Origin of the sequence: Lentzea sp. NPDC102401 (genome assembly GCF_044765805.1) — a bacterium.
In the GTDB taxonomy this organism is placed as follows: Bacteria; Actinomycetota; Actinomycetes; order Mycobacteriales; family Pseudonocardiaceae; genus Lentzea; species Lentzea sokolovensis.
This window is the reverse complement of record NZ_JBIWKS010000003.1, coordinates 1-224,057: the sequence shown is the minus strand read 5'-3', so window position 1 is coordinate 224,057 and position 224,057 is coordinate 1. Positions and strand designations below refer to the sequence as shown.

221 protein-coding genes, 7 tRNA genes, 1 other RNA gene and 2 pseudogenes (1 of these 231 running past the window's edge) are annotated in these 224,057 nt (G+C 68.3%); 126 read left to right on the top strand and 105 right to left on the bottom strand.

What is annotated here, in order from left to right:
- The 3 genes in view from ACIRG5_RS11650 to ACIRG5_RS11640 are tightly spaced (each overlapping or abutting the next) and all read left to right on the top strand, a layout consistent with a single transcriptional unit that may run on beyond the window.
- Positions 1–809 carry the 3' portion of an AMP-binding protein gene (locus tag ACIRG5_RS11650; RefSeq protein WP_402903672.1) on the top strand. The gene continues 565 nt to the left of window position 1, outside the view, so 809 of the gene's 1,374 nt are visible here — the last part of the coding sequence; its start codon lies beyond the left edge, outside the window; its stop codon occupies positions 807–809.
- Positions 806–1,861, top strand: a complete 1,056-nt coding sequence (locus ACIRG5_RS11645) for an acyl-protein synthetase (protein ID WP_402903669.1) — start codon at positions 806–808, stop codon at positions 1,859–1,861. Before ACIRG5_RS11650 ends, ACIRG5_RS11645 begins: the two co-directional genes overlap by 4 nt.
- A complete protein-coding gene (locus ACIRG5_RS11640; RefSeq protein ID WP_402903666.1) occupies positions 1,858–3,084 on the top strand; it encodes an acyl-CoA reductase in 1,227 nt (408 codons plus the stop codon). Before ACIRG5_RS11645 ends, ACIRG5_RS11640 begins: the two co-directional genes overlap by 4 nt.
- 56 nt (positions 3,085–3,140) lie before the next feature.
- Here the strand turns inward: ACIRG5_RS11640 and ACIRG5_RS11635 are convergent, their stop codons facing one another.
- The 3 genes from ACIRG5_RS11635 to ACIRG5_RS11625 form a co-directional block, all read right to left on the bottom strand.
- Complete coding sequence (locus ACIRG5_RS11635) at positions 3,141–4,688, bottom strand: hypothetical protein (protein ID WP_402903663.1); 1,548 nt, start codon at positions 4,686–4,688, stop codon at positions 3,141–3,143.
- 129 nt (positions 4,689–4,817) lie between these two features.
- The gene (gene lhgO, locus ACIRG5_RS11630) at positions 4,818–5,990 is read right to left on the bottom strand and encodes an L-2-hydroxyglutarate oxidase (protein WP_402903660.1); all 1,173 of its coding nucleotides are present in this window, start codon (positions 5,988–5,990) and stop codon (positions 4,818–4,820) included.
- Positions 5,991–6,095: 105 nt separating this feature from the next.
- A complete protein-coding gene (locus ACIRG5_RS11625) occupies positions 6,096–6,842 on the bottom strand; it encodes a glycosyltransferase (RefSeq protein WP_402903657.1) in 747 nt (248 codons plus the stop codon).
- A 254-nt stretch (positions 6,843–7,096) separates the two neighbouring features.
- Between ACIRG5_RS11625 and ACIRG5_RS11620 the strand changes: the two genes are divergently transcribed.
- Complete coding sequence (locus ACIRG5_RS11620; RefSeq protein WP_402903655.1) at positions 7,097–9,223, top strand: hypothetical protein; 2,127 nt, start codon at positions 7,097–7,099, stop codon at positions 9,221–9,223.
- Between the two features lie 57 nt (positions 9,224–9,280).
- On the opposite strand, the gene ACIRG5_RS11615 is transcribed toward ACIRG5_RS11620, so the two are convergent.
- Entirely contained in the window at positions 9,281–10,885 is a 1,605-nt protein-coding gene (locus tag ACIRG5_RS11615; RefSeq protein WP_402903652.1) for a hypothetical protein, read from the bottom strand.
- Positions 10,886–11,106: 221 nt separating this feature from the next.
- Between ACIRG5_RS11615 and ACIRG5_RS11610 the strand changes: the two genes are divergently transcribed.
- The gene (locus tag ACIRG5_RS11610; RefSeq protein WP_402903649.1) at positions 11,107–13,311 is read left to right on the top strand and encodes an alpha-N-acetylglucosaminidase; all 2,205 of its coding nucleotides are present in this window, start codon (positions 11,107–11,109) and stop codon (positions 13,309–13,311) included.
- A 143-nt stretch (positions 13,312–13,454) separates the two neighbouring features.
- Here the strand turns inward: ACIRG5_RS11610 and ACIRG5_RS11605 are convergent, their stop codons facing one another.
- Together ACIRG5_RS11605 and ACIRG5_RS11600 are read right to left on the bottom strand one after the other, a co-directional pair.
- Positions 13,455–14,426 carry a Gfo/Idh/MocA family protein gene (locus ACIRG5_RS11605; protein WP_402903646.1) on the bottom strand — a complete coding sequence of 324 codons (972 nt, stop codon included), beginning with the start codon at positions 14,424–14,426 and terminating at the stop codon, positions 13,455–13,457.
- Positions 14,423–15,520 carry a DegT/DnrJ/EryC1/StrS family aminotransferase gene (locus ACIRG5_RS11600; protein WP_402903643.1) on the bottom strand — a complete coding sequence of 366 codons (1,098 nt, stop codon included), beginning with the start codon at positions 15,518–15,520 and terminating at the stop codon, positions 14,423–14,425. Before ACIRG5_RS11600 ends, ACIRG5_RS11605 begins: the two co-directional genes overlap by 4 nt.
- Before the next feature lie 227 nt (positions 15,521–15,747).
- Here ACIRG5_RS11600 and ACIRG5_RS11595 point away from each other — a divergent pair, with 227 nt between their 5' ends.
- Positions 15,748–16,761, top strand: coding sequence for a lysylphosphatidylglycerol synthase domain-containing protein (locus ACIRG5_RS11595; RefSeq protein WP_402903640.1), 1,014 nt, complete (start codon positions 15,748–15,750; stop codon positions 16,759–16,761).
- Positions 16,762–16,831: 70 nt separating this feature from the next.
- Here the strand turns inward: ACIRG5_RS11595 and ACIRG5_RS11590 are convergent, their stop codons facing one another.
- Positions 16,832–17,635 (bottom strand): HAD family hydrolase, encoded by an 804-nt coding sequence (locus tag ACIRG5_RS11590; RefSeq protein ID WP_402903637.1) that lies wholly within the window; start codon positions 17,633–17,635, stop codon positions 16,832–16,834.
- A 67-nt stretch (positions 17,636–17,702) separates the two neighbouring features.
- Here ACIRG5_RS11590 and ACIRG5_RS11585 point away from each other — a divergent pair, with 67 nt between their 5' ends.
- The 4 genes from ACIRG5_RS11585 to ACIRG5_RS11570 all read left to right on the top strand — a co-directional run bounded on the left by ACIRG5_RS11585 (position 17,703) and on the right by ACIRG5_RS11570 (position 22,841).
- Positions 17,703–18,608: an LLM class flavin-dependent oxidoreductase gene (locus tag ACIRG5_RS11585; RefSeq protein WP_402903634.1), complete on the top strand. Its 906-nt coding sequence runs from the start codon at positions 17,703–17,705 to the stop codon at positions 18,606–18,608.
- Positions 18,609–18,755: 147 nt separating this feature from the next.
- On the top strand, positions 18,756–19,940 hold the full coding sequence (glf, locus tag ACIRG5_RS11580; protein ID WP_402903631.1) for a UDP-galactopyranose mutase: 1,185 nt from the start codon (positions 18,756–18,758) through the stop codon (positions 19,938–19,940).
- Positions 19,941–20,109: 169 nt separating this feature from the next.
- Positions 20,110–22,014 carry a glycosyltransferase gene (locus ACIRG5_RS11575; RefSeq protein ID WP_402903628.1) on the top strand — a complete coding sequence of 635 codons (1,905 nt, stop codon included), beginning with the start codon at positions 20,110–20,112 and terminating at the stop codon, positions 22,012–22,014.
- Between the two features lie 83 nt (positions 22,015–22,097).
- The gene (locus ACIRG5_RS11570) at positions 22,098–22,841 is read left to right on the top strand and encodes a class I SAM-dependent methyltransferase (RefSeq protein WP_402903625.1); all 744 of its coding nucleotides are present in this window, start codon (positions 22,098–22,100) and stop codon (positions 22,839–22,841) included.
- On the opposite strand, the gene ACIRG5_RS11565 is transcribed toward ACIRG5_RS11570, so the two are convergent.
- The 9 genes from ACIRG5_RS11565 to ACIRG5_RS11525 form a co-directional block, all read right to left on the bottom strand.
- Positions 22,842–23,654, bottom strand: coding sequence for a carbohydrate ABC transporter permease (locus tag ACIRG5_RS11565; RefSeq protein ID WP_402903622.1), 813 nt, complete (start codon positions 23,652–23,654; stop codon positions 22,842–22,844).
- Positions 23,651–24,529: a carbohydrate ABC transporter permease gene (locus ACIRG5_RS11560; protein ID WP_402903619.1), complete on the bottom strand. Its 879-nt coding sequence runs from the start codon at positions 24,527–24,529 to the stop codon at positions 23,651–23,653. Before ACIRG5_RS11560 ends, ACIRG5_RS11565 begins: the two co-directional genes overlap by 4 nt.
- Positions 24,526–25,755: an ABC transporter substrate-binding protein gene (locus ACIRG5_RS11555; RefSeq protein WP_402903616.1), complete on the bottom strand. Its 1,230-nt coding sequence runs from the start codon at positions 25,753–25,755 to the stop codon at positions 24,526–24,528. The genes ACIRG5_RS11560 and ACIRG5_RS11555 overlap by 4 nt, the downstream gene beginning before the upstream one ends.
- 40 nt (positions 25,756–25,795) lie before the next feature.
- Positions 25,796–25,990, bottom strand: a complete 195-nt coding sequence (locus tag ACIRG5_RS11550; RefSeq protein ID WP_319976203.1) for a hypothetical protein — start codon at positions 25,988–25,990, stop codon at positions 25,796–25,798.
- 76 nt (positions 25,991–26,066) lie between these two features.
- Positions 26,067–26,969 (bottom strand): glycosyltransferase family 2 protein, encoded by a 903-nt coding sequence (locus ACIRG5_RS11545; protein WP_319976202.1) that lies wholly within the window; start codon positions 26,967–26,969, stop codon positions 26,067–26,069.
- 3 nt (positions 26,970–26,972) lie between these two features.
- Positions 26,973–27,791 (bottom strand): ABC transporter ATP-binding protein, encoded by an 819-nt coding sequence (locus tag ACIRG5_RS11540; RefSeq protein ID WP_093594700.1) that lies wholly within the window; start codon positions 27,789–27,791, stop codon positions 26,973–26,975.
- A gap of 17 nt (positions 27,792–27,808) precedes the next feature.
- Positions 27,809–28,723: an ABC transporter permease gene (locus ACIRG5_RS11535; RefSeq protein WP_402903611.1), complete on the bottom strand. Its 915-nt coding sequence runs from the start codon at positions 28,721–28,723 to the stop codon at positions 27,809–27,811.
- Positions 28,724–28,782: 59 nt separating this feature from the next.
- Entirely contained in the window at positions 28,783–29,634 is an 852-nt protein-coding gene (locus ACIRG5_RS11530) for a class I SAM-dependent methyltransferase (RefSeq protein ID WP_402903609.1), read from the bottom strand.
- 56 nt (positions 29,635–29,690) lie between these two features.
- Positions 29,691–30,176 carry a bacterial proteasome activator family protein gene (locus ACIRG5_RS11525; RefSeq protein ID WP_402903606.1) on the bottom strand — a complete coding sequence of 162 codons (486 nt, stop codon included), beginning with the start codon at positions 30,174–30,176 and terminating at the stop codon, positions 29,691–29,693.
- 81 nt (positions 30,177–30,257) lie between these two features.
- Between ACIRG5_RS11525 and ACIRG5_RS11520 the strand changes: the two genes are divergently transcribed.
- Both ACIRG5_RS11520 and ACIRG5_RS11515 read left to right on the top strand, forming a co-directional pair.
- Positions 30,258–31,457 (top strand): cysteine desulfurase-like protein, encoded by a 1,200-nt coding sequence (locus ACIRG5_RS11520; protein WP_319976199.1) that lies wholly within the window; start codon positions 30,258–30,260, stop codon positions 31,455–31,457.
- A gap of 17 nt (positions 31,458–31,474) precedes the next feature.
- Positions 31,475–32,119 carry a class I SAM-dependent methyltransferase gene (locus tag ACIRG5_RS11515; protein WP_402903603.1) on the top strand — a complete coding sequence of 215 codons (645 nt, stop codon included), beginning with the start codon at positions 31,475–31,477 and terminating at the stop codon, positions 32,117–32,119.
- On the opposite strand, the gene ACIRG5_RS11510 is transcribed toward ACIRG5_RS11515, so the two are convergent.
- A complete protein-coding gene (locus ACIRG5_RS11510) occupies positions 32,103–33,068 on the bottom strand; it encodes an NAD(P)H-quinone oxidoreductase (protein WP_402903600.1) in 966 nt (321 codons plus the stop codon). The genes ACIRG5_RS11515 and ACIRG5_RS11510 overlap by 17 nt on opposite strands.
- Positions 33,069–33,113: 45 nt before the next feature.
- Here ACIRG5_RS11510 and ACIRG5_RS11505 point away from each other — a divergent pair, with 45 nt between their 5' ends.
- Both ACIRG5_RS11505 and ACIRG5_RS11500 read left to right on the top strand, forming a co-directional pair.
- Entirely contained in the window at positions 33,114–33,746 is a 633-nt protein-coding gene (locus ACIRG5_RS11505) for a GNAT family N-acetyltransferase (RefSeq protein WP_402903598.1), read from the top strand.
- Positions 33,747–33,824: 78 nt separating this feature from the next.
- Positions 33,825–35,336: a M28 family metallopeptidase gene (locus tag ACIRG5_RS11500; protein ID WP_402903595.1), complete on the top strand. Its 1,512-nt coding sequence runs from the start codon at positions 33,825–33,827 to the stop codon at positions 35,334–35,336.
- Positions 35,337–35,391: 55 nt separating this feature from the next.
- Here ACIRG5_RS11500 and ACIRG5_RS11495 read toward each other — a convergent pair whose 3' ends face one another.
- The 3 genes from ACIRG5_RS11495 to ACIRG5_RS11485 all read right to left on the bottom strand — a co-directional run bounded on the left by ACIRG5_RS11495 (position 35,392) and on the right by ACIRG5_RS11485 (position 36,420).
- Positions 35,392–35,847, bottom strand: coding sequence for a hypothetical protein (locus ACIRG5_RS11495; protein ID WP_402903592.1), 456 nt, complete (start codon positions 35,845–35,847; stop codon positions 35,392–35,394).
- A gap of 28 nt (positions 35,848–35,875) precedes the next feature.
- Positions 35,876–35,960 (bottom strand) — tRNA-Ser (locus tag ACIRG5_RS11490).
- Between the two features lie 28 nt (positions 35,961–35,988).
- A complete protein-coding gene (locus tag ACIRG5_RS11485; protein ID WP_402904892.1) occupies positions 35,989–36,420 on the bottom strand; it encodes a MarR family winged helix-turn-helix transcriptional regulator in 432 nt (143 codons plus the stop codon).
- A gap of 164 nt (positions 36,421–36,584) precedes the next feature.
- Here ACIRG5_RS11485 and ACIRG5_RS11480 point away from each other — a divergent pair, with 164 nt between their 5' ends.
- From ACIRG5_RS11480 to ACIRG5_RS11465, 4 genes are all read left to right on the top strand, one after another.
- On the top strand, positions 36,585–38,300 hold the full coding sequence (locus ACIRG5_RS11480) for a bifunctional metallophosphatase/5'-nucleotidase (RefSeq protein ID WP_402903589.1): 1,716 nt from the start codon (positions 36,585–36,587) through the stop codon (positions 38,298–38,300).
- 97 nt (positions 38,301–38,397) lie between these two features.
- Positions 38,398–38,964: a hypothetical protein gene (locus ACIRG5_RS11475; protein ID WP_402903586.1), complete on the top strand. Its 567-nt coding sequence runs from the start codon at positions 38,398–38,400 to the stop codon at positions 38,962–38,964.
- Between the two features lie 55 nt (positions 38,965–39,019).
- Positions 39,020–39,799: a hypothetical protein gene (locus ACIRG5_RS11470; RefSeq protein ID WP_402903583.1), complete on the top strand. Its 780-nt coding sequence runs from the start codon at positions 39,020–39,022 to the stop codon at positions 39,797–39,799.
- 576 nt (positions 39,800–40,375) lie between these two features.
- Positions 40,376–41,272 (top strand): neutral zinc metallopeptidase, encoded by an 897-nt coding sequence (locus ACIRG5_RS11465; RefSeq protein WP_402903580.1) that lies wholly within the window; start codon positions 40,376–40,378, stop codon positions 41,270–41,272.
- Here ACIRG5_RS11465 and ACIRG5_RS11460 read toward each other — a convergent pair.
- Genes ACIRG5_RS11460 through ACIRG5_RS11450 form a run of 3 tightly spaced genes read right to left on the bottom strand, consistent with a single transcriptional unit; the run spans position 41,269 to position 42,472 of the window.
- The gene (locus ACIRG5_RS11460) at positions 41,269–41,583 is read right to left on the bottom strand and encodes a hypothetical protein (protein ID WP_402903578.1); all 315 of its coding nucleotides are present in this window, start codon (positions 41,581–41,583) and stop codon (positions 41,269–41,271) included. The two genes, ACIRG5_RS11465 and ACIRG5_RS11460, sit on opposite strands and share 4 nt — an antisense overlap.
- 36 nt (positions 41,584–41,619) lie before the next feature.
- On the bottom strand, positions 41,620–42,030 hold the full coding sequence (locus tag ACIRG5_RS11455) for a VOC family protein (protein WP_402903575.1): 411 nt from the start codon (positions 42,028–42,030) through the stop codon (positions 41,620–41,622).
- A gap of 10 nt (positions 42,031–42,040) precedes the next feature.
- Positions 42,041–42,472, bottom strand: coding sequence for a helix-turn-helix transcriptional regulator (locus ACIRG5_RS11450; RefSeq protein ID WP_402903572.1), 432 nt, complete (start codon positions 42,470–42,472; stop codon positions 42,041–42,043).
- A gap of 214 nt (positions 42,473–42,686) precedes the next feature.
- Between ACIRG5_RS11450 and ACIRG5_RS11445 the strand changes: the two genes are divergently transcribed.
- The 3 genes from ACIRG5_RS11445 to ACIRG5_RS11435 all read left to right on the top strand — a co-directional run bounded on the left by ACIRG5_RS11445 (position 42,687) and on the right by ACIRG5_RS11435 (position 48,591).
- On the top strand, positions 42,687–45,215 hold the full coding sequence (locus tag ACIRG5_RS11445) for an SdrD B-like domain-containing protein (RefSeq protein WP_402903569.1): 2,529 nt from the start codon (positions 42,687–42,689) through the stop codon (positions 45,213–45,215).
- A gap of 477 nt (positions 45,216–45,692) precedes the next feature.
- Positions 45,693–47,720, top strand: a complete 2,028-nt coding sequence (locus ACIRG5_RS11440; RefSeq protein ID WP_402903566.1) for an SdrD B-like domain-containing protein — start codon at positions 45,693–45,695, stop codon at positions 47,718–47,720.
- Between the two features lie 121 nt (positions 47,721–47,841).
- Positions 47,842–48,591: a sulfite exporter TauE/SafE family protein gene (locus ACIRG5_RS11435; RefSeq protein WP_402903563.1), complete on the top strand. Its 750-nt coding sequence runs from the start codon at positions 47,842–47,844 to the stop codon at positions 48,589–48,591.
- Here the strand turns inward: ACIRG5_RS11435 and hisC are convergent.
- Complete coding sequence (hisC, locus tag ACIRG5_RS11430; protein WP_402903560.1) at positions 48,581–49,648, bottom strand: histidinol-phosphate transaminase; 1,068 nt, start codon at positions 49,646–49,648, stop codon at positions 48,581–48,583. The two genes, ACIRG5_RS11435 and hisC, sit on opposite strands and share 11 nt — an antisense overlap.
- A 75-nt stretch (positions 49,649–49,723) precedes the next feature.
- On the opposite strand from hisC, the gene ACIRG5_RS11425 reads away from it, so the two are divergent.
- The 10 genes from ACIRG5_RS11425 (at position 49,724) to ACIRG5_RS11380 (ending at position 57,819) form a co-directional block, all read left to right on the top strand.
- Entirely contained in the window at positions 49,724–50,365 is a 642-nt protein-coding gene (locus ACIRG5_RS11425) for a dienelactone hydrolase family protein (RefSeq protein ID WP_319976169.1), read from the top strand.
- A 138-nt stretch (positions 50,366–50,503) separates the two neighbouring features.
- Positions 50,504–51,034 carry a hypothetical protein gene (locus ACIRG5_RS11420; RefSeq protein ID WP_402903557.1) on the top strand — a complete coding sequence of 177 codons (531 nt, stop codon included), beginning with the start codon at positions 50,504–50,506 and terminating at the stop codon, positions 51,032–51,034.
- Positions 51,031–52,320 (top strand): PPE domain-containing protein, encoded by a 1,290-nt coding sequence (locus ACIRG5_RS11415; protein ID WP_402903554.1) that lies wholly within the window; start codon positions 51,031–51,033, stop codon positions 52,318–52,320. Before ACIRG5_RS11420 ends, ACIRG5_RS11415 begins: the two co-directional genes overlap by 4 nt.
- A complete protein-coding gene (locus ACIRG5_RS11410; protein ID WP_402903551.1) occupies positions 52,317–53,072 on the top strand; it encodes an ESX secretion-associated protein EspG in 756 nt (251 codons plus the stop codon). Before ACIRG5_RS11415 ends, ACIRG5_RS11410 begins: the two co-directional genes overlap by 4 nt.
- Positions 53,073–53,147: 75 nt before the next feature.
- Positions 53,148–55,091 (top strand): acetoacetate--CoA ligase, encoded by a 1,944-nt coding sequence (locus ACIRG5_RS11405; protein WP_402903548.1) that lies wholly within the window; start codon positions 53,148–53,150, stop codon positions 55,089–55,091.
- A 155-nt stretch (positions 55,092–55,246) separates the two neighbouring features.
- Positions 55,247–55,336, top strand: a tRNA-Ser gene (locus tag ACIRG5_RS11400).
- Between the two features lie 41 nt (positions 55,337–55,377).
- A tRNA-Arg gene (locus tag ACIRG5_RS11395) sits at positions 55,378–55,450 on the top strand.
- A gap of 203 nt (positions 55,451–55,653) precedes the next feature.
- Complete coding sequence (locus ACIRG5_RS11390; protein WP_402903546.1) at positions 55,654–56,499, top strand: SAM-dependent methyltransferase; 846 nt, start codon at positions 55,654–55,656, stop codon at positions 56,497–56,499.
- Positions 56,500–56,633: 134 nt separating this feature from the next.
- On the top strand, positions 56,634–57,461 hold the full coding sequence (locus tag ACIRG5_RS11385) for an SDR family NAD(P)-dependent oxidoreductase (RefSeq protein ID WP_402903543.1): 828 nt from the start codon (positions 56,634–56,636) through the stop codon (positions 57,459–57,461).
- Entirely contained in the window at positions 57,448–57,819 is a 372-nt protein-coding gene (locus ACIRG5_RS11380) for a hypothetical protein (RefSeq protein ID WP_402903540.1), read from the top strand. Before ACIRG5_RS11385 ends, ACIRG5_RS11380 begins: the two co-directional genes overlap by 14 nt.
- Here ACIRG5_RS11380 and ACIRG5_RS11375 read toward each other — a convergent pair.
- On the bottom strand, positions 57,803–58,624 hold the full coding sequence (locus ACIRG5_RS11375) for a serine hydrolase domain-containing protein (protein WP_402903538.1): 822 nt from the start codon (positions 58,622–58,624) through the stop codon (positions 57,803–57,805). The genes ACIRG5_RS11380 and ACIRG5_RS11375 overlap by 17 nt on opposite strands.
- Positions 58,625–58,647: 23 nt before the next feature.
- Here ACIRG5_RS11375 and ACIRG5_RS11370 point away from each other — a divergent pair, with 23 nt between their 5' ends.
- Positions 58,648–59,559, top strand: a complete 912-nt coding sequence (locus ACIRG5_RS11370) for a ribonuclease Z (protein ID WP_402903536.1) — start codon at positions 58,648–58,650, stop codon at positions 59,557–59,559.
- On the opposite strand, the gene ACIRG5_RS11365 is transcribed toward ACIRG5_RS11370, so the two are convergent.
- A complete protein-coding gene (locus ACIRG5_RS11365) occupies positions 59,504–60,361 on the bottom strand; it encodes an NAD-dependent epimerase/dehydratase family protein (RefSeq protein WP_402903533.1) in 858 nt (285 codons plus the stop codon). The genes ACIRG5_RS11370 and ACIRG5_RS11365 overlap by 56 nt on opposite strands.
- A 66-nt stretch (positions 60,362–60,427) precedes the next feature.
- On the opposite strand from ACIRG5_RS11365, the gene ACIRG5_RS11360 reads away from it, so the two are divergent.
- Positions 60,428–60,637 (top strand): hypothetical protein, encoded by a 210-nt coding sequence (locus tag ACIRG5_RS11360; RefSeq protein WP_319976158.1) that lies wholly within the window; start codon positions 60,428–60,430, stop codon positions 60,635–60,637.
- A gap of 192 nt (positions 60,638–60,829) precedes the next feature.
- Here the strand turns inward: ACIRG5_RS11360 and ACIRG5_RS11355 are convergent, their stop codons facing one another.
- On the bottom strand, positions 60,830–60,970 hold the full coding sequence (locus ACIRG5_RS11355; RefSeq protein WP_319976157.1) for a hypothetical protein: 141 nt from the start codon (positions 60,968–60,970) through the stop codon (positions 60,830–60,832).
- A gap of 18 nt (positions 60,971–60,988) precedes the next feature.
- Here ACIRG5_RS11355 and ACIRG5_RS11350 point away from each other — a divergent pair, with 18 nt between their 5' ends.
- Positions 60,989–62,242, top strand: a complete 1,254-nt coding sequence (locus ACIRG5_RS11350; RefSeq protein ID WP_402903528.1) for a hypothetical protein — start codon at positions 60,989–60,991, stop codon at positions 62,240–62,242.
- 1 nt (position 62,243) lies between these two features.
- On the opposite strand, the gene ACIRG5_RS11345 is transcribed toward ACIRG5_RS11350, so the two are convergent.
- The gene (locus tag ACIRG5_RS11345; protein WP_330271605.1) at positions 62,244–63,002 is read right to left on the bottom strand and encodes a hypothetical protein; all 759 of its coding nucleotides are present in this window, start codon (positions 63,000–63,002) and stop codon (positions 62,244–62,246) included.
- A gap of 62 nt (positions 63,003–63,064) precedes the next feature.
- Here ACIRG5_RS11345 and ACIRG5_RS11340 point away from each other — a divergent pair, with 62 nt between their 5' ends.
- Both ACIRG5_RS11340 and ACIRG5_RS11335 read left to right on the top strand, forming a co-directional pair.
- Positions 63,065–64,270 carry a DNA cytosine methyltransferase gene (locus tag ACIRG5_RS11340; RefSeq protein WP_402903525.1) on the top strand — a complete coding sequence of 402 codons (1,206 nt, stop codon included), beginning with the start codon at positions 63,065–63,067 and terminating at the stop codon, positions 64,268–64,270.
- 311 nt (positions 64,271–64,581) lie between these two features.
- Positions 64,582–65,799, top strand: a complete 1,218-nt coding sequence (locus ACIRG5_RS11335; protein WP_402903522.1) for a thioester domain-containing protein — start codon at positions 64,582–64,584, stop codon at positions 65,797–65,799.
- 81 nt (positions 65,800–65,880) lie between these two features.
- On the opposite strand, the gene ACIRG5_RS11330 is transcribed toward ACIRG5_RS11335, so the two are convergent.
- Positions 65,881–67,194 carry a BNR-4 repeat-containing protein gene (locus ACIRG5_RS11330; RefSeq protein WP_402903520.1) on the bottom strand — a complete coding sequence of 438 codons (1,314 nt, stop codon included), beginning with the start codon at positions 67,192–67,194 and terminating at the stop codon, positions 65,881–65,883.
- Between the two features lie 188 nt (positions 67,195–67,382).
- On the opposite strand from ACIRG5_RS11330, the gene ACIRG5_RS11325 reads away from it, so the two are divergent.
- From ACIRG5_RS11325 to ACIRG5_RS11310, 4 genes are all read left to right on the top strand, one after another.
- Positions 67,383–67,553, top strand: coding sequence for an antitoxin (locus ACIRG5_RS11325; protein WP_402903518.1), 171 nt, complete (start codon positions 67,383–67,385; stop codon positions 67,551–67,553).
- Complete coding sequence (locus ACIRG5_RS11320) at positions 67,554–68,195, top strand: putative glycolipid-binding domain-containing protein (protein WP_402903515.1); 642 nt, start codon at positions 67,554–67,556, stop codon at positions 68,193–68,195. It begins immediately after the preceding gene.
- Positions 68,196–68,277: 82 nt separating this feature from the next.
- Positions 68,278–69,108: a Scr1 family TA system antitoxin-like transcriptional regulator gene (locus tag ACIRG5_RS11315; RefSeq protein WP_402903513.1), complete on the top strand. Its 831-nt coding sequence runs from the start codon at positions 68,278–68,280 to the stop codon at positions 69,106–69,108.
- A 13-nt stretch (positions 69,109–69,121) separates the two neighbouring features.
- The gene (locus tag ACIRG5_RS11310) at positions 69,122–69,280 is read left to right on the top strand and encodes a DUF397 domain-containing protein (protein WP_402903510.1); all 159 of its coding nucleotides are present in this window, start codon (positions 69,122–69,124) and stop codon (positions 69,278–69,280) included.
- On the opposite strand, the gene ACIRG5_RS11305 is transcribed toward ACIRG5_RS11310, so the two are convergent.
- Together ACIRG5_RS11305 and ACIRG5_RS11300 are read right to left on the bottom strand one after the other, a co-directional pair.
- Complete coding sequence (locus ACIRG5_RS11305; protein WP_402903508.1) at positions 69,277–71,385, bottom strand: prolyl oligopeptidase family serine peptidase; 2,109 nt, start codon at positions 71,383–71,385, stop codon at positions 69,277–69,279. The genes ACIRG5_RS11310 and ACIRG5_RS11305 overlap by 4 nt on opposite strands.
- A 25-nt stretch (positions 71,386–71,410) precedes the next feature.
- Entirely contained in the window at positions 71,411–72,016 is a 606-nt protein-coding gene (locus tag ACIRG5_RS11300) for a DUF4097 family beta strand repeat-containing protein (protein WP_402903505.1), read from the bottom strand.
- 187 nt (positions 72,017–72,203) lie between these two features.
- Between ACIRG5_RS11300 and ACIRG5_RS11295 the strand changes: the two genes are divergently transcribed.
- Complete coding sequence (locus ACIRG5_RS11295; RefSeq protein ID WP_402903502.1) at positions 72,204–72,914, top strand: helix-turn-helix domain-containing protein; 711 nt, start codon at positions 72,204–72,206, stop codon at positions 72,912–72,914.
- On the opposite strand, the gene ACIRG5_RS11290 is transcribed toward ACIRG5_RS11295, so the two are convergent.
- From ACIRG5_RS11290 to ACIRG5_RS11270, 5 genes are read right to left on the bottom strand one after another with little or no spacing between them, the layout of a single operon-like run.
- On the bottom strand, positions 72,911–74,095 hold the full coding sequence (locus ACIRG5_RS11290) for a thiolase family protein (RefSeq protein ID WP_402903499.1): 1,185 nt from the start codon (positions 74,093–74,095) through the stop codon (positions 72,911–72,913). The genes ACIRG5_RS11295 and ACIRG5_RS11290 overlap by 4 nt on opposite strands.
- 18 nt (positions 74,096–74,113) lie before the next feature.
- Positions 74,114–75,838: a hypothetical protein gene (locus ACIRG5_RS11285; protein ID WP_402903496.1), complete on the bottom strand. Its 1,725-nt coding sequence runs from the start codon at positions 75,836–75,838 to the stop codon at positions 74,114–74,116.
- Between the two features lie 18 nt (positions 75,839–75,856).
- The gene (locus ACIRG5_RS11280; protein ID WP_402903493.1) at positions 75,857–77,401 is read right to left on the bottom strand and encodes a hypothetical protein; all 1,545 of its coding nucleotides are present in this window, start codon (positions 77,399–77,401) and stop codon (positions 75,857–75,859) included.
- A 9-nt stretch (positions 77,402–77,410) separates the two neighbouring features.
- Positions 77,411–78,358, bottom strand: a complete 948-nt coding sequence (locus ACIRG5_RS11275) for a prephenate dehydrogenase (protein WP_402903491.1) — start codon at positions 78,356–78,358, stop codon at positions 77,411–77,413.
- Between the two features lie 25 nt (positions 78,359–78,383).
- A complete protein-coding gene (locus ACIRG5_RS11270; protein WP_402903488.1) occupies positions 78,384–79,589 on the bottom strand; it encodes a M20 family metallopeptidase in 1,206 nt (401 codons plus the stop codon).
- 60 nt (positions 79,590–79,649) lie between these two features.
- On the opposite strand from ACIRG5_RS11270, the gene ACIRG5_RS11265 reads away from it, so the two are divergent.
- The 3 genes from ACIRG5_RS11265 to ACIRG5_RS11255 all read left to right on the top strand — a co-directional run bounded on the left by ACIRG5_RS11265 (position 79,650) and on the right by ACIRG5_RS11255 (position 80,701).
- Complete coding sequence (locus ACIRG5_RS11265) at positions 79,650–80,138, top strand: tRNA adenosine deaminase-associated protein (protein ID WP_319976138.1); 489 nt, start codon at positions 79,650–79,652, stop codon at positions 80,136–80,138.
- A gap of 14 nt (positions 80,139–80,152) precedes the next feature.
- A complete protein-coding gene (locus tag ACIRG5_RS11260) occupies positions 80,153–80,584 on the top strand; it encodes a nucleoside deaminase (protein ID WP_330278270.1) in 432 nt (143 codons plus the stop codon).
- Positions 80,585–80,616: 32 nt separating this feature from the next.
- Positions 80,617–80,701: transfer RNA gene (locus tag ACIRG5_RS11255), tRNA-Ser, on the top strand.
- Between the two features lie 78 nt (positions 80,702–80,779).
- Here the strand turns inward: ACIRG5_RS11255 and ACIRG5_RS11250 are convergent.
- The 11 genes from ACIRG5_RS11250 to ACIRG5_RS11200 form a co-directional block, all read right to left on the bottom strand.
- Entirely contained in the window at positions 80,780–82,045 is a 1,266-nt protein-coding gene (locus ACIRG5_RS11250) for a tyrosine-type recombinase/integrase (RefSeq protein WP_402903485.1), read from the bottom strand.
- A gap of 8 nt (positions 82,046–82,053) precedes the next feature.
- Positions 82,054–82,260: an excisionase family DNA-binding protein gene (locus ACIRG5_RS11245; RefSeq protein WP_402903482.1), complete on the bottom strand. Its 207-nt coding sequence runs from the start codon at positions 82,258–82,260 to the stop codon at positions 82,054–82,056.
- Positions 82,260–83,381: a DUF3631 domain-containing protein gene (locus ACIRG5_RS11240; protein WP_402903480.1), complete on the bottom strand. Its 1,122-nt coding sequence runs from the start codon at positions 83,379–83,381 to the stop codon at positions 82,260–82,262. The genes ACIRG5_RS11245 and ACIRG5_RS11240 overlap by 1 nt, the downstream gene beginning before the upstream one ends.
- Positions 83,378–84,127 carry a DNA cytosine methyltransferase gene (locus ACIRG5_RS11235; protein WP_402903477.1) on the bottom strand — a complete coding sequence of 250 codons (750 nt, stop codon included), beginning with the start codon at positions 84,125–84,127 and terminating at the stop codon, positions 83,378–83,380. The genes ACIRG5_RS11240 and ACIRG5_RS11235 overlap by 4 nt, the downstream gene beginning before the upstream one ends.
- Entirely contained in the window at positions 84,124–85,128 is a 1,005-nt protein-coding gene (locus ACIRG5_RS11230; RefSeq protein ID WP_402903474.1) for a bifunctional DNA primase/polymerase, read from the bottom strand. Before ACIRG5_RS11230 ends, ACIRG5_RS11235 begins: the two co-directional genes overlap by 4 nt.
- 265 nt (positions 85,129–85,393) lie before the next feature.
- Positions 85,394–87,610, bottom strand: a complete 2,217-nt coding sequence (locus ACIRG5_RS11225) for an FtsK/SpoIIIE domain-containing protein (RefSeq protein WP_402903471.1) — start codon at positions 87,608–87,610, stop codon at positions 85,394–85,396.
- Positions 87,607–88,440, bottom strand: a complete 834-nt coding sequence (locus tag ACIRG5_RS11220; RefSeq protein WP_402903469.1) for an ABC transporter permease — start codon at positions 88,438–88,440, stop codon at positions 87,607–87,609. Before ACIRG5_RS11220 ends, ACIRG5_RS11225 begins: the two co-directional genes overlap by 4 nt.
- Positions 88,437–88,757: a hypothetical protein gene (locus ACIRG5_RS11215; RefSeq protein WP_402903466.1), complete on the bottom strand. Its 321-nt coding sequence runs from the start codon at positions 88,755–88,757 to the stop codon at positions 88,437–88,439. The genes ACIRG5_RS11220 and ACIRG5_RS11215 overlap by 4 nt, the downstream gene beginning before the upstream one ends.
- Positions 88,754–89,206, bottom strand: coding sequence for a hypothetical protein (locus ACIRG5_RS11210; protein WP_402903463.1), 453 nt, complete (start codon positions 89,204–89,206; stop codon positions 88,754–88,756). The genes ACIRG5_RS11215 and ACIRG5_RS11210 overlap by 4 nt, the downstream gene beginning before the upstream one ends.
- Before the next feature lie 89 nt (positions 89,207–89,295).
- Entirely contained in the window at positions 89,296–89,748 is a 453-nt protein-coding gene (locus ACIRG5_RS11205) for a DUF3307 domain-containing protein (RefSeq protein WP_402903461.1), read from the bottom strand.
- Complete coding sequence (locus ACIRG5_RS11200) at positions 89,748–90,017, bottom strand: hypothetical protein (RefSeq protein WP_402903458.1); 270 nt, start codon at positions 90,015–90,017, stop codon at positions 89,748–89,750. Before ACIRG5_RS11200 ends, ACIRG5_RS11205 begins: the two co-directional genes overlap by 1 nt.
- Before the next feature lie 138 nt (positions 90,018–90,155).
- Here ACIRG5_RS11200 and ACIRG5_RS11195 point away from each other — a divergent pair, with 138 nt between their 5' ends.
- On the top strand, positions 90,156–90,992 hold the full coding sequence (locus ACIRG5_RS11195) for a GntR family transcriptional regulator (RefSeq protein ID WP_402903455.1): 837 nt from the start codon (positions 90,156–90,158) through the stop codon (positions 90,990–90,992).
- Entirely contained in the window at positions 90,938–91,807 is an 870-nt protein-coding gene (locus tag ACIRG5_RS11190; protein WP_402903452.1) for a glycosyltransferase family 2 protein, read from the top strand. The genes ACIRG5_RS11195 and ACIRG5_RS11190 overlap by 55 nt, the downstream gene beginning before the upstream one ends.
- 921 nt (positions 91,808–92,728) lie before the next feature.
- On the opposite strand, the gene ACIRG5_RS11185 is transcribed toward ACIRG5_RS11190, so the two are convergent.
- A complete protein-coding gene (locus ACIRG5_RS11185) occupies positions 92,729–92,932 on the bottom strand; it encodes a hypothetical protein (RefSeq protein ID WP_402903449.1) in 204 nt (67 codons plus the stop codon).
- Between the two features lie 10 nt (positions 92,933–92,942).
- Positions 92,943–93,713, bottom strand: coding sequence for a maleylpyruvate isomerase family mycothiol-dependent enzyme (locus ACIRG5_RS11180; protein ID WP_402903447.1), 771 nt, complete (start codon positions 93,711–93,713; stop codon positions 92,943–92,945).
- Between the two features lie 199 nt (positions 93,714–93,912).
- Here ACIRG5_RS11180 and ACIRG5_RS11175 point away from each other — a divergent pair, with 199 nt between their 5' ends.
- On the top strand, positions 93,913–96,348 hold the full coding sequence (locus tag ACIRG5_RS11175) for an endonuclease/exonuclease/phosphatase family protein (protein WP_402903445.1): 2,436 nt from the start codon (positions 93,913–93,915) through the stop codon (positions 96,346–96,348).
- Positions 96,349–96,374: 26 nt separating this feature from the next.
- Here the strand turns inward: ACIRG5_RS11175 and ACIRG5_RS11170 are convergent, their stop codons facing one another.
- The 3 genes from ACIRG5_RS11170 to ACIRG5_RS11160 form a co-directional block, all read right to left on the bottom strand.
- Positions 96,375–97,016 carry a GPP34 family phosphoprotein gene (locus ACIRG5_RS11170; RefSeq protein WP_402903442.1) on the bottom strand — a complete coding sequence of 214 codons (642 nt, stop codon included), beginning with the start codon at positions 97,014–97,016 and terminating at the stop codon, positions 96,375–96,377.
- On the bottom strand, positions 97,016–97,306 hold the full coding sequence (locus ACIRG5_RS11165) for a hypothetical protein (protein WP_402903439.1): 291 nt from the start codon (positions 97,304–97,306) through the stop codon (positions 97,016–97,018). The genes ACIRG5_RS11170 and ACIRG5_RS11165 overlap by 1 nt, the downstream gene beginning before the upstream one ends.
- Positions 97,307–97,365: 59 nt before the next feature.
- Positions 97,366–97,450, bottom strand: a tRNA-Ser gene (locus ACIRG5_RS11160).
- A 130-nt stretch (positions 97,451–97,580) separates the two neighbouring features.
- On the opposite strand from ACIRG5_RS11160, the gene ACIRG5_RS11155 reads away from it, so the two are divergent.
- The 8 genes from ACIRG5_RS11155 (at position 97,581) to ACIRG5_RS11120 (ending at position 103,783) form a co-directional block, all read left to right on the top strand.
- Entirely contained in the window at positions 97,581–97,919 is a 339-nt protein-coding gene (locus ACIRG5_RS11155; RefSeq protein WP_319976132.1) for a YciI family protein, read from the top strand.
- 5 nt (positions 97,920–97,924) lie between these two features.
- Complete coding sequence (locus tag ACIRG5_RS11150) at positions 97,925–99,103, top strand: RNA polymerase sigma factor (RefSeq protein ID WP_402903436.1); 1,179 nt, start codon at positions 97,925–97,927, stop codon at positions 99,101–99,103.
- Entirely contained in the window at positions 99,100–99,672 is a 573-nt protein-coding gene (locus ACIRG5_RS11145) for a maleylpyruvate isomerase family mycothiol-dependent enzyme (protein ID WP_402903433.1), read from the top strand. The genes ACIRG5_RS11150 and ACIRG5_RS11145 overlap by 4 nt, the downstream gene beginning before the upstream one ends.
- A gap of 205 nt (positions 99,673–99,877) precedes the next feature.
- An RNA gene (ffs, locus tag ACIRG5_RS11140) (signal recognition particle sRNA small type) lies at positions 99,878–99,974 on the top strand.
- A 30-nt stretch (positions 99,975–100,004) separates the two neighbouring features.
- Positions 100,005–102,047, top strand: a complete 2,043-nt coding sequence (locus tag ACIRG5_RS11135) for a DNA polymerase III subunit gamma and tau (RefSeq protein ID WP_402903431.1) — start codon at positions 100,005–100,007, stop codon at positions 102,045–102,047.
- 303 nt (positions 102,048–102,350) lie between these two features.
- Positions 102,351–102,653 carry a YbaB/EbfC family nucleoid-associated protein gene (locus ACIRG5_RS11130; protein WP_319976127.1) on the top strand — a complete coding sequence of 101 codons (303 nt, stop codon included), beginning with the start codon at positions 102,351–102,353 and terminating at the stop codon, positions 102,651–102,653.
- 3 nt (positions 102,654–102,656) lie between these two features.
- Positions 102,657–103,265, top strand: coding sequence for a recombination mediator RecR (recR, locus tag ACIRG5_RS11125; protein ID WP_330271580.1), 609 nt, complete (start codon positions 102,657–102,659; stop codon positions 103,263–103,265).
- A 41-nt stretch (positions 103,266–103,306) separates the two neighbouring features.
- A complete protein-coding gene (locus ACIRG5_RS11120) occupies positions 103,307–103,783 on the top strand; it encodes a uridine kinase (RefSeq protein WP_402903428.1) in 477 nt (158 codons plus the stop codon).
- On the opposite strand, the gene ACIRG5_RS11115 is transcribed toward ACIRG5_RS11120, so the two are convergent.
- A complete protein-coding gene (locus tag ACIRG5_RS11115; RefSeq protein WP_402903425.1) occupies positions 103,759–107,040 on the bottom strand; it encodes an AfsR/SARP family transcriptional regulator in 3,282 nt (1,093 codons plus the stop codon). The genes ACIRG5_RS11120 and ACIRG5_RS11115 overlap by 25 nt on opposite strands.
- A gap of 216 nt (positions 107,041–107,256) precedes the next feature.
- On the opposite strand from ACIRG5_RS11115, the gene ACIRG5_RS11110 reads away from it, so the two are divergent.
- From ACIRG5_RS11110 to ACIRG5_RS11085, 6 genes are all read left to right on the top strand, one after another.
- Complete coding sequence (locus ACIRG5_RS11110) at positions 107,257–108,936, top strand: ABC transporter substrate-binding protein (RefSeq protein WP_402903423.1); 1,680 nt, start codon at positions 107,257–107,259, stop codon at positions 108,934–108,936.
- Between the two features lie 42 nt (positions 108,937–108,978).
- Complete coding sequence (locus tag ACIRG5_RS11105) at positions 108,979–109,983, top strand: ABC transporter permease (protein ID WP_402903420.1); 1,005 nt, start codon at positions 108,979–108,981, stop codon at positions 109,981–109,983.
- Between the two features lie 5 nt (positions 109,984–109,988).
- Positions 109,989–110,912, top strand: coding sequence for an ABC transporter permease (locus tag ACIRG5_RS11100; protein WP_402904889.1), 924 nt, complete (start codon positions 109,989–109,991; stop codon positions 110,910–110,912).
- A gap of 6 nt (positions 110,913–110,918) precedes the next feature.
- Entirely contained in the window at positions 110,919–111,917 is a 999-nt protein-coding gene (locus ACIRG5_RS11095; RefSeq protein ID WP_402903418.1) for an ABC transporter ATP-binding protein, read from the top strand.
- The gene (locus tag ACIRG5_RS11090; RefSeq protein ID WP_402903415.1) at positions 111,914–113,020 is read left to right on the top strand and encodes an ABC transporter ATP-binding protein; all 1,107 of its coding nucleotides are present in this window, start codon (positions 111,914–111,916) and stop codon (positions 113,018–113,020) included. Before ACIRG5_RS11095 ends, ACIRG5_RS11090 begins: the two co-directional genes overlap by 4 nt.
- 107 nt (positions 113,021–113,127) lie before the next feature.
- A complete protein-coding gene (locus tag ACIRG5_RS11085) occupies positions 113,128–113,709 on the top strand; it encodes a TetR/AcrR family transcriptional regulator (RefSeq protein ID WP_402903412.1) in 582 nt (193 codons plus the stop codon).
- Positions 113,710–113,729: 20 nt separating this feature from the next.
- Here the strand turns inward: ACIRG5_RS11085 and ACIRG5_RS11080 are convergent.
- A pseudogene (locus ACIRG5_RS11080) lies at positions 113,730–114,149 on the bottom strand (DedA family protein); the annotation flags it as partial.
- Positions 114,150–114,581: 432 nt separating this feature from the next.
- Between ACIRG5_RS11080 and ACIRG5_RS11075 the strand changes: the two are divergent.
- From ACIRG5_RS11075 to ACIRG5_RS11065, 3 genes and pseudogenes are all read left to right on the top strand, one after another.
- Positions 114,582–116,150, top strand: coding sequence for a discoidin domain-containing protein (locus ACIRG5_RS11075; RefSeq protein ID WP_402903409.1), 1,569 nt, complete (start codon positions 114,582–114,584; stop codon positions 116,148–116,150).
- Positions 116,151–116,179: 29 nt separating this feature from the next.
- Positions 116,180–117,384: pseudogene (locus ACIRG5_RS11070) on the top strand (MFS transporter); the annotation flags it as partial.
- A gap of 6 nt (positions 117,385–117,390) precedes the next feature.
- Complete coding sequence (locus ACIRG5_RS11065) at positions 117,391–118,257, top strand: hypothetical protein (RefSeq protein WP_402904887.1); 867 nt, start codon at positions 117,391–117,393, stop codon at positions 118,255–118,257.
- Here ACIRG5_RS11065 and leuA read toward each other — a convergent pair.
- Positions 118,247–120,070, bottom strand: a complete 1,824-nt coding sequence (leuA, locus tag ACIRG5_RS11060; protein WP_402903406.1) for a 2-isopropylmalate synthase — start codon at positions 120,068–120,070, stop codon at positions 118,247–118,249. The genes ACIRG5_RS11065 and leuA overlap by 11 nt on opposite strands.
- 290 nt (positions 120,071–120,360) lie before the next feature.
- Here leuA and ACIRG5_RS11055 point away from each other — a divergent pair, with 290 nt between their 5' ends.
- Genes ACIRG5_RS11055 through ACIRG5_RS11045 form a run of 3 tightly spaced genes read left to right on the top strand, consistent with a single transcriptional unit; the run spans position 120,361 to position 121,473 of the window.
- On the top strand, positions 120,361–120,657 hold the full coding sequence (locus tag ACIRG5_RS11055; protein ID WP_319976094.1) for a hypothetical protein: 297 nt from the start codon (positions 120,361–120,363) through the stop codon (positions 120,655–120,657).
- Positions 120,658–120,675: 18 nt separating this feature from the next.
- Entirely contained in the window at positions 120,676–120,963 is a 288-nt protein-coding gene (locus tag ACIRG5_RS11050; RefSeq protein WP_319976093.1) for a hypothetical protein, read from the top strand.
- A gap of 9 nt (positions 120,964–120,972) precedes the next feature.
- On the top strand, positions 120,973–121,473 hold the full coding sequence (locus ACIRG5_RS11045; protein ID WP_402903401.1) for an NUDIX domain-containing protein: 501 nt from the start codon (positions 120,973–120,975) through the stop codon (positions 121,471–121,473).
- On the opposite strand, the gene ACIRG5_RS11040 is transcribed toward ACIRG5_RS11045, so the two are convergent.
- Positions 121,459–122,019 carry a nitroreductase family protein gene (locus ACIRG5_RS11040; protein WP_402903398.1) on the bottom strand — a complete coding sequence of 187 codons (561 nt, stop codon included), beginning with the start codon at positions 122,017–122,019 and terminating at the stop codon, positions 121,459–121,461. The genes ACIRG5_RS11045 and ACIRG5_RS11040 overlap by 15 nt on opposite strands.
- Entirely contained in the window at positions 122,019–123,242 is a 1,224-nt protein-coding gene (locus ACIRG5_RS11035) for a hypothetical protein (RefSeq protein WP_402903395.1), read from the bottom strand. Before ACIRG5_RS11035 ends, ACIRG5_RS11040 begins: the two co-directional genes overlap by 1 nt.
- Positions 123,243–123,346: 104 nt before the next feature.
- On the opposite strand from ACIRG5_RS11035, the gene ACIRG5_RS11030 reads away from it, so the two are divergent.
- From ACIRG5_RS11030 to ACIRG5_RS11000, 7 genes are read left to right on the top strand one after another with little or no spacing between them, the layout of a single operon-like run.
- Positions 123,347–124,612: an aspartate kinase gene (locus tag ACIRG5_RS11030; RefSeq protein ID WP_191302409.1), complete on the top strand. Its 1,266-nt coding sequence runs from the start codon at positions 123,347–123,349 to the stop codon at positions 124,610–124,612.
- The gene (locus tag ACIRG5_RS11025) at positions 124,609–125,673 is read left to right on the top strand and encodes an aspartate-semialdehyde dehydrogenase (protein ID WP_402903392.1); all 1,065 of its coding nucleotides are present in this window, start codon (positions 124,609–124,611) and stop codon (positions 125,671–125,673) included. Before ACIRG5_RS11030 ends, ACIRG5_RS11025 begins: the two co-directional genes overlap by 4 nt.
- Positions 125,674–125,716: 43 nt before the next feature.
- Positions 125,717–126,280, top strand: a complete 564-nt coding sequence (locus ACIRG5_RS11020) for a hypothetical protein (protein WP_402903389.1) — start codon at positions 125,717–125,719, stop codon at positions 126,278–126,280.
- Positions 126,281–126,294: 14 nt separating this feature from the next.
- On the top strand, positions 126,295–127,749 hold the full coding sequence (locus tag ACIRG5_RS11015) for an ADP-ribosylglycohydrolase family protein (RefSeq protein WP_402904885.1): 1,455 nt from the start codon (positions 126,295–126,297) through the stop codon (positions 127,747–127,749).
- 8 nt (positions 127,750–127,757) lie between these two features.
- Complete coding sequence (locus ACIRG5_RS11010) at positions 127,758–129,164, top strand: gluconokinase (protein ID WP_402903386.1); 1,407 nt, start codon at positions 127,758–127,760, stop codon at positions 129,162–129,164.
- Positions 129,165–129,202: 38 nt separating this feature from the next.
- Positions 129,203–130,393, top strand: a complete 1,191-nt coding sequence (locus ACIRG5_RS11005; protein ID WP_402903383.1) for an MFS transporter — start codon at positions 129,203–129,205, stop codon at positions 130,391–130,393.
- Complete coding sequence (locus tag ACIRG5_RS11000; RefSeq protein ID WP_402903380.1) at positions 130,390–131,565, top strand: MFS transporter; 1,176 nt, start codon at positions 130,390–130,392, stop codon at positions 131,563–131,565. Before ACIRG5_RS11005 ends, ACIRG5_RS11000 begins: the two co-directional genes overlap by 4 nt.
- Here the strand turns inward: ACIRG5_RS11000 and ACIRG5_RS10995 are convergent.
- Positions 131,541–132,593, bottom strand: a complete 1,053-nt coding sequence (locus ACIRG5_RS10995) for an alpha/beta hydrolase (RefSeq protein ID WP_402903377.1) — start codon at positions 132,591–132,593, stop codon at positions 131,541–131,543. The two genes, ACIRG5_RS11000 and ACIRG5_RS10995, sit on opposite strands and share 25 nt — an antisense overlap.
- 65 nt (positions 132,594–132,658) lie before the next feature.
- Here ACIRG5_RS10995 and ACIRG5_RS10990 point away from each other — a divergent pair, with 65 nt between their 5' ends.
- From ACIRG5_RS10990 to ACIRG5_RS10980, 3 genes are all read left to right on the top strand, one after another.
- On the top strand, positions 132,659–133,234 hold the full coding sequence (locus ACIRG5_RS10990; RefSeq protein ID WP_402903374.1) for an NADPH-dependent FMN reductase: 576 nt from the start codon (positions 132,659–132,661) through the stop codon (positions 133,232–133,234).
- Between the two features lie 81 nt (positions 133,235–133,315).
- Positions 133,316–133,738, top strand: a complete 423-nt coding sequence (locus ACIRG5_RS10985; protein ID WP_065915251.1) for an organic hydroperoxide resistance protein — start codon at positions 133,316–133,318, stop codon at positions 133,736–133,738.
- Positions 133,739–133,753: 15 nt separating this feature from the next.
- Positions 133,754–134,230 (top strand): Dps family protein, encoded by a 477-nt coding sequence (locus ACIRG5_RS10980; protein WP_402903370.1) that lies wholly within the window; start codon positions 133,754–133,756, stop codon positions 134,228–134,230.
- Between the two features lie 4 nt (positions 134,231–134,234).
- Here the strand turns inward: ACIRG5_RS10980 and ACIRG5_RS10975 are convergent, their stop codons facing one another.
- Positions 134,235–135,185, bottom strand: coding sequence for a DUF4872 domain-containing protein (locus tag ACIRG5_RS10975; RefSeq protein ID WP_402903368.1), 951 nt, complete (start codon positions 135,183–135,185; stop codon positions 134,235–134,237).
- Between the two features lie 188 nt (positions 135,186–135,373).
- Positions 135,374–137,185: a prolyl oligopeptidase family serine peptidase gene (locus ACIRG5_RS10970; RefSeq protein WP_402903365.1), complete on the bottom strand. Its 1,812-nt coding sequence runs from the start codon at positions 137,183–137,185 to the stop codon at positions 135,374–135,376.
- A 281-nt stretch (positions 137,186–137,466) separates the two neighbouring features.
- Here ACIRG5_RS10970 and ACIRG5_RS10965 point away from each other — a divergent pair, with 281 nt between their 5' ends.
- Positions 137,467–137,946: a GAF domain-containing protein gene (locus tag ACIRG5_RS10965; protein ID WP_402903362.1), complete on the top strand. Its 480-nt coding sequence runs from the start codon at positions 137,467–137,469 to the stop codon at positions 137,944–137,946.
- On the opposite strand, the gene ACIRG5_RS10960 is transcribed toward ACIRG5_RS10965, so the two are convergent.
- The 5 genes from ACIRG5_RS10960 to ACIRG5_RS10940 form a co-directional block, all read right to left on the bottom strand.
- The gene (locus ACIRG5_RS10960; RefSeq protein WP_402903360.1) at positions 137,936–138,235 is read right to left on the bottom strand and encodes an antibiotic biosynthesis monooxygenase family protein; all 300 of its coding nucleotides are present in this window, start codon (positions 138,233–138,235) and stop codon (positions 137,936–137,938) included. The two genes, ACIRG5_RS10965 and ACIRG5_RS10960, sit on opposite strands and share 11 nt — an antisense overlap.
- Before the next feature lie 10 nt (positions 138,236–138,245).
- Entirely contained in the window at positions 138,246–138,473 is a 228-nt protein-coding gene (locus ACIRG5_RS10955; protein ID WP_402903357.1) for a hypothetical protein, read from the bottom strand.
- Between the two features lie 416 nt (positions 138,474–138,889).
- Positions 138,890–139,504: a hypothetical protein gene (locus ACIRG5_RS10950; protein ID WP_402903355.1), complete on the bottom strand. Its 615-nt coding sequence runs from the start codon at positions 139,502–139,504 to the stop codon at positions 138,890–138,892.
- A 201-nt stretch (positions 139,505–139,705) separates the two neighbouring features.
- Positions 139,706–139,779: transfer RNA gene (locus ACIRG5_RS10945), tRNA-Pro, on the bottom strand.
- Positions 139,780–139,798: 19 nt separating this feature from the next.
- On the bottom strand, positions 139,799–140,752 hold the full coding sequence (locus ACIRG5_RS10940; protein ID WP_319976075.1) for a metallophosphoesterase: 954 nt from the start codon (positions 140,750–140,752) through the stop codon (positions 139,799–139,801).
- 68 nt (positions 140,753–140,820) lie between these two features.
- On the opposite strand from ACIRG5_RS10940, the gene ACIRG5_RS10935 reads away from it, so the two are divergent.
- Positions 140,821–141,291 (top strand): GatB/YqeY domain-containing protein, encoded by a 471-nt coding sequence (locus tag ACIRG5_RS10935; protein ID WP_402903352.1) that lies wholly within the window; start codon positions 140,821–140,823, stop codon positions 141,289–141,291.
- Positions 141,292–141,334: 43 nt separating this feature from the next.
- On the opposite strand, the gene ACIRG5_RS10930 is transcribed toward ACIRG5_RS10935, so the two are convergent.
- A complete protein-coding gene (locus ACIRG5_RS10930; protein ID WP_402903350.1) occupies positions 141,335–142,051 on the bottom strand; it encodes a haloacid dehalogenase type II in 717 nt (238 codons plus the stop codon).
- Between the two features lie 52 nt (positions 142,052–142,103).
- On the opposite strand from ACIRG5_RS10930, the gene ACIRG5_RS10925 reads away from it, so the two are divergent.
- Entirely contained in the window at positions 142,104–142,748 is a 645-nt protein-coding gene (locus tag ACIRG5_RS10925) for a GntR family transcriptional regulator (RefSeq protein WP_402903347.1), read from the top strand.
- A gap of 3 nt (positions 142,749–142,751) precedes the next feature.
- On the opposite strand, the gene ACIRG5_RS10920 is transcribed toward ACIRG5_RS10925, so the two are convergent.
- Positions 142,752–145,187: a transglycosylase domain-containing protein gene (locus ACIRG5_RS10920; RefSeq protein WP_402903344.1), complete on the bottom strand. Its 2,436-nt coding sequence runs from the start codon at positions 145,185–145,187 to the stop codon at positions 142,752–142,754.
- A gap of 237 nt (positions 145,188–145,424) precedes the next feature.
- Here ACIRG5_RS10920 and ACIRG5_RS10915 point away from each other — a divergent pair, with 237 nt between their 5' ends.
- The gene (locus ACIRG5_RS10915) at positions 145,425–145,715 is read left to right on the top strand and encodes a WhiB family transcriptional regulator (RefSeq protein WP_319976070.1); all 291 of its coding nucleotides are present in this window, start codon (positions 145,425–145,427) and stop codon (positions 145,713–145,715) included.
- Positions 145,716–145,726: 11 nt separating this feature from the next.
- On the opposite strand, the gene ACIRG5_RS10910 is transcribed toward ACIRG5_RS10915, so the two are convergent.
- From ACIRG5_RS10910 to ACIRG5_RS10900, 3 genes are read right to left on the bottom strand one after another with little or no spacing between them, the layout of a single operon-like run.
- The gene (locus ACIRG5_RS10910) at positions 145,727–146,854 is read right to left on the bottom strand and encodes an ArsA-related P-loop ATPase (protein WP_319976069.1); all 1,128 of its coding nucleotides are present in this window, start codon (positions 146,852–146,854) and stop codon (positions 145,727–145,729) included.
- Positions 146,851–147,843 carry an ArsA-related P-loop ATPase gene (locus ACIRG5_RS10905; protein WP_402903340.1) on the bottom strand — a complete coding sequence of 331 codons (993 nt, stop codon included), beginning with the start codon at positions 147,841–147,843 and terminating at the stop codon, positions 146,851–146,853. Before ACIRG5_RS10905 ends, ACIRG5_RS10910 begins: the two co-directional genes overlap by 4 nt.
- A 44-nt stretch (positions 147,844–147,887) precedes the next feature.
- Positions 147,888–148,139 carry a hypothetical protein gene (locus tag ACIRG5_RS10900; RefSeq protein ID WP_402903337.1) on the bottom strand — a complete coding sequence of 84 codons (252 nt, stop codon included), beginning with the start codon at positions 148,137–148,139 and terminating at the stop codon, positions 147,888–147,890.
- A gap of 68 nt (positions 148,140–148,207) precedes the next feature.
- Between ACIRG5_RS10900 and ACIRG5_RS10895 the strand changes: the two genes are divergently transcribed.
- From ACIRG5_RS10895 to ACIRG5_RS10880, 4 genes are read left to right on the top strand one after another with little or no spacing between them, the layout of a single operon-like run.
- Entirely contained in the window at positions 148,208–148,363 is a 156-nt protein-coding gene (locus tag ACIRG5_RS10895; RefSeq protein WP_089950120.1) for a DUF4177 domain-containing protein, read from the top strand.
- Positions 148,360–148,815 (top strand): RidA family protein, encoded by a 456-nt coding sequence (locus ACIRG5_RS10890; RefSeq protein WP_402903334.1) that lies wholly within the window; start codon positions 148,360–148,362, stop codon positions 148,813–148,815. Before ACIRG5_RS10895 ends, ACIRG5_RS10890 begins: the two co-directional genes overlap by 4 nt.
- A 1-nt stretch (position 148,816) precedes the next feature.
- Positions 148,817–149,419 (top strand): hypothetical protein, encoded by a 603-nt coding sequence (locus tag ACIRG5_RS10885; RefSeq protein ID WP_402903331.1) that lies wholly within the window; start codon positions 148,817–148,819, stop codon positions 149,417–149,419.
- Positions 149,420–149,430: 11 nt separating this feature from the next.
- On the top strand, positions 149,431–150,561 hold the full coding sequence (locus ACIRG5_RS10880; protein ID WP_402903329.1) for a hypothetical protein: 1,131 nt from the start codon (positions 149,431–149,433) through the stop codon (positions 150,559–150,561).
- On the opposite strand, the gene ACIRG5_RS10875 is transcribed toward ACIRG5_RS10880, so the two are convergent.
- Together ACIRG5_RS10875 and ACIRG5_RS10870 are read right to left on the bottom strand one after the other, a co-directional pair.
- Positions 150,555–151,364, bottom strand: coding sequence for an MBL fold metallo-hydrolase (locus tag ACIRG5_RS10875; RefSeq protein ID WP_402903326.1), 810 nt, complete (start codon positions 151,362–151,364; stop codon positions 150,555–150,557). The two genes, ACIRG5_RS10880 and ACIRG5_RS10875, sit on opposite strands and share 7 nt — an antisense overlap.
- The gene (locus ACIRG5_RS10870) at positions 151,361–152,152 is read right to left on the bottom strand and encodes an NUDIX hydrolase (protein WP_402904883.1); all 792 of its coding nucleotides are present in this window, start codon (positions 152,150–152,152) and stop codon (positions 151,361–151,363) included. The genes ACIRG5_RS10875 and ACIRG5_RS10870 overlap by 4 nt, the downstream gene beginning before the upstream one ends.
- Before the next feature lie 51 nt (positions 152,153–152,203).
- Here ACIRG5_RS10870 and ACIRG5_RS10865 point away from each other — a divergent pair, with 51 nt between their 5' ends.
- Positions 152,204–152,560, top strand: coding sequence for a hypothetical protein (locus ACIRG5_RS10865; RefSeq protein ID WP_402903323.1), 357 nt, complete (start codon positions 152,204–152,206; stop codon positions 152,558–152,560).
- Between the two features lie 14 nt (positions 152,561–152,574).
- Positions 152,575–153,465 (top strand): Gfo/Idh/MocA family protein, encoded by an 891-nt coding sequence (locus tag ACIRG5_RS10860; protein ID WP_402903320.1) that lies wholly within the window; start codon positions 152,575–152,577, stop codon positions 153,463–153,465.
- Between the two features lie 6 nt (positions 153,466–153,471).
- Here the strand turns inward: ACIRG5_RS10860 and ACIRG5_RS10855 are convergent, their stop codons facing one another.
- Complete coding sequence (locus ACIRG5_RS10855; RefSeq protein WP_402903317.1) at positions 153,472–153,885, bottom strand: HIT domain-containing protein; 414 nt, start codon at positions 153,883–153,885, stop codon at positions 153,472–153,474.
- A 68-nt stretch (positions 153,886–153,953) separates the two neighbouring features.
- On the opposite strand from ACIRG5_RS10855, the gene dnaN reads away from it, so the two are divergent.
- Complete coding sequence (dnaN, locus tag ACIRG5_RS10850) at positions 153,954–155,045, top strand: DNA polymerase III subunit beta (protein ID WP_402903315.1); 1,092 nt, start codon at positions 153,954–153,956, stop codon at positions 155,043–155,045.
- A 54-nt stretch (positions 155,046–155,099) separates the two neighbouring features.
- Here dnaN and ACIRG5_RS10845 read toward each other — a convergent pair whose 3' ends face one another.
- The 3 genes from ACIRG5_RS10845 to ACIRG5_RS10835 form a co-directional block, all read right to left on the bottom strand.
- Positions 155,100–156,347, bottom strand: coding sequence for an MFS transporter (locus ACIRG5_RS10845; RefSeq protein WP_319976057.1), 1,248 nt, complete (start codon positions 156,345–156,347; stop codon positions 155,100–155,102).
- 627 nt (positions 156,348–156,974) lie between these two features.
- Positions 156,975–157,649: a Crp/Fnr family transcriptional regulator gene (locus ACIRG5_RS10840; RefSeq protein WP_030477589.1), complete on the bottom strand. Its 675-nt coding sequence runs from the start codon at positions 157,647–157,649 to the stop codon at positions 156,975–156,977.
- 182 nt (positions 157,650–157,831) lie between these two features.
- Entirely contained in the window at positions 157,832–158,071 is a 240-nt protein-coding gene (locus ACIRG5_RS10835) for a hypothetical protein (protein ID WP_093594399.1), read from the bottom strand.
- Between the two features lie 136 nt (positions 158,072–158,207).
- Here ACIRG5_RS10835 and nth point away from each other — a divergent pair, with 136 nt between their 5' ends.
- From nth to ACIRG5_RS10815, 4 genes are read left to right on the top strand one after another with little or no spacing between them, the layout of a single operon-like run.
- Positions 158,208–158,915: an endonuclease III gene (gene nth / locus ACIRG5_RS10830; protein ID WP_402904881.1), complete on the top strand. Its 708-nt coding sequence runs from the start codon at positions 158,208–158,210 to the stop codon at positions 158,913–158,915.
- Positions 158,912–159,478, top strand: coding sequence for a TlpA family protein disulfide reductase (locus tag ACIRG5_RS10825; protein ID WP_402903311.1), 567 nt, complete (start codon positions 158,912–158,914; stop codon positions 159,476–159,478). The genes nth and ACIRG5_RS10825 overlap by 4 nt, the downstream gene beginning before the upstream one ends.
- A complete protein-coding gene (locus ACIRG5_RS10820; protein ID WP_402903308.1) occupies positions 159,475–160,134 on the top strand; it encodes an NUDIX hydrolase in 660 nt (219 codons plus the stop codon). The genes ACIRG5_RS10825 and ACIRG5_RS10820 overlap by 4 nt, the downstream gene beginning before the upstream one ends.
- A 15-nt stretch (positions 160,135–160,149) precedes the next feature.
- Positions 160,150–161,337, top strand: coding sequence for a MarP family serine protease (locus tag ACIRG5_RS10815; RefSeq protein WP_402903305.1), 1,188 nt, complete (start codon positions 160,150–160,152; stop codon positions 161,335–161,337).
- On the opposite strand, the gene ACIRG5_RS10810 is transcribed toward ACIRG5_RS10815, so the two are convergent.
- Positions 161,255–162,025 (bottom strand): TetR/AcrR family transcriptional regulator, encoded by a 771-nt coding sequence (locus ACIRG5_RS10810; protein WP_402903302.1) that lies wholly within the window; start codon positions 162,023–162,025, stop codon positions 161,255–161,257. The two genes, ACIRG5_RS10815 and ACIRG5_RS10810, sit on opposite strands and share 83 nt — an antisense overlap.
- A 69-nt stretch (positions 162,026–162,094) precedes the next feature.
- Between ACIRG5_RS10810 and ACIRG5_RS10805 the strand changes: the two genes are divergently transcribed.
- Positions 162,095–163,579, top strand: a complete 1,485-nt coding sequence (locus tag ACIRG5_RS10805) for an FAD-dependent oxidoreductase (protein ID WP_402903300.1) — start codon at positions 162,095–162,097, stop codon at positions 163,577–163,579.
- On the opposite strand, the gene ACIRG5_RS10800 is transcribed toward ACIRG5_RS10805, so the two are convergent.
- The 4 genes from ACIRG5_RS10800 to acs all read right to left on the bottom strand — a co-directional run bounded on the left by ACIRG5_RS10800 (position 163,551) and on the right by acs (position 168,179).
- Positions 163,551–164,468, bottom strand: coding sequence for an alpha/beta fold hydrolase (locus ACIRG5_RS10800; protein ID WP_402904879.1), 918 nt, complete (start codon positions 164,466–164,468; stop codon positions 163,551–163,553). The genes ACIRG5_RS10805 and ACIRG5_RS10800 overlap by 29 nt on opposite strands.
- Positions 164,465–164,905 (bottom strand): phage holin family protein, encoded by a 441-nt coding sequence (locus tag ACIRG5_RS10795; RefSeq protein WP_402903297.1) that lies wholly within the window; start codon positions 164,903–164,905, stop codon positions 164,465–164,467. Before ACIRG5_RS10795 ends, ACIRG5_RS10800 begins: the two co-directional genes overlap by 4 nt.
- Positions 164,902–166,068 (bottom strand): Na+/H+ antiporter NhaA, encoded by a 1,167-nt coding sequence (gene nhaA / locus ACIRG5_RS10790; RefSeq protein ID WP_402903295.1) that lies wholly within the window; start codon positions 166,066–166,068, stop codon positions 164,902–164,904. The genes ACIRG5_RS10795 and nhaA overlap by 4 nt, the downstream gene beginning before the upstream one ends.
- Positions 166,069–166,196: 128 nt before the next feature.
- The gene (acs, locus tag ACIRG5_RS10785; protein WP_402903292.1) at positions 166,197–168,179 is read right to left on the bottom strand and encodes an acetate--CoA ligase; all 1,983 of its coding nucleotides are present in this window, start codon (positions 168,177–168,179) and stop codon (positions 166,197–166,199) included.
- A 259-nt stretch (positions 168,180–168,438) separates the two neighbouring features.
- Between acs and ACIRG5_RS10780 the strand changes: the two genes are divergently transcribed.
- The gene (locus ACIRG5_RS10780) at positions 168,439–169,167 is read left to right on the top strand and encodes an oxidoreductase (protein ID WP_319976049.1); all 729 of its coding nucleotides are present in this window, start codon (positions 168,439–168,441) and stop codon (positions 169,165–169,167) included.
- Here the strand turns inward: ACIRG5_RS10780 and kynU are convergent.
- Both kynU and ACIRG5_RS10770 read right to left on the bottom strand, forming a co-directional pair.
- Positions 169,157–170,257: a kynureninase gene (gene kynU, locus ACIRG5_RS10775; RefSeq protein WP_402903288.1), complete on the bottom strand. Its 1,101-nt coding sequence runs from the start codon at positions 170,255–170,257 to the stop codon at positions 169,157–169,159. The two genes, ACIRG5_RS10780 and kynU, sit on opposite strands and share 11 nt — an antisense overlap.
- Complete coding sequence (locus ACIRG5_RS10770) at positions 170,254–171,069, bottom strand: tryptophan 2,3-dioxygenase (protein WP_093594369.1); 816 nt, start codon at positions 171,067–171,069, stop codon at positions 170,254–170,256. The genes kynU and ACIRG5_RS10770 overlap by 4 nt, the downstream gene beginning before the upstream one ends.
- 105 nt (positions 171,070–171,174) lie before the next feature.
- Between ACIRG5_RS10770 and ACIRG5_RS10765 the strand changes: the two genes are divergently transcribed.
- Both ACIRG5_RS10765 and ACIRG5_RS10760 read left to right on the top strand, forming a co-directional pair.
- Positions 171,175–171,615: an Lrp/AsnC family transcriptional regulator gene (locus tag ACIRG5_RS10765; RefSeq protein WP_218164492.1), complete on the top strand. Its 441-nt coding sequence runs from the start codon at positions 171,175–171,177 to the stop codon at positions 171,613–171,615.
- 227 nt (positions 171,616–171,842) lie between these two features.
- Positions 171,843–172,967: a globin domain-containing protein gene (locus ACIRG5_RS10760; protein WP_402903285.1), complete on the top strand. Its 1,125-nt coding sequence runs from the start codon at positions 171,843–171,845 to the stop codon at positions 172,965–172,967.
- Here the strand turns inward: ACIRG5_RS10760 and ACIRG5_RS10755 are convergent.
- The 3 genes from ACIRG5_RS10755 to ACIRG5_RS10745 form a co-directional block, all read right to left on the bottom strand.
- The gene (locus ACIRG5_RS10755) at positions 172,956–173,867 is read right to left on the bottom strand and encodes an N-acetylmuramic acid 6-phosphate etherase (protein WP_402903282.1); all 912 of its coding nucleotides are present in this window, start codon (positions 173,865–173,867) and stop codon (positions 172,956–172,958) included. The two genes, ACIRG5_RS10760 and ACIRG5_RS10755, sit on opposite strands and share 12 nt — an antisense overlap.
- Positions 173,864–174,748: a MurR/RpiR family transcriptional regulator gene (locus ACIRG5_RS10750; protein ID WP_402904877.1), complete on the bottom strand. Its 885-nt coding sequence runs from the start codon at positions 174,746–174,748 to the stop codon at positions 173,864–173,866. The genes ACIRG5_RS10755 and ACIRG5_RS10750 overlap by 4 nt, the downstream gene beginning before the upstream one ends.
- Before the next feature lie 106 nt (positions 174,749–174,854).
- Entirely contained in the window at positions 174,855–175,301 is a 447-nt protein-coding gene (locus ACIRG5_RS10745; protein ID WP_402903279.1) for a carboxymuconolactone decarboxylase family protein, read from the bottom strand.
- Between the two features lie 49 nt (positions 175,302–175,350).
- Between ACIRG5_RS10745 and ACIRG5_RS10740 the strand changes: the two genes are divergently transcribed.
- The gene (locus ACIRG5_RS10740) at positions 175,351–176,688 is read left to right on the top strand and encodes a PLP-dependent aminotransferase family protein (protein ID WP_402903276.1); all 1,338 of its coding nucleotides are present in this window, start codon (positions 175,351–175,353) and stop codon (positions 176,686–176,688) included.
- On the opposite strand, the gene ACIRG5_RS10735 is transcribed toward ACIRG5_RS10740, so the two are convergent.
- From ACIRG5_RS10735 to ACIRG5_RS10720, 4 genes are all read right to left on the bottom strand, one after another.
- A complete protein-coding gene (locus ACIRG5_RS10735; RefSeq protein ID WP_402903273.1) occupies positions 176,671–178,194 on the bottom strand; it encodes a serine hydrolase domain-containing protein in 1,524 nt (507 codons plus the stop codon). The genes ACIRG5_RS10740 and ACIRG5_RS10735 overlap by 18 nt on opposite strands.
- A 7-nt stretch (positions 178,195–178,201) precedes the next feature.
- On the bottom strand, positions 178,202–179,407 hold the full coding sequence (locus ACIRG5_RS10730) for an exo-beta-N-acetylmuramidase NamZ domain-containing protein (RefSeq protein ID WP_402903271.1): 1,206 nt from the start codon (positions 179,405–179,407) through the stop codon (positions 178,202–178,204).
- Positions 179,404–181,059, bottom strand: coding sequence for a glycoside hydrolase family 3 N-terminal domain-containing protein (locus tag ACIRG5_RS10725; RefSeq protein WP_402904875.1), 1,656 nt, complete (start codon positions 181,057–181,059; stop codon positions 179,404–179,406). The genes ACIRG5_RS10730 and ACIRG5_RS10725 overlap by 4 nt, the downstream gene beginning before the upstream one ends.
- A gap of 630 nt (positions 181,060–181,689) precedes the next feature.
- Positions 181,690–182,484, bottom strand: a complete 795-nt coding sequence (locus tag ACIRG5_RS10720; RefSeq protein ID WP_402903268.1) for an HAD-IB family hydrolase — start codon at positions 182,482–182,484, stop codon at positions 181,690–181,692.
- 447 nt (positions 182,485–182,931) lie between these two features.
- Between ACIRG5_RS10720 and ssd the strand changes: the two genes are divergently transcribed.
- From ssd to ACIRG5_RS10675, 9 genes are all read left to right on the top strand, one after another.
- Positions 182,932–183,966, top strand: coding sequence for a septum site-determining protein Ssd (ssd, locus tag ACIRG5_RS10715; RefSeq protein WP_402903266.1), 1,035 nt, complete (start codon positions 182,932–182,934; stop codon positions 183,964–183,966).
- Complete coding sequence (locus ACIRG5_RS10710; protein ID WP_402903263.1) at positions 183,963–184,190, top strand: hypothetical protein; 228 nt, start codon at positions 183,963–183,965, stop codon at positions 184,188–184,190. Before ssd ends, ACIRG5_RS10710 begins: the two co-directional genes overlap by 4 nt.
- 383 nt (positions 184,191–184,573) lie before the next feature.
- Entirely contained in the window at positions 184,574–185,683 is a 1,110-nt protein-coding gene (locus tag ACIRG5_RS10705) for a TadA family conjugal transfer-associated ATPase (RefSeq protein WP_402903260.1), read from the top strand.
- Positions 185,677–186,447: a type II secretion system F family protein gene (locus tag ACIRG5_RS10700; RefSeq protein ID WP_402903257.1), complete on the top strand. Its 771-nt coding sequence runs from the start codon at positions 185,677–185,679 to the stop codon at positions 186,445–186,447. The genes ACIRG5_RS10705 and ACIRG5_RS10700 overlap by 7 nt, the downstream gene beginning before the upstream one ends.
- Positions 186,444–186,971 carry a type II secretion system F family protein gene (locus tag ACIRG5_RS10695; protein ID WP_402903254.1) on the top strand — a complete coding sequence of 176 codons (528 nt, stop codon included), beginning with the start codon at positions 186,444–186,446 and terminating at the stop codon, positions 186,969–186,971. Before ACIRG5_RS10700 ends, ACIRG5_RS10695 begins: the two co-directional genes overlap by 4 nt.
- Positions 186,972–186,980: 9 nt before the next feature.
- Complete coding sequence (locus ACIRG5_RS10690; protein ID WP_319976031.1) at positions 186,981–187,142, top strand: DUF4244 domain-containing protein; 162 nt, start codon at positions 186,981–186,983, stop codon at positions 187,140–187,142.
- Positions 187,143–187,152: 10 nt separating this feature from the next.
- Entirely contained in the window at positions 187,153–187,452 is a 300-nt protein-coding gene (locus ACIRG5_RS10685) for a TadE family type IV pilus minor pilin (RefSeq protein WP_402903251.1), read from the top strand.
- Positions 187,449–187,874, top strand: a complete 426-nt coding sequence (locus ACIRG5_RS10680; RefSeq protein WP_402903248.1) for an Rv3654c family TadE-like protein — start codon at positions 187,449–187,451, stop codon at positions 187,872–187,874. Before ACIRG5_RS10685 ends, ACIRG5_RS10680 begins: the two co-directional genes overlap by 4 nt.
- 196 nt (positions 187,875–188,070) lie before the next feature.
- The gene (locus ACIRG5_RS10675; RefSeq protein WP_402903245.1) at positions 188,071–188,691 is read left to right on the top strand and encodes a bifunctional DNA primase/polymerase; all 621 of its coding nucleotides are present in this window, start codon (positions 188,071–188,073) and stop codon (positions 188,689–188,691) included.
- Between the two features lie 457 nt (positions 188,692–189,148).
- On the opposite strand, the gene ACIRG5_RS10670 is transcribed toward ACIRG5_RS10675, so the two are convergent.
- Complete coding sequence (locus tag ACIRG5_RS10670) at positions 189,149–189,922, bottom strand: aminoglycoside adenylyltransferase domain-containing protein (RefSeq protein ID WP_402903242.1); 774 nt, start codon at positions 189,920–189,922, stop codon at positions 189,149–189,151.
- Between the two features lie 231 nt (positions 189,923–190,153).
- Positions 190,154–192,475 carry a DEAD/DEAH box helicase gene (locus ACIRG5_RS10665; RefSeq protein ID WP_402903239.1) on the bottom strand — a complete coding sequence of 774 codons (2,322 nt, stop codon included), beginning with the start codon at positions 192,473–192,475 and terminating at the stop codon, positions 190,154–190,156.
- Between the two features lie 192 nt (positions 192,476–192,667).
- Between ACIRG5_RS10665 and ACIRG5_RS10660 the strand changes: the two genes are divergently transcribed.
- The 12 genes from ACIRG5_RS10660 (at position 192,668) to ACIRG5_RS10605 (ending at position 205,747) form a co-directional block, all read left to right on the top strand.
- On the top strand, positions 192,668–194,977 hold the full coding sequence (locus ACIRG5_RS10660; protein ID WP_402903236.1) for a sodium-translocating pyrophosphatase: 2,310 nt from the start codon (positions 192,668–192,670) through the stop codon (positions 194,975–194,977).
- A 64-nt stretch (positions 194,978–195,041) separates the two neighbouring features.
- The gene (locus ACIRG5_RS10655) at positions 195,042–195,614 is read left to right on the top strand and encodes a hypothetical protein (RefSeq protein ID WP_402903233.1); all 573 of its coding nucleotides are present in this window, start codon (positions 195,042–195,044) and stop codon (positions 195,612–195,614) included.
- Between the two features lie 29 nt (positions 195,615–195,643).
- Positions 195,644–196,204, top strand: coding sequence for a hypothetical protein (locus ACIRG5_RS10650; protein WP_402903230.1), 561 nt, complete (start codon positions 195,644–195,646; stop codon positions 196,202–196,204).
- Positions 196,205–196,286: 82 nt separating this feature from the next.
- Entirely contained in the window at positions 196,287–196,892 is a 606-nt protein-coding gene (locus ACIRG5_RS10645; RefSeq protein ID WP_402903227.1) for a hypothetical protein, read from the top strand.
- Positions 196,889–197,479, top strand: coding sequence for a hypothetical protein (locus tag ACIRG5_RS10640; protein WP_402903224.1), 591 nt, complete (start codon positions 196,889–196,891; stop codon positions 197,477–197,479). Before ACIRG5_RS10645 ends, ACIRG5_RS10640 begins: the two co-directional genes overlap by 4 nt.
- A gap of 5 nt (positions 197,480–197,484) precedes the next feature.
- Positions 197,485–198,039, top strand: coding sequence for a hypothetical protein (locus ACIRG5_RS10635; RefSeq protein ID WP_402903221.1), 555 nt, complete (start codon positions 197,485–197,487; stop codon positions 198,037–198,039).
- Positions 198,040–198,087: 48 nt separating this feature from the next.
- Positions 198,088–198,660: a hypothetical protein gene (locus tag ACIRG5_RS10630; protein WP_402903219.1), complete on the top strand. Its 573-nt coding sequence runs from the start codon at positions 198,088–198,090 to the stop codon at positions 198,658–198,660.
- A gap of 141 nt (positions 198,661–198,801) precedes the next feature.
- Positions 198,802–201,564, top strand: coding sequence for a type I DNA topoisomerase (topA, locus tag ACIRG5_RS10625; protein ID WP_402903217.1), 2,763 nt, complete (start codon positions 198,802–198,804; stop codon positions 201,562–201,564).
- 13 nt (positions 201,565–201,577) lie between these two features.
- Positions 201,578–202,021: a hypothetical protein gene (locus ACIRG5_RS10620; RefSeq protein WP_402903215.1), complete on the top strand. Its 444-nt coding sequence runs from the start codon at positions 201,578–201,580 to the stop codon at positions 202,019–202,021.
- 72 nt (positions 202,022–202,093) lie between these two features.
- Positions 202,094–204,130: a bifunctional MFS transporter/dTMP kinase gene (locus ACIRG5_RS10615; RefSeq protein WP_402903212.1), complete on the top strand. Its 2,037-nt coding sequence runs from the start codon at positions 202,094–202,096 to the stop codon at positions 204,128–204,130.
- Between the two features lie 23 nt (positions 204,131–204,153).
- Positions 204,154–205,350, top strand: a complete 1,197-nt coding sequence (locus ACIRG5_RS10610; protein WP_402903210.1) for a DNA polymerase III subunit delta' — start codon at positions 204,154–204,156, stop codon at positions 205,348–205,350.
- Positions 205,343–205,747 (top strand): hypothetical protein, encoded by a 405-nt coding sequence (locus tag ACIRG5_RS10605; RefSeq protein ID WP_402903207.1) that lies wholly within the window; start codon positions 205,343–205,345, stop codon positions 205,745–205,747. Before ACIRG5_RS10610 ends, ACIRG5_RS10605 begins: the two co-directional genes overlap by 8 nt.
- Here ACIRG5_RS10605 and ACIRG5_RS10600 read toward each other — a convergent pair.
- From ACIRG5_RS10600 to kduI, 3 genes are read right to left on the bottom strand one after another with little or no spacing between them, the layout of a single operon-like run.
- The gene (locus tag ACIRG5_RS10600) at positions 205,724–206,461 is read right to left on the bottom strand and encodes an IclR family transcriptional regulator (RefSeq protein WP_402903205.1); all 738 of its coding nucleotides are present in this window, start codon (positions 206,459–206,461) and stop codon (positions 205,724–205,726) included. The two genes, ACIRG5_RS10605 and ACIRG5_RS10600, sit on opposite strands and share 24 nt — an antisense overlap.
- A complete protein-coding gene (locus ACIRG5_RS10595) occupies positions 206,458–207,183 on the bottom strand; it encodes an SDR family oxidoreductase (protein ID WP_402903202.1) in 726 nt (241 codons plus the stop codon). The genes ACIRG5_RS10600 and ACIRG5_RS10595 overlap by 4 nt, the downstream gene beginning before the upstream one ends.
- On the bottom strand, positions 207,180–208,007 hold the full coding sequence (gene kduI, locus ACIRG5_RS10590) for a 5-dehydro-4-deoxy-D-glucuronate isomerase (RefSeq protein WP_402903199.1): 828 nt from the start codon (positions 208,005–208,007) through the stop codon (positions 207,180–207,182). The genes ACIRG5_RS10595 and kduI overlap by 4 nt, the downstream gene beginning before the upstream one ends.
- 135 nt (positions 208,008–208,142) lie before the next feature.
- Here kduI and ACIRG5_RS10585 point away from each other — a divergent pair, with 135 nt between their 5' ends.
- A complete protein-coding gene (locus ACIRG5_RS10585; RefSeq protein WP_402903196.1) occupies positions 208,143–209,732 on the top strand; it encodes an L-lactate permease in 1,590 nt (529 codons plus the stop codon).
- Here ACIRG5_RS10585 and ACIRG5_RS10580 read toward each other — a convergent pair.
- Entirely contained in the window at positions 209,729–211,075 is a 1,347-nt protein-coding gene (locus tag ACIRG5_RS10580; RefSeq protein WP_402903193.1) for a hypothetical protein, read from the bottom strand. The genes ACIRG5_RS10585 and ACIRG5_RS10580 overlap by 4 nt on opposite strands.
- 108 nt (positions 211,076–211,183) lie before the next feature.
- Between ACIRG5_RS10580 and ACIRG5_RS10575 the strand changes: the two genes are divergently transcribed.
- Positions 211,184–211,257 (top strand) — tRNA-Thr (locus tag ACIRG5_RS10575).
- 234 nt (positions 211,258–211,491) lie between these two features.
- Here the strand turns inward: ACIRG5_RS10575 and ACIRG5_RS10570 are convergent.
- Positions 211,492–212,631 (bottom strand): helix-turn-helix transcriptional regulator, encoded by a 1,140-nt coding sequence (locus tag ACIRG5_RS10570; protein ID WP_402903190.1) that lies wholly within the window; start codon positions 212,629–212,631, stop codon positions 211,492–211,494.
- Between the two features lie 126 nt (positions 212,632–212,757).
- Complete coding sequence (locus ACIRG5_RS10565; RefSeq protein WP_402903187.1) at positions 212,758–213,171, bottom strand: NUDIX domain-containing protein; 414 nt, start codon at positions 213,169–213,171, stop codon at positions 212,758–212,760.
- Between the two features lie 78 nt (positions 213,172–213,249).
- On the opposite strand from ACIRG5_RS10565, the gene ACIRG5_RS10560 reads away from it, so the two are divergent.
- Both ACIRG5_RS10560 and ACIRG5_RS10555 read left to right on the top strand, forming a co-directional pair.
- The gene (locus ACIRG5_RS10560; RefSeq protein WP_402903184.1) at positions 213,250–214,077 is read left to right on the top strand and encodes a TauD/TfdA family dioxygenase; all 828 of its coding nucleotides are present in this window, start codon (positions 213,250–213,252) and stop codon (positions 214,075–214,077) included.
- On the top strand, positions 214,074–214,418 hold the full coding sequence (locus tag ACIRG5_RS10555) for a hypothetical protein (RefSeq protein WP_402903181.1): 345 nt from the start codon (positions 214,074–214,076) through the stop codon (positions 214,416–214,418). Before ACIRG5_RS10560 ends, ACIRG5_RS10555 begins: the two co-directional genes overlap by 4 nt.
- A gap of 396 nt (positions 214,419–214,814) precedes the next feature.
- Here ACIRG5_RS10555 and ACIRG5_RS10550 read toward each other — a convergent pair whose 3' ends face one another.
- On the bottom strand, positions 214,815–215,471 hold the full coding sequence (locus ACIRG5_RS10550) for an HNH endonuclease family protein (protein ID WP_402903178.1): 657 nt from the start codon (positions 215,469–215,471) through the stop codon (positions 214,815–214,817).
- A 39-nt stretch (positions 215,472–215,510) separates the two neighbouring features.
- The gene (gene dctA / locus ACIRG5_RS10545; RefSeq protein ID WP_402903175.1) at positions 215,511–216,800 is read right to left on the bottom strand and encodes a C4-dicarboxylate transporter DctA; all 1,290 of its coding nucleotides are present in this window, start codon (positions 216,798–216,800) and stop codon (positions 215,511–215,513) included.
- Between the two features lie 85 nt (positions 216,801–216,885).
- Here dctA and ACIRG5_RS10540 point away from each other — a divergent pair, with 85 nt between their 5' ends.
- Positions 216,886–217,704 (top strand): endo alpha-1,4 polygalactosaminidase, encoded by an 819-nt coding sequence (locus tag ACIRG5_RS10540; RefSeq protein WP_402903172.1) that lies wholly within the window; start codon positions 216,886–216,888, stop codon positions 217,702–217,704.
- Here the strand turns inward: ACIRG5_RS10540 and ACIRG5_RS10535 are convergent.
- Positions 217,677–218,417 carry an SRPBCC domain-containing protein gene (locus ACIRG5_RS10535; protein ID WP_402903169.1) on the bottom strand — a complete coding sequence of 247 codons (741 nt, stop codon included), beginning with the start codon at positions 218,415–218,417 and terminating at the stop codon, positions 217,677–217,679. The two genes, ACIRG5_RS10540 and ACIRG5_RS10535, sit on opposite strands and share 28 nt — an antisense overlap.
- Positions 218,414–219,019, bottom strand: a complete 606-nt coding sequence (locus tag ACIRG5_RS10530) for an ArsR/SmtB family transcription factor (protein ID WP_402903166.1) — start codon at positions 219,017–219,019, stop codon at positions 218,414–218,416. Before ACIRG5_RS10530 ends, ACIRG5_RS10535 begins: the two co-directional genes overlap by 4 nt.
- Before the next feature lie 144 nt (positions 219,020–219,163).
- Here ACIRG5_RS10530 and ACIRG5_RS10525 point away from each other — a divergent pair, with 144 nt between their 5' ends.
- A complete protein-coding gene (locus ACIRG5_RS10525; protein WP_319976003.1) occupies positions 219,164–219,337 on the top strand; it encodes a hypothetical protein in 174 nt (57 codons plus the stop codon).
- Here ACIRG5_RS10525 and ACIRG5_RS10520 read toward each other — a convergent pair.
- From ACIRG5_RS10520 to ACIRG5_RS10510, 3 genes are all read right to left on the bottom strand, one after another.
- A complete protein-coding gene (locus ACIRG5_RS10520) occupies positions 219,319–220,296 on the bottom strand; it encodes a TIGR03617 family F420-dependent LLM class oxidoreductase (protein ID WP_402903162.1) in 978 nt (325 codons plus the stop codon). The genes ACIRG5_RS10525 and ACIRG5_RS10520 overlap by 19 nt on opposite strands.
- Before the next feature lie 27 nt (positions 220,297–220,323).
- Entirely contained in the window at positions 220,324–221,034 is a 711-nt protein-coding gene (locus ACIRG5_RS10515) for an excalibur calcium-binding domain-containing protein (RefSeq protein ID WP_402903159.1), read from the bottom strand.
- A gap of 100 nt (positions 221,035–221,134) precedes the next feature.
- On the bottom strand, positions 221,135–221,587 hold the full coding sequence (locus ACIRG5_RS10510; RefSeq protein WP_402903156.1) for a DUF4442 domain-containing protein: 453 nt from the start codon (positions 221,585–221,587) through the stop codon (positions 221,135–221,137).
- A 174-nt stretch (positions 221,588–221,761) separates the two neighbouring features.
- Here ACIRG5_RS10510 and ACIRG5_RS10505 point away from each other — a divergent pair, with 174 nt between their 5' ends.
- Positions 221,762–222,283, top strand: coding sequence for a MarR family winged helix-turn-helix transcriptional regulator (locus tag ACIRG5_RS10505; protein ID WP_402903153.1), 522 nt, complete (start codon positions 221,762–221,764; stop codon positions 222,281–222,283).
- A gap of 2 nt (positions 222,284–222,285) precedes the next feature.
- Complete coding sequence (locus ACIRG5_RS10500) at positions 222,286–223,926, top strand: MDR family MFS transporter (RefSeq protein WP_402903150.1); 1,641 nt, start codon at positions 222,286–222,288, stop codon at positions 223,924–223,926.
- Positions 223,927–224,057: the final 131 nt, after the last annotated feature.

Below are 224,057 nucleotides of genomic sequence, written 5' to 3'. Positions count from 1 at the left end.
TGGAGGGTTCCGGCGTCGTGGCACGGCCGTTCTGGGACGCGGTCACGCAGTACGGCGTGACGTCGCTCGCAGGTGTCCCGTACCACTACGAGATGCTGCGCCGGCTGCGGTTCGACCCGGCCAAGTACCCCACGCTGCGCACTCTGACGCAGGCGGGCGGCAAGCTCCGCACCGACCTGGTCACCGAGTTCAACGACAAGATGCGCGCCGCCGGCGGGCAGATGTTCGTGATGTACGGCCAGACCGAGGCCGCGCCCCGGATGGCCACCGTGCCGGCCGACCGGCTCACCGAGAAGCTCGGCTCCGCGGGTCCCGCGCTACCCGGCGGCACGTTCGCGATCCGCGACGAGGCAGGGAACGAAATCACCGAGCCCGGTGTTGCCGGTGAGGTGGTGTACCGCGGGCCGAACGTGATGATGGGCTACGCCGAGTCCGAAGCCGAGCTCGCTCTCGGCGACGAGACCGGCGGCGTGCTCGTCACCGGCGACCTCGGTTACCTCGACGCCGACGGGTACCTCTACATCACCGGCCGGCTCAAGCGAATCGGCAAGGTGTTCGGCAACCGGGTCAACCTGGACGACCTGGAGCAGATCGTGAAGGGCTTCGGCGCAGCCGCCGCCGTGCCCGCGGGCGACAAGGTCGTCGTCTTCCTCGACAGGGCCGAGAAGGACACCTGCAAGCAGGCCGCGAAGTTGCTGTCCGAGACGCTGCACCTGCACGTCACGGGCTTCGACGTGCGTCCGGCCGAGGGTTTCCCGCAACTGCCCAGCGGCAAGATCGACTACCGGTCACTGGAGGCACAGGTATGAGCGTCTTCGGACGCAGTCAGGCCGAGCGCGAGACCGCGCTGCTGGCCGAACTGACCGAGCTGACCGAGCACCACCGCGCGAACTCCGAGCAGTACGACCGAATTCTGTCGTCGCTCGGCATCAAGTCAGGTGAGAAGTTCGGGTCGCTGAACGACCTGCCGTGGCTGCCGGTGCGCATGTTCAAGACGCACGAGCTCAAGTCCATTCCGGACTCCGAGGTCTTCAAGGTGCTCACGTCGTCCGGCACGACCGGCGGTGGCGCGTCCCGGATCTACCTCGACAAGGACGCCGCGGGGGTGCAGACCCGCCAGCTCGGCGCGACGCTGCAGGAAGTCCTCGGCGGCAAGCGGCTGCCGATGCTGATGGTCGACACGATCAGCATCATCAAGAACCGCCGCTCGTTCTCCGCTCGCGGCGCCGGCGTGCTGGGCATGGCGACGTTCGGCCGCAGCCACGTCTACGCGCTGGACGAGAACGACCAGCCGGACGTCGAGGCGGTCAAGGAGTTCCTCGCCAAGCACGGCTCCGAGCCGTTCCTGATCTTCGGCTTCACCTTCATGGTGTGGCAGTACCTCTACGAGGTCGCGCGTGAGCACGAGTTGGACCTGTCGAACGGCATCCTCATCCACTCCGGTGGCTGGAAGAAGCTCATCGACATCGCGGTCGACAACGCGGAGTTCCGCAAGCGCTTCGCCGAGGACACCGGCCTGACCCAGATCTACAACTACTACGGGATGATCGAGCAGATCGGCACGGTCTTCCTGGAGGGTCGCTCCGGGAACTCGTTGTACTGCCCGGACTTCGCGGACGTCATCATCCGCAACCCGGAGACCTGGGAGGAGCAGCCCGTCGGCGTTCCCGGTGTCATCGAGGTCATCTCGACGCTGCCCCGCAGCTACCCGGGCCACGTGCTGCTGACCGAGGACCTCGGTGTGGTGCACGGCATCGACGACGGCGACTGGCCTGGCAAGCGGTTCTCCGTGCTCGGCAGGCTCCCGCGGGCCGAGGCCCGCGGCTGTTCGGACACCTTCTCTGGAGCTGTGGCCTCATGAAGCGCCGTTTCCCGGCAGGATCTGACGTCTCCTCGGTCGACGAGCTCCTCGCGAGCATCTCCGGCGAGCCCACCGACGGCCGGCTGAAGGTCGGCGACGAGCGGATCGTCGACTTCCTGGTGAAGTTCGCGCGCAAGCTGCTCGCCCCGCAGATGGCCCGCCGCTACCCGGAACTCGCGTCGCTCGGCTTCTTCCTGCGCCGCGGCGAGATCAACAAGGTGCTGCGCCAGCTGGAGACTCCGGAAGGCGTGCTGCGTTTCGGCCGCGGCCTCGTCTTCCACATCCCGCCCGCCAACGTCGACACGATCTTCGTGTACTCGTGGGCGCTGTCCGCGCTGGCAGGCAACAGCAACGTCGTGCGCATCTCGCCGCGTTCGGCCGGTGCGGCGGAAGCTGTCGTCGAGGCGCTGAACGACGCGCTGAAGGACGCTCACCCGGCCGTCGCGCAGACCCAGGTCATGGTCACCTACGACCGCGACGACAAGGTGACCGCCGCGCTGTCCGCGGCGTGCGACCTGCGCGTCATCTGGGGCGGCGACCGTGCCGTCAACGAGGTGCGCAAGATGCCGCTCGCGCCGCACGCGCGCGACGTCACGTTCCCCGACCGCGCCTCGTTCGCCCTGATCTCCGTCGACGGCTGGGTTTCCGCCACGCCGGAGAAGAAGCGCGAAGTGGCCGTGGGTTTCTACAACGACTCCTACTGGTTCGACCAGGCCGCCTGCTCGTCGCCGCGCGCCCTGTTCTGGGTCGGTGACGAGGTCGCGGGCCAGCAGGCGCGGACCGAGTTCCGTGCCGAGCTGACCAAGGTGCTCGAAGCCAAGAACCACGTCGTCGAACCGGCGATGGCGGTGCAGAAGCGCGTCTCCGCCTACGGTGTCGCGGCGGACGGCCACGCGAAGTCGATCTCCTTCGACGGCAACGCGGTCGCCACCCTGGAGCTGACGGCGGCGGCGGACGTGCCGCGCGAGTGGCTGGGCGCGGGCACCTTCCCGTTCGCCACGCTGCCGATGCTGTCCGCGCTGGTGCCCATGGTGCAGCGCAAGGACCAGACTCTGTCGGTGTTCGGCTTCTCGCAGGAGGAGCTGGAGGCGCTGGCGCACGAACTGGCCGGGCGCGGCATCGACCGCATCGTGCCGTTCGGCAACGCGCTGACGTTCTCCGACCACTGGGACGGCTTCAACCTGCCCGCGGAGTTCACCCGCCTGGTGACCGTCCAAAGCTGACAGTCCACACACGACAAGCGGCCGGCACCCCCAGCGCCGGCCGCTTGTCGTCGTTCTCACTTGCTGAGATAGGACCAGGTCTTGCGGAACGCGTCAGTGGCGGTGTTCTGCCAGGTGGTCATGATCGAGCCGTCGGTGAAGCGGGCGTAGGCGGCCTTGGTGCCGTTGGCCTGCCTGCTGATGACGGGGTCGGTGCTGAGGTTGCCGCCGATGTCGTCGACGCCGGTGAAGGCGCCGCCCGAGGTGTACTGCCAGGCGGTGATCAGGTGGCCGTCGGCGCGGCGGGCGAACACCTGGATGGCGTCGTTGGAGACCTGGACGGCGGGTGCGCCGAGGACCTGTCCGAAGTCGCCGCGGACCAGGTCGGAGTTGCTGAACGCGCTACCGGGGGTGGTCTGCCACTTGTGCCACAGTTGGCCGTCCGTGCCGCGGATGAACACGACCTGCGTGTTGTCCGACTTGGTGATCACCACAGGGTCACCGGCGAACGCTCCGCCGAGGTCGGCGATGGTGAACCCGCCGCCGGGCTCGGTCTGCCACGCGTTGATCAGGTGGTTGTCGGAGCGGACGGCGAAGACGGTCAGCCTTCCCGCGGCGTCGACCAGGACGGACGGCTTGCCGATGATCGTGCCGAAGTCGTTGCGGACCAGAGCGGAGGCGCTGAACACACCACCCGGGGTGGTCTGCCACTTGTGCCACAGTTGGCCGTCCTTGCCGCGGATGAACACGACCTTCGTGTTGTCCGACTTGGTGATCACGACCGGATCGCCGGAGAAGTCACCGCCGAGGTCGGCACCGCGGTCGATGGCACCGTCCGGGCCGTCCTGCCACAGGTGGATCAGGTGGCCGTCGTCGCGGCGGGTGAAGACGTTCATCTGACCGAGGTGGTCCAGGTGCGCGGACGGCGTGCCGACCGCGTTGGTGGGCAGGTTCGTCCAGCCGCTCCAGTTGGAGCCAGCGGCCGACTGCCACGAGGTGACGAGCTTGCCGGTGTTGGTGTCGCGGGCGAAGGCCTGCACCGCCCCGTTGCCCTCCACCACCACGGACGGGGCCTCGTTCCCCGTCACGACGTCGTCGACGATGTTGTCGTAGCGGATCGGCGTGAAGCGGGCGGCGAACTCGGCCGACCAGACGGTGCGGTGCGCGTAGACCGGATCTCCGCCGTGGTTCAGCATGATCGGCTGCGTCCGCGCCGCGTCCGCCCATCCCGCGAAGATCGCGACGTGCTCGTCGTACTTGTTCAGCGCGTCACCGGGCTTGAGCTCGGAGCGCGGGATGACGTGAGAGACCTGGTCGAGGGTGTAGGTGGTGTGCGAGAAGCTGAGTCCCCACGCCATGGACGTCATCCCCGAGCAGTCCATCCGGTACTCGCCGTGCTGGTTGCCGTAGCAGCCGCCCTGGTTGTAGGTGACCCCCGCGTCGATCCACGACTGGGCTCTGCTGATCACCTCGCTGCGCGTCATCGGTTTGTTCGTCCCGTACGTGCTGCAGGCCAGAAGGATCTGCAGGTCGCTGCTCTGCTCAGCCGCGGTGGCCGGCGCCTGTGCCCCCAGGATCGCCGCGAAGATCGCTGTGGTCGCCACCACGGTGGTTCGGACGTTCATCTCGTAGCCCCCATCGAGTTCGTTCCGCTGGACTCTCCGTCCGGCAGGACAAACGATCCGGGCTAGGACTGCAAGCCATCTGCAAGCCATCTGCAACCCGTCTGGAGGCGACTGCAGAGGCTCCGCACATCACTTCCGGATCAGATCGGCGACGTGTTTCGCGATCTCCAGCGCACCCGTGGCGGCGGGGGACGGCGCGTTCAGGACGTGGATCTGGCGCGGTGCGGACTCGATGAGGAAGTCGTCGACCAGCGAGCCGTCCGGCAACATGGCCTGCGCTCGCACGCCCGCCTCCGCGCGCACCAGGTCGGCCTCACCGACGGCGGGCACGAGCCGGGCGAGGCTGGCTGCGAAACGCTTGCGGGACAACGACCTCAGCACCTCGTCGACACCGGTCCTCGCGAACCGGCGGGCCAGCCTCCAGGTACCGGGGAAGCGGGCGACCTCGGCCACGTCGGCGAGGGAGATGTCACGCCACCGGTAGCCCTCGCGGCGCAACGCCAGTACGGCGTTGGGGCCCGCGTGCACGCTGCCGTCGATCATCCGGGTGAGGTGGACGCCGAGGAACGGCAGCGAGGGGTCGGGGACCGGGTAGATCAGGCCGCGCACCAGGTGCCTGCGTTCGGGGCGCAGCTCGTAGTACTCGCCGCGGAACGGGACGATCGTCGCGGCCGGCCGGAGTCCGGCCAGCCGGGCGACGCGGTCGCTGTGCAGGCCCGCGCAGTTGACCAGGGCGTCGCCGCCGACCACTCCCTGCGGGGTCGCCACCTCGACCCGGCGGCCGCGGGTGCGGATGGCCAGGGCGGGTGAGTGCAGACGCAGGTCGTGGCCGTCGAGGTCGCGGACGAGCGACGCGCAGACCGCGGGGAAGTCGACGATGCCGGTGCTCTCGACGCGCAACGCGGCGACGCAGGAGACCTCGGGCTCGTACTCGCGCGCCTCGGCCGCGGTGATCAGCTTGGCCGGTACTCCGTTCGCCTCCGCGCGCGAGGCGAGAGCGTGCAGGCGGGGGAGCTCCTCGGCGCTGGTGGCCACGACGAGCTTGCCGCAGATGTCGAAGGGGATGCCGTTGTCCTCGGCGTACCGGGCCATGGACGCGTTGCCCGCCACCGACATGCGGGCCTTCAGCGAACCGGGCTTGTAGTACAGACCGGCGTGCAGCACACCGCTGTTGTGGCCGGTCTGGTGCCCGGCCCAGCCGCCCTCCTTCTCGAGGACGGTGACCGCGTCGCCGCGCAGCGTCAGCTCACGGGCGACCGAGAGCCCCACGATCCCGCCCCCGACAACGATCACCTGACGCACTCGGCACGCTCCCTGTTCTCCGGCGGTCGCCTGAGAATAGCCAGGTGAGCACCGCGGACAAGACGATGCGCACGTGCCGGCGAGGCACGCGCGCATCGCGCGGGATCAGCGGCCGTGCGTCTTGCGGTGCAGCTTGCGGATCTTGAACAGGCCGATGCCCATCGAGTAGGCGTCGTGGAACACGCGGATCGTGCTTCCGGCGCCGGTGTGGATGCGGCGCAGCTTCACCGGCACCTCGACGGGGTGGTTGCCCTCGAGTTCGGCCAGGTAGACCAGCTCCGTCGTGAGCAGGAAGCCCGGCGCGGTGAGCTTGCCGACCACACCGCGCGCCCACGTGCCGTCGAGCACGAAGGTGCCCTGCGGGTCGCGGGTCTTCATGCCGAGGATCACCCAGCGCAGGACGAGGAAGCCGTTGCTCAGCACCGCGCGCAGCAGTGTGCGGTCCATGTCCGACTTCGGGTGGGCCTTGGAACCGATGATGACCTTGTGCTTGTTCAGGCCGATCTTCTGCGCCTCGTCGAGGTCGTCGAAACCGAACGGCAGATCGTCCGCGCTCAGCACGACCGACGAGCCGCGCGAGGAGCCGATGCCCTTCTTGAGCGCGTGGCCGAGGCCCTTCTCCGAGTGCAGCACGCGCAGATCGACGCCGTCGAACTGCCAGTCGCGCTCCAGCTTGGCGAGCAGTTCCGGCGAACCGTCGGTCGACCCGTTCTCCACCACGAGGATTTCGGAGTGGGTCCCCTGAAGCCGGTCACCCAGCTCCTTGAGCGTGGCCTCGATCGCGTCCGAGCTGTTGTACGCGGGGATGACATAGCTGAGCTCGAGCCGATCGGTGGGCTCTGGTGTTCCCACGTTTTCTCCCTGGCAGACTGTGTCCGGGCGGTCTTACACGACCGTAACGGCGAGCAACTTTAACGTGACCCCAGAATGCCGATTGGCTCGGGCATGCCCGGAGCGGTGCCGCACCTGAAAGGATCTTGATTGTGACTCTCACGGAACCCAGAGCCGCTGATCATCCCGGGTCTGCCGACCCGGGAGAGGGCGTGCGGCCGGGGACGCGGAGTCGCTGGTCAGGTGTTCTCACCGTCACGGGGATCGTCGCATTCGTGGCGATCGTCGCCCAACTGCCGCTGATCCGCAACCGGATCTTCTACTACTGGGACGACTCGGCCGCCGCGTTCCTCCCGCACTGGTACCGCATCGGTGAGCTGCTGCGCCAGGGCGACTGGCCCACGCTGATGCCCGAGAGCTGGATGGGCGGCAACTACGCCAGCGAGGCCATGCTCGGCCTGTGGAACCCGGTGTCGCTGGGCAACTACGTGATCGTCTCGCTGCTGCCGGACGTCGCCGTGGCCGCGACGTTCGTGAAGACCGAGTTCCTCATCCTGCTCGCCGTCGGCGTGTACCTGCTGGCCAGGGAGTACGGCGCCAACCGCGGTGCCGCCGCCGTCGTCGCGACCGCCCTGCCGTTCTCCGGCTACACGCTCTTCTTCGACGCCTCGGCCTGGGTCGCCGGCCTGATGGCGTTCGCCTGGCTGCCGTGGGTCTGGTGGGCCGCCCGCCGCTTCGCGACCGGCAAGTCGAACCCGATCTGGCTGCTCGTCTTCGGCTACCTCGCGATGACCGTCGGCAACCCCTACGGCGCGCTCGGTGTCGTCTTCATCCTGCTCGGCGTCGCGCTCGAGCTCGCCGTGCGCAAGAACTGGCGCAAGCTCGGCCACCTGGTCGTCACCGGCGGCCTCGTCGGCGCCTCGTCGCTGGTCGTGTTCTTCCCGCTGCTCGGCAGCGCCGCCGTCACCTGGCGCACCGACAACTCGATCCGCAACGACGGCTTCCTGGTGCCGAACCTCGCCGACCTGCTCGGCATGAGCGCCCCCACGTTCCAGGCGCAGTTCAACACCTGGACCGGCAGCTGGATCAGCTTCCCGATCACCTACCTGGCGTGGTTCGTGGTGCCGCTGGTGCCGTGGCTCGCCTGGTCGGTGCTGCGCGACCGCTGGCGCGACTACCTCGGCCTCTACGTGTTCGCGGGCATCTACCTGCTGCTGCTCATCGGCCCGTCGAACCTGTGGCTGTTCCGCTGGCCCGCGCGCCTGCTCGAGTACGTCTACCTGCCGCTGTCGGTGGTCGTCGCGCTGCTGCTGACCAAGGGCTTCCAGACGTCGGCGTGGCGGGTCCGCGCGGTGCTGACCGGCGTCCTCGTCGGTCTCGGCTTCTACCTGTCCGTGGCCTCGACGCCGATGGCGTGGCGCTGGCACGGGCTGGCGGCGGTCGTGGTGCTGGTGCTGCTGGGCGCCGTGCTCTACGCGGCCCGCTCCAGGCCCAGGCTGGTCGCGCTGGTGCTCACCTTCGGCACGGCCGCCACGCTGGGGCTGCAGGTCGCGCACTACCGGGGCAACCTGAACGTCAACCCGTGGAACTTCCCGCACAACGTGGCGGAGATGAAGAAGAACTTCGACGACCGCTACCAGGGCAACACCCTGCTGGTGGCGGACCTCGGGGCGCTCGAGAAGAACGCCGGCGGGGTCTCGCCGGAGACGTCGTGGAAGTACGCGCTGTTCGGCTCCCAGTGGGAGATCGCGGGCGTCGACGCGCTCAACTCCTACACCGGGCTCGGGTACTCCGCGTTCTCCGAGACGTTCTGCATGAACTACTTCGGCGGCACCTGCCCCGCCGCCTACAACGCGCTGTGGAAGAACGCCGGATCGTTCTCCACGCCGCTGGCCGACGCCGTCCGGCTGCAGACCGTCGTGGTCGCGAACGGGTACGTCGAGGAGAACGGGCCTGATCGCGTCCCCGCCGGGTGGTCGGTGCAGGAGCGCAACTCGGTGGTCACGGTGCTGAAGCGCGACGCGCCCTTGCCGTTCGCGGGGTCGCGGTTGTCGTACGCGTCACCGGGCTTGCAGGTGGTCTCCGCGGCCTCCACCGGGCTCGAGGGCGAGCGGGTCACCTACCGCGGGTCCGGCAAGGCGCTGTTCGCCGCGCTCGCGTGGCCGGGGTGGACGGCCACTGTGGACGGCAAGGACGTGAAGGTGGAGCAGGGTCCCGCCGGGTTGATCCAGCTCGACCTCCCCGCCTCGTCGGGTGAGTCCACCGTGGACCTCGCCTTCTCGCCACCGGGGCTCGGATTCGGCTGGAAGTTGCTGGTCGGTGCCCTGGCGCTGGGGTTGCTGCACGCTCTGTACCTGGCCGTCACCAGTCGGCGCAGGTCCCGGGTGTCCACTTCGGACTGATTGCGGGGAAACACCGCGGGCCGGTCACTGACCGGCCCGCGGTGTTTCCCGTTCGGATCAGTTGCTGAGCAGGTAGGACCAGGTGCGGTTGAAGGGATCGCCCGGCTTGGGCTGCCAGGTGGTGATGATCGAGCCGTCGGTGGAGCGTGCGAAGACCGCCTTGGCTCCGCCGGACGTCATGCCGACCGCGGGGTCGCTGGTGAGGTTGCCGCCGATGTCGTCGAAGCCCTGGTAGACGCCGCCGCTGGTGCTGCTCTGCCAGGCGCTGGCGAGGTGTCCGTCGGCGCGGCGTGCGAAGACCTGGACGAAGCCGTCGGGGTTGATCACTGCCGAGGGTGCGCCGGTGATCTGGCCGAAGCCGGGGTTGACGAGTGCGGAGGCCGGGAAGACGCCGCCCTTCTCGTTCTGCCACTTGACCCAGAGCTTGCCGTCGGTGCCGCGGACGAAGACGACGAACTTGCCGTCGGCGGTGCGGACCGCCGCGGGGTCGCCCGTGAAGTCACCGCCGAGGTCCCACTGCACCCAGGCCGCGGTCTTGCTCGGCTGGGCGGCCATGATCAGGTGACCGTCCGCGCGCACCGTGAACACGGTGAACAGGTTGTTCTCGTCGACGAGGACGGACGGCCTGCCGGTGACGACGCCCAGATCGGGGTGTACGAGCGCGGACGGCTGGAACTCGCCGTCCGGGGTGTTCTGCCACTTGTGCCAGAGCTGGCCATCCGTGCCGCGGAGGAACACGACCTTGTTCCCGTTGGGCTGCTTGACCGCGACGGGGTCACCGGCGAAGTCGCCGCCGAGGTCCCACCAGGTCTTGATCTCACCGTCGGGGCCGTCCTGGGCCATCTGGACGAGGTGTCCGTCGCCGCGGCGGGAGAACGTGATCATCTGACCCTGGTGGTCGAGCAACGCCGAGGGGGTGCCGACCATGGGGACGTTCAGCGGGGTGTGCCAGCCGGCCCAGTTCTGGCCGGGTCCCTGCTGCCAGTTCGTGGCGAGCAGACCGGTGTTGCGGTCGCGGTTGAAGACCTGCATCGCACCGTTGGCCTCGACCACCACCGAAGCCGACTCGTTCGTGCGCACCAGCGCCTCGGCGATGATCGCGGCGTCGTTGGCCTGGGGCTGGTAGCGCTCGGGGAACCCGGACCGCTGTACCGCCTGGGCCACGTCGCCGACCGGCCTGGTCTGCCAGTTCGGCACGTTCGTGACCATGTAGTCGAGGAACTTGTTCGTCGCGTACACGGGGTCGAGGCACTGTTCCCTGGTGCCCCAGCCCATGCTGGGGCGCTGCTGGAACAGGCCGATCGAATCCCGGTCACCGCCGTCGAGGTTGGCGTTGCTGGTTTCGACGATCGTGGTGGCGAGCGCGATCGTGGCGGCTCGCAGCGGCAGTCCCCGCGCAATGGTCGCCTGCACGACGGCTCGGGCACATGAGGTGTTGTAGGCCGTCATGCTTCCGCGCATCTTGGCGGTCAGCAGGGCGTTGAGCGCGGTGGCCTGTGCGGCGTCCTCCGCGGTCGGGCCGCCGGCGACGCAGGGCATCGCCGGGAACTCGGCCATGACCTGCTGCGGTGACAGGTCGCTCGGCGCCGCTGATGCCGTTCCCGTACCGACCAGCAGTGCGGCCAGCGCCGCCGTGACGTGCGTGGCGAACTTCTTGCTCATAACCCTTGTCCCCCAAGAATTTTGTGGCTGGAAGAACCAATGGTGCGAAGTGTTGTGTCCGCGCCTCTAGAACCGCTGCAAGAGTGTCTGCAGCGCATTTGCAGGCGAATGCAGCGCAAATGTGAAACCCGGAAATTCGCTGTCCTGCGTAATACGAGACCAGGTGTGTGCGATGGGAGGGTGTGAAGATCGGTCGGGGCGTGCCGCGCAGAACCGTTGTCGTGGCCGTGGTTGTTGCGCTGGTTGCTGCCCTGGTGGTCACGTCGTCGGACAGGGCGGACGACCACCAGCCGACCGACTCGCCGTCCGCGCGCGCCGCGATCACCCGTCTGCTCGGCGGTGACGAACGGCGTGCCGCGCAGTTCGAGCTCCAACGCCTCCCGGCACGACCGGGCCTCGCGGACTCGTTCGGCATCGGCGGTGAGGACGGACGCGTGGTGTTGTCCGGTTCGAGCGACGTCGCACTCGTCTCCGGGTTCGGGTGGTGGCTGAAGTACGTGGCCGGCGGGCACCTGTCGACCAACGGCGACAGGATCGCGTTGCCGGAGACGTTGCCCGCTCCCGAGAAGCCCATCAACAGGCGCACCACTCTCACCGACCGGTACGCCTACAACTTCACGGTTTTCGGCTACACGATGCCGTACTGGACGTGGGCCGAGTGGGAGCGCGAGATCGACTACCTCGCGGCGAGCGGCGTGAACCGCGCACTGGTGCTCGTCGGCCAGGAAGCCGTCTGGTACGACACGTTCCAGTCGTTCGGACTGTCCGAGTCCGAGGTGCGGGCGTGGATCGCGCAGCCATCGCTGCAGCCGTGGCAGTGGTATGGCTCGGTATCCGGCTACGACCCCAACGGCGGTGTGCACGCGGGCCCGGTGAGCCAGGACCTGATCGAACGACGCGCCGCGTTGGGCAGGCGGATCGCGGACCGCATGCGCGACCTCGGCATCTCGCCGGTGTTCCCGGCGTTCTCCGGCCACGTGCCGGACAAGGTGTTCGCCGAGCGCAACCCGGACGCGCACGTGATCCCGCAGGGCGGCTACTCCGGCCATCCCCGGCCGTACTGGCTCGACCCCACCGATGCCCTGTACGGAAAGGTCGCAGCCCGGTTCTACGAGACGCAGAGTGCCCGGTTCGGTGACACCACGCACTACTCGAACGACCTCCTGCACGAGGGTGGCGAGTTGGGCGGCGTCGACCTCGGCGACGCGGGCCGCGCGGTGCAGGACGCCCTGACGGCCGCGCACCGCGACGCCGTCTGGGTGCTTCAGGCGTGGCAGGACAACCCGATGCGTGAGCTGATCGAGGCGATCGACCGCAGACGGGTGCTGGTGCTCGACCTCGACGCCGACGACGGTCCGGGGTGGAAGCGCAAGGACGAGTTCTGGGGCGCGCCGTGGGCATGGGGGACGATCCAGAACTTCGGCGGGAGGCTCGGGACGTTCGGCAACCTGCTCGAACCCGGACGGACGTTGCCGGAGGTCCGCAAGGCGGGTCCCGAGGTGCGCGGAGACCTGGTCGGCACCGCGATGGTCATGGAGGGCACGCACCTGAACCCGGTGGTGCAGGACCTGTTCGGCGAGATGGTGTGGCGCGACGACCCGGTGGACCTGGACTCGTGGATCACCGACTACGCGAAGCGCCGTTACGGTGTCGACGACCCCAACCTGCGCGAGGCGTGGAAGACGTTGCTGAACACCGCGTATTCGTTCCGCGCCACCAACCACGAGAGCGGCGAGGGCCCTCACGAGAGCCCGTTCGTCGCGCTGCCGTCGTTGACCATGACGTCCGCGTCGAACTGGGGTCCCAAGGTGCCCCGCTACCCGGCCGAGAAGTTCGAGCCCGCTCTGCGCCAGCTCCTGCAGGCACCCGCGTCGGTGCGGCAGCTGGAGACCTACAAGTACGACCTGGTCGACGTCGCACGACAGGTGCTCGCCGACCGCGGGCGCGCCAAGCTCGTCGAGATCGCCGAGGCGTACGACGCGAAGGACCTCGCCGTGCTGGACACCACGACCGACGAGTTCCTGGCCTACATGACGCGTACCGACGAACTGCTCGGTACCCAGCGCGACTGGTTGCTCGGCACGTGGCTGAGCTCGGCGCGTGCACAGGGGAGCACCGACGCCGAGAAGGCGGCGCTGGAACGCGACGCGCGCGGCATCATCACCATCTGGTCCGAGCAGGCGTGCGGGGTGCTGCGCGACTACGCCAACCGCGACTGGGAGGGCCTCATGGGCGGCTACTACCAGCCCAGGTGGCAGCGCTACTTCGCCGAGCTCGCCGGCACCGTGGATGCCGGAAAGCCGCCCACCATCGACTGGTGCGCGTACGGGCGGGAGTTCACGGCGCAGACGAACGAGTACACCACCGCACCCCTCGGCTCGACCTACGAGGTGGCGACGCGCATCGCCGAGGAGCTCGGTCTCTAGCGGTACTCCGTCCACCGCGGCGTCACGCGAGGTGTCCGTTGTGGACGGATCGACATGCCTGACGGAGAGCCGGCACCTCGCCGGGAACGCGAAAAGGGGTCACCGACCACAAAGGCCGGTGACCCCTTCCGACTGCGACGGCGTCAGGCCAGAGCCGACTCCGTGGCGTGGTGCACGACCTTGTGCGCCGGGAGGATCGCGTTGCGCTCAGCCGTCACCTCGTCCGAACCGGCTCCCAGCTCGAGCAGGTTCAGGAAGTGGTTCAGCTGCGCGGCCAGCGGCTCGGCGCTCTGCAGGATCGTCGGCAGCTCGATGACGGTCTGCGACTGGTAGCCGACGCCGTCCGCCGCGGGCGAGTCCGCCACGTGCTTGTAGATCGTGATGTCCCGGCGCAGCAGGTCGATCTCGATCAGGCGGTCGAGCTCCAGCACCGAGATCTGCCGCACCTTTCGCTGGCTGATCCGCGACGCCGAGATCGTGGCGAGGGCACCGCTCTCGAACGACATGGTCGCGTCCGCGGAGTCCTCGGAGGCGTTGTCCTGCGACTGCTTGTGGAAGAAGCCGAACGAGCCCTTCACCGCGGCCGGGGCGTTGCCCACGAAGCGGATCGCGAGGTCGACGTCGTGGATGAGCAGGTCGCCCGCGACACCGGTCTTGATCCGCGGCACGAACGGCGAGTGCCGCATCGCGTTGATCTGCACGACCTCGCCCACGAACTGCTTTGCGGTGAGGATCGCCGGGTTGAAGCGCTCGAGGAAGCCGCAGACGAGCGGCAGGCCGCGCTTCTCCGACTCGGCGACGAGCTCTTCGGACTGCGCGTACGTCGCGGCCAGCGGCTTCTCGATGAGCAGCGGCTTGCCGAGCTCCAGTGCCTGCTTGGCGATGGCGTAGTGCGCCTCGGTGGCGGCCGCGATGACGACGGCGTCGACGTCCTTCAGCCCGTCCAGCGAGCTGGTGTGCTCGATGCCGAAGCGGTCGGCGATGGCCTGACCGGTCTGGGCGTTCTGCTCCACGACGAACTTGAAGTCGACGCGGTCGGACTGCGACAGCACGCGGGCGTGCAGCGAGCCCATCGTGCCGGCGCCGACGAGGGCGACCTTGGGACGGGCGGTCACGCGCCGAACACCTCCCGGACGGACGAGACGATGGTCTCGAGCTCTGCGTCGGTCAGCTTCGGGTGCACCGGCAGCGAGAGCGCCTGCTCGGCGACCTTCTGCGCGACCGGCACGTCGGAGGCGATGACCTGAGGGTTGTCCCGGTAGCAGTCGTAGTCGAACACGAGCTTCGGGTAGTAGATGCCGTTGCCGATGCCCTTCTCGGTGAGCTTCGCCGCGAGCTCGTCGCGGGTCACCGGGGCGTCGTCGCCGACCAGGATCGTGTACTGGTGCCACACGTGCTCACGGCCCGGCAGCACGGCGGGGACGGTGAGACCCGTCACGCCGTCGAGGCCCTTGGACAGCGCCTCGGCGTTGCGCCGGCGCGCGTCGGTGAGCTGCTGCAGCTTCTCCAGCTGCGGGATGCCCAGCGCCGCGTGCAGGTCCGTGAGGCGGTAGTTGTGGCCCGCCATCTCGTACTGGTAGCGGGCGCGCATGCCCTGATTGCGCATGACGCGCAGCTTGTCCGCCAGCGCGTCGTCCGACGTCGTGATGACGCCACCCTCGGCGGTGGTGATGTTCTTGGTGGCGTACAGCGAGAAGCAGCCGATGCCGAACGAGCCGGCGGGCTTGCCCTCGAAGGTCGCGCCGACCGCCTGCGCCGAGTCCTCGACGATCGTCAGGCCGTGCTGCTGCGCGAGCGGCACGAGACGGCCCATGTCGGCCATCTGGCCGTACAGGTGGACCGGCATGAGGACCTTGGTGCGGTCGGTGACCGCGCCGCCGACCTTCTCCGGGTCGAGGTTGAAGTCGACCGCGCTGATGTCGGCGAACCGAGCGGTGGCGCCGGCTTCGAGGATCGCGTTCAGCGTGGCCACGAAGGTGAACGGCGTGGTGATGACCTCATCACCGGGCTTCAGGTCGAGCGCCTGGATGGACGCGACCAGCGCGGTCGTGCCGTTGTTCACGGCGACCGCGTGAGGCACACCCGCAACGGAGGCGAAAGCATCCTCGAACCGCTTGACCATCGGTCCCTGTGCGATGACACCGGAGCGGAGCACTTCCAGCACGAGCGGCTCGGCGTCCTGGACGTCGACGACGGTAATCGGAATCATGCAGCAGACTTTCCACTTCCGGAGACGGTTGGATGCGTCCGGTACAGTTACCCCGGTGTTACTGCCAGGTGCAGACCAGGCGCGGACCACAGGCTACCTGCCTGATGGAGTGATCCTTTTCAGGGTCCGTTGTGGATCCGTGTCGTAGGAAGTACGACACCCTCATGGGCGCCCAGCCCGCCGTGCCCGGCCCGTCGCTGGGAAGCGAAGCAGGAAGCGGAGAACCGATGACCGTCGAGCCCGACGTGGCTGACACCGACGCCGCGCAGGTCGCCCCTCAGGCCCCGGCCAAGACGCGCAAGGCGGTCGTCATCGCCTGGGCGAAGCGGGTGCTGATCGTCGCCGTGCTGGCCGCCGCCGTCTACTCGGTCTACTCCCAGTGGGACGAGGTCTACCCGACGCTGGTCGGGCTGCCGTGGCAGTCGCTCGCGCTGTCGCTCGTCGCCGTCTTCGCCGGCATCTTCCTCGGTCCGCTGGTCTGGAAGATCGTGCTGTCCGATCTGGGTGCTCCCGTCCGATTCCTGGATGCGTCGAAGTTCTACCTGGTCGGTCAGCTCGGCAAGTACATCCCCGGCGCGGTCTGGGCCGTCCTGCTCTCCATGGAGCTCGCCCGCGAGGCGGGCGTCAACCGCGCGCGCAGCTTCACCGCCGGCCTGGTCGCGACCGGCATGGGCGTCCTCGCCTCGCTGATCGCGGGCCTCGCCGCGCTGCCCGTCATGCTGTCCGGCCGCCCCGAATCGAACCAGTTGCTGTGGCTGTTCCTCCTGCTGGCGGTCGGGCTGCCGTTCCTGCACCCGCGTCTGCTGACGTGGTCGGTCAACCTCGTGCTGAAGGTGCTGCGCAAGCGGCCGCTCGAGCAGCGCTTCACCGGTTCCAAGATCCTCAAGGCGCTGGGCGCGGCCGTCGCGATCTACCTCTGCTACGGCGTGCACCTGTGGCTGCTGGTCGACTCGCTCGGCTCCCCGCGCCTGGACACGCTCGTCCTGTCCGCCGGCGCCATGGCGCTGTCGATGACCGCTGGTCTGCTGGCCTTCTTCCTGCCGTCCGGCCTCGGCGCCCGCGAGCTGGTCATCACCGCCACGGTCGCGACCGTGCTGCCGGCGGGCCAGGCAATCGCGCTGGCGCTGGTCTCGCGCCTGATGTTCACCATCGCCGACCTGGCCGCGGCCGGTGCGGCGGCGCTCGTCGCGTACGTGCAGAAGCGCCGCGGCGTCCCGGCTCCGATCCCGGCCGAGGACTGAGCACCTGGGCCGATGCCCTGAATCGTGAGTTCGCGGGCGGCGGCTGCCCGCGGACTCACGGCTCAGGACACTAGAACCAGCGCTCGAGGACCTGGGCGACGCCGTCCCGGTCGTTCGATTCGGTGACCTCGTCGGCCACCGCCAGCAGTTCGTGGTGCGCGTTGGCCATGGCGACGCCATGACCGGCCCACCGCAGCAGCGGGATGTCGTTCGGCATGTCTCCGAACGCGATCACGTTCGCGGCGGCCACCCCCAGCCGCTCCGCCACGTCGGCCAGGCCCGTTGCCTTGGTCACGTTCCGTTCGGACACCTCGATCAGCCCGGCGTTGGTCGAGTAGGTGATGGCGAACTCGTCGCCCAGCACCGCCGTCGCGGCGGCCGCCATCTCGGCACTGGTCATGCCCGTGTGCCTGACCAGCAGCTTCACCGCCGTGTGCCCCAGCACCTCCGCCCGCGGAGCCACGTCGTGGCTGTCCGGCCACGCGTGCCGGTACGCCTCCTCCGCGACGAACGTCTCGACGTCGGACGCCCGTGCGCCCACCCGTTCCGCGGCCACCGTGCTGCCTGGAAGTGCCGTGCTCAGGGCCTTGCCCAGGTCGCTCAGCCGGACAGGGCTGATGCCGCGTTGCCAGATCACGCGGTCGGCGCCGACGTCGTAGAGCACCGCGCCGTTCGCGCAGACCGCGTACCCGGTGGCACCGATGGCGTTCGCGATGCGCGGGATCCAGCGCGGTGGACGGCCGCTGACCAGGATGAACGGGGTTCCGCCCGCCAGCACCCTGCCCACGGCCCGTGTCGTGTACTCGCTCACCCGCTCGTTCGTGCCGAGGATCGTGCCGTCCACGTCCGACGCCACCAGTGCTGGTTTCTCCACGAGTCCATCCTCGCTGATGCCCGGCCTGGATTCGTCGAGTTGCGGATCACGTCGCTAGGGTCGGTTCGTGCGAGTAGGCGTGGTGATCCTGCCCGAGTACCGGTGGTGGGTGGCCGAACCCAAGTGGAGAGCTGCCGAGGAGCTCGGCTTCTCCCACGCGTGGACGTACGACCACCTCGGGTGGCGCACGCTCGTCGACGGCCCGTGGTTCTCGGCCGTGCCGACCCTCGCGGCGGCCGCCGCGGTGACCTCCCGGATCCGGCTCGGCACGCTCGTCGCGTCCCCCGTCTTCCGGCATCCGGTGCCGTTCGCCCGCGAGGTCCTCACGCTCGACGACCTGTCCGACGGCCGGCTCAACCTGGGCCTCGGCTCGGGCGGCACCGGCTCGTACGACACGACCGCGATCGGCGGGCAGGAGCTGATGGCCGGGCAGCGCACCCAGCGGTTCGCCGAGTTCGTCGAGCTGCTCGACCTGCTGCTGACCAGAGACAGGACGACCTGGAAGGGCGAGTACTTCACCGCAGAGGAGGCCCGCGGCCATCCCGGCTGCGTGCAGCGGCCGCGGGTGCCGTTCGTCGTCGCCGCGGACGGGCCGAAGGCCATGAACATCGCCGCGCGGTACGGCACCGGCTGGATCACCACCGGCTCGCGGCGGCTCGAGAACCCCGGCTACGAGGACTGGTGGCGCGGGGTCGCGCAGGTGGCCAGGCGGTTCAACGACGAGCTCGTGTCGATCAACCGGGCGAGCGGCACCATCGACCGGTACCTCAACCTCGACTCGGCGCCGGTCTACTCGCTGTCGAGCGTCGAGGCGTTCCAGGACGCGGCTGGTCGGGCCCGTGAGCTCGGATTCACCGACCTGATCGTGCACTGGCCACGCAGCGAGGGCGTCTACTTCGGCCACGAGACCGTGCTTGAGCAGGTGGCTGGGGACGTCCTGCCCGTCCTCGCGGAGTTCGAGGCCCGGGGCTGACTTCCGAGGACTCGGGCCCGCATGACCAGGCATGGCCGTCCTACTCGGCCAGACGGCCTCCCGCATGCGTTTTACCTGATCAAGGCAGTGTGATTCGGGGAGGGGGTGTTGGGACCGCGTCGTGTGGCACCGGTACCCTCCACGTTCGTGAGCTTCGCTGGTTTTGACCTCATCGTCGTCGGTTCCGGTTTCTACGGACTGACCGTTGCCGAGCGCACCGCCTCCCAGCTGAACAAGCGGGTGCTCGTTCTGGAACGTCGTTCCCACATCGGTGGCAACGCGTACTCGGAGGCTGAGCCCGAGACAGGAATCGAGGTGCACCGCTACGGTGCGCACCTCTTCCACACCTCGAACAAGAGGGTCTGGGAGTACTGCAACCAGTTCACCGAGTTCACCGGCTACCAGCACCGCGTCTTCGCGATGCACGACGGCACGGCGTACCAGTTCCCCATGGGCCTCGGGCTGATCACCCAGTTCGTCGGGAAGTACCTGTCCCCGGACGAGGCACGCGCGTGGGTCGCGGAGCAGGCGTCCGAGATCGACAGCAAGGACGCGAAGAACCTCGAGGAGAAGGCGATCTCGCTGGTCGGCCGCCCCCTCTACGAGGCCTTCATCCGCGACTACACCGCGAAGCAGTGGCAGACCGACCCGAAGGAGCTGCCGGCCGCGGTCATCAGCCGCCTCCCGGTCCGCTACAACTTCGACAACCGCTACTTCAACGACACCTACGAGGGCCTGCCGGTCGACGGCTACACCGCGTGGCTCGAGAAGATGGCGGAGCACGAGAACATCGAGGTCCGCCTCGACACGGACTTCTTCGACGTGAAGGACGAGATCCCGGCGGGCACGCCGATCGTCTACACCGGTCCGGTCGACCGCTACTTCGACTACTCCGAGGGCTGGCTCGGCTGGCGCACGCTCGACTTCGAGCAGGAGGTCGTCCAGACGGGCGACTACCAGGGCACGCCGGTCATGAACTACAACGACGCGGACGTCCCCTTCACCCGCATCCACGAGTTCCGCCACTTCCACCCGGAGCGGGACTACCCGAAGGACAAGACGGTCATCGTCCGCGAGTTCTCCCGTGCCGCGGAGAAGGACGACGAGCCGTACTACCCGATCAACACCGCGGAGGACCGCGAGAAGCTCGAGCGGTACCGCGTGCTGGCGAAGAAGGAGGCCGCCGAGAAGAACGTGCTGTTCGGCGGCCGTCTGGGTACGTACAAGTACCTCGACATGCACATGGCGATCGGCGCCGCGCTCAGCGCGTTCGACAACAAGATCGCGCCGCATCTGACCGAGGGCTCCGCCATCAACGGCGATCTCGACTGATGTCGGTTTAGACGCATTTCGCCCGGCCGTACAACCTGTGCGGTCGGGCGTTCGTCTTTGGACAATGAGTACTATGGGCGCTTGACGCGCCGCGCCACGACTCTCTGTGGCGGTAGCCATCCATGAAGCTGACCCGAACCGCCCGAATTCGGTTCGCCGGAGGAAGCACGTGACCGAGCAGGCCAAAGCCGCAAGCATTACCAAGATCGACCCGACCCAGGTCCTGCAGCGGGTGATCATGCCGCGGGACGAGGACCCGCTGGACGTGCGCCCGCTCTACCTCGACGAGCCGGCCAACGTGCACAGCCACGTCTCGGGCCGCCGCGCGGTGACGGTTCCGACCTCGGCCAAGGTGTCGTTCGCTTCGTACTTCAACGCGTTTCCCGCCAGCTACTGGAAGCGCTGGACGGTCGTCAACGACGTCGTGCTGCGCATGCGCGTGCGCGGCGCCGGTCGCATCGACGTCTACCGCTCGAAGGCCAACGGCGACACCATCCACCTCGACGGTCAGGTCATCCGCAGCCCGAAGGCGTGGTTCGACGTCGCGCTGACGGTGTCGCTCAAGCCGTTCGAGGACGGCGGCTGGATCTGGTTCGACGTCTTCACCGACGACACCACGATGGAGATCGACGACGCCGCGTGGACCACCGAGCAGCCGCTGCCGGCGCAGACGGTCGCCATCGGCATGACGACGATGCGCCCGGTCGACGCGGTCATCGCGCTGCGCGCCCTCGGTGAGGACCCGGCCGTCTTCGCGGTGCTGAAGAAGGTCTTCGTCGCCGACCAGGGCGCCGTCAAGGTGCGCGACACCCCCGGCTACGACGAGGCCGTCAAGGCCCTCGGCGACAAGCTGGAGATCATCGAGCAGGACAACCTCGGTGGCTCCGGCGGCTTCACCCGCGGTCTGTACGAGGCGATCGAGCACACCGACGCCGACCAGATCATGCTGATGGACGACGACATCCGCCTGGAGCCGGACGCCGTCCTGCGCTCGAACGCGTTCGCGCGCGCCGCCGCCCAGCCGGTCATCGTCGGTTCGCACATGCTGAACCTCCAGGCCCGCTCCCGCCTGCACAGCATGGGCGAGGTCGTCGACCTGGGCACCTGCTACTGGCGCGCGGCGCCGGGCGCGCTCACCGACCACGACTTCGGCACCGAGTCGCTGCGCGAGACCGAGGAACTGCACGCCCGCATCGACTCCACCTACAACGGCTGGTGGATGTGCCTGTTCCCGCGTGAGGTCGTGCAGCGCACCGGCTACCCGCTGCCGCTGTTCATCAAGTGGGACGACGCGGAGTACTCGCTGCGCGCCCTGGAGCGCGGCTACCCGACGGTCTCGCTGCCCGGCTCGGCCGTGTGGCACATGCCGTGGACGGACAAGAACGACGCCACCGACTGGCAGGCGTACTTCCACACCCGCAACCGGCTCGTCCTCGCCGCGCTGCACAGCCCGTACGACGTGCGGTCCACGCTGCTCAAGCAGGGCCTGAAGCTGTCGCTGCGGCACCTGCTGTCCATGGAGTACTCGACGGTCGCCATCCAGCAGAAGGCGATCGAGGACTTCCTGGCCGGCCCGTCGAAGCTGTTCGACTCGCTGCGCACGGCCCTGCCGGAGATCCGCGAGCTCCGCAAGAACTACTCGGACGCCCAGGTCCTTCCGTCGGCCCGCGAGTTCCCGGCGCCGACGTTCGACATGGTCCGCGCCGAGCAGATGCTGACGCCGCCCACGAACCCGGTCACCATCGCGTCCGAGGCGGCCAAGGCACTCATGCACAACCTGCGTGAGCCCCAGGCCGCCACGACGCAGCGTCCGCAGATCAACGTGCCGGCGTCCAACGCCCGCTGGTTCCTCCTCGGCAACCTGGACAGCGCCACCGTGTCCAACGCCGACGGCAGCGGCGTCGCGTTCCGCAAGCGCGACCCGAAGGAGTTCCGCCAGCTGATGAAGCGCGCGGTCCGCAACTACCGCCGCCTGTCGGCCGAGTGGCCGCGCATGCAGAAGGTGTACCGCGACGCGCTGCCCGAGCTGACCTCGGTCGAGTCGTGGCGCAAGGTGTTCGAGAACAACAGCTGATCACGTCTGTGAAAAAGGCCCCCGAACTTTCGGGGGCCTTTTTTGCTGCGCAACCTCACCTCGTGGTCGGACGTCCGGGATGCATGGGGGATGTCAAGAGAGCAGATTTCTACGACGGACCGGCCCACGACTACCTGGGCTACTGGAAGGGCCGCGAGTACGAGCACGACGCCGAGCGCATCGCGATCGACCGGCTGCTGACCGGCCGGCACTTCGCACGCGCGGTGGACGTGGGCGGGGGCTACGGCCGCATCACCGCGTTGCTGCCGAGGTACGCGGACCACGTGACGCTGGCCGAGCCGAGCAGCCGTCAGCTCGACCTCGCGGCGAGGTTCCTCGGCAAGGGGATCGAGCGGGTGCAGGCGCAGGCCGCGCGGCTGCCGTTCGCGACGGGCTCGATCGACCTGGTGACGATGATCCGGGTCATGCATCACCTACCGGACCCGACCGCGGAACTGGCCGAGATCGCCAGGGTCCTCGCCCCGGAGGGTGTCGCCGTCATCGAGGTCGCCAACCTCGGGCACGCCCGCAACCGCCTGCGCCGGCTCGGCAGGGGAGTTCCCGCCGAGCCCGTGGACATCCGGTCACCGGAGAACCGGCACGACGACGAGATCCCGTTCGTCAACCACAACCTCGACACCGTGATCAGGCAACTCTCCGACACCGGACTGCGGGTCGTGCGTTCGCTCTCGGTGTCGAACCTGCGGTCGGGCGCGTTGAAGAGGGTCGTGCCACACCGCGTGCTGCTCGGCCTGGAGAAGGCGGCCCAGCCCGCGCTGGCCAGGATGAGGTTCGGCCCGAGCATCTTCCTGCTGGTCGCCCACTGATCAGTCCTTGATCCCCGTCTCCGTCACGCCACGCACCAGGAACCGTTGCAACGCGACGAAAACCACCACGAGTGGCGTGATGGAGACGGCGGCCGCCAGGAACAGCTGCGTGACGTCGATCGACTGCGAGGTCAGGAACGTGGACAGCGCCACCTGCACGGTCCACGAGTCCTGGTCCTGCGCGATCACCAACGGCCAGAGGAACTGGTTCCAGCTGGTCACGAACGCGATCACACCGAGCGCCGCGAAGAACCCCTTCGAGTTCGGCACGACGACCCGCCAGTAGGTGCCCCAGTGACCGAGCCCGTCGATCCGCGCGGCCTCTTCGAGCTCGCGAGGGAAGTTCAGGAAGTACTGCCGGAACAGGAACGTGGTGAACCCGCTGAACAACCCAGGGATCACCAGCCCGCGTAGATCGGACACCCAGCCCAGCGTCGAGACGACCACGAACGTCGGCACGAACGTGACCGCGGCCGGGATCATCAGCGTCGCGATCACCAGGTACAGCACGAAGTTCGAGTACCGGTACGGAATCCGCGCGAGGCCGTACCCCGCCAGTCCGCACAGCAACAGCTGCCCTGCCGTCTGCAGCACCGCGACGACCAGCGAGTTGACCATGCTGCGCACCATCGGCACGGCCGGGTTGCCGAACAGCGCGGCGAAGTTCTCCCAGTGGATCTCGCTGGGCCAGAACGTCCACGCCGGCGCGGTGATCTCCTGCTCGGTCGCCAAGCCGTTGCGCAGCACCAGGTAGAACGGGATCAGGAACAGCACCGCCGCCAGCGACAGCGCCAGGTACCGGACGGCCTTCATCGCGTGATCACCCTGCCCTGCAACAACGTCACGCCCGCGATCAACAAGGTGAGGATCACCGCGCCCGCGCTGCCGTGCCCGAAGTCCTGCCCGCCGGACCCGAGCGCCGTGTAGTAGAGGTAGATCAACGGCGGCCGCGCGAACGGCGGGTAGCCGCGGTCGGTGCCCAGCACGTTGTAGAACTCGTCGAACGCCTGGTACGCGGCGATGAGCAGCAACAACAGCACCGCGATCGACGTCGTGCGCAGCTGCGGCAGGGTGATGTACCGCACGGTCTGCCAGCCGCGTGACGCGCCGTCGATCCACGCGGCCTCGTAGAGGTGCTGCGGAATCCGTTGCAGTCCGGCGATGAACAGGATCAGGTAGAACCCGAGCTGCAGCCACAGCCGCAACGTCACGAGCACCAGCCAGTACCAGGGCGGCGACGTCGACACCGTCCACGCGATCGGTTCGGCGCCGAACCACCCCAGCACCGTGTTCGCGAGGCCGAAGCGCACGCCGTTGAAGATCGACAGCTTCCACACCAGCGACGCCACCACGTACGAGCAGGCCGTCGGCAGGAAGAACACCGACCGGAAGAACGCCTTCATGAAGCTGATCTGGTTCACCAGCAACGCCAGCGCCAGCGCGAGCACGAACGTCAGCGGCACGATGAACACCGCGAACACGCTGAACGTGCCGAGGCTCCGCAGGAACGGCTCGTCGGTCAGCATGTCCGCGTAGTTGCGCGGGCCGACGAACGATGTGGGCGTCACCGTGTTGCGGGCGTCGAAGAACGACAGCAGCAGGCTCCACCCGATCGGCACGTAGACGAACACGAGCAGTCCTGCCGCGAACGGTCCGACGAACAACCAGAACGCGCGTCCGTGCCTCATCCGTACAGGCGCTTCAGCTCGTCCCGTGCCTTGTCCGCGGCGGCCTTGAGCTCGGCGTCGGCCGGAGCGCCGTCCCGCACGACCCGCGACACGGCGTCGTTGAACGCGGTCCGCATGACCGAGGTCCAGTCCGGCGGGTTGGACGCCTTCGCGTTGTCCCGCACGAATTTCACCGCGTCAGCCGCCGCACCCGTGGTCAGCTTCGAGGCCTTCTCCGAGATGCTCCTGCGCGGCGGGATGTGGAAGCCGTAGCTGAGGTTGAAGTCCTCCTGGTAGTCGGTCCGCTCGATCCACAGCCACTTCACGAACTCCTTGGCCTCGTCGATCCGCTTCGACCTGGCGTTGATCATCGCGCCGAACGCCCCGACCGGCACGCTGGCCTTGCCCGAAGCGCTCAACTTCGGAAACGGCAGCACGCCGAAGTCGTCGCCCAGCGCCTTCTGGATCGCGGGCACGGTCCACAACCCGGTCCACTGCATGGCGACCAGCCCCTGGGTGAACGCGTCCGGCTCCGCCCAGTCCTTCACCGCGCCGAGCAGCAGGCTGCCGCTGGAGTAGAGCTCGCGGAGCTTGCCGATCGCCTGCGCCGCAACGGGATCGTCGAACCCGACCTGGTGGTCGCGCACGTAGTCCAGCCCGGCCGACCACAGCGCGGGCCCGCCGAGCACGCCGCCACCACCGTCGTTGCCGGCGAAGAGTCCCTTCACCCCGTCCTTCGTGAGGCGCCGGGACGCGTCGATCAGCTCATCCACAGTGGACGGTGGCTGGACCCCGGCCTGCTGCAGGAAGCTCTTGCGGTAGAAGAGCATCTGCATGTCCACGGCCTGCGGAACGCCGTAGAGCTTCCCGTCGACGGTGTGCGTCGCGAGAATCGAGTCGGTGAAGTCGCTCCTGGCGTCGCCGAAGACGTCGTCGAGCGGCACCAGCTGGCCCGCACGGACCGAGCTGATCTGCGGGGTGGACTCGAAGACGTCCGGTCCGCCGTCGGACAGCAGGCTCGTCGCGAGCTTGGAGTCGTAGTCGCCGGGGTTCCACTGCACGTCGACCGGGGTCTTGGTGAACGCCTTGGCGTAGCGCTCCACCGCCTGCTGGACGCCGGGCTCGCCGTACGCGTGGTACCACTGCTTGAGGGCCTGGCCGTTGCCGTCCCTGCCGGTGTTCGAACCGCACGCCGCGAGCAGTGCGCTCGCGCCGGCCAGGGAGAGAAGTCTGCGTCGGGAGATCACTCATCCCGTCTTACTCCGATCACCTCGGGTGCGCGAGCGGTTACTCGAAGTGTGCGACCACGACGTTGGAGAAGTTCACGACGTACTCACGGCCGTCCGGGGCCGGGATCGGCTGCGTGTGGCCGTTTCGGACGATCTGGGTCAGCCGGGGCGCGAGGTCGTCGCGCGTCTCGTCGGTGACCGTGAGGCTGATGGGGTTCGGATTGGCGGCGAGGAACAGCACGAGTCGGCTCATGCGTTCAGCAAACCGCGTTCCGGTGCCGTGCCGAGGGCGGTTCCGCTCGCAGCGATTCCGCCCTCGGCAGATCACGTCACTTGCGGAAGAAGCGCTCCCGCTGACCGAGGCGCACGAGCTTCAGCCACTCGACGAACGCCTTCGGGTCCTTCTTCACCGCGAGGAAGTACAGGCCGAAGCGGAACACCTCGAGCGCGCCCAGCTTGCGCATGCCCGGCTGCGACAGCAGGTACCCGCGGTTGCGGTAGGTGTAGTACCGCTTGATCTGGTTCTCCGGGTCCTGCGCGTGGAACCGGCCACCCAGCATCGGCTTGAACTCGTCCGAGCCGTCGGGGTGCACGTAGGCGACCTTGAGCGAGGTGCCGAACGGCAGCCCGCTGCGCACCAGGCGGCGGTGGACCTCGACCTCGTCGCCGCGGAAGAACAGGCGGTAGTCCGGCACGCCGACGACGTCGAGCGTCGTGGCGCGGAACAGGGCGCCGTTGAACAGCGAGGCGATGCCCGGCAGGAAGTCGGTGCCGAGGTCGGCGGCCGAGCGCTTCCACGTGAGGCCGCGGCGCATCGGGAACGCGAGCTTGTCCGGATTCTCGATGTTCGTGACGACCGGCGAGATCTCGGCGAGGTTGCGGCGCTCGGCCTCTTCGAGCAGGACGGCCAGCACGTTCTCGTCGGCCGGGCGGCCGTCGTCGTCGGCCAGCCACACCCAGTCCGCGCCCAGCGAGAGCGCGTGCAGGATGCCGAGCGCGAAACCGCCCGCGCCACCGAGGTTGCGGTGCGACGCGAGGTACGTAGTGGGCAGCGGGCACTGCTCGACCAGGTCGTTGACCGGCTGGTCAGGGCCGTTGTCGACCACGACGAGGTGGTCGGGGACGCGAGTCTGGGTGGCCAGCGCCTTCAGCGACTCGGCCAGCAGCTCCCTGCGGTGGCGGGTGACCACCACCGCGACGACGGAGCCCTTGGGCAGTGCCTCGAGGTTCACTGTCTATTCGCCGCCGTTTCCGCTGAGGACGGGAGTGGAGTAGCCGAGCCTGGCCAGCTGGTCGGTGCTCATCCGCTCGAACGGGTCGAAGCCCTTGTACTCGGTGAGCACCTCGCGGAGACCGCCGTGCATTTTGACACGGCCCTCGTCCATCCAGATCGCGCTGTCGCAGAAGTCCAGCAGCGTTTCGTCGGAGTGGTTCGCGAACACCAGCAGGCCGGAGCGGGCCACGAGGTCCTTGAGACGGTCGCGGGCCTTCGCCATGAACGCCGCGTCGACCGCGCCGATGCCCTCGTCGAGCAGCAGGATCTCGGGGTCGATCGAGGTGACCACGCCGAGCGCGAGCCGCACGCGCATACCGGTCGAGTAGGTGCGCAGCGGCATCTGCAGGTAGTCACCGAGCTCGGTGAACTCCGAGATGTCGTCGACGCGCTTTTCCATCTGCTTGCGGGTCATGCCGAGGAACAGGCCCCGGATCATGATGTTCTCGTAGCCGGAGATCTCCGGGTCCATGCCGACGCCGAGGTCGAAGACCGGCGCCACCTTGCCGACGATGCGCGACTGGCCGCGCGTCGGCTCGTAGATGCCCGCCAGCAGGCGCAGCAGCGTGGACTTGCCGGCGCCGTTGTGGCCGACCAGGCCGACGCGCGCGCCGTCCTTGAGCGACAACGAGATGTCGTGCAGCGCCTCGATGATCGGGACACGGCCCTCGGAGCCGATCTTGCCGCCGACCTTGCCGAACGCGAGCTTCTTCAGCGACCTCGACTTGGCGTCGAAGATCGGGAAGTCGACCGATGCGTTCCAGACGTCGATGCTGACCATGGTTTAGCCGACCTCCTTTAGACCCAGTAGGAAACGCGGGCGCGGTAGTTGCGCAGGATGACCATCGCGAGCGCCCAGCCGGCCACGGTGAAGCCGCCGACGATCGCCCAGTGGTGCCAGTCGACCGCGTGGCCGAGCAGCGGGGCGCGGACGATCTCGACGAAGTGGTACACGGGGTTGAGCTCGGCGATCAGGATGCGCCAGTCGTTGCTGCCACCGCCGGTGACCTTCTGCAGCACGCCCGCGTCCCAGACGATCGGCGTCATGAAGAAGACCAGGTTGATGAAGCTGGTCACGACCGGCGGGATGTCGCGGAAGCGGGTGCTGATGACGCCGAACGCCAGCGCGACCCACACCGCGTTGAGCGCGAGCAGTGCGAAACCGGGGATCGCGAGCACGATGGTCCAGCTCAGACCCGGATGGACGGGACCGCCGTCGCTGATCGTGTACTGGTGGTTGAGCGAGGTGAAGAAGATCGCCAGCACGACCGCGTAGACGGCGAGGTTGTGCAGCAGGAACAGCACCTGGCGCCACACCATGCGCATCACGTGGACGGTGATCGGCGCGGGGAGGTGCTTGATGAGCCCCTCGTTCGCGATGAACACGTCGGTGCCCTCGGTGATGCAGCCGAGGATGAAGTTCCAGACGATGAAGCCGACCGTGACGTACGGGAGGAACGTCGGAACGTTCGTGTCGAACAGCACGGAGTACAACAAGCCGAGCGCGAGGGCGGTCGTGCCCATCGAGATCGTGATCCACAACGGACCTATGACCGATCGCCGATAGCGCTGCTTGATGTCCTGCCAGCCGAGGTGGCCCCACAGCTCGCGGTGGTCCCATGCCTCACGCACATCGGCGAACGCGCGCTTGAAGCTGCGCGAGGAGACGGCAGGCGGCGCCTCGGGGTGGTCGAGGGTACTGGTGGCTTGCACGAGGACTGAGCGTACCGGCGTCTCAGATCGGACCTGGACGCCGGTACGTCACGGAGTGGTCAACGGGCGGGGATCTTGGTCACCCGCACGGTCACCTGCTCGTTGTCGTAGGTGAACGCTTCGTAGCTGAACTCGATCCCGGTCTGCTCGACGTACTCGGTCCACGCCTTGTGCTCGTGTTCCATCCAGCCCGGGAAGTTGAAGTACTCGTCGAAGTGGACGACGCTGCCCTCGACCAGGCGCGGGCCGACCAGTTCCAGCACGGTCTTCGTGGAGGAGTAGAGGTCGCAGTCCACGTGCAGGAACGTGACGGGACCCTCGTTCTTCTCCAGGAACTCCGGCAGCACCTCGTCGAACCAGCCGACGACGAGCTCCGCGCCCGGCACCTCCGGCAGGCCGTCGACGTTGAACGCGCCGGCGGGGAAGCCGTTGCGCCAGTTCTCCGGCAGGCCCTCGAACGAGTCGAAGCCGAAGACGCCCTCGCCGCCGCGCGCGGTAGCGATGATCTTCAGCGTGGTGCCCTGGTAGACGCCGAACTCCAGCGCGAGCCCGCCCTCCGGGGCAAGCGTCAGCGCGTGCTCCAGCGTCTCGTGCGGGTGGCCGAACTGAGGAGCGTGCGGCATGTTGTCGCGCACGAACCTGGCACTTTGCAGCGCCGCCTCCTGCTCACCCGCGAACACCAGGTCGCGACGCGTGCGGATCTCCAGCTGACGGGCCTGGTCCACGGCCCGGTCGCCCTGGTGCCGGATCTCGTCGCGCACCTGCTTGCCCAGGTCGTCCACCTGACGTTGCAGCTCGTCGACCTGCGCGCGGATGGGGGCCACGGCGTCCGCCACGATCTCGATCGCCTTCACACGCATCTTGTGGCGCAGTTGCTTCGCCGACAGGGCACGGCGCACCTGCTCGAGCACGATGGCTCCTCTCCAGGAAGTTCAGCGCATCGTAGAACCACCCCCAGGTGTCCCGGCTAGAGGTACTGGCCGGTGCCTTTGCCCGTGATGCCACCCTCGGCGCCCTCGCCACCGCTGCCGGCGGGCAGAGCACGGCCGCGCATCTGCTCCAGCTGGGCGCGGGCCGCCATCTGCTGGGCGAACAGCGCCGTCTGGATGCCGTGGAACAGGCCCTCCAGCCAGCCGACGAGCTGAGCCTGCGCGATCCGCAGCTCCGCGTCGGACGGGGTGCCGTCCTCGGTGAACGGCAGCGACAGCCGCTCCAGCTCCTCGCGCAGCTCCGGCGCCAGGCCGTCCTCGAGCTCCTCGATGGACCGCTTGTGGATCTCCTTGAGACGGTTGCGGCTGGCCTCGTCCAGAGGCGCCGCCCGGACCTCCTCCAGCAGCTGCTTGATCATCGTGCCGATCCGCATGACCTTGGCCGGCTGTTCGACGAGGTCGGCGATGTCGCCGTCCTGTCCGCCGACGATTACGACGGGCTGCTCCTGGTTCATGGTCTCCATCCTCGCGTGATTCGCGTTTCGACCCTAAAGCGGGTGGGGCTGGTCGTTGCTGTGTTTGCTCGCATACGTACGGTGTGTGTCATGGCGTTCGACGTCGCACGGGTACGAGGGCTCTTCCCCGCGCTCGGCGACGGCTGGGTCCATCTCGACGCACCGGCCGGCATGCAGGTGCCCGAACAGGTCGCCACCGCCGTCTCCACCGCGCTGCGCGCCCCGGTCTCCGGACCCGGTGGCATCTTCCCGGCCTCCCAGCGGGCCCAGGGCATCGTGGACGCCGCCCGCAGGTCCGTCGCGGACCTCGTCGGGGCCGATCCCGCCGGTGTCGTGCTCGGACCCTCCTCCGCTGTGCTGCTGCAACGTCTCGCCGACGCGATGACCGACGACTGGTTCATGGGCGACGAGGTCCTGGTTTCCCGTTTGGACCACCCGGCGAACATCGCGCCGTGGCTGCGGGCCACCCAGCGCACCGGCAGCGCGGTCAAATGGGCGGAGATCGACATCGAGACCTGCGAGCTGCCGAGCTGGCAGTTCGACGAGCTGGTCACCGACCGCACGAAGCTGATCGCCATCACGGCGGCGTCCGGCGTGGTCGGCACCCGCCCGGACCTCGCCAAGATCTCCGCGGTGGCTCGCGCGCACGGGTCGTTGATGGTGGTCGACGCCTCCGCCGCGGCGCCTTTCGTGCCGTTGGACATCGTTGGCATGGGCGCTGACGTCGTGGCTCTCTCCGCCGGTCAGTGGGGCGGTCCGCCGGTCGGCGCGCTCGTGTTCCGCGACCCGTCGGTGCTGGAACGGCTGCCGTCGGTCTCGGTCGACCCGATGGCGCGTGGCCCGGAACGGCTGGAGCTCGGTCCGCACGCGTACCCGATGCTCGCCGGTCTCGTTGCATCCGTCGAGTACCTCGCGGACCTCGACGACGCGGCGTCCGGCACGCGCCGTGAGCGGTTGCTCACGTCGTTGGGATCGGTGAAGGCCTACCAGGCCGGGCTGCTCGCTAATCTCATCAACGAACTGCGTTCGCTGCGACACGTGATGGTGATCGGCGACGCCATGCGGCGGGTGCCCGCGCTGGCGTTCTCGATCGCCGGGGTCAAGGCGGAGGACGGCGTCGAACACCTCGCTTCGCGGGGCGTCTGCGCGTTCGCCGATCCCGGCCAGTACGGGGTGTTCTCGGTGCTGGGTGTCGGCGAGATCGGCGGCGCCATCCGCATCGGGCTCGCGCACTACACGAACGCCGTCGAGATGGACGACCTGGTGCGGGCGGTGGCCGAACTGGGCTGAGAGCTTGGAGATCATTCTTGGACGACTCGCTCGCCCGCGAGCTCGCTGATCTCTCGGCCCTGCACCGCATCGGTTCGCTGAACACCGAGTACCTGCCGGTCCTGTCCGGCGACCTGCGCCCGGCCGCGCTCGTCGCGGTGATGGACGAGATCGTGCTCGGCGCGCGGACCGTCCTGGTGGAACTGGGCTGCGGCTCTTCTTCGGTCCTGCTGGCGCGTTTGTTGCAGCAGCGCGGTTTCGGGCACCTGTTGTCGATCGAGCACGACGAACGCATGGCTGCTTTCGTCGCCTCGCAACTACGACGTGAAGGCCTGGGCTCGGTCGCCCGCGTCGTGCACGCGCCGTTGTCGCGGCATCCGGCGGCGCTGCCGCGGCACGGCCAGTGGTACGCGCCGCAGCAGGTGCACGACGAAGTGCTCGGGTACGTCGAGCGGTTCGGGCTGGTGGACCTGCTGCTGGTCGACGGGCCGGGGTTCGGTGACTCGCGCTATCCGGCGTTGCCCGTGCTGCGTGCCGTGCTGGCACCAGGGGCGACGGTGCTGGCCGACGACGTCGACCGGCCGGACGAACAGGCGGTGCTGGCGCGGTGGTCCGAGGAGTTCGGGCTGGAGTTCCGCACGGCTCCCCGGACCTCGCTGGCCACGGCTACCGTTCCCGCCTGAGCAGGACCTTCCCGAAGACGTCGCTGGCCTCCAACAGGCGATGCGCCTGCGCGGCGTCCGACATCGGCACCACCTGGCCGACGATCGGCTTGACCGCGCCGCTCTCGATCAACGGCCACAGGTGCTCGCGGACCTGCGCCACGATCGCGCCCTTGCTGTCGACGCTGCGGCCGCGCAACCCGGTCGCCATCACCGACGCCCGTTTCGCGAGCAGCTTGCCGATCGGCAGCTCACCCTTCACGCCGCCCTGCATGCCGATGATCATCAACCGGCCGTCGGGGGCGAGGACGTCGATGTTGCGGGGGAGGTAGGAGGCGCCCATGTTGTCGAGGACGACGTCCGCGCTCTTCACCTCGGCCACGAAGTCCTGGGTCTTGTAGTTGACCGTGATGTCCGCGCCGAGCTCGGCGCACTTCGCGAGTCGCTCGTCGGATCCGGCCGTGACCGCGACGGTCGCGCCGAGCGCCTTGGCGACCTGGATGGCGTGCGTGCCGATGCCACCCGCGCCGCCGTGCACCAGGAACGTCTCGCCGAGCTTCAGCCGGCCGTCCATCACGACGTTCGACCAGACCGTGCACGCGACCTCGGGCAACGCGGCCGCCGTGACGACGTCGACGCCCTTCGGTACGGGCAGCAGCTGGGCCGCGGGCACGACGACCTTCTCCGCGTAGCCACCGCCGGCGAGCAGCGCGCACACCTCGTCACCGACGTTCCAGCCGGTCACGCCCTCGCCGAGCTGGGAGATCGTGCCGGAGCACTCCAGCCCGATGATGTCCGACGCGCCGGGCGGCGGCGGGTACAAACCCTGCCGCTGCAACAGGTCCGCGCGGTTGACCGCGCTCGCGGCGACGTCGATCAGCACCTCGCCCTCGCCCGGCACCGGGTCTACGACCTCGGTCCACTCGAGCACGTCCGGGCCGCCGGGTTCGCGAACAGTGATGGCACGCATGCAACCGACCGTAATACCGTTCGACACGTCCGGCACCATCGGATCATGGACGCCTGGCCGCTACGACATCTGGTCCTCCGCACCCCGCGCCTGGAGCTGCGCCCGGACGACGACTCCGGGCTGTTCGAGCTCATCGACGTGGCACTCGCGGGCGTGCACGACCCGGCCGAGATGCCGTTCTACGTGCCGTGGACCGACACGCTTCCCGAAGACCGCGGGCTCGGCCTGCTCCAGCACTTCTGGGGTCAGCGCGCGAAGTTCGCCGCGAACGACTGGGTGATCAGCTTCATCGTCCGGCACGAGGGCAGGGCGATCGGCGTGCAGGACGTCGGCGCGCGCGACTTCGGCGTGCTGCGCGAGGTGGGCACCGGCTCGTGGCTCGGCAGGGAGTTCCAGGGCAGCGGTTTCGGCACCGAGATGCGGATCGCCGTGCTGCAGTTCGCGTTCGACCACCTGGGCGCGCACATCGCTCGTTCGGCGGCTTGGCAGGGAAACCACGCGTCCAACCGTGTGAGCGCCAAGCTCGGTTACGTGCACGACGGCACGATCGGCGCAGCGCCGCGCGGCGAACGCCTTGAGCACGTGCGATTGCGTCTGGACGAGGCGAACTTCGTGCGACCGGAGTGGAAGGTCACCGTTGATGGACTAGCGGAGTGTGTTCGGCTGATCACCAGCTGAACTCCCGCCGACCGACGGATTGTGTCGTGGGTCTCCCTTTTGTGAGGGTTCAGCCATCTCGAACGAAGGGGAACGTTCATGTCCGGCAGAACCAAGCTGGCGACTGTGCTTGCCATCTCGGCACTAGTCGCAGCCCCTACCGCCACGGCGTCCGCCGCCGCTGACCCGGCAGGCCCCGCACTCGCCAAGAAGCTCGCGAAGAAGGTGACCGTCGAGGGTGTCAACCGGCACCTGATCGCGTTCCAGCGCCTCGCCGACCGCAACGGCGGCAACCGCGCGGCCCTCACCGCGGGCTACGACGCCAGCGTCGACTACGTGGCGGGCAAGCTCCGCGACGAGGGCTTCATCGTCACGACGCCGAACTTCACCTTCGACATCCCGGTGACTGACGCCGAAACCGCCCGCGTGGACGGCGTGAACTACCAGGCGCTGATCCTGACCGCCTCGCCGCAGACCCCGGCCGGCGGCATCACCGGCCCGCTGCGCGTGGTCCCGGAGGACGCCACCCCCGGCTGCGAGGCCAGCGACTTCGCGGGCCAGGACTTCACCGGCTCGGTGGCCCTGATCCGCCGGGGCGCCTGCACGTTCGAGCAGAAGCACCTCAACGCGTTCGCCGCCGGCGCCATCGCCGTCCTGGTGTCGAACAACGTCGCTGGCCCGCTGTCGAACGTGACGCTGACCAACCCCGGCAAGATCCCGACCGCCGGCGTCTCCCAGGCCGACGGCACCACGCTCGCCGGCAAGGCGGGCTCCCAGATCACCGTGGACTTCCGCTTCCACACCGAGAGCCGCACCCAGCGCAACGTCATCGCCGAGACCCGCACCGGCCGCAAGAACAACGTCGTCATGGCCGGCTCGCACCTCGACAGCGTCGAAGTGGGCCCCGGCATCAACGACAACGGCTCCGGCTCCGCGGCACTGCTCGAAACCGCCCTGCAGCTCGGCTCCCGCCCGAAGGTCGACAACGCGATCCGGTTCGCCTGGTGGGGTGCTGAAGAGCGCGGCCTGATCGGCTCCGAGGAATGGGTCCGCCAGCAGACGTTCGAACAGCAGCTCGACATCGCGCTGTACCTGAACTTCGACATGGTCGGCTCCCCGAACGCCGCCTACTTCATCTACGACGGCGACGACTCCGACGCCACGGGCGCGGGCCCCGGCCCGTACGGCTCGGCCCAGATCGAAAAGGCCTTCGCCGACTACTTCACCGCCAAGGGCGTCCCCACCGAAGGCACCGACTTCTCGGGCCGCTCCGACTACGGCGAGTTCATCGCGCAGGGCATCCCGGCGGGTGGTTTGTTCACCGGCGCCGAGGGCGTCAAGACCGCGGCCCAGGCAGCCAAGTGGGGCGGCACGGCAGGCGTCGCCTACGACCCGTGCTACCACTCGAAGTGCGACAACCTCGGCAACATCGACCGAGTCGCCCTCGGCCGCAACGCGGGCGCCATCGCGTTCGTGACCGCGGCCTACGGCGTCTCGACCGAGGACGTCAACGGCGTGCCGCCACGTGCGAAGCGCGCCGAGGCCCGCAAGTCCGCGGCGCTCATGAAGACCGCGTCGCACGACGACCACACGCACCTGGCCGTCTCGTAGTCCGCTGATCGCTCGGTGACGGCGGCGGTGCCTTCGGGCGCCGCCGCCGTCCCGTTCAGCGGCTCAACTCGTCCCGCGCCGCGGCGAGAAACGCGATCTTGGGCCCCTTGAGGTGGTCCCACAGCGAGCCGCTGACGGGTTCCTGCCAGAGAACGTGATCGAGAGCCTTGACGTACGCACGCGCCAACTCGTGCAACGACGAGGCGAACAGCACGTGGATCATCCGCTCGCACACCCAGAGCTCGTCGACGACATCAAGGGCCGCCGTCCTCCAGACAGCCGTGTCGTCCCGATCCTCGGCCGCCCGCTCGGCCTGCTGCCCGGCCCGGATGAACTGCCGTAACAGCTCCAACTGCTCCACCCGCCGCGCATCGGCACGCTCAGCGGCCAGTTTGCTTTGTTCGTTGCGTTCGACGCGACGCTGCACGGTCGTCTGCACCAGAAAGGACAGACCGCCGCCGAACAGCACTCCGACCAGAGAAAGGATCGCGGGCCACACCTGCGTCTGCATGCCGCGACTAATACCAAACGATCACTTGCGGAAGCGGAGGGATTTGAACCCCCGGACGGTTGCCCGTCTCCCGCTTTCAAGGCGGGTGCATTCGGCCGCTCTGCCACGCTTCCCCGACGCCACCGGCGTCAGCGGTAAAGCCTAGCCGTTCGACTCCCGCAGGTGTGTCATGACCCGGTCGAACACCTTGGCCAGCACCTCGCCCTCCTCGGGCGTGATCAGGTCGACGATGTGCTCCCGGACCCCGCTCAGGTGGGTGGGGGCGGCCGCGACCAGCTGCGCCATGCCGGCGGAGGTCAGTTCGGCCAGCACGCCTCGTCCGTCCTCTGTGCACTCGCGGCGGGAGACCAGGCCGGCCTTCTCCATGCGCGCGACCTGGTGGGAGACGCGTGACTTCGAGGAGGCGACGTCTTCGGCGAGCTGCGTCATTCGCATGCGCCGGTTCGGTTGTTCCGACAGTCTGACCAGAATCTCGTAGTCCGCCAGTGACACTCCGTGGGTGTCCTGCAGCTCTCGGTGCAGGCGGTCCATGAGCATGGACGAACCGTTCACGTAGGTGCGCCAGGCGCGCATCTCGCCCTCGTCGAGCCAGTGCGGCTCCTGCTCACTTGGTGTCACGGGAACAAGGTTAGTCCTGAGCATGACGATCCAGTCATTGCTCTGGAAAACGTGGCCTTCGGAAGGCAGACTCCTCCGCCGTACACGCGCGTTAACCACGCCATCGAAAGGCTCCACGCATGAGTTCGTTCAGACGGCTTTCCGTTCTGGCGATCACCGCCGCCGCGGCCACTGTCATCAGCTCCACTGGGCCTGCCCAGGCCGATGCCCAGTCACTGCGCGGTCGGGGCACGGTTGACGTGCGCCTGATCGGCATCAACGACCTGCACGGCAACATCGAGCCGCCCACCGGGTCGTCCGGGCGCGTCATCCTGCCGGACGGCACGACCGTCGACGCCGGTGGCGCCGCCTTCAACGCCACGCACATCAAGAACCTCCAGAAGGAGGTCAAGAACTCCGTCATCGTCGGGCAGGGCGACCTGATCGGCGCGTCGCCGATCGTGTCCGCGCTGTTCCACGACGAGCCGACGATCGAGGTGCTCAACAAGGTCGGCATGGACGCGACCGCGGCGGGCAACCACGAGTTCGACGAGGGCTACAAGGAGCTTCTGCGCATGCAGCGCGGTGGCTGCCACCCCGTGGACGGCTGCCAGTTCAGCGAGAAGTACAAGGGCGCGAACTTCCCGATCCTCGGTGCGAACGTCACGGACGCGAAGCACGGGCTTCCGGCTCTGCCGCCGTTCTGGGTGGAGATCCGCGACGGGATTCCGATCGGCTTCATCGGCATGCCGCTCAAGGACGTGCCGATCCTGGTCGACCCGAACGGCATCAAGGAGCTCAAGTTCGGTGACGAGGTGAAGGCGGCGAACAAGTACGCCAACCTCCTCGACGCGATCGGCATCAAGTCGATCGTGCTGCTCGTGCACCAGGGCGACCAGGTCACCTCGACCGGTGGCGGGCCCAACGCGTGCAACGTGGCCGCGAACAACCCCGGCAGCGTCATCGCCACGCAGGTCAGCCCGAAGATCGACGCGGTCTTCTCCGGCCACAGCCACCAGCACTACAACTGCGTGGTCAAGGACCCGGCCGGCAACCCGCGGCCGTTCATCGAGGGCCTGGCCTTCGGCCGTGAGCTCAGCGTCGTCGACCTCAAGATCGACCGCCGGACGCGCGACGTGGTCCGCGGCGAGACCAAGGCCGACAACAAGATCGTCACCCGCACCGTGACGCCGGACCCGGCTATCCAGTCGATCATCGACCTGGCCAAGACGAAGTCCGCCCCGATTGCGAACCGGCAGGTCGGCACGATCAGCGCCGACATCCTGAAGCTGCAGAACGCCGCCGGTGAGTCGCCGCTCGGCAACCTGATCGCCGACTCGCAGCTGGAGCTCACCAAGAGCAACGGCGCGGTGCTCGCGCTGATGAACCCCGGTGGTGTGCGTTCGGACCTCACGTACGCAAGCTCGCCCGCGGGTGAGGGCAACGGCGTGGTCACCTACGGCGAGACGTTCACCGTCCAGCCGTTCGGCAACATCCTGCAGACGGTCACGCTGACCGGAGCGAACATCCAGACCGTGCTGGAGCAGCAGTTCACCGCGGCCAGGACGTTCGTGCTTCAGCCGTCCGCGGGCCTGAAGTACAGCTGGTCGAAGGAAGCGCCGTTCGGTTCGAAGGTCTCGAACGTCATGCTCAACGGTGTCCCGCTCGACCCGAACGCGAGCTACCGCGTGACGATCAACAGCTTCCTGCAGGGCGGTGGTGACGGCTTCAGCGAGTTCACCAAGGGCACGAACATCACCGGTGGTGGCATCGACCTGGACGCGTTCTCCGCGTACCTCTCGGCGCACCCGAACCAGGCACCTCCCGCGCTCGACCGCATCACGCAGCTGCCGTAACCGCAGAACGCAGCTGAAGGCCATCCCGGCGACGGAAGTCGCCGGGATGGCCTTTTTCGCATGCCTGATTGCTCCATTTGATCTAGGGTGAGGGCCGATGTCGTGGTTGCGTCGGCTCCTGCTGCTCGCCGGTCTGGTGACCGGCGCCTGGCTGCTGGGCACCGCAGGGGAGGCGAACGCCGACGTCCGGGTAGAGATCGACCAGCTCAGGGTCGAGGTGAAACTCCCCGTCGTCGACATCGGTCTCAAGGTCGAGACCAGGCCGCAGCAGCAACCCGAAGCGCCCGTCCCGCCGAAGCCGGACCCGCGCGTCGAGCCTCCGGAACCACCCGCGGCACCGCCGACGCCGGCGCGTCCGGTCGAGGCGCCCGTTCAGGCCGAGGCTCCCCAGCAGCAGCACGCGGCACCACAGCCGACGACGGTGACGACGCGCCCCACGAACCCCGTGCCCGTCCCGCACCAGCCGCAACCGCAGGCCGAGCAGCCGGTGCCCGGCACGCTCCCGCAGAGCGGCGCGGGTTCGGCCACGAGCACCCAGATCCCGGCGGGCACGGTGCCGCACGCGATGCGGCCGCCCACCACCACAGCGTCTCTCGTCAGCACAGAACAGCAGGACGTGCCGCGCACCGTGCGCGCGGAGGAACCGACGTTCTCTCCCGACTGATCCCCCGTGCCGCACCAGCACAGGGATCCGTCACCACATTCCAGGGAGAACAGTCATGCGCAAGAACCTCAACCGCACCATGTCCGCGGCCCTGCTGACCGGCGGCCTGATGGTCGCGTCCGCCGGATGGGCCCAGGCCATCCCCGTGCCGCTCAACATCGACGACGAGGTCCGCGTCGGCAACCTCGTGAGCGTCCCGGTCAAGGTCTGCGGCAACGCGATCAACGTCCTGGGCAACAGCGACGCCACCTGCGAGGAGCAGCCCGCCGCGCGCACCCAGGCCGACAAGGCCCTCGTCTCCGCGCCCGTCACGGTGTGCGGCAACTCGGTCGGCGTCGCCGGCGGTGGCAACGGCAGCTGCGGCGAGACCAAGCCGAAGGAGCCCAACGGCACCGTCGAGGCCCCGGTGACGGTCTGCGGCACCAGCGCGGCGGTGCTCGGCACCGCGAGCGGCGACTGCGGCAAGACCGAGGCCCCCGAGCAGCCGGAGCAGCCCGAACAGCCGGAGCAGCCCGAGCAGCCCGAGCAGCCGGGCGAGAACCCCGAGAACCCTGGCAACGAGAACCCCGGCAACGGCAACCCCGGCGGCGGCAACGACAACGGCGGCAACAACGGCGGCAACGGCGGCGACAACTCCGGCAGCGGCAACACGGGCGACGACTCCGGCGCCGGCACCCCGCAGACCGGTGACAAGGCCTCGCAGCGCGCCTCGGCGCTCATCCCGAACCTGTCGAAGACGGGCGCCGACCCGCTCGAGTTCCTGCTGGTGGGTCTCGGCCTGATGACCGCGGGCGTGATGGCCCGCCGCGGTGCGCGCCGAATCACCAAGGCGTGATCCTGATCAATATCTGATCGTTTTCCCCAATCGCCCGGCGAGAGATTCTCTCGCCGGGCGATTGCTGTCTGCAGTGTCGATCTCCGCAGGTCACCCGTCCGACTTCACCAATTCAGGTTTGGTGTGAGGTGTTGAGAAATGCGGCGATCAAGCGCATAGTCGATAACGAGCTGGCAACCGGCAGGTGAATGAACAAGACCACCCGGAGGCCACGCCCAGAAGGGGTAGGTGGTGCTGTGCAGGTATCTCCTCGCTGTGGCGAAACGCGGTCTGTCGCATCCCCGCGAGCGGACTGGACGTGACCGGTCCGGTCGCGACTGTGTAGCGACGGACACGAGGTTTCGGGTGCCCAGGCGCCATCAGGCGTCGCTCAGTGCACTTCGACGCTGTTGAGCTCGGCTTCGGTGTCGTCTCATGGCGTCACCGGCTGAGCGCCACGCCAACCTTCGTGGGCCGTAGTCGTCACTTCCAAATGGGAAAGCCTTGGTGCGGTGCCCCGACGTCGGGCTCCGCACCAAGGCATGTTTCGTGCTTTATCGTTTGCGGCACCCATGGGGTCCTTGGCAGGAGGATGCGGTGCAGTTCAACGAAGGCGCGGAACTCGACCTCTCGCAGGTGTCGGACCAACGAGGCGTGGGCGGCCGTGTGGCCGGCGTCGGCGGTGGCCTCGGCGTGGTCGGCCTGATCGTCTACTTCCTGATCCAGCAGTTCACCGGCATCCAGCTGCCGGCGGGCGGGCTCGAGGGCATGGGCAACAACACCCAGGTCGAGTCCGGTCAGCTGCTCGAGAAGTGCAAGACCGGCGCTGACGCGAACCGCGACAGCGACTGCCGGGTCGTGGCCACGATCAACTCGATCCAGGGCTTCTGGACCGACCAGTTCGCCCGCTCGGGCAACACCTACGTGGTCACCAAGACCAACTTCTTCCGCAACAGCGTGAACACCCGCTGCGGCAACGCCACCTCCGCGGTCGGCCCGTTCTACTGCCCCGCGGACTCCCAGGTGTACATCGACCTGGACTTCTTCAACGAGCTGCGGACGAAGTTCGGCGCGACCGGCGGCCCGTTCGTCGAGGCCTACGTGCTCGCCCACGAGTACGGCCACCACGTGCAGAACCTGCTCGGCACCTCGGACCGGGTCGGCAGGGAGACCGGTCCCACCTCGGGGTCGGTGCGCCTCGAACTGCAGGCCGACTGCTACGCGGGCGCCTGGGGCAAGGCCGCGACGACGGTGCCGAGCGCCAACGGCCAGCCCCTCATCTCGAACATCACCCAGGAGGACGTGAACGCCGCCCTCGACGCGGCGTCGCGCATCGGTGACGACTTCATCCAGAGCGAACTCGGCGGCGGGCGGGTCGACACGACCAAGTTCAGCCACGGCAGCTCGGCGCAGCGGCAGAAGTGGTTCACGACCGGGCTGCAGACGGGCGACCCCGCCCGCTGCAACACGTTCGACACGAACAACCTGGGCTAGGTGACACAGGTGGCGTACCGGATCGGTGCGCCACCTGTCGTCAGCAGCCGCCCCGATGCCACTTCGTAGTCGTTCACGGCGACGCAGTCCACGCCCCCGAACGACATGCGCACCTCGCCCGGCAGCGAAGGCAGCAACGACTCGGCCGTGCAGCCGTAGTCGATGACGAGAACCGGTGTGGCGGCGGCCAGGTCGGCCAGGAACCGCTGCGAACCGGCGTGCGAGATGGCTTCAGCGGAGATGTCGATGCCGGTGATCGTGTAGCTGAGGTGGGCCAGTTCGATCTTGTCTCTGAGAACACCTGAAGGCACTGCTGAAGCACGTCCGGCGAGAGAACCGGAAGCGCTTTACGGCTGGACGGACCGCGGCGTCGAGAAGCGGATCATGTTGCCGGACGGGTCGCGGAACGCGCAGTCGCGAACGCCGTAGAACTGGTCGACCGGTTCCTGCAGCACCTCGGCGCCGGCCGAGCGCACCTGCTCGAACTTCGCGTCCACGTCGTCGATCTCGAAGATGACGCCGTGCAGCGATCCCTTGGCCAGCAACGCGTGCAGCGCCTCGTAGTCGGTCGGCGGGACCGGCGGCCCGATGTGCGACAGGCCGATCTCGACGTCCGGCTGGCCTGCGGGCCCGACGGTGAGCCAGCGGTAGTCCTCGACGGAGTCGTCGGTGCGCACTTCGAGTCCGACGACGTCGCGGTAGAACTTCAGCGCCGCGTCCTGGTCGTGGACGAAGAGGAACGTGTGCGAGAGCTTCATGGGCGAAACCCTAGGCACGCCGCGAACGCGTCGCTTCTCGAAATCTGCTCGGTCTCGTCAGCCCCATCAAATGACATCCGGGCACCGCGGCCAGCGAATCATGGGCACGTGCCCGGTAGGCCGACGGCGTTTCCCCGACCAGTTCGGTGAACCGCGCGGAGAACGAGCCGAGCGAGGTGCACCCGACCTCGACGCAGACCTCGGTCACCGACAGCGTTCCGAGCCGCAGCAACGCCTTGGCCCGCTCGATCCGCCGCGTCATCAGGTACCCGTACGGCGTCTCGCCGTAGGCCGCGCGGAACTGGCGGGCGAAGTGCGACGGCGACATCAGCGCGGCACGGGCCATCGCGGGCACGTCCAACGGCCGCGCGTACTCGCGGTCCATCAGGTCACGTGCCCGGCGCAGGTGCGCGAGGTCCTCCGGCGTCACGAACGCCAGCATGCCACCGCCGTGAGCGCAGACGAGCCCCCGCGATGCTCACGCTTTCCCAACCTTTCCGGTTGCCCTCATCCGAAAGGAATTTTGAACGCGTTTTCCCACCTCATCGACCCTTTCGGGCGGCGTGAGCCTGCGGTAGTTTCCGCACATCACTGGGGACTCGGGGGGACCGTTGTCCGGAAGATCGATCAGTCGTGCCGTGCTCAGAATCGGCGCGTTGACCACCGTCGCGGTGCTGACGTTCAGCACCGCCGCGTTCGCGCAGGACGAGCCTACGAGCGCACTGCCAACGGCAACAACGCCACCGCCGCCATCCTCGGAAGCGACGCCGCCACCTCCAGTCACAGTGGCGGCGGCCACCGGCAGCATCTCCGGTGTCGTCTACCTGGACAAGAACGGCAACAGGCAGCAGGACGCGGGGGAGGCGGCTGCCGGCACCGCTGTCGTGATCGCCGGCACCGACCACCGCGCGACCGTCGACGGGGAGGGCCGGTTCACCCTTCAGGACCTCCCGCCCGGCGTCTACCGCCCGGACTACCTGCTGGACGACGAGTGGACCGTGCACACCGTCGGGGCGGACGGCGACCCGATCACGGTCGAAGCGGGCAAGACCGCCCAGGTCGTGGCTCGCGGGGAACGGCCGTACAGCGAACAGCTCTCCGCGACCGCGACGCTCGACCGCGACGGCTACCGCCTCCCGGCCACGGCGACGGTCACGCTGACCCTCACCAACAACACGAAGAACAAGATCAGCAACATTCGGGCTCGGTGCGACCACCAGAGCCATCCTTATGCGCTCGGCCGCGGCAAGAACTGGAACGTGCTGACGACCAACGGTGTTTCGCTCGAAGCAGGTGAGCGGCGCACGATCAAGGTCGAGGAGGAGGTCCCGCGGGGTGCCGGCAAGGCGGGCAGAGTCACGCTCGACTGCGTCTTCGGGCCGAACCCCGACTGGAACGGCGGCGCGTGGGCTCGGGCCGTCGCGACGGTCTCCAGCAGCACCAACTTTGCGATGGTGGTCGGCGACGACAAGAACGCGGACGGCCGCGTCGACGGCGAAGAGGCCATCAGCGATGTGACGGTCGCGCTGGTGGACCCGCGAGAGGGCTGGGTTTCCGAGGGCACGAGCGGCGCGGACGGAAGGATCGAGTTCCCCGGCGTCGAACCCGGTGTCTACCGGGCGGTGGTCCTCGGGGGATGGGCACTTCGCGACTCAGGCCAGGAGCGGGTGGAGATCACCGAGCAGGGCGGCTTCGACTACGGGTTCCTGAAGCGCGTGAGTCCTGCGGATGTGCGCGCCTCGGTCAAGCTTGGAAAGCAGCGTTACGAGTCGCACGAGTCGGTCAGCCTGGACCTGACGATCACGAACGTCGGCGGCAACTCCGCCGATCGGGTCGGTGTGCTGCTCCGCGGGTTGGACGTTCCCGAGGACGAGTGGGGCGATCTCGCGCGGTCGAGCCACTCCGTCGTGCGACTCGCACCAGGGGAGTCCCGCACGTTCAGCGTCACGGGCAGGATCAGCGACCTGCAGGACGGCAAGCTGGTGGTCGAGGGTGACGTGTCCTTCCTGGGGCGGCAGGAGACCCATGACAGCGGCTTCCGCGGCGAGGCCGAGGTCGTGGAGACCCGTGGCGAGATCATCGGCGTGGTCTACACCGACAAGAACGGCAACGGGCGGCAGGATCCGGGCGAGGCCGCGCCTGATGTCGTGGTGGAGGCCAACGGCGGTCCGTCGTTCGACTACCTCACGACCACGACGGACGCGAACGGCGCCTTCACCTTCAAGGACGCGCCGTCCGGCGAGTACTGGATCAGCTACACGCTGGCGGACGGGTGGCTCGTGCACGATGAGGCCAACCCGGAGTCGATCTGGGTGGAGCCAGGGGCACCCGCCCGGCTCACCGTGCGCGCGGATCGTCCGTACGACGAGTTGATCAACGCGAAGATGGTGTTCGAGAAGGACACCTACATGGTCGGTGAGATCGCCAAGGTCGTGATCACGCTGAAGAACGTCTCCGATCGCGAGATCAGCGGCGTCCAGGCGAGGTGCAACCCGCTCAGCCATCAAGATCAACTCGGTGGACTCCGCGGGCGCATGCCGGAGGGCTGGGGCGACCTCCGCACGGACGCCAAGGGCGTGACGCTCGTTCCAGGAGAGACGAAGACGATCACCGTTATCGAGCCGGTGCCCGCCTACACGCGTTTCAAGCAGAAGGTGGCCGTGGGCTGCGCTTTCGCGCCGAACGCCAAGTTCAACACCGACGGCGCGTGGTCCCTCGACCTGGCCGACGTTCTCGTCGGGGTGGGTGCGGTGAAGGGCAGGGTCGCGCATGACCGCAACAACAACGGGGTCGTCGACCCTGGCGAGGCTCTCGCAGGCGTCCGGGTTCTGCTGCTCACCGACAGGGAGTACGGCCTGCAGGTCGCCGACACGCTCTCCGACTCCGACGGGACCGTGCGGTTCGACCGCATGCCGACCGGTGAGTTCTGGGCAGGGATCGACGGGCCGTGGAAGTTCGAGGGCGAAACCGGCCACGTGGACGTCAGGCTCGACGAGGTCGTGCAACGCGACTTCTTCGTCGTGCCGGACCCGCACGCCACGCCACCACCCGCCGAGCAGCACTCCGGCGGGAGCAAGGCGCTCGCCAGGACCGGCGCCAGCGTGCTGGGACTCGGCGCGCTCGCCGCGCTCCTGGTGGCGTTCGGCTTCGGCGCTCGTGTCGCAGGCCGCCGCAGGACCTCTTGACACAACAGCAGGCCGGGCGGACAGCAGTCGATCTGCCACCCGCCCTGCCTGAGTTCGTGCACCGTGGGCCAGAGTTCAGCCTGCGGCGGGAAGTGCAGCCACACTCGCTCGTCAGCGTCGCGACGGATCCCGATCTGCTGGTTCGCTTGATGGACAAAGGATTCACCGCGTTCACCGAGCCGTTGGAGCCTGGGGAACCGGCCGATCGCGAGGTTCCAGGAGAGCCTCTGATGGCAGGTTGCACTCCGTGTCACACCGACCGCTCCCGTCCGGGCGCCCGAATGCGCAACGTCACGTCACGAGCGGAATGTTGACGTTGTGAACGTCTTCCTCGATGTGCGGTTCGTCCGGTACCTTGCGCGAGTCTGCTGGACGCGTGCGGGGGCTTGAACGTCCGCAGACCATCATCACTTGGGGTTCTTGGGGGATCCATTGTCTGAAAGATCGGTCAGCCGCGCCCTGCTCAGAGCCGGCGCCTTGGCCACGGCTGTCGTCTTGGCGTTCGGCGGCACGCCCGCCGCGTTCGCGCAGGACGACCCGACGAGTACCTCGCCGGTGCCGACGGAGACGTCCACGCCGACGACGGAGCCCGCTCCGACGTCGAGCGAGTCCGCACCACCCTCCTCCACGCCGACTGGTGAGTCGACTCAGCCGACCGAGTCGACTCAGCCGACGACCGAGACTTCCGTCGCGCCGGTCGAGACGCCCAAGGCCGCCGTCGGCAAGTTCACGGTCAAGTTCATTCACGACAAGGACGGCGACTCCTGGGACGACCCGGGTGAGGAGATCGTCGGTCTCAAGGTCGCCGTGCTGAACCAGGCCACCGGCACCAAGGCCGCCGACTTCGTGAGCGGACCGGACGGCAAGATCGTGTTCACCGGGATTCCGGCCGGGCAGTACTGGGGTGTGTTCGACAACGCCTGGAAGCTGCGGGGTGGCCAGGGCGGCATGCCGGTGCACGTCCCGGAGTCCGACACAGGTGGCGGCGCCATTTACTTCATGGAGCCGGGAACGTCCGCCGCCGACCTGCGCGGCTCGTTGACGTTCGAGAAGTCGAGCTACGAATCGCACGAGACGGTCCGCATGACGGCGACCGTCACCAACATCGGTGGTCAGACCGCCCAGCACGCCAAGCTGATGGGGTCGCTGTTCGCCGTGGAGACCGCTGAAGAGCAGTGGGGCGACTTCGGCTGGCGCGGTGCCGGTGTCGAAATGGCCTCTGGCGAGTCACGCACGTTCCAGGTCTCCGGTCCGATCCGCAACATCATGGACGGCAAGGTGCGGCCGTCGACCACCATCGAGTGGGACGGCCGGCCGAACCCGTGCCAGTGCGGACTCTCGGGCGAAGTCACCGTCGTGCAGACCAAGGGCGAGATCTCGGGACTCGCCTACACCGACAAGAACCGCAACGGACACCAGGACGCGGGCGAGGCCGCCGCGGGCGTCGTGGTCGAGACCAACGGTGGTGCGCCGTACGGCTACTTCAAGACCACCACGGACGCGGACGGTCGTTACGTGTTCAAGGACCTGCCGTCGGGTGACTACTACGTCGGCTACACCTTCGCCGATGGCTGGGTCGTGCACTCGGATGGCACGGACTCGAAGGTCCGCGTGCAGCCGGGCGCACCGGTCCACCTCACGGCTCGCGGTGAGCGTCCCTACCACGAGTCGCTCAGCGCGACGCTGACTCTCGACAAGGACGTGTACCAGGTCGACGAGGATGCCAGGATCACGATCACTCTGACCAACTCGGGTGACCGGGAGATCAGCGGCATCACGGCGGCCTGCAACGGCGTCGGCGACGAGAACCACCTCGGTGGCACCCCCAGCCGTCCCATGCCAGAGGGCTGGGGCGACTTGCGCTACACCTTGGGGGTGGCGGTCGGTCCCGGTGAGACCAAGACGTTCGTCGTGGTCGAGAAGGTGCCGGCTGCGGCGCTCGGCGTCGGCAGCGTCATCGCCTCGTGCTCTTTTGCGCCGAAGGCCGGTTGGAACATGGATGGTGCGAACGCCGGCGACACCGCACGCGTTCCTGGTGGCTTCGGCTCGCTGATCGGCGAGCTCTACCACGACCGCAACGGCAACTTCCGGATCGACGACGGTGAGGCCATCGCCAACACCCGGCTCCTGCTCCGCGATCGCGAGCTGGGCGTGGACGTCGCCGGGACGATCTCGGACGCCACGGGCAACGTGCGCTTCGACAAGGTGCCGGCCGGGGACTTCTGGGCCCATGTCGACGGGCCGTGGAAGTTCGAGGGCGAGTGGAGTGGCCACGTGCAGGTCCGAGCAGGCAGTGAGTCGCGCAGCGGCTTCCCCGTCGTGCCGGACGTGCAGCCGCCTCCCGGTGGTGCCGACGCGACCCCTGTCGCCGGTTCCGTTGGTGGCGGCACAGGGGATGCTCTCGCCAAGACCGGCGCGTCCGTGCTGGGCCTCGGCCTGGTCGGCGCGCTGCTGGTGGCCTTCGGCTTCGGCGCCAGCGTTGTAGGGCGGCGTCGCACGGCGTAACTGAAAGTCCACCAGCAGGCCCGGCACTCACGCTGAGTGCCGGGCCTGCTGTCATAAGCGCCACACTTCGCCGTCCCGAGTGGAGTGTTAGCGTCGCTAACCAGTGGGTACGGGGGTGGACATGACGGTCTGGGAAGCAGTCGCGGTGGTGATCGCGGGTGTGTTCGCAGGCGGCATCAACACCGTCGTCGGCAGCGGCACGCTCGTGACGTTCCCCGTGTTGCTCGCCGTCGGCTATCCGCCCGTGGTCGCGAACGTGTCCAACAGCCTCGGCCTCGTGCCCGGTTCGCTGTCCGGCGCGTGGGGCTACCGCGAGGAGCTCAAGGGGCAGGGGGACCGCGTCAAGCGGTTGCTGCCCGCCTCGATCCTCGGTGGCATCATCGGCGCGATCCTGCTGGTCACGTTGCCCGCCAAGGCGTTCACCGCGATCGTGCCGGTGCTGATCGTGATCGCGCTGGTGCTCGTGGTCATCCAGCCGTGGCTCAACCGCAAGCTCTCGCACCGGCGCAGTGAGAACGACGGTGGCGTGCTGCTGTGGTTCGGCGTCTTCGCCGCGGGCATCTACGGCGGCTACTTCGGTGCCGCGCAGGGCGTGCTGGTCATGGGGATCATGGGCGTGCTCGTCAGCGAGCACCTGCAGCGGATGAACGCGCTGAAGAACGTGCTGACCGCGTTCGTGAACCTCGTCGCGGGCGTCATGTTCATCTTCATCGCCGACGTGGCGTGGCTGGTCGTGCTGCTGCTCGCCGTCGGGTCCGTGGTCGGTGGCCAGATCGGCGCCAAGATCGGCCGCAAACTCCCACCCGCCGTGTTGCGCGGCGTCATCGTGGTGGTGGGAGTCGCGGCGATCGTTCAGCTGCTCATGAAGTGAACGCGCGGGCGGCGGCCAGGAAGGCGTCGTTCTCGTCCGGCTCACCGATCGTCACGCGGGCACCCTCGCCGACGAAGGCGCGCACGACGATCTTGTGCGCCAGGCAGTGCTCGTTGAACGCGGCCGTGCGCTCGCCCAGCGGCAGCCACACGAAGTTCGCCTGGGTCTCCGGCACCTCGAAGCCCATCGCGAGCAGTTCGCCGCGCACGCGACCTCGTTCCGCCACGATCGCGCGGCAGCGGACCATCAGCTCGTCCTCGGCGTCCAGCGAGGCCATCGCGGCCACCTGTGCCAACGCGTTCACGGAGAACGGCACGTAGACCTTGCGCAGCACGTCGGCGACGACTGGCGGCGCGACCGCGTAACCGATCCGCAGGCCCGCGAGGCCGTATGCCTTGGAGAACGTCCGCAGCACCGCGACGTTGTTGTGGCCGGCGGCCCACTGCTGCTTCGCGAGCTCGACACCGTCCGGGACGTGCGCGTCGTCGACGAACTCCTTGTAGGCCTCGTCGAGCACCACGAGCACGTCACGCGGCACCTTCGCGATGAACGCCTCGATCTCCTCGGTGCGCAGCGCGGTGCCCGTCGGGTTGTTCGGGTTGCAGACGAAGACCATCCGCGTGTTCGGCGTGATCGCCGCGAGCATCGCGTCCAGGTCGTGCGTGTGCTCCGAGTTCAACGGCACGCGGATCTGCCGTGCGCCCGCCACGTGCGTGACGATCGGGTAGGCCTCGAAGGACCTCCACGCGAACAGCACCTCGTCGCCGTCGGCGCAGGTGGCCTGGACGAGCTGCTGGCACAGGGTCACCGAGCCGCAGCCGATCGCCAGGTGGTCGGCCGGCACGCCGAGTTTGTCGGCCAGCCGCCCGGTGAGTTCGACGGCGCCCGAGTCGGGGTACCTGTTGATGCTGGCGGCCGCCTCGGAGATCGCTTTGACGACGCTCGGCAGCGGTCCGGCGGACACCTCGTTGCTCGCGAGCTTGATGGCGCCGGGGATGCTCTTGCCGGGCACGTAGGACGGCAGGGACGCCAGGTCAGCGCGGGTTCGCACGGTCATGTCCCCGATCCTCGCATTGCTCCGTCCGATTGGTCACGTTGACTGGAGTTCACCCCGTCGTGGAAGGGTAGGACGATGACGAGTACCCGCATCGAGACGCTTTCCCTCACCGACGGCCGTGAGCTGCGGGTGACGATCGCCGAACCCGACTCCGCCGTGCGGGGCGGCCTCGTGGTGCTGCACGAGGCGCGTGGCATCACCGCGGGCGTGCGCACGCTCGTCAGCAGCCTCGCCGACGAGGGCTGGCTCGCGATCGCGCCGCACCTCTACAACGAGGACCGCGTGCACGGCGACGACATCAAGGACCAGGTCAGCAAGCTCTCCGGCGACCGCCTGCTCGCGGACACCGACGTCGCGTTCGTCTGGCTGGGCCAGCAGGGCGTGAGCGCCGACCAGATGGGTGTGGTCGGGTTCGACATCGGCGGCACCGTCGCCATGGTGGTCGCCGCCAGTCGCACGATCGGCGCCGCGGTCACGGTGCAGGCGCCCGGCATCCTCGAACCGCTCTCCGACGGCCTTCCCGCGCTGGTGGACGTGGCCGGCGACCTCACGTGCCCGTGGCTTGGAATCTTCAGCGACGAGGACTCGGAAGAAGTGAGCAAGCTTCGCGATGCTGTGATCAGCTCCGAAACCGCGTCCGATCTGGTCCGTTTCAACGTTTCCAGTGACGAAGCGTGGGTTCGTGCGTTGAACTGGTTCGACGCACACATGAGGTAAGGGTCTTTACGGCGGATTGGAACCGAACCGTCGTCCGGGTACATCTAAGGAGTGCTTCGGACGGCTGACTGGGTGTAGCAGTGAGTAACGCCCAGTGCTGCGGTGACGAGTTATATGCAGTGCAGGGGGTTATGACGGATGGCTGAAGGCACGGGGACAGGGACCACCGGAACGACTGGCGCGGACACCCCGCCGGTGACACCCGACGTCACGACGTCGGTCACCGCGCCGATCACGGCTGAACAGCTGGCGGCGGCGAAACCTGTTCTCCAGCAGGGTCTGCAGGTGGACAAGGCGGAGGCGAGCAACGCCGCGGCCAAGCTCGACGCGGCGGCGGACAGCGGCAAGCTGACGCTCGACGTCGACGCCGCGGACGCGTTGATCAAAGCCGTCGATGCGGCCCGGGACCAGGTGATGGACCTGTGGAAGCGCGCGACCGATCAGCTCGCCACACCGTTGCAGCTGGGGGAGAACCCAGTCGCGAAGGCGATCAGCGCGCGGTTCTCCGACCTGGCGGTCGGTGAGGACTCGGGCGCCGCGAAGGCGTTGCTGGACCTCTTCAAGGTCCTCGACGACATCAGCAACGCCCTGAGCCGCAACCGCGACACCATCCGCGATGCCGACGAAGAAGCCGAGAAGTCGATGAAGAACGCCGGGGGGTCCTGGTGAGTCACGGATCGCACGACAACAAGGGCAACGGCGACAAGGGCAACAAGTCGTCGAACCACCACGATGACGATGACAAGTACGACCGCAGCGACCTGCACGAGCCGGTCGACTGGATGACGTACACGCACGAGCAGCTCTACAACATGGTGCACACGGGCGTGAACCTCGCCGGTGCGCAGGCCGCCGCCACGAACTGGCAGAAGATCGGCGAGGACATCGCCGGTGTCCGGACGAGCCTGCTCAAGGCCGTCGAGGACTCGTCCGTCGGCTGGGACAGCGAGTCCGCGCGGCTCGCGCGCGACGGCCTGACCGAGGTCACCAACTGGGTCGACGACACCGCGAACTACGCGACGAAGGTGTCGGCCGCGATCACGACCGAGACCAGCAACGTCGAGGCCGCGCGTGCCGCGATGCCGCCGCCTCCCCAGGCGCCCGCGGCACCGGTGCCCGCGGACACGAAGCTGCCCACGCCGATCCTGAGCCCGCGGGACCGCCTCGTGATGGTCGACCAGGTCGACGGTTTCAGTGCGACGAGCCTGCAGAACCCGGCACTGGTCGCCAAGAACCCCAGCGCGTTCGCGGGCTTCGAGACCGTCGGCACCAGCCCTGTCGAGACCCTCGCGGCCAACGACGCCCAGCACCGCCTCGCGGCGGACGTGATGGCGGCGTTCCAGCGCAACTCGGCCGCGGTCGACCAGACCGTGCCCGCGCAGTTCACGCCTCCGGTGAACCCGATCAACCCGACGCCGACCGGCACGGATCTCACCAACCGCTCGCACACGGGGCCGGACGGCACCAATGCCGGTGGCGCCGGTGGTGCTGTCGCGACCGGCACGCAGAACCAGAACCGCGGCACCACGAACGCGTCCTCGCGCGGTGGTGGCGCCGGCGGGTTCGGTGGTGGTGCGGGTCGTGGTGGCGCCGGCGGATTCGGCGGATTCGGTGGCGGCATGGCTCGTCCGTTCGGCTCCAACTCCGGCAACCAGGGCTCCGGTGGCGGTAGCGCTGGTGGCGCGGCCGCGTCCGGTGGTGGCTCGGCCGGCGTGAGCGAGGGCTCGCGCGGCGGTGGCGTCGGTGGTGCGGCGGCTGCCTCGGCGACGCCCGGCAACACGACCAAGGCGTTCCAGAACCCGCTAGCGATGGGTGGCGCGCCGATGGCCGGTGCCCCCGTGGCGGGCGGCGGCCAGAACGACTCGAAGGAACACAAGACGGCGAGCTACCTGGAAGAGGACGACAACGTCTTCGGCCTGGACCGCAAGGCGGCCCCGCCGGTGATCGGTCAGTGAGAGAACGCCAGTTCACGGTGAGCTCGCAGGAGTTCTTCCTGCTCTGGCAAGCCGTGCACGGCGAGGACCGCGTCGTGCCGCTCGGAACGCCCCACTTCGGGGCCACCCGAGCGGCGCGGCAGCGTCTCGTCGAAGAAAGCTCGCAGACGTTGCAGGCTCGGCGGTTGGGGACCGTGCAACGTCCGGATCCCGACCTCCGCGCGTTGGTCAGCGGCCTCGGCGAGTTCGACCGCGCGCTGGAGATCGCGTACTTCAAGGGCACCGAACTGGCACGCGGCATCGCCTGCGCGGGCTGGGGCGGCTCCTTCGCCGCCCGCGTGAACGGCGAGGTGCACCTGTACCCGTTCCACCCGACGTCGCTGGCCTCGGCCACGGTGTCATCGTTGCCAGGCCTCGCGCCGGGCGTGGGGCGCTCCGTGAACGTGCGCTGGGACGACTACGTCCGCGCAGGTCAGGCGGGTGAGCAGGAGGGCAAGGAAGCGTTCCTGGACGTCCTGCGCGGCGTCGGCGTCCGCGAGCCCGAGGCACACAACCTGATGCGCATCGTCACGTCCCGCATCGGCGGCGGCGAACTGGGCCTGACCGCCCGCAACCGCGACGGCGTGCCCCGCCCGACCGGTCGTTCGGTCTCGTGGCTCGACACGCGCGAGGGCCGCTACCTCCTGCGCAGGCAGGACGGCTGGCTGGTGCTGGCTCCCGCCGACGCCTCCCGCCTGACCAGCGCCGTCGACGAACTGATCGCGGCGGGATAGTTCCACACCGGTGGGCTACCGCAAGTCCGCCAATCACACATGGACGTTCGGTTGTGCCTCAGTTAGACATGGGGCATGACCGACACCGACGTCGAACTGCTGTGGCGCCCGGACCCCACAAGGGACAACGGGATGTCCGCTTTCCGGACGTGGCTCTCTGGCCACGGCCATGACCTCCCCGACTACGAGTCGCTGTGGGAGTGGTCAGTCTCAGACCTCGAAGGGTTCTGGGGCGCCATAGCTTCGTACTTCGACGTCCAGTTCCACACGTCGCCTGAACGCGTCCTGGGGTCCACGGAGATGCCTGGCGCCGAGTGGTTCCCCGGCGCGACGCTGAACTACGCCGAGCACGCGCTGCGACGCGGTGCCGACGACGACCTGGCCGTGATCTTCCATCGCGAAGACGGCGTTGCTTCTTCTTTGACGTTCCGGGCGCTTCGTTCCCGCGTGGCCGCTTTCCGGGCCGCACTGGCCTCTCTGGGCGTCTCCGCGGGCGACCGGGTGGTCGCGCTCGTCCCGAACGCCCCCGAAGCCCTCATCGCCTTCCTGGCGGCCGCCTCGCTCGGTGCCACGTGGTCGTCTTGCTCCCCGGACTTCGGCGCCAGGGCCGTCGCCGACCGCTTCACCCAGATCGAGCCCGCGGTGTTCGTCGCGGTCTCCGGCTACGTCTACAACGGACGTTCCTTCGACTGCCGCCCGGTGGTCGAGGAGATCCGCGCGCAACTGCCCGGCCTGCGCGCCACGGTCCTGATCGACTACCTGGACAACGGCGCCTCTCTGCCGGACACGCTGTCGTTCTCCGAGCTGGTGTCCGCGCATGAGGGTGCCGCGCTGGAGTTCACGCCGGTGCCGTTCGACCACCCGCTCTGGGTGCTCTACTCGTCCGGCACCACGGGCCTGCCCAAGGGCATCGTCCAGGGCCACGGCGGCATCGTCCTGGAACACCTCAAGATGCTCGGCCTGCACAGCGACCTCGGCCCCGGCGACCGCTTCTTCTGGTTCACCACCACGGGCTGGATGATGTGGAACTACCTGGTGGGCGCCCTCATGGTCGGCACCACCATCGTCCTGTACGACGGCAGCCCGGCGTTCCCGTCGCTGAACACGTTGTGGCACTTGGCCGAACAACACCGCGTCACCTACTTCGGCACCTCGGCCCCGTACGTCCAGTCGTGCCTGAAGGAAGGCCTCGACCCGTCGTCCCGCTACGACCTGACGGGACTGCGCGTGGTCGGCTCGACCGGCGCACCGCTGACCCCGGAAGGCTTCCGCTGGATCGCCTCCGCCGTGGGCAAGGACGTCCAGATCGCCTCGGTCTCCGGCGGCACCGACGTCTGCACCGCGTTCGTGGCAGCCTCCCCGGACCGCCCGGTCTGGCTCGGCGAACTCTCCTGCCGCTCCCTGGGCGCCGCGGTCCACGCCTACGACGAGGCCGGCAACACCCTGGAAAACGAGGTCGGCGAACTGGTGATCACCAAGCCGATGCCGTCCATGCCGGTCTTCTTCTGGGGCGACGAAGACGGCTCGAAGCTGCGCGACGCGTACTTCGACACATATCCGGGAATCTGGCGCCACGGCGACTGGATCCGCATCACCCCACGAGGCTCGGCGGTGATCTACGGCCGCTCCGACTCCACCCTGAACCGAGGTGGCGTCCGCATGGGCACCTCGGAGTTCTACCGCGTCGTGGAGTCCATCGACGGCATCGTCGACTCCCTGGTCATCGACACCTCGGGCGTCACAGAAGGCGAACTGCTCTGCTTCGTCGTCCTGGACGGCGTCACGCTGGCCGACGTGGAACCGTTGCTACGCCGTGAATTGCGCGCATCCCTCTCACCCCGCCACGTCCCGAACCGGTTCGTCGCCGTGGCCGAGATCCCGAGGACCCTGAACGGCAAGAAGTGCGAGGTCCCGGTCAAGAAGATCCTCGCGGGCATGGACCCGGACCGAGCCGTCAGCCGAGGCGCACTCCGCAATCCCGAGTCCCTCCAACCGTTCCTGGAACTGGCCGCGGAATGATCTAGGTCACTTCGTCCGCGGTGACCAGGCGTTTAACGCCCCTCTCCACCTCTCTGAACGTGCTCTGACCAGCAGGTTCAGGGTTAGGAGGGGGGCGTTTTGCAACTCGGATGACGACCTGTGTAACCTATGTCCCGTGGCCGAGGATGGTCCCGGGAGGCTTCGCCTAGTCTGGTCTATGGCGCCGCACTGCTAATGCGGTTTGGGGTAACCCCCCATCCCGGGTTCAAATCCCGGAGCCTCCGCAAGGCCGAGCCTCTAGGGGATCGGTTATAATTGAATACACGCGCTCGTAGCTCAACGGATAGAGCATCTGACTACGGATCAGAAGGTTGCAGGTTCGAATCCTGCCGAGCGCACTGACTCAGGGCCCTGTGGAAACGTTTCCACAGGGCCCTGACGCATTTCTGGCTGTGGTGCGGCGATCTGGCTTGCTCCGGGCGCCGACCGGGATCGTGGACAACCCGGACGAGCGGACACTAGCGTTGGGATTCGCCGGTGCGGGGCTTCTCGCACCGGCGAATCCATGTCCGGACAGGCTGATCACGAAAGGCCGGGTTTGGTGAACACCACTGTCGAGCAACAGGTCCGCGAGTACTACGACCACGCTGGACCCGCCTACCACGCGCTCATGGGGCAGTTCTGGCACCACGGGGACCTGGAGGCCGAACGGGCCGGTCTGTCGCCCGAGGACGCGGCGAAGGCGTTGGCGCGCAAGCAGATCGATGCCGCGGGTCTGCATCCTGGCGGGACCGGGCTGGACTTCGGCAGCGGTGTCGGGGGGACGGCGGTCTACATGGCGGAGATCTCCGGGGCGAACGTCGTCGGCATCTCCAACAACGAGTGGCTCTCCGCGCGGGCTCGCGAGTACGCGGCCGAGCAGGGGATGAGTGAGCGGGCCGCGTTTCTGACCGTGGGGGACGAGGACTACAAGTCGCTGATCGCGTGGCCGGACGGGTCGCTCGACATGGTCAGCTTCTACGAGTCCGTGTGTCACCTGCCGGACAAGGCCGCCTTCTTCGCCGCGGCGTTCCGCACCCTCAAACCTGGTGCCTGCCTGGTCGGGGTCGACTGGATTCGGCGGCCGTTCGGTGAGTACCGGTCCGAGGAGCAGATCGCGTCGTTCATCGGGCCGGTGCAGGAGGTCATCTCCATTCCCGAGCTCGGCACGCTGGACGAGTACCGCGAGATGATGTCGGCGTCCGGGTTCGTCATCGAGGCCGCCGAGGATCTCTACCCGGACGTCGAGTGCTGGGGCAGCACGCCGCCGGACGACGGGCAGGGCTGGGGCGAGTACACGGCCGGTGAGAACGACTCCGTGATCCACGACGGGAAGCGCGTGCTCGACGCCGCTCGTGCCGCCGGGGTCTTCTCGGTCGCGCGGTGGGTCGCGCGCAAACCTGGCTGACGGCTGACAGGCCCGGCACGCGCAGGCATGCCGGGCCTGAGACCAGCACGACCGGTCGCCGCTCCACGTATGCCGTTCGGCGCGGGCCGCGGCTGTGACGGGCGCGCGGCGGCTCGCGTGGCCACACTCGAAGCATGGCGATTCTGGCGGGCAAGGCCGTGGTCATCACCGGCGCCGGGCAGGGTTTGGGGCGGGCGTTCGCCACCCACGCGGCGGCCGAGGGGGCTGCGGTGGTGATCAACGACGTGAACGAGTCGCTCGCCAAACAGGTCGCCGACCTCATCACGCTCCAGGGCGGCAAGGCCGTCGTCAGCGCCGGCAGCGTCTCGGACCCCGATCAGGCCGAGGCCGTGGTCGACACCTGCACGGCGGCGTTCGGCAGGATCGACGGGCTCGTCAACAACGCCGGCATCCGCTACCAGGCCGAGATCGGCCAGGACGACCCCCTCAGCATGCGCGAGCTCATCGAGATCAACGTGCTCGGCACCCTCTACTGCACCAACGCCGTGGTCAGGAGCATGCGCGGAGGGTCGATCGTCAACCTCGGCTCGGTCGCGATGGCCGGGCAGCCGACGGCCCTCACCTACAGCGCTTCCAAAGGGGCGGTGGCGAGCATCACGGCCGGGGCGGCGGCGGAACTCCACGAGCGCGGCATCAGAGTCAACGCCGTGTGCCCGGTCGCCTGGACGCGCATGGCTGTGGCCGACACCAAGGCCAAGCCCAGCGGGCCGCCGGAGACGATCGCGCCGCTGGTCACGTACCTGCTGAGCGACCGCGCCGCGAAGGTCACCGGGCAGCTCATCCGGTTCGCCAACGGGCAGTTGCACGTCATGGTGCAGACGTCGCCGAAGGAACCCGTCCTCGAAAACGCCGCGTGGGACGTCGACACGATCGCCGAGGCCTTCGAGCAGCGGCTCGAACCCGAGGACCCCGCCTGGGTCCGTTGGGGTGTCGAAAGGTGACGCACGCCTGATCACCAGGCAGAGTGGCGGCGTGGAGCAGCGGGAGATCATGCAGCGGGCGCTCGGCGTCCTGACGCTCACCTACGACGGCGCCGGATCCAACGACTACCTGCGCATGGCGCTCAAGTCGTTGCAGGAAGGTGTGTTCAGCTACGAGGTCAAGGTCGACGGCGAGCTGAACGAGGCCGGCCAGCAGGCCCTCAAGCAGGCCATGGACCAGGTGCTGTCGCAGTTCGGCTGGTTCACCGCGGGTCTGCTCTACGCCTTCCACGGTGTCGCGCAGGCCTACGAGAACGACTACGAGGAAGCCGACGTGCAGGAGGTCCTGCGTCAGCTCGCGATCAGGCTCGCCGACTGACCAGTTCCGCGCGGACGCCGTCGGAGAACGGCGTCCACGCCTCGACCGCCCACGGCCCGAAACGCAGGTCCGTCAACGCGACACAGGCCCCGGAGATCTCCGGGTCGACCCACAGGAACGTGCCGGACTGCCCGAAGTGGCCGAAAGTCCGCGCGGAAAAAGAAGTGCCGGTCCAGTGCGGCGACTTCGAGTCGCGGATTTCGAAGCCGAGGCCCCAGTCGTTCGGCTTCTGCATGCCATAACCGGGCAGCACGCCGTTCAGGCCGGGGAACACGACCGAAGTCGCCTCGGCCACCAACTCGCGGGACACCAACCGCGGCGACAGCAACTCGGCAGCGAACAACGCCAGGTCAGCGGCACAGGACTCCGCCCCGGCTCCCGCAGAACCGACCAAAGCCGAGGAACTCATCCCCAACGGCGCGAAAACAGCCTCGTGCAAATAGGTCGCGAACGGCATCTCGCACGCCGAACCCACAAACGAAGCCAGCACGTCGAACCCGGCGTTCGAGTAGATCCGGCGGGTGCCGGGAGCGGCCTGCACCTCGGCCTTGTCGAACGCATACCCCGCGGTGTGCGAGATCAGATGCCGCACGGTCGACCCCTCAGGACCCGCCGGCTGGTCCCACTCGACCGCGCCCTCCTCGACGGCCACCAGCACGGCGTACGAGGTCAGCAGCTTCGTCACGGACGCGAGCGGGAACACGCGTTGTTGATCGCCCAACGAGCCGACCACGCCTTCAGGGGCCACCACGGCCACCGCCACGTTCTCGACAGGCCACGACGCCGCCACTTCCACGCTCCGCATGGGACAGACGTTAACGTCAGGGTGTGACAGTCCGGGAACTGATCGTCCTGGGAACGGCCAGCCAGGTTCCCACGCGCCAGCGCAACCACAACGGCTATCTGCTCAGGTGGGACGGCGAGGGCTTCCTCTTCGACCCCGGCGACGGCAGCCAACGGCAACTCCTGCGCTCAGGCGCCGCTGCGAGCGACATCACCCGGATCTGCATCACGCACTTCCACGGCGACCACTGCCTGGGCGTTCCCGGCATCGTCCAGAGGCTGTCCCTGGACCGCGTCCCGCACACCGTCCACGCGCACTACCCGCAGTCGGGCGCCCACTTCTTCGAACGCCTCCGCTACGCCAGCGCCTTCTACGACGCCGCGGACATCAAGGAGGTCCCGGTCGTCGACGACGGCGAGATCGCCAACGGGAAGTTCGGCACGCTGGAGGCCTACCGCCTCGACCACGGCATCGACAGCGTCGGCTACCGCCTGATCGAACCGGACGGCCACCGCATGCTCCCCGAGAAGCTCAAGGAGCACGGCATCCAGGGCCCGCAGGTGCGCACCCTCCAAGTTCAGGGCGAGCTCGACGGCATCCGGCTCGAGGACGTCAGCGAACCCCGCAAGGGCCAGAGGTTCGCGTTCGTCATGGACACCAGGCTCTGCGACAACGTGTTCGAGCTCGCCGACAACGCCGACATGCTCGTGATCGAGTCGACCTACCTCGCCCGCGACACCAGGCTCGCCGGCGACCACGGCCACCTCACCGCCCAGCAGGCCGCCCGCGTCGCGCAGGACTGCCGCGTCCGCAAGCTGGTCCTCACGCACTTCTCCCAGCGCTACGACGACCCCGCCGAGTTCCACGCCGAGGCGGCCGCGGAGTTCGACGGCGAGATCGTCATCGCGAAGGACCTGGACCGGGTGCCGGTGCCGAAGCGAGCCACTGGTCCCTGACGATCTCCGCCAACGCCGACGAACGCGGTTCCCAGCCCAACGCACGCAGCCGTGACGAGTCGGCCCGCAGTGATCGGATCTCACCGGCGTTCGCGGGCTTCCAGGTCACGTCCACGGCCCGTCCCGTCACGTCGGCAACGGTGTCCAGCACGTCCCGCACCGAAGCGGCGGTCGCCCCGACGTTGTAGACCGCCGACGTGCCCACGGAACAAGCCTCCAAAGCCACGACGAAGGCAGCAGCGACGTCGCGTACGTGCACGAAGTCGCGCACGGCCCCACCGTCGCCGTAGACGTCCATCCCGGGCACGGTTCCGGCGGCGCACGCGACAGCCCGGGTGATCACCCGACTGGTGTCAGTGTCACCACCTCCAGCGACGTTGAACAAACGGAGAGTGGTCGCCCCGACCTGTCCGGACTGCGCGGCCCACGCCACGAGGTCCTCCGCGGCGGCCTTGGAGGCGGCGTACGGGGAGGACGGTTCCCTGGCCGATTCCTCGGTCAGGACGGCGTCCGAAGGCCGGTACACCGTGCCAGTCGAAGCGAGCAGGAATCGTTGGCCCTTCAGGGCTTTGAGCAGATTCAGCGTCCCGCCCACGTTCGTCTCGTAGTACGGGAGTGGATCAAGAAACGACTCCCGGACGCGAGCGATCGCGGCCAGGTGGATGACAGCGTCCACATCGGCCAACTCGAACGGCTCCGACAGGCGCTGGCGGGACGGAACTGGTTCATGACCATGAACTCGCAGCTCACGCACCACGGCCTTGCCGACGTACCCAGTGGCGCCGGTCACTAGAACTCGCACAAGTTGACCCTAAAGGTCGACGGAGACCGCGCCGATAACACACGAGTGAGTTACCCCCATCGCGCTGTGCACACGAGCATCGCCGGACTTCTGCACGATCACGCCGTGCACGAGTTCAAGCGGCAGGAGTTCCTGCGCAACGTGGCCGAGATCGTGGGAGCCGCACCCGCGCCCGGTCCCGCAGAGCTCACGGCGCCGTTGCCGTCGATCAACCCCAAGCGCAGCTTCCTCGCCCGCGTTGACCAGGTCCTTCGGGACGCGGCACGCTCGCTCTGAGCAGCGAGATCATCAGCTGATCCACACCTTGCCGGGCCCGCGCCGACGGGCCCGTCGCAAGATTCATCCGGCCGTTGCCGGACCGTGCTTCGACACACATACCGGGTGGCTCTACGCTACGCGTCACCCGGCGATCGCCGGTCACGTCCTCCGCTTCTCTTAAGCGAGTTTTCGGCGATGAATCATGTCCTCTCAGCGCTCAACGAGCGCCTCGGCAGGTTGTTCGGTGACCGGCTGGTAGTTCTGGCCGGCGGCACGCGTCTGGCAAAGCGCGCGCATGAGCTGCATACGCTCGGCGCTCGCCATACGCTCGTGCTCGATACCGACGATCATGCCCCGCTTCATGATTCCGTGATCGCCCGCTGGGTGTCCCTGGGCATCAAGGGCAGCCTGGTCGCCGTCGAGCAGCGCCGTCTCGGCAAGCTGCTCACGAAGCCGGGCAACGAGGTCAAGGCGATCCTGAACGACTTCGACCCCGGCAGCGAAGCGGTCGTGATCAGCACGCCCTACAACGAGATCAGCTCGTTCCAGGGCCGTCCCGTGCTCAACGCGCGGGAGCCCGAGTGGGTAGCGCTGGAGAACAAGACCACCATCGACGCGCTGTGGGACGAGTTGTCCGCCCGCCGCGCGCCCGCGATGGTGTTCGACCTCGACTTCGAACGTCTCTGGGGCGCCTCGGAGATCCTGGACCGCGGTGCCGGCGTCGTCTGGTCCGGTGACGGCCCCGCGATCAACGGCGGCGCCAACTTCGTGCGCCGCGTGCGGTCGTACGAGGAGGCCAAGGAAGCCTTCGACGTGCTCGCGCCCAAGTGCGACCAGGTCCGCGTCATGCCGTTCCTGGAAGGCATTCCGGTCAGCGTGCACGGCATCGTCTTCCCGGACGGCACCGCGGTGCTGCGCCCGATCGAGATGGTCGTGCCGCGCCGCCAGGGCCAGGCGAAGTTCCTCTACGCGGGCTGCGCGTCGTACTACGACCCGCCCGTGTGGATCCGCGACGAGATGCGCAACCTGGCCCGCCGCGTCGGCGAGCACCTGCGCGAGACCGTCGGCTACCGGGGCACGTTCACGCTGGACGGCATCGCGACCGAGGACGGCTTCCTGCCGACCGAGATCAACACCCGCTACGGCGGCGCGATGGTGTGCTTCGAGGACGCCGTCCCGACGCTGCCGCTCGCGCTGGTGCAGGTCGCCCTGGTCGCCGGCTGGAACCTGGGCATCTCCTCGATGGAGTTCGAGGAGCTCGTGCTGCAGGCCGCGGACAACCACCGCGCCGGTGCCGTGGGCGCCAACGTGCGGGCGGTGCAGCCGACCGAGGTCGACGAACGCCGCGTGATCTTCACCGGCTGGGCGTGCCGGCTCGCGCACCCCGAGGAGGCCGCGCACGCGACGCTGCGGCTGAGCCCGTCACCGATCGGCGGCCGCCTCGATCTTGATCTGCACCGCGAGAACATGCCCGTGGGCGCGCCTGTGGCGGCGCTGACGGTCGCGGCGTTCGCGCTGGCGGACCAGGAGTGGGGGACGGGCCTCGGTGCCCTGGAACCCGCCATCGCGGTCGAGGACGAGGCTCAGGTCGAGCAGGCCATCGAAGAGGCCGTCACCGCGTAACTCACCAGGCGCCCTCGTCCCCGTACGCGGAGACGAGGGCGAACTGGTAGCCCATCAGGGCGGCGGCGACCTCGGGCGGCTGGTGCACCGGACGTACGAGCCCCTCGCCCAGCACCTTCGGCTGGTCCACGCCCAGCAACTCGGGCGAGTCCTTCAGCAGCGCCACGCCGATCTCGGCGGCGTCCGCGAGCATCTCCTCGCCGGGCAGGTCGATCATGTCCGTGATCAGCCCGTGCACGAACGCGGGCAGCTTCTCCGGCACCGCGCAGGCCAGCGCGACCAGGCACGCGACCCGTTCGGACGCGAGCGCCTCGAAGATCTTCGGCGCGCCCTGGGCGACGGCGTGCCGGGTCTGCGTCAGCCAGTCCGGGGCCGTGCGGGGCAGTTCGCGGCCGAGAGCGTTCCACCTGCGGTGCGTGCGTCGTCCGTCCTCGGTGAACCCCTTGCCCGCCAACGCCATGGCGGCCAGCAGGAAGATCACCCGGTCCCGCACGTCGCCCGCGACCTTGTAGGACGCTCCCAGCTCCACCAGGAACGGCACGGTGCAGAACGAGGCCTCGGACACCGTGTCGTCGGTGAGAAGCCGGTCAGCGAGCGATGAGAGCGCGTTCTGCCGCACGTCCTCGCTGGGGTCCATCAGGGAGCGCAGCAGACGGGGCACGCGACCGGCGCCACCCCGGCCGTCGTAGACCTCGGTCCAGGAAATCCTGTCGAGTCCGCGCAACGGGTCAGGCCGTTGCCAGGCGCGCGGCAGCTCCATAGGCGGGAAAGGTACGGGATGTCACGGAAAGGTCCTCGGCGCCTCGCCCGTACGATCTCGCCGTGTCCTTCTCGGTGGCCGACATCTTCTCGGGTGCGGGCGGCATGAGCTTCGGCTTCCACGCCCACCGCGACTTCCGGGTCGTGGGCGCCGCCGACGCGCAGATCGGCAAGCCGAGTTCGAAGTTGGGTTCGTTGCGCTGCAACGACACCTACCGCGCGAACATCGGCGTCGACCCGCTGGAGGTCGACCTCGCGAAGGTCTCGCCGGCGGCGTTGCGCGAGGTCTGGGGCCTCAAGCGCGGCGAACTGGACGTGCTGCTCGCGTGCCCGCCGTGTTCGGGCTTCAGCCGCATCACCTCGCAGAACCACCTGCGCGACGACCCGCGCAACTCCCTCGTCGGCCGCATCGCGGTGTACGCGGAGGAGCTGCGCCCGAAGGTCGTGCTGATGGAGAACGCCCGCGAGCTCGTCAAGGGCAAGCAGCGCCACCACTTCGACAGCCTCGCCGAGGAGCTCACCCGGCTCGGGTACTCGGTCTGGGGCGGCACGCACATGCTGTCGAAGTTCGGCCTGCCACAACTGCGCGAGCGGACGCTGATGGTGGCCGTGGACGGCGGCCTGCCGTTGCTGACGCTGGACGACCTGTGGGCAGGCCGGATCATCCGCCCGTCCGCCGTCACGGTCCGCCGCGCGATCGGCAAGCTGCCTGTCGTCGCGGCCGGTGTGGCGGACCTGGAAGACCCCATTCACGTCTCGCCGACCTTTTCCCAGGACCGCAGTCTCGAAAGAATGCGTGCAATTCCCGCGAACGGCGGATCGTGGGCCGATCTGCTCCGTTCGCCGGAGACCGCGGAGTTGTTGAATCCTGCACAACGCAAGATCGTCGAACAGCAGAACTGGGGTTCGCACCCCGATGTCTACGGCCGGTTGTGGTGGGACGAACCGGCCCGCACCATCAAGCGGGAATGCGGCCACGTCGGCAACGGGCGTTATGCCCACCCCGTCCAGCACCGCCTCTGCACGGTCCGCGAGATGGCGCTCCTGCAAGGGTTTCCGCGCCAGTTCCGCTTCGACGTCTCGATTCTCGGGAACGCGTACCGGCACGTGGGAGACGCTGTTCCGCCGCTGATCGCCTACCAGTTGGCCGGGTTGACCCGCTGGATTCTCACCGGCCGCCGCCCGGAGCCCAAGGAGATGTGCCTGCGCGGCACTTCGCTGCGTCCCGGCGACATTCGTCCGGCAGAAGTTACCGAAATGGTGGCCTAGGTCTCTGAACCGATGGTGTCGATCATCCGTAGCGGGACGCCGCTATTGATAACTGTTCGGCAACGAATTTAACGTCACCTGACGGAATGAATGCATCGCAGGCCTATCCACTGTGGACACCATGAGTATGTTTCCGCTGCTCACTGGCTGTATGACCTGGTCTCCTTACCTCACTCATACGTGTGTCACCCCATCGGCTAACGTCCCGCTCGCTTCCTGTCGGTTCAGTGTCGATGACGACGTGCCGACCGTCCCGACGGATGACTGACTTCCCGCCGCGTTCGGGTGAATTTCTGCGAGCAAGGAGACCCATGGCTTCCCGGTTCAGGATCGGCACGGCGCTGCTCGGCGCCGCTGCTGCCCTCGCGTTCTCGGCCCTCCCGGCCCAGGCCGACGTCATCGTTACCCCGGACCAGGGTGACCAGCCCCAGGGCGAGAAGGTCGTGCTGAAGGAAGGCGTCGGTCGCCTGCCCTCGCACGGCGAGCGTCACATCGGCACCTCGATCATCAGGCTGCAGATCGAGGGTCAGAAGGACACCAAGATCTACGCGTACTGCGTCGAGCTGCCGACGGAGCTCAAGGACGGCGACCACCTCCGCGAGGTGAAGTGGGGCGAGCACCCCAACACGAACTTCAACAAGAACGCGGGCAAGGTCCTCTGGATCCTGACGAACTCCTACCCCGGCCTCTCCATGAAGGACGTCAAGGCCAAGTGGGGCCAGGACTTCGACGAGAAGGAGACGATCGCCGCCACGCAGGCCGCGATCTGGCACTTCTCCGACGGCTCTGAGCTGGACATGAACGATCGGCGCAACAGCGCTGACGTGAAGACGCTGTACACGAAGTTCCTCGAGCAGGCCAAGGACGAGGCGCAGCCCAAGCCCACGCTGGAGATCGACCCGGCCTCGCAGTCCGGCAAGCCCGGCGAGAAGATCGGACCGTTCAAGGTCACGACCACGGCCTCCGAGGTCAAGCTGACCGCGGACCTCCCCGAGGGCGTCACCATCACCGACGCCGCCGGCAACCCGCTCGCCGTGCAGAAGCAGGGCGACAAGCTCGCCGTTCAGGACACCGGTGACAAGGTGTCCGAGTTCTTCGTGAACGTCCCGGCCGGTTCGAAGGACGGCGAGGCGAAGTTCAAGCTCTCCGCCGAGGCCACTTTGCAGCTCGGCCGTCTGTTCGTCGCGAAGGACAAGGCGTCCACCGGTCCCGACCAGGTGGCCCAGTCGCTGATCGTGGCGCAGCCGCAGAAGGCCAAGGTCGAGAAGGAAGCCAAGGCCGACTGGAAGGCCGGCGTGGTCCCGACCACGACGACCACGACGTCCGCCACCACGACGACCACCACGGCGCCGGAGACCACTCCGTCCACCACCTCCTCCACCCCGGCCAACCCGGCTCCGGGTGGCGGCGAGGACGACCTCGCGTCGACCGGTGCGTCGATCATGTGGCCGCTGCTCGGCGGTCTGGTCCTCGTCGGCGCCGGTGTCGGTGCGCTGTTCGTGGTCCGTCGCAAGAAGGCCGGCGCCTGATCTGAGGTAGCCAGCCCCCAAGACGAACGCCCCCTGGTTCCGCGCCGGAGCAGGGGGCGTTTGCCTGTTCTGGAGAAGGTGTTACCGGCGGCTGACGCCCGCCACGGAGATGTCCCCGTCAGCGATCGCGACGTCCCGGGCCGATGAGGCGCCCGAGAAGATCGCGCGGGCCGGGTCGCGGAAGTTCTCCACGATCTCGACGCGCTGCACCGGCTTGGCCGTCGGGATGACGGACTCCGGCGACCAGAAACGACCGAACCGCACCAGGTAGGTGTTCACGTTCGGCTTGCCGTCCTCGGTCGCGTAGACCCGCCACGTGAACAGGTCGACCTCCTCGATCTCACGGGTGCGCAGTCCCCGTGCGACCTCCTTGGTCTCCCAGCTCCGACCGTTCCAGGTGGACAGGTAGTTGCGCAGCGGACCCTTGTCCTCGTCGCCCATGAACCACAGGACGAACGGCCGGCCGAGCGTCGTGCCCACCTGCTGGATGTAGTCGGGGGACTTCACGGCGTTCGGCAGGGTCAGCGGCGTCTCCGCGATCTTCAGGTACTTCTCCTGGTCCGCGTCGTCGATCTGGGTACCCAGATCCTTGCCGGACGCCGAGTAGAAGTGCAGGTTCCTCGGGTCGAACCAGGTGTAGTACATGTTGCGGTGGTAGCGGTCGTGCAGATGTCCTTCCGTGCCACCACCCGCGAGCGTGTACGCGATCCGCACACGGCCGCTGTCCTCCAGCCGCAGCTGACCGATGTAGATCTCGTTCATGTTGTCCGCGCGGGAGGTCGAACCGATCGCGAACCTGTCCCCGGTCAGCTCGGTGGAGGTCTTCCACGTCCTGCCGTTGTCCTTGGACACCACGTAAAGCATCGGCCGGGTGTCCGTGGGGGTGACCTTGTCGAGGTCGCGGGTCGTCTCGCGGTAGAAGACGTAGATCGTGCCGTCGCGCGTGACGAACGGCATCGGGTACGTGGCCGCGTTCTTCGAGATCAGCGTCTCTTCCCAGACCCCGTCAGCCGAGTTGGCCTGGGGCGAGCGGGACATGCGCAGCTCGATGTTGTGCATCCCGCGGAAGATCAGCAGGTGCCCGTCCTTGGCCTGGACCATGGTCGGGTAGTTGTGCGAGTCCGAGTCACCGTCCGCGACCCGGTTGGGCGTGGACCACGTGGACTTGCGGTGGTCGTACGCCTGAACGTAGCTGTCCTCGTACTGACCCGCCCACGAGATGAACGTCTTGCCGGCCTTCTTGTCGTAGACCCCACCGGCGACCGGACGCCGGTCACTGCGGGCCGCGACGTTCGTGGCCGTGGTCGTCACCGTGAACTTCGCTTTCCCCTGAACGTCGGCCGTGGCGTTGGCCGAGGGGACCGCGACGAGCGGCAACAGCAGTACTGCGGACATAACTCCACGCAGGAGCCGTGTCATGCAACTTCCTCCTGGTTCTGACCGCGACGGCGGCCGACCAGGCGGCGGTAGCGACATCTTCGTTGTCACCCAGCCGACTTGTCCAGGTGGAGTTAGCGTGATCGCTGGCTATCAACACGCGGGCCCCACTCGGGTACCCTGCGTCAGGGACGAAGGAGCACCACATGAACTTCGACGAGATCAAGAACAAGGCCCTGGACCTGGCCGAGCAGAACCACGAGAAGGTCGACCAGGGCATCGACGCCGCGGCGGGCTTCGTCGCAGGCAAGTTCGGTCACGAAGACCAGGTCGACTCGGTTGCCGAGAAGATCAAGGACATCCTTCCAGGTGGATGAGTGAACTCCTTCAACGCCACTGACGCGGGGCGGGTCACCTCCACCGGAGAGACCCGCTCTCCTTCTGCCCGCAGGCCCGAGATGATCACCTGGCAGGGCATCCACGAGCCGCGGCTGGAGCAGGTACGCCTGCTCCTCTCGAACGACCAGCGCCTACGCGCGTCCGGTCGTCTCGTCGCCGCAGGCCCCGACGAGCAGTTCAACGCCTCCTTCGAGGTGTCCGTGGGCGAGAGCGGCCAGGTGAACAGGCTCTTGCTCCGCACCGCGACCGTGCTGGAGGAGCGCCAGTGCTCCTTGTCGCGCACCGAGGACGGCGCCTGGCTGGTCGACCACGGCCAGGGCAGCAAGCGCGAGACGTTCAACGACGCGCTGGACGTCGACGTCCAGTTCGCCGTGCTGTTCAACGCCATCCCGATCCGGCGCCTGGGTCTGCACACCAAGCCCGGCGAGCACGCGCTGCCCGTCGTGCGGGTGTCGCTGCCTGATCTGACGGTGAAGGCCGTGACGCAGACCTACAAGACCGTGTCCGTAGGGGACGACGTCTCCGTGGTGCGGTTCAAGAGCGGCGGGTTCGAGCAGAACGTCAAGGTCGACGCGAACGGCCTGGTCGTCGAGTACCCGCTGATCTCGAAGCGGATTTAGAACCGCTCCAAGAAGTACTTCCTTCGTGGCGAGTCGTGTCCAAACGATGGAAGGGGACGGTTCGGGGTTCTAGCTTCCGACCATGCCGAAACGATTTTCGAGCGTGGTCGGTCGCTCGTTCGGTGATGGCGTCCGTGACGCCATCCGGTCCACCGGGATGACGCAGCGGCAGATCGCCGAGTTGCTCGACTGGGAAGAGGCCAAGGTCTCCGACCTGGTCAAGGGCAAGGGCGGGGTCACAGAGGTCGAGCTCGCGATGCTCCTCGGCCTCTGCCGGGTTCCCGCAGAGGACGCTCGCTACCTTCTCGCCCTGTTCAGGGAGTCGCGGGAGAAGGGCTTCCTCGTCTTCCCCGAGGACGGCATCCCGGATCAGGTGCGCTCGTTGATCGATCAGGAGCGCCTCGCCAACAAGATCACCATGTGGTCGATGAACCTGATCCCTGGTCCCCTCCAGACTCCGGGGTACGTCACCGCTCTCATCGAGCGCTCCGCCCGTGCGAAGACCATCAACATCCCCGAGGTTCTCGCCGCGAAGACGGCGAGGCAAGCGATCTTCCACCACAGCAGGAAGTTCGTCTTCTACATCCACGAACAGGCACTGCGACTGCCGGTGGGTGGTCCCCGGCTGATGCAGGACCAGCTGCTCCACGTTCTGGCGATGAACAACAGGAACTACATCACCGTCAGAGTCGTGCCGGTCGAGTTCGGTGCGCATGCAGGTCTGTCGGGCTCCTTCTATCACCTGAGCTATGAGAAGTACGAGCCAGTCGTCTTCACCGAAACCGAGAACACCAGCCTCTTCGTCGAGGACAAGGCATCCCTTGCCACGTACACCGAGGTGATCAAGCTGCTCGACCACCAGGCGTTGGATGCGGAAGAATCGAAAGGGCTGATCACCAGCATCCTGACTTGAGGAGGTTCTCGGCATGTCGACGTGGCGCAAGAGCAGCTACAGCCCCGTGAATGACTGTGTCGAGGTCGGTCATGGCGTCGGTATCCGCGACAGCAAGGCGCCGACCACTCACCTGCCCGTGTCGGACAAGGCGTGGTCGGCGTTCCTCACCGAGGTCAAGGCTGGTCGCTAGACCATCTCTCCCAGCACCTCGGGGTCGATGACGATCGGCGCCGGACGGTACGCAGGCGGCTCGACCCCCATCAGCGAACGCACCAGGAAGTCCCAGGACTTCGTGCGCACGTACGCCATCCGGTCGATGAACAGGTGCTCGGACCCAGGCACGATCACCAGCTCGAACTCCTTGCCCGCGGCGATCAACGCATCCGCCATCCGAAGCGAGTGGTCCGGGTGCACGGTGTCGTCGAGCTCGCCGTGGATCAGCAGCAGCTTTCCTTCCAACCGGTCAGCGATCTCGACGTTCGAGGCGCGAAGCCAAGCCGAGGGGTTGTCCGGGCCGTCGACGGTCTCGGCCCAGCCCAGTCCGATGTACCGGGCGTCGTGTGAACCCGACAGCGCGACACCGGCCCGGTAGGTCTCCGGGTAGGCGAGCATCGCCCGTCCCGCAGCGAATCCGCCGCCGGAGTGGCCCATCACGCCCACGCGCGAGAGGTCCATCCACGGCCGTGACTCTGCCAGCTGGTGCAGTGCCGCGACGTGGTCTTCCAGGCTGCCCGCGGCGGCCAGGTTGCCGTACGAGACGTCGTGGAAGGCCTTCGAACGGCCCGGCGTGCCGCGACCGTCCAGAGCGATCACGACGAAACCGAGTGCTGCCAACGGTTCCGCGTCCAGGCCCATGCCGCCGGGGTCGAAGCACGGCTCGACGCGGGTGACCTGCGGGCCGGGGTAGACGTTGTCCACCACCGCGTAGCTGGCGGTCGGGTCGAAGTCGCGCGGCTTGTAGAGCACGCCGTAGATGTCGGTGGTGCCGTCGGCTGCCTTGACGCGGAAGCGTTCCGGGGCCGTCCAGCCCGTGGCTTGCAACCGGCTGATGTCGGCCTGCTCCAACGAGACCAGCACCTCACCGGTCCAGGAGCGCACGGTCGTCACCGGCGGCGTGTCCACAGTGGACGCTGAGTCGACGAAGTACCTGCCGTTCGGGGACACCGTGACGACGTGGTCCAGTGAGTCGTCCGTGACGACCGCGAAGCCGGTGCCGTCCAAGGCGACGCGGCACACCGTGCGGCGGTACGGGTCCTCGGGCACGAGGCCTGACGCGGTGAAGTACACGACGCCGTCGGAGACGTGCAGGATCTCGCGGACCAGCCATTGGCCCGTGGTGACCTGGTTGAGCAACGCGCCGGTGTGCAGGTCGTAGCGGTAGAGGTGGCCCCAGCCGTCGCGCTGCGAGAACCACAGCACCTCGTCGGCCAGCACGCGGACGATCGGCGCGCCGTAGATCAGCTGGTTGGGGCCTACGCGGTTGGCGCCCGTCTCGCTGATCACGACGGTGACCTCGCCCGACGAGGCGTCCATCCGGTTCAGGGTCAGGGTGTGCTGGTCGCGGGGGCGGGAGAGGAAGTAGACCGCCGTGCTGTCCTCGGACCACCACGCCCAGCCGGCCGTGATCGGGGAGAACTCCGGCATGAGCAGCGGTGCGCACTGGGCGAAGACCGTCGTTCCCGATTCCACGTCGAACACGACCAACTCGGCCAACGGCATGTGCTCGTCGCCGGGGTAGGCGTAGTGCTGGGTGTGGGTCACGGGGGCGCCGCCGTCGGCCGGGCGCGATTCGATCAGGTGGGTCTTCCGAACCGAACGCTGGTCGGTGCGGTGGGCGAGCACCTTGGACGAGTCGGGCGCCCAGGCCAGGGCCGGTGGCATGTGCGGCAGGCCGAACTTGCGCATCAGCGTGCCGTAGCTCATGGCGTCCGGGCCGTAGCCGTAGCCGTGGCCCGGAACGCCGTCCGAAGTCAGCGCCCACTCGCGCTCGCCCGAGCGCGCCCACAGGTCGTGGCCGCGCCGCGAGACCGCGACCTTGCCGTCGGGGGAGGAGACCTCCAGGGGGTTGCCCGGCACCGCGACGAACGGCATCGGGTCGAACCCAGGGGTGCGGGTGCCCGCCGCCGGGTCGACCACGACGAACTGGCGGTCGGCGCCGTCGCGGAGCTGGTACCAGAAGCGGCGGCCGTCTTCGATCCACTGTGGACGGACCTTGTCGCCGACGACCAGCCCGCCGGGAGCGGCCGGGCGGCGGAGGAGTTGTTCTGCGGCTTGGTAGTTGGCGGTGGTGCTCATGGTCTCTCCCCAGTGCGTGAGTGTTTTAGAGGCTGCGGGCGGTGATGTCGCCGTACGACGTGGTGGCGCGGATCGTCAGGTCCGGCGCGTCGGCGTTGCGCAGCGCGTTGGTGACGCGGCCGTACGAGGTGCCGGCGTCCAGTGCGGCCGAGAGTCCGGCGGCGACGCTGACGTTGATGTCGCCCTTCTGGGTGGTGATCTCGGCGGAACCGTTGAGGCGGCCGACCGTGACGTCACCGGCCTGCGTCACGAGGCGGACGTGCGCGGCCTCGTCGATCTTGATGTCGCTCTGCGCCGCCTCGAAGGCGATGTCACCGAGTCGGCCGACGCCGCGGAACTCGGCGCTCGCCGCCTTGGCCTCGACCCGCGAACCGGCGGGCAGCTGGACGGTGACTTCGACGGCTCCGGACGAGCCGAGGATCTTGTTGCCCGCCTCGGTCGTGATGTGCAGGACGCCGTCGGCGAAGTCGACCTTGATCTTCTCGGCGGCCTTCACGTCGCGGCTCTGCGCGGCGTCGGCCGGGAGGACCTCGACGGCGGTGTCGGCGCGGTCCGCGGCGATGAACTGAACGCGGCCGGCCGGGATGTCGAGGATGGCGGCGATGGGGGCGGGGGTGGTGAAGGTCTGCATCTCTGGCTCCTGTGACTCGTTGTTTCTGATGGGCGAAAAGCTACGTTGCGTTTCCAGATTTGGGCAACAAGTTCGTTGCGATGAAAACGCATTGATGCAGCTCAAAACCACAAGATCGTTGCAACGGGATGTAGATCTAATGCAACGGCAGTTGCAATGAGATGAAGGTGAAAGCTATGGTCTGGGCATGCCAGGAGGTCGACTCACCCAGCAGGAACGCCGTCAGATCGCCATCGGCCTGTCCGACGGCCTCGCGTACGCGGAGATAGCGAGGAACCTCGACCGGCCCACCTCGACGATCACGCGCGAGGTGATGCGCAACGGAGGTCCGGCCGGGTACAAGGCCGACATCGCCCACCTCGCAACGGAACGCCGTGCGCAACGGCGCAAGCAGGCCGCACCTCGCCGACCAGCGGTCGAACGTGCGGACGGACGTGACGTGGAGGCGGTGCGGGAGTTCGAGGAGTTGTTCTCGGGCATCTTCATGGGGCAGGGCCTGTCGAAGATGCCGGCGAGGGCGCTCGCGAGCCTCTACGCGACCGACTCCGGCAGCCTGACCGCGTCAGAACTGGTGGGGCACCTGCAGGTCAGTCCGGCGTCGGTCTCGAAGGCCATGTCCTACCTGGAAGGTCAGGGCCTGATCGGGCGCGTGCGCGACGAACGCCGCCGCGAGCGTTACGTCGTCGACGAGGGTGACATCTGGTACCAGTCGATGATCGCGAGCGCCGCCGGCACGACGAAGCTCGCCGAGGCCGCGCGGCAGGGTTCCGGCGTCCTCGGCTCCGGCACCCCGGCCGCCGTCCGGCTGGAGAACATCGCGCGGTTCCTGGACTTCGTCAGCGAGAGCATCGTCCGCGCGGCCGAGCAGGCCCGCGACATCCTGCACTCGAAGGACTAGACGCGCACCGCCACGGCCACACCCTGACCGACGCCGACACAGGCCGCCGCGATGCCGATGCCGCCGCCGCGCTGCCGCAGGTGGCGGCACACGTCGACGATCACGCGCGGCATCGAGGCGCCGAGCGGATGGCCGTAGGCGATCGCGCCGCCGTGGACGTTGACCTTCTCCTTGTCGATCTCGGGAAGGTGGTGCACCACCGACAGGGCCATGGCGGCGAAGGCTTCGTTGATCTCCCACAGATCGACCTGTTCGGCCTCGATGTGCAGGCGCTTCAACAGTTTCCGGATCGCCGACACGGGAGCGACGGTGAACCGGTGCGGCTCCTCGCCGGTGGTCGCCGACCCGAGCACCTCACCCAGCGGCTCGACGCCCAACTCGGACGCGATCGCTTCGGTGCCGAGCAAAGCAGCCAAAGCGCCGTCGTTCAAAGGCGATGCGTTGCCCGCCGTCACCGAACCCTGCTCGGAGAACGCGGGCTTGAGCTTCGCGAGCTTCTCCATGCTGGTGTCGGCGCGGACGTTCTCGTCGCGCCGGATCGCCGTTCCGTCCGGCAACTGCACGGGAAACGCGAAACCCTCGTGCACACCGGCATCCCACGCCGCGGCGGCGCGGCGGTGTGAGCGCAGGGCGAAGTTGTCCATCTGGTCGCGGGTGATTCCGAGTTCGTGGGCGACGTTCTCGGCGGCCAGGCCCAGCGGCACGGTGTAGTGCTTGGGCATGCGCGGGTTCACCAGCCGCCAGCCGAGTGCCGTCGACACGGTCTCCAGCCGATCCGGGAAGGCCTTGTCCGGGCGGGCCGTCACGAACGGCGCCCGCGACATCCCCTCGACACCGCCGGCGACGATCAGATCGGCGTCTCCGGTGATCAACGCCCGCGCACCCTGGATGATCGACTCGCCGCCCGAGGCGCACAGCCGGTTCAGCGTCACGCCCGGCACGGAGACCGGCAGTCCCGCCAGCAACGAGGCCATGCGGGCGACGTTGCGGTTGTCCTCGCCGGCGCCGTTGGCGTCACCCAGCAGCACGTCGTCGATGCGCGCCAGGTCGAGCGACGGGTAGCGGCGCAGCAGGTCGACGATGGGCAGCGCCGCGAGGTCGTCCACCCGGATGCCGGAGAGACCTCCCCGGTACTTCCCGAACGGCGTGCGGGCGGCGTCGATGATCAGTGCGCGTGCCATACGTCCATCTTGCGGCATTCACGGCTTGAGCAAAAAAGGAACGTAACCCGTCTCGGGGTGCACCTCTGAATCGGTGCTGAAGGCCTTCACCTCGATGGCGTGCGCTCCTGCGGTCATCGCGCCCGTGTTGAGTGAAATCCGCCACCGGCCTGCGGCGGCGGGCCCGTCGGCCGTCGTCGGCACGGTGGCGACGTGGTTGCCGTCGAGCCTGATCTCGAACCCGGCGAGACCCGCCACGGCCGCGTCGAGGGCGTTGACGCGGACCTCCAGAACGACCCGGCCGCGGTTGAAGGCGGCGCCGTTCTCGATGGGCTGGCCGCTCGCGTCCAGGACCTCGGGGATCGGGTCGGCGAGCGTCGGCTTCGCGTCCACCAGAGGTGTGCCGGGCTGGCGTCGCGGCTCCTTCTTCGGGCCGGTCAGTTCGACGTCGGTGTGCGTGACCTGGATGCGTTCCTGGGTGACGAGCTGCACGTTCAGGTTGTCGGTGAACGCCTCTTCGGGCAGGTCGGCGACGGCCGGGTACTCCGCGCCGGGCTTCCACGGCGTGCCCTCGATCGCCGGCCGGAGCGGTACCTGGACGCCGTTGACCTTGACAGCGGTGACCGGCTCGCTTTCGCGCGACGGAATGAGAGCGATGCGCAGCTGACCCGCGGTGACGTCCGCGATGGGGTTGGCGCTCGTGCTCGCCGGGCTGTCCACGCGGACCTGCGGCGTCGGGCCTGCGAGCGGCGCGTCGGCCTTGGCGGTGCGGTAGCCGATCAGGTCGACGCCGGCGCGGATCCGGTCGCCCGCGAGTGCCGCGACACCGACCAGTGCCGTCGCCTCGCGCCACTGCGGCACGAACGGCGAGGTGGCGACGACGTCTCCATCGCGCACGACCTGGACGCCGGCCGGGGTCAACACGAGTTCCCAGCGCACGGTCACGCCGGGCAGCGCGGCCGGGACGGGCTTGACCGCGGTGCCGTTCGGGACGAGTTCGACGATCGAGTTGCCGGAGTTGTCGGTGGAGACCGTCGCGCGGATGGTGTTCGGCGGCACCGGTTCGCCCTGCACGCTGACCGGTCCCGGCACGAGGTCGAGCAGCAGCTTGCCGCCGGTGCCGGGGGCGTCGGTCTCGATCACGAGCCGGCTCTCGTCGTCGCCGCGGACGAACGGCGTGCGCGACCTCAGCGTCACGGCACGGGTGCCGCAGCTGCTGCTGATCACGAGCCGGTCGTGGTCGTCCTCGTCGCCGCTGGTGGCACGAGCGCAGTCGGTGCGCTTGGAGAGCCTCCAAAGTTGGAGGTCGGGTTCGTCGGGGGAGTCGAAGCGGTCGACGAACGTGTACGGGGCGTTGTCGGCGCGCGGGGTCGCCTTGGCGTGGGCGGGCTGCGAACGCTGCCCGAACGAGTCGACGGCGCGGATGTCGATCTGCTGCTCGCGTTCGTTCTCCAGGCCGTTGAGCTGGGTGCCGGGGCGCGTGACGAGCTTGACCTTGTCGCCCCACCGCACCTCGTACGCGGGCGCGTCGCCGGTCCAGCTGAGCTGGATCTTGTGGTGGCCCGCGCGTGCGACGACGCCTGCCGGTGTGGACGGGCGGCCCTGGGGGCCCGGCACCAGCACCTGCTCCGCCACGTACGGCTTGAGCTTCGTCGGCGCCGGGGGAGCCACGGGCAGGCCCGAGTCGCTCCCGCCGGTGTCGCGTAAGACGATCACGCCCGCCACCAGCGCGAGGCCCACGACGACGAAGGCGACCCGCTTCATAGCGTCACGCTAAGGCGTTCACCCCAGCTCGAACACGGTTTCCGCGATAACGGGTTCGCCACCGTCCGCCGGAAGGACGCTGAGCTTGAGCCGAGCGTGCGCCGAAGGGGCCAGCTTCGCGGTGTCGAGCCAGAACTCGTGCCTGCCGGGAACGCCCGGGCCCTGCTCGTTGGTGGGCAGCGAGACGATCCGCCTGCCGTCGAGTTCGAGCTCGATGCCGCGGTGCCCGATGGCGTTGACCTCGGCCGTGATGAGGACGCGTCCCTTGCCGGGCAACGGTTGCGGGGGCTTGGTGCCGTCCTCGTGCATGACGTGCAGCCGCGGCGCGCCGGTCTTGATGCCGCCGGGCCGGTCCGCGAGCCTGGGGAGCGTGCCGGGGCGGCTCTCGGGCTTGCGGATGACGACGAGCTGGGCTTCCTGGGCAGCGACCTTCCCCGCGCTGAGCGGCAGTTCGGTGACGGTGACCTGGCCCGCGTCCGGTTTGACGAGTTTCGCGGCCACGACGTCCTGCGGCAGTTCGACGTCGCGGTTCAGCGGGATGACCTCGGTGGGCACGACGCGTTCCGGCACGCCTCCGACGCCGAACGCGTCCAGGAAACCGCCGCCGTCGATGCGGATCCGGGGGTGCACCAGCCGATCCCTGATCGCGACGGGCTCGTAGGCGACCACGACGCCGTCCCGCAACGCGACCACGGCCTCGGGCAGCACCCGCATCTCCCAGCGGTGCCGCACGCCCGCGACGAGCCCGGTCATCGGTGCGTCGCCCAGGTCGATCTGCTTGCCGGTGCGGGGAAGATCGGGGTCGGCGACGATCCGCGTGCCCTGCGTCGTGATGTCGAGGCTGACCGCGCCCTTCGGCTGCGCGTCGGTCTCCTTCAGGTACTGCCACGGATCGGGCAGCAACGTCAGCCGCACGTGACTCGATTCGACCGCGCCCGCGACGCTGATGATCGCTCGGCCGGTCGCGCCGTCACTCGCGGGCACTCCGAACCGGATCGGGGTGTTGCTCTGGAAGGCGGCCATCGGGCAGTCGACGTCGATGCGCCTGCTCTGCCCGAACGCCCTGAGCCCCAGGCACTCCGGTTCCGCCTCGACCCGCCACTTCCGCGGATCGAGCGCCTCCGGGCCGTCGAACCTGTCCGCCTGGCCGACGAGCTGGTCCTCCCACTTGCCGTTGTAGACGTTCTTGGGCGTCGCGGCGATCCTGAGCGGCTCACTGCGCCTGCCGGTCGCGCTGACAGCCCGGATCTCGACCTCGGTCTGGGTGTCGGGGCTCAGGTTCGGCAGCTCGACCTCGGGGCCGGGCACGAGCTGCTCGTTGCCGTTCCAGCGCACCTCGTAGGCCGGCGCCGACCCGTTCCACGCGATCTGCAGCGCGTCCACGTCCAGCGCCTGAGCCCTGGCGTTGGAGGGTTTCACCGGCTCCTGGAGCGCGACGACCTCGACGCCGTCCGCCGTTTCCTTCTTGAGGGTGTCCGGCGCGTCACCGGCCCGGAGCACCACGACGGCGGCCACGACGAGCGCGAGTCCACCGAGTCCGCCGGCGAGCGTCCGTCGATCCACTCGGCGACCCTACGACGTTTCCGCTTGCGCGGTGCTGCCGTTCAGCCCAACCACACGTCCGCCACGAGACCCAAGATTCCGCAGCGCCGCGAGTGCTCCCGGCTTGGTCAGATCGATCGTGATCCTGGTGCGCTGTGGCTGGTTGACCAGCACGTTCCGGCCGTCGTGCCCTGCCTCGATGGTCTTCGCCAGACCACCGGTGGACGCCAGCGAACCCCTCGCCGCGCCGAGCCGTCCCAGTGCGTCGTCCACGGCCATCAGCAGCGCGTCCCGGTTCCCCTCGCACATGGCCCTGACGAGTTCCGGCCTGCTGCCCGCGACCCGCGTGCCGTCCCCGAAACTGCCCGCCGCGAGCGCCATGGAGAGCGGCCCGCCATCTGCCCCGACCGCGGCCAGGATCGCCGCCATGATGTGCGGCAGGTGACTGATCCGCGCCACCGCCTCGTCGTGCTCCTCCGGCGTCGTCGGCACCACGTGCGCGCCGAGGTCGAGCGCGAGCTGGATGACGTCGTTGAGGTGGTCGTCGGCCTCCTCGGGCGTGACGACCCACGCGGCGCCCTGGAAGAGGGTCGTGCTGCCGGCGCCCCATCCGCTCTTGCTGGTGCCGGCCATCGGGTGCCCGCCGACGAAGCGGACGTCTTTCGCGTACTGGTGCACGGCGTCGTGCACGGGCCCCTTGACGCTGGTCACGTCCGTGAGCCGAGTGCCGGCGGGGATCTTGCGGAGCAGGTCCGGCAGCGCGGGCATCGGCACGGCGAGAACCACGAGCGCCTCGGCGTTCCGGCTGAGGGCCTCGTCCACACTCACGATGTCGAAGCCCTCAGCGCGCGCGTTGTCCGCGTCCTCTTTGCTCGCCGTCGCACCCCACACCGTGCGCCCGGCAGCCTTGGCGGCCCGCAGCACGGAGCCGCCGATCAGTCCCAGTCCGATCACGCACACGTCTCGCACGGCGCCCATCATTCCGTGCGAGGCGTACCTGCAACTAGCGGAGGGCGTCCAGCGCGAACGCCGCGTACATCGCCACCCCGTGCTCCATGGCGGCCTCGTCGAACAGCACCCGGTTCGAGTGGTTCGGCGCGGCCTCCTCCAGGTCGACGCCCCGCGGGCAGGCTCCGAGGAACGCCAGCGCCCCCGGAACCCGCTGCAGCACGTAGGAGAAGTCCTCCGCTCCCATCAGCGGATCCTGCATCGGCTCGCTCCACGAGGCACCCATCGCCGCGGCCGCCAGATCCACCACGTGCTGCCCAACGACGTCGTCGTTCACCGTCACCGGATAGCCCGGCACGATGCTGACCTCGGCATGGCACCCGTAGGCGGCGGCCGTGTGCTTGATGGCCTGCTTGAGCTCCTTGTGCACGAGCGCGCGCGTCTCCTCCGACAACGTCCTGATCGTCCCGTCGAGGGTCGCGACCTCGGGGATGATGTTCGTCGTCGTGCCGGCGTGGATCTGCGCCACGGTCACCACGGCTGGCTGGTGAACGCTCACCCGCCGTCCGAGCATCGTCTGGATCGCCCCGACCATCGCGGCCGCCGCGGGCACCGGGTCCAGCGCGTTGTGCGGCATCGCGCCGTGACCGCCGCGACCCTTCACGTGCACGTGGAACGAGTCCGCGGACGCCATCATCGGCCCCGGCCGGCACGTCACCACGCCCGACTTCATCGTGGACGTGATGTGCAGTGCGAACGCCTTCTCCACGCCGTCGTCGAGCAGGCCCTCCTCGATCATGTGCCGGGCGCCGTGATGGCCTTCCTCGCCCGGCTGGAACATGAACAGCACGCGGCCTTTCAAAGCGTCACGCCGGTCCGCCAGCAGCCGGGCGGAGGCGGCCAGCATCGCCACGTGCGTGTCGTGGCCGCAGGCGTGCATGTTGCCGTCCACTTCGGACGCGAACGGCAGTCCCGTCGCCTCCTGGAGCGGCAGGCCGTCCATGTCGCCGCGCAGCAGCACCGTCGGCCCCGGCCGGTCGCCCTCGAGCACCGCCACGACCGAGGTCGACGACTCGCCCTTGGTGACCTTGACAGGCAACCCCTCCAGCGCGTGCAGGACGGCGGCCTGCGTCTTGGGGAGGTGAAGTCCCTGTTCAGGGTGCCGGTGGATCTGACGGCGCAGCGCCACCGTGCGGGGCTGGAGCGAACGAGCCCCTTCGAGCAATCCGGCGAGACGGGGGTCCGGCGTAGTTGTGCTCATCTACCGATGGTGCCACCACCTCGGCTACCGGGAAGGTCGTCTGGGCCCTACGGTGTGCACATGACACAGCAGGAGCCGGTCAACGGCTTCGCGGTCGCGGTCGTCCGAGAGGACGGCCGCTGGCGGTGCAGCAGGATGGACAGCTCCGCGCTGTCGGAGCTGGACGCGGCGATCACGGAGCTGCGCCAACTGAGGTCGACAGGAGCTGTGTTCGGTCTCCTCGCCGTCGACGACGAGTTCTTCATCATCCTGCGTCCCGTGCCGGGTGGTGTCGCGCTGCTGCTGTCCGACGCGGCCGCCGCCCTCGACTACGACATCGCGGCCGACGTCCTCGATCTCCTCCGTGTCGACCCACCGGACGAAGAGGACAACGAACTCTGGCCGGAAGGCGACCTGGGCGTCCTGACCGACCTGGGCATGCCCTCGCACGAACTTCAGATCATCGTCGACGAGGTCGACCTCTACCCGGACGAGCAGCTCCAGATGATCGCCCAGCGCATCGGCTTCATCGACGAGCTCACGAAGCTGCTCGACACGATCCAAGCGTGATCACTTCCGAGGACATGGTCCGGGCCGCCCTGAAAGCGGCCTCGCACGCAGGCGCGGACGTACCGATCGGCGCCGTCGTCTTCGCGCCGGACGGTTCCGTGCTGGCCGAGGCCTGCAACGCGCGCGAAGCGCTGGGCGACCCGACCGCGCACGCCGAGATCCTGGCGTTGCGCGCCGCCGCCGCGAAGTACGGCGACGGCTGGCGGCTCGACGGCTGCACGCTCGCGGTGACGCTGGAACCCTGCACGATGTGCGCGGGAGCGCTGGTGCTCGCCCGTGTCTCCCGTCTCGTCTTCGGCGCCTGGGAGCCCAAAACCGGGGCTGTGGCGTCGTTGTGGGACGTCGTGCGCGACCGCCGGCTCAACCACCGGCCAGAGGTGCAGGGCGGCGTGCTGGAACAGGAGTGCGCTGACCTGCTCGAACGCTTCTTCCGGACCCAGCGTTAAGCCAGTCGCGCGGGCTGTGTATTGTTCTTATCGGTGGCGTGTCCGAGCGGCCGAAGGAGCACGCCTCGAAAGCGTGTGAGGTGAAAGCCTCCGTGGGTTCAAATCCCACCGCCACCGCAGGTCAGAGCCCCGATCACTACATCCGGTGATCGGGGCTCTGACGTTTCGTCTCAGTTGTCGTCTCAGTTGTGGCCGCTAGGCCGGAATCGGCACCCCTGCCGCGCCGTCCTCGTCGTCTCCCTCGTCGGCCGTCTCGGCAGGCTCCCAGAGCAGCCCACCGACCCTCTGAGCGACGTCACGCCGGATCGAGGCGGTGATGTGCTGGTACTTGGCAGCCATCGCCGTGTTCGACCAGCCCATGATCCCCATCACGGTTCGCTCCGCCACACCGAGCAGCAGCAGCACCGTTGCCGCAGTGTGGCGGGCGTCGTGAAGCCGCCCGTCTGGCACCTTCGCGGCCTTGAGCAGGTTCTTCCACTCGGTGTAGTCCGTGCGGGGATTCAACGGGCCACCGGTAGGTGTGGTGAACACGTAGCCGGAGTCCGTCCAGAGCTGTGCTGCCTGCCGACGTTCCTTGTCCTGAGTGGCCTTGTGCGCCTTCAGTAGCGCCACCAGTTCGTCAGGTAGGCCGATACCGCGCGTGCCTGCCTTCGACTTCGTACCGGCCGTTTCCTGCCGCAATGGCAGCCGCTCAGGACAATGCCCACCGAGCTTCCGCCCGCAGGGTTCCTCACATCCGTGCTTCCACCGAGGCCGCAGACGGCTACGGCGGACGGTCAGCGTGCCGAGTTTGAGATCCACGTCTGCCCACCGCAGGCCCAGAGCTTCACCCTGACGCAAGCCGAGAGCCAATGCGATAGCCCACCGAGCGCTATTGCGCCGCTTCAACGCGGTCTCCATGAGCCTTTTCACCTCATCCACCGAGTACGGCTCAACGTCGAAGTCTTCGACCTTTGGGGCACGAGCAATCAGGGCGGGATTCTCGGTGATGTACTTCCGCCGCACGGCGATGTTCAACGCTGCCCTAATGGTGCGGTGAACCTGATGAGCACGCGACGACTTAGCTCCGCCCTGGATCATCTTCCGGTAGAGCTTCTCCAGGTGTTCCGGTTCGAGCTTGTCCAACCTGTGCTTTCCGACACCGGGAATGAGGTGAACGCGTGCCGCCACCTCGTACGCGCTGAACGCGTTCTCCGTGATGGCCGGCGGCGCAACGATATTCTCCAACCAGTGCGTCAGCCACTTCTCGACCGTCCACGCCTTACCGGTCTTGCGCACCTTGCCCGCGTCGCGTTCCTGTTCGAGCTTGGCGACCTTCTTCGCGACTTCCGGGCGGGTCTTGGCCTGCACGTGGCGCCGATCGGGGCTGCCGTCGTCCTTGGTGCCGACCGTCACGCGCCCGTGCCAGTAGCCGTCAGAACCTTCGTAGATTGTCGATTCGCCGTTCGACTTGCGTCCCACGTTGTCTCCTAAGCGGCTTCCGGGCTGGACGTGCTGGTCATGAGCTTCGTGACGTAGTTCGTGAGGGCCTGCAAAGGAATGCGGCGTAGCCGACCGATGTGAACGGATTCCACAACGCCGGTGGTGACGAGTTCGTACATGAGGGTCCGGCCGATGTTGAGTCGCTTTGCCGCCTGCTCGACCGTCAGAACGATGTGCTCGGTGTTCTCGTCCATCAGTGCTCACCCTCCGAGTTCTCGTCTGCCTTCGGCTCGGGCAGGTAGCGCGCCCATGCGTCGCCCAATCCGTGAATGCCGTCGATGACGTAGCCCTTGAACGCCTTCGCGCCGTTCCTGAAAGCGGTGACCTTGACGCCGTAGGCGCTGAGTTCTGTTGCCAGTTGGCGGGCGTTGATGGGCCTGCCGTAGAAGTCGCCCCACGGGGCCTCTTCCATGCTGTGCAGGACAGCGAGGATCTCCACGGTGCTCATGCGAGTCACGCCACGGTCGGCGAACACGGTGCGGAGATCGGACAGCAGCCGGATTCGGTCGGACGTGGGGTTGGTCTGCGCGGCGGTGACGAAGTGCACGCACGCGGCACGCGCGGTCTGCGGCCAGTGCCCGCCGGCCATGTCCGCGATTGCGAGCAGCGGTTCCCAAATCTCGGCCGCCCGGTCGGTGACGCCTTCGGGCATGTCCGGGTAGGCGGCGCCGACGCGTTCGCCCACGACTTCCATCCACGTGGCCAGAGCGTCACGGACCGGGGCGGACTGTTCCTCCACCTTCCGTTCACGGAACGCCTCGACTCGTTCGTCGGGACGTCGCCGGCGCATGTGGATGGTGATGGCGCGGGTGGTGATGGTGTCGGGCATGTTCCCCGCGATGCCCGCCAGCGCGGCGGGGGCGTAGACGGGGAACCGCTCGATCACCATGTTCCCCGCGTCGCCCTTACAGCGCGCCACGGTCGCGGAGCGCTTGTAACCGGCGTTGACCAGCGCGCGGAGGTCTTCGTTGCCGCCACCCTTGGTGTCGAAAATGGCGTCGACCTCGTCGAACAGGATGGTGATCGGTCCGGCACCGACCATGCGGAACAACGCGGCCGGGGTGGCGGAGAACGTCATCTCCGGCGTGCGGACCAAGTGGCGGGCGACCTCCAGCACGCGCGTCTTGCCGGAACCGGGTTCCGCGCTGGACAGCACGACGCGCGGGGTGATGTAGAAGTGTTCGGCCGCCCACGTGTGGGCGTACCAGAGCGCGAGCATCGGGGCGCAGTGCTGATCGGGGAAGGCGTTGAACCGCGACAGGAACGCCTGGACGTCGTCGAGGATCTGCGCGCCGTCGATCGTGGTGGTGGTCATGCCGCGTGCCTCCGGTTCGTGTCTGCGGTGACGATCAGGCGGCCGACGAGTTCGGCGACGTGGGGGACGACGGCGTTTCCGAGTGCGCGCAGACCGGGGGCAACCAACCGCTTGGAAAGCCCATGAGCCACTCGACCCACTGCGGGTTCAGGTACCCACCGGTCTGGCCGCGCATCGCCACGCGTTGCTCCAGCGCTGGCGCGTCCGGGCGGTACTGCGGCCTGTAGGTGCAGTGGTTGTTGGCCATCGACGCACGCGGGGTGGGCCAGTAGGAACAGGCGGTCTCGTGCGTGTGGCGCACCCACGGAACACGCGGAAACAACTGTCCACTGTGCATCGAACCCGAGCTGGTGAAGGTCACCGAGCATCCATGCGAAGGCGTCTCGATCTCGAACGAGAGCTGAGACGTTCTCCACGAGGACGTAGCGGGGTCGAACCACGCGTACGACGTCGGCCATCCACGGCCAACCCCAACGTTCGTCGTCGATGCCGAGTCGGCTCCCGAGCTTGCTGAAGGGCTGGCAGGGAAAGCCGCCGGCGACGAGGTCGACGCAGGGCCGTTGCTGGGACTGCCACCACTCGGGGGCGGTGCGGACGTCGTCATGGCGAGGAACCTCCGGCCAGTGTCGGGACAGCACTTCTCGGCAATAGGGGTCGAGTTCGACCTGTCCGGCCACGGTCATCCCGGCGCGTTCCAAGCCGAGTTCGAGACCGCCGATGCCGGAGAACAGCGACAGGACGTTCACGCCGCACCTCGCACGTCGAACATGGGTGCGGTGGCCGGGGCGGGGCGTTCGTTGCCGGGCATCTGGCGCGGCCGTGTGGTGCCCTCGGTGATGCCGTTGCGGATGCTGCGGCGCACCTTGGCCTCGGTGCAGTCGCACTCCCCGTTGATCAGGGGTGCTGCGGCTGCCATGAGGTGAGCTTCTGCTGTAGCCGCAGGGAGGACACCGGCGCCGACCAGTTGCCCGAGCGCGATGCCCGCGACGTACGGGGGTTTGTCGTGACCGCCTGAGACGGCCGCAGAGAGCTTGCGGCACTCACCCTCTACTGCGGCGGTGACGTAGCGCGGCAAACGTTGTGAGGGCACCACAATGGGCGCTGAGACGGCCGTACGCGGCCTAGGAGTGAGGCAGTGGACCAACCACACCGGGAGAGGCAGCGGCGCGACGTCGTTCGTCGGCCAGTAGGTGCCGTCCGAGGTGATCGAACCGGGGCCGACGACGTAGCCGCCGTGCGCGCGGGTGTCGACCTTCCACCCGAGGCCGTTGCCGTGCTCTCCCTCGGTGTTGCGCAGTTCCACAGTGGACGGCTCACGGAAGTACAGGTGCGTCCCGGCACGTGCGGTGCGTATCGTCCTGGTCTCCCACGGGACGTCTTCGCCGGCGTCTGCGCACAGGGCGGTGAAGACGTCGTGACCGTCGCGAATCCCCTCCCGGCTCCAGCTAGGCGGGGGAACGTCGGCGGGCGACTTGCGGGTGTCGAGGTCGACCACGACCAGGCCGCTCGGTCCGGTGGCGATGCCGATGTTGAACGGCCCTGCCGACCAGCAGCGCTCGATCACGTCCAGGTCGATCGTGGCGCGCTGCTCCCACCCGAGGTGTCCGGCACTGCACGCCCCGGTGCGGGGGCACAGCTCCGCCTTGTGCAGGGCGGGACGCTTGGTCATGGGGCGCAACGGGAAGACGTAGAACCCCATCTGTGCTGCGGCGAGTGCGTGCGTCAGCAGCGTGTTCTGCGTAGACATGCGCTGTTCTCCTTCACCATGTGTAATCGGTGTTGGGCATGGGGGTGCCGTCACAGCCACCCGTTATGGGTGCTGCGGAAGGCAGGGAGGGAGGTGAACGAGCGGCCCGTAGGGCCTCGATCTAGGCGTTTTCGCTGGTCAAGCGACGGTGTAGCGGTGGGGTCCCTAACCGTGGTTGGTGCTGGTCAGGGGAGGGATCTGGGGTCAGGGACCCGTCAGGGACAACTCCCTGACATCCCTGCGGGTCCCTGACCCGATCCCTGCCCTACGCGCCGTCGTCCGCGTCGTCTTCGTCGTCGCCGAAACGGTCACGCTCGGTGAGTGCCGTGGTGACGTCGTCGGCACGCACGACCTTCACGCCGTCGGACTTCACGACGTCGATGTCGTACTCGGCCAGAGCCGCTTTCAGGTCGGCGAACGTCCAGCCCTCATAGACGCTGGCGTCGTGCTCGACCAGCCGCGCCAGCACGAGCTGAGTACGCACGCGCTTGTCGTCACGCATCACCCGCGCGATGTCCGCCAGGTGATCCACCACGACCGGTGCACTCTCCACTTCGGACACCGGGGCGACGGTGCGCCCGGACTCTTCCAGCAGCGCCATAGCGCGGGCGATGACGGGGGAGACCATGTCGAGGCCGTCTTCGAACGGCACGTAGAACGACCTGACCAGCTCGAACACGTTGTCGTTGATGCCCACCGCGACACACGTTCCCCGGTCCACCTTGGTCCGCAGGTCGGTAGCGCGGATACCCGCCTTGTACTTGCCGGCGCCCAACAGACCGTCGTTGGCCACGTGGTCGGCGACGGAGAACGCGATACCGGTCGAGACGTTGCGGGTCACCTCGCGCGGGATCGACTCCTTGGTGGGCGACTGCGTGGCCAGCACGAGCACGATGCCGTACTTGCGGCCACGCTTGATCAGCCGCACCGCCAGTTCAGCGGCCTCCTTGCCGTACTTGGGGTGCATGAACAGCTCGTGCACCTCGTCAATCCAGCACGTCAGCAGGTGCAGGCCCAGAGCACGCTTGTCCGCCAGCTTGCGGGAGGTCTTGGGCGGTCGGCCGGGCTGCTCACCGAGCACCTTGCCGCGTCGTTCCATCTCCGCCAGCAGGTCACGAAGGGCCTGCAACGCCGCTTCAGCGACGGAGTCGTCCATGCCCATCGCGTAGCGCGCCAGACGCGGCCGGAACGGCTCGAAGTCGGGCGACTCACCCATGACGAACACCCAGTGCTCCGTGGACGGGTCGAGGCACGCCCCGAGCAGCAACGTCCGCATGGCGGCGGACTTGCCCTGACCAGGGCGTCCACCGATGAGCCAGTTCGACTCGAACAACATGGCGTTGATGACCGCGCCACGCTGCGTCAGGCCGAACGGCACACCCTCGAACACGTCCACCTGGCCGTCGTGCTGCAACGGCCACTCGCCGGCGCCACCACCGAGCTTGCCCTTGTCGGCCACCCACAGATCGAGGATGCCGGACTCGTCGCCCTCGGTCGGCCACGTCTCCAGCGCCGCACGCCCGAGGTTCGCCGCGAGCTTCTTCCGTTGCCCCGCAACCATGTCCGCCGTGACACCCATCGGCAGACGAACCTGCGCGTAGGTGCCGTCACCGTCCACACGCGGCATCACGGAGTACGTCAGTTGGCCGCCGTTCTTGAAGAACTTGTCCAGCGGCGCCACACCGAGGTTCGCCAGCGCGGTAGCGACCATGCGCTCGTCGATCCACGAGTCCGCGTCATCGCGTTCCGGGCGCACGAGGAACCCGGCACCCGGACCCTTGTCACGTCCCTCCCAGATGGCCGCGAGCAGGATGCCGAGTGGGGAGAACCAGAGCATCCACTTCAGCACCGCCCGCACGATGTCGAGCACGCTGTAGGTCGCGGACAGCCACGCCCACATCTGGTCACGCTCGACCGCGTGGTCCACCACCACGAGGAACAGCACGCCGGCGGCGATGATCGCCATGACCTTCAGCGCGGTCCGCAGCTTCGCCCACCGGGCCGCCGCGTCCGCCCGCAACGTCTCCTGAGCGGTCCGCCGGGCCTCGGAGTCGTTGGAGAGTCTGGCGTTACGGGCGTCGGCCCGCAGGTCGCCGTGCGTCGCCCACGTCCACCCCTTTGCCGTCCAGCGTCCGAGTCCGCGAATCGCGAACCAGGTCAGCCGTGCCGAGTCACGCGGAGCCTTACGGACCCGGTAGGCCACCACGGACCGGACACGCACGCTGACGTCCGACTCCCGCAGGATACGAACGGCCACGTCAGCAGTGCCGCGAACCCGGTCCGCCACGATGCGGCGGTCGAGTTCCGCACTCTCGTCGTCGGTGACGATCTCACCGTCGAACACCTTCGGCTCGACCTCGGCACCTGGTCGGATCGGGAGCACCTTGGCCACCGTCTCGGACCCGCTGATGGTCTCGGTCATCTCGTTCACCTCCGGTCCGGACTCGGTGTCGTGGTGCGGGTTCGTGTCGGGGGTGCTCATGCCCGCACCTCCGTCCGGGCGTCGTGCAGCAGGTGGGTCAGAGCGGCGGCGCACCCGAGCACGACCACCAGCAGCACGGAGACGAACGTGGTGATCCACCACGGCGCCGTCGTCATGCCGTCCGCCTTCATCAGGTGGTAGGCCACCTGACCGAGCGCACCGAGCACGAGCGAGCCGATGGCCGACCACTTGGCGAACGCACGAGCACCAGACGTGACGAGAGCGCCGGACAGCCACACCCGCATCGCGTACGCGGCGTAGGCCTCGACACCGAGCGGGAGCGTGATCGCAGAGTTGATGACGAAGTCATCGGCGATGCCGGGCAGCAGCCGCACCGGACCGAACCCGGTCATCTCACCGAGACCGACCCAACCACCCCAGATGGAGACGAACGCACCGAGCGCGATCACCCACAACGGCCACGACCGCACCGGCTTCACACCCGTCGACGGTGCCGCAGCCAGAGGCGTGACGTCGTTCGCCGGCGGCACCTCGACCACCGGTGCCGGGCGCTCGACCTCGGGGGACCGCTCCTGCTCCGCCGTGTCCTGCACGGCGTTCGGTGCCTCGTCAGCCTGGACGCTCTCCAGTGTCTCCGGGGCGGTGTCGGGCGTCGGCACCGAGTGCAGCAGTCGAACCGGTGCGGGCGACGTCTCGGCCGGGGAGAGGCTCTCACCCTTGACCACGGCCAGCGCGTCGGTCGCCTTCTTCGCGCCCACACCGCACTCCCGCATGACGCGGTTGCGTGCGGGGATCTTGCCCTCGGTCGCGGTGATCTCTCGGACCTTGGTCACGACGGTGTCGATGTTGGTCGGGTATGCGCTGGTCATCGCTTGCCCCCGGCGGTGTGTGCGTGCTCGGTCGTGGTGACGGTGAGAGCCCGCACGATCAGTGCGGAGGTGACGAACGCGGGCACCGACAGGGCAGCCGCGGTAACCCGCCAGTCAGCGGAGTTCGCGAGGATGAGCCACTGTCCGCCGCCGATGACGGCCGTGGTGATCAGCGTGCGCACGGTGTTGCCGCCCATGCGGCGCACCTGACGTGCCTTGGTGACGGCCTTGACCGTCTTGCGTGCGGTGACGATGACCAGCAGGACGCACAGCGCCAGGCCGATCAGCATCCACGGCTCGATCCGGTCGAGGCTCATCGCGCACCACCGGACGCGCTGTCGCTGATCACGCGGGGGAGGTGGACGTGCAGGTGCCGCACGGTGACGCGGTAGTGCATCGTCCGCAGGTCCTCGGCGGCGACCTCGGCCAGCGCGACGGAGCGGTGACGACCGCCGGCGCAGCCGAACGCGATGACGCACCGGTGCTCGGACGGGAAGGCCAGCACGAAGTCCATCACGGTGTCGAGCGTCTCGGGTGCTCCCCAGGTGTCGAGCACGACGCGGCGCACCTCGTCGTCACGGCCATCGCAGTCGAGCAGACCCGTGTTCCGCACGGCGGCGGGGTCGCTGAGGTAGCGGCGCACGTCGTAGGTGACGTCCGCTTCGGGAGCCGGTCCGCCGTCGAGGTGCAGGTAGCCGAACGTGATGATCTCGACGTCACCCACGACCGTCAGGCCGGTTTGGGCGGGAGTGGTGTTGTCGGACATGCTGATGGTCTCCTGACACATCTGATGGGTTACGGAGACCCGGGCCGGCAGACGTTCTTGGTCGGATGGGCTGCCGGTTCGGGGCGAAGCTAGACAACGGCCGTGAGCAATGCGGCAACGAACAACCAGAACCAGTGCCACGACTGGTCAAGCGCGTAGGCGCCAGTTCCTAGCGAGGGGTTGTCGTCGCGGTCGGCACGTGGGACACCGAGCCGGTAGAACTCGGTCTTACCGAGCCGCGCCACCAGTCCCGCGAGCGTGAAACGCCTGTCCGCCCAGTAGTGCGTGACAGCGGATACGGCCTGACCGACGATGAAACCCGCCAGGCTGATGGACAGGCCGAGAACCGTCCACAACAGACCGACCACCATCGCTGTGATGACGGTGTAGGACAAGACGTGAGCCGCGCAGGCAACGCGTCCGGCGTGCCCGAGCTGCCCCTTCGTAGCGGCCTGGTGGCTGGTCTGCGCCCAGTGGTCGGCCACGTTGTGAGCGACCAGCAGCGCAGGCAGGACAGCGGCGAACGTCAGCGCGGTAGACATCAGGCGGCCTCCGTCCCGAACGGCACGGACGTGACGGCCTCAACGTGCAGAACGCGCACCGTGGCACCCAGCGCACGACGCTCGATGCGGCGGAGCATCTGCGTGCGGGCGGTGCCGTCCACCAACGCGGACGTCGGGACGAACGGCAGCTCCGCCAGCTCGTCCTGAACGTCGGCGATCAGCGCGTCAATCGACGCCTTGTCCAGGCCGTCCGGGCTGTAGTTGCTGCCCTGGTCCGTCTCGTAGGTCATGTGTTCGAGCGAGTGCACGGTGTCCTCCGCTAGTCGTTGAGACGTTCAGACGTCTGAATGTCTGGAACACAAGCTAGGGCGCGGACGTTGGAGTTGTCAAGACGTCTGAACAACCTAAGATGGAGGCGTCTCTACCTCGATGAACGGGAGGCGGGCGTGGCCGCCAAGTACGACCGGATTGCTACGGACCTGCGCGAGCAGATCCTCACGGGCCAGCTTGGCCCTGGTGAACGGGTGCGGGCCGAGGAGGAGCTGGTGGGCGAGTACGGCGTCAGTCGGAACACGCTGCGCCAGGCGCTCGCTGCCCTTGAGTCGGAAGGGTTGATCGTGCGAAGGCACGGCATCGGTACGTTCGTGCGGGAGGCTCGGCAGCGAATCTGCCGGACAACGGACCGCTATCAGTGGGAAAAGGATCGAGTTCTTCTCCCGCGTGAAGAGCGTGCGTCTATCGGTGCGACGGAGCGAGACACCGGTCTCGAAATGGATGACCTCCAGTTCAGCGCCGTCTACACCGAAGAGCCAGCGTCTAAAGACCTCGCTGCCGTTTTCGGTGTCGCGCCAGGAACGAAGCTGCTGCGAAGGGTTCACACGACTCGAAAACGGGGAGAGAAAGCGCCTCTCGCCTCTGGCGTGTCCTATCTCGTGTACGACGTCGCGGCAGAGAACCCTGAACTTCTGAAGTCAGAGAATGAGCCTTGGCCCGGTGGAACCCAACACCAGTTGTCAACCATCGGTATTGAACTAGATCGCATCGTCGATCACGTTTCTTCAAGGCCGCCCACTGCTGAAGAGATCGAATTTCTCGATATCGATCCGGGTGTCTCGGTCATGGTCATGAGGAAGATATCGATCGATACGACTGATCGAGTTGTTGAAGTCTCGGATATCGTGTGGCCGGGAGATAGGATTGAGCTTCAATACACAACGAAGCTTAAGCCGTGGCCAAAGCGGAAATCGCGTCCGGGCGATGTCAATTCGATGAAATTTGGGTAAGAATGACTCTCGTATCTATCATTACGGCGGCGTACGCACCCTCCGGTCAGTTTCTTATGGAAACCGCCAAGAGTGTTGCTGCTCAGACAGTGCCGAGCGGCTGGGACATTGAGTGGATCATTCAAGAAGACGGCGAACGCCCAGCCTTGGCAGATTCATTGACGGATATTGCCAACGTGCGCTATGAGGCGAATGAGGGGCAGCTCGGTCTTGCGGTGACGCGCAACCTGGCTCTATCGCGAGCTTCAGGTGAGCTTGTGCAGGTTCTCGACCACGATGATCTGCTCCTGCCTGGAGCTATTGAGCTGCTTGTATCGCGGTTTATTGAGAATCCGATTCACTGGGCGGTCGGGCAGGCTGATGATCTGATGCCTGATGGTGAGAGGCGTAGCTACCCCTCTGCGCTCGACTTTGGCGTGGTGCCGCCAAAGGTGGTCAATGAGTGGGCAGCGGAGCGGAAAGGGAACTGGCCCGTTCACTGTGCAGGATTGATGATGAGAACGGAGTCCGTCCGTGTGCTAGGAGGATGGGCGGGCCTGCCTGCGGAAGACGATATTTCGCTGTTTGCCGCGCTGTCAGAGGTGACTAGCGGCTATTGCGAGGAAGCTGTTACTTGGCTTTACCGGCAGCATGCTGGACAAACGTTCCGCACCGAAAAGTGGAGGTCGCGTAGTGCGCGCGGTCGCCAGGTAGCGCTTCAGCGAGCGCGAGCCATGAGTAGGGCAGGCGTGCGGATCGAGGCGGTGCCGTTCGGTGACGAGGTGGCGTCAGCGGTCGAGGTAGGCGATTCAATTAAAAAGCCTCGTGAGATCTAGTGTCCTGCCGCTCCAACCTGTCTCTCCGGGGTCGGTAACTGCGGTAACTGCGGTAACCGTGCAGGTCAGACGGTTACCGCAGGAGATGTGGTTACCGATGCCTACGGAAACTGCTGCTGCCTCAGGATCTGGCCGTGGTGGAACTGCATGGCTGTAGCCGGAGGGGGTGTCTGGGCTCGGTAACTGCGGTAACTGCGGTAACCATGCAGGTCAGACGGTTACCGCAGTAGGCGTGGTTACCGATCGCTGCGGTAACCCGAACTTTTCAGCACGCGCGCCGATCTCTCTGCGGCGCGGCATTGGTACTTACCGCGGGAACTGGAGCTCGTGTTGCCGGCAAGGATGTATGTGCTGGTGAGAGCATTTCTCGATCTAAGGCGGTCGCCGCTGAACATCGTCAATGGTTCACCCCTCCGGCTACAGCGGTGAGGCGAGCGATCGGCTCCACATCGACGACGTAGTTGCCGAGCCAATCGGTAACCGAACCCCTTGCGGTAACCGTCTGACCTGCACGGTTACCGCAGTTACCGCAGTTACCGACTTCTGAAGCGCAGGAGAGCCACGGCGGCTACAGGCGTCCTGAGGCGGCCCTGACAGCGACGCTGCCGTATCAGTCCGAGAGCCCTGGTGTGGTTGGTGCGGAGTGTGCTTCTACACGCACTCCGCTAACGTCCATAGTGGACAGATTCGTCTCATTTTCCGTCTCAGTTGCCGCTCGTTCGGCACCATCCGCCAACGTTCGCGAGCGTCCGGTGAACGGTTCGGTGCGGCGTTGACCTGCATGTACGTATCTGAATGAGTTTTCCCGGACGGGCGTTCGCAGACCTCGAAAGCGTGTGAGGTGAAAGCCTCCGTGGGTTCAAATCCCACCGCCACCGCTGTTGAAGGGCCCCGGAGCGATCCGGGGCCCTTCTTGCGTCTTCAGAACCTCATCGCGTCCAGGAACTTGGCCAGCAGCCCGGCATCCCCGGTCACCTCGAGACCTTCCGCCCCACGGCGTTGGTACAGCGCCGGCACGACGTCCATGACCGGTCCGCGCACCGTCACCGACCACTTCTCCTCGATCCCGGTGACCAGCAGCGAAGCCTCGGAGACGATGATGGCCAGGCGTTCCTGGTAGCTCAATGACCCATGGTCAAAAACGTACGTGCTCCAGGACCAGCGAGAGCAGGTCCGCGTTCCCGAACACCTCCAGCCCGTCGAGCGACCGCCGCCGATAGACAGCCAGCACGAGGTCGACGACGGGTCCGCGCAACGCCACGTCGGCCTTCGCGTGCCCCTCCTCGACCACCGGCGTGGGTCCGGTGAGATCGATCACGAACTCCGCCTCGACGTCCGTAGCGTGCAGGTGCACGGTTCCGGAACCGACAAGAGGCGCGGTCTCCTCAGGCCACCGCTGGAACGCGTAGGGCAGTGCGAGGCCGGTCCACTCGCGCAGCGTGTCCTGGGCGAGCTCCGGGTCCAGCGCGTACGGCAGCCCCAGGGCGTTGACCACGTCCCACCTGTGGATCACGGTCTCGTGCGTCATGCGGCGCGACCACACGCGCGGGCCGGGGAAGCCGCCCAGCGGCGCGATCATCTCGTCCGGGTCGACCTCCCTGAGCACCTCCGCGAGCGAGGCGGCGCCCTCCCGCAGCCACGGGATCAGCACGGACGGGGACTCACCCACATACGACGACAGCAGCTGTGCGCCGTTGCGGGAGAAGTCGATCTCCGGCAGCCTGTCGCGGAGCATCGAGTCTGCCCAGCGGTGTGCGTGGCCTACGTGCCGGAGCAGTTGGTTGAGGGTCCAGTCTGGAGCCGATGGGACCTGAATGCCCAGGTCAGCGTCGTCCAGGGAGGCGACCAGCAGTTCGGTCTGGTTGATGATCTCGGCGCAGCGGCGCTCGTAGCTCGGAATCCCCACGTACCAAATGTAGGGACGCCGGCCGGTGCCTGGGAGGGGCCCACGGGCCGGCGTTCCGAAATGGAGCATACACCATGATCGAACACTTGTTCGAGTGATCATTGATGGGCCAACCGGTTAACCGTTAGTAACAACGGCTACCAAAGCTCACTCGATCGGGGAAAGATGCGTCGGTCCGCCGCATCCCCTGGAGGAAGTTTTGAGACCCACCCTGCCCGTCGTCGGGACAGCGGTGGCGGCACTCGTGCTCGCCGCCGTCCCCGCCGTCGCCGCACCCAGCACAGACGCGTTGATCTCCGAGGTCTACGGAGGCGGCGGCAACTCCGGCGCCACCCTCAAGCAGGACTTCGTCGAGCTCGCGAACAAGGGCACCACCTCGATCGCGCTCGACGGCTTCAGCGTCCAGTACATCTCGGCGACCCCCGGCGCGAGCACGCAGTGGGGCGTCACCCCGCTGACCGGTTCGATCGCGCCCGGCAAGACGTTCCTCGTCGCGCAGGCCAAGGGCACCGGCGGCACCGTCGACCTGCCGGCCCCGGACGCCACCGGCACGATCGCCATGAGCGCCACCGGCGGCACCATCGCGCTGGTCAACGGCACCGCGGCGCTGACGTGCAAGACGGCGGCCGACTGCGCCGCCGACACGCGGGTCAAGGACCTCGTCGGCTTCGGCACGGCCGTGGTGCGCGAGGCCACCGCGACGAACGCGCTGAGCAACACCACCTCGGCGTCGCGCAAGACGGGTCTCCCCGACACGGACGACAACTCCGCGGACTTCACCGTCGGCGACCCCACCCCGACCAACTCCAAGGGCGAGACCCCGGGCGGCGGCGACCCGGATCCCGACCCGGAGGACCCCACCCCCGGCGACAAGCGCATCCACGACGTCCAGGGCGTCACGCGCATCTCGCCGCTCGTCGGCCAGAAGGTCACCAACGTCCCCGGCGTCGTCACCGGCACGCGCGCCACGGGTGACCGCGGCTTCTGGATCCAGGACACGGCCCCGGACAACGACCCGCGCACCAGCGAGGGCGTCTTCGTCTACACGGCGGGCAGCGCGCCGACTGTGGCCGTCGGCGACAGCGTGGTGGTCAGCGGCACGATCGCCGAGTACCGGCCGGGTGGTGAGACGGGCTCCAACCAGACCCTCACCGAGATCACCGCGCCGACCACGATCACGGTCTCCAAGGGCAACCCCGTCCCGGCGCCGGTCGTCGTGAAGAACATCCCGACCGGCTACCTGCCCGCTCCGGGTGGCAGCATCGAGCAGCTCCCGCTGGAGCCCGCGAAGTACGGCCTCGACTACTTCGAGTCGCTCGAGGGCACGCTCGTCCAGGTCGACGACGCCCGCGTCGTGGGCCCGAGCAACACGTTCGGCGAGGTCTGGGTGACGGTCAACCCCGACCAGAACCGCAACCTGCGCGGCGGCACCACCTACACCAGCTACGACCAGGCCAACAGCGGCCGCCTGAAGATCAAGACCGCGGGTACGCTGCCCGCCTCGAACGTCGGTGACGTGTTCGCCGGCGCGACCGTCGGCGCCATCGAGTACACGAACTTCGGCGGCTACACGCTGGCGGCGCTGAACCTCGGCACCCACGCGTCGTCCAACCTGCAGCGCGAGATCACCGCGCAGCAGAAGGAGTCCGAGCTCTCGGTCGCGACCTACAACGTCGAGAACCTCGACCCGTCCGACCCGCAGGAGAAGTTCGACCGGCTCGCGGACGGCGTCACGACGAACCTGCGCAGCCCGGACGTCGTTGTGCTGGAAGAGATCCAGGACAACAACGGCGCGACCAACGACGGTGTCGTCGCGGCGGACCAGACGCTGCAGAAGTTCTCCGACACGATCGTCGCCAAGGGCGGCCCGCGCTACCAGTGGCGGCAGATCGACCCGGAGAACCTCAAGGACGGCGGCGAGCCCGGCGGCAACATCCGCGTCGGCTTCTTCTTCAACCCGCAGCGAGTGTCCTTCGTGGACCGTCCCGGCGGCGACTTCAAGACGCCCGTCCAGGTCGTGAAGAAGAACGGCCGCGCGGCGCTTTCCGTGTCACCGGGCCGGATCGACCCGCTCAACGACGCGTGGGCCAGCAGCCGCAAGCCGCTCGCCGGCGAGTTCAAGTTCCGCGGCCGCACGGTCTTCGTCGTCGCGAACCACTTCAACTCCAAGGGCGGCGACGAGGCGATCCACGGCCGCAACCAGCCGCCGAACCGCTCGTCCGAGGTGCAGCGCGCCAAGCAGGCCGCGGCGTTGAAGACGTTCACGGAACAGATCCGCGCGATCGACAAGGGTGCCAACGTGGTGCTCGCGGGCGACCTGAACGACTACCAGTTCTCGCCCGCCGTCAAGGCCCTCACCGGCGACGGCAACCTCAAGGCGCTGATCGACACGCTGCCCGTGAACGAGCGGTACAGCTACGTCTTCGAGGGCAACTCGCAGACGCTCGACCACCTCGTGATGAGCAAGAACATCACGCGCTTCAGCTACGACGTGGTCCACATCAACGCCGAGTTCGCCGACCAGGCGAGCGACCACGACCCGCAGATCGTCCGCGCCCGCCCGTCCACGGGTGACGCGAACGTCGACAGGATCGTGTTCGCGCTGGAAGACATTCTCGACTGCCTGAAGAAGTAACCGCTGCTACTGCTGCCGTCGCCGCGTCATCCACCCGATGCGGCGGCGGCAGCTGCCGTTGCGGCACCCACGCCGGCCTGGATCGCCTCGATCGCCCTGCGCACGGCGTCGCCCGCCCAGTTGCCGGCGGCGATGTCCTTGGCGCGCTTGTTCATGTCGCGCTTGTCGCCCTCGACCACCTTGTGCACGGAATTCACCGCGTACAGCAGCGTGATCAACGACCCGGTGCGCGCATCCACGCCTCGGTAGCCGTGCGCGACCTCGGCGACTGCCTTGCGCACGTCGTTCTGCGCAGCCTCTTTGGTGATCACGTAGCTCTTCGCCGGGAAGATCCCCATCACCTTCCGCGGCTCCACCCGCAGGACGCCACGGCTCTCCAACTGCGCGCCCACGTTGTCCCGCAACTGCTTCCGGATGCGCTCGACCGCGCGCTGCGGCTTCATCGGCTTGTCCAACCGCGTCACCGACTCCTGCAGCACCGGGTCCTTCAGCGGTGTCGGATCGACGACCTGGAGCTTCTTGCCGTTGGGATCGAACGCGACGCGGCCCGAGTTCGTCAGCTCGATGAGCACGGCACCGGCGAGCGCGTTCTCCACCGACGACGAGTCGGCGCGCAGTTTTCCGTTCTGTTCGTTGATGAACAACAGCATCAGGTCTTCGTGCAGCATCAGCGCGAACCTCCAAACGAAGCGGCCGTCATCGACGAGGCCACTATCCCCCACGACGTCGCTCTGGATGCCGTGTCCAATGTCAGAGCCACGGCCTCAGCGGCCCAGTCGCCGTCGGCGATGTCCCTGGCCCGCGCGTTGATCGGTTCGTAGAGCCGGATCAGTGACTCCTGCAGGAGTTCGTTCTGCAGCGGCGCCGGGTCCACGACGGCGGGCTTCACGCCGTCGGCATCGAACGCCACCCACCCGGAGTTGACCAACTCCAGCAGCATCAGGTCTTCGGGCAGCATGCCCCCACAACGCGCGAAGGGCGCCGAACGTTGAAGTTCGGCGCCCTTCGTAGCGAGAGCGGAGGATACGGGATTTGAACCCGTGAGGGGGTGAACCCAACACGATTTCCAGTCGTGCGCACTAGGCCGCTATGCGAATCCTCCGTCGAGAACCTTACCGGACGGGTGTTCCGGGGCCCAAAACGGGGGTCGCCGAAAAAAGTTCGGAGCCCGTGTCGATCTGGCGCCCGCCCGCTCGTCGTGATCCCGTAACACCGGACCGAGGAGGGCAATCGTGAAGTACATGCTGTTGATCTACGCGGCCTCTGACCAGCAGGCGAGCTGCACCGTCCAGGACTGGATCGCCTACGAGAAGGAGATGAAGGACGCGGGCGTCCTCGTCTCCGGCCACTCGCTGGCCGACCTGGTCACGGCGACCACCGTCCAGGTGGGACAGGACGGGAAGCGCACCGTCACAGACGGGCCGTTCGCCGAGACCCGCGAGGTGCTGGGCGGCTACGACATCATCGACGTGCCGGACCTCGACGCCGCGCTGGAGTGGGCCGCGAAGTGTCCCGGCTCGCGCGACGGCGGGGCCGTCGTCGTCCGGCCGATCGCCGAGTTCGACTTCTGAGTCCGATGAACGTCGAGCAGGTGTTCCGGGAGGAACGCGGCAGGCTGCTCGCCACCCTGGTCAAGCGGTTCGGTGACCTCGACCTGGCAGAGGAGGTCACCTCCGACGCGATCGAGGCGGCGCTGAAGCACTGGCCGGTGGACGGGGTGCCGGACCGGCCCGGCGCGTGGTTGCTCACGACCGCGCGCCGCAAGGCCGTCGACCGCCTGCGCCGCGACCAGGTCCACGCGGCGCGGCTGGCGTTGCTGCAGGTGGAGGTCGACCGGGCCGATCCGCCCGCGACCGACCCGATGCCGGACGAGCGGCTGGAGCTGTTCTTCACGTGCGCGCACCCCGCGTTGCCCGAGGAGGACAGGGGAGCGCTGACGTTGCGCTGCCTGGCCGGTTTCACGACGCCGGAGGTCGCGCGGGCCTACCTGGTCCCGGTCCCGACCATGCAGCAACGGATCGTGCGCGCGAAGAAGAAGATCAAGGAGGCGCGCATCCCGTTCCGCGTGCCGGATCCCCACGAGCTGCCGGAACGCCTGCCGGGCGTGCTGCAGGCCGTCTACTCGATCTTCACCGAGGGGTACGCGGCCCAGCGCGCCGATCTCGCGGAGGAGGCGATCAGGCTCGCCAGGATCCTGCACCGGCTGCTGCCCGAACGCGAGGTCACGGGGCTGCTCGCGTTGATGCTGCTGATCCACACCCGCCGCGACGCCCGCGCCGAACTGCTGGAGGACCAGGACCGCGCGCTCTGGGACCGCGACCTGATCGACGAGGGCAGCGCGCTCGCGGAACGGGCGCTGACCGGCGGACACGGTCCGTACGGGGTCCAGGCGGCGATCAACGCGCTGCACGACGAGGCGCCGGACTTCGCGAGCACCGACTGGCCGCAGATCGTCGCGCTCTACGACGTGCTCGCGAAGCTCAGCCCGTCCCCGGTGGTCGCGCTGAACAGGGCCGCCGCGATCGCGATGCGCGACGGGGCGGCGGCCGGGCTCGCGTTGCTCGACGAACTCGCCGGCGTGCCCAAGCTCCGCGACTACCACCCGTACCGGGCGGCTCGCGCGGACCTGCTGCACCGCCTGGGCCGTGACGACGAGGCCGCCCAGGCCTACCGCGAGGCCATCGCGCTCGCGGGCACCGAATCCGAACAGGACTTCCTGCGCCGCAGGCTGGCCGTCATCGAGGCGCGATCATGATCATGAAGTGGCTGGAGGCGGAACGGCTGAGCGTCGCCGACCTCCTCGACGACCTGACCGACGACGAGTGGCGGCGCGAGACCCTCTGCACCGGCTGGACCATGCAGGAGATGGCCGCGCACCTGACCACGTCGACGCGCACCGGCTGGCGGGACGTGCTCACCGGCGTGGTGAAGGCGGGCTTCGACTGGGAGCGCATGGAGGACGACAAGGCCCGTGCGATCGCGGCGAAGTTCACTCGATCGGAGTTGATCGCACAGATCCGCGAGACAGCCGGCTCACCGAAGCGTGCGCCCATGGCCGCGCCGATCGATCCGTTGGTCGACTTCCTCGTGCACGGTCAGGACATCGCGCGGCCGTTGGGACGCGTCCGGAAGATGCCGCTCGAACCGGCCCAGGCCGCGTTGGAGCACGTGTTGAAGAGTCCGTTCTGGGGTGCGCGCAAGCGTTTCCGCGAGTCGGGAGTCCCCGACCTGCCCGCCCCTGAACTGCTGATGCTGGCGACGGGACGCAAGTTGTCCACAGCTGGGGACAACCCGGTGGACAACTCGAACACACGTTCGATCTAGAGCCTGAGGGCCTGGGCGGTCTTCTTGTCGCCGGCCTTCCGCCTGTCCGGGAACTCCCTGATTTCGGCGGCGAGGAGGTTCGCGTACCCGAGTTCGGCCGCGTCCTCGTCGCACGTCGATCAGTGTGTGCCCGGTTGTCCACAGCTGGGGACAACGCTGTGGGCAACTCGAACGTTTGTTCGATCAAGACCCTTCGCTACACTTGCGTCGGACCTCGTGCGGCACACATCTCGCGAACCTCCCCAGGGCCGGAAGGCAGCAAGGATAAGCGGGCTCTGGTGGGTGCACGGGGTCCCCTTTTTGTGTCGGTGGCCACCGGTACTGTTCCGGGCGTGGCGCTCGCTCTGTATCGCAAGTACCGTCCGGCCACGTTCTCCGAGGTCGTTGGCCAGGAGCACGTGACCGATCCGCTGCGCGTCGCTCTGTCGGCAGGCCGGGTGAACCACGCGTACCTGTTCAGCGGCCCTCGCGGCTGCGGCAAGACGTCGTCGGCCCGCATCCTCGCCCGCTCGCTGAACTGCGTGAAGGGCCCGACGCCCGACCCGTGCGGCGAGTGCAACAGCTGCATCGGCCTCGCACCGAACGGCACCGGCAGCGTCGACGTCGTGGAACTGGACGCGGCCTCGCACGGCGGCGTGGAAGACGCCCGTGACCTCCGTGACAAGGCCTTCTACGCCCCGGCGGAGTCCAAGTACCGCGTCTTCATCATCGACGAGGCGCACATGGTCACCACGCAGGGCTTCAACGCCCTGCTGAAGATCGTGGAGGAGCCTCCAGAGCACCTGATCTTCATCTTCGCGACGACCGAGCCGGACAAGGTCCTCCCGACCATCCGCTCGCGCACGCACCACTACCCGTTCCGCCTGATCCCGCCCGGCGTGATGCGCTCACTGCTGGAACGCAACTGCGCCGCGGAAGGCGTGGCCGTAGAACCCTCCGTCTTCCCGCTGGTGATCCGCGCGGGCGGCGGCTCGGCCCGTGACACCCAGTCCGTCATGGACCAGCTCCTCTCCGGCGCGGGCTCGGACGGCGTCAAGTACGAGCGGGCCATCTCACTTCTGGGCGTCACCGACTCGGCCCTGATCAACGACGTGGTCGACGGCCTCTCCGCAGGCGACGGCGCCGCCGTCTACGGCACCATCGACCGCCTCGTGGACGCGGGCCACGACCCCCGCCGCTTCGCCTCGGACCTCCTGGACCGCCTCCGCGACCTGGTCCTGCTCTGCGCGGTCCCGGACGCGGCAGAACGCAACCTGGTCAGCGCCCCGGACGACGAAGTGGCCATCATGTCGGCCCAGGCAGAACGAATCGGCCCGGCAGCCCTGACCCGCTACGCCGAGATCGTCCACGCCGGCCTGGTCGACATGCGCGGAGCCACCGCCCCCCGCCTCCTGCTGGAACTCCTCGTCTCCCGCATGCTCCTGCCGTCGGTGAGCCAGTCGGAAGCCGCCCTCCTCCAACGCCTGGAACAGCTGGAACGCCGCCCCCCGGCAGCGATCGCAGCGCCCTCGGGCGAAGCCGCCGTTCCCGCAGGCGCCCCGGTCTTCACTCGCAGGTCCCAGCAACCGGCAGAGCCCGCCGAGCCCGAGCAGCCAAGGCAACAGGAACCCCCTCGAGCGGCTCCGGTTCAGGCTCAGCCCGCAGCCGCGGCCCCCACTCCGGCACCGGCCGCGGTAGCCGCGCCCACTCCGACGCCGACCCCGGTTCCCGCTGTGGCACCGCCCGCGCCCGCAGCCCCGGCACCCGTCGCACCGCCGCAGCCCGCAGCCTCAACGGCCGGCGGCACCATGGACGCGACGGCGGTCCGCCGAATCTGGTCCGAACTGCTCGCCGCGGTCCGCGCGACCAGCCGAAGCACCGAGGCGATGCTGACCAACGCCATGGTCAGCGAGGTGGACGGCAACGTGGTCACGATCACCCACACCTCGGCCCCCCTGGCCCGCCGCCTGGCCGAGTCCCGCAACACCGAGGCCATCGCCACGGCCCTGTCCTCAGTCCTGGGCGGCACCTGGCAGGTCCGCTGCACCCACGGCACCCCAGGCGCAGCCGCACAACAGTCAACCCCGGCCAAGGCGGCCCGCCCGGCCCCCACCCGCCCAAGCCAGGCGCAGAACCAACAGTCCCGCCCCCAACCAGAACCACAGCAGAGCCAGGCCCCCCGCCCACCGGTGGACGACGTCCCACCCCCGCCGGAGCCCCCGGAGCCCGACGACCCGCTCCCGCCGGAACCGGACGACGAAGAAGCAATGCTGGCCGAGGCCGCGCGCCCGGTGGATCCAGGCACGGTGAACGAGCTCCAGGCCAAGGACCCGGAGTCGGTACTGCTCCAACTCCTGGCAGACGAACTGGGCGCCCGCCCGCTGAAGAAGGCCTAGCCACCAAGCGATTGGTTCGCGGTCAGCTGGTGGCGTCTGCAAGTACCACCAACTCAAGATCATCAGGCGTGTAACTACATCCAACCGGCCGGCCGGCTGCGGCAGCCAAGGGTCGCCGACCTGCGAGTTGGGTGGGGTTGGCGGCGATCTGATCAAGAGTTGGTGGTACTTGCAGACGCCGACCAGGCCGCGGGCGTAGCCGGGGCCGACCCACAGAACCCCTGCACCGCACCCCCCGTACGCTGGACCACAACAAGAAAAGCCCCACCGAGAGGACCAGCGGTGCAACCCGGTCAGTTCGACATGCAGGCCCTGCTCCAGCAGGCCCAGAACATGCAGCAGCAGATGGCAGAAGCCCAGCAGCAGCTGGCCGAAACGCAGGTCACCGGCAACGCGGGCAACGGTCTCGTCACCGCGACGGTCACCGGCGGCGGCGAGCTGGTCAACCTGACCATCGACCCCAAGGTCGTGGACCCGGAGGACGTCGAGACCCTCCAGGACCTGGTGATCACGGCGATCAAGAACGCCAACGCCAGCGCCCAGGCACTCGTGGAGCAGAAGCTCGGCCCGCTCGCTCAGGGCGGCCTCGGCGGATTGCTCGGCTAAGAGATGTACGAGGGCCCGGTACAGGACCTGATCGACGAACTGGGCAGGCTCCCGGGCGTCGGCCCCAAGAGCGCGCAGCGCATCGCCTTCCACCTTCTCGCCACGGAGCCCGCTGACATCGAGCGGCTTCAGCAGGCGTTGCAGAAGGTCAAGGAGGGCGTGGTCTTCTGCGACGTCTGCGGCAACGTGTCGGCTGAGACGCGGTGCCGCATCTGCCGCGACCCGAAGCGGGACCTGGCGCTGGTCTGCGTGGTCGAGGAGCCCAAGGACGTCCAGGCGATCGAGCGCACCAGGGAGTTCAGGGGCCGCTACCACGTCCTGGGTGGCGCGCTCGATCCGCTCAGTGGCGTCGGGCCTGACCAGCTCCGGATCCGGCAGTTGCTCAACCGGATCGGCACGGCGACGGACGGGGTCGACATCTCCGAGGTCATCATCGCCACGGACCCGAACACCGAGGGCGAGGCCACGGCCACGTACCTGGTGCGGATGCTCAGGGACTTCCCGGGGCTCTCCGTCACGCGGCTCGCCAGCGGCCTGCCGATGGGCGGCGACCTGGAGTTCGCGGACGAGCTGACGCTGGGGCGTGCGCTATCTGGTCGCCGGAGCATGTAGCAACGGCTCCACCGCGGCTGGGCGGCACTCGCCTGGTCGCGGTGGACGGTCCGTCGGGCGCGGGCAAATCCACGTTCGCGAAACAACTCGCGCGACAACTGAACGCCCAGCTCATCAGCACCGACCACTTCGCCACGTGGGACGACCCGACGACGAAGTGGTGGCCACGGTTGCAGCAAGCGCTGACAGAGGTGCAGAACGGCCGAGAAGGCCGCTACCGGAAAACCGACTGGTCCCAAGGCTTTCCGTGCATCGGAGAAGGCGACGAGGTCGTCATCGCTCCACAAGGGACGATCATCCTGGAAGGCTTCTCCTCAGCCAGGAAAGCGAACACCCGACTGAGCCTGGCCGTCTTCGTGGACCACGAAGACGAACGAGCCAGGCTGGAACGCGCGGTGAAACGCGACGGCGAGCACCAAAGACAGCACTTCATCCGTTGGCAGCAGTACGAAAGAGGCTGGTTCGCGGTCGACGAGACCAGGGCCAGAGCTGACTACGTTGTCACGTCGAGCAACTGAGCCTGGACGACGGAAGCCTCTGGCGTTCCGATCGCGCTGAACACCTCCAGCGACGAAGACCAGTGCGACCGGGCGGAATCCGAGTCACCCAACACAAAAGACGCGTCGCCGGCCAGTTGCAGCGCACGGCCGAACACCCAGCGGTGCCCGGAGTCCGAGCCGACCGACGCGGCCCGCAGCGCGCATTCCAACGCGCCGGCGGCATCCGAGGTGTCGAGGTGGGTCCGTCCGATGACGAGCAGCACCTCCATCTCGGCCAGGCGGAACTGCGATCGGCCCGCCTCGACCAAAGCGGCGGTGGCCGTCGCCAACGCTTCCTCGTAACGGCCGACCGCACGGTACGAGGACGCCAGGCCACGTCGTGCCGAGCAGATGCCCCACGAGTAGCCGGTCTCCACCCCGATGGCCAGCGCGGACGAGAACTGCTCCAGTGCCTCCTCGTAACGACCGCCGCCCTCCAACGCGCGGCCGAGCAGGTTCTGCGCGTCGCAGACGCTCTTGACGTTCTCCAGTTCCTGCGCGATCTGCATGGCGGCGGAGGCCTCGACAGCGGCTTCCTCGTAGCGGCCGCGCATGATCAGCGTGATGGCCATGCCCTCGTGCATGGTGTGGCCGAAGTTTCGGGCGGCCGCACGTTCGTACAGCTCACGTGCGCGCACGAAGTAGTCCTCGCCGAGGTCCGGCTTGCCGCGCCACGCCTGCACCTCGCCGAGCGCGCGCATCGAGTTCGCCTGCAGGATCCACGAGTCGAGGCGCTTGCCGTCCGCCAGCGCCTCCTCGAACGTCGACGCGGCGCGGTCGAGCTGGCCGAGCTGCATGTACACGCCGCCGAGGTTGAACAGGGCGTTCGCGAGCACCTGCGGCGCGCGCACCCGGCGGGCGATCACCAGCGCGCGTTCGAGGTGGTCGGCGGCGTGTTCGAGTTCGCCGAGGTCGATGTAGACGCTGCCGGCGTTGGACAGCACGGCGGCCTCGGCCTGGGGCAGGTCGATGTGTTCCTGCAGAGCGATGGCCTGCTGGTAGTAGCCCAGGGCGTTCCGGTGCTGCCCGGTCACCCAGTACAGCGTGCCCAGCGACGACAGCATCGCGAGCTGGCCGAGTTCGTCCCGCGGTGCGCGCGCTCCCAGGAGCCCGGCCCTCGCGGTCTCGCGCCACTCGGCGGTGAGGCTCTGCGTGTAGAAGTAGCCGCGCAGGGCGTCCGCCAGCTGCCACGGCGAGTTCTCCGGGTCGCGTTCCACGGCGTGCGCCACCAGGGCGACCAGGTTCGCCCGTTCGACGTCCAGCCAGGTCAGGGCTTCGGTCGACGTGCTGAACGTCCGCGGCACCACGCTGTCCACCGGGGCGGGACGCGGGAAGCGGAACAGCGTCGACTTCATCGCGGACGTGGCGTTGTCGACCGAGCGCACCGCCCAGTCCAGCAGCCGCCGCAACGACAGACGCGAGTCGGCGCGGCCTTCCTCGAACGCCAGGCGCTCGGCCGCGTAGTCGCGCAGCAGGTCGTGGAACTGGTAGCGGGACGGCGCGTGGTTCGAGATCAGGTTCGCGGTGGCCAGGCGGTCGAGTCGGCGCCGAGCGTCCTGAGTGGTCAGTCCTGACAACGCGGCCGCCATCTCCGGCGTGAAGTCGGTACCGGGCACCAGGGACAGCAATCGGAACATCTGCGCGAGCTCGGGCTTCAACGCCGCGTAGGAGAGGTCGAACGCCGCGTGCACCGCGACCCGTTCGTCGCCCTCGACGGCCAGCGCGGCGAGCCGGTTGCCCGCCCGCAGCTCCTCCACGTAGTCCGCGATGGACAGCTCCGGACGCGACACGAGGTTCGCGGCCGCGATACGCAAAGCCAATGGCAGATGCGCGCACAGGGCCGCCAGCTCCAGGGCCGCGTCCTCTTGGGACGCCATCTCGTCCGCGCCCAGAATGCCCGCGAGGAGTGACTTCGTCTCGTGCCAGTCGAGCACGTCGAGCCGCACGTTCGACGCCGCGTGCGAGACGGCCAGGCCGCGCAACGTGTCGCGCGAGGTCACCAGCACCGCGCACCCCGGCGAACCCGGCAGCAGCGGACGGATCTGCTCGGCGGAGGAAGCGTTGTCCAGCAGCAGCAGAACGTGCTGACCGGTCAGCGTGGACCGGAACATCGCCTCCTGCTCGTCCTGGTCCAGCGGCACCTGGTCAGGTTCGGTCCCGAGCGCACGAAGGAACCGGGGCAGCACGTCCACCGCGCTCAACGGCGGTCCGGGGGCGTATCCGCGCAGGTTGACGTACAGCTGGCCGTCCGGGAAGTCGGCGCGCATCCGGTGCGCCGCGTGCACGGCCAACGCCGTCTTGCCCACGCCCGGCGGCCCGGCCAGCGTGACGACCGGCACACCCTGCGCGGTCCGCAGCAGCGCCACGATCAGCGACACGGCCTCGTCGCGGCCGACGAAATCGGGGATGTCCGCGGGCAACTGCGACGGCACGACCCGTTCCGGCTTCGTGGCGACCACCGGGGTGCCTGAGGGAACCCGAGCCACCGGGTCGATCGACCCGGACAGCACCTGGCTGTGCACGCGCCGCAGTTCGTCACCGGGGTCGATGCCCAGCTCGTCGCCCAGCAACCGCGAAACGCGCTGGTAGGCGGCGAGGGCCTCGCTCTGCCGGCCGGAGCGGTACAGCGCCACCATCAGCTGCGACCAGAACCGTTCGCGCAGCGGATGTTCGCTGGTCAGCTGGGACAGCTCCGCGACGAGCTCGCCGTGCCTGCCCAGTTCGAGATCGACCTCGACACGGCGTTCCAGCACGTGCAGGCGGCGTTCGTCGAGCCGCGGCACCTCGTCGCGGTGCAGGATCTCCGACGGCACGTCGACCAGGGCCGGACCTCGCCAGAGCCCCAGCGCGGCGGCGAACGCGGCCGAGGCGGCCTGCAGGTTCCCGGCGGCGCGCTCCTGCTCGCCCTGTTCGATCAGGGGTTCGAAGCGCATCAGGTCGATCGTCTTCTCGTCGACGTCGATCAGGTATCCGTCGGGCACGGTCCTGATCGGAACGGACGGTCCGAGCAGCTGTCTGAGACGCATCACATAGGTCTGAAGAGTCGCGCGTGCACGTGCGGGTGGATCTTCACCCCAGACGTTCGCGGCGAGTTCGTCCACCGAGACCGACGTGCCGGCACGCAGCAACAGCGACACCAGCAACGCGCGCTGTCTACCGGCCCTGACCAGCAGTGGTTCGGTGTCGAGGAGGACCTGGAGGGGGCCGAGCACGCGGAACTCGACCAGCTTGCTCATGCGACCTCCTCCGCGTGTCGTTGTTGTTTCTACAGCCTAGGAGAGTCCCTGACGCATCTGCAGTGCTCACGTTGGGTCAGCGGCCGTGCGCCGGACGTATCAGAATGCCTGGTCTAGTGGCCGGATCGTGACCTGAGATGCCCCGGAGGGGGTATGTACAACGGTTATGGTCGGCGACCACACCGTGAGATGTGCGGATTGTCCAAGGGGTGTTTGATGGTCCACTCAGTAACGGCTCGCCGCCGTTGGGTTGCCGTGATCGGCTTTCTCAGCGTCAGCGCGCTGGCCCTGTCCGGTTGCGCGCAATCCCAGCGCGACTCAGGCGGCGGCGGCAAGGAAGGCGGGACGCTGACTTTCGGCGCCGCCGGTGCGCCGAAGCTCTTCGACCCGTTCTACGCGACCGACGGTGAGACCTTCCGGGTCTCCCGCCAGATGTTCGAGGGTCTGGTCGGCTTCAAGCCGGGTACCGCCGAGGTCGAGCCCGCGCTGGCTGAGAAGTACGAGCCGAGCGCAGACGGCAAGACGTGGACCTTCACCCTCAAGGAGGGCGTGAAGTTCCACGACGGTACGGACTTCAACGCCGAGGCCGTGTGCTTCAACTTCAACCGCTGGTACAACCAGAAGGGCGCCGGCACGTCCGACGCCGTCTCCCAGTACTGGCTGGACAACTTCGGCGGCTTCGCGAGCACGCCGGACAAGCCCTCGCTGTTCAAGGCCTGCACGGCCAAGGACGCCAAGACCGCCGTGGTCGAGCTGAACGAGGTCACCTCGCAGTTCCCGTCGGTCCTCGGCTTCACGTCGTTCTCCATCTCCAGCCCCGACGCGCTGAAGAAGTACGACGCGGACAACGTCCAGGCCGCCGGTGACGCGTTCACCTTCCCGGCCTACGCGAACGAGCACCCGACCGGCACGGGCCCGTTCAAGTTCGGCAAGTACGACAAGGCCAACAACACCGTGGAGCTCGTGAAGAACGACGCCTACCACGGCACGAAGGCCAAGCTGGACAAGATCGTCTTCAAGATCATCCCGGACGAGACCGCCCGCAAGCAGGCGCTCAAGGCCGGCGACATCGACGGCTACGACCTGCCGAACGCGGCGGACTGGGCCGGTCTGAAGACCGACGGCTTCAACGTCGCGATCCGTCCCGCGTTCAACGTGTTCTACCTGGGCATCAACCAGAAGAACAACCCGAAGCTCGCCGACCTGAAGGTCCGTCAGGCCCTGATGTACGCGATCAACCGCGAGCAGCTGGTCAAGTCGCAGCTGCCCGAGGGCGCCAAGGTCGCGACGCAGTTCATGCCGGACACCGTCAACGGCTACAACAAGGACCTCAAGGCCGTCGCGTACGACGCCGCCAAGGCGAAGTCGCTGCTGGCCGAGGCCGGTGCCTCCGACCTGACGCTGAAGTTCTACTGGCCGTCCGAGGTCACGCGTCCGTACATGCCGTCCCCGAAGGACCTGTTCGGCGCGATCTCCGGTGACCTGCAGGCCGCCGGCATCAAGATCGAGGTCGTCACCAAGCCGTGGAACGGCGGTTACCTGACCGACGTCGACAGCAGCATCCCGGACCTGTTCCTCCTGGGCTGGACCGGCGACAACGGCACGGCGCACAACTGGGTCGGCACGTTCTTCGGCCGCACCGACAACCGCTTCAACACCGGTGTGTCGCCGTGGGGCGCCACGCTCGCCGCGGACCTGGCCAAGGCCAACTCCGAGCCGAACGAGGCCAACCGCACGAAGCTGTACGAAGAGATCAACAAGAAGATCATGGAGGAGTACCTCCCCGCGATCCCGATCTCGCACTCCCCGCCCGCTCTGGTGTTCAAGTCGGACATCAAGGGTGTCGTCCCGAGCCCGTTGACCGACGAGAAGTTCGGCCCGGCCTCCAAGGGCTGAGCTGACTAGCTCCCACCACAAGAGAACAACGGGGTAGCTCAAGTGCTCCGCTACACCATTCGACGGCTGATTCAGCTGGTCGGCGTGGTGCTGGTGCTCTCGCTGCTGCTCTTCGCGTGGATGCGCCTCCTCCCAGGAGGGCCGGTTTCGGCCCTCCTGGGAGAGCGCGCTACGCCGGAGTCGCGCGCGGCCCTCACCAAGCAGCTCGGCCTCGATCAGCCGATCTTCGTGCAGTACTTCAAGTTCCTGGGTCGCGCCGCGACCGGTGACTTCGGCGTCTCCACCGGTGTTCAGCCCGGTGACTCGGCGCTCGACATCTTCGTCCAGCGGTTCCCGGCGACGATCGAGCTCAGTTTCTTCGCGATCGTGCTCGCGATCCTCGTCGGCGTCCCGCTCGGATACCTAGCCGCGAAGCGTCGCGGCGGCTGGTTCGACAACCTCAGCGTCATCGGCTCGCTCATCGGTGTCGCCGTGCCGGTGTTCTTCCTTGCCTACGTGCTCAAGGACGTGGCTTCGGCCGGCCTCGGCCTGCCCTCGTTCGGGCGGCAGGGTGAAGTCAACGCCACCCGCGTCACGGGTTTCTTCACCCTGGACGGCATCCTCACCGGCGAGTGGGACGCGACGTTCGACGCGCTGAAGCACCTGATCCTGCCGGCCATCGCGCTCGCCACGATCCCGTTCGCCGTGATCTTCCGGATCACCAGGGCCGCTGTGCTCGACGTGCTCGACGAGGACTTCGTGCGCACCGCCGAGTCGAAGGGCCTCACCGCCTCGGTGATCCGCCGCCGGCACGTGCTGCGCAACTCGATGCTGCCGGTCGTCACGACGATCGGTCTGCAGACCGGTGCGCTGCTCTCCGGCGCGGTTCTCACCGAGAAGGTGTTCGTGATCCCCGGCGTCGGCCAAGCCCTCGCCATCGGGTTCGAACGGCGTGACTACCCGGTGCTGCTGTTGCTGATCATCATGGCCACGATCGTCTACGTCGTGGTCAACCTGTTGGTCGACCTCTCGTACGCGCTCATCGACCCGCGCATCAGGACGAGGTGAGCGCAGTGGTACTCGGAGTCTCCAAGAAGGAAAAGATCGACAGCCTCGCCGACACCGCGGGCGTCTCGCTCGCGGCCAGTGCGTGGAAGCGGCTCAAGCGCAGCCCGGTGTTCCTCATCGGCGCGACGATCATCGGCATCTTCATCGTGGTGTCGCTGCTGTCGCCGTGGCTCGCGCCGCACAACCCTGCCGACCCGATGTTGATCGAGCAGGTCATCAAGGCACGCAACGAGATCCCGCCCGCGCAGCCGGGCCACCCCCTCGGTGGTGACCTGCAGGGCCGCGACTTCTTCTCGCGCCTGCTGGTCGGCTCGCAGCAGACGTTGATCGTCGGTGTCGGTGCGACGCTGATCGGCCTGACCGGCGGCCTGATCCTGGGCACGCTGGCGGGTGCGCTCGGAGGCTGGGTCGACTCGATCGTCATGCGCCTGGTCGACGTCATGCTGTCGCTGCCGTCGCTGCTGCTGGCGTTCTCGATCGCGGCGATGTTCGCACGGCCGAGTCAGTTCACCGTGATCCTGGCGGTCTCGATCGTGCAGATCCCGGTGTTCGCGCGCCTGCTCAGAGGATCGATGCTCGCACAACGGCACAGCGACCACGTGCTGGCAGCGACGGCACTGGGTGTGAAGAAGGGCGCGATCGTGTTCCGGCACATGTTGCCGAACTCGCTCAGCCCGGTGATCGTGCAGTCGACGCTCGTGCTGGCCACCGCGATCATCGAGGCAGCCGCGTTGTCGTTCCTCGGTCTCGGCAACCCGGACGACCGGATCCCGGAGTGGGGTCAGATGCTCGGCGACGTGCAGAACGTCTTCGACACGCATCCGCACCTCGCCGCGTGGCCCGCAGTCTGCATCATCATCGTCGCGCTCGGGTTCACGCTCATGGGCGAGACCCTGCGTGAAGCACTCGACCCGAAGAACAGGCGGTGAGTCGTCGTGGCACTGCTCGAAGTACGTGACCTCTCCGTCGTGTTCCAGCGCAAGGGCGAAGAGCCGTTCCGCGCGGTCGACGGCGTCAGCTTCGACGTCGAGCCCGGCCAGACGGTCGGGCTCGTCGGCGAGTCGGGCTGCGGCAAGTCCGTGACATCGTTGGCGATCATGGGTCTGCTGCCCAAGCGCGGCGCCCAGGTCACCGGCACCGTGACCTACGACGGCACGGACCTGCTGAAGCTGTCCGACCGGCAGATGCGCGACAAGCGCGGCAGCGAGCTCGGCATGGTCTTCCAGGACCCGCTGTCCTCGCTCAACCCCGTCGTCCCGATCGGCCTGCAGGTCACCGAGGTGCTCGAACGGCACCGCGGCATGCCTCGCAAGGAAGCCATGATCGAGGCGAAGAACCTGCTCGACAAGGTCGGCATCCCGGACCCGAACCGGCGGCTCAAGGAATACCCGCACCAGCTCTCCGGCGGTATGCGGCAGCGCGCACTCATCGCGATCGCGCTCGCGTGCCGGCCGAAGCTGCTGATCGCGGACGAGCCGACGACGGCGCTGGACGTGACCATCCAGGCCCAGATCCTGTCGCTGATGAAGGAACTGGTGCAGGACCTCGGCACCGCTTTGGTCATGATCACCCACGACCTGGGTGTCGTCGCCGGGCTGTGCGACGAGGTGAACGTGCTGTACGGCGGCAAGGTGGTCGAGAAGGCCATGCGGCACAAGCTCTTCGCCGAGCCGCGCCACCCGTACACGCACGGCCTGCTGGCCTCGATCCCTCGACTCGACGCCGCTCGTCACTCGAAGCTGACGCCGATCAGGGGTTCCGTCGCGGACAACATCCCGTGGGCGAGCGCCTGTGCGTTCGCGCCGAGGTGCCCGAACGCGCTGGACGTGTGCCGCACGGAGACGCCCCCGGAAGAGGACCAGCTGGGTCGCCTGCTCCGCTGCCACAACCCGGTGGTGCCGGGAACTCCCGCCGCCGAGGAGGTGCCGGTATGAGCGAGACCCTGGTTTCCGTCCAGGACATGAAGGTGCACTTCCCGATCAAGCGGGGCGTGTTCATGGACCGCACCGTCGGCTACGTCTACGCGGTCGACGGCGTCGACCTGGAGATCAAGCGCGGCGAGACGTACGGCCTCGTCGGCGAGTCCGGTTGCGGCAAGTCCACCCTCGGGCGGGCGATGCTGCGGCTGAACGAGCCGACCGAAGGCAAGATGATCTTCGACGGGCAGGACTTCTCCGCGCTCAAGGGCGAGGACCTGCGCAAGATGCGGCGCCGGATCCAGATGGTGTTCCAGGACCCGCTGTCCTCTTTGGACCCGCGCCAGTCGGTGGAGTCGATCCTCATCGAGGGCCTGCGGGCGCACGGCCTGGACAAGGGCAAGGAGTCGACCAACAAGCGGCTCCGCGAGCTGCTCACGGCCGTCGGCCTGCCGACCACGGCACTGCGCAAGTACCCGCACGAGTTCTCCGGCGGCCAGCGGCAGCGCATCGGCATCGCGCGGGCGCTGGCACTGGAGCCGGACCTGATCGTCGCCGACGAGCCGGTGTCCGCGCTGGACGTGTCGGTGCAGGCGCAGGTCGTGAACCTCATGGAGGAACTCCAGGAGCAGTTCGGCCTGACCTACCTGGTGATCGCGCACGACCTCGCCGTCGTGAAGCACATCTCCGACCGCGTGGGCGTGATGTACCTCGGTGGCCTGGTCGAGGAGGCCTCCTCGGAGGACCTCTACGCCGAGCCGCTGCACCCGTACACGCGGGCGCTGCTGTCGGCGATCCCGGTGCCCGACCCCGTGGTCGAGGACCGGCGTGAGCGGATCCTGCTCGCGGGCGACCTCCCGTCGCCGGCGAACCCGCCCAGCGGCTGCCGGTTCCACACCCGGTGCCCGTGGCGGCAGGCGACGAAGTGCGACACCGAACGTCCCGTGCTGCGTGAGCTCAGGCCGGGTCACAAGGTGGCGTGCCACTTCGCCGAGCAGATCCTGTCCGGCGAGATCCAGCCGCACGAGGTGAAGCCGATCCTGGTGGAGGAGGACGACGGCCTGTCGCCCGACGTCCCGCTCGTGGGACCGGCTTCGGTGACCGAAGCGCTGAACCCCTAGCTCGGACGGCACGCGGGGGCCCCGCGTTTCCTTCAGGGAAACGCGGGGCCCCCGCGTTTCCTGTGAACGGCGACTGGGACTTGAGGGGCGGGTGGTCCAGTCTTGGGATGGACAGTCGTGGCTCGATCCTTCTTCGCGCGGCGGAGATCGCGTCGGTCGACGGCCTTGAGGGCGTCACGATCGGGCGGCTCGCGGTCGAGCTCGGCATGAGCAAGAGCGGGGTCTTCTCGCACTTCGGCTCGAAGGAAGAACTGCAGATCTGCACCGTGCACACGGCGGCGGAGATCTTCGCGCACGAGGTCGTGATGCCGGGCGGTGCGCTGCTGGACCTGGCCGATCGCTGGCTCGACTACTCGAAGCGCCGCGTGTTCCCCGGCGGCTGCTTCTTCGTGGTGACCCGCTCGGAGTTCGCCGCCCGCCCCGGCCGCGTCCGCGACGCGCTGATGCTCTTCAACCTGCGCTGGATCTCACTGCTGGAACGGCTGTGCGGCGATGCCCAGATGGCGTTCGAGGTCGACGCCCTGATGGCGGCAGCGGACCGGTTCGCGGTGCTCTACGACGACGCTTCGGCGTACGAGAGAGTGCGGCTGGCGTTGCGCGCACGGATCGCCATGCCGACCGGGATGGAGATGAGCGTGGCCACGGCGAACGACAACAGCATCGCGAGCCACGCCTCCTCGACGAGCTGACCGCCGATGTACCCCACGGTGGCGGGGTAGAGGCTCCACAGCGCCGACCCGAGCGCCGCGATCGGCACGAACCGGCGCAACGGCCACCTCAGCGCCCCCGTCAGCAGCGCCCCGACGATGCCGCCGGCGGGCAGGAACCGCGCCGCGATGAGGATCGTCTCGCCCTTGGTCGCGAGCTGGTCGGCCGTCCACACGACCATGGCCCGCGCCCTGGAGTTCTTGTTGACCTTGTCGAGCGCCCGCATCCCCATCCGGCGCCCTGCGGTAAAGTTGATCAAGTCACTGACCAGGCAACCGGCCGCGGCGACGAGCACCACCAGGTACAGCGGCACCTCACCGGACGCGGCCAGGACACCGGCGCCGATGAGCACGGCCTCCGTCGGTGCCAGAGGCACGACGGCGACCAGGAACAGCACTACGAGGCTGGCTGCGGTGCTCATGATCGGTGAACGTACGTGACCCAGGTGAACAATCCCGACCTGGGTGTTTCTTCAGCGTGCCCACAGGAACCACACACAGCTCCGCCGAACGGCCCTGCCCGCTGTCCGAAAGGGCATGACTGGGCGTGACGGCCCGAGATTTCCCGGTCCGGGTCCCGGTCCGCTGCGGGGCATTCGTCGGACGTTCGTGACATCCCACTGCCGTGCCCTCGTGCCAGCGGGCCTGGTGTGATCCAGGCCATATGCGCCGACCGGTCACGTCGTGACTTCTGATGACCGCTCGGTTCCGCCGGTAGACCTCCGATCTGTCATGCGTTCATCCGGCGGTTCTGCCGTTGACCTGCTGGTTCGGCTGTAGTTAACGTCCGAACTCAATTGGAAAGCTTGTTTACCAATCCTTCGAGCCGCCGCCCTTCGCCCAGGAGGAACGAAGTGATCAAAAAGCACACCAGAGCTGGTGTCGCCATAGCCCTGTTCGCGTTGGTGATCCCCCAGATCGCCGCGTCGGGCACGGCCAACGCGGCTGATTCCCTGCTGTCCGCCAACAAACCCACCACCGTCTCGTCCGTCGAGGCCGAGACCTTCGGCGGCGCCAACGCCGTCGACGGGAACTCGACCACCCGGTGGGCGAGTCTCGAAGGCGTCGATCCGCAGTGGATCGCCGTCGACCTCGGTAGCGCCGCCACCGTCTCCAAGGTCAAGATCAACTGGGAGGCCGCGTACGCCTCCGAGTACAAGATCCAGACCTCGGCCGACGGCTCGTCCTGGACCACCAGCAAGACCCTCACCGGTCAGAACGGTGGCATCGACGAGACGACCCTGAGCGCATCCGGGCGCTACGTGCGGATCTACGGCACCAAGCGCGGCACGGCGTACGGCTACTCGATCTTCGACCTCGAGGTCTGGGGCAGCGGCTCGGGTGGCGACCCCACGCCACCGACCGCGCCCACCGGTCTCACCTCGACCGGCACCACGTCGAGCTCGGTCAGCCTGCAGTGGACGGCCGCGAGCGACAACATCGGTGTGACGGGCTACGACGTCCTGCGCAACGGCAGTGTCGTGGGCACCCCGACCGGCACCACGTTCACCGACACGGGCCTCGCGTCCGGTACGGCGTTCACCTACACCGTCAAGGCGCGTGACGCGGCCGGCAACCTCGGTCCCGCGAGCAACTCGGTGCAGGCGACGACCCTGCCGCCCGCACCCGGCGACACCATCACCGTCGTCGCCGCGGGTGACATCGCGTCGCTGACCAACACCGAGCACTACGAGACGGCGAAGCTGATCGACCAGATCAAGCCGAACCACGTCCTCACGGTCGGCGACAACCAGTACGACAGCGGCACGCTCACGGAGTTCAAGGCCCACTACGACAAGTCGTGGGGCAAGTTCAAGAGCATCACCCACCCCGCGACCGGCAACCACGAGTGGGAGGACAACCTCAACGGGTACAAGTCCTACTTCGGCGTCCAGGCCTTCCCGTCCGGAAAGCCGTACTACAGCTGGGATGCCGGCGACTTCCACTTCGTCTCGGTCGACTCCCAGAAGATGTACGACACGGGTGCCGACTCGACGCAGATCAGCTGGCTGAAGGCCGACCTCGCCGCGAACACCAAGGCGTGCGTCGTCGGCTACTGGCACCACCCGCGCTTCAACTCGGGTGAGTACGGCGACAAGTCCAAGATGGCGACGGTGTGGAACACCTTCGCCGACGCCAAGGCCGATCTGGTCCTCAGCGGTCACGACCACCACTACGAGCGGCTCAAGCCGCTGAACAAGAGCGGTGCGGTCGACGAGGCCAACGGCATGCGCTCCGCGATCATCGGCATCGGCGGCGACTACCTCTACTCCAACGTCAAGCCTCGTGCGGGCGTGGAGAAGTGGTTCGCGGACTCGCACGGCGTCGTGAAGTTCACCCTGTCCGGTCGCTCCTACTCGTGGGAGGTCATCGACACCGCGGGCAAGGTGCGCGACAAGGCCGGTCCTTACAACTGTCGTTAGTCGGAACTGGCTGTTGATCGGAGGCCGTCGTGTACATCGCAACCGCAAGACAAGCTCCGGCCACTGGTGGCACCGGCAGGATCGCGGGCAACGTGCTCGCGCTGGGCGCGGTGTCCCTGCTCACGGACGTCTCGTCCGAGATGGTCACCGCCATCCTGCCGCTGTACCTGGTGCTGGGGCTGGGGTTCTCCCCACTGCAGTTCGGTGTGCTCGACGGCATCTACACCGGTGTGACGGCACTGGTTCGCGTTGTCGGTGGTCACGCTGCGGACCGCTGGCAACGGCGCAAGTTCGTGGCCGGACTCGGGTACGGGATCTCGGCGCTGGGCAAGCTCGGCCTGCTCGCAGCCGGGACCTCGGCCACCGCGATGGGGCTCGTGCTGGCCGGGGACCGGACCGGCAAGGGCTTGCGCACGGCGCCGAGGGACGCGCTGATCACGTTGAGCAGCGAGCCTTCGGCGTTGGGACGCGCCTTCGGTGTCCACCGCGCGATGGACACCGTGGGCGCGTTCCTCGGCCCACTGCTGGCGTTCTGTCTCCTGTGGACGCTGCCGGCCCGCTACGACGTGGTGTTCGTGGTGAGCTTCTGCTTTGCGGCAGTGGGTTTTCTGATGCTGGTGCTGTTCGTGCGCGATCACCGGGACGTGCTGCCACGCGTCGCGGTGTCGCTGCGGTCGGCGTTCGGATTGCTGCGGTCCAGGCCGTTCCGGCGGGTCTGCCTGGTCGCGTGCGGGCTCGGGTTCCTGACGCTGGGCGACGGGTTCGTCTACCTGTTGCTGCAGAAGAAGCTGAACGTCGAGGTCGCCTACATCGCGTTGCTGCCCCTCGGCACGGCCGGCGTGTACCTGCTCGCCGCCGTGCCGCTGGGGTCCCTGGCCGATCGCGTGGGCCGGTGGAAGATCTTCCTGGTCGGGCACCTGGCGTTGCTCGGCGCGTACGTGTTGCTGGCTGGAACGTCCGGAATCGCTTTGCTGGTGGGCGTTCTGCTGCTGCACGGGCTCTTCTACGCGTGCACCGACGGCGTGCTGATGGCCGTCGCCGGGCCGATGATCCCCGACGAGCTGCGCACGTCCGGTCTGGCCCTGCTGCAGACCGGACAGGTGCTCGCCCGTGCCACCTCTTCCGTTCTCTTCGGTGCTCTTTGGACGTGGTTCGCTTGGTGAGGATCCTGATCGTCGTCGCCGCTGTGATCGCGCTGGGCGCGGGCGCCACCGCCTATGCCCTGCGCGCTCCGGACGCGGTGTCCGTCGCGGTGGAGGCCGGTCCGGTCGAACTGTCGTCCGGCCGGCTGATGTTCGTGGACGAGGTGAGCGGCAAGGTGGCGTCGGTGCCGTTGGCCGATCCGTCCGGCCCGCGGCGGGTGAGTTCGTTGTCCTGCAAGCGCTTCTTCACTTCCGGCGGGCAGGGTCTGTGTCTTGCGGACGCGTCAGGGCCGTTGCCCGGCTCGACCGCGGTGTTCGTCGACCGGGGGCTGTCCGAACGTCGCCGCGTGGAGGTGGACGGCGTCCCGAACCGCGCCAAGCTGTCGGCGGACGGGCGGATGGCGTCGTGGACGACGTTCGTCACCGGCGACTCGTACTCGCAGGCCGGCACGTTCTCCACCCGCACCGCGATCTTCGACCAGCAGACGGAGACCTACTCCAGCAACATCGAGGGCACGTCCGTCGCGGGCATGAAGACGACCAACGACATGAACTGGTGGGGCGTCACGTTCGCCCAGGACGACCGCACGTACTACGCGACGATGAGCACCGCAGGGAAGACCTACCTGGTCCAGGGCGACGCGGTGGACGAGTCGGCCAAGACGTTGCGGGAGAACGCCGAATGCCCGTCGCTCTCACCGGACGGCAAGCGCGTGGCGTTCAAGAAGCGCGTGCCCGGCGACGGCGCGCGACCGTGGCGCCAGCACGTGCTGGACCTGACCACGATGGTGGAGACACCGCTGGCCGAGACCCGTGGGATCGACGACCAGGTCGTGTGGCTCGACAACGACACCATCGCCTACGGCCTGCCGGGTGAGGGCATCTGGGCCGTGCAGGCGAACGGGGAGGGCGCGCCGCGGCAACTGGTGCCGCACGCATCCTCCCCGTCGCTCGCTATCGGTTAGCCCGGTTGATCGCCGACACGATCGCGCGGAACGACGCCGCGACCGTGGAGGAGTCGATGCCCACGCCCCACAGCACGCGGTCGCCCACGGCGCATTCGACGTAGGCGGCCGCGCGGGCGTCGTCACCGGCGGACAGCGCGTGCTCGGCGTAGTCCAGCACCCGCACGTCGTAGCCCACCGAGGCGAGCGCGTCGACGAAGGCCGCGATCGGGCCGTTGCCCGATCCGGTGATCTCCTGCTCGTCGCCGTCGATCAGCAGCGTCGCGGTGATCTCCTCGCGGCCGCTGCCGTCCGACGACGCCCTGTGCTTCAGCAGGTACAGCGGCACCCGGCCGTGCAGGTACTCGTCCGCGAAGGCGTCCCACATCTCCTTCGGGTTGATCTCGCCGCCCTGCGTGTCGGTGACCTCCTGGATCACCTTCGAGAACTCGATCTGCAGGCGCCGCGGCAGGTCCAGGTGGTGCTCCTGCTTCATCAGGTACGCCACGCCGCCCTTGCCGGACTGCGAGTTGACCCGGATGACGGCCTCGTAGTTGCGGCCGACGTCCTTCGGGTCGATCGGCAGGTACGGGACCTCCCACAGGAAGTCGTCGACGTGCTGACCGGCCTCCTTGGCGTCGGCCTCCAGGGCCTCGAAGCCCTTCTTGATCGCGTCCTGGTGGGAACCGGAGAACGCGGTGAAGACCAGGTCGCCGCCGTACGGGTGGCGCTCGGGCACCGGCAGCTGGTTGCAGTACTCGACGGTGCGCCGGACCTCGTCGATGTCGGAGAAGTCGATCTGCGGGTCGATGCCCTGGCTGAACATGTTCATGGCCAGCGTGACCAGGCAGACGTTGCCGGTGCGCTCACCGTTGCCGAACAGGCAGCCCTCGATGCGGTCCGCCCCGGCCAGGTAACCCAGCTCGGCGGCCGCGACACCCGTGCCGCGGTCGTTGTGCGGGTGCAGGCTCAGGATGATCGCCTCGCGGTTGTCGAGGTTCCGCGACATCCACTCGATCGAGTCGGCGTAGACGTTCGGCGTGGCCATCTCGACGGTCGCCGGCAGGTTGATGATCAGCGGCTTCTCCGGCGTGGGCTGGATGATCGCCTGAACGGCGTTGCAGACTTCCAGGGCGTAGGACAGCTCCGTGCCCGTGTAGGACTCGGGGGAGTACTCGTAGCGGAAGTCGGTCTCCGGGTAGTCCTGTTCCTGCTGCTTGGCGAACTTCGCGGCGTCGGTGGCGATCTTCTTGATGCCGTCGCGGTCCGAGCGGAAGACCACCCGGCGCTGCAGGATCGACGTCGAGTTGTAGAAGTGGACGATCGCCTTGTTCGCGCCCCTGAGCGACTCGAAGGTGCGCGCGATCAGCTCTTCGCGGCACTGGGTCAGCACCTGGATCGTGACGTCGTCCGGGACGGCGCCGTCCTCGATGATCTCCCGCACGAAGTCGAAGTCCGTCTGGGACGCGGCGGGGAAGCCGACCTCGATCTCCTTGAAGCCCATGCGGACCAGCAGGTCGAACATCTTCCGCTTGCGTGCGGGCGACATCGGGTCGATCAGGGCCTGGTTGCCGTCCCGCAGGTCCACCGCGCACCACAGCGGGGCCTTCTCGATCTTCTTCGTCGGCCAGGTGCGGTCCGGTACGTCGACGACCTCGACCAGTTCGCTGAACGGGCGGTAGCGGTGGAACGGCATCGAGGAGCCCAGCTGGCGGTTCCAGGACTGCTGGGTGTCCGGGGCCGGGCGAGAAGGCTTGCGGATTCGGCTGGTACCCGCGGTGTAGGCGTCAGCCGACTCGAACGCGGTGGTGGTGAAGGCCTCGTCTGAGGTCATGACTCTTGTGCTCCTGCGGGTCGTTTACGGGAACGACCGGCGGCAACGCTGAGGCCCGCGACGGGGGGCCGGTCTGATCAGACCCCGTCACGGCAGCGAAGCAGGAGGGAACGCCACACGTCGGACAGAGTAGCCATAGATGGGGGCGGGATGGAACTTCACGACCGGATCGTGGGATGTCCGGCTTCGCTGGGCCGTTCGCGTGCCGAGGAGGGGCCATCGGGTTGCAATTTGCCGACGTAGGTCAGTTTGCAAGTTTTGGCAGGCCCGTACCTGGGAAAAGTTCATGTATGTCCAGATTACGTACCACCAGTGGCCGCGGCACGGCTTCCCGCGTGATCAGCGGCATCGGCTTGCTCTTCGCCTTCATCGAAGTGCTGTACATCCTGATGATCGTGTTGGGCGCGAACCAGGCGAACGCGTTCTTCAAGTTCATCCAGTCCCTCGCCGAGCCTCTCGCTCTGTTCTTCCCAGGGCTCTTCAACACCGGCAACTACAACCTCGACGTCTTCCTGAACTACGGTCTCGCCGCCGTGTTCTGGCTGGTCGTGACCGGATTGCTCGCACGTGCGGTGTCGCGCTACTGAGTAGTAGATTCCGGCGGTATGCGGACGCGTGTGGTCGGTATCGCCGCCGGAGTTGTCAGTTGGGTCGGCCTCGCGCTGGCGGTCGTGCTCGTCTTCCACGTCGTGCTCACCGTCGGCGGGGCCAACCCGGACAACCCCATCACCAGTACGGTCAAGTCCCTGGCCGAGCCGTTGGCGCTCGCGTTCAGGGACCTCTTCTCGCCCGCGGACGCCAAGTTGCGAGTGATCGTCAACTTCGGGCTCGCCGCCCTGTTCTGGCTGGCCGTTCGAGCGATCGTCATTAAACTCGTGAGGCGCCTGAACTAGGTTCGAAGCATGGCGCGCGACGACTTCTGCAACAGCTGTGGCTCCCAGTACGCCGACACGGCCGCGTACCCGCGCAGGTGCGCCAGTTGTGGGCACATGGTGTGGGCCAATCCCTCGCCCGTTGTGGTGCTGCTCGTCCCGGTGAAGGACGGGCCGCGGACCGGGCTGCTCACCGTGCGGCGGGCGATTCCGCCGGTCGGGGAGCTGGCGTTCGTCAGCGGGTTCATGGATCGCGGTGAGTCCTGGCAGCAGAGTGCTGTGCGGGAACTCGAAGAGGAAGCGGGCGTGCGCATTCCGCCCGACGACCTGCGGCCGCTGCACTTCGTGTCCACGCCGGACGGCGGGACGGTGCTGATGTTCGCCACCGCGCCCGCGATCAACGCCGAGGACATGCCGCCGTTCGTGCCCAACGACGAGGCTTCCGAACGGGCGGTCATCTTCGAGTGCGTGCCGTTGGCGTTCCCGCTGCACAACGACGTCGCGACCAAGTACTTCTCAACTGAACTCTGATCGGCCCCAGGTGCCGGTGAAGACCGTTTCGGACAGCGGCAGGCGCTTGCGTTCGCGCTGTTCGCGGGCCTGAAGGTCCTCCGGGAGGTCGGCGAGCGAACCGGGTCGTCCGAGCGCCATGGCGACCAGCGGGCGGACGTCGCCGGGCATGCCGAACGCGGCGTGCGCGGCGTCTTTGTCGAAGCCGCCCATCATGTGCGAGATCAGGCCGAGCTCGACGGCCTGCAATGCCATGTTCTCCATGGCCAGGCCCAGGCCGAACTCGACGTTCGGGATGTCGCCGCGGTCGTCGGTCGTGAGCACGCAGCCGATCAGCAGGACCGACGCGCGGGGCGCCCAGGTCTTGTTGCCGCGCGTCAGGGTCTCGACGATCGCGTCGAACGTCGGGGTGCCCCGGTGGCCTGCCACGAAGCGGGCCGGCTGGCTGTTGCCGTGCGACGGGGCCCAGCGGCCCGCCTCCAGCACCGTGCGAAGTTCGGAGTCGGAAACCGTTGCGTCAGGGGAGAAGGCGCGAGGACTCCAGCGCTTCGAGATCAGCTCGTTCATCAGATCGCATACTGCCAAACGGCCAGGGAGTAGGCGCCGAACCACGCGCTGAACAGCGTCGCCACCCCCAGGACGATGAAGACCGTGGACGGACGGCGGCGCGCCAGGACCAGGGCCAGCGGGAGCAGCAGGGTGAACGCGGGGAGTAGCAGGCGGGCCTTCGAGTTCATCAGGCCGTTCGACCCGAGGTCCATGGCCAGCACGCCCAGTCCGTAGACGATCAGCGGCCACTCCAGGCGGCGCTGGAAGGCGTAGAAGACCAGGACGATCGCCAGCGCCAGCAGCCAGACCGTGCCGGTCTCGAGGATCGAGCGCGGGTTGCCGAGGTGGCCCCAGGCGAAGTCCCAGGTGGCCGCGCCACCGTCGAACTTCGAGCCCCAGCCGCGTTGCTGCACGCCGAACCAGCCCATGAGGTCGCCGGTGCGGACGGCCACCCAGCCCAGGTAGCCGAGCATGCCGAGAGGGGCCACGAAACCGCCGACCCATGCCCGCCAGTCCTTCCGGTCGGCGACCACCGCGACCAGAGCGGCCAGCCCGACCGCCACGATCAGCGCCGCCGCCGTCGGGCGGACCAGGCCCGCCGCCGCGCAGCAGACGCCGGCGAGGATCCAGCGCTTCTTGACCACGCCCACCAGGGCCCAGACGGCGAACGCGCAGAACGTCGCCTCGGAGTAGGTCATCGACAGGACGACGGCCATCGGGGACGCGGCGAAGAGCGTCACGAGGATCAGGCCCGTGCGGTTCGAACCCTCGCGGACCACCCGGCCGAGGACGAACAGGCCGTAGGCGCAGAAGAGGCCGCTGATCAGGCTGACCGCGAAGGCCGCGCCGATCACGTCCACGCCCGGCAGGCCGTCCACCCACCTGATCAACGCCGGATAGCCGGGGAAGAAAGCGAGCGGGGTCTCGGCGGTACGGCGGCCGAACGCGTCGTACGGGGGTGACGGGACGCCGTTGTAGCCGCCAGCCGCGATGCCGAGGAACCAGTCGCCGTCCCACGACTTGAGGTTGTCGACCGAGGTGTCGGCCTTGCCGGTGAGCTTGTTCTGGTACTCGACGACGAGCTGCAGCACGAACAGACCGACCTGGCGAACGATCAGGTAGATGAGCGCGGGAGCCGTCCAGAGCGCGGCCGGATGTCTGAGCGCATCGACCGTCCGCGAGCGCGCACTGCTCTCATGCACGGCTGCTGGGGCCTCCACGACATCGGCACTCGACGACACCCGGACAGAGTAGTCACGCGCATCACGGCTCCAGAGTCTCACCAGGTGGTCCGGGTAGGCTGCCTTCGACGTGGGGTTTTAGTCGCGCGAAGGAGGTCAGGTCGGTGGCGCTCGTCGTCCAGAAGTACGGCGGTTCATCGGTTGGAAGCGCCGAGCGGATCAAACGCGTGGCCGAGCGCATCGTCGCGACCAAGAAGGCGGGGAACGACGTCGCTGTCGTCGTGTCCGCCATGGGTGACACGACTGATGAGCTGCTCGATCTCGCCCGCCAGGTCTCGCCGGTGCCGCCCGCGCGTGAACTCGACATGCTTCTCACCTCGGGTGAGCGCATCTCGATGTCACTGCTCGCGATGGCGATCAACTCGCTCGGTGCCGAGGCGCGCTCCTACACGGGCTCGCAGGCCGGCGTGATCACGACGTCGGCGCACGGCAAAGCGCGGATCATCGACGTGACACCGAGCCGGATCCAGGACGCGATGGCCGAGGGGGCCATCGTGATCGTCGCCGGCTTCCAGGGCGTCTCCCAGGACTCGAAAGAGATCACCACGCTCGGCCGTGGCGGCAGCGACACCACCGCGGTGGCGCTCGCGGCCGCGACCAAAGCCGACGTGTGCGAGATCTACACCGACGTGGACGGCGTCTACACCGCCGACCCGCGCATCGTGCCGAACGCGAAGAAACTCGACACGATCACGTACGAGGAAATGCTCGAGATGGCCGCCTGCGGCGCCAAGGTGCTGATGCTCCGCTGCGTGGAGTACGCCCGGCGCTACAACGTCCCCGTGCACGTCCGCTCTTCGTTCAGCAACAAGACCGGAACCATCGTGTCCGGTTCAGTGGAGGACCTTCCCGTGGAACAGGCGATGATCACCGGCGTCGCGCACGACCGGTCCGAGGCCAAAATCACCGTGACGGCAGTTCCCGACCACCCCGGCATCGCGGCCAAGATCTTCCGCGTCGTGGCGCAGGCGGAGCTCGACATCGACATGGTCGTGCAGAACGTGTCGCAGGCCGCGTCCGGCCGCACCGACATCACGTTCACGCTGTCCAAGGACGACGGCCCGCGCGCGGTCGCGGCACTGGAGAAGGCCCGCGGCGAGATCGGGTTCGACCAGGTCCTCTACGACGAGCACGTCGGCAAGGTGTCGCTGATCGGCGCGGGCATGCGCTCGCACCCCGGCGTCACGGCGACGTTCTGCGAGGCGCTGGCCACGGCCGGCGTCAACATCGACATCATCTCCACCTCGGAGATCCGCATCTCGGTCATCTGCCGCGACACCCAGCTCGACGACGCCGTCCGTGCCCTGCACGACGCGTTCGACCTGGGCACCGACGAAGAGGCCGTCGTCTACGCAGGGACTGGACGATGACCGGGCCTGTACTCGCGCTGGTGGGCGCGACCGGTGCCGTGGGCACCGTGATGATCGACATCATGAACACCCGCTCCTCCGTGCCGTGGGGCGAGATCCGGTTGATCGCGTCGGCGCGGTCGGCGGGCAAGAAGATCAACGTGCGTGGCCAGGACCTCACGGTCATCGCGCTCTCGCCCGAGGCGTTCGACGGCGTCGACATCGCGATGTTCGACGTGCCGGACGAGGTCTCGGCCGAGTGGGCGCCGATCGCCGCCGAGCGCGGTGCCGTCGCGATCGACAACTCCGGCGCGTTCCGGATGGACGCCGACGTGCCGCTGGTCGTGCCTGAGGTGAACGCGGACAAGATCAACGATCGTCCGCGCGGCATCATCGCGAACCCGAACTGCACGACGCTGTCGATGATGGCGTCGCTCGGCGCACTGCACCGCGAGTTCGAGCTCAAGGAACTCGTCGTGGCCTCCTACCAGGCCGCTTCCGGTGCCGGCCAGTCCGGCATCGACCGCCTGTACGCCGAGATCGCGGCGCTGGCGGGCAAGGAGGCGGGCGTGTCGGCGGGTGACGTGGCCGAGGCGCTGTCCGCCGCCGGTCTGTCCGCGGAGGACTCGCCGTTCCCCGCGCCGCTGGTCCTGAACGTGGTGCCGTGGGCAGGTTCGCTCAAGGACGGCGGCTGGTCGTCCGAGGAGCTGAAGGTCCGCAACGAGGCTCGCAAGATCCTCGGCATCCCGGACCTGAAGGTCTCCGCGACCTGTGTCCGCGTCCCGGTCGTCACGACCCACTCGCTGTCCGTCCACGCGACGTTCGCCCGCGAGATCACGGTCGAGGCCGCGCACAAGATCTTCGAGTCGCAGCCGACGATCGTGCTGGTCGACGACCCGGCCGCGCAGAAGTTCCCGACGCCCGCGGACACCGTGGGCGAGGACCCGACGTACGTGGGCCGCGTGCGTCAGGCGCTTGACTTCCCGAACACGCTGGACTTCTTCGTGTGCGGTGACAACCTGCGCAAGGGTGCCGCGCTGAACACCTACGAGGTCGCGGAAGAGCTCGCGAAGCGCCTTTGACCGTCGCTCCCGTCGCCGTCGGGCCCGGTAGGGTCTGACGGCGATGGGGGAGATCGAGTGGATCAGGCCGCCCCGGCTCGCAGAGGTCGTGGCCGCCTATCAAGGTTTTGCTCTCGGCGCGGGTGTCCGAACAGGACTCGTCGGCCAGTTGGCGGCGTGTTCGGCGGAGGACCCGGCCGCGGCGCTGGCGCAGTGGGCGTCGGAGCCTGGCGTGCAGCCCGACCTGGTGTCCTGGCAGAGTGCCCGTGACCTGGTCAAGAACAGGTATCGCGGCAAGATCAGGTCGCAGGGGTCCGGCGCGTTGATTTGGGCGCTGCCCGCCGCCGTGCGACGGCTCGACGCCGATCGGATCCGTGAGCTGGTCGAGCTCACCCACGGCCCGGACTCCGCGGCCGCCGAGGTCGTGATCATGCTGGCAGAGCACCTCTTCACGCCATCGAAGCTCGAACCGCCGGACGCCGATGTCTTCACCGCCGCGGGTGCGCTGGCGCAGGCCGTTCGCGGTGAGGGGCGTGGTGTCGCGCGGGCCATCGCGGGTGCGCTGGAGGGCGGGCCCGAGCACGACGTCCGGCTCGTCGCCGAAGAGCTGTACCGGAGGTCGTGGTGAGGGCGTTGGCTCCCATGGAGCAACTCCTGCACGAGTACGAAGACGACGTGAACGGCTTCGGGCACAACGCCGCGCACGGTGAGTTGCTCATTCCCGGCGAAGTCCTGATGAGCGACCGCGAGGTCCTCGACGTCTACACCGACGAGTCGCGGCTGCCGGCCGGCGTCGAGCAGTGGATCCGGCTGCCGTTGCACACGGTGTTGAGCAGGCTCGTGGCGAGCAAGCCGAAGCTGCACTTCAACCCAGGTCTGCCGTTCGAGGCCGAGTTCGACTTCGTGGAACTGGCCGACGCCGCCGCGCAGCACATGCGGATCTGCGGCTGCGGGGAACGGCCGAACGCCACGCGGGAGGCCAGCCGCTGGGTCGACGCCGACGGGCGCCGGTTCTTCGTGGTGCCGCACAAGGACAGTTCGCGGTTGCGCGGGTGCCTCATCGGGGGCGCGATCGGGGACGCGCTCGGTGCCAACACCGAGAACCTGCCGATGGAGGTCGTCTACGAACGGCACGGGCCGGACGGCATCACGGACCTGCCCGAGAAGCCGGACATCACCGACGACACGCAGATGACGCTGTTCACGTTCGAGGCGATCATCCGGTCGCACGTGCGGCAGCGCATCACCGGCGAACGCGACATCACCGGCCTGACCCAGAACGCGTACCAGCGTTGGCTGCACACGCAGAAAACGCCGTGGGACAAGGCCTGCGGCGTTCATTCCACTGTGGACGAACCAGACGGCTGGCTGATCTCGCACAAGGAGCTCTTCCGGATGCGGGCGCCGGGACTCACGTGCACGAGCGCGTTGCAGGAGTACGCCCGCACCGGCGAGCAGGCCACGATCACCAAGCCCGTCAACGACTCCAAGGGCTGCGGCGGCGTCATGCGGGTCGCGCCGGTGGCTCTCGCCGACGACGATCCGATGGTCGTGTTCGCGCTGGCGGCGGCCAACGCGGCACTGACGCACGGCCACCCGAGCGGCTACCTGTCCGCGGGCGTGTTCGCCGTGCTGGTGCACCAACTGTTGCGCGGCAAGGACGTTGCGGACGCCCTGGACGTCGCCGTCGACTCGCTCGTCCGGCGCGAAGGCCACGAGGAGGTCGTCGCGGCCATCGAGCACGCCCTCGAACTCGCGGCCCTCGGCTCACCGAGCGTGGCGCGGGTCGAGGAACTGGGCCGCGGCGGCGTCGGCGACACGGCGCTCGCCATCGCGCTGTACTCGGTGCTGGTCACCGACGATCCGAACGACGCGTTGCTGCTCTCGGTGAACCACGGCGGAGACAACGACTCGACGGCGTCCATGTGCGGCAACCTCGCCGGCGCGTTGCACGGCGTCGAGAAGATCCGCCCGGACTGGGTCGAACGCGTGCAGTTCCGCGAGGTCGTCGACCGGATGGTGGCGGACTGGGAACTGGAGACCAGCCCCGCCGCGCCGGTGGGACAGGAGTGGTTCGTCCGGTATCCGCCGTCCTAGGGTGGGTCATGCTCGTTCTCGCGGTGGACCTCGGTACGACGGCGACCAAGGTCGTGGCGGTGGACGCGCAGGCTCGCGTCGTCGCGTCGACCGAACGCGCCTATCCCATGCGCACCAGCGGTCTCGAAGCCACGCACGACCCCAAGCAGGTGCTCGACGCCGCTCTCGACGCACTGCGTGAGCTGGCTTCGGAGGACGTTCGCGCGATCGCGTTGACCGGCGCGATGCACTCGATCATGGGCCTGGACTCGGACCTGACGCCGGTCACGGACGCGCTGAGCTGGGCCGACAACCGCGCGGTCGAGCAGACCGAACGCCTGCGGGGCACGGCCGAGGGACGTGAACTGCACCAGCAGACCGGTGCGCCGATCCACTCGTTCACGCCGCTGATGAAGCTCGCCTGGTTCCACGAGAACGGCGTCCGCGCCGCGAAGTGGTGCGAGATCAAGGACTTCGTGCACCTGCACCTGACCGGCGAGTTGCTCAACGAGCACTCGTCCGGCTCCGGCACGGGCCTGATGAACATCCACACCCTGCAGTGGCACGAGCCGTCGCTGGAGTTCGCCGGCGTCACCGCGGACCAGTTGCCGCCACTGGTCGAGCCCACCCACTCGACGCCTCTGACGGCCGAGATTCCCGGCCTGCGCAAGGGCATTCCGGTGATCGTCGGCGGTGGCGACGGGCCGTTGGGCAACCTCGGTGTCGGCGCGGCCACTCCGGGAGCCGGCGCGGTCTCGCTCGGCACCTCGGGTGCGCTCCGCGTGGCGCAGCAGGGACCCGGCGTCGACGAGGAAGGGCGCACCTTCAGCTACGCGATCGGCGAGGGCCTTTGGGTTCGTGGCGGCGCGATCAGCAACGGCGGCGTGGTCGCCCAGTGGGCGGCGGAGACGTTCAACGTCCCGGTCGGCGAGCTTCTTCAGCAGGCCGCCGACGTCGACTCCGACGGTCTCGTCGCGCTGCCGTATCTGCTGGGCGAGCGTGCGCCGTGGTGGGATCCGACGGCACACGCCGCGTTGCTCGGCCTCCGTCGCGAACACACCCCTGCGCAGATCACCAAGGCACTGGTCGAGGGTGTGTGCCAGCAGTTGGCGCTCGTGCTGGACGCCGTGCCGCGGGTCGACTCGCTGAGGATCACCGGCGGAGCGTTCCGCGCCCCGATCTGGGCCCAGACGCTGGCGAACACGCTCGGCATGCCGTTGCACCTCACCGAGGACAGCGGCGGTTCGGCCGTGGGCGCCGCCTTGCTGGCGTGGCGGGCGCTGAGCGAGATCGAGTCGCTGACCGTCGACCTCGTACAGCCGACGCAGACGATCACACCGGACGAAGACGCCATCGAGAGGTACGTGAACGCACGGCCGTTCGTCGTGAAGGCGTACCGGGCGCTGGAAGACCTGTACGGCGAATCACATCGTTAGCAAAGAAAACCTTTTGCCATCCGCGTGAGGATGGCGGTGTGGACCTCGCCCCCTTCAAGCACGTGCTGATGCTGCCCAGAGTCCGTCCGTTCGCACTGCTGATGTTCTTCGCGAGGATGCCTCCGGCGGCAACGGGCGTGATCCTGACGCTGCACGTCGCGGTCACGCTGGACCGGGGCTACGGCGCGGCGGGCCTGGTCGGGGCGGCGGGCACGATCGGCATGGGGCTGGGCGCCCCGCTGATGGGCAGGCTGATCGACGCGCGTGGCCTGCGGTCCATGTTGGCGGTGAGCGTCACGGCCTCGGCGGCGTTCTGGCTGACGGCGCCGCTGATGGGCTACTGGACGTTGCTCGTGACGTCGTTCTGCGTCGGGCTGCTCGGCGTGCCGATGATGTCGATCGGACGGCAGGTCATCACCGCGCTCGTGCCGGAGAGCCGGCGCCGGGTCGCGTTGTCGGTGGACTCGATCTCGGTCGAGCTGTCGTTCATGGGCGGGCCCGCGCTCGGCGTGTTCGTCGCGACGAAGTTCTCCACGAACGCCGCGCTGCTGTTCATCGGCGGCACGATCCTGGTCGCCGGAGTGCTCCTGTACTGGGCGAACCCGCCGATGGTGCACGAGGACGAGGTCGTCGACGGGCCGCAGCCGAAGATCCTCGAGTGGATGCGCGGACGGATCGTCGGCGTGCTGGTCGTGTGCGTCGGGGCGACGGTGTGCCTCGCGGGCATGGAGGTCTCGGCGATCGCGTCGCTGGAGCACATCGGCAAGCAGAGCTGGCTGGGCGCGGTGTTCTTCGCGATGTGCGCGGCGTCGATCGTGGGCGGTCTGGTCTACGGCGGCGTGAAGAGGGTGCCGAGTGTCCTGGTGTTGCTGGTGCTCATGGCCGCCCTGGAGATTCCGGTGGGTCTGGGCGACGGCAACGTGCTGCTGCTGTGCCTGCTCCTCGTGCCGATGAACCTCATGTGCGCGCCGTTGATCGCCGCGTCCGGTGAGCACATCAGCAAGCTTGCGCCGCCCACTGCCCGTGGCCTGGCACTCGGCCTGCAGGGGTCGGCGTTCACCGTGGGCAGCGCGATCGGCGCACCGGTCGCCGGCGTCGCGATCGACAGCAGGGGAGCTGCCGCGGGGTTCGCGATCGTCGGCGTGGTCGGGCTGCTGGTCGCGGGCGTCGCCTGGCTGCTCGCCCGGCAGAGCAAACCGGTTGCCACCGGGGTGACGATGTCCTCGTGAACCTCGCCCCGTTCAAGTCGGTCCTGGCGCTGCCGGGGGTTCGTCCCCTGATGCTGCTGATGTTGTTCGCCAGGATCCCCCCGACGGCGGCGGGCGTCACGGTGACGCTGCACGTCGTCACCACGCTCGACAAGGGCTACGCGGCGGCCGGCACGGTGGGCTTCGCGACCATGATCGGTCTCGGTCTCGGGTCGCCGTTGATGGGCAAGCTGGTCGACAGCTTGGGCTTGCGGTTCGTGCTGGCGCTCAGCGTGCTCGAAGGCGCCTTCTGGCTGTCGGCGCCGTTCATGGACTACTACGTGCTGCTCGTGCTGGCGTTCGCCAACGGGCTCGTCGCGGTGCCGGTGATGTCGATCGGACGGCAGGCGCTCACCGCGATCGTGCCCGAACCCCAGCGCAGGCCCGCGTTCTCGCTGGACTCGATCTCGGTAGAGCTGTCGTTCATGGTCGGGCCAGCGGCGGGCGTGCTGATCGCGACGAAGTTCTCGACCGGCACGGCGCTCGTCGTGATCGGCCTGGCGATCCTGACCGCGAGCGCGGTGCTGTTCGCCGTGAACCCGGTGCTGCTGCACGAGGACGACGCCGTCGAGGGCTCGCCTCCGAAGCTGCGGGAGTGGCTGCGCGGCCCGATGATCGCCGCGTTGATCATCCCGTTCGGCGCCACGATGGTGCTGTCCGGCATGGAGATCTCCGCGATCGCCTCACTGGAGCGCACGGGTCAGCAGAGCTGGCTCGGGCTGATCTTCTTCGTGATGTGCGCGGCATCGGCTCTCGGCGGGCTCTTCTACGGCACCCTCAAACGGGTGCCGACCGGTGTCGTGTTGCTGGCGTGCATGGCGTTGCTGGAGATACCGGTCGGCCTCGGCGACGGCAGCGTGTGGTTGCTGGCACTCGCTTTGATCCCGATGAACCTCGCGTGCGCGCCGACGATCACGGCCTCGTCCGAGCAGATCGCGAAGAGCGCCCCACCCACGGCGCGCGGGCTGGCTCTCGGGCTGCAGGGTTCCGCGTTCACGTTCGGCGTCGCCGCAGGTCAGCCGCTCGCCGGGCTTGCCGTGGACCACAGCGGGCCCCCGCTCGGCTTCGTCGTCGCCGGACTCGCCGGACTGGTGGTCGCCGGCGTCGGCTGGGCGTTGTCGAGGCAGCGTCAGGCGGTCTCGGCCACGTCCTGAGCGGAGTTGGCCAGCGCGAGACCGGTCCGCAGCGCGCCCACGGCCTCGGACACGGCCTCGCGGAAGATCCCGCCGACGCCGAGCACGTTCGCGAAGCCGTGGAACAGGCCCTCGTGCCTGCGCAGCACCACCGGCACGCCCTCGGCCGCCAGTCGTTCCGCGAAGGCCTCGCCCTCGTCGCGCAACGGGTCGTAGCCCGCGGTCGCGATGTAGGTCGGGGGCAGCTTCGACAGGTCCTCGGCCAGCATGATCGACAGACGCGGGTCGTGCCGGTCCTTGCCGCCCTCGGTGTACTGGTCGAGGAACCAGTCCATCTTCTCGTCGGTCAGGAAGAACCCGTTGCCGAAGATCTCGCGCGACCGGCGGCGCACCGACGCGTCCACGCCGGGGTAGAAGAGCAGCAGGAACGCCAGGTCGATCTCGGCGGCGTGCGCCGTCACCGCGGCGAGGTTGCCGCCCGCGCTGTCCCCGCCGAGTGCGATCCGCTTCGGGTCGATGCCCAGGTCCTCGGCCTTGGCGATCGCGTAGCGCAGCACCTCGGCGGCGTCGTCGGCCGCGGCCGGGAACGGGGCCTCCGGGGCGAGCCGGTAGTCGGCCGCGAGCACCCGGACACCGGCCTCCCTGGAGAGGAAGCGGCACAGGTTGTCGTGGCTGTCGAGGCTTCCGGTCACCCAGCCGCCACCGTGGTAGAAGATCAACAGCGGCGAGCCGTCCGCGAGGCCGTCCGGCGTGTAGAGGCGCCCGGCGAACTCCCCGATCGTGAGGTCGCGCGCACCCACCCCGGTGATCTTCGGGCCGGCCACGAGCTTCGAACTCAACTCCAGGTCCAGTCGGCTCTCGGATGCTGTCTTCGTGCGCCACTCCGTCCCGGTCACCTGCTGGAGCCTGAGCAGCAACTGCGCCTCGGGGTGCAGGTCCTGGCCGTCCAGGCGGATCGGGCTGCCGGCGATGAGGCGGCGCACAGGGCCGGGGAGACCGAAGGCGAAGCGCAGAGCACCGGCCATCACGGTCGCCTGGAAGTTCGACATGTGTTGCAGGTTACTCGCGAGTAGTGCTGGATCTCCAGGTATCTGGAGGTGGAAGGATCGTTGTCATGACGGTGACGGTGGTGGGCATCGGGGGCTCGATCAGGTCCGACTCGCAGTCCGAGCGGGCGCTGCGGGTGGCTCTGGAGGGCGCGCGCGAACTTGGTGCGCAGACGATCCAATACAGCGGCCCTGACCTGGTGCTTCCGTTCTACGACCCGTCGGTGCCGGATCGCACGGACATCGCCATGAAGATGGTCGAGGACCTGCGCAGGTGCGACGGCGTGATCGTCGTGTCGCCCGGCTACCACGGCACCGTGTCCGGCCTGGTCAAGAACGCCCTCGACTACATCGAGGACCTCCGCGACGACGAACGCCCGTACCTCGACGGTCGCGCGGTCGGCACCATCACCGCCGCGTACGGCTGGCAGGCCGCGGTGAACACGCTGGCAGCGGTGCGCTCGATCGTGCACGCGCTGCGCGGCTGGCCGACGCCGCTGGGTGCCGCGATCAACTCCGCGCAGGTCAAGTTCGACGGCGACGGTGCCTGCTCGGACGTCGACGTCGACCGGAATCTCCGGGTGATCGGCCGCCAGGTCGCCGAGTTCGCACTGCGGCAGGCGTCTCAACTCGACGTGAACTGAGTCACGACGGGGCATTTAAGTCGTGCGCGATGCGTTCTCCCTGAGTGAAAGGCATTGGTCACTGACTCAAGGGAGAGCGGAATGGAAGCGCTGTACACGGCTGAGGCGACTGCTTACGGCGAAGGCCGCAACGGCGAGGTTCGCTCGTCCGACGGTGTGATCGACGAGGTCCTGTCGGTCCCCAAGGAGATGGGCGGTCCCGGCGGCGACGCGACCAACCCGGAGCAGCTGTTCGCGGCCGGTTACTCGGCTTGCTTCAACTCCGCTATCGCAGCCGTCGCGCGCGCCGGGAAGATTCAGGTCGCTTCTTCCGAGGTAACCGCCAAGGTGGGGATCGGCTCCAACGGCGCCGGCGGCTTCCAGTTGGCCGTCGAGCTCGCGGTGAAGATCCCCGGACTCGACCAGGCGGTCGCGGAGAAGCTCGTCGAGCAGGCCCACCAGGTCTGCCCGTACTCCAACGCGACGCGCGGCAACATCGAGGTGGCGCTCACCGTCACCGTCTAGGAGGCGCGTTTCACCATGGCCAAGAACCCGATCACCAGCCCACTGGCTGACGCCGACCGCGACGCGGTGGGCAAGATCCTGCAGGCGACACTCGTGGACCTCGTCGACCTGTCCCTGATCGGGAAGCAGGCGCACTGGAACGTGATCGGCAAGAACTTCCGCAGCGTCCACCTTCAGCTCGACGAACTGGTCGTCCTGGCGCGCAACGCCGCCGACCAGGTAGCCGAGCGGGCGGCCGCTCTCGGCGTCACGCCGAACGGCACGGCGAAGACCATCGCCGCGTCGTCCGGCGTGCCCGAGATCGCGTCCGGCTGGCTGAAGGAGGACCAGGTCGTCGAGTCGATCACGACTTCACTGGCGTCGCTGATCTCCCGCATGCGTGCCCGCATCGACGAGACCGACAAGCCCGACCTCGTCACCCAGGACCTGCTGATCGGCATCACGCAGGAACTGGAGCAGGCGCACTGGATGTGGCAGGCCCAGTCGGCCTGACGGCTCAGAGCATCAGCTGACGGATGGCCCGTTCCTCGATGGAACGGGCCTCGTCCACTTTGTCGGCCAGGTCGTCGTAGTCGCCACCGTTCGCGATCTCCGACCAGAGCCTCCCGGACTCACGAAACTCCTGTGCACCAGGCAGTCCGGCTTCGTCGAGGAACTCGGCGTAGAGCGGCCGCGTCGCTCCGGGCGCGGTGTACTCGACCTCCAGGCAGTTGTGCAACCGCTGCTTCACGAACCCGGGGTCGTCTGCCCAGCGCTGGGCCCAGCCCTTCTTCCCCTTGTCGCGCAACTGCTCCGCGAGCTTGCGCATGCCGGAGAAGCCGAAGTTCACGTCGAAGTTGTTGCCCAGCACCGGCCCGGTGAGGTGCTCGCACGTCATCCGGACGGCCGCGGCGACGTCCGGCGCGCCCGTCCGTTCCCCGATGCTGATCATCTCGTGCCTGCCCTGACCCCAGCTCGTCATGAACTCGGCGAGCGGCTGCACACTGGTCCCGTAGTTGTGCACGGTGACCGTGTCGCCGTCAGTTCCGAGCACCCCGACCGGGTGCTTCTCCTTGCCCAGCAAGCAGATCACCGGCCCGTCGGCATCGCGGAGCTGCTTCTCGGCCTTGCGCGCCGAGGTCGTGCTGGTGACGTCGTGCGCGATGTCGGCGTGCGCGAGCGCGGTCGGGATGAACGGCGCGGGGTGGTGCCGCGCGACGATCGTCATGGTCGGCGTGTGGCCCTTGTACTCGAACACGAAGTACATGAACCCGATGCCGCCGGCGAGCCCAGCGAGCATCGCCTCGGACCACTCGTCGTCGAGCATCTCCCGCAGCAGCCAGGAGTCGTGCATCTGCCCGGTGGGCCGCGCGTCCTTCAGCACGTGCCTGCGGGCGGTGGTGTACGACTCACCGGTGCGCTCCATCCGGGCGCGGACCAGGCGTTTGAACGACTTCTGCTCGGTCATGGCGTGCCTTTCGCGGACGCGCTGAAGCCGTTCCCCACGCCTGGCTCTGCTCGTCCGGGCTGCGTTCGTGCACACGACAGACACGACTGACCGGCGCCGGGAGGACAGGAGTCCCCTTTGCCTCCGCGACGCCGGCCAGCGTGGGTGACCGATCAGGAGGTGAGGCGCTCGGCGGCGCCGTCACCAGGTTACTTCGCGAGATGCCGCCGTGCGAAGTCCACTTCGGCCGCCGTCTGACGGATCGTCTCGGCGACGACCAACGAGCCGTGGCCCGCGTCGTAGCGGTACATCTCGTAGGCGTGGTCACGGGCCGCGAGCGCGTCGAGGTAGTTGTCGATCTGCCGGATCGGGCAGCGCGGGTCGTTCTCGCCCGCGAGGATCAGCACCGGAGCGGTGACCTGGTCGACGTACGTGAGCGGCGAGCACTCCTCGTACAGCTCGGGCAGTTCCTCGGGGGAGCCGCCGAACAGCGCGCGGTCGAACGCCCGCAGCGGTTCCATCTCGTCCTCGTAGGCGGCGAAGTAGTCCGCCACCGGGACGCCCGCGACGCCGACGGTCCAGCGTTCCGGCTGGGTGCCGATGCCGAGCAGGGTCAGGTAGCCGCCCCACGAGGCGCCGTTGAGGACCGACTTCGACGGGTCGGTGAGGCCCGACTCGACCGCCCAGTCGTGCACGGCGGCAATGTCCTCGAGCTCCGTGATGCCCGGCCTGCCCTCGATGGCGTCACGCCACTTCGAGCCGTAGCCGCTGGAGCCGCGGTAGTTCACGTGCACGGTGGCGAACCCGGCGTCGAGCCACACCGCGCGGTAGGCGGAGAAGCGGTCCTCGTCGGAGGAGTGCGGGCCGCCGTGGATCAGGAAGACGGTCGGGAACGGGCCCTCGCCCTCGGGCTTCGAGACCAGCGCGTGCACGTCGCCGACGAACACGTCCTCCAGCGGCGCGGACGTCGCGGGCTTGGCGCCGGCGGGCTCGACCAGCACGCGTTCGGTGCCGTCGGTGGCCAGCGCGCGGATGACCGTGGACCTCTCGGCGGACGACCAGGAGTACTCGATCGTGCCGTCCGGACGCACGCCCGCCGAGCCGATCACGCCGGGTGCGGTGTCCAGAGTGGACAGTTCGCCGGTCGCGAGGTCGTAGCGGTGCGCGGTGTTGCGGGCGTGGTGGGTGTGCACGATCAGCAACGCGGACGCGTCCGGGTACCAGTCGGCGGAGACCTCACCCGGCAGGTCGAGGACGATCTCCTGCTCGGTGCCGGCGGCGGCGTCCCAGATCAGCAGCTCCTCGCGGCCGCGGCGCTCGTGCAGCACCAGCAGCCGCTGGTCGCCGCGCACCGGGCTGAACGAGATGGCGTCGAGGCCCTTGCCCTTGCCGTCCCACTTCTCGGCGATCGTCTCGCCGTTCTCCGCGTTGAGCGCGCGCAGGGCCATGTGCCGGTTGTCGCCGTGCTCGGAGTGCGCGATCACGACGATCGACTCGTCCTTGGACAGCGCGGTGACGCCGGCGTCGTTGACGTGCTGGTAGAGCACCTCGCTCTTGCCGTTGCGCGCCAACCACACCGTGGTTCCGTCGTCGGTCGACGCGGCCACGGCCGTGACGGTGCGGCCGATCTCCAGACCCGCCGGGTAGCCGGGGGTCACGTCGGCGACCGCGGGCTCCGCCTTGCTGCCGTCGGCCTTGAACGGCTCGCGCACCCAGACGCCGAACTCGTCGCCGTCGTGGTCGTCGAACCACCAGATCTCGGTGCCGTCCGGGTTCAGCGTGGCGTGCGACGTGCCGTTCGGACGGTCGGTGACCTTGCGGTGCTCGTCCGTTTCGCGGTCCCAGGAGTAGATCTCCCACACGCCACTCGCGTTGGAGACGTACAGGGTGCGGTCCGGTGCGTCGTCGGCCCATCCGGGCAGGCTCATCCGGGGAGCGGTGAACCGCTCACGCCACCGGGTCTCGGCGGCCGCGTCCTCGAAGAGCTGGTCCGGAATCTCGGGAGAAGGGTGCGTGGTCACGCTTCAACACTAGAGTCAGCGGTCGGTTCTGGGGGGATTCCACCTGACACAACCACCACAGTGGGATACGCCACCGCACCGCCCGCCGCCTGGGCACGGGCTTCGGGCCCGCTGAACACGCTGAACCTCGTGCTTGCGACGCGCCCGGCCGTGAGGCGGTGGATTGTTGCAAAGCACCAGCATTCTTTGTCACCAGGCCACAGGCCGAGGAACTGCCGCTGATTAGTTGAATCGAGCCAGAAATTCTAGGTGTGGGGTTCCGCGAGAGTTAACGTTGACGCATGTCCGCAACGATTGATCGCCTCGCCGGGGCCCCCACGTTGGAGGAAGTGCAACGCATCGTCCGCACCACGGCAAGGTCTTCGCTGGTCGCGCACGGTGCGACGCTGGTGCTGCTCGACGGCGACCTCTGCTACTACGCCGACGAGGACTCGATGAGCCCGCTGTGGAAGGGCCAGCGCTTCCCCGCCGTGAACTGCATCAGCGGCTGGGCGATGTTGAATCGCCAGACCGTGGCGATCAGGGACATCCGCTTCGATTCGAGGATTCCTCAGGAAGCGTATCGGCCGACCTTTGTGCGAAGCCTGCTGATGGCCCCGATCCTGCGCCCGGAACCGCTCGGCGCCATCGGCTGCTATTGGGCCGTCCCGCACGCCGCGACCCCCGAAGAGACCGAAACGCTGGAATCACTGGCCCTGGCCGCCGGCGAGGCGCTCGAACGCTTCCCGGAAGGCCTGCCCGCGCGGGGCTTCATCCACTGACGTCCTGGAAGTGCCGCAGCGCCAACGGCCGCTGCAGGTACTCGTCCTCGTCCGGGAACGTCACCGGATCGGTGCGCCAGCCGGGACCGGCGTAGTTCTCCAGCGCCTGCTCGTCCCGCCACCGGCTCACGTACTGCACGCGCAGCGGGTCGGCGAGGTCGATGAGCACCTCGTGCCCCACCAGTCCGTCGTAGATCTCGGGAAACGTCCCGACCAGATCCCGCACCCGTGCGACGAACTCCTGCTCCCGGCCCGGCTTCACCAGAGCCTCCGACACCCGCGTCAGCATGGTGCCGAGCCTATTGCCGGCCGAGCTCCTCCTCGAAGATCCGGTCGACCTGCCGCGCAGCACGCGACAGCGCCCTGATGGCGAGGAAAACCACCACGAATCCGGTGGCAACGGCGACGGTCACCCAGGTGGAAGTGAGCATGTAAACGATCCCCAGGGACTGCAGCGCCACAATTGCTTTGGCCGCTATGACGATCCACGGCCTGGTAGAAGCATTGGCGGCGGAGGCGGAGTCCATCACTAACATCTCCCGACTTGTTCAACGAGGGACGAACCACAGCCTTCGTCGTTTGGATCAAGACCGCTGTTACGCAACGTCACTTGAACCGTCAACCTTCACTCGTAAGGGTTAACGCTACGTGGTCGTTCCGTTTATTTGACCCGGAACGGTGGCGCACCGTCATAGAACGACGGTGGCGTCTGCGGCTGCTCGTGTCGAGGTGAGTCACACGATCGGGTGGTCTATCGGGGGTGTTGATGACTTTTCGCGGTGACCGTGAAGGACCTTTGGCCCTGTGCGTGAAGAGACTTTCCGGTCGACTTGTCGACAAACAAAAGGCGAGACAAATTCACGGTCGAAAGGAGCTGGCCCGATTCCGGTTTGAGATGGAATCGGGCCAGTGCACGTTCGCGGCCGCGTCGGAGTGGCTTCTCCTAGACGATCGCCCACACCCACCCACGACCGCCGTCCTTCGTCGGCTCGTGTGCGGACGCGACGGACGTTGCCGAGTCGGGCACCTCGACCTCCACGGTGCCCGTGTAGCGCGAGTTCGGCAGGATCGTGGTGGACAGCATGTTCTGTTGGTCGGTGCACGAGCCGGGCTTGGCGTCGTGGACGAAACCGTCCTGACTCAGGCCTTTGAGTGAGAACGGGTTGAAGAGGGTCGGAGCGAGGTAGGACCCGTCCTGGCTCAGGGTTCCGGTGGTGAGCGACACGTGCAGAAGCAAGGTCTTTCGGCCGCTCGCGGGTGGCGCGCCGTAGGTGGTGCACTTCGGGTTCACGTCGATCTTCTCGACGGTGAACTTGATCGAGCACGACTCGATGTCGGACGTGCAGTCCCAGCCGGAGAGCTCTCCGAGCTTCTTGGAGAGGAAGCCTTGCGCTGTGTAGGCCTTCTTGGGCGCCGCCGACGTCTGTGAAGTCGGCGGAGCGCTGCTCGGTGTCGGGCTGGGTGCGGGGCTGTTGGTGTCGGCGCTCGGTCCGGTGCAAGACGCGAGGGCGAAGGTGGATGCAGACGCGAGGGTGGCAATTGCGGCGAAGTGGAACATCGTGACCTTCTTCGGGAGTGGCGGTGTAGTCGTCCACATCGCCCCTGGTCGCAGTGTGTTACGAGATTCACTCAGAAGGTGCCTCAGGGTGATCGCGCGTCGGCACGTCAAGCACACCGCTCGTTCTTGCGTATTGCGCCGCAAAAACAAATCAGCTCCCATCCGCATTGCTGCGAACGGGAGCTGATTTGTGTTATTCAATCGGGGTGACAGGATTTGAACCTGCGACCTCTTCGTCCCGAACGAAGCGCGCTACCAAGCTGCGCCACACCCCGGCTGGGAACATGTAGAACTCTACATCATGTCCGCGCCAGCTCCGAATCGGACCCCCTCATTTCGCCCCTGACCAGGCGTAACGGGTCGCGGAACCAAGGTCAGCAGGGAAGCCTCCGGTGGGCAGCAGAACCGGACCGGCGCGTACGGCGAAGTGCCCATGCCGGCGGACACGTTCATCCACATGTGCGAACCCCAGCGCGAAACTCCGCGGGCGCGGCCTCGGTCCAGTTCGCAGTTCGTCACCACTGCGCCGTAGAACGGGATGCGGAGTTGGCCGCCGTGCGTGTGGCCGGCCATCACGAAGTCGTAGCCGTCGGCGGCGAACGGGTCCAGCACGCGCGGCTCGGGGGAGTGCGTGACGCCCAGCCTCAGAGCGGCACTGGGATCCGGGGCGCCTGCGATGTCGGCGTAGCGGTCGCGCTTCAGGTGCGGGTCGTCGAGGCCCGCGCAGAAGATGGCCTGGCCGTTCACCATGATGGTCTTGCGGAGGTGGGTGAGGTCCTCCCAGCCGCGTTCGATCATGCCGGCGCGCAGGTCGCGCCACGGGAGCGTCACGCCGTGGATGCGCTTGGTCTTGGACGACGGCAGCAGGTAGCGGACCGGGTTCTTGAGCCTCGGCGCGTAGTAGTCGTTGCTGCCGAAGACGAACACGCCCGGCTTGTCGAGCAACGGGCCGAGCGCGCGCAACGTGCCGGGGACGGCGTCCTTGTGCGCGAGGTTGTCGCCTGTGTTGACCACGAAGTCCGGGTTCAGGTCGGCCAGCGCGGCGACCCAGCGCTGCTTCGACACCTGGTTCGGCGTCATGTGCAGGTCTGAGATGTGCAGCACGCGGATCGGCTTGGCTCCGGGGGACAGGACCGGCACCGTGGCGGTGCGCAGGGTCCAGTGCCTTCTCTCGATTCCCGCCGCGTACGCGACGGTCGCGGCGCCGAGAGCGGTCGTGGCGAGGAGGGCGCGGCCCAGCTTGTTCACGCGTCAAGGGTACGGAAGGGCGTTAACTCGATCGGCGCGGCATCCGGAGGGCGGTACCGTTCTGCGCCATGGCGGACTTGAAGACGCGGCTGAAGAACGACCTGACTGTCGCGATGAAGGCACGGGAGACCGTCACGGCCGGTGCGTTGCGGATGGCGCTCACGGCCGTCACGAACGAGGAGGTCTCGGGCAAGCAGGCCCGTGAGCTCTCCGACGACGAGGTCGTGAAGGTCCTCTCGCGCGAGGCGAAGAAGCGCAAGGAGGCTGCTGAGGCCTTCGACGGTGCCGGGCGGGCCGAGAAGGCCGACCTGGAGCGCCAGGAGCTCGCGGTGCTGGAGACCTACCTTCCCAAGCAGCTCGACGACGCGGAGCTGCAGTCCATTGTGGACAAGGCGTTCGACGCCGTCGCCGCTCAGCTCGGTGAGGCGCCGGGGCAGAAGCAGATGGGCCAGGTCATGAAGGCCGTCAACGCCGAGGTCGCCGGGCGCGCCGAGGGTGGCCGGGTGGCCGCCGCGGTGAAGGCCAAGCTCGCAGGCTAGAACGCAGTGCCGCAGCGGTGGACGACCGCTGCGGCACCCCAACTCAGAACGCCTTGTCGACCGCGTCCGCGAACTCGCCCATCGACCCGAACTCCAGGTCGTAGCTGTAGTCGCCGGACGGCTCCGGTGTCGCGCCCCAGCCCGGCCGGTCGCGCCGCCGGTTGATCCACACGGACGGCAGCCCCTCCCGCTTGGCTGGAACGTGGTCGTGGAACAGGCTCTGCGCCACGTGCAGCAGCTCCGAGCGCTTCACGCCCAGCGAGTCCAACTCGCGGTCCAGCGCCCGGAAGTGGTTCTCGGCGGGCTTGTACGCGCCGACGTCCTCCGCGGTGATGATCGCCGCGAAGTCCCCGCGCAACTGCTGGTTGCTGCCCGCGAACCCGGCGCGGTGCACGTTGGACAGAATGATCAGCTGGTAGCGGGAAGCCAGGCGCGCCAACGCGTCCGCGGAGTCGGGGAACGCCGGCCAGTCCGGCACCGAGTCACCCAGCCGGCGCGCCCACTCGTCGCTCACCTCACGCCCCAGGGCGGAGCCCATGAGCCGGAACGCGGACGCCAGCAGGTCCGGGTACAGCGCGGACGGCGTCGCCGCCTGTGCGGCCGCCTCCTGCTTGCCGTACGCGAGCAGCAGTTCCTCGTCGGACAGCGAGAGTCCTTGTTCGCGCGCCCACGGTGACAGCACCGCGGCGATGCCGGTCTCCCAGTCGATGAGCGTGCCGTAGCAGTCGAAGCTGAGCGCCTTGAACGCTGTCAGGTCCATGACTCGAACTGTAGTACAGTTCAACTGTAGGGCAACCCGTTAAGCTGGCCACATGTCAGCCCTCGACGGCCTCGAAGTGCGCCGCACCACCACGGCCCAGCAGCTGGCCGACGGCCTCTCCGAACGGATCATGGCCGGTGCTTTCGGCCCTGGTGACAGGCTCAGGGAGAGCGCGATCGCGGCCGAGCTCGGGGTCGCGCGCAACACCATCCGCGAGGCCGTCCGGATCCTGGAGCTGACCGGCCTGGTCCGCTACGAGGTCAACCGCGGCGCCGTCGTCATCGCGCCCACGCCGGAGAAGATCGAGGCGCTCTACACCGCCCGCGAACGGCTGGAGACCGCCGCGATCGCCCGCGCCCCGCGCCCGGAGCAGCTCAAAGCGATCACCGACGCGTTCGAAGATCTGCGAGAAGCCGCACGGATCGGCCACGGGCTCGTCGACCGCGACCTCGCGTTCCACCAGAAGATCGTCGCGCTGCTCGACAGCACGAGGCTGGACGAGTTCTTCGCCTCGCTGACCAAGGAACTGCGCTTCTACCTCACGGTTCTCAGCAAGTCCGAGACGCCCGAGGAGGTCGTGGCGGAGCACGAGGCCATCGTCGACGCCATCCGTCTCGGCGACCGCGCCAGGGCGGTCGCCGAGATCCGTGCCCACGTCGACGTGAGCGTCCAGCGCCTCAAAGCGATGCTCGCCTGAGCGCTACCGGGGTTCGGGTTCGGTCGGCAGCGTGATCGGTGGCGGCTCGTTCGGGTTGCCGGGGTTGGGCGGCGGCTGCGACGGCGGCGGCTCCGTGGCCACCGGCGGCGGCACGTACCCCGAGCTCACCGACAGCGTGATCACCGTGCCGCGCAACGCGTTGCCGCGCGGCGACTGGCTGACGACCGTGCCCTTCGCCTTCTCGGAGTTCACCGACTGCTGGCTCACCTTGTAGCCGGCCTGCTCCAGGATCCGCACGGCGTCGTTGGACTGCTTGCCCACGACGTCGGGCACCTGGATCTCGCGGCCGCCCTTGAGGTAGCGCTGCTCCACCTGCGGCAACTGCGCCACCGGCAGGCTCCCGTGCACCTTCGTCATCGTCTCGAACCACGTCTTGGCCGGGATCGTGCCGCCGAAGATGTTGCCGCTGCCGCAGAGCCGGGGCTGTGCGCCGAGGCAGATCGGGCGCGGTGAGGTGCCGTCGTTGAACGTCTGCACGGCGCCCGCGAAGTCCGGGGTCGCGCCGATGAACGCCGCCGACTTGTACTCCTCGGTGGTGCCCGTCTTGGCGATCATCGGGCGGGTCCACTTGGCGGCACGGGCGGCGGCCGCGGCGGTGCCGCCGCCGACGTCGTCCTTGCTCATGCCGACCGCGAGGCCGTTCGCGAGGCCCTCGGCGACGACCTGCTCGCACGGCGCCTCGTTGACCGGGATGCCCTTGCCGTTGCGGTCCAGCACCTTCGCGATCGGCGTGGGCGGGCACCACTTGCCGCCGCTCACGATGGTCGCCGCGACGTTCGCGAGCTCCAGAGTGGACACCGGCGCGGGCGAGAGCGTGAAGGACGCATTGCCGCCGTTCTGCTTGTAGAACTCCGTCTGCGAGATGCGGTTCTGCTTGTCCTTGGCCTTCGGGTCCGGCCTGGTGCCCTGCAGGTTCGTCGCCATCGTCTCGCGCATGCCGAGCCGCGAGGCCATGTCCACGACCGCGTCCATGCCGGTCTGCTCCTCGAGGATCACGAAACCGGTGTTCGGCGACGTGGCGAGAGCCTGCTGGAGCGACATCGAGGACGGGTAGCTGGAGTCGAAGTTCGACAGGCAGTACCAGCGCGTGCCGGGTTCACCGGTGCTCGGGCAGCGCTGGGCGCCACCCTTGAAGACCCGCGAGGTGTGCGAGGTCGGCGTCTGGATGACGTTCTCGATGCCGAGACCCTTCTCCAGGGCCGCCGCCGCGGTGAAGACCTTGTAGATCGAGCCGGCACCGAACTTGTTCTCGACGCCGCTGGGCAGGTCGTAGGTCGTCTGGCGCAGGTCGGACTTCAGGCCGTAGTCGCGGTTCGCGACCAGCGCCAGCACGTCGTGGCGCTCCTTGCCGGGCTTGACGACCGCCATCGTGTTCGCGATGCCGTCGATGGTCTTGCTGACCCCCGCCTCGGCCGCCGCCTTCGCCTGCGAGGTGACCGCTCTGTCCAAAGTGGTCTGAATGGTGTAGCCGCCGGTGCGCAGCTGTTCCTCGCTGAAACCCGCGCGCTGCAAGTAGTTCACGACGTACGAGCAGAAGAAACCGTTTTCCGGACCGGCGCCGACACAACCGTTCGGCGGGGTGCGAACCGGAGTCGCGAGACCCAGTCCTTCCTTCTTCGCCGCCTCACCCGCGTCGCGCGACAGCTTGTCGTTCTCGACCATCCTGTCGATCACTTTGTTGCGCCGGTCCAAAGCTTTGTCCGGATACGCTTCGGGGTCGAGTGCTGACGGACTGTTCACCATTCCCGCGAGCATCGCGGCCTGAGGAACCGTCAACTTGTCCGGCGTCGTGTTGAAGTAAGCCTGCGCCGCCGCCGCGATGCCGTAAATGGTCGAACCGAATGGAACGACGTTGAGGTACCGGGCGAGGATCTCCTCCTTGCCGAGCTTTCGCTCCAGCTGCAGCGAGATCCGGGCCTCGCGCATCTTGCGCGCGATGGTCTGCTCCTGGGCCTTGGCCTGCTCCAGCTTGTTGTTCCGCGCGACCACGTGGACCAGGTAGTTCTTCACGTACTGCTGGGTCAGCGTGGAGGCGCCCTGCGACACCGAGCCGCTGACCTGGTTCGTCAGACCCGCGCGGATCGTGCCCTTCCAGTCCACGCCCTGGTGCTCGTAGAACCTGCGGTCCTCGACCGAGATCAGCGCCGCCTTCATGGTCGGCGAGATCTTCTCGGGAGGTGTCAGGACTCTGTACTGGTCGAACAGGTAGGCGATCGGGGCGCCGTCCTTGTCCGTGACCGTGGTGATCAACGGAGGATCCGTCGTCACCAGGTCTGCCGAGATGCTGTCCACCGTGTCGCTGGCTCTGTTCGAGACGAGGCCTGTCGCACCCACGACTGGGAACAGCATGCCGGCGAGGAGAACCCCAGCCAGCAGGCACAGGCCGAGCATCTTGAGCACGCCATTCCTGACTCGCACGCGGGTCAGCGTACGCCGTACACGAACGGGTGAAGGTGATCAGTAAGTGCCGTTACTCAGCATGAGTAGACATACGCAAGACAGGTAACAGTCGGGTGACCCAGGCTTGGAGAGGGAACCGAACGGCACTACAGTCCGTCAACGTCCAAGGAATGCAGCCGTGGCTCGAACGCTACGGCATCCGTGGCAGGGGTGTGGCGGATTTCCACATTTGGACAGCACTGAGGAGTGGGGGATATGAACCAGGGGGATTGGCGTATCAACGCTTCGTGCCGCGACGAAGAGCCGGACCAGCTCTTCGTCCGAGGTGCGGAGCAGCGCAAGGCGAAGCTCGTGTGCCTGGGATGCCCGGTGCGCATGGAATGCCTGGCCGAAGCGCTGGACAACAAGATCGAATTCGGTGTCTGGGGAGGCATGACCGAGCGCGAACGCCGTGCTCTGCTGCGCCGTCGTCCGGACGTGGACTCGTGGTTCGAGCTGCTCGACAACGCACGTCAAGAGCACACCGAAGACACGAGGGTCAGCTAGGCGCTGAGCGCCTATTCGCCGGCGAGTCGACGACCTATCTCCCGAAGGCCGTCGAGGTCGTGCACGTCAGCAGGCAATGCGGGCACGCCGACCAGCGCCACGCCGGGGTGAGCACGCGTGAACCGGGCCAGCAGCCGCTTCTCACGATCGGCCACTGCCACCCGGTCCGCGTGCAGCCGGAGCACTGCCGCGGCGAGCGGCGCGTCACCAGAGCGGTCCAGGTCATCCGCTGCGGCGACCGCCTTCGCCGCGGGCAGATCCGCCGCGAGCACGGGATGGGTCCTGTTCGCGACGAGCCCGCACAACGGCATGTTCTCCGCGCTGAGCCGTTCCACGAAATAGCTCGCCTCGCGCAACGCGTCCGGTTCCGCCGCCGCTACCACCACGAAACCGGTTCCGGGCGAGCGGAGCAGTTCGTACGTGCGCTGGGCGCGTTCGCGGAATCCTCCGAACATGCTGTCGAACGCCTGGACGAAAGTCGACGCGTCCTGCAACAGCTGGCCGCCGACGATCGTCGACACAGCACGTGTGAAAAGGCTGAAACCGGTTCCGACGATCTTCATCAGCCCCCGGCCGCTCGCGCGCGCCGGAGCCGACAGCATCCGGATGAACCTGCCGTCGAGCACCGTCGACAGGCGCTGCGGCGCGTCCAGGAAGTCGAGCGCCGACCGGCTCGGCGGGGTGTCGACGATGATCAGGTCCCACTCGTCCTGCGCCACCAGCTGGCCCAGCTTCTCCATCGCCATGTACTCCTGCGTGCCGGAGAACGACGAGGAAATGGTCTGGTAGAAGGGGTTCGACAGGATCTGGTCGGCCCGGTCGCGGCCCGCGTGGGTCAGCACCATGTCGTCGAACGTCCGACGCATGTCGAGCATCATCGCGAACAGCTCGCCCTTGGGCTCGAAGCCGTCCACGACCACCTCGCGCGGGTGGTTGTCCAGTTCGCGCAGGCCCAGCGACTGCGCGAGCCGCCGTGCCGGGTCGATCGTCAGCACGACCACGCGCCTGCCGCGTTCGGCCGCGCGCAACGCCAGCGCCGCCGCGGTCGTCGTCTTGCCCACGCCGCCGGAGCCGCAGCAGACCAGGACGCGCGTCTCCAGGTCGTCCAGCAACGGGTCGAAGTCGAGCCTGGTGGTCATCGGACACCTGCCGCGACCAGGGCCTCGGCCAGTTCGTACAGCGCGGCCACGTCCACCCCGTCCGTCAGGTCCGGCAGCTCCAGCGTCGGCAGGTCCGACTCGGACAGCAGTTCCTTGGCCTCCTGCTGCGACCGCACCCTGATGGCATGCTCCACCGTCTCGTCGACCAAACCTTCGAGCGTGAACTCGTCGAGGTCGAGCCCGGCGGTCTTCAGCCCCGCGCGCACCCGTGACTCGTCGAGCCTGCCCTCGGCCGCGACCGGCAGCGAACGGGCGGGCAGCCGGACCGGCTGGACCCGGTTCACCAGCACCGCGCCGGGTCGCAGGTCGGCGCCGTCCAGTTCGGCGACGGCGTCCAGGGTCTCGCGCACCGGCATCTCCTCCAGCAACGCGACCAGGTGCACCGCGGTGTCGCCGGAGTGCAGCAGCCGCACGACGCCGTCGCTCTGCCCCTTGATCGGCCCGACCTTGGCGAGGTCGGCCATGGCCTTGGTGACGTCGAGGAACTTGACCACGCGGCCGGTGGGCGGCGCGTCCAGCACGACGGCGTCGTAGACGTGGCGGCCGTCCGGCCCGGTGCGGTTCACGCACTCCTTGACCTTGCCGGTCAGCAGGACGTCGCGCAGACCGGGCGCGAGCGTGGTCGCGAACTCGATCGCGCCCATCTTGCGCAGCGTCCGTCCCGCGAAGCCGAGGTTGTAGAACATCGCCAGGTACTCGAGGAGCGCGGCCTCCGCGTCCACCGCGAGCGCGTGCACCTCACCGCCGCCCGGCGCGGACGCGATCCGTTCCTCGGAGTAGGGCAGCGGGGCCCGGTCGAAGAGCTGGGCGATGCCCTGCCTGCCCTCGACCTCGACCAGCAGCACCCGGCGGCCACCGGTGGCGAGCGCGAGCGCCAGCGCGGCCGAGACCGTCGTCTTGCCCGTGCCGCCCTTGCCGGAGACCACGTGCAGACGGGCTCGGGTCAGCTCCTCGGTCCACGACGTCACATGTCCAGACTATGTGTGAAATCGGTCGAACGTGGATTGGTCGGTCAATCGACCATGGTGAGGAAGAGAACGGCGATGGCCGTCGCGGCGACCAACGCCCACGCCACGACCGACGGAAGCCACAGCGCGATGCTGGCCGTGATCACGGCCACGACCACGAGACCGATCAGTCCGGCTTGGACGACCTCCGTGCGCCGGCTGTGCTTGCGGTCACGTACCTGGGCCATGGCGACGAGCACCATCACCAGCCCACCCACCGCGAACAGGCTGGTGGCGATGATCCGCCAGGTCTCCATGTGATCAAGGTAGCTCGAAGTGCGAGAACCGCGCAGAGGGCGATCGGGTGGCAAGTTAGGCTCCGCGCATGACGAAGTGGGAGTACGCGACCGTGCCGTTGTTGATCCACGCCACGAAGCAGATCCTCGACCAGTGGGGCGATGACGGCTGGGAGCTGGTCACCGTGCTGACGAACCCGACGGGTGAGCAGCACGTCGCGTACCTGAAGCGAGCGAAGGCATGAGCACCTGGAGCAACCGCCTCAAGGAGCTCGGCATCGAGCTTCCCGGCGTCGCCGCCCCGCTCGCCGCCTACGTGCCCGCCACGCAGAGCGGCCCGTGGGTGTTCACGTCCGGCCAGCTGCCGTTCGTCGAGGGCAAGCTCCCCGCCACCGGCAAGGTCGGCGCCGAGGTCTCCCCGGAGGAGGCCAAGCAGTACGCCGCGACGTGCATCCTCAACGCTCTCGCGGCCGTCCACGCGCTCGTGGGGATTGACTCGATCAAGCGAGTCGTGAAAGTTGTCGGGTTCGTGGCCTCCGCCGAGGGCTTCACGGGACAGCCTGGTGTCATCAACGGCGCCTCCGAGCTGCTCGGCGAGATCTTCGGTGACGAGGGCAAGCACGCCCGGTCGGCCGTGGGGGTCGCAGAGCTGCCGATCGGCGCTCCAGTGGAGATCGAACTGATCGTCGAGGTGTGACATGTCGGACACGTGCCACGAACTGCTGCTCAGGCTGGCCGGACGCCTTCCGGACGACCTGCTGTGGCGGTACCGGGACTGGGCGGCTTCGGACGCGTACGCGGTGCTCGCGCGGTCGTTGCCGCGCACTCTGCTGCACGGACGCATCCCTCTGACTGATCATGAACTGCGCCTTTTGCAGGACGCGCTGGTGCCCTACGGGGCGGAACCCGGTGCTCTCAGTTCGGTCAAAGGGCTGGACGAACTGCCACCCACCGACTACACCTTTTCCCCGGAATCACCCGATCGGGTGCCGATGGGAGATTCCGCGACCGTCGTTCTCGGTGCCACGCTGCGAGGCCGGCACGGGGTCGGGGAAGTTCGCTCCTGCTGGCGCATCGGTCCCTCCGGGATCAACCGCGTCCTGCTGGTGGCGGCCACCACCGGCCACGCCCGGCTGACTGGTGAGTTGCAGCGTGTTCTGCGGGCGTTGGGCGAGCACGACCCGTGCGTTGAGGTCGTGTCGTCCGGCATGGACCTTCCGCCCTACCACCGGGCGGCGTTGGCGGCATCGGAGCTGGTGTGTGCCGGCGCCGAGTCCGAGGAGCACCTGGTGCTCAGCTAAGGAGAGTTGACGTGACGAACGACGGTGTCGGCCTGCCGGTCCGTCTCCACGATCTCCTGCTGTCGATGGCCGGGCGGGTCGACGACGCCGCCCTGTCGCAGGCCCGCGAGTTCCTCGCGGTCGGAGAACTGGATCGCTCGATCGAGCTGCTCCTGGGCACGCTCCTCGCGGGCGGCATCCCGGTGCTGCCGGACGAACGCGCGGCCATCACGTGGATCCTCCACGAGGTCCGCTCGGACGCGGCGCTGACCGACCGCCTGCCGGTGGTCGAGATGCTGCCGTTCATCAGGCACCGCTTCACCTCCGAGACCGACCCGGCCTCGGACATCGCGGGCGATCTGGCCCGCGCGGTGTCGGTGCTCCCGGACATCCGCTCGGTGCGGTGCGTCTGGCGTTCCTCGCCCACGGGTTCCACGCCCGGCCCGTTGCCACAGCGGGTCGTGCTGGTGGACATCGGTCCGCAGGGCTTCGCACCCGCGACCGCCTACCGGGTCGACTCGGTGCTGCGCAAGGCCGGCGTCCGCGCCGCGGTCGAGGTGCTGACCACCGGTGTGCAGCTCAGCGACTACCACGCGTCCGCCGTGACGTCCTCGGTGGCGGTGCCGATCTCCGGCGCTCCCGCCCCGATGATGGCCGACCACGTCTCGCAGCAGCAGCAAGCCTGGTTCGACCAGCCAGCCGAGGAGCTTCCCGCTCCGGCGCCGGTGGCCGAGCCGACACCGGCGCCGGAGCAACTGGAAGAGACCGGCTCACGACGCGCACGTTCCGCACCGACGGCGCTGGAGGGCTCGCAGCCCTTCCCGCCCAAGCCCGTGAAGCGCATCCCGAGGGCCCCCGTGGAGCCCGAGATCGAGGTGCTTCCCGAACCCGTTCCGATCAACCGGGCCGAGATCACGACCGAGCTCAAGCCCGACGAGTTAGCGGCGCTGCAGGCCGCCCTCGCCGAGCCCGCGGAGCCGTCCTCCGTGGACGCGAACCTCAGCGAGCGCGAGCGGGCCCTGTTGCAGCAGCTGCACGAGGAGCTGGCGCAGCGGGAGCAGACCGGTGCGAAGGGGCCCGACAGCGGTCGCTGGCAGATCGACAGGTCCTCGTCGCGTCAGTCGGCGTTCGGGGCCACGAACAACGGCCACCAGCCTCAGTAGCCGGTCCGCAGGTACTCCAGCTGGGCCCGCACCGACCACTCGGCCGCGGGCCACAGCACCCTGTCCACGTCCGCGTAGACGACCTCGACGACCTGTCGCGGGGTCGGTGCGCCACCCAGCGCCTCCACCGCCTTGCGGACCTGTTCCAGGCGCTGCGTGCGGTGGGCGAGGTACGTCCGGGCGGCCTCTCCGGCGTCCGCGAGTTCCGGGCCGTGGCCAGGTAGGACCGCCGTGTTGTCCGGCAGGTCGGCGAGCAGCTTGAGCGACTCGAAGTAGTCACCCAGCTTGCCGTCCGGGTGGGCCACGATCGTCGTGCCGCGGCCCAGGACCGTGTCGCCGGTCAGCACGGCCTCGCCGTCGATCACGAAGCACAGCGAGTCGCTGGTGTGGCCGGGCGTGCCCAGGACGCGGAGCTCCAGGCCGGCGCTGGTGATCACGTCCCCGTCCGTGAGGCCTTCCGAGCCGTAGGTGAACGACGGGTCGAGCGCGCGCACGGGAGCGTTGACCAGCTCACCGAACGCACGGGCGCCCTCGGAGTGGTCCGGGTGGCCGTGGGTCAGCAGGATCTCGGCGATCTGTCCGACCTCCGCGATCCGCTTCAGGTGCGCGTCGTCGAGCGGGCCCGGGTCGACGACGACGAACGACCGCGCGTCCGGTGCCTTGAGCAGCCACGTGTTGGTGCCGTCGAGCGTCATCGGCGACGGGTTGCCGGCCAGCAGCACCGCGGCGTGGTCCGTGACCTGGCGGAGTTCGCCGTAGCGGGGGTGCTCGGCGCGGGCGCCGATCAGCGGGGAGCCGCTCACTGGAACACCACCCTGATCACGTCGCCGTCGCGGATCAGCTTGGGAATGATCTTCTCGACGCTGCGTTCCTCGGCCATGACCTTCTCCACGCTGCCGAGAGCGCCCACCTCGTCGAGGGTGCGCCAGGTCGGCGGCATGAGCATGCGACGGCCCTCCTGGGCGTCCTCGATGGCGGCCGCGGGCGTCTGCCAGGCCGCGTCGGACGCCTCGGTCGTCTCGCCGTCGGCCTTCTGGCCGGACGGCAGGGCGGCGACGAAGAAACGGGTGTCGTAGCGGCGGGGCTCCTCGTACGGGGTGACCCAGTTCGCCCACGGCCGCAGGAGATCCGCGCGCAGGACGAGGTTCTCGGCGGCGAGGAACTGGGCGAGGGAGATCTCACGATCAACGAGTTGCTGACGGGCCTTCGCGAACGCCGAGGTGTCCGCGACGACCGAGGTGGCGTCGGGGCCCGCGAGCAGGACACCGGACTCCTCGAACATCTCGCGCACGGCGGCGCACACGAACGCACGGGCCGTGGCCGCGTCGACGCCGAAGATCTCGCCCCACCACTGCGGCGGCGGGCCCGTCCACGCGACGGACGTGTCGGCGTCGCGCTGATCGACGCCACCGCCGGGGAACACGGTCATGCCGCCCGCGAACGCCATGCCCTTCACGCGGCGCAACAGGAAGGCTTCGAGGCCCTCGGCGCCGTCGCGGAGCAGGACCACGGTGACGGCGTCCCGTGCCGCGGCGGGCTGATCGGGTTGGGAGACCGGCGATGCGGGTACCAGGTTTCCCGGCAAGGTCATGTCGTCGGGCATCCTGCGAGCGTACGACCGTGCCGACCTGAGGATGGTGTGATGGCGACGAACGTCTCCGGCTGCCTGGTGAAGATCCTGCTGTTCCTGCTGGGCGCGGTGATGGGCACGGGCCTGACCGCGGTGGCGGGCGTGGTGATGTTCGTGCCGGACAGCACGACCGTGATCAGCGTCGACCCGACGTCGACCTCGCCCGGCGTGTACGTGAAGAAGGTCGAGCGGCTCGTCGGCAGCACCTCCTACGAGATCTGGCTCGGCCCGGCACCGGACCGCGGCCACGTGGTGACGGTGCCGAGCGGCTGGGGCCACGACCCGAAACGGGAGCAGTCCGACGACGGCCTGCGCCTGAAGTTCGACAACGGGGGCGAGATCTTCGTCCCCAAGGCCAGTTACTCCTGAGGCAGGATGTGCGAGTGGACGAACAGCTGCGCGTAGGACTTGTCGGTGCGGGCCCGTGGGCCGAGATGATCCACGCCCCTGGCATCGCGAACCATCCGGGCACGACGCTGACGGGTGTGTGGGCGCGCCGCCAGGAAGCGGCAGCGTCACTGGCCGCCTCCTTCGGCGCGGAACCGTTCGAGGACTACACCGCGATGCTGTCCACTGTGGACGCCGTCGCGTTCTGCGTGCCGCCGGGCGTGCAGGGCCCGATGGCGATCGAGGCCGCTCGCGCCGGCAAGCACCTAGTGCTGGAGAAGCCGATCGCGGAATCCGTCGAGGTGGCCGAGGAACTGGCTGCCGCGGTCACCGAGGCCGGCGTGGCGTCCCTGGTCGTTCTGACCCGCCGCTACGCCCCGGAGACGAAGCAGATGCTGGCCCAGTTGCACCGCACCGGTGGCTGGACCGGCGCCGACAGCCGCTGGATCTCCGGCGCGCTGCTCGACGGCCCGTTCTCGAACTCCCCGTGGCGCCACGACAAGGGCGCTTTGGACGACGTGGGCCCGCACGCGTTCGACCTGCTGGACGCGGCACTGGGCGAGATCACCGACGTGCTGGCGGCGAACGTCACGGACACCGGTCTGTGGCAGCTGATCCTGCAACACGACGGCGGCGCCACCAGCACCGTCTCGCTGTGCCTGTCCCTGCCGATGCAGCCCCCGTTCGCGGACCTCACCGTCTTCGGCACCGAAGGCCACCGCACCCTGACGAACCGGGACACGCCTGCGCTGGAGTGCTTCACGAACCTGCTCGACGACTTCGTGGCGATGGCGGACAGCGGCACCACGACGCACGAGTGCGACGTGCGGCGCGGCCTGCACCTGCAGCGGATCATCGATCTGGCGCGCCGCAAGGCAGGCGCCTGACCGGAGTCACGGGAAGTGCGTGCGGAGCCTCGAGCACAGCTCCGCCGCATCAGCGCGAGGCGCCCCCGCCCATTCGACCTCGGTCCACGCGAGCTCGTCCGGCGTTCCTCGATGCCGGACGAACACGTGCTGGTGGAAGTGCGCCACGGATCGTCCGGCCACCGCTGAGAACACGAACTCGGGATCCAGCTCCGCCCGCAGCCCCACGGCAGCGAGCCGGGCGGCGCGTGCCACGGCCTCCGCTTCGGTGACCGTGAGCGCGTCCAGAGCGGCGACGTGTCGGCGCGTCTCCACGAAGAGGTAGCCCAGCACGCCGCCGCCGGGCCGGTGCGACACGACCACCAGTTCGTCGGCGAACACCACCGGACCGGCCAGCGGCCCCGAACCGAGGTGCTTCGCGCAGATCAGGCACTCGTCCACGACTTCGCTCCGTTCAGCCGGCACCAGGGCGCCGAAAATTGTCAGGGGTGCCCGCTAGCGTCCAGAGCATGGACCTCACCGCCACGACAGCCGAGCTCGCCGGTGCCGCCGCCGAGGTGGCGCGGCTGCTGCCGACCCGCGTGCTCGACCCGGTGCTGGCCGGTCTCCGCCTGAAGGCAGACATGGACGTGGAGGTCGCGGGCAGCGACCAGGAACACGGAGTGCGCCTGAGCGTCAACGCGACGGTGCACACCGAGGGCGAGGTGCTCGTGCCGGCGAAGCCGCTGGCCGCGACCCTTCAGGCGCTCGACGACCCGCAGGTGAGGCTCAAGGTCGAGGGGCAGCGGCTGGCGATCCGCACGCCCACGTCGAGGTTCGCGATCCCGCTCCTCGACCTCGCCCACCACCCCGGTGTCCCGGCGCTGCCGCCGCTGCAGGGCCACGTGGACGCCGCCACGCTCAGGACCATCGCGGCGGTCGCGGGGGCGGCGAGCAAGGACGACGCGTTGCCGATCTTCACCGGCATCCGGATCCAGTCGGACGCCCACCGGCTGCACTTCATGGCCACCGACCGCTACCGCATGGCCTACGCCACACTCCCGTGGGAACAACATGGTCAACTCGACCTGTTGGTACCTGCGAAGGCCATCGTCGAAGCGGCCCGGCAAGCGACGAACCAGGTCGCCCTGCACGCGAACGAGGACCGCATCGGCCTCGCCTGGGGCAACAACTCGATCTCCACCGCGCTGCTGGCCGCTCCGTTCCCGGACGACCGCGCGCGCCGACTTCTGGAGGCAGTCATCGACAGCACGGTGCTCGTGGACGCGGACGCGTTGGCCCGCGCCGTCCGCAGAGCCACGCCCTACGGCGGCCCGCACCAGGCCGTGACCATCCAGGTCGAGGACTCGGAGATCCGGGTCAAGGGCAGCGACCCGCAGCAGGGCGAGTCGGAGGAGTTCGTCAAGGCCACGGTCGAGGGCGACCGGCTGACCAAGACGTTCCAGTCCCGCTACCTCGCGGACGCGCTGAAGGCGTTCGCGGGCCGCCGGATCGAGCTGAAGATCCAGGACGGCCTGCGTTCGACTGTGCTGACGTCGCCGCCGGGCGAGGACGGCGTCGAACTCACCTACCTCGTGGTGCCGATGCGTTCGGTCGCCTAGAACGCGAAAGGCCCGGAAGCTCTCGCTTCCGGGCTCATCTGCGAACGAACTGGCTCAGCGAGCCGCAAGCTCCATTTCGGACCGGGCCGGCACCTCGGCGGGCACGCCGCGCTGCACGGTGCCGCGCAGCAGCCAGACGGCCAGCGCGATCAGCAGCCCGGCGACGCCCGACGCGACGAACGCCGGCCGCGTGCCGAAGTGCTCGATCAGCTGACCGGACAGGCCCTGGCCGATGGCGAGGCCGATGGTCACCGACGTGATCACCCAGCCGAACGCCTCCGCGGCCATGCCGTTCGGCGTGACCTGCTCGATCGCCGCGGAGTGCGCGGTCGACTGCGGTGTGATCAGCGTGCCGACGAAGAACAGCGCGACGCCCAGGCCGATCAGCGTGGCCGGGATGGCCAGCAGGAACGCCAGCAGCGCGAAGCCGCCCAGCAGCACCGGCAGGCGCAGGTGCATCGGGCGCGGCCACGGGCGCATGCCGTAGAGCACGCCGAACACCACCGAGCTGATCGACCACAGCGACAGCATCAGGCCACCCATCGAGGGCTGGCCCACGGCCTTCGCGAACGCCGGCACGGCCACCTCGACGAAGCCGATGGTCACACCGAAGCCCAGCGCGGCCAGCGCCACCGTGCGCATGCCGGGGTAGGCGAACGCGCCGAGCAACGGGCGCGGAGCCTGCACGACCGGACCCCACGCGCGCACGACGGGGTTGAACGCGAACCACAGCGCGCCCACGACCATCAGCACGGCGCCGACGACGACACCGGTGCCCGCCCACGGCGCGGCCAGCAGCAGACCGGCGAGACCAGGTCCGAGGATGAAGAAGACCTCCATGCTGATCGCCTCGTAGGCGTAGCCCGCCATCCGAGTCGGGCCCGCCGGGACCATCCGCTCCCACAGCGCACGCGACGCCGAGCCCACCATCGGCTCGGTCGCGCCGACGCCGAGGGCCAGCGGGACCAGCACGAACACCGACGCGCCCGCCTCGACGGCGAGCACGGAGACGGTGACGAAGAAGGCGAACAGCCCGGTCACCCCGAGCAGCGGGCGGGTGGGACCGAAGCGGTCCATCAGCCGGCCCTGCACGACGGAACCGAGAGCCACACCCGTCAGCGCCGCCGCCGAGACCATGCCGGCGACCGCGAACGATCCCGTCGCGCGCTCCACGTAGAGCAGCAGCGAGAGCCCGACCATCGCGATGGGCAGGCGGGCGAGCAGAGACGCGACCACGGGGCCGCGCATGCCGGGAGTCGTCAGGGCAGCGCGGTAGTCGGAGAGACGGGCGGAGTGGGACATGTGTACCAGTATGCCAAAGTTGGTACGGATGTACCAGATCGGGTGCGCGGGGTCACGACGGTTGCGATTGGGTCACGGGAATGGGATGACCGGGTGAAACATGCAACGAATCGGCCACACACGAGGTCCTTGAGGGTGAAAGGGCTTGAGCAGTCGGGGTGCCGACATGCGAAAGTTGACTCGCCAACCGAAACCAACCTCTGGCTTGAGGGTCGGGGCCTGCGCGCCAGAGGGATGGAAGGCACGGTTCGTCGGGGGATGGGCCGTGCAACACAGAGGACCGGTGCGCCACGTCGGGGGTGGCGCCCGGTCTTTTGTTTTTGGTCGCTGCTCCGCAGACTCCGCGCAAGTTCGCCGAGGAGCTGGTCATCCGCCCGCCGCTTCGCCCTGATTGGGCTTCGCCGAATCACGACGAAGAGGCGAACGGATGACCAGCGCGAACTCGCGGATGCCTGGCGCGCTGGACGGAGATCCGTGGCGTGGGTGCTCATGCCCTGCGGTGCGCGGAGCTTCGTCGCGTGCTTGTGGCTTGAACGCGCACGGAGCCCCGTTGACTGCCCGGGGCTCCGTTGCGTTTGGTGCTCTGCGTCCTGCTTCGCCAAAGCGAAACAGGACGTTGCGTTCTGACTAGCGGGCGCGGCGCGCGAGGCGCTCCGGGTCCAGGATCAGCACGCTCTTGCCTTCGAGCCGCAGCCAGCCGCGGTGCGCGAAGTCGGCCAGAGCCTTGTTCACGGTCTCGCGGGACGCGCCGACGAACTGGGCGATCTCCTCCTGCGTCAGGTCGTGCGTGACGCGGAGCAGGCCGGCCTCCTGCGAGCCGAAGCGCTGCGCGAGCTGCAACAACGCCTTGGCGACGCGGCCGGGCACGTCCGTGAAGATCAGGTCCGCCAGCATGGAGTTCGTCCGGCGCAGCCTGCGGGCCAGGGCCCTCAGCAACTGCTCGGCGATCTCCGGCCGGTTGGTGATCCACTGTCGGAGCGCGGGGCGGTCCATGGACACCGCGCGCACCTCGGTCACCGTCGTCGCAGTCGACGTGCGGGGGCCAGGATCGAAAATGGACAGTTCGCCGAACATGTCGGAGGGCCCGAAGATCCCCAACAGATTCTCGCGGCCGTCCGGCGACTTGCGGCCGATCTTCACCTTGCCGGACTGGATGATGTACAGGCGATCGCCCGGCTCACCCTCCGCGAAGATCACGTGGCCACGCGGGAACTCCACCGTCTCAAGGGTCGTCGCCAGCGCCTCTGCGGCCGCCGGGTCCACCCCCTGGAAGATGCCCGCTCGCGCCAGGGTCTCGTCCACCTCGTCCCTCCTAATCGACGCGACGGCACGCCTACCACCATCTTTGGTGGAGTCAGCGCCGTGCCGCCGATCACTGCGTTGCAGTCTAAGGGCTCTCTTGTGGATCGCCGCTCGGCTCGCCGTCTTACTAGGAACAACCCGACTGGCTCGATCCAGAAGCCCAACGAGCCAGCTTACGCCATCTAGCGGACGCGCTTGCGCGTGCCACCGCGACCGCGGCGGCGCAGACGGAACATGTCAAGGGCGCGACCGATGCCGTGTCCGTAGAGCGCCTTGACCTCTTCAGGCCTGGCGGACTCCAGGAACTCCTCGACCTCGTTCTCCTGCACGGCGACGTGCCGGAGCTTCGCTTCGACGCGCTCCATGAAGAGCGCGAAGAACATGATCACGATCGGAACGACGATCACAAACCAGGCAGTCATGATGCTCCGAAGTCTGGCGCATGAGGGATTCGAGTGCGGATCTAGGGGGTGGGTCCGGCGTGTTGACTACTCTGGATCAGTGCCCGCAACCAAGAAACCGGAAACCAAGCTCGGCCTGACCCGCAGGGCCCGCCGGATGGTGCGCGTGCTGGCCGAGGGCTACCCCGACGCGCACTGCGAGCTGGACTTCACCACGCCGCTCGAGCTCGTCGTGGCGGTCATTCTGTCCGCGCAGTGCACCGACAAGAAGGTCAACGAGGTCACTCCCGCGCTCTTCATGAAGTACCCGACGGCCGCCGACTACGCCGGCGCCGACCGGACGGAACTCGAAGAGATGCTCCGCCCCACCGGTTTCTTCCGGAACAAGGCAACGTCTCTCATGGGTCTCGGTGCCGCTCTTGTGGAGCAGCACGACGGTGTGGTTCCCGGCAGCATGGAGGAGCTGGTCAAGCTCCCTGGTGTAGGACGCAAGACGGCCAACGTGGTTCTCGGCAACGCGTTCGATGTGCCCGGGCTCACAGTCGACACCCACTTCGGCCGCCTCGTGCGCCGCTGGGGCTGGACCGATCTCGAAGACGCCGTCAAGGTCGAGCACGCCATCGGTGAGCTCATCGAGAAGCGCGACTGGACCATGGCCTCGCACTGGATCGTCTTCCACGGCCGCCGCGTCTGCCACGCCAAAACCCCTGCTTGCGGGGCCTGCCTGCTGATGAAGGACTGCCCGTCGTACGGCCTCGGACCGGAGGACCCGGACAAAGCGGCCAAGCTCGTGAAGGGCGACGAGAAGCCCCACCTGATCGAGCTCGCCGAGCGAGTACGGGCCGGTGAGAAGCTAGGGGGGTGAACAACCGCACGCGCTGGCTCGCCGTCGTGCTCGTCCTCGGCGTGGCGGGCGTCGTGGCGCTGTGGCCCCGTGACGAATCGCCGGGGCCGCCGCCGCCCACATCCGCCCGCCCTGCGCAGGACATGGCCGCGTTGCGTGCGCAGGCCCAGCTCCGGCCGTGCGTGCCGGGGGCGGAAGGCGGCGTGGGGGTGACGTGCCTCGGCGACGGCACCCGGACGGACCTCGCGCTGAAGGGGCCGCTCCTGATCAACTTCTGGGCGACCTGGTGCCAGCCGTGCCAGGAGGAGCTGCCCGTGCTGGAAACCTATGCGAAGCAACCAGGTGCCGTGCCGGTCGTCCCAGTTCTTGTGGAGAGCAGGGAGGCGGACGGCCTGGAGCTGCTCGCCCGCCTCGGCGTGCGGTTGCCGTCCGTTCACGACGAGGCCGACGAACTGCGCAAGCGAGTCAAGGCGCCGATAACGCTTCCCGCTACGTATTACGTATCAGCGGACGGTCAGGTCCGGCAGATCACCGATCCGCCGTACTTCACCGCGCCGGAACAGGTGGAGAAGGCGGTTCGATGACGGAGGCGACAGAGCCACCCGACTGGATGCAGCGCCTGGCCAAGGCCACTGAGGAGATCGACGCACAGACGTTCATGCGGGTCCCGCGTGCGCCGCAGGACGGCGTGCGCGAGGCGGCCGTGCTCATGCTGTTCGGTGACAACGAGGAGCACGGGCCCGACATCCTGCTGCTGCGCCGTTCGGACACGCTGGGCTCGCATCCGGGCCAGGTCGCGTTCCCCGGCGGCGCGTGCGACGACACCGACGACGGGCCGGTCGGCACGGCATTACGCGAGGCTTACGAGGAAACCGGTGTACTTGAGTCAGGAGTGAGACCGCTTGCTTTGCTGCCGGAGCTGTACGTGCCGGTGTCCGGGTTCGTGGTCACGCCTGTGCTCGCCTACTGGGAACAGCCGGGCCCCGTCGCACCAGTCGATCCGGCGGAGACCGCCGCGGTCGCTCGGGTGCCGGTCGCGCACCTCGCCGATCCTGCCAACAGGTTCCGGGTGCGTCACCCCGCGGGTTACGTCGGAGCGGCCTTCTCCGCGCCGGGCATGCTGGTGTGGGGATTCACCGCGGGGTTGATCAACGGCCTGATCGCACTCGGCGGCTGGGAACAGCCGTGGGATGCGACCGATGTGCGTGACCTTGAACTAGCGTTGCGCGCTACACAGTGAGGCGGAGGTTTCGGGTTGAACTGGGTTGACCTGCTCGTGCTGGGCCTTGCCGCGATCGCCGCGCTGTCCGGGGCCAGGCAAGGCATGGTCGTTGCGCTGCCTGCGTTCGTCGGCGTGCTCGTCGGCCTGATCCTCGGCACGCAGATCGCTCCGCTGCTGGTGTCCCAGTTCGAGAACGTCGTCACCAAGGTCGTGTTCGCGGTCGGCGTCGTGGTGCTGCTCGTGGCGCTCGGCGAGACGATCGGCGTCTACATCGGCCGGACGATCAAGGCTCGGGTCAACGCGTCGCCGTTGCGCGGCGCGGACAACGCCCTGGGCGCGATCGTGCAGGGCTTCGTCGTCTTCATCGTCGCGTGGATGATCGCTCTCCCGCTGACCTCGGTCGTCGGCCTGCCGGACCTCACCTCGTCGCTCAAGCAGTCGGTGATCCTCGGCAAGGTCGACCAGACCATGCCTCAGGCCGCCCGCGTGCTGTCCGGCGACCTGCAGAAGCTCTTCGACGTCTCGGGCTTCCCGCAGGCGATGGACCCGTTCAACCGCACACCGCTCAAGGACGTCGAGCCGCCGAACAGCCAGCTCGCGGACTCCCCGGTCGCGAAACGGCTCCAGGCGAGCGTGCTCAAGGTCCGCGGCCGTGCGCCGTCGTGCTCACGGGCGCTGGAAGGCACCGGATTCGTCATCGCGCCCGAGCGGGTCATGACGAACGCGCACGTCGTCGCAGGTACGAACGAGGTCACGGTCGAGGTCGGCCGCGGCCAGTTCGACGCGACGGTCGTCTCCTACGACCCGCGCACGGACATCGCCGTGCTCGCGGTGCCGGATCTGGAGGCCACGCCGCTGCAGTTCCGTTCGGACGAGGTGCAGCCGGGCGAGGACGGCATCGTGCTCGGCTACCCGCTCGACGGTCCGTACAAGTCCTCGCCGGCACGGGTGCGCGAGCGGATTCCGCTGCTGCGCGGCCCGGACATCTACGACGCCCAGACCGTGACGCGGGACGTCTACACGGTTCGCGCCGAGGTCCGGTCCGGCAACTCGGGTGGCCCGCTGGTCGACCCGAACGGCCGGGTGATGGGCGTGGTGTTCGGCGCCGCGGTCGACGACCCGGAGACGGGCTTCGTGCTCACGGCCCAGCAGGTGCAGGCGATGGTGCAGAAGGCGCCGACACTGACGAAGCGGGCTTCGACGCAGGGTTGTGCCTCGTAGCGATGCCGTCGAGCACGTAGCTCAGGCCGGTGTCGAACCACGACGCGGCGTTCGTGTGTTCGGCGTCGTACATGACCCTGGCGAGCCTCGGGAACCTTCCGGTGGCAAGCATCCGCTGCATGTAGGGGCCTGAGGCGGCTTGCCACTGCTCCTCGGTCATGCCGCTGGCCTGCTCGTCACGGGCCTCGGTGATCTCGTTGCGGACCGCGCCGTGGACGAACGCCATCACCGTGCCGACCGCGCCGAGTACGTCGTCGATGGTGGGGAACTCGGGCCTGTCGTCGAGCGTGGCCAGTGACGCCTCGATGTGCGCCAGCGAGTTCGGGCCCCGGTGCGGGCGGCCGCCGAGCAGGTCGATGAACCACGGGTGCCGCTTCGCCGCCGCTCGCATGCCGTGGGCGATCCGCGTCAGGGCCGTGCGCCACTCGGTGCCCGGTTCCGGCAGCGCGATCTCGCCGTAGACCTCGTCGACCATGAGGTCGAGCAGTTCGTCCTTGGTCTCGATGTAGCCGTACAGGCGCATGGGTCCGGCGTTCAGCGCGGCGGCGACCTTGCGCAACGACACCTCGTCGAGCCCGCCCTCGTCGGCGAGCCTGATCGCGGCCTCCACGATCAGATCCCTGCTCAACGGGGTCGGTGACGGCTTGCTGGGCGGCTCAGGGCGGTCCCACACGAGTTCGTTCGACATCGGACTGGACGATACACCGTCTATCTGCGATACAGTGTATCGAGTGATACGGCGTATCGGGAGGATGCGATGAGAACTTCGGTGCTGGTTGTGGGTGGGGGACTGGCGGGAACGTCGGCCGCGCTGTTCCTGGCGTGGCGTGGGGTGGACGTGACGCTGGTGGAGAAGCATCCGGGCAGCTCACTGCACCCGCGGGCGGTCGGTTTCAACGCTCGGGTGGGCGAGTTGCTGCGTGCGGTCGGCCTGGAGGGCGAGCTGCCGGTGAGCAGGATGACCAAGGGCTTCGGCGTCCGGCGGGTCCGGGCCGAGAGCCTGGTCGGGAAGAAGTACGACGAGACCTTCTGGACGCCGCAGGCCTTGCTCTCCGACATCGAGTACTCGCCGTCCAAGGGCGTCGGGGTGGCCCAGGACAAGATGGAGCCGCTCCTGCGCGACAAGGCTCGTGAACTGGGCGCGGACATCCGGATGAGCACGCGGATGCTGGAGTTCTCGCAGGACGACGAGGGCGTCACGGCGATCGTTCAGGGCGATGGCGAGCCGTACGAGATCCGCGCCGACTACCTGATCGCGGCCGACGGCCACCGCAGCCCGATCCGCGAGCGGCTCGGCATCACGCGCACCGGCCGCGGCTTCATGCACACGTCCCGCAGCGTGCTGTTCCGCGCGCCGCTGCAGGAGTACCTGAAGGACGGCATCGGCCAGTTCGTCATCGACGGCGTCGGCTTCCTGACCACCTACGGCGACGGCCGCTGGGTGCTGATGCTCGACGACCGCGAGTACACCGAGCCAGAACTGCGGCAGAAGATCGTCCAGGCCATCGGCCGCGACGATCTGGAGATCGAGATCATCACGACGGGCCGCTGGACGATCAGCGCGGGGGTGGCCGACCGGTTCAGCGACGGCCGGATCTTCCTGGCGGGCGACGCCGCGCACACGTTGCCGCCGAGCCGCGGCGGGTTCGGGGCGAACGTCGGCATCGAGGACGCGCACAACCTCGCCTGGAAGCTCGCGGCGGTGATCAACGGCGAGTCACGACCGTCCCTGCTGGACACCTACGACGCGGAACGGCGCCCGGTCGCGACCCTCTGCCACCAGCAGATCTTCGCGCGCAACGACGGCCACAACCGCGACGGCGAGCCGGAGGACGCGCCGTTGATCGACAACAACGCGATGCACTACGGCGTGCTCTACCGCTCGGACGCGGTGCTCGGTGCGGGCCCCGAACTCCCGCCAGCCCAGCTCCCCGAGCAGTGGAACGGCCAGCCGGGCACCAGGGCCCCGCACGTGTGGGTCGAGCCGGGCAAGTCCACCTTGGACCTGTTCCAACGCGGCTGGGTGCTCGTCGCCGACCACCCGCAGTGGGAGGAAGCGGCTCAACAGAGCGGCGTCCGGTACGAACGGGTCGAGCAACTGGACGTGTTCGGACTGTCCGCGAAGGGCGCGTCGCTGGTCCGGCCGGACGGCTACATCGCCTGGCGCGCGACGGACCTGCCGGACGACCCGATCGGCGCCCTCAAGAACGCGTTCAGCTCGTCTTCCGCAGGAACTCGGTGATCAACCTGCTCGTGGTGTGGGACGCCTCCTGGTTCGGGAAGTGCCCCACCTCGGGCAGGCTCCGGAACTCCGACCCCTCACCGAGCCACGGCCGCGAGTCGAGCGCCGAGGCCTCCGGTGCGATCGGGTCCAGCGCGCCGTGGATCTGCAGCACCGGCACCTGGATCGGCTTGTCGACGGCCTCGGCGAACCGGCGGCCGTCGCTGCGCAGCTGCGAGCGCACCGCCCAGCGGTAGTACTCCAGCGCGCTGTGGGCGACGCCCGGAATCGTCATCGCCTGCCGGCAGCGGCGGATGACCTCGTCGAACTCGGGCGCGGTCCGCCACTTCGGCCCGGTCCACGCGGACAGCAGCTTGGCGACCTGCAGGCCGTTCTCACCGGTCAGCCAGCGTTCCGGGTGGATCGGCAGCTGGAAGCGCAGCACGTGGGCGTTCGTCCGGGGATGGCGGCGGAACGCCCGGCGCGTCACCAGAGGGTGCGGTGCGGACAGCACGGAGATCGACGAGACCACGCGCGGATGCATGGCGCCGACCGTCCACGCCGTGGCGCCGCCCCACGCGTGACCCACCAGGTGTGCGCGTGGGGCGCCGAGCGCCTTGACCAGGCCCGCGATGTCACCCGCGAGTGTGAATCCGTCGTAGCCGCGCGGGGGCTTGTCCGAGTCGCCGTAGCCGCGCAGGTCGACCGCCACCGCGCGATAACCGGCCTCGGCCAGTGCGGTCAGCTGGTGCCGCCACGACCACCAGAACTCGGGGAACCCGTGCAGGAGCAGCACGAGAGGTCCCTCGCCGAGTTCGGCGACGTGCAGGCGGATGCCGTTGGCCGAGACGTCGCGGTGCGTCCACGGACCCGCGACCCGCACGACGGACGGGTCGGGTTTGCGGCTCAGTTGTCGTCGCCCCTGCGCGTCAGGGCCGCGACCGTGTCCTTCGCGGCCGCGATCGACTTCTCCGGCGCCCTGATCTTGCGGACCTTGCGGTAGCCGAGGAAGGCGAAGGCGACGGCGCTGAGCAGCATCACGCCGAACACGAGCCCGAAGCCCGCCCAGTAGTCCCAGCCGAACCACTCGGCGAAGCCGAACCCGAGGGCCATGAACAGGAAGAACAGGCTGAAGCACAGGATCGTCAGCGCGACGATGAAGAAGACGCTGCCCTTCACGCCCTTCTTGATCTCGGCCGTGATCTCGCCCTTCGCGAGCTCGACCTCTGCTCTGACCAAGGTCGACACGTGGGCGGTCGCATCACGGACGAGACCGCCGAGCGACGCCTCGGCAGTCGGGTCGTCTGCGGTCAGCGGAATCGACGCGATGTGTTCCCTGGTGGTCACTCGGACATGGTGCCATGCGCCCGGCTCCGGCGAATGAGCAACACCGCGGCGAGCAGCGACGCGATCATCGAGGCGAGCAACACAGCCGCCTTCGCGGTCTCCGCCTGATCCAGTGAGAGTTCCGCGATCAGCAGGCTGACGGTGAACCCGACCCCGCCCAGCACGGCCACCGCCACGATGTCCCGCGGCCCCGCGCCGGACGGCCAGACCGCCGCCTTGAACCACACCGCGAGCGCCGACGCCCCCACGATCCCGATCACCTTGCCGATCACCAACCCGGCCATCACGCCGAGCGCGATCTTGTCCGAGAAGAGCTTTCCGAACGCCTCCGCGCCCACCGGCACACCCGCCGCGAACAGCGCGAACACCGGCACCGCCACCCCGGCCGAGAACGGCTGCAGCCGGTGCTCCAGCCGGACCGCCGGCGCGTCCTGCTCGTACGGGTCGCGCCTCACCCGCGTCAGCAACGCCAGCGCGACGCCCGCGATCGTGGCGTGGATGCCCGACTCGTGCATGAACCACCAGGTGGCCAGTGCGATAGGTACGTAGATCCAGGCGCTGGTGATCCTCTTGTGCTGCAGGAACCAGTACAGGGCCAGCAGCAGCACGACCGCTCCGGCCGCGAGCAGGTTGAACTTCGCGGTGAACAGGATGGCGATCAGGATGATCGCGCCCAGGTCGTCCACCACGGCCAGCGACAGCAGGAACACCCGCAGACCCGACGGCAGCCCGGACCCCGTCAGCGCCAGCACGCCCAGCGCGAACGCGATGTCCGTCGCCACCGGAATCGCCCACGCCTTCTCGATCCCCGGCTGCCCCCAGCCGATCGACAACGCGATCAGCGCGGGCACGATCATCCCGCCGACCGCCGCGACGATCGGCAGGATCGCGGCCTTCACATTGGACAGTTCGCCGACGACGAGCTCGCGCTTGAGCTCCAGCCCGGCGACGAAGAAGAAGATGGCCAGCAACCCGTCCTTGGCCCAGTCGCCGACCGACAACGGTCCAAGATGGAGGTCCCGCAGTCCGAAGTAGGCCGGGGAGAGCGGGGAGTTGGCCCACAGCAGCGCGACGGCCGTGGCCACGAGCAGCACCGTGCCACCGACGGTTTCGGTGCGTAGGTAGCGGGCGAACTCGGCGACTACGACCTTCTTGCGCGACAAAAGGGCTCCTCGGGGCGATCAGCACGTACGACAAATCCCGTGCCGACCAGACTTCCCGGCTCACCCTGACGTGATCTTAACGCGAACGGGCGCCCTCGGCTGAGGACGCCCGTCACGTTTGAAGCCGATCAGTCTTCCGACTTGCCCGACTGCAGACCCGCCGAGATCAGGTCCATGACCGACGAGTCGGCCAGCGTCGTCACGTCGCCGACCGCGCGGTTCTCGGCGACGTCGCGCAGCAGGCGGCGCATGATCTTGCCCGAGCGCGTCTTCGGCAGCTCCGGCACGACCATGATCTGGCGCGGCTTCGCGATCGGGCCGATCTCCTTGGCCACGTGGTCGCGCAGCGCCTTGATCGCGTCCGCGCCGCCGGCGTCCGCACCCGCGCCACCGCGCAGGATCACGAACGCCACGATGCCCTGGCCGGTCGTGTCGTCGGACGCGCCGACGACGGCGGCCTCGGCCACGGTCGGGTGCGACACGAGCGCCGACTCGACCTCGGTGGTCGAGATGCGGTGACCGGACACGTTCATCACGTCGTCGACGCGGCCGAGCAGCCAGATGTCGCCGTCGGCGTCGTACTTCGCGCCGTCACCGGCGAAGTAGAAGCCCTGCTCCTTGAAGCGCGACCAGTACGTGTCGCGGTAGCGCTCCTCGTCGCCCCAGATGCCGCGCAGCATCGACGGCCACGGCTCGTCCAGCACCAGGTAGCCACCGCCGCCGGCGGGAACCTCGACGCCCTCGTCGTTGACGACCTTCGCGCCGATGCCGGGCAGCGGGCGCTGCGCCGAACCGGGCTTCGTCGAGACGACACCGGGCAGCGGCGAGATCATGATCGCGCCGGTCTCGGTCTGCCACCACGTGTCCACGATGGGGGCCTTGCCGCCGCCGACGTTCTCGCGGTACCAGATCCACGCCTCGGGGTTGATCGGCTCGCCGACCGAACCCAGCACGCGCAACGAGCTGAGGTCGAACTTGGCCGGGATGTCCGCGCCCCACTTCATGAAGGTGCGGATCAGCGTCGGCGCCGTGTAGTAGATCGAGACGCCGTACTTCTGCACGATCTCCCAGTGGCGGCCCTCGTGCGGGGTGTTCGGCGTGCCCTCGTAGACGACCTGCGTCACGCGGTTCGACAGCGGGCCGTAGACGATGTAGCTGTGGCCGGTGACCCAGCCGATGTCCGCGGTGCACCAGTACACGTCGGTGTCCGGCTTGAGGTCGAACACGTTGTGGTGCGTGTACGACGCCTGCGTCAGGTACCCGCCGGACGTGTGCAGGATGCCCTTCGGCTTACCCGTGGTGCCCGAGGTGTAGAGGATGAAGAGCGGGTGCTCCGCGTCGAACGCCTCGGGGGTGTGCTGGTCGGACTGCGAGTCCACCAGCTCGTGCCACCACACGTCCTTGTCGGTCCACGCGACCTCGGTGTCGGTGCGCTTGACGACGATGACCTTCTCCACGGACGGCGCGTCCGCGACGGCCTCGTCGACGGCGGGCTTGAGCGGAGCCGGGTTGCCGCGACGGTACTGGCCGTCGGTCGTGATCACGAGCCGGCACGCGGAGTCCTGGATGCGGGTGCGCAGCGCCTCGGCGGAGAAGCCGCCGAACACGACGTTGTGCAACGCGCCGACGCGAGCGCACGCGAGCATCGCGAAGATCGCCTCGGGGACCATCGGCATGTAGATCGCGACGCGGTCCTCCGCGCCGATTCCCAGCGACGTCAACGCGTTCGCGGCCTTGGAGACCTCGCGCTGCAGCTCGGCGTAGGTGATGGCACGGGAGTCGCCGGGCTCGCCCTCCCAGTGGATGGCGACCTGGTCACCGTGGCCGGACTCGACGTGGCGGTCGACGCAGTTGTAGGCCACGTTGAGCTTGCCGCCCACGAACCACTTGGCGAACGGCGCGTCCGACCAGTCGAGCACCTGGTCCCACTTGGTTTCCCAGTGCAGCCGTTCCGCCTGCTTCGCCCAGAACGCCTCGCGGTCGGCCTTCGCCTCCTCGTACAGCGCGGGCTGGGCGTTCGCCTGTGCCGCGAACTCGTCGGAAGGCGGGAACGTCCTGCTCTCCGTGAGCAGGTTGTCCAGAGCGTTGCCCTGGCCTGGCGACTGCGTCATGGTGCGAGACCTCCTGGAATGTCCAGACCGGTTGGGGATGCGGGTACTGACCGTAGTGCGAGCCAGCTCACTTCCAACAGGCTCCTCCCCAGAAAGGTTCAGACCAATCTTGGGAGGTCGGTTACACGGCTGTCATTGTGTAACCCGTTTTGTCTGGTCCGGGCACGTGTGGCGCGTTGAACGGGCGCAGTTGCGCGCTCAGCGGTCCGATCAGTGAGCTGGGTCACGCGTTTCACCTGGTCAGGTACTCTGCGCCACCGTGACCGATCCTCTCGCTCCGCTGCTTTCCTTGCCCGGCGTGGCCGACGCCGCGAACGCCGCCAAGGACGCCGTCTTCCAGGTGCACCGCCATCGGGTGAACCTGCGTGGCTGGGCCACGACGGCGGCGGAGGCGTCCGTCCGTGCGGCCCGTGCGTCGGCGGCGCTGGAGGGCGGGCCGACCGAGATCCCGGAGTCCGGCGAGGTCTCGGATCCGGTGCTGGCGGGGTCCTTGCGGATCGCCGAGGCGCTGGGCGGGCTCGTCGGCACCTGGCAGCGCGCGCCGTTGCAGGCCCTCGCGCGGTTGCACGTTCTCGCCGCCGCGGACCTGTCCGCCGAAGTCGGACGGCCGCGCGTCTCCGCCGACGTCTCGCAGCGGCTCGACATGCTCGGCACGCTGGTCACCGGCGGAACGTCCGTGCCGGCCCCGATCGTCGTCGCCGTCGTGCACGGCGAACTGCTCGGGCTGGCGCCGTTCGACGTCGCCAACGGCGTGATCGCCCGTGCCGCGGCTCGGATGACGTCGATCTCCACCGGCCTGGATCCCAAGGGACTCGGCGTGCCCGAGGTGGCGTGCCTGCGGCGTTCGTCCGAGTACGAGGCCGCCTCGGTGGCGTTCGCGTCGGGGTCCCTGGAGGGCCTGACCCAGTGGATCCTGTTCGTGTGCTCGTCGCTGGAGGCGGGCGCCCGCGAGGCCAAGAGCATCGCGGACGCCGCACTCACCGGGTGATCTCGGCGAGAGTTTCCGCGGCTTTGACCGCGTCCTCGTCCGTCACGTAGAGAGGGGCGAACCCGAACCGGAGGATGTCCGGCGGCCGGTGGTCGCCGATCACTCCGCGCGCGATCAGTTCGTCCATGACGTTCCTGGCGTCGGGGCAGCGCACCGAGATCTGGTTGCCTCGCTGGTCGGGCGTGATCACCTCGAGGTTCGTGAGCTTCTCGACGTGCTCGCGGAACAACGCGGTCAGCGCCAGGCCTCGCTGCCGCAGTTCGGCCAGGTCGACGTCGTCCCAGACGTCCAGAGCGGCGTCGAGCGCGAGCATCGACAGGATGTCCGGCGTGCCGACGCGTGCCCTGGCGATGCCGGCGTCCGGTTCGTAGGACGGCTTCATGCCGAACGGTTCGCGGTGGCCGTTCCAGCCCGACAACGGGTTCTCGAACGTCGCCTGCCGGTGCTTCGGCACGTAGATGAACGCGGGCGAGCCCGGTCCGCCGTTGAGGAACTTGTAGGTGCAGCCGATCGCGAAGTCGACCTGGAGCGCGTCCAGTTCGATCGGCAGCACGCCCGCGCTGTGGCAGAGGTCCCAGACCACCTGTGCACCAACGGCGTGCGCCTGCTCGGTGAGCGCCTGCATGTCGTGCAGCGCGCCGGTGCGGTAGTCGACCTGGTTGAGCAACACGACGGCGGTGTCCCCGGTCAGGTCCAAAGAGGACGGATGCGCGGCGCGGATCTTCAGTCCGGTCAGCGAGGCCACCGACTGCGCGATGTAGCCGTCGGTGGGAAACGTCGACTCGTCGCACACGATCTCGGTGCGTTCGGTGCCCTTCACCGCGCCCATCAACGCCTTGTAGACGTTGACCGACGTCGAGTCGCCGACCACGACCTGTCCGGGAGCGGCCCCGATCAGCCGGCCGACGCGGTCGCCGACCCGTTGCGGCGCCTCCCACCAGCCTTCACTCCACGACCGGATCAGCCGCGTGCCCCATTGGTGCTTCACGACCTCCTGCATGCGCTCGGCGACGTGCTTCGGCGGTGCGCCAAGGGAGTTGCCGTCGAGGTAGATGACGCCTTCGGGGATGTCGAACAGCTCGCGCCTCACACGTAACTCCTCGCGGTCCACAGCTCGGGGAACACCGCTCGTTGGGTGCGCTTCTCCAGCCATGCAACACCAGCGGAGCCGCCCGTGCCGACCTTGGAGCCCATCGAACGCCGGGTCGCGAGCAGGTGGTCGTAGCGCCAGCGCGCGAACTCCTCGGCGATGTCGGTCAGCGCCTCGCCCAGCTCCAGCAGGTCGCGGTCGTTGCCGCGGTAGATCGCCGCCCACACCTGCTCGACCTCGGCCGACGGCTCGTAGGCCTTGGTCAGGTCGCGGTCCAGCACGCTCTGCGGGACGTCGAAACCCTTGCGCTTCAACGCCGCCAGCACGTCGTCGTAGAGCGAGGGCAGGGCCAGCGACTTCTCCAACTGCTCGTGCATCGCGGGAACGGCCCGGTGCGGCACGAGCATCGACGCGGACTTCTCGCCGAGCAGGAACTCCATCTCGCGGTACATGCCCGACTGGAAGCCGGACCCCTCGCCGAGCGCGTCGCGGAACGAGTTGAACTCGGTCGGCGTCATCCGCGCGATCGGCCGCCAGGCCGCGGAGAGCGCCTGGAGGTGCAGGTCGGAACGCCGGAGCGTGCGCACGGCCGCACGCACGTCGTCGGCGCGAAGCTCGGTCTGGGCCTGCCTCCACTCGAAGCAGAGCAGGCCGAAGTACAGCTCCATCACCTGCGTGATGACCAGGAACGACATCTCGCGGGGATCTTTGGACCACTGCTGTTGAAGGGTGTGCAACACCGACGCGTGCACGTAGTCCTCGTACGGCGTGGTGCCGCCGAAATCCAGCTTGGGGGACACGGGGCAGCTCATGCGTCAATCGTCGCCGGAACGGCCCGTCACCTGAATGGACGATGAAAGGCGTTCGCGCCGAACTTCTTCCAAATGCAAAACAGATCGCCAGGTAGCTTTGCATTCATGTTGGACGAGGTGGACAAGGCCCTGTTGGAGGCGCTCCAAGAGGATGCGCGCCTGTCGTACAACGAGCTCGCACGCCGAGTCCACGTCTCGCCGCCGACGGTCGCGCAACGGGTCCGCCGGCTGGAGAACATGGGCGCGATCACCGGCTATCGCGCCGTGGTCGACCCCACCGTCGTCGGACGTCCGGTCGTCGCGTTGGTGCGCATGAAGTGCTACGGCCCACGGTGCATCACGGTGCACCCGCAGTTGCTCGACGACTGCCCGGAGGTGGTCGAGGTCGTGCGGCTGACCGGCGACATCTGCTCGGTCGTGAAGGTCGTGACGACGTCGATCCTGGAGCTGGAACGGCTGCTGGTGCGGCTCGCGAGTCATGGGGAGACGTCGAGCGCGATGGTGCTGTCGACGCCGATTCCATGGCGCCCGGTGTTGCCCGGATAGCTTGCGTCTGCGGGTGCGTCGCAGCTGCGTTGTGAAGTCTGGTGGTCAGCCCCCGGGAGGGTGGGGCACTGCCCTCCGCTAGCTTTCAACCTGCCGGTCGCGGCGCGCGCTGCGCCACGACCAGGAAGCTCGAGACGCTCGCTCGATTCACCGTCCGTCGGGGACCTCGTCGTTCAACCCACCGGCCCGGTTCTGCTCAGCCTGGGGCAGAAGTGAGGAGCTCGTCGATGCTGTCCCCGAAGTCCGCCGAACTGGTCGAGGCCACGCTGCCCGCGGTCGGCGCCACCATCGGCGAGATCAGCAGGCTGTTCTACGCCCGCATGTTCGCCGAGCACCCGATCCTGCTGCGGTTCATGTTCAACCGCGGCAACCAGGCCAACGGCACGCAGGCTCAGGCGCTGGCGGGGTCGATCGCGGTGTTCGCGTCCGGACTGCTCGCCGGGCAGCAGCCGGAGGCGATGCTGCGCCGCATCGCGCACAAGCACGTCTCGGTCGGCGTCACCTCCGGCCAGTACGCGGTCGTGCACGAGCATCTGCTCGCGGCCGTCGCCGAGGTCCTGAACGTCACGCCGGACATCGCGGCGGCCTGGAGCGAGGTCTACTGGCTGATGGCCGACGCGCTGATGGCCCTGGAGCGGTTCCTGCCCAGGGGTCAGCAGGAGTACCGGGTGATCGCGCGGTTCCAGGAGACCGACGAGGTGGCGACGTTCGTGGTCAGGCCGGTCACCGGTCCGGTGCCCGCGAGCAAACCCGGCCAGTACGTGTCGGTGCACGTCCCACTGCCCGACGGTGCCCGGCAGATCCGCCAGTACAGCCTCTCCGGACGGACCGACGACGCGCTGCAGTTCTCGGTGAAGCGCGACGGCGAGGTGTCCAACCGCCTGCACGACTTCGCGCCGGTGGGCAGCATCCTGAAGCTCAGTCAGCCCTGCGGGGACGTGACGCTCGAACCCGGTGACGGCCCGGTGCTGCTCGCGTCGGCGGGGATCGGCTGCACGCCGATGATCTCGATGCTCGCCGAGCTGGCTGCCGCGGACTCACGGCGGCAGGTGGTCGCGGTGCACGGTGACCGGGACCAGCTCTCACACCCGTTCCGCGCCGAGCTCGCCCAGCTCGTGGCCAAGCTGCAGGACGCGCGGGCGCACGTCTTCTACGAGCGGCCGATCGGGGAGTGGCCGGCCGGGCGGACCGGGCTGGTCGACCTCGGCGGCATCGAGATCCCGCCGAACACGACCGCGTACCTGTGCGGGCCGGTGCCGTTCCTGCGCGCGGTGCGGGCCCAGTTGCTCGCGGCGGGTGTCACCGACATCCACTACGAGGTGTTCGGGCCGGACGTCGTGTCAGCCGGCTAGCCGGTCCAGTGCGTTGCGGACGTGGCCCAAACTGGCGTCCAGGGCGGCGGCCGCACGGTCGGTCGGTGCGCCCGAGAGCAGGTGCACCAACGCCACCTTGAGGTCGCCGGACGCGTCCGCCAGCGCCCGTTCGCACGCCGTCTCGGGCTGGCCGGTGGCCTCGTGCAGGATGCGGATCGTCCGGCCGCGCAGCTTCGCGTTGGTGGCGCGCATGCTGACCATCAGGTTCGAGTAGGTGCGGCCGAGCTTGATCATCACCGCGCTGGAGAACGAGGTCAGCACCAGCTTCTGGGCCGATCCCGCCTTCATCCGCGTGGAGCCGGCGATGGCCTCGGGGCCGGTGTTCAGCGTGACGAGGACGTCCGGGGTGAACGGCACCGACGCGTTGTTCGACACCAGCACCGTGTGGGCGCCAAGCGCTTGCGCCTCCTGCAGGGCGCCGATCACGAACGGCGTGCGTCCGGATGCCGTCACGCCCACGACCAGGTCTTTTTCGGTGGCGTGGCGGCGGATCTGGGCTGCTCCGGAGTGGTCCTCGACCTCTTCGACGGCACGGACGAGGGCTTCCGGACCGCCGGCGTGGTGGGCGACGAACCAGTCGGCAGGGGCGTTGAACGTGGGCACCAGCTCGGCGGCGTCCAGCGTGGCCAGCCGGCCGGACGTGCCCGCGCCGACGTAGTGCACGCGGCCGCCGGACATGATCGCCGTGACGCCGAGGTCGACCGCGCGGGCCAGGTCCGGCAGCGCCTCCGCGACCGCCGCCGGGACCGTGCGGTCCTCGTCGTTGATCATGCGCAGCACGTCGATCGTGGGCACCCGGTCGATGTCCGTGGTGCGCGGGTTCCGTTGCTCGGTCGGAGATTCCACGCGCACCACCACACCGTTCCGGGGGGAGATCATTTAGACGTCTCCCGCGGCCGTCGCCTGCCGTCTGGTCTGGCGCCGAGCCGGTGGCCGGACACCGCTTCGTAGGTCGCCTCCAGCGCCGTCTTCGCCGAGTCCACGTGGTGCTGGGCGACGCCGATGAACAGGCAGTCGATCACCGTGAGCTGCGCGATGCGGCTCGCCATCGCGCCGGAGCGGAACGTGGTCTCGCGCGCGGCCGTGGTCAGCACGTGGTCGGCGACCTCGGTGATCGGCGAGCGCGGGAAGTTCGTCAGCGCGACGGTGGTGGCGCCGGTCTCGCGGGCGACGCGGAGGGCCTCGACGGTCTCCGAGGTCGAGCCGGTGTGCGAGATGCCCACGGCGACGTCGGCGGCGGTCAGCACGGCGGCCGACGTCAGCGCGATGTGCGTGTCGTTCCACGCGAAGCACGTGAGACCTATGCGGTGCAGCTTCTGCTGCATGTCGAACGCGACGAACGCCGAGGCGCCGAAGCCGTACACGTCGACACGACGGGCGCCCGCGACCGCCTGGACGACCTTGTCGAGCGACTCGATGTCGAGCTGCTCCGCGGTCTCCTCGACGGCGCGGGCGTCGGCGAACGCGACCTTGCCGACGACCTGCTTCAGGTCGTCGCCCGGTCCGATGTCGCCACCCATGTCGTGGTTGGCCCTGGCCTGGCTGCGGGCGGTGTCGGCGGCGAGCGCGATGCGCAGCTCCGGATATCCACCCACGCCGATGGCCTTGCAGAACCGCGTCACCGTCGTCTCACTCGTGCCCGCCTGCTCGGCGACCTCGGTGATGCTGCGGTGCGCGACAGTTCCGGGGTTCTCCAGGACCACCTTCGCGACGCGCTGTTCAGCGCGCGCGAGACCCGGCAGCAACGACCGGATCTTCACCAGTGGACTGGACTCGGCACTGCTATCAGTGGACACGTGGGAAACTTACTAACCGCCACTGCGACGGTCAACGGAGTGTGTCCGAAAGTCACTCTCTCGGCAGGTCCTAGTGGATGTCCGGCACCTTTCGGGTGGAAACCGCGATCCGGTTCCACGAGTTGATGGTGAAGATCAGCGCGATGAGCTGGGCGAGTTCCTCCTCGCCGAAGTGCTTCGCGGCGCGCTCGTAGACCTCGTCGCTGACGTACTCGTGGCTGCTCAGGACGGTGATGGCTTCGGTGAGGCGCAGTGCCGCCTTCTCCTTCTCGGTGTAGAGGTCGCCTGCTTCCTCCCACGCGTTGAGCAGGTAGATGCGGGCCTCGGACTCACCGCCCTTGCGGGCGTCGACGGTGTGCATGTTGAGGCAGTAGGCGCAGTGGTTGAGCTGGGAGGCGCGGATGCGGACGAGCTCGGCGAGCTGCTCGTCGAGACCTTCGCGTGCGGCGGCGTCGAGGGCGATCATGGCGCGGTAGACCTTCGGTGCCTTCTTGGCGAGGTCGATGCGGTTCGTCATGGCTAAAACCTATGGCGCTGATTGGCCCTGGGCATGGTGCAATCTGATCGTGGAATCGTGGGCCAATCTTGACTTCCACCTGGACCTGTCCGGTTCGGGTGGACTGCGGCACCGGTTGACGGCGTCGCTGCGGGAAGCGGTCCGGTCGGCGCGCCTGCCTCCCGGGACTCGCCTGCCGGCTTCGCGGTCACTCGCCCTTGACCTCGGGATCGCGCGGAACACCGTCGCCGAGGCGTACGCGGAGCTGGTGGCTGAGGGCTGGCTGACCGCCCGTCAGGGATCGGGAACCGTTGTCGCGCAACGGGTCGCGCCGCCGCCCCCGGTGAAGCGGCCGGTCGCCGAGCCGGAGGTGAGGTTCGACCTGACGGTGTCCACGCCCGACGTCACCGAGTTCCCGCGCGCCGAGTGGATCCGGTCGACCCGCCGGGCGTTGACGGCGGCGCCCTCGGAGGCGTTCGGGCCGGGGGACCCGCAGGGGCGCATCGAATTGCGGACGGCGCTGGCCGAGTACCTGGCGCGGGCCCGCGGAGTGCGGGCCGATCCCGAACGGATCGTGGTGTGCTCGGGGTTCGGCGGCGCCGTGCAGATGTTCAACCGGCTGCTGAAACCGCCGATCGTCGTCGAGGAGTACGGGCTGGACTTCCACCGTTCGCTGTGGAAGTCGACAGTGCCGTTGGCAGTGGACGACCACGGCGCGAACACCGAGCAGTTGCCCGACAACCGGCACGCGTGTGTGTTGACGCCGGCGCACCAGTTCCCGTTGGGCGGTCCCTTGCACCCACGACGGCGCGCATCGGCCGTGGAGTGGGCACGGCGCGTGGACGGCCTTGTGCTGGAAGACGATTACGACGGCGAGTTCCGCTACGACCGGCAGCCGGTCGGGGCCGTGCAGGGTCTGGATCCGGAGCACGTCGTCTACCTGGGCACGTCCAGCAAGGCGTTGTCACCGGCGTTGCGGATCGCCTGGATGGTGCTGCCGGACCGGTTCGTGGACCCGATCCTGGCGCTGAAGACCGACCGTGAGCAGCACATCAGCATGCTCGACCAGTTGATCCTGGCCGATTTCCTGGAATGCGGCGCCTACGACAGCCATGTGCGGCGGATGCGGCTCAAGTACCAACGGCGGCGTGACCGGCTGGTGGAGGCCGTCTCGCCGTACGCGTCGGTGTCGGGCATCGCGGCGGGAATGCATGCCGTGCTCGACACACCGCATGAAGAGGTGATCGTGCAAACCGCGCGGCAACGTGGGATCGAGGTCAGCCCTCTCTCGTGGTTCCGGCACGAGCTGAGCGACGACGACCGGACGGGAATCGTGCTGAGCTTTGGAGCGCCCGCGTTTCCACGGGCGCTCCCGCTGTTCACCGAGGTGTTAGCGGCGTGCCACTGACCAGCCCTCAGCTGTGACGTCGCCACGGGCGTGCACGTAGACGCCTCGGCCGTTGTACAGGCCGGCCTTGGTGTAGACGAACCTCGTCTTCACGGATTCCGTTGGCACCCAACGGCGGCCGGTCGTCGTGATGGTGCGGGCGTCCTGCCAGTCCGTGCCGTTCCAGTGCTGGACGGTCAGCTTGTCGCCCTTGTCGACGTCCACGAAGACCTCGACCGGACGTTCCGCGGTGAGGGCGCCGCCGGAAGTCGTTGCGCGCCATTGCTTTCCGCGCGACTGGACCGCGAGCGCGTTGGCCAGGCCGTCGGCGACGACCCTCCGCGCGGGGTTCACGCTGCCCCAGTCACGGCTCGGGTGCACGCGGTTGGTCAGCAGGATCGCGATCGACCGCGAGGCCTTGTCGATCACGAACGACGTGCCGGTGTAGCCGGTGTGGCCCGCCGTTCCCGGACCGCTCAGGCCGCCCATGTACCAGCGCTGGTCGAGCTCGAAGCCGAGGCCGTGGGCGTTGTCGGGGAACTGCTGGTTGAAGTTCGTCAGCATCAGCTCGACGGAGTGCTCGGTCAGGATGCGGCGGCCGTCGTAAGTGCCGCCGTTGAGGATCGTCTGGCCGAGGACCGCGAGATCCTTGGCCGTGCCGAAGACACCGGCGTGGCCTGCTACTCCTCCGAGGGACCACGCGTTCTCGTCGTGCACCTCGCCGCGGACGATGCCGCGTGGCGGTGCGGATTGGAACTCCGTCGCGGCCGTGCGGTCCGTGGCCTTCGGGTTGTAGCCGGTGTCCTTCATGTTGAGCGGCTTGGTGATGCCGTCCCGGACGGCCTGGTCGAGCTTCTTGCCGCTGACCTTGAAGACCAGCTCGCCGAGCGTGATCAGGTTCAGGTCCGAGTAGACGTACGTGGTGCCGGGCGTGGACTTCGGCTTCACGTCCATCACGGCCTTGATGCGTGACGGGATGTCCGGGTACTTCTGCCACAACGGGATGAACGGTTCGAGGCCGCTCGTGTGTGTGAGGAGTTGCTTGACGGTGATGTTCTCTTTGCCGTTCACGCCGAACTCGGGCAGGTAGGTGGCGACGCGTTCGTCGATGCCGACGCGACCCTGCTCGACCTGCTGGATCACCGCGATCGAGGTGAAGAGCTTGGAGATGGAGGCGAAGTCGAAGATCGTGTCCTTGCGCATCGGGACGCGTTCGTCTTCCGGCAGCTGGGTTTGCTGGTCCTTGTAGAGGACCGCGTAGCCCGTGCGGTCGTGCGTGACGATCTTGCCGTCGTGCACGTACATCGTGACGGCGCCGGCGAACAGCGGCTTGCCGTTGGCCTGGGGCTTCTGGAACTCGCGGAGCTGGTGCAGGGCCGCGTTGATCGGCTCGGGGTCGAGGTTCGCCCAATACGGGTTCGACTCGCGCAGCGTCGTCCAGCGGTTCGCGAATCCGTCCTGGGGCTGGTCGAAGTGGCCGGGTAGTGCCGTCGTCACGAGTGCGACGGCCAGGGCAGGGATGAGCATGGCGTCCTCACCGGTAGCGCAGGTAGGGCAGGCGGGTGCGGCGGAACTGCTGCAGCTCCTGCTGCCACGCTCCGGTGATCTCGTCCAGGGGAGCCTGGGCGTCGATCATCCCGCGGAGCCGGTCGGAGCCGCTGAGCTTGTCGATCCAGTTGTCGGGCCGCCACGCGAACACGCCGGGGTACAACGACTTCGCGGTGATCAGCATCGCGACGGCGGTCTTGATGGCGTCGAACCGTGCCGCGTCGGTGACGTGCAGGGTGACACCGCCGCAGGTCTTGCCCTGGAACTTGTTGAACGTCGGCGAGAAGTAGGTCTCCCGGAACCTGATTCCCTTGAGGTTCAGGGCGTTCAGCGCCTCGGCCCACCGCCAGTCGACGCCGGGCGCTCCGACCGTTTCGAACGGGCGGGTGGTGCCTCGGCCCTCGGACAGCACCGTGCCCTCGAACAGGCACGTGCCGGGGTAGACCAGCGCGGTGTCCTGGGTGGGCATGTTCGGGCTCGGCGGGACCCACGGCAGGCCGGTGTCGAGCTGGTCGCGCCGCCAGTTCCTGACGTTGACCACTTCGAGTTTCGTGGTGAGGTCGAACTCGCCCTTGAACAGGCGGGCGAGTTCGCCGACCGTCATGCCGTGCTGCTGGACGATCGGCTTCAGACCGACGAAGGTCGCGTAGGCCGGGTCGAGCTGCGGGCCGTTCGCGCTGCCACCGATCGGGTTCGGGCGGTCGAGGACGATGAAGTCCAGGTCCTTGGCCGCTTCCATCGCCTGGTACAGCGACCAGATGTAGGTGTAGAAGCGCGCGCCCACGTCCGCGATGTCGAACACGACCGTGTCGATGCCCGCCTTCGTGAACATCGCCTGGATCTTCGCGGGGGTGGCCTGGTACGTGTCGTACACCGGGATACCGGTGCGCGGGTCCGCGTAGTCGCCTTCGGAACCGCCTGCCTGAGCCGTGCCGCGGAAGCCGTGTTCGGGGCCGAAGACGGCGGTCGGCTTGGCGCCGTGGGCGACCATCGAGTCGACGACGTGGGTCTGGTCCTTGAGGATGCCCGTCGGGTTCGTGAGCACGCCGACCTTGCGGCCCTTGAGCTTGCGCCAGCCGTCGCTCGCGAGTTGTTCGGAGGCGGTGGCGAGCTTCGCGGACGCGCCGGCGGTCGCGGTGCTGACGAGGGGGACGGACAGGGCGCTTGCCGCGAGGAAGCTCCGCCTTCTCACCAGGTCACTCCGTGTCCGAACGGGTAGGGGGTCGGGCCGGGCACGTCGACCGGGAGCTTGCCCTGCGGCTTGGCCTCGCCGAGCAGGATCCTGGCCAGCGCCTCCATCGAGACCGTCGTGGTCGAGTAGGTGGCGAGCCACGTCTTCGCGTTGCTGTGGGCCACGTCGTACGGGTTGCCGGTGGCGGCCGCGATGACCGGTTTGCCGGTGGCGACGAGCTGGTTGATCAGGTCGACCTGGGCGGGCCTGGTGCTCGCGTTGTTGGTCAGCACGACGATCTTGTCCGCGTTGGCCGCCGCTGCGAGCGCCTGCTGGATCTGCGCGGGCGTCGGGCTCGTCGCGGTGACGACCTTGGTGCCCTTGAGCCGCGTTGCCAGTGCTGTCGTGGGGGCGTCGCTGGTGCCGACGACCAGGGGAGCGGTGGCGTTCAGGGGGATCGCCTGGGCGTCGTTGCGGACGGCCGTGATCGTGCGGTCGGCGATGGCCTGGGCGCTCTGCGCGTTGGAACCGACGATCTGGTCGACCTTGTTCTCGTCGACCTCGGCGGTGAGCATGACGCCGCGCAGGAGCTTCATCTTCAGGATGCGCAGGACGCTCTGGTCGATGCGCTGCTCGGTGATCTCACCGCTGCGGACGGCCTTGATGACGCTGTCGATCGCCAGGCCGAGGTTCGGCGGCATCAGCAGCTGGTCGACGCCCGCCTTGATGGCCAGCACCGGGATCTCGGCGTCGGAGTGGAGCTTGCGGACGCCTGCCATCTCCAGCGAGTCGGTGATGACGACGCCGTCGTAGCGCAGCTCGTCGCGCAGCAGACCGGTGATGATCTTCGGGCTGAGCGTGGCCGGGTCGCCGGACGGGTCGATCTGCGGCACCTGGATGTGCGCGGTCATGATCGAGTCGATCTTGGCGGCGATGGCGGCCTTGAACGGCGGCGCGTCGATCTGGCGCCACTGGTCGAGGCTGCGGTTCGAGACCGGCAGGGCGGTGTGGCTGTCCTCGGACGTGTCGCCGTGGCCGGGGAAGTGCTTGGCGGTCGAGGTGACCGAGCTCAGGTCGAACCAGCGGCGGCCCTCGTAACCCTGGACCTGCGCTTGGACCATGTCCGCCGCGAGCTTCGGGTCGCTGCTGAAGCTCCGCACGCCGATGATCGGGTTCGCCGGGTTGGAGTTCACGTCGGCGTCCGGGGCGAAGTTCTGGTTGATGCCCATCGCGCGGAGCTCTTGGCCGGTGATGCGCGCGGCCTCTTCCGCGTCCTTCGTGCTGCGGCCGGCGCCGAGAGCCATGTTGCCCGGCAACTGGGTGGCCGGCGGGCCGATGCGCGTGACGAGACCCATCTCCTGGTCGGTGGAGATGAGCAGCGGGATGCGGCTGGCCTTCTGCAGGCCGTTGGAGAGCTGCGCGATCTGCTTGGGGGTGTCGATGTTGTCGCGGCTCGAGTTGTTGAAGTAGATGACGCCGCCGGGCTGGTACTTGCGCACCATGTCCGCGGCCGTCGCCACTCCGAAGTCCGTCTGGTTCTTGGGGTGCGGGACGTCGGCGGCCTGGCCGTTGACGTACGTGACGAAGAGCTGGCCGACCTTCTGTTCCAGCGACATCCCGCGCAGTGTGGTCACGGAGGCGTCCGCTCTCGCCACCGGCGTGAGGGCGACCATGGCTGTGACCAGCGTCAACGCGGCGAACTTCCGCACTTGTCCGTGCCTCCCGGTGATGTTCCCACAGGTAACTGGCGTATTTCGCAAGTTACTCACGACTGCGTGGTGGGTCAACGGGCGCACATTCTGCCGTCCGACGGCAAAATTTGGCCTAACAAGCAGACGGGGCACCCTCGGAAGGGTGCCCCGTCTTCAGCGCGGGCTTGCGAGTTACCAAGCGTGCAACTCCAGTCGTACAACCCTGGCCTCGGCGTCCGGCGTCCCGGTACGCAGGCCCTAGACGACAAGCCTCCCGCGGCGTGCTGCGCGTGGGTACTCGAAGTCCGCGCACGGAGCTTGGCCGGGGTGGATCCTGACTTCTCTTCGTCTGGTCCCTGGCCGACCCGAGGTCCGCACCACCCATTTAAGTGCGTGGGCCCGGTCACAGCAAGGGCTCGGACGGGTGCACCGTTCAAGCCACGTTCAGTAGTGAAAGTACTGGCGTTTCTGGATTTGTGAGCGCGTGTTCGCATTCGGGTACCGCCGCCAGGGCGGTGCCGTGCACTCACGCGGGCACCACGTGCGCGGCGCGTTGCCGCTACTCGCCGGTACAGGTCACCTTCGGTGATTTTCTCGCGCGCGGGCTTGACTTCAGTCGCGGCCGCGCTTGCGGCGCAGGCCGTACCAGGCCGCGCCGGCCGCCGCGACGGCGCCGAGACTGATGGCCGTGACCGCGACCGCCCTGCCCGACGGGGTGGGGATGCGCGAGCGCAGGCTCACCGGGTCGACGAACTGCTGCACCGGCCAGTCCTTCTCGACGGCGATGCGGCGCAGGCCCCGGTCCGGGTTCACGACCGTCGGGTGGCCGACGACCTCCAGCATCGGCAGATCCGTGACGCTGTCCGAGTAGGCGTAGCTCTTCGAGAGGTCGTAGCCGTGCTCGGCGGCGAGCTGCTTGATCGCGACGGCCTTGTTGTCGGCGGCGCAGTAGAACTCGACCTCGCCGGAGTACCGGCCGTCCTGGATCACCATCTTCGTGCCGACGCTGTAGTCCGCCCCGATCATCTGCGCGATGGGGGCGACCAGTTCCTCGCCGGACGCGCTGACGATGACGACGTCGTGGCCCTCCGCCTTGTGGTCGGCGATCAACTGCGTCGCTTCTTTGTAAACGAGCGGATCGACGATGTCGTGCAGCGTCTCGCTGACGATGCTGCGGATCTGCTCGACGTCCCAGCCGGCGGCGAGCGCCGTGATGTGCGCCCGCATGCGGTCCATCTGATCGGCGTCCGCGCCGGCGAGCATGAACACGAACTGCGCATAAGCGCTCTTCAGCACCGCGCGGCGGTTGATCAGCCCCTCCTGGAAGAAGGGGCGGCTGAACGCCAGCGTGCTCGACTTCGCGATCACGGTCTTGTCGAGGTCGAAGAAGGCGGCGATCCGGCTCATGTGGCTCAGCTTAGGTGTACTCGCCAGTAGGCCGTTCGGGCGGCATTTCGTTCGTGTACGAAACCGTTGTGCGGCACGGTTACCGAAACTTGGCCCGCGGCTGTTGCGGAAGTTGCGCGCGGCACTGGCGCATGGGGATACAGTAGGTGAGTCCGGTTCGACGGACGGGTTCAGTCCGACCCCCCGGGACTGAACCATTGACGACCCCCGTCCCTCCCCCCTGGCGGGGGTCGTCCCATATCCGGACCCCGTTTCCGGCGGGTGCGGCTGGACCTCTGCGGCTCTTGCCCGAGGCACGTGCGCCCAACCCTTCAGCGTCGCACACGGGTCCGACACTTCTGGCCCTGCAAGGCTTCCAAGATCGCGACCTGTCCACAGTCGCTGACTTGTCCACATGTGGATCTACGCCCGTTGTGTCGTTCCTCACGACTGGCCACCGTGGATCCCATGACCCACCCCATCGCCCTGTTCACGGACCAGGACCTCCTCGACGAGGTCCTCCGCGTGGCCGCCGCGGCCGACTGCCCGCTCTCCTGCGCCCCGGACGTCACGTCGCTGCGCTCGCAATGGCACTCCGCGCCCCTGGTCCTGCTCGACCCCGCCGCGGTCTCGGCCTGCCTGGACGCGGGCTTCCCCCGCCGCACCGGCGTCCTGGTCGTCCACGGCGGCGACCCGCCCTGGGCCCCGGCCGTGGCACTGGGCGCGGACGGCGTCCTCGAACTCCCGGTGGAAGGCCGCTCCCTGGTGACGGCACTGACGGACCTGGGCGAGGGCCCGCCGTCGGACCGGGGCCGGGTGGTGTCGTTCATCGGCGGCCGTGGAGGCGCCGGCGCCTCGACCCTGGCCATCGCCTGCGGCCGCGAGGCGGTGGAGTCCGGCGGCGAGGCGATGCTCGTCGACTGCGACCCGCTGGGCGGCGGCATAGACCTGGCCCTGGGCACCGAGTCCGACAAGGGCGCCCGCTGGCCTGGCGTGCACGCCACCGGCGGCAGAGTCCCGATGTCGGCCCTGCGAGCGGCCCTGCCCACCTCGGGCAACCTGAGCGTCCTGGCCTGCGACCGAGCGGCCCCGGACCCGGAACCGGCAGCCGTGGCGGCAGTCCTCGACGCGGGCCGCCGTGCGGGCTGCACCGTGATCTGCGACCTGCCGCGCTTCCCCACGGCCTCCGCCTCCGCGGCGCTGGACCGCACGGACCTGACGATCCTGGTGGTACCGGCCGAAGTCCGGGCCACCGCGGCCGCCGGCCGAGTCGCCTCCCGCCTCCTGACGCACGGCCGCAACCTCCGCCTGGTGGTCCGCGGCCCGTCACCCGGCCACCTCCAGCCGGGCGAGATGGCCGAGGTGATCGGCATCCCGCTGCTGACCTCCATGCGCGCCGAGCCGGGCCTGGCCGAGGTGCTGGAACGGGGCCGCTTCCCGCGCAACCCGAAGGGCCCGCTCGCCACGGCGGCCCGCGTGGTGCTGAAGGAGCTCCGCCCATGACCGACCCGACCGCGGCGGACGTGGCCGCAACTGGTGCGGCCGAGGCCGAGTACGCCGCGCTTTCGTCAGGCGACGCGGAGGTCGAGCCGATCGACCAACTCGGCTGCGGCTGCGTTCCGGTTTTCCGCGAGACACCAGAACTGGTCCCGCGCCCCCGTTGGCCTGGCCGATTCGTTGCCGCAGAGGGGTCTCCGGGCCAGGCCGTCTTTCTTCCTCCTGGCTGACCTCTGCGGTCAGACACCTCCGCTCGTGGCTTGCGACTCCTGTTTTCCTGCCGCCACGAGGTTTCCCTCGCACGGAAGGAACTTCATCCGTGATCCGCCTCCGCATCCTGTGTCGGATGCTGCGCAACCTCGTCGTGTACGGCCGTCTCTATCCACCTCGCTTCATCTTCAAGCAGGACAAGGAGGAACCGAAGTGAACCGCTTCCTGATCTGGTGCCAGGAGACGTGGCTCCGCCTGACCGGCCGCGAGATCACCTACGGCCGCCACGCCCGCCGCCCGGAGGCCGCGACATGAGCGCCGCGCCCGGTTCCGGGACCTGCGCCTTGATCGCCTTCCAGATCTCCTGCGCGGCAAGGCGTGCCGAGCTGGCGAGGCGCGTGACATGACCTCCGCCCTGATCGACCGGGTCCGGCACCGCCTGGCCGGTGCCGACATGGAACTCTCCGCGGCCGTCGTGGCCCACGCGGTCCGTTCCGAGGCGGGCGGCGTCCTGGCCGACTCCGACGTCCTCGAAGCACTCCAGGTGCTGCGCCAGGAGTTCAGCGGCACCGGTCCGCTCGACCCGCTCCTCGCCGACCCCGGCACCACCGACGTGCTGGTCACCGCGCCGGACCAGGTCTGGGTGGACGGCACGACGGGACTGCGCCGCACCGGCGTCACCTTTCCCGGCGAAGACGCGGTCCGGCGCCTCGCGCAACGTCTGGCGGTCGCCGCGGGCAGACGGCTCGACGATGCCTCGCCGTGCGTCGACGGGTGGTTGCCGGGCAGCGGAGTCCGGCTGCACGCCGTGTTGCCGCCCATCGCGGACAGCACCTGCCTGTCGTTGCGAATCCTCAGGCCGGCGACGCACGACCTCCAAGCGCTGCAGGAACTCGGCACGTTCGACGCCGAGATCGCGGAGACGCTGCGGACGATCGTCGGCAAGCGCATGGCGTTTCTGGTGATCGGAGGTACCGGGTCGGGCAAGACGTCGTTGCTGTCGGCGTTGCTCGGATGCGTCTCGCCGAAGGAACGCATCGTGTGCGTGGAGGACGCCAGCGAGCTGAAGCCCGACCATCCGCAGTTCGTGCGGCTCACCGCGCGGCCGGCGAACGTCGAGGGTGCGGGCGAGGTCACCACGCGGGAACTGGTGCGGGAGGCCCTGCGGATGCGGCCCGACCGGATCGTGGTCGGGGAGGTGCGCGGGGCCGAGGTGCGGGAGTTGCTCACCTCGTTGAACACCGGGCACGAAGGGGGCGCCGGGACGTTGCACGCCAACTCGCCGGCCGAGGTGCCCGCGCGGTTGGAGGCCCTCGGCGCCTTGGGCGGGCTCTCGCTGCAGGCGCTGCACAGTCAGGTTTCAGCAGCGCTGCGGATCGTGCTGCACATGCGGCGGGACAACAACTCCCGGTACCTCAACGAGATCGGGGTGTTCGAACGGGACGACGAACTCACGGTTCGTCCTGTCTGGACGCGTGAGCACGGGTGGCACGAGAAGGAGTTGCTGTGCTGAGCCTTCTGCTGCTGGCAACGGCGCTGATCGTCTGGCCGCAACTCAAACCGATCCGAAGGCTCAGGCCGCGGCGCAACAGGGAAATCGTGGTACCGCCGTACATCTGGCCGGCGGCCGCGGCGACGGTCACCTATCTCGTGGCGGGCGTCGGCGGACTGATCGCCGGTGTCGTGCTGGGAGTGACGGGCCGGAGCATCCTCAAGCAGCACAAGCGAAACATCGCACTCCGGCGGGCGACCGAAGCGCTGAGCAACGGACTCGGCGGCGTGATCGACGAGCTGCGAGCGGGTGCCCACCCGGCTCAGGCGGCCGAAGGCGCGGCGGAGGACACCCCGGCACCGGCGAAGGAGGTGCTCAAAGCGGCGGCGGCCACGTCGAGGCTCGGTGGTGACGTGGAACGGACGTTGCGCGAGTTGCGGCAGCCGTTGCTCGGCAAGGCGGTGGATCAGCTGGCCAAGGCGTGGCACGTGTCGGCGAAGCACGGTGTGGCGTTGGCCGAGGTTCTGGACGCCACGAGGCGTGATCTCGATCAACGGGCGGCGTTCGCGCGGCAGGTGCACGCGCGGATGGCCGGGCCGCGGGCGAGTGCGGCGGTGCTGGCGGTGTTGCCGGTGGTCGGCGTGTTGTTGGGCGAGTTCAGTGGTGCGCGGCCGTTTCACGTGCTCACGAGCACGGTGGCGGGGCAGTTCCTGCTGGCGCTGGGAGCGGTGTTCGTGGCGGCAGGGGTGTGGTGGACGCAGCGGATCACGGAGGTGGAGCCGTGACGTTCCTCTTCCTCGCACTGGCGGTCCTCCTCGCACCCACGCCGCGACGATCGATTGATCGGTTGAAGCCCCGAGTCCACGACCCGCCGCACGACGAGAAGAAACCAGATGGTCCGTTCGAACGGGCCGCGGCCTGGGATCTGCTGGCCGCGTGCCTGAAAGCCGGGTTGCCGGTGCCCACCGCGATTCAAGCGGTGGACGTGAAAGAACTGAGCCAGGTCGCCGAACTGCTGAAACTGGGCGCTGATCCGGTCACGGCGTGGGCGGCCGCGCTCGACCAGCCCGCCACCGCGCTGCTCGCCAGGGCCGCGAGACGGACCGCGCGGTCCGGGGCGGCACTCGCCCGGCAGACCGCCGAACTCGCCGAGCGGACCAGGTCGGAAGCGTGCGACGACGCGGAAGCGAAGGCGCAGAGGGCCGCGGTCGCGGTGGCGGCGCCGCTCGCGCTGTGTTTCCTGCCGGCGTTCCTGTGCCTCGGCGTCGCGCCGGTGGTGCTGGGCCTGGCCGGTCAATTCCTCAACTAGGAGAAGCAGATGGAACTGCTCGACGACGACAGCGGCATGAGCACGGTGGAGTACGCGATCGGGACGTTGGCGGCGGCCGCGTTCGCCGGTCTGCTGTACGTGCTCCTCACCAGCGACTTCATGCAGAACCAGCTACAAGGGCTGATACAGCGTGCGCTGTCTTCGGTCTGATGACCGGGGCATGGCCACGGTCGAGGCGGCGATCGCGGTCAGCGCGTTGCTGGTGGCCATGTGGTTGGGGGCGAACGGGCTGACGGCGGTCACCGAGCAGATGCGGTGCGCCGACGCGGCAAGAGAAGCGGCACGGCTCACGGCGCGCGGTGAACAGCGGCGCGGTGAGGAGGCGGCCGGGCAGATCGCGTCCGGTGCCAACGTCGTGATCGACACCCAAGCCGATGCGATCGAGGTCGTCGTCAGCAAACGCGGACCGCTGGGCCTGCCGCTCAGCGCGCGGGCGTTCGCCGTGCCGGAGCCGCGATGAACGGTGAACGGTCCGGCGGCGATCGCGGTTCGGCCGCGGTGAGCGGTGTGGTGGCGATGTTGTTGCTGATCATCGTCGTGGTGGCCGGTGCGCGGATCGGGGCGGCGGTCGTCGCGCGGCATCGGGTCACCGGTGCGGCCGACCTGGCGGCGCTCGCGGCTGCCGCTCGTCTCGCCGAAAGCGATGAAAGTGCTTGTGAGCAGGCAAAACGAGTGGCCTCGGAGAACCGGGCCGAGCTGACGAGCTGCGCGGTGAGCGGATGGGAGGTGGTTGTGGAGGTCTCGGCGACTACGCCGTTCGGCCCGGTGAACGCCCGCGCCAGGGCAGGTCCGGCTGAAGATCGAAGCGTTTGGAGCGCGACGAGCGGTCGGCTCACAGCGGTGAGCGGACTCACATCGGTGCCGGGACATGCTGAACGGTGATCGAACCAAACGCGAACAGTTCAGTTGCCCGGTCAAGCAAATGACGTTCGCCGTCCCGTAGCTACCAGTTGTCGAGCGGGGGTTACGGAGGCCGGTGCCGGTGTCGTTAGTTGTAGTGGCGGCACCGACGCGGTGTCCTACGAAAACCGACACCTTGTCGATGTCGAGTCAGAGCCTGGGAAGAAGGCGACGAAAGATGGATTGGTCGGATAGCTGGCGCGGGGCCTTCCGCATCGAACTGCGTGCCGAGGCCGTGAGCCTCGCGTACCGCGGTTGGCCCGTACTGCCCGGCACCTATCCGGCCGGTACTGAGAACGGCGTCACGCAGTGGGCGGGTCGCAGCGGCCTCGAACTGCACGGCCCGATCCCCGTGCACCGTGACTGGGTGGACCGCATCGGGACCCGTCCCGACCAGGTCGCCACGTGGTGGGCGGGTCGTTCCTACAGCCTTCTCGTCGCCACCGGTCACGTGGTGGACGCGATCGAGGTCGGCGCAGGCCTCGGTCACCGCGCGGCCGTCGCACTGCGACAGATCGGTGTTCCCGTGCCGATCGCCGCGACCCCGTCCGGCCGGTGGATGTTCCTGGTGAAGTCCGGCTCGAAGCTCAACGCCGAGCTGGCCAACAACACGGACGTGCACCTCTACGGCAAGGGCGAGTACATCCCGCTGCCCCCCACCACCATGGCGCACGGTGTCGTGCACTGGCGGGTCAAGCCGCAGGTCTGCGGCTGGAACCTGCCGGAGGCACACGTCGTGCAGGACGCGCTCGTCGAGGCCGTGCACGCCCCGGCGCGCTTCCAGCTCGAAACCGTCTGACCCACAACTGAAAAACAAGCCCGGCCGTGTTGGGTGTCGTCGTGGACTCTCCCCGACAACCCCGAAGGCGATGCCCTGCACGGCCGTTCCACCAAGCCCGATCCGATGATCGGCCCCCGCACCCCGCACGTCGGGGGTGGTCGGAGGACCGGGCGAAAAGCCGAACACGCACCCCGAAGGACAGCCTCCCGCAACAGTGACCGGACCGAGGACGTTAGTGGCAGGGCGCCAGCTCTGCCGCGGTCGGTGAAGCCGGCTCCTCCCCGGAGTTCGTCAGCAGACAGTCGACACCGTCGCCTCCCGCGTGTCCTGTCGAGACGAACGAACCAGATTCCACCGATGTTCCAAGGGATCCGGTCACGAAGCGGTAGCAGGCGGGAACACAGTGTTCGGCACGTGGAGAGCGCGGCGGGGGTACCCGTGAGCCCCCGCCGCGCCCCACGGAAAAGTGGTAGACCTAGAGCTGGAGAGTTTCCGCGTAGGAAGCGAAAGCGAAGGTCTCCTCCATGGATCCGGGCCGCGGAACCGCGTCGGCGTGCCAGCCGAGGTTCCGGTCCTGCAGGACCTGCTCGATCAGCGGGTGCCACCGCTGATCGAGCATTTTCTTCGCCCACAACAGGGCGCCGCGCTTCGACTCCACCTCTCCTGTGTGGATGGTGTAGAGCGTGCGGCAGTACGCCGAGACGATGTAGCGCTGTGTCCAGGCGTTGTCCATCGGCGCCCACTCCTCGATGCCGGTCAGCACGTGCGGCAGCTCGGCACGCATCGACGAACGCAGAGCGGAAGCAGGCACCTCGTCGACCAGCGACGTGATCGGCGGGCCGTCCAGCACGATGCCGTGATGGCGCAGGATCCAGCGTGCGTGCGGGCTGTTGCAGTGCAGATCCCACACCAAGGTCCGCGCGCCGTGGTCGTTGAACAGCCACGGAACTCCCAGGCCCGCGACCGAGCGCAGTGACTCCACGTCGGCGTACGAGCCCTCGATCTCGGTCGACCAACGGCCGGGACGGGTCGGGATCTCGTCGTGCAGGGCGCGAAGCCCGGCTTCACGCTCGCCGGACGGCAGTTCGGTGCAGGCGACGATGAAGTCGCAGTCGCTGTGGACGTCACCGGCGCCCAGAGCGAACGAGCCCTGGAGGTACGCGCCGACGTAGGTGGGGCCGAGGATCTCGCGCACGGACGAGACGAGGTCGGCGAGAAGCGCGTTCAGATCAGCAAAGGGCGTGAACAAAGCAGACTCCAATGAACCCGTGGCCAGTAGGGGACGGGCGCGGCGGAGCACCAGGACGCCACTGCGATGTGGCGCGTCGGGACGATCGGACCGTGGGCACGTCGGGCCGATCAGCCGTGCCTGCACACGGCAGCGTCCGGGCTCAGCCGCGCTGGGCGCGACGGGTTCGGTTGGTGGCGTTGCAGCTGCTTGCGGTCACACCGTCAAGGTAGCCGGGCGGAAGCCACCCGGTCAGGCGATTTTGCCCAGCACCACGTCCAGCACGAGCACGGCACCGGCCTTGTCCAGCGGATCGTTGCCGTTGCCGCACTTGGGCGACTGCACGCACGACGGGCAGCCCATCGGGCACGCACAGGCGCTGATCGCCGCCCGCGTCGCCGAGAGCCACGCCCGCAACGCCGAATGGCCTCGATCAGCGAAGCCCGCACCGCCGGGATGGCCGTCGTGCACGAACACCGTCGGCATCCCCGTGTCCGGGTGCACGGCCGTCGACACGCCGCCGATGTCCCACCGGTCGCACGTCGCGAACAGCGGTAACAGGCCGATCGCCGCGTGCTCGGCGGCGTGCAGGGCGCCGGGGATCCGCTTCGCCTCCACACCCGCGTCGAACAGCAGCGACTCGTCGACCGTGTACCAGACTGCACGGGTCTGCAGCGTCTGCTCCGGCAGGTCCAGCGGGATCTGGTCGAGCACCACACCGGACGGCAGCCGCCGCAGGTAGCCGACGACCTGCGTCGTCACCTCCACCTCGCCCAGGCACACCGACACCCCGCCGAAGTCGGTGCTTTCGATCTCGCGCACCACGGTGATGTCCACGCAGTCACGCGGTTGCGTCGTCCACTCCGGGTCCTCACGGTGGACCATCGCGAGCCCGCTGTCCAGATCGAGCTCGTCGACCACGTACGCCCGCCCCTGGTGCAGGTACACGGCGCCGGGATGCACCTGCCAGCAGGCGGATCCGGGGTCGACCGTGCCGAGCATCCGGCCGGAGTCCGACTCCACGACAGCGACCTGATCACCGCCGGAACCGCGGATGTCCACTCCGGCGTGCGGGCGGTCGTGCGACGCCCAGTACCACCCGGCAGGCCGCTTGCGCAGCAGCTTCTCCGCCACCAGTTCGGCGAGCACCGCCTCCGCGAGCGGTCCGCCGAAGTCCTCCAGACAGGCTGGCGTCAACGGCATCTCGGAGGCCGCGCAGGCCAGCTGCGGCCCCAGCACGTACGGGTTCAGCGGGTCCAGCACCGTCGCCTCGACCGGTCTGTCCAGCACCGCGGCCGGGTTGTGCACCAGGTACGTGTCCAACGGGTCGTCGCGCGCCACGAACACGACCAGAGCGCTGTCCCCTGACCGCCCCGCGCGGCCCGCCTGCTGCCAGAACGACGCCAGCGTGCCGGGGAAACCGGCCACCACCACCGCGTCCAGCCCGGCGATGTCGACGCCGAGCTCCAGCGCGTTCGTGGTCGCGACGCCGAGCAGGTCGCCCGTGGACAGCGACTTCTCCAGCGCGCGCCGTTCCTCCGGCAGGAACCCGCCCCGGTACGCGGCCACCCGGCCGGGCAACTCACCGTCCACTTCGGACAGGATTCGCTGCGCGCCCATCGCCGTCAGCTCCGCGCCACGACGCGAGCGCACGAAGGCGAGCGACCGTGCGCCCTCGACCACCAGGTCGGCCAGGATCCGCGACGTCTCCGCGCCCGCCGAGCGCCGGACGGGAGCGCCGTTCTCACCCTCCAGAGAGGTCAGCGGGGGCTCCCACAACGCGACCGTGCGCGACGCACGCGGCGAAAAGTCGTCCACTACAGCGGAAACGGGAACGCCGAGCAAACGCTCCGCCGAACCAGAAGGATCAGCCACTGTGGCCGATGCCAGAACGAAGATCGGATCCGCGCCGTATTTGCGCGCGACCCTTCGCAGCCGGCGCATCAACAACGCCACGTGCGAACCGAAGACGCCGCGATAGGAATGGCACTCGTCGATCACCACGTACTTCAGCCGACGGAAGAACCGCAGCCATTTCGGGTGCTGCGGAAGGATTCCGCGGTGCAGCATGTCCGGGTTGGTGAAGACCCAGTTCGCGTGCGCCTTGACCCAGTCGCGTTCGGCCATCGGGGTGTCACCGTCGTAGGCCGACGCGCGCACCCCCTTGATCCCCAGTTCCTCGAGCGACCGGAGCTGGTCCGCGCCAAGGGCTTTGGTCGGTGACAGGTACAGCGCGGTGGCCTTCGTGTCCGCCAAAAGAGTGGAAAGCACGGGCATTTGGTAGGCAAGTGACTTGCCCGACGCCGTGCCCGTCGCGAGGACCACGTGCTGCCCGGACCACGCGAGCGTCGCGGCCTCCGCCTGGTGCCGCCACGGCTCACGCACACCCGTCTCGACGAACGCCTCGACGACCGGGAGAGCCGTCCACGCAGGCCACTCCACGTGATCTGCCTGGCGCAACGGCAGATCGCGCGCGTGCGTGAGGGGTGACTCCCCGGCGGGCACACCCGCCAGCACGCGGTCCAGCAACCGGCGTCCCTGATCCACCACGAGATCGAGCTTCGCATACACCACCGACAGTCCCGGCCGGGCCGTGCTCGACTTCCTGCGCAGATAACGGTGTGTGCACGGATCGGGACGTTTCGTTGCCTCGTTGCAACCAACCCCTAGACTCCCCGCTCATCGCATCCAATGAGGGATGCGTCACGTCGCGCTGGGCGGCTGGTCTGCCTTGGCGCTGCACATGGCAACTCACCAGGAGGACGGATGTCCCGGCAATTCCTCGCGGAGGGCCTTGAGCTCTCCGGGGGTGATCGCGGCGTCGTAGCCGTGGTCGCCGTGGTCGCCCTGGCTGCTCTCGCCGTCGGGTACGTGCTGCTCAAGGAGGTGCTGGCCGCAGGCCAGGGCACCCCCAAGATGCAGGACATCGCCAAGGCGGTTCAGGAGGGCGCAGCGGCCTACCTCAACCGGCAGTTCCGCACGCTCGGCATCTTTGTCGTGATCGTGTTCGTACTGCTGTTCGCGCTACCGGCGGATGATTTGGCCGAGCGAATCGGCCGATCTTTGTTCTTCCTCGTCGGTGCCGCGTTCTCGGCGACTATCGGCTACCTGGGCATGTGGTTGTCCACGCGCGCCAACGTGCGTGTCGCCGCCGCAGCGAACGAAGAAGGCGGTCGCGAAAAGGCGACGCGCATCGCGTTCCGCACCGGTGGTGTGGTCGGCATGACCACGGTCGGCCTCGGTCTCTTCGGAGCCGCGCTGGTCGTGCTCGTGTACGCGGGTCAGGCCCCGAAGGTCCTGGAGGGCTTCGGTTTCGGCGCCGCGCTGCTCGCGATGTTCATGCGCGTCGGTGGCGGCATCTTCACCAAGGCCGCCGACGTCGGTGCCGACCTCGTCGGCAAGGTCGAGCAGGGCATCCCCGAGGACGACCCCCGCAACGCCGCCACCATCGCGGACAACGTGGGTGACAACGTCGGTGACTGCGCCGGCATGGCCGCGGACCTGTTCGAGTCCTACGCCGTCACGCTGGTCGCCTCGCTGATCCTCGGCACCGCCGCGTTCGGCGTGCAGGGCCTGCTGTTCCCGCTGATCGTTCCCGCGATCGGCGTGCTGACCGCGGTCATCGGCGTGTACACGACCAAGGCGAAGGCGGGCGAGAACGGCCTGGCCGCCATCAACCGCTCCTTCTACATCTCCGCGGTCATCTCCGCTGTGCTGTGCACGATCGCGGCGTTCTCGTACCTGCCGAGCTCCTTCGCGGACCTCGGCGGCATCAGCAACGAGATCAAGAGCGTCAGCGGCAACCCCGCGCTGATCGCGTCCGTCGCGGTGATCATCGGCATCGTGCTGGCCGGCGTCATCCTCTGGCTGACCGGCTACTACACCGGCACCGAGCACAAGCCGGTCAAGGAGGTCGGCCAGACCTCGCTGACCGGTGCCGCCACGGTGATCCTGTCCGGTATCTCGGTCGGTTTCGAGTCGGCCGTCTACACCGCGCTGGTCATCGGTGCCGCCGTGTACGGCGCGTTCCTGCTGTCCGGTTCGGTCGTCGTCTCGCTGTTCGCGATCGCGCTCGCCGGTTGTGGTCTGCTCACGACCGTGGGCGTCATCGTCGCGATGGACACCTTCGGCCCGGTCTCCGACAACGCGCAGGGCATCGCCGAGATGTCCGGTGACGTGCACGGCGAGGGCGCGCAGATCCTCACCGAGCTCGACGCGGTCGGCAACACCACCAAGGCCATCACCAAGGGCATCGCGATCGCGACGGCGGTGCTCGCCGCGACGGCGTTGTTCGGCTCCTATCGCGACGCGATCGAGCAGGCCATCGCCAAGGTCGGCAACGTCGCGGGCGACCTGCCCGTGTCGTTCACCAACCTGGTGTTCAGCCCGAACATCCTCGTCGGCATCACCATCGGCGCGGCTGTCGTCTTCATGTTCTCGGGCCTCGCGGTCAACGCCGTGACGCGTGCCGCCGGCGCCATCGTGTTCGAGGTGCGCCGTCAGTTCCGCGAGAACCCGGGCATCATGGACTACTCGGTGAAGCCGGAGTACGGCCGCGTCGTCGACATCTGCACCAGGGACTCGCTGCGTGAGCTGGCGACTCCGGGTCTGATGGCGGTGCTCGCCCCGGTCGCCGTCGGCTTCGGCCTCGGCGTCGGCCCGCTGGCCGGTTACCTCGCCGGTGCGATCGCGACCGGCACGCTGATGGCGGTGTTCCTGGCCAACTCCGGTGGTGCCTGGGACAACGCGAAGAAGCTGGTCGAGGACGGCAACCACGGTGGCAAGGGCTCCGACGCCCACGCCGCCACGGTGATCGGTGACACGGTCGGCGACCCGTTCAAGGACACCGCCGGCCCCGCCATCAACCCGCTGATCAAGGTCATGAACCTGGTCTCGGTGCTGATCGCGCCGGCCATCGTCACCTTCTCCATCGGTGACAGCGCGTCCGACCCGATCCGGATCGCGATCGCCCTGGTCGCGACCCTGATCATCGTCGGTGCGGTGGTCGTGTCCAAGCGCCGCGGCACCTCGATCGCGGACTCGCCCGCGGAGTCCGTCAGCAACGGCGCCGCGTAGATCCACCTCTGGTCGGGGTACGTTCGGGTCTTCCCCCGACGTACCCCGACCGAGGAGTTACGACATGAGGCGCAGCCTCGTCGCCACTGCCGCTGTTGCCGCCCTTGCGCTGGCCGGGTGCACCACCGGCGGCAACTCCGGCACTTCATCGACGCCCACCAGTGGCGCGGCCAGCCCCGAGGCCGTCGCCTACATGGACAAGGTGTGCGGCGCCGCATCCGAGTTCGCCAAGATCGAGAAGACGGCCCCCAAGTTCGACGCCGGCGACTCCGCCAAGCTCAAGGCCGACATGGCCGCGTACATGGGCCAGCTCGCCGACGCCTTCACCAAGTCGGCCGAGGGCCTCAAGAACGTCGGCCCGTCGCCCGTCGCGGGCGGTGAGGAGGCCGTCAACAAGATGGCCGAGACGTTCACCTCGCTCGGCACCGTGTTCACCGACGCCAAGACCAAGGTCGAGCAGGCGGACGCCAACAACGCCACCGGAGGCCTCCAGGCCGCCGGAGAGGCCATCGCCAAGCTCTCCGAGCTCGCCGACCCGCTGCGCGACCTCAAGGACGTTCCCGAGCTGCAGAAGGCCACGCAGTCGGCGCAGCAGTGCCAGGCGATGCAGCGCCTCAACGTCACGCCGACGAGCTGAGCGAGACCGTCCGGAGTAACTTCCGGCCCATGCGCCGCACAGTCCTCGCAGTTCTGACGTGCTGTCTGCTCGCGGCCACCGCGTGCAGCAGCGGAGGTTCGTCCACGTCGGCCTCTCCCACCGCCAGTGAGGCCGACGTCGTGGCGTGGATGGACAAGGTCTGCGGTGCCGTCGACGGCACCGCGAAGGCCATGTCCGACGAGCCGCCGATCGACATGAGCGACCCGGCGAAGCTCAAGACGGGCCTGTCCGACTGGCTCGGCACCAAGGTCGCCGCGGTCGACAAGTCGATCTCGGACCTCAAGGGCCTGGAGAACGGCCCGCACCCGAAGTCGAAGGAGCTGGCCACCGCCGCGCAGGACGGCATGGGTCAGATCAGGACCCTGCTCGCGGACACCAGGTCGAAGCTCGACGCCTCGACGGACGCCACCGGGGCCATCACCGCCTTCACGGAGATGGTCGCCAGGGCGAGCGAACTGGAGAAGGCGGGCGCCGACGTGCAGAAGAAGTTCGACGAGACGGGCCTGGCCACGGCCGCGCAGAAAGCCAACAACTGCAAGGGTCTTCAGACGTCTCCCCCTACCTCCTGACGAGCGAGAAGCCCGGCTGACCGGATCGCCCGAACGTGTACTGTTCGGCGGTCCGGTTAGTCATTTCCTGGGGGATTTCACCGTGAACGCACGTTTGTCGATCGCTGCTGCCTGCGCAGGCCTCACCCTCGCCGTGACGGGCTGCGGCACCAGCGCCGCGCCGTCCACGCAGAGCGCCGCACCCACGACCACGACGACCACCGCCACCGGCGCCGACCCGGTGAAGTGGGCGGGCGCGTTCTGCGCCGGCACCACGCCGGTGCTCACGGGCGCGATCGAGCTGATCACCGTCGTCGCGGCCAACGCCGAGAACCCTCCCGCGATCAAGGAGGGCATGCTCAAGCTGCTCGACACCGGCGGCAAGGCGATGGCCGACACGGAGAAGAAGCTCAAGGAGGTCGGCGCGCCCGGCCCCGAGCACCAGGCCATGCACGACGAGCTGGTCAAGATGTTCGGCGACGGTGCCAAGGAGTACGTGACGGTCCGCGAGCAGATCGGCAAGATCGACGCGACCGCGCCCGACTTCATGGCGCAGGTCGAGAAGGTCGGTGGCGACGCCGCGGACCCGTCGAAGCTCTCCGACCAGATCAAGAAGCTCGACGCGGACCCGAAGCTCAAGGACGCCGTCGCGAAGGCGCCGGAGTGCACCGAGATGCGCACCAAGCTCGGGAAGATGCTCGGCAAGTGACGACGTTTCGCCTGTTCGCGGCCGTGCTGAGCGCCGCCGCGATCACCGCCTGCAGCACGCCACCACCTGCTCCGGTCCAGCAGGCCGCACCGGCGACCACCACGACGGCGGACGTGCCCGGTGCCGATCCGGTGGCCTGGTTCGAGGCCTACTGCGGACCCATGGGCGTCACGCAGACCGCGCGACTCCAGCTCCAGGGCAAGGCCCAGGAGGGCATGGAGGCCGTCAAGGAGGCCGTGGTCGCCTGGACGGCTGGAGCAGCGGTGTCGAACCGGCACATGGCGGATGAGCTCCAGAAACTCGGCCCGTTGGGGTCGGACGTGCGCAGCCTGCACGAACGGCTGGTCAGCGCGCTGCGCAACGAGGCCAAGACCTTCGACGACAGTTCGGCGCGGCTGCGGGCGCAGGCGGCGGACGACAAGTTCCCCGAGCGGTACAAGCAGATCATGGTCGGCAGCAGCGGTGACAGCGTGGGGACGCTGTTCAAGCAGATCCTGGAGACGACCCCGAAGTACACCGAGGCGTTCCGTGCGAACGAGGTGTGCAAGGCCTGGCAGGGGCTGGCGAAGCAGTCCGGGGGAAACTAGGCCGGGTGAGGACTCGTCTGCTCGCTGCCCTGCTGACCGGTGCCGTCGTGCTGACCGCCTGCGGAACGGAGGCGGACAAGCCGATCACCGACGCGCAGCGGCAGTGGGTGGACGCGTTCTGCGGTGGTGTCCTTCCGGGCCTGGAAGCGGGTCTTGAGCTGCGCAAACAGGATCCGGCGAACGTCGCCGCGGTCAAGGACGGGTACGTGAAACTCGTCTCGTCCAACACCACCGCGTTCACCGCCGCCGAGAAGAGGCTGAAGGAGCTCGGCGCGCCCGAAGAGGACCTCAGGGACGTGCACGAACGGCTGGTCAAGTTCGTCACGGAGTCCGCGAAGTCGTACGGCGACGCGCAGGCTCCCGTCCAGGCACTGGAGCCTGACGCCCAGTTCCTGGAGGGCGCCGAGAAGGTGCTGGCCGACACGAACGTCGTGACCAGTCCGGAAGATCTCCGCGCCACCTTCCAGGAACTGCAGAAGCGGCCGAAGTACGCAGCGGCGATAGGCAGGTCGGCACCGTGCTCGGAGATCAGGTCGAAGGGGCAGGAGCTCGGTCAGTAACAACTGTCCCACTGGTCACACTCGAACGTCTGTTCTACCCTGTGGGCCGTGGTGGGGCAGTTGTCCTTCTTCTCGGCCGAGGCACGAACCCCGGCCAAGGCGGACCTCGCCGGCTTCCTCTGCGGGCCGGGTCAGGCCGTCAGCTTCGCGCGCGGTACAGCCGCCCGCGTGTACACCGAACTGCGCGACGAGTGGCGACTGCGCCCTCTCAAGCAGGCCTGCGCCGAGCGCGGGGTGACGACTGAGCTGTGCGTGAACGAGGCGGGAACGCACTTCGTCCGCACGCCGTTCCGCACCGATCTCACCCCTCTGGCCGCCCGCTGGCTGGACGGAACCGCCAAGACGGTGCCGCCGGACTTCGAGCTGAACGGAGCAGTGCTGCGCGTCTGGGCGCTGGCGGCGGGCAGCTGGATGGAGTCCGCGTACCTGCTCGGTTTGGACCCCAACGCACCGCAGACACACGCACCGTTGCAAAATGCGCTGCTCGCATCCGGACTTCCGTGCACCCTGGTATGGGCACCCGCGTTGCGGGTGACCGGCCGGCGAAGGCTGGCGCGGCTCGCTGAGCTGGTCGGAAGCCCTCCTCAGGGAGTGGCGATGAGCACCTGGCCGGCGGCCTGAGCGGGGCGGTCGGGCAAGGTTGTGTCACTCTGTCTCGTCGTACGGGCGTCGCGGAGACATGACGGATGGTGTGCTTTTCGGCCGACGCTGGGCAACACTGGCGGGCCTGGGAACCGGGTTTGGAAGAGAGCGGGACGGCGAGTGGCTGGATCGACACGGACGAAGAAGAGCAGCGGAGGCGGGGGTAGCACCCGACGACTGGTGATCGTCGAGTCGCCCACGAAGGCGCGCAAGATCGCCTCGTACCTCGGCGCCAACTTCGTCGTGGAATCCTCCAGGGGACACATCCGGGACCTGCCGCGCGGTGCCGCCGACGTTCCCGCGAAGTTCAAGGGCCAGGCCTGGGCCAGGCTCGGCGTGGACGTCGACCACGACTTCGAGCCCCTCTACGTGATCTCCGCAGACAAGAAGTCGCTGGTCACTGAGCTCAAGGAAGCGTTGAAGGACGTCGACGAGCTCTACCTCGCGACAGACGGTGACCGCGAGGGTGAAGCCATCGCGTGGCACCTGCTGGAGACGCTCAAGCCGAAGATCCCGGTCCGCCGGATGGTCTTCCACGAGATCACCGAGTCCGCGATCCAGGCCGCCGCGGCCAACCCGCGTGACCTCGACCAGGACCTGGTCGACGCGCAGGAGACCCGCCGCATCCTCGACCGTCTCTACGGCTACGAGGTCAGCCCGGTCCTGTGGAAGAAGGTCATGCCGAAGCTCTCGGCAGGCCGCGTGCAGTCCGTGGCGACGCGTCTGGTCGTGGAACGCGAACGCGAGCGGATGAAGTTCGTCTCAGCGAGCTACTGGGACATCTCGGCGCAGATGGACGCCGGTGCCGACGCCACGCCGCGTCAGTTCGGCGCGCGTCTCGTCGCCGTCGACGGCACGCGTCTCGCCACGGGCCGTGACTTCGGTTCGGACGGCAAGCTCACCGGCAAGTCCGACGTCGTCGTGCTGGACGAGGCGCAGGCCCGTGCCATCGCGGCCGGGCTGCAGAACGCACCGGTCAAGGTCGCCTCCGTCGAGGAGAAGCCGTACACGCGCAAGCCGTACGCGCCGTTCATGACCTCGACGCTGCAGCAGGAAGCGGGCCGCAAGCTGCGGTTCTCCGCCGACCGCACGATGCGCACGGCGCAGAAGCTGTACGAGAACGGCTACATCACCTACATGCGTACCGACAGCACGACGCTGTCGGAGACCGCGATCAACGCGGCCCGCACGCAGGCCACGGACCTCTACGGCGCTCAGTACGTCTCGCCGCAGCCTCGCCAGTACACGCGCAAGGTCAAGAACGCGCAGGAGGCCCACGAGGCGATCAGGCCGGCGGGAGAGGTCTTCCGCACGCCGGGTCAGGTCGCCGCCGAGCTCGACTCGGACGAGTTCAAGCTCTACGAGATGATCTGGCAGCGCACGATCGCCTCCCAGATGGCCGACGCGCGGGGCAACACGACCAGCATCCGCATCCAGGGCCGTGCGGGCACGGGCCAGGAGGTCACGTTCGCCGCGTCCGGTCGCACGATCACGTTCGCCGGCTTCCTCAAGGCCTACGTCGAGACCGTCGACGCCGAGGCCGGTGGCGAGTCGGACGACGCGGAGTCGCGCCTGCCGCTGCTGGTCAAGGACCAGGACCTGACGATCGCGGAGCTGTCCGCGGACGGTCACACCACCTCGCCGCCCTCGCGCTACACCGAGCCGTCGCTGATCAAGACGATGGAGGAGCTCGGCATCGGCCGTCCCTCCACCTACTCGTCGATCATCAGCACCATCCAGGACCGCGGCTACGTGTGGAAGAAGGGCGCGGCGCTGGTCCCGTCCTGGGTCGCGTTCGCCGTGGTCGGGCTGCTGGAGGGTCACTTCGGCCGCCTCGTCGACTACGACTTCACCGCCGCGCTCGAGGACGAACTGGACGGCATCGCCGCCGGTCGGCAGCAGCGCACGACGTGGCTGTCCGGGTTCTACTTCGGCGGCAGCGTCGGCCCCGACGGCTCGATCGGCCGTTCCGGCGGCCTGAAGAAGCTGGTCGGCACGGGTGTCGAGGACATCGACCCGCGCGAGGTCAACTCGATCCCGCTGTTCAGCGACTCCGAGGGCCGCACGGTCGTCGTGCGCGTCGGCCGCTTCGGGCCGTACCTGGAGCGCGACGTCGACGGCACCGCGCAACGCGCGAACCTGCCGGACGACCTGGCGCCGGACGAGCTGAGCAACGAGATCGCCGAGAAGCTGTTCTCGACGCCGCAGGAGGGCCGTTCGCTCGGCACCGACCCGGTCTCGGGCAACGAGATCGTGGCCAAGGAAGGCCGCTTCGGCCCGTACGTGACCGAGGTCCTGCCCGAGCCGTCCGAGAACGGCACGGCCCCGAAGAAGGCGCCGAAGCCGCGCACCGGCTCGCTGTTCAAGTCGATGTCGCTGGACACGGTCACGATCGACGACGCGCTGAAGCTGCTCTCGCTGCCGCGCGTGGTCGGCAAGGACCCGGAGACGGGCGCCGAGATCACCGCGCAGAACGGCCGCTACGGCCCGTACCTGAAGAAGGGCACGGACTCGCGGTCGCTGACCGAGGAGAGCCAGATCTTCACGGTCACGCTCGACGAGGCGCTGAAGATCTACTCCGAGCCGAAGAAGCGCGGCCGTGCCGCCGCCGCTCCGCCGTTGCGCGAGATGGGCAACGACCCGGTGTCCGGCAAGCCGATGGTGATCAAGGAGGGCCGGTTCGGCCCGTACGTCACCGACGGTGAGGCGAACGCGTCGCTGCGCAAGACGGACAGCGTCGAGTCGATCACCGACGAGCGTGCGGCCGAGTTGCTGGCCGAGAAGCGCGCGAAGGGGCCGGTCAAGAAGAAGGCTCCGGCCAAGAAGCCGGCGGCGGCGAAGAAGCCCGCGGCCAAGAAGGCTCCGGCCAAGACCAAGAGCTGAGCAGGGGGTGGCGGTGCCGATCAACGAGTTCGGTCCGGACGGGACTCAGGCCCCGCCGCCTCCCCGGCTGTACCCGGACCCGCTCGCGGGCCTGGTGACGGCTGACAACTTCGTCGCTCCTCAATGGACGTCGTTCAGCTCACGTGTGGCGGTGCCGACACCTCCCGAGCCGACCGAGGAAGCGCGGCAGGCCGTCTGGTCGCAGATGCAGCAGGAACAACGGCGGCCGCGTGGCAGGGCTCAGCGAGCGCCTGTGCAGCAGCAGCAGCAGCAGTCGCACCCGTACGCGGTTCAGCAGTTCGCGCCGACGTACCAAATGTCTGCGCCGCAACAACAACAGCAACAGCAGCAACCCGCCAAGCCGGCGAGCGGCGTGGCCGCGTTCATCGGCTGCCTGGTCGTCATCGGGTTCTTCGTCCTGGTCCTGGTCAGCATTCTCGGAGCGATCTTCAGCTAGCCGTGTTGTGAGTCCGACGTGCTGACTCACCACATCCGGTTACGCTGACCGCACGGGAGTGGCGATTTAGGGGTGACTGAAATTCAGGACGCGGACACACCGGCGACCGAGGCAGGCCAGGCAGGGCAGGCCCAGTCCAGCGTGTCCACGGTTCACCGGCTTCGATCGGTTCTCGCCATCAGGCCGTTCCGGCGGCTCTGGCTCGTCACCTACCTGTGCAGCGTTGGTGACTGGCTGTCACTGCTCGCGCTGACCGGTCTGGTCTCCACGATGATGAAGAGCTACGAGTGGCAGTCGTTCGCGCTGCCGCTCGTCGTGCTCACCCAGCTGCTGCCGGGCATCCTCTTCGCGCCGATCGGCGGCGTGCTCGCGGACAAGTTCGACCGCCGCAAGGTGATGGTGATCTGCGACGTCCTGCGCGGCTCGCTGTTCATCTCGATCGCGCTGATCGGCTCCCCGATCTGGCTCTTCGTGGCGAACTTCCTCGTCGGCTGCTGCGCGATGCTGTGGATCCCGGCCAAGGAGTCGGCGGTCCCGAACCTGCTGCGCCGCCCCGACCAGGTGGAGTCGGCGAACCAGCTCGGCCTGGTGATGACCTACGGCATCTCCACGATCAGCGGCTTCGGGCTGTACTCGGTGATCTCGGGCATCCCCGCGTACCTGAACCTGCAGGGCGGGAACCTCGAGTTCAGCATCGCGACGATCGCGGTGGTGATCAACGGCCTGCTGTACTTCACCTCGGCGATCCTGGTCGCGACCCGCCTGCCGGAGCTCTCCGGCCGCGTCTCCTCGACACGCAAGAAGAATGACGAGGACAAGCTCGGCTTCGTCGCGATGTTCCGCGACGGTCTGAGGTTCGCCGGCAAGACGCCCCTGGTTCGCGGCCTGCTCATCGGCATGATCGGCGCTTTCGCCGCGGCCGGCGTCGTGATCGGGACGGCCAAGCTCTACGCGTTGTCCCTGCTGGGCGGCGCCTCGACGTTCGGCCTGCTGTTCGTGGCCGTGTTCATCGGGCTCGCGGTCGGCATGGCGACGGCGCCCCGGCTGGCGCAGCGCCTCGCCTACAACCGCCTGTTCGGCGTCACGATCGTGCTCGCCGGCATCTCGCTCGCGCTGGTCGCGTTCGCTCCGCATCTGTGGATCGCGCTGCTGACGGTGGCGCTGGTCGGTGCGTGCGCGGGCGTGGCGTTCCTGACGGGCCTCACGATCGTGGGCTCGCAGGTCGAGGACGACATGCGCGGCCGCACGGTCGCGTTGATCCAGACGTTGCTGAAAGTCGTGCTGTTCGGTGCCTCGGCTGGCGCGCCACTGCTGCTCACGTTGCTGCAGAAGCGGCAGATCAGCGTGTTCGGCCACCCGATGGAGGTCGACGCGAGCCGTCCGGTGATGGTCGGCGGCGCCGTGATCGCGATCGTGCTGGGTCTCGTCGCGTACCGGCAGATGGACGACCGCCGCGAGGAACCGGTGCTGTCGTCGCTGTTCGCGGCGATTCGCGGCCGCCGTCCCACCAAGGGCATGCTGATCGCGGTCGAGGGCGACACCCGCGAGGACACGTCCGTGCAGGCCCGCCGCCTGGCCGCCGCGTTGCGGGCCGAGGGCCTGGAGGTGCTGCTGGCCGCCGACCCCGAACACGACGAACGCCGGCTGCGCTCGATGCTGTCGTCCGCCGAACTGGCAGGCGTGCGCGCGCAAGCCCTCGTAGCCGCCGCCGTCCGCGCGGACGTCGTCGAACGGCAGGTGCGGCCCGCGCTGGACAGCGGCTCCATCGTGGTGATGGAGCGCTACGTCGACTCGCCGCTCGCGCACTTCAGCGCGACCAGTTCGCTGGAACACCAGGAGCTCGAAGGCCTGGTCGACTGGGCCACCGGTCGCCTGCGCCCGGACCTGACGGTCCTGCTGGACCGTCCGATGCCGGACGGCAAGGCGATCGGTCCTGAACACCATTGGCGCGTGCAGAGGCTGCTCAGCGAGATGGCCGCCGCCGACCCGGACCGCTACGTGGTGGTCGAGGCCGAGGGCGACGCCGACGAGGTGGCCGAACTGGTCCGCTCCGCCGTGATCCCCCTGCTCGCGACCCGCAGCCGCCGGGTCCCCGAAGCCGCGGTCTGACTCCCCGCTGGAAGACTGCACCCATGAGCGTGTGGGACGAGGTGGTCGGCCAGCCCGACGCGGTGGCGACCCTGGCGGCGTCCGCGGAAGCCGCGGCCACGATCGTCGCGGGCGGCACCCCCGCGCCCGGCGTGATGACCCACGCCTGGCTCTTCACCGGCCCTCCGGGGTCCGGCCCCACCTCCGCCGCGCGTGCCTTCGCCGGCGCGCTGCAGTGCCTGGTGACGGACGACCGGCCTGGCTGCGGCGAGTGTTCCGGCTGCCGCACCACGTTGCACGGCACGCACGCCGACGTTCGTGTCGTGGCGCCAGAGGGACTGTCGATCTCCGTCGCCGAGATGCGGTCGCTGGTGCAGATCTCCGCTCGCCGGCCCACTTCCGGGCGGTGGCAGGTGGTGATCATCGAGGACGCGGACCGGCTGACCGAGGGCGCGGCCAACGCTCTGCTGAAGGCTGTCGAAGAGCCGCCGGAGCGGACGGTGTTCCTGCTGTGCGCGCCTTCCGACCACCCGGACGACGTCTCGGTGACCATTCGCTCCCGGTGCCGGCTGGTGTCCCTGGGGTCGCCTCGGCCCGCCGCCATCGCGTCGGCCTTGGAGGCCGTGGACGGGGTCTCGCTGGAGATGGCGCAGTGGGCGGCCTCGGTCTGTGGCGGGAACGTGGCCAGGGCCCGGCGACTGGCCGCGGACGAGCAGTCGCGTTCCCGGCGCGAGGCCGTGTTGCGGATCCCGTTGGCGTTGCGGAAACCTGCCGACGTCTTCACCTGTGCCGACGAGCTGATCAAGGCCGCGGAGGACGACGCGTCCACCGCCAACGAGTCGCGCAACGAGACCGAGCGGGAGGCGCTGGAGACCGCCATGGGCGCCGGCGGCACCGGCAAGGGGACCGCTGCTGCTTCTCGCGGGGCCAAGGGTGCGTTGAAGGACCTGGAGAAGCGGCAGAAGTCCCGGGCCACCCGGACCCAGCGCGACTCCCTGGACATGGCCCTGGTCGACCTGGCCGGGTTCTACCGGGACGCGCTGGTGGTCAAGACCGGCTCCGAGGCCGCGTTGATGCACCCGGACCGGTCCGGCGACTCGCGGACCGCCGCCGCCCAGTGGTCGAGCGAGTCGATCCTGCGGCGGCTCGAGGCCGTGCTGGCCTGCCGGGAAGCCATCGAGGTCAACGTGAAGCCACGCATCGCCATCGAGGCGATGGTGACGACGCTGCACCGTGGCTGACTTCGGTGTGACGGTCACCGAGGAGACGGCTGCCCGGCTCCGGCCGGAGCTCACCCGGCTGATCGCCGAGTTCCGCGCGATGGTACGGATGCTCGTCGGCGCGCTGCCGGACCCGGACCTGATCGACGACGTCTGGATGGAGATCGAGGTCGGTGGCCAGACGTGGTGGATCCACTGGCACGACCCGCACTACCGCTGCGAGAGCGACACCGGCGTGGTCGTGGAGGCGCAGATCTACTACCCGGACCAGATCGATCCGGCCTTCCTGCTGGAGTACGCACAGACCGCCGGTGGGCACGAGGCCGTGGTGACGGCGTGCCCGCGCGGGTTCCACGACATCGCCCGGCTGCTCGACCTCGTACCCGACCTGGTCTCAGAGCCACCCCAGCGCGGCTGACACCTCGTCCGCCGCCCGCAGCACCCGCGGCCCGAGCGCGATCAGCTCCGGCAGCGAGTGCTCCATCGCCAGCGAGGACGCCGAAAGCCCGCCGACGACCGTGCCCGCGTGGTCCCGGATCGCGGCGCCCACACAGCGGACTCCCACCTCGTTCTCCTCGTCGTCCAGCGCGAACCGCGAGCGGCGCACGCGCGTCAGCTGTGACTTCAGGCGAGGGGACGAGGTGATCGTGCGCGGTGTCCTGCCCGGCAGGCCGGTGCGGGAGATGTAGGCGTCCAGTTCGGACGTGGAGAGCGAGGCCAGCACGGCCTTGCCGATGGCGGTGCCGTGGGCCGGGAGCGACATGCCCAGGCGGGACGCCATGCGGTACGGCTTGTCGGCCTCGATCTTGTCCACGTAGACCAGCTCGTCGCCGAACAGCACGGCCAGGTGCACGGTGCAGCTCGTCGACTCCTGCAGCGCGCGCAGCGACGGCCGTGCCCGCTCCACCGTGTCGATCGGGCGGAGGACCTTGCCCGCCAGGGCGAGGACCCGCGGCCCGGTCAGGTAACCGTCCGAGCCCGGGGTCGCGAAGCCGCGGTCCACCATCGCCTGCAGCAGGCGGTGGACCGTCGACTTCGGCAGGCCGGTCACCCGCGCGATGTCCGTGATGCGCGTGTGGTCGGCCAGGGCCTCCAGCACGGCGAGCGTTTTTTCGACGGCGGTATCGGTCATCTCGCCAGCCAGCCTCCATCCACGACCAGTACGTGTCCGGTCACATAATCGGACGCGGCGGACGAGAGGAACACCGCCGGGCCCACCAGATCTTCCGGTGTGCCCCAGCGGCCCGCCGGGATTCGATCGCGGATCGCGGGTTCGCGGTCGGGATCGGCGCGCAGGGGAGCGGTGTTGTTCGTCTCGATGTAGCCAGGCGCGATGGCGTTGACCTGCACGTTCGACGCCGCCCACTCGTTCGCGAGCAGCTTGGTCATGCCGACCAGGGCGTGCTTGGAGGCGGTGTAGGCCGAGACGAGGATTCCGCCCTGAAAGGACAGCAGGGACGCGATGTTCACGACCTTACCGCCGCCGTTGGCGATCATCTGACGGCCGCAGAGCTTCGAGATCTCGAACGCCGAGTCGAGGTTGACCGCCATGATCCGCTGCCAGTCCGGCAGCGAGACGTCTACGGCGGCGCCCCGGTGGATGGTGCCCGCGTTGTTCACGAGGACGTCGACCCGGTGCTCGGCCAGGACCGGTGCCAGCGCGGGTTCGACGGACTCCGGCTTCGAGAGGTCCACCGAGACCGTGGCGAGTGTGGGAGCCACGCCGGAGAGGTCGCCGCGACCGACGAGGATCAGCTGGGCTCCCGCGTCGTGCAGGCCGCGGGCGATGGCCTGGCCGATGCCCGTGCGAGCACCGGTCACCAGTGCCGTCTTGCCTTCGAGGGAGAAGCTCATCGCAACTCCGTCACGGCGACCGGGTCCATGTCGTCGTAGGCCTGGTTCTCGCCACCCATGGCCCAGACGAACGTGTACGAGTGCGTTCCTGCTCCACTGTGGACGGACCACGACGGCGAGATGACCGCTTCTTCGTTGCGCACCAAGATGTTCCGCGTGTTCTGCGGTTCACCGCACAGGTGCACGACTCGATGCTCCTCTGGCAGGTCGAAGTAGAGGTAGCACTCGGTGCGGCGGTCGTGGGTGTGCGGCGGCATCGTGTTCCAGACGCTGCCCGGCGCCAGCGAGGTCACGCCGAGCACCAGTTGCGACGAGCGGATGCCGTCGGCGTGCACGAACTTGCGGATCTCACGGACGTTCGCGGTGCTCTGGTCGCCCAGCTTCAGCACGTCGACCTCGTCGAAGCGGGCGACGGAGGTGGGGAACGAGGCGTGCGACGGAGTCGAGAAGAGGTAGAAGCGGGTGTCCTCGTCGGTGGCGTGGAACTCGACGTCGACGGCGCCCTGGCCGACGTAGAGGCAGTCGCGCGTACCGAGTTTGTGTTCGGTTCCGTCCACGGTAACTGTCCCGGTCCCGCGGATCGCGAGCACCGCCAGTTCGCGTCGTTGCAGGAAGTACTGGGAACGCAGAGGGGAAGCGCTTTCCAATTTCAGCGGACTGCCTGGTGACGGGGTCGCGCCGCCGAGGACGATGCGGTCCTCGTGCGTGTAGACGGTCCGGATCTCGCCCGGTGCGAAGAGGTCGTCGACGAGGTAGTGCCGCCGCAGCCCGTCCGTGTCGAAGCCCGGCAACTGCGCCGGATGGGTCGAGTGCCTGATCTGCATCTGTGGATGCCTTCCGGTCGAGGCGGCGGAGTGACACCATGTCCGCCGACCATGGAACTACGTTCCGCACAACGGAACAAGTCCACCGTCTCCCCGCCGCCGGAGACGTGTTCAGGCATGTGAAAGGCGGCCTTGGTGTACCAGCAGAACCCGAATCCGACGGGCTCGCTGTTCCTGTCGGCTCTGCTCGCGCTCATCCCTCTCGTCGCAGTGCTGGTGCTGCTCGGAGGGCTCAAGTGGAAGGCGCACTGGGCGGGACTGACCGCCCTCGTGCTCGCGATCGGCGTCGCGTTGTTCGGCTACTCGATGCCGCTCGGCCAGGCGCTCGACTCGGCGGCGTTCGGCGCGGCGACCAGCGTGCTCGTGGTCCTGTGGATCACGTTCAACGCCATCTGGATCTACAACCTGACCGTCCACAGCGGACACTTCAACGTGCTGCGGCGGTCGTTCAGCTCGATCTCCGACGACCAGCGCGTGCAGGCGATCGTCATCGCGTTCTCGTTCGGCGCGCTGCTCGAAGCCCTTGCGGGCGGCGGTGGTCCGGTCGCGATCTGCTCCGTCATGCTGATCGCGCTGGGCGTCGACCCGATGAAGGCGGTGGCGCTGGCGTTGATCGCGGACACCGCGCCGGTGGCGTTCGGCGGCATGGGCAACCCGATCACGGTGCTGAACACGGTCACCGGGTTGCCGGCGGACACGTTCGGCGCGATGACCGGGCGGCAGGTGCCGATCCTGGCGATGCTCGTGCCGTTCGTGCTGGTGTTCGTGGTGGACGGCAAGCGCGGCATCAAGCAGGCCTGGCCGGCCGCTCTGGTGGCGGGTGGCTCGTTCGCGATCACGCAGTACCTGGTGTCGAACTTCTGGTCCTACAAGCTGTGCGACATCATCGCGGCCGTCGTCTCGGTGCTCGCGTTGATCGCGCTCGTGCGGGTCTGGCGACCGGAACGCTCGATCCCGCCGGTCATCGCCGGTGGGGCTGTCGCCGACTCACGGCGTGACGTGGTCATGGCCTTCAGTCCGTACGCGATCATCGTGGCGATCTTCTCGGTCGCGCAGATCGTGCCGGTGAAGAAGTTCCTCGACTCGCTGACCTACAAGTTCGCGTGGCCCGGCATGCACCTCGTCGCGCCGAACGGCAAGCCGATCAAGGTCGAGTACGCGCTGAACTGGGCGTCCGCGACGGGCTCGCTGCTGTTCGTGTCCGGCCTGATCACGTTGGTGCTGCTGGGAATCAGCGCACGCGAGGGCGTGGAGATCTACGGCAGGACGATCAAGCAGTTCAGCTGGGCGATCGTGGCGATCCTGGCGGTGTTCTCGCTGTCGTACGTCATGAACTACTCGGGCCAGATCACAACTCTGGGCCTCTGGCTCGCGGGGACCGGCGCGTTCTTCGCGTTCCTGTCGCCGGTCGTCGGCTGGTTCGGCGTCGCGATCACCGGCACGGACGCGGGGTCCAACGCGCTGTTCGGCGGCCTTCAGGTCACCGCCGCACAGCAACTCGGCGCGTCCCCGTTCCTGTTCGGCGCCTCGAACAGCTCCGGTGGCGTGATGGCGAAGATGATCTCGCCGCAGAACCTCGCCATCGGCACGGCCGCCGCGGGGCTGGTCGGCCGTGAGGGAGACCTGTTCCGCAAGGTCTTCGGCTGGAGTCTGGTGCTGCTGCTGGCGATGTGCGTCATCGCCTATCTGCAGTCGACCCCCGTGCTCGGCTGGATGGTGCCCTAGCTCGACCTGCGGCGGGCGGGCAGCGCGGCGAAGATCACCACGCCCGCGAGCAGCAGTGCCGTGCCGGTCCAGAACAGCGGGATCGAGTTGTACGCGGCGTTCGTGTAGGCCAGCGGCGGCGCCCCCTTGGGTGGCGCCGCTGGCGCACCGGGCTGCTGCGGCACGTTCGTCTGCGGTGGCTGCGAGGTCCCGCAGATCACGCCGCCCTGCGGCGCCGCGGCCCGCACGATCTGCTCGCCCAGCGAGATCTGCGCGAGCGCGGTCGGCAGGTTCGGCAGCTTCAGCTTGTCCGTCGGCAGCATCTGCACGTCGAGCATCCGCGCGGTGGCGCCGAGCTGGAACCCGCTGAACCCGTTGCCGGTGAAGGCGGCCTTCTTCTCGTTGAGCCCGGCGATCTGGAGCTTGATCACGACCAGGTCCAGCAGCAGCGGGATGTCGATGGTCGGGTGCGCGGCGTCGAGAGTGCCGAGCTCCTTGCCGTTCTGACTGACCTTCAGCACCGGCGCGGTGTACGTGATCGTCGAGGTCTTCTCGTCCCCGGTCGCCGTGGCCGTGAGCGTCGGCGGGGTCGCCACGTCGATCTTGATGCCACCCGCCAGCTCCACGCTGACCGCCCGCATCGTCGACGTCGACTCGACGGCCTTGTTCTTGCTGCCCGGCAGGTCGACGAGCTTGACCACCGAGCTCGCCTCGAACGCGTCCGGGATGCTGATCAGGCTGGTCTTCACCGGCAACGGCACCTCGGCCGGCAACGCGCTCAGCACTTCGAGCCCCGCCAGCGACGTCTTGGCTGTGGCCAGCGGACTGACGCACGGCCCGACCTTCTCGTCCCACCGAGCGTGCACGCTGCCGTTGAGCAGCTTGAGCTTCGCGAGCGGAGTCTCCGGAATCGGCAGCCCGCCGTTCGTCGGCTGCGGGTTGTCCGGAATCGCCGTCTGCACCAACGTCCCCGGCGACTGCGGCGACCGCCCGGCCACCGCGAACCCGAACGGATTGGCCTGCGTCACCACCCGCTCGGTGCTCAGGAACGCCTCGGTGTTGACCTGCGCACTCGCGAGCCCCAGCCCGAACTCGGTCACCGACTGCTTCGGCAACTGCTCACTCAGCCCGGGCAGGATCGTGTTCGTCGGCACCCCCTGCGGCCCGAGCCGGACCACGCTCAGCCCGGTCCCGGCATCCCCGACGGCGTGCGCAAGCGGTTGCGGCCCGTTCGGCGCCGACGCCGGCGGCTGGTTCGGATCGCGCGGCCCCGGCACCGGAGTGGTCGGAGGCTGCGCGAGCGCGGGGGCCGCGATCAACGCGAGCAGCAACCCGGCCAGCGGCACGGACAACGAACGGCGCATGAACCACTCCTCGACGATGGGGAGGTGGTGACGTCAGTCACGGTCCGTACAACGAAGCCGACCCCCGTGAGTAACGCGCTTGCGGGTCGGTTATAGTTATCGCGTCTCGCCGCCTTAGCTCAGTCGGCCAGAGCAGCTCACTCGTAATGAGCAGGTCATCGGTTCGATTCCGATAGGCGGCTCGGTGGGATAAGACCCAGGTCAGGCTTCCTGACCTGGGTCTTTCTTATCTCCAGGTCTGTGACGAGTCGTAGAGCTGCGCTGCCTTGGGTCTCGTGTGTGCAGTTCGTGGTTGTCCTTGGGCTCCCTCGTACCACTCGTAGAGACCGGTCGCAGGGTCGTACTCGCCGCCGCCTTTCGGCTTCACCGGCTGACGACCTTCGCCGCTGAGCCACCGGATCGCGTACCAGGGATCATTAGCCCGGTGTCAGAAGGGCGCTGAGGCGTTGTAGCGCCAGTTGCCCTCTCGTGCTGATTTCGATGAGCCCGCCGTCGTCGGCAACGCGGATTGTTCGCTGGATCTGATGCGGCAGGCGGTGGGTCTCTGCCGCAAGGAGCGCGGTGCGCAAAGCGTCCTCTGCGTCGTCTCGCTGTCGGGCTGCAAGCAGAACCTGCCCGGCAGTGACTCGCTCGATGATGTGCCATTGTGGCGCGACCGGTGCTGCGTCCGGCATGTTCGTCTGCATGATCCGGACCGCGTTGGCGGCTCGGCCAGTTGCGACCAGTCCGCGTAGTTCGATCTCCCGGAACGTGAACGGGTTGAACAGCATGCTTCGGCCACCACCGTCGTCGAGCCGTGCGCGGTACCCCTTGATCGCGAGATCGAACAGGTCGGGGTCACCGTGTTCGCCTGCCGCGCGAGCGAGAAGCGCGAACGCGGCTCCCTGCCCTTCACGATCCTCGGACACGGCAACAGCCCGGCTGAGTCGAGCGATGGCTGCGCCGACGTGGTCAGCCTTGCGCAGCTCGTTCCCGTGCATCCGGAGCGCGTGAGCGAGGAACGCCCGGTCGCCGAGGCGTTCGGCGACCACGAGTGCCTTGCCCGTCCAGCGGGCAGCAGCAGTCAGCCGTTCCTCAGGCAGCACCGTGCCGAGCGAGACACCGAGCGCTGCACGACCCTGACCGAGCAGGATCATTGTGTCCCGCTCGGCTCGTCCCTCGGCGGCGCGTGCCTCTAGCCGAGCGACCAACGGCCACAACTCGTTGACCGCATCGACGGCCCTACCGGACTGGCGCGCGATCTCAGCGAGGCGGATGGTCGAGTCACCGAACTGGATCATCGCCGCGAAGTCGGCATCGTCGTTGTCGGTTACGCCGAGCGCGTGCATCGGGAGTCCGAGCGTCCGCGCGATGTGCCGGCGCGTGACGACGTCGCTGATGTTCCGACGACCGGTCTCGATCATCGAGACGTAGGTCTTGTCGTAGCCGAGCAGAGCGGCGAGACGTTCCTGACTGAGCTTGTTCAGCCTGCGGTACACCCGCAGGATCGTTGCCAGGTCACGACTTCTAAGTGCCGCGGTTGCCTCTGGCGCTGACCACAGCCACACGGCGGGCATGAGTCGACGAGCAGGAACGACCGGGGCGACATGACGCGCACTGGCGTGACAGGTGGGACAGATCGGCTCGACGGCGAGCCGGCTGAGCTCGGCTCCACACGCGTCACACCGTCCGCCCGTCATGGCTTACTCGACCGCGTCCGCGCGCAGCCGCTCGAACCACGTCGCAATCGAGCGCTTGTAGCCCTCGGGCATGTTCAAACCGGGCACCTCCTCCTCGGTGAACAGTCCGATTTCCTTGTGCTCGTGAGAAAGTACGGGCTCGCTGTCGCCGTCTGGGTGGCACCCGTAGGTCACGATGAACACGTCCTTCTCGGCGACGTTGATGTAGTACATCCACGTGTCGAGGATCGGCCCGGTCGTCACCTTGCACTGAGTCTCTTCGGTGATCTCGCGGGCAACGCACTCTTCCGGCGTCTCTCCGGGCTCGATACGGCCGCCCGGCAGTTCCCACTCCTCGCGCTCGTTCTTCAGCAGCAACACCTTGCCGTCGCGGACCACCACGCCCTTGATCGAGACGGGGTAGGCAAGCTGGCTCATCGAGGTGTCCTCCGTGATTCGCGGTCAGGCTGCTCAACGGCAAAGTAGCACCGGAACCCACCATGCCGAGGCGACGCGGTGTTGACAACCTGTCACTGGACGTGGTGGATCAATCGGCGTTCTGCTGATCCCGTAGACGAGTCGTTTCGGGAGGTAGACGCCATGATCGAGCTGTATAGCGTCAACGCGGACTCCGCCAACCTGGCCGTGCTGATCGCCGAGCAGGGACTCGCTGTAGTCAACGGTCTCGACGGCCCTGATGATCTGCTGAGGCTTGCGCAGTCGATCGCCATCGTCGTGCCGCACCGGGACAGCGGACCTGACGGAGTCACGACGATCGCTGACCTCGGCGAGTCCATCGTGCGCAGCGGGTTCGCAGGCTTCAGCGCTAGCGCGCTCAACCCTCACACCGATCGCTCCGGCGTTCCGCATCCGCCAGCCCTGCTGATGATGAGTTGCACCCAGGCAGCGACAGCCGGCGGTGAGTGCGTGCTCATCGACGGTCAGGCCGTGTACGACGATCTTGCCGAGTCGGAGCCCGAAGCGCTCACTGCTTTGAGCACTCCGCGCTCGGTGCTGTTCGGCGGCGCGGCGGGCCACCTCAGCTCGATCTTCAGCGACAACGGTCGTGGCCGGATCGCCGTCAGGCTACGGCTCGACGAGCTCGCACAGTTCGCGCCCGAGGTTGACCGCTGGATTCCAGCGCTGCGCGCGGCGATCAACCGCTACGCCTTCGAGTTCCGGCTCACTGCCGGGCAGGGCTATTTCCTGGACAACCATCGCTGGTTGCACGGTCGGCGAGCGTTCACCGGACAGCGCGTGGTCCACCGCGTGAACGGCGATCCCTTGCCGGAACTTGTTGTAGCGACTGGTGTTCGTGTCCGGGCATCGAGTGATGCCGCATGAGTGACGACGCGGCGATCCGCGCCTTCCCCGCACTCGCTGCGCTCATTGTGATCAGAGACGCGGGCTGGACCTTCGTCCACCGCGACGCGGTCGAGGGAGTGCCGACACAGGTCGACGGCTACCGAGTCTGGTCAGGTGGATGGATCGACGCTGTCCGCGTTCGCGATGAGGACGACGCGATGGCGTTGCGCACCGATGGGGATGAGCCGCCCGGCATCGTGTGGGAGCGGACGGGTTCGCTGACGCATGTGGTTCAGGAGCTGCTGAGCGTTCCTGCTCCTGGCGACCGGCTCGCGCCTCGACTCGTGAAGGCGACCGGGCCGATCCTGTGGACGCCGTAGTCAAACCGGCAGCCGGGGTTTTCCGATCATTGGTGCACGCGGTCGACGCGCGAGAACGGCCAATCGACTTCCGGGGAATCGTACTTTGGTTCGCCGTCTGCGGAGCGGCATCCGTGCTGGTCATCGGTGGCGAGATGGGGGCTCGCAAGGTTTGCCCGTTGTGTGCCCGAACGCTTCGAAACGAGCTGATCGACAACGGCACCGAACGGCAGCCGCACCGGCCGGACCAGGATCGCTGACCTGGCCCTTCCACATTTCCACCCACGCCACCGACGCGGATCGGGCGGCAGGAGTGGAGAACCTCGTCGTCTACGTCGAGAACTGCAGTGTCCACGCCGAGGTCACCGACCAGAACGGCAATGTCCTCGAACTCGCGCACCAACGTCCCGTGGGCCGCTAGCCGCACGTGGCGAGTGCACTCTCCAGTGCCGAACGTTCCGCCGCCGCCACGCTCAGCCCGTAAGCGGCCTTCACCGTCACATAGATCCGCCCGTACGAACACGCGTACCCGGCGTTGGGCGGCATCCATTCGTCCGGCGTCTTGTCGCTCTTCGACTGGTTGACCTTCCCCGAGACGGCCACGAGGTTGCGCAGGTCGTTGGCCGCCGCCAGCCGCTGTTCGGGAGCCCACGCCGCGGCGCCGCTGCGCCACATCTCCGCTAGGGGCACCACGTGGTCGATCTGGATCTTCGAGGTGCCGCTGATCCGCGTGCCCGTGTACGGGTCGTCGAGGTTGCCGGACTGGACGCCGCAGCGGCCCGGTTTGCGCTCGACCTCGGTCAGGTCGCGGGCCAGGACCTGGCTGCGCTGGTCGCAGCCGTCGCCGTCGGTGTCGAACCAGGGCTGGCCGAACACGCACGCCTTGCCGTCCGAGCAGTCGCGCACGTAGCCGTCCAGCCGGCCCGGTACGGCCACGGGCAGTGCCGCGAGCGACGTGCGCGCGGTGGCGGCGTCGAGGGTGCCGGCCGGTACCCGGTCCACTTGTGGCCCTGGGGACGACAGGGGGAGCGCGGAACAGCCGGTCAGCAGGATGATCAGCAATAGCCACCGCATGAGGAGGGCATACCCGGTGCGGGAGTGGGTGATGGCCGCTCAACGGCCTAACTGCGCGCCGTCTTCTGCCGGTGCGTCCTCGGGTTCGCGCGAGCCGAGCGTCGACCGCATCTGTTCCATGTCGAGCATGCCTTCCCAGCGGGACACCACGAACGTCGCCACGCAGTTGCCCAGCAGGTTCGTGAAGACCCGCATCGAGTCCATGATCCGGTCGGCGCCGAGCAGCAACGCCACTGCCGCGGCGGGGATCGAGCCGACCGCGGCGACGGTGGCGGACAGGGCCAGGAACGCCGAACCCGGCACGCCCGCCATGCCCTTCGAGGTCAGCACGAGCACCAGCACGATGGTCAGCTGGTCGCCGAGGTCGAGCGGGATGTTCAGCGCCTGCGCCAGGAACAGCGTCGCCAGCGACAGGTAGATCGACGCGCCGTCGAGGTTGAACGAGTACCCGGTCGGCAGCACCAGGCCGACGGACGTGGGTGCGCAGCCCGCGCGTTGCAGCTTCGCCATCATCCGCGGCAGCACGGCTTCCGACGACGCCGTGCCGAGCGCCAGCAGGAACTCCTCCTTGGTGTAGCGCAGGAACTGGAGGAGGTTGACTCGTGCGAACACCCACGCGATGACGCCGAGCAGCGTGCAGAACAGCAGGGCCGCGCCGTAGGACGCCAGGATCAGCCACAGGTACGTGCGCAGCGACCCCAGACCGTACTGCCCGACCAGGAACGCCATCGCGCCGAACGCTCCGAGTGGCGCCAGTTTCATGATGTAGCCGAGTACCGCGAAGAACGCCAGGTTGATGCGCTCCAACAGGTCCACGACGGGTTTGCCGCGTTCGCCGAGCTGGGCGAGCGCGCAGCCGAACAGCACCGCGAACAGCAGCACCTGAAGCAACGCGTTGCGCGCCAGCGCGTCCACCACACTGGAAGGGATGAGGTCGAGCAGGAACTGGACGACGCCGGGGAGGTGGCCGCCCTGCGTCTTCGCCTCGACGGCGGAGGCGTCCAATGTGGACGGATTGACGTTCATGCCGTCGCCGGGACGCACGACGTTGCCGACGAGCAGGCCGAACGCGAGTGCGGCCGTCGACACGACCTCGAAGTAGATCAGCGCCTTCAGCCCGATCCGGCCGACCGCGCGCAGGTCCCCGACCTTCGCGATGCCCGTCGCCACCACGCAGAAGATCAGCGGTGCGATCACCATCTTGATCAGCTTGATGAAGCCGTCGCCGATCGGCTTCAGGTCGGCGCCGAACGAGCGGAAGAAGTGGCCGACCAGCACACCGGCGACCACGGCCACGAGGAGCTGCAGGAAGAGCGACCGACTTTTCACCTGACGGAAGCTAAATCTCATTTATGAGCAATGGAGTGCTTTGCTGTTACGCCTGCGCTACCCCATGGATGACAGACTGCCGCGCATGAAAACCGCCGCGGCGGTGGCCGCCCTGCTCCTGCTGGTCACCTCCTGCTCGGACGAACCGGACCTGCCACCACGGGAGATGCCGCCCGCCGGCGGGCAGCTCGACTACCAGCTCGGTGGCGCCTACCAGCCCGACGTGCCGGTCAAGATCGTCGTGCGGGACCGCAGCAAGATCATCGACGGCCGGCGCTACAACATCTGCTACCTCAACGCCCTGCAGACCCAGCCGAGCAAGGCGGAGGGCGGGCTGGACTGGTGGCAGAAGAACCACGCCGACCTGCTCGTGAAGAAGCCCGACGGTGAGGTCGCGATCGATCCGGAGTGGCAGGAGGGCATCCTCGACATCTCCTCCGGCGACAAGCGGACCAAGATCCTGGAGATCCAGAAGAAGTGGATCAAGGATTGCAAGACGTCCATGTTCAAGGGCGTCGAGCCGGACAACCTCGACTCCTACACGCGCGCCGAGGGGGCGTTCGATCTCAACGCCACCAAGGAGTTCATGAAGGCGTTCGTCAAATACGCGCATGAACAGGGCCTTGCCGTCGCGCAGAAGAACACCGCCGAACTGGGCAGCGCGGGCAAGAAGGAGATCGGCTTCGACTTCGCCATCACCGAGGACTGCCAGGCGCGCGACGAGTGCGGTTCCTACGCTGAGGCGTTCGGCAACGACTTCTTCCAGATCGAGTACACCGACGAGGGGTTCAAGAAGTCCTGCACCGATCGCGGCGGACGGGTCTCGGTGATCCGCCGCGACCGGAACGTGGTGCCGTACGGGCACGAGGACTACGTCTACGAGGTCTGCCCGCCCACGGTCTGAGTCAGGAAGGCCTGCCACTTCTCGGCCTGCCCGGTCGCGTCGCCGAAGAGGTGGTGACCGAAGGCGCTGGTGCCGTGGAACCGGTAGATGCCCTCCGGACCGCGCACACCGAGGAAGTTGTGCAGGTCGTGACGGACGACGTAGTCCACGACGCCGTCGATGCCGAACGGCTTCAGCGTGACCTCGTCACCGACCTGCGCGTCCTCCGGAATGCCGAGGGCCTTGAGCAGCACCGGCCAGTTGTCGGCGCCCTCCGGCTGCTCCGGCCACTGGGCGAACACGTAGGTGCCAGGCCTGCCCGCGAAGTGCTTGACGTACTCGGCCAGCGTGAACAGGTACATGTCCCAGCCCTTCGACTGCTGGTCGACGAACTCGTCGCCCCAGCCGTCGGCGAGGATGCCGGTGTGCACGAACCGCAGCACTGTCGTGCCCTGGTCGCGGCCCTCGATCAGGTACTCCATCGCGTGGAACGTGCCGTCCTCGCCCTTGTCGCCCTCGTAGGCGAGGCGCTTGCCCGGCTCCCACGAGGTGATCGTCGAGGACTCCTGGAAGAACCCCAGGTCGAGCGTCATGCGGCCGCCCACGCGTCCGTCGACCGTGTGCGGGCCCATGAACCACGAGTCGATGCCCGGCCCGGTCGCGATGGCGTCCCAGACCTGCTCCGGGGTCCCGTCGACCTCGATCTCCTTGCTGATCTCGAACTCGTGGGTCACGACTCTTCCTCCTTGGACGCGTTGGCGTTCACGCTCGGATGCAGGGCGACGACGACTCGGTGCGGACGCCCTCCTTCTGCCTGTTCGTCGTGGTACTTGGCGACCAGCTGCGTCATGAACCCGGCGAGCTCCTCGGCGAAGGCCGCGCGGTCCGTCGCCGTGGCGAACCGGACCTCACCGTCCAGCGCGAAGGTCGCGAGCCGCTTCTTGGCCCTGGCCGAACCCGTGATCAACGTGCCGACGTCGCGCACCAGTCTCGCCGCGACCGCCAGGAGCCACCGCGCGGACAACCGGTCGGGCGACCGCGCCGGGTCGGGCTGCACGGCCGCGAGCGCCGCGGGGGAGATGACGTAGGACGCGGCGGTCGCCTGCATGAGGCGCTCGTTCACGTTGCCCTTGCGCCGTTCCTCGACGAGCTCCACCAGGCCGTGCTGCTCCAGCGTGCGCAGGTGGTAGTTCACCTTCTGCCTGGGCAGCCCGACCTTCGCGGCGAGCATCGTCGCCGATCCGGGCTCCACCAGCTCCGCGAGCAGTCGTGCCCGCACCGGGTCCAGCGACACCTCGGCCGCGGAAGGGTCCTCGATCACCGCCACTTCGAACATGGCGTCAGCGTCACACCGAAAACAAAATTAGTCAAGAACTGAGTTGCTGTCGGTAACTTTGCTCCACCTGGGTGGCGTTCGAGCCGGTACCGTAAGCAGCGTCTCGATTGGTCGTTGCTTGTTCGCAACCCCTGAGGAGACGACATGATGATGATGCTGGCCCTGACCCTGCTGGCACTCCCGTTCGCCCTGACCGCCGCCAACGTCGGCAGACGCAGGTGGATCCGCAAGAGGGGCGTCGCCAGAGTGCGCGCCGAGCTCGGCGGTTTCCACGCCGAGCTGGCACGACAGGGGCTCAGTCATTTCTCGGGACGCTGAGCCGGACCCTTCTGGAGCACGTCTCCCGAAGGAGAGATCCTGGTGACGACGTCGCCGTAGCGCGCCAGCAGCGCGTCCGTGACGGTCTCGGGAGAGCCCAGGACGCAGAACTCGGCCAGCACCTCGTCCGTGATCAGCTCGCTCATCTCCGTCCACTGCTGCCGCCGTGACATGCGGTGCAGCTCCTCGTGCAGCGCGCCCCAGCCGTGCAGGTCCAGCACCGGCTTGTACGCGGGCGTCGACCCGTAGAACGCGATCTGCCGCTTGACGTCCGCGATCTCCTCGTCGTTGGTCGCGGCGAACACCGGGCCGCTGATCTCGAAGCCCTCCAGCGTCTTTCCCACCTTCGCCCGGCCGCGCTCCAAGGCAGGAAGCGTCACCTCGCGCAGGTACCGCTCGGTCGTGAAGTTGTGGCACAGGAAGCCGTCCGCGACCTCGCCCGCCACCTCGGTCATCAGGCCGCCGACGCCCGCGAGGTAGATCGGCGCGGTGCCGTGCGGGTTCGGGCCCGGATCGAAGAACGGCGTCATCAGCGTGTGCTTGTAGAACTCGCCGCGGAACGCCAGCCGTTCGCCGGTCTCCCAGGCGTGCCAGATCGCGCGGACGGCCAGGACGAACTCGCGCATGCGTGCGGCCGGCCTGCTCCACGGCATCGCGAAGCGCTTGGTGATGTGCGCCTCGACCTGTGAGCCCAGGCCGAGGTTGAACCGGCCGGCCGACAGCAGCCGCAGGTCGTTCGCCGTGGTGGCGACGGTCATCGGGTTGCGCGCGAACGCCACCGCGATCGCCGTGCCGAGCTCGATCCGCTCGGTCGCGGCGGCGGCACCGGCCAGCGCGAGGAACGGGTCGTGCTTGGTCTCGGCGAGCCAGAACCCGTCGTAGCCCCGGTCCTCCGCCCGCTTCGCGATCGACCCGGCCTCGCCTGGGGTGTAGTCGACGGCACTGCTGTCCAGCTTCATGCCGCTGAGGCTATTGGGTCACCGGTATCAGTACCGGGACTCGCAGGCGACGCCGTTGCGGTTGTCGTCGAGCTCGACGCGGTAGCCCGGCTGGCCCCAGTAGAGCGGCGCCTTGCCGGCCCGGCGCACGTCGTCGCAGCTCGCGTAGAAGACGGGCTTCGGCGCGGTCGTGGTGACCGGCGGCTTCGGCTTGGGGGTGGTCGTCGCGGGTGGCGGCGGGGGAGGAGGCGGAGCCGTCGAGGTCTCCAGGGCGTCCTTGCCGCCGCACGGCGTTCCCCACAGCCCCATCGGAACGCGCTGCGCGGCGCCCTCGGCTTCCTTCTGCACGGGCGTCGGGGCGCCCGCGATGCGGCCGGCGCCGTTGCCCAGCGCGAGCAACGCGTAGTCCGTGCCGTCGGCCAGAGTCAGCGCGCCGGTGGTCTTGTCGTAGCGCACCTGCTGGTTGAGGAGCATCGCCTTGGCGAAGCCGGCGGCGGCCTCAGCCCAGCACGGTCCTGGCTGGGCGAGGCCGCTGACCTCGGCCTTCGATCCGTCGGAGAGCATCACGGCACGGCCGTCGACGATCGACGCCACGCTGATGCCCAACTGGGCGGGCGCGACCGTGGCCGACGACGCGGTCACCGGCGTGTCCTCCGCCGGTTTCTCCACGGCGACAGGCCTCGACTGCTGCACCTGCGCCGCGCATCCCGCGGTCAGCGCGACCAGCAGGACCCCGCCCACAGTTCTCCACCCCGACATGACTCCAGATAGTGCCCTCGGAACGGAGAGTGGCCAAGGTTACGTATTTCGACCGGAACGGTTCACCGCAGTTTCGAACCGAAATACGGAGATGCCCAGTTCAGCGTGCGGGCTTCAGCGTCCAGACGACGGTCATCTCGCCGGTGGTCACGCCCTCGGCGTTGGTGATCGTGATGGTGACGGGGAATTCGGGTCGCGTGCCGGACTCCAGTTCGGCCAGGATCTCGTCCGCGGAACGCCCGAGAACGGCCTCGGCGCGGATGACACCCATCGCGATCTTCTTGTAGGAGATGTCGGCGCGGACCGCGAGCGGCGTGGCCTTGCCGAGGTGCGCGGCGAACGCGGCCATCACGACGGCGCCGGAAGTGGACTCGCCGAGGCCGAACATCATCGCGGCGTGCGGACCGCCGATGTGGTTGTGCAGGGCCGGCGAGTCCGGCAGCGACGCGACGACACGTCCCGCGGAGACCTCCTCGAACTCGATGCCCGTGGTCTTCACGTACGGCACGGCCTGCTTCATGGCATCGGCGACGAACGACACGTCTTGGCTCATGAGAGGCATGCTACCGACGAGTAACCCACCCGGCTACCCGTCGGTAACAACTACTCGCCGCGCCCGTACCACTCCACTGTGGAGTGAGACTCGGAACTCACTTGCATTTCGGTCGACCGAGATGGATGCTTGTACGGAGCAACTAGTTGGGTGCTACAAGCAACGAGGTGTCAGATGGTCGATCCGGGCAGGTGCTTCGGCATCGGCATCGATCCGGAGCACGAGCTCGCGGACCGAGTCGGGATGGCGATGGTGCGCATGAACAAGATGCACGCCCAGGTCGCCCATCAGATGGCCAAGCAGGGCATGGACAAGTCCGCCTTCGTGCTCCTCGCGACGCTCTCCGGTCTCGGAGAGTGCCGCTCGAGTGCGCTCGCGGAGGCGGTGCTCTCCGACCCGTCCACGGTCAGCCGGCAGGTCGCCGGTCTGGTGAAGGACGGGCTCGTCGAGAGGCGCGCTGATCCGGCGGACGGCCGGGCCAGCGTTCTCGCGGTCACCGAAGCGGGCCGCGAGCTGATCCTGAACCGACGCCGGCAGCGCAACGAGGCGATTCAGCAGGTGTTCGCGGACTGGTCCGATGAGGAGCTCAAGGGCTTCGCGGACCTGTTCGAACGCTTCGTCCAGGACTACGAGCGCACGATTCCGGCGCTTTTGACCGAACGCGGGACGGGGACCCGCGCAGGAGGGGAAGTCTAGAAATGTCAACCACGACCGATGCGACACCCACGCCAGGGGTCTCCCTGACGCATCGCCAGATCATGACGATCCTGTCCGGCCTGCTGCTGGGCATGTTCCTCGCGGCGCTGGACCAGATGATCGTCGCCAGCGCCATGAAGACCATCGCGGACCAGCTGCACGGACAGACGTTGCAGGCGTGGGCGACCACCGCCTACCTGATCACCGCGACCATCACGACCCCGTTGTACGGCAAGCTGTCGGACATCTACGGGCGCAAGCCGATGTACCTCGCGGCGATCACGCTGTTCCTGGCCGGTTCGCTGCTCTCGGGCATCGCGACGTCGATGTACGAGCTGGCCGCGTTCCGCGCGGTGCAGGGCCTCGGCGCCGGTGGTCTGATGTCGCTCGCGTTCGCGATCATGGCGGACATCATCTCGCCGCGTGAGCGCAGCAAGTACTCCGCGTACTTCATGGCCGTGTTCGGTTCGGCCAGCGTGCTCGGGCCGGTCATCGGCGGCGTGTTCGCCGGTCTCACCTCGTTCCTCGGTGTCACGGGCTGGCGCTGGGTGTTCCTGGTGAACGTGCCGATCGCGCTGCTCGCGCTGTTCGTCGTCGCCCGCGTGCTGAACATCCCGCACCAGCGGGTCAACCACCGCATCGACTTCGGTGGCGCCATCGCGCTGACCGTCGGCCTGGTGCCGTTGCTGATCGTGGCCGAACAGGGCCGTGAGTGGGGCTGGGCCTCGGCGACGTCGATCGCCATGTACGTGATCGGTGTGCTCGGCCTGGTGGCGTTCGTGTGGGTCGAGAACCGCATGGGCGACGAGGCACTGCTGCCGATCCGGATGTTCCGCAACCAGACGTTCTCGCTGGGCAACACGATCAACTTCGTGCTCGGCATCGGCATGTTCGGCGGCATGGTCTCCATCCCGCTGTACCTGCAGATCGTCAAGGGCGTCACGCCGACCGTGTCGGGTCTGATGCTGCTGCCGATGACGTTCGGCATCATGTCGGCCACCGCGATCGCGGGCAAGGTGACGTCGAAGACCGGGCGCTACAAGGTGTTCCCGATCATCGGCGCCGGTCTGATGGCGGTCGCGCTGTTCCTGCTCAGCACCATCGGCACGGACACGCCGAGCTGGCTCGTGATGGTCTTCATGTTCATCATGGGCGCGGGTCTCGGCCAGTGCATGCAGACGCTGCTGCTGGCGATCCAGAACGACGCCGAGCCGCGTGACATGGGTGTGGCGACCGCTTCGGCGACGTTCTTCCGCCAGATCGGTGGCACCGTCGGAACCGCGGTGTTCCTGTCGATCCTGTTCACCACGGTCGGCGACAAGATCGCGGAAGGCCTGAAGGCCGCGGCGCAGACCGACGCGTTCAAGATCGCTCTGGGGCAGAACCCGGAGTTCGCGAAGATGCTGCAGGGCGGTGGCGGATCCGGTGTGGACATCAACAACACCGAGTTCCTCAACGGCCTCGACCCGGTGCTGGCGAAGCCGTTCCTCGACGGGTTCTCCAGCGCGATCGACACGGTCTTCCTGACCGGCGGCATCGTGATGATCGCGGCGTTCGTCCTCGTGTGGTTCCTGCGCGAGAAGCCGCTGTCGACCAGGTCCGGCCTGGAGCGCGTGGCGGACGCGGAGTCCATCGCGGTCTGAGTTCCACGCAGGCGACAAAAAAGAGGGGCCGCTCCGTGAACCGCTCCCCGGAAGTTGGACTGGGAATCCAGTTCCGACTCTCCGGGGAGCGGTTGTTTGCATCCACGAAGTTCGTTGTCTGAGGGGCAGCG

Coding starts and splice junctions, on each gene's coding strand:
- ACIRG5_RS10810 (WP_402903302.1), bottom strand. CDS start 162,025: ATGTCGAACGAACTCGTGTGGGACCGCCCTGAGCCGCCCAGCAAGCCG.
- ACIRG5_RS11385 (WP_402903543.1), top strand. CDS start 56,634: ATGGCGATTCTGGCGGGCAAGGCCGTGGTCATCACCGGCGCCGGGCAG.
- ACIRG5_RS10725 (WP_402904875.1), bottom strand. CDS start 181,059: ATGGTCGCCCTCACGCCGGTGGCGAGAGCGGACGCCTCCGTGACCACA.
- ACIRG5_RS11220 (WP_402903469.1), bottom strand. CDS start 88,440: ATGACCAGCGCATACCCGACCAACATCGACACCGTCGTGACCAAGGTC.
- ACIRG5_RS11210 (WP_402903463.1), bottom strand. CDS start 89,206: ATGTCCGACAACACCACTCCCGCCCAAACCGGCCTGACGGTCGTGGGT.
- ACIRG5_RS10895 (WP_089950120.1), top strand. CDS start 148,208: ATGACGAAGTGGGAGTACGCGACCGTGCCGTTGTTGATCCACGCCACG.
- ACIRG5_RS10900 (WP_402903337.1), bottom strand. CDS start 148,139: ATGGAGACCTGGCGGATCATCGCCACCAGCCTGTTCGCGGTGGGTGGG.
- ACIRG5_RS10770 (WP_093594369.1), bottom strand. CDS start 171,069: ATGAGCTGCCCCGTGTCCCCCAAGCTGGATTTCGGCGGCACCACGCCG.
- ACIRG5_RS11570 (WP_402903625.1), top strand. CDS start 22,098: ATGGGGGATGTCAAGAGAGCAGATTTCTACGACGGACCGGCCCACGAC.
- ACIRG5_RS10595 (WP_402903202.1), bottom strand. CDS start 207,183: ATGAGCTTCTCCCTCGAAGGCAAGACGGCACTGGTGACCGGTGCTCGC.
- ACIRG5_RS10550 (WP_402903178.1), bottom strand. CDS start 215,471: ATGCGGTGGCTATTGCTGATCATCCTGCTGACCGGCTGTTCCGCGCTC.
- ACIRG5_RS11565 (WP_402903622.1), bottom strand. CDS start 23,654: ATGAAGGCCGTCCGGTACCTGGCGCTGTCGCTGGCGGCGGTGCTGTTC.
- ACIRG5_RS11300 (WP_402903505.1), bottom strand. CDS start 72,016: ATGCAGACCTTCACCACCCCCGCCCCCATCGCCGCCATCCTCGACATC.
- ACIRG5_RS11165 (WP_402903439.1), bottom strand. CDS start 97,306: ATGCTGCCCGAAGACCTGATGCTGCTGGAGTTGGTCAACTCCGGGTGG.
- ACIRG5_RS10975 (WP_402903368.1), bottom strand. CDS start 135,185: ATGACCGAGCAGAAGTCGTTCAAACGCCTGGTCCGCGCCCGGATGGAG.
- ACIRG5_RS11450 (WP_402903572.1), bottom strand. CDS start 42,472: ATGCTGGCGTTCGTGACGCCGGAGGACCTCGCGCACCTGCGCCGGGCA.
- ACIRG5_RS10965 (WP_402903362.1), top strand. CDS start 137,467: ATGTCCGCAACGATTGATCGCCTCGCCGGGGCCCCCACGTTGGAGGAA.
- leuA (WP_402903406.1), bottom strand. CDS start 120,070: ATGACCTCAGACGAGGCCTTCACCACCACCGCGTTCGAGTCGGCTGAC.
- ACIRG5_RS11330 (WP_402903520.1), bottom strand. CDS start 67,194: ATGTCCGCAGTACTGCTGTTGCCGCTCGTCGCGGTCCCCTCGGCCAAC.
- ACIRG5_RS11025 (WP_402903392.1), top strand. CDS start 124,609: ATGACCGGGCCTGTACTCGCGCTGGTGGGCGCGACCGGTGCCGTGGGC.
- ACIRG5_RS11525 (WP_402903606.1), bottom strand. CDS start 30,176: ATGGAGACCATGAACCAGGAGCAGCCCGTCGTAATCGTCGGCGGACAG.
- ACIRG5_RS10935 (WP_402903352.1), top strand. CDS start 140,821: ATGGCGGACTTGAAGACGCGGCTGAAGAACGACCTGACTGTCGCGATG.
- ssd (WP_402903266.1), top strand. CDS start 182,932: ATGACCCACCCCATCGCCCTGTTCACGGACCAGGACCTCCTCGACGAG.
- ACIRG5_RS11045 (WP_402903401.1), top strand. CDS start 120,973: ATGGCGCGCGACGACTTCTGCAACAGCTGTGGCTCCCAGTACGCCGAC.
- ACIRG5_RS10990 (WP_402903374.1), top strand. CDS start 132,659: ATGACGGTGACGGTGGTGGGCATCGGGGGCTCGATCAGGTCCGACTCG.
- ACIRG5_RS11305 (WP_402903508.1), bottom strand. CDS start 71,385: ATGAGCACCACCGCCAACTACCAAGCCGCAGAACAACTCCTCCGCCGC.
- nth (WP_402904881.1), top strand. CDS start 158,208: ATGGTGCGCGTGCTGGCCGAGGGCTACCCCGACGCGCACTGCGAGCTG.
- ACIRG5_RS11130 (WP_319976127.1), top strand. CDS start 102,351: ATGCAGGCCCTGCTCCAGCAGGCCCAGAACATGCAGCAGCAGATGGCA.
- ACIRG5_RS10580 (WP_402903193.1), bottom strand. CDS start 211,075: ATGCGCCGTTCGTTGTCCGTGCCGCTGGCCGGGTTGCTGCTCGCGTTG.
- ACIRG5_RS11170 (WP_402903442.1), bottom strand. CDS start 97,016: ATGCTGCACGAAGACCTGATGCTGTTGTTCATCAACGAACAGAACGGA.
- ACIRG5_RS11010 (WP_402903386.1), top strand. CDS start 127,758: ATGCTCGTTCTCGCGGTGGACCTCGGTACGACGGCGACCAAGGTCGTG.
- ACIRG5_RS11020 (WP_402903389.1), top strand. CDS start 125,717: ATGGGGGAGATCGAGTGGATCAGGCCGCCCCGGCTCGCAGAGGTCGTG.
- ACIRG5_RS10555 (WP_402903181.1), top strand. CDS start 214,074: ATGAGTGACGACGCGGCGATCCGCGCCTTCCCCGCACTCGCTGCGCTC.
- ACIRG5_RS10705 (WP_402903260.1), top strand. CDS start 184,574: ATGACCTCCGCCCTGATCGACCGGGTCCGGCACCGCCTGGCCGGTGCC.
- ACIRG5_RS10510 (WP_402903156.1), bottom strand. CDS start 221,587: ATGAGCCAAGACGTGTCGTTCGTCGCCGATGCCATGAAGCAGGCCGTG.
- ACIRG5_RS11470 (WP_402903583.1), top strand. CDS start 39,020: ATGCGCAAGAACCTCAACCGCACCATGTCCGCGGCCCTGCTGACCGGC.
- ACIRG5_RS11055 (WP_319976094.1), top strand. CDS start 120,361: ATGTCCAGATTACGTACCACCAGTGGCCGCGGCACGGCTTCCCGCGTG.
- ACIRG5_RS11510 (WP_402903600.1), bottom strand. CDS start 33,068: ATGCGTGCCATCACTGTTCGCGAACCCGGCGGCCCGGACGTGCTCGAG.
- ACIRG5_RS10835 (WP_093594399.1), bottom strand. CDS start 158,071: ATGACTGCCTGGTTTGTGATCGTCGTTCCGATCGTGATCATGTTCTTC.
- ACIRG5_RS11600 (WP_402903643.1), bottom strand. CDS start 15,520: ATGATTCCGATTACCGTCGTCGACGTCCAGGACGCCGAGCCGCTCGTG.
- ACIRG5_RS10820 (WP_402903308.1), top strand. CDS start 159,475: ATGACGGAGGCGACAGAGCCACCCGACTGGATGCAGCGCCTGGCCAAG.
- ACIRG5_RS10660 (WP_402903236.1), top strand. CDS start 192,668: ATGTCCCGGCAATTCCTCGCGGAGGGCCTTGAGCTCTCCGGGGGTGAT.
- ACIRG5_RS11560 (WP_402903619.1), bottom strand. CDS start 24,529: ATGAGGCACGGACGCGCGTTCTGGTTGTTCGTCGGACCGTTCGCGGCA.
- ACIRG5_RS11265 (WP_319976138.1), top strand. CDS start 79,650: ATGACACAGCAGGAGCCGGTCAACGGCTTCGCGGTCGCGGTCGTCCGA.
- ACIRG5_RS10570 (WP_402903190.1), bottom strand. CDS start 212,631: ATGCCCGCCGTGTGGCTGTGGTCAGCGCCAGAGGCAACCGCGGCACTT.
- ACIRG5_RS11375 (WP_402903538.1), bottom strand. CDS start 58,624: ATGCGGAGCGTGGAAGTGGCGGCGTCGTGGCCTGTCGAGAACGTGGCG.
- ACIRG5_RS10765 (WP_218164492.1), top strand. CDS start 171,175: ATGTTGGACGAGGTGGACAAGGCCCTGTTGGAGGCGCTCCAAGAGGAT.
- ACIRG5_RS11245 (WP_402903482.1), bottom strand. CDS start 82,260: ATGGACGAGAACACCGAGCACATCGTTCTGACGGTCGAGCAGGCGGCA.
- ACIRG5_RS11295 (WP_402903502.1), top strand. CDS start 72,204: ATGCCAGGAGGTCGACTCACCCAGCAGGAACGCCGTCAGATCGCCATC.
- ACIRG5_RS10540 (WP_402903172.1), top strand. CDS start 216,886: ATGAAAACCGCCGCGGCGGTGGCCGCCCTGCTCCTGCTGGTCACCTCC.
- ACIRG5_RS10610 (WP_402903210.1), top strand. CDS start 204,154: ATGAGCGTGTGGGACGAGGTGGTCGGCCAGCCCGACGCGGTGGCGACC.
- ACIRG5_RS11520 (WP_319976199.1), top strand. CDS start 30,258: ATGGCGTTCGACGTCGCACGGGTACGAGGGCTCTTCCCCGCGCTCGGC.
- ACIRG5_RS10735 (WP_402903273.1), bottom strand. CDS start 178,194: ATGCTCATCCCTGCCCTGGCCGTCGCACTCGTGACGACGGCACTACCC.
- ACIRG5_RS10680 (WP_402903248.1), top strand. CDS start 187,449: ATGAACGGTGAACGGTCCGGCGGCGATCGCGGTTCGGCCGCGGTGAGC.
- ACIRG5_RS10995 (WP_402903377.1), bottom strand. CDS start 132,593: ATGTCGAACTTCCAGGCGACCGTGATGGCCGGTGCTCTGCGCTTCGCC.
- ACIRG5_RS10870 (WP_402904883.1), bottom strand. CDS start 152,152: ATGACCTTGCCGGGAAACCTGGTACCCGCATCGCCGGTCTCCCAACCC.
- ACIRG5_RS11275 (WP_402903491.1), bottom strand. CDS start 78,358: ATGGGCGCCGTGCGAGACGTGTGCGTGATCGGACTGGGACTGATCGGC.
- ACIRG5_RS11480 (WP_402903589.1), top strand. CDS start 36,585: ATGAGTTCGTTCAGACGGCTTTCCGTTCTGGCGATCACCGCCGCCGCG.
- ACIRG5_RS10745 (WP_402903279.1), bottom strand. CDS start 175,301: ATGACGAACCGCATCGACCTCGCCAAGAAGGCACCGAAGGTCTACCGC.
- ACIRG5_RS10520 (WP_402903162.1), bottom strand. CDS start 220,296: ATGAAGCTGGACAGCAGTGCCGTCGACTACACCCCAGGCGAGGCCGGG.
- ACIRG5_RS11315 (WP_402903513.1), top strand. CDS start 68,278: ATGCCGAAACGATTTTCGAGCGTGGTCGGTCGCTCGTTCGGTGATGGC.
- ACIRG5_RS11325 (WP_402903518.1), top strand. CDS start 67,383: ATGAACTTCGACGAGATCAAGAACAAGGCCCTGGACCTGGCCGAGCAG.
- ACIRG5_RS11645 (WP_402903669.1), top strand. CDS start 806: ATGAGCGTCTTCGGACGCAGTCAGGCCGAGCGCGAGACCGCGCTGCTG.
- ACIRG5_RS11355 (WP_319976157.1), bottom strand. CDS start 60,970: ATGATCGTCGGTATCGAGCACGAGCGTATGGCGAGCGCCGAGCGTATG.
- ACIRG5_RS11615 (WP_402903652.1), bottom strand. CDS start 10,885: ATGAGCAAGAAGTTCGCCACGCACGTCACGGCGGCGCTGGCCGCACTG.
- ACIRG5_RS10910 (WP_319976069.1), bottom strand. CDS start 146,854: ATGACCACCAGGCTCGACTTCGACCCGTTGCTGGACGACCTGGAGACG.
- ACIRG5_RS11540 (WP_093594700.1), bottom strand. CDS start 27,791: ATGGTCAGCATCGACGTCTGGAACGCATCGGTCGACTTCCCGATCTTC.
- ACIRG5_RS10515 (WP_402903159.1), bottom strand. CDS start 221,034: ATGTCGGGGTGGAGAACTGTGGGCGGGGTCCTGCTGGTCGCGCTGACC.
- ACIRG5_RS11640 (WP_402903666.1), top strand. CDS start 1,858: ATGAAGCGCCGTTTCCCGGCAGGATCTGACGTCTCCTCGGTCGACGAG.
- hisC (WP_402903560.1), bottom strand. CDS start 49,648: ATGACCGTGCGAACCCGCGCTGACCTGGCGTCCCTGCCGTCCTACGTG.
- ACIRG5_RS11475 (WP_402903586.1), top strand. CDS start 38,398: ATGTCGTGGTTGCGTCGGCTCCTGCTGCTCGCCGGTCTGGTGACCGGC.
- ACIRG5_RS10760 (WP_402903285.1), top strand. CDS start 171,843: ATGCTGTCCCCGAAGTCCGCCGAACTGGTCGAGGCCACGCTGCCCGCG.
- dnaN (WP_402903315.1), top strand. CDS start 153,954: ATGGACCTCACCGCCACGACAGCCGAGCTCGCCGGTGCCGCCGCCGAG.
- ACIRG5_RS11495 (WP_402903592.1), bottom strand. CDS start 35,847: ATGCAGACGCAGGTGTGGCCCGCGATCCTTTCTCTGGTCGGAGTGCTG.
- ACIRG5_RS11425 (WP_319976169.1), top strand. CDS start 49,724: ATGACGAGTACCCGCATCGAGACGCTTTCCCTCACCGACGGCCGTGAG.
- ACIRG5_RS10955 (WP_402903357.1), bottom strand. CDS start 138,473: ATGGACTCCGCCTCCGCCGCCAATGCTTCTACCAGGCCGTGGATCGTC.
- ACIRG5_RS10600 (WP_402903205.1), bottom strand. CDS start 206,461: ATGACCGATACCGCCGTCGAAAAAACGCTCGCCGTGCTGGAGGCCCTG.
- ACIRG5_RS10675 (WP_402903245.1), top strand. CDS start 188,071: ATGGATTGGTCGGATAGCTGGCGCGGGGCCTTCCGCATCGAACTGCGT.
- ACIRG5_RS10845 (WP_319976057.1), bottom strand. CDS start 156,347: ATGTCCCACTCCGCCCGTCTCTCCGACTACCGCGCTGCCCTGACGACT.
- acs (WP_402903292.1), bottom strand. CDS start 168,179: ATGACGCAGTCGCCAGGCCAGGGCAACGCTCTGGACAACCTGCTCACG.
- ACIRG5_RS10655 (WP_402903233.1), top strand. CDS start 195,042: ATGAGGCGCAGCCTCGTCGCCACTGCCGCTGTTGCCGCCCTTGCGCTG.
- ACIRG5_RS11090 (WP_402903415.1), top strand. CDS start 111,914: ATGAGCGAGACCCTGGTTTCCGTCCAGGACATGAAGGTGCACTTCCCG.
- recR (WP_330271580.1), top strand. CDS start 102,657: ATGTACGAGGGCCCGGTACAGGACCTGATCGACGAACTGGGCAGGCTC.
- ACIRG5_RS11285 (WP_402903496.1), bottom strand. CDS start 75,838: ATGAAGCGGGTCGCCTTCGTCGTCGTGGGCCTCGCGCTGGTGGCGGGC.
- ACIRG5_RS11260 (WP_330278270.1), top strand. CDS start 80,153: ATGGTCCGGGCCGCCCTGAAAGCGGCCTCGCACGCAGGCGCGGACGTA.
- ACIRG5_RS11150 (WP_402903436.1), top strand. CDS start 97,925: ATGAACGTCGAGCAGGTGTTCCGGGAGGAACGCGGCAGGCTGCTCGCC.
- ACIRG5_RS10890 (WP_402903334.1), top strand. CDS start 148,360: ATGAGCACCTGGAGCAACCGCCTCAAGGAGCTCGGCATCGAGCTTCCC.
- ACIRG5_RS10755 (WP_402903282.1), bottom strand. CDS start 173,867: ATGATCTCCCCCCGGAACGGTGTGGTGGTGCGCGTGGAATCTCCGACC.
- ACIRG5_RS10710 (WP_402903263.1), top strand. CDS start 183,963: ATGACCGACCCGACCGCGGCGGACGTGGCCGCAACTGGTGCGGCCGAG.
- ACIRG5_RS10985 (WP_065915251.1), top strand. CDS start 133,316: ATGGAAGCGCTGTACACGGCTGAGGCGACTGCTTACGGCGAAGGCCGC.
- ACIRG5_RS11290 (WP_402903499.1), bottom strand. CDS start 74,095: ATGGCACGCGCACTGATCATCGACGCCGCCCGCACGCCGTTCGGGAAG.
- ACIRG5_RS11505 (WP_402903598.1), top strand. CDS start 33,114: ATGGACGCCTGGCCGCTACGACATCTGGTCCTCCGCACCCCGCGCCTG.
- ACIRG5_RS11205 (WP_402903461.1), bottom strand. CDS start 89,748: ATGTCTACCGCGCTGACGTTCGCCGCTGTCCTGCCTGCGCTGCTGGTC.
- ACIRG5_RS10500 (WP_402903150.1), top strand. CDS start 222,286: ATGTCAACCACGACCGATGCGACACCCACGCCAGGGGTCTCCCTGACG.
- ACIRG5_RS10685 (WP_402903251.1), top strand. CDS start 187,153: ATGGCCACGGTCGAGGCGGCGATCGCGGTCAGCGCGTTGCTGGTGGCC.
- ACIRG5_RS11405 (WP_402903548.1), top strand. CDS start 53,148: ATGACCGACACCGACGTCGAACTGCTGTGGCGCCCGGACCCCACAAGG.
- ACIRG5_RS10650 (WP_402903230.1), top strand. CDS start 195,644: ATGCGCCGCACAGTCCTCGCAGTTCTGACGTGCTGTCTGCTCGCGGCC.
- ACIRG5_RS10925 (WP_402903347.1), top strand. CDS start 142,104: ATGTCAGCCCTCGACGGCCTCGAAGTGCGCCGCACCACCACGGCCCAG.
- ACIRG5_RS10505 (WP_402903153.1), top strand. CDS start 221,762: ATGGTCGATCCGGGCAGGTGCTTCGGCATCGGCATCGATCCGGAGCAC.
- ACIRG5_RS10690 (WP_319976031.1), top strand. CDS start 186,981: ATGGAACTGCTCGACGACGACAGCGGCATGAGCACGGTGGAGTACGCG.
- ACIRG5_RS11345 (WP_330271605.1), bottom strand. CDS start 63,002: ATGGAGCTGCCGCGCGCCTGGCAACGGCCTGACCCGTTGCGCGGACTC.
- ACIRG5_RS11435 (WP_402903563.1), top strand. CDS start 47,842: ATGACGGTCTGGGAAGCAGTCGCGGTGGTGATCGCGGGTGTGTTCGCA.
- kduI (WP_402903199.1), bottom strand. CDS start 208,007: ATGCAGATCAGGCACTCGACCCATCCGGCGCAGTTGCCGGGCTTCGAC.
- ACIRG5_RS10915 (WP_319976070.1), top strand. CDS start 145,425: ATGAACCAGGGGGATTGGCGTATCAACGCTTCGTGCCGCGACGAAGAG.
- ACIRG5_RS11115 (WP_402903425.1), bottom strand. CDS start 107,040: ATGAGCAAGCTGGTCGAGTTCCGCGTGCTCGGCCCCCTCCAGGTCCTC.
- ACIRG5_RS11455 (WP_402903575.1), bottom strand. CDS start 42,030: ATGAAGCTCTCGCACACGTTCCTCTTCGTCCACGACCAGGACGCGGCG.
- ACIRG5_RS11635 (WP_402903663.1), bottom strand. CDS start 4,688: ATGAACGTCCGAACCACCGTGGTGGCGACCACAGCGATCTTCGCGGCG.
- ACIRG5_RS11040 (WP_402903398.1), bottom strand. CDS start 122,019: ATGAACGAGCTGATCTCGAAGCGCTGGAGTCCTCGCGCCTTCTCCCCT.
- ACIRG5_RS11485 (WP_402904892.1), bottom strand. CDS start 36,420: ATGCGCGCCTGGCGCACCTACGTGAACGGTTCGTCCATGCTCATGGAC.
- ACIRG5_RS10565 (WP_402903187.1), bottom strand. CDS start 213,171: ATGAGCCAGCTTGCCTACCCCGTCTCGATCAAGGGCGTGGTGGTCCGC.
- ACIRG5_RS10805 (WP_402903300.1), top strand. CDS start 162,095: ATGAGAACTTCGGTGCTGGTTGTGGGTGGGGGACTGGCGGGAACGTCG.
- ACIRG5_RS10885 (WP_402903331.1), top strand. CDS start 148,817: ATGTCGGACACGTGCCACGAACTGCTGCTCAGGCTGGCCGGACGCCTT.
- ACIRG5_RS11050 (WP_319976093.1), top strand. CDS start 120,676: ATGCGGACGCGTGTGGTCGGTATCGCCGCCGGAGTTGTCAGTTGGGTC.
- ACIRG5_RS10530 (WP_402903166.1), bottom strand. CDS start 219,019: ATGTTCGAAGTGGCGGTGATCGAGGACCCTTCCGCGGCCGAGGTGTCG.
- ACIRG5_RS11595 (WP_402903640.1), top strand. CDS start 15,748: ATGACCGTCGAGCCCGACGTGGCTGACACCGACGCCGCGCAGGTCGCC.
- ACIRG5_RS11550 (WP_319976203.1), bottom strand. CDS start 25,990: ATGAGCCGACTCGTGCTGTTCCTCGCCGCCAATCCGAACCCCATCAGC.
- ACIRG5_RS10865 (WP_402903323.1), top strand. CDS start 152,204: ATGGCGACGAACGTCTCCGGCTGCCTGGTGAAGATCCTGCTGTTCCTG.
- ACIRG5_RS11225 (WP_402903471.1), bottom strand. CDS start 87,610: ATGAGCACCCCCGACACGAACCCGCACCACGACACCGAGTCCGGACCG.
- ACIRG5_RS10720 (WP_402903268.1), bottom strand. CDS start 182,484: ATGAGCCGGATCGCCGCCTTCTTCGACCTCGACAAGACCGTGATCGCG.
- ACIRG5_RS10950 (WP_402903355.1), bottom strand. CDS start 139,504: ATGTTCCACTTCGCCGCAATTGCCACCCTCGCGTCTGCATCCACCTTC.
- ACIRG5_RS11145 (WP_402903433.1), top strand. CDS start 99,100: ATGATCATGAAGTGGCTGGAGGCGGAACGGCTGAGCGTCGCCGACCTC.
- ACIRG5_RS11420 (WP_402903557.1), top strand. CDS start 50,504: ATGGCTGAAGGCACGGGGACAGGGACCACCGGAACGACTGGCGCGGAC.
- ACIRG5_RS11240 (WP_402903480.1), bottom strand. CDS start 83,381: ATGACCACCACCACGATCGACGGCGCGCAGATCCTCGACGACGTCCAG.
- ACIRG5_RS11230 (WP_402903474.1), bottom strand. CDS start 85,128: ATGTCTACGCAGAACACGCTGCTGACGCACGCACTCGCCGCAGCACAG.
- ACIRG5_RS10980 (WP_402903370.1), top strand. CDS start 133,754: ATGGCCAAGAACCCGATCACCAGCCCACTGGCTGACGCCGACCGCGAC.
- ACIRG5_RS11270 (WP_402903488.1), bottom strand. CDS start 79,589: ATGAGCACAACTACGCCGGACCCCCGTCTCGCCGGATTGCTCGAAGGG.
- ACIRG5_RS10960 (WP_402903360.1), bottom strand. CDS start 138,235: ATGCTGACGCGGGTGTCGGAGGCTCTGGTGAAGCCGGGCCGGGAGCAG.
- ACIRG5_RS10930 (WP_402903350.1), bottom strand. CDS start 142,051: ATGGACCTGACAGCGTTCAAGGCGCTCAGCTTCGACTGCTACGGCACG.
- ACIRG5_RS11500 (WP_402903595.1), top strand. CDS start 33,825: ATGTCCGGCAGAACCAAGCTGGCGACTGTGCTTGCCATCTCGGCACTA.
- ACIRG5_RS11015 (WP_402904885.1), top strand. CDS start 126,295: ATGGAGCAACTCCTGCACGAGTACGAAGACGACGTGAACGGCTTCGGG.
- ACIRG5_RS11110 (WP_402903423.1), top strand. CDS start 107,257: ATGGTCCACTCAGTAACGGCTCGCCGCCGTTGGGTTGCCGTGATCGGC.
- ACIRG5_RS11310 (WP_402903510.1), top strand. CDS start 69,122: ATGTCGACGTGGCGCAAGAGCAGCTACAGCCCCGTGAATGACTGTGTC.
- ACIRG5_RS11335 (WP_402903522.1), top strand. CDS start 64,582: ATGGCTTCCCGGTTCAGGATCGGCACGGCGCTGCTCGGCGCCGCTGCT.
- ACIRG5_RS10525 (WP_319976003.1), top strand. CDS start 219,164: ATGATGATGATGCTGGCCCTGACCCTGCTGGCACTCCCGTTCGCCCTG.
- ACIRG5_RS11215 (WP_402903466.1), bottom strand. CDS start 88,757: ATGAGCCTCGACCGGATCGAGCCGTGGATGCTGATCGGCCTGGCGCTG.
- ACIRG5_RS11085 (WP_402903412.1), top strand. CDS start 113,128: ATGGACAGTCGTGGCTCGATCCTTCTTCGCGCGGCGGAGATCGCGTCG.